The 230,686-nt window shown below is 71.8% G+C and carries 193 protein-coding genes, 6 tRNA genes and 1 other RNA gene (2 of these 200 only partly in view); 64 read left to right on the top strand and 136 right to left on the bottom strand.

Features of this window, described 5'->3' with window-relative positions:
• Positions 1-478, top strand: the 3' portion of a protein-coding gene (locus EAE32_RS06200) for a hypothetical protein (RefSeq protein WP_121845993.1). Its footprint begins 128 nt before the window's first position; 478 of the gene's 606 nt are visible here — the last part of the coding sequence; its start codon lies beyond the left edge, outside the window; it ends in the stop codon at positions 476-478.
• A 52-nt stretch (positions 479-530) separates the two neighbouring features.
• Here EAE32_RS06200 and smc read toward each other — a convergent pair whose 3' ends face one another.
• The gene (smc, locus tag EAE32_RS06195) at positions 531-4,172 is read right to left on the bottom strand and encodes a chromosome segregation protein SMC (protein ID WP_121864475.1); all 3,642 of its coding nucleotides are present in this window, start codon (positions 4,170-4,172) and stop codon (positions 531-533) included.
• A gap of 314 nt (positions 4,173-4,486) precedes the next feature.
• On the opposite strand from smc, the gene EAE32_RS06190 reads away from it, so the two are divergent.
• The 5 genes from EAE32_RS06190 to EAE32_RS06170 all read left to right on the top strand — a co-directional run bounded on the left by EAE32_RS06190 (position 4,487) and on the right by EAE32_RS06170 (position 11,958).
• Complete coding sequence (locus EAE32_RS06190) at positions 4,487-5,512, top strand: 3-oxoacyl-ACP synthase III (protein ID WP_121864474.1); 1,026 nt, start codon at positions 4,487-4,489, stop codon at positions 5,510-5,512.
• Between the two features lie 71 nt (positions 5,513-5,583).
• Entirely contained in the window at positions 5,584-8,325 is a 2,742-nt protein-coding gene (locus EAE32_RS06185; protein ID WP_243635603.1) for an alpha/beta fold hydrolase, read from the top strand.
• Positions 8,322-9,656, top strand: a complete 1,335-nt coding sequence (locus tag EAE32_RS06180) for an NAD-dependent epimerase/dehydratase family protein (RefSeq protein ID WP_121864473.1) — start codon at positions 8,322-8,324, stop codon at positions 9,654-9,656. The genes EAE32_RS06185 and EAE32_RS06180 overlap by 4 nt, the downstream gene beginning before the upstream one ends.
• Before the next feature lie 173 nt (positions 9,657-9,829).
• On the top strand, positions 9,830-10,408 hold the full coding sequence (locus EAE32_RS06175) for a TetR/AcrR family transcriptional regulator (protein WP_121864472.1): 579 nt from the start codon (positions 9,830-9,832) through the stop codon (positions 10,406-10,408).
• Between the two features lie 2 nt (positions 10,409-10,410).
• Complete coding sequence (locus tag EAE32_RS06170) at positions 10,411-11,958, top strand: MFS transporter (protein ID WP_121864817.1); 1,548 nt, start codon at positions 10,411-10,413, stop codon at positions 11,956-11,958.
• Between the two features lie 151 nt (positions 11,959-12,109).
• Here EAE32_RS06170 and mutM read toward each other — a convergent pair whose 3' ends face one another.
• From mutM to coaD, 5 genes are all read right to left on the bottom strand, one after another.
• The gene (gene mutM, locus EAE32_RS06165) at positions 12,110-13,039 is read right to left on the bottom strand and encodes a bifunctional DNA-formamidopyrimidine glycosylase/DNA-(apurinic or apyrimidinic site) lyase (protein ID WP_121864471.1); all 930 of its coding nucleotides are present in this window, start codon (positions 13,037-13,039) and stop codon (positions 12,110-12,112) included.
• 4 nt (positions 13,040-13,043) lie between these two features.
• A complete protein-coding gene (gene rnc / locus EAE32_RS06160; protein WP_121864470.1) occupies positions 13,044-13,748 on the bottom strand; it encodes a ribonuclease III in 705 nt (234 codons plus the stop codon).
• Between the two features lies 1 nt (position 13,749).
• The gene (gene rpmF / locus EAE32_RS06155) at positions 13,750-13,953 is read right to left on the bottom strand and encodes a 50S ribosomal protein L32 (protein WP_012398114.1); all 204 of its coding nucleotides are present in this window, start codon (positions 13,951-13,953) and stop codon (positions 13,750-13,752) included.
• 2 nt (positions 13,954-13,955) lie between these two features.
• Positions 13,956-14,549 carry a YceD family protein gene (locus EAE32_RS06150; RefSeq protein WP_121846810.1) on the bottom strand — a complete coding sequence of 198 codons (594 nt, stop codon included), beginning with the start codon at positions 14,547-14,549 and terminating at the stop codon, positions 13,956-13,958.
• A gap of 79 nt (positions 14,550-14,628) precedes the next feature.
• Positions 14,629-15,099: a pantetheine-phosphate adenylyltransferase gene (gene coaD, locus EAE32_RS06145; protein WP_121846811.1), complete on the bottom strand. Its 471-nt coding sequence runs from the start codon at positions 15,097-15,099 to the stop codon at positions 14,629-14,631.
• A gap of 50 nt (positions 15,100-15,149) precedes the next feature.
• Between coaD and EAE32_RS06140 the strand changes: the two genes are divergently transcribed.
• Complete coding sequence (locus EAE32_RS06140) at positions 15,150-16,400, top strand: aminotransferase class I/II-fold pyridoxal phosphate-dependent enzyme (RefSeq protein WP_121864469.1); 1,251 nt, start codon at positions 15,150-15,152, stop codon at positions 16,398-16,400.
• Positions 16,401-16,425: 25 nt separating this feature from the next.
• Here EAE32_RS06140 and rsmD read toward each other — a convergent pair whose 3' ends face one another.
• From rsmD to thiL, 4 genes are read right to left on the bottom strand one after another with little or no spacing between them, the layout of a single operon-like run.
• A complete protein-coding gene (gene rsmD / locus EAE32_RS06135; RefSeq protein WP_121864468.1) occupies positions 16,426-17,007 on the bottom strand; it encodes a 16S rRNA (guanine(966)-N(2))-methyltransferase RsmD in 582 nt (193 codons plus the stop codon).
• Entirely contained in the window at positions 17,004-19,259 is a 2,256-nt protein-coding gene (locus tag EAE32_RS06130) for an ATP-dependent DNA helicase RecG (protein WP_243635602.1), read from the bottom strand. Before EAE32_RS06130 ends, rsmD begins: the two co-directional genes overlap by 4 nt.
• Positions 19,256-20,203 carry a DAK2 domain-containing protein gene (locus EAE32_RS06125; RefSeq protein ID WP_121864467.1) on the bottom strand — a complete coding sequence of 316 codons (948 nt, stop codon included), beginning with the start codon at positions 20,201-20,203 and terminating at the stop codon, positions 19,256-19,258. Before EAE32_RS06125 ends, EAE32_RS06130 begins: the two co-directional genes overlap by 4 nt.
• Positions 20,193-21,305 (bottom strand): thiamine-phosphate kinase, encoded by a 1,113-nt coding sequence (gene thiL, locus EAE32_RS06120; protein ID WP_121864466.1) that lies wholly within the window; start codon positions 21,303-21,305, stop codon positions 20,193-20,195. Before thiL ends, EAE32_RS06125 begins: the two co-directional genes overlap by 11 nt.
• Positions 21,306-21,380: 75 nt before the next feature.
• Here thiL and EAE32_RS06115 point away from each other — a divergent pair, with 75 nt between their 5' ends.
• Complete coding sequence (locus EAE32_RS06115) at positions 21,381-22,010, top strand: DUF3515 family protein (RefSeq protein ID WP_121864465.1); 630 nt, start codon at positions 21,381-21,383, stop codon at positions 22,008-22,010.
• Here EAE32_RS06115 and EAE32_RS06110 read toward each other — a convergent pair.
• The 7 genes from EAE32_RS06110 to leuC form a co-directional block, all read right to left on the bottom strand.
• Positions 22,001-23,089, bottom strand: coding sequence for a sulfite oxidase (locus EAE32_RS06110; protein ID WP_121846288.1), 1,089 nt, complete (start codon positions 23,087-23,089; stop codon positions 22,001-22,003). The two genes, EAE32_RS06115 and EAE32_RS06110, sit on opposite strands and share 10 nt — an antisense overlap.
• A 44-nt stretch (positions 23,090-23,133) precedes the next feature.
• Entirely contained in the window at positions 23,134-24,285 is a 1,152-nt protein-coding gene (locus EAE32_RS06105) for a D-alanine--D-alanine ligase family protein (RefSeq protein WP_121864464.1), read from the bottom strand.
• Positions 24,282-25,352, bottom strand: coding sequence for an NAD(P)H-dependent glycerol-3-phosphate dehydrogenase (locus EAE32_RS06100; RefSeq protein ID WP_121846290.1), 1,071 nt, complete (start codon positions 25,350-25,352; stop codon positions 24,282-24,284). The genes EAE32_RS06105 and EAE32_RS06100 overlap by 4 nt, the downstream gene beginning before the upstream one ends.
• Complete coding sequence (locus EAE32_RS06095) at positions 25,349-26,212, bottom strand: lysophospholipid acyltransferase family protein (protein ID WP_121864463.1); 864 nt, start codon at positions 26,210-26,212, stop codon at positions 25,349-25,351. Before EAE32_RS06095 ends, EAE32_RS06100 begins: the two co-directional genes overlap by 4 nt.
• 100 nt (positions 26,213-26,312) lie before the next feature.
• A complete protein-coding gene (gene murA / locus EAE32_RS06090; protein ID WP_121864462.1) occupies positions 26,313-27,632 on the bottom strand; it encodes a UDP-N-acetylglucosamine 1-carboxyvinyltransferase in 1,320 nt (439 codons plus the stop codon).
• Between the two features lie 97 nt (positions 27,633-27,729).
• Entirely contained in the window at positions 27,730-28,329 is a 600-nt protein-coding gene (gene leuD, locus EAE32_RS06085; RefSeq protein ID WP_121846293.1) for a 3-isopropylmalate dehydratase small subunit, read from the bottom strand.
• Between the two features lie 106 nt (positions 28,330-28,435).
• A complete protein-coding gene (gene leuC / locus EAE32_RS06080) occupies positions 28,436-29,872 on the bottom strand; it encodes a 3-isopropylmalate dehydratase large subunit (protein WP_121846294.1) in 1,437 nt (478 codons plus the stop codon).
• Between the two features lie 135 nt (positions 29,873-30,007).
• On the opposite strand from leuC, the gene EAE32_RS06075 reads away from it, so the two are divergent.
• A complete protein-coding gene (locus EAE32_RS06075; RefSeq protein ID WP_121846295.1) occupies positions 30,008-30,820 on the top strand; it encodes an IclR family transcriptional regulator in 813 nt (270 codons plus the stop codon).
• Positions 30,821-30,848: 28 nt separating this feature from the next.
• On the opposite strand, the gene EAE32_RS06070 is transcribed toward EAE32_RS06075, so the two are convergent.
• The 13 genes from EAE32_RS06070 to EAE32_RS06010 all read right to left on the bottom strand — a co-directional run bounded on the left by EAE32_RS06070 (position 30,849) and on the right by EAE32_RS06010 (position 46,386).
• Positions 30,849-32,516, bottom strand: coding sequence for a GTPase (locus EAE32_RS06070; RefSeq protein ID WP_121864461.1), 1,668 nt, complete (start codon positions 32,514-32,516; stop codon positions 30,849-30,851).
• The gene (locus EAE32_RS06065; protein WP_121864460.1) at positions 32,513-34,267 is read right to left on the bottom strand and encodes a dynamin family protein; all 1,755 of its coding nucleotides are present in this window, start codon (positions 34,265-34,267) and stop codon (positions 32,513-32,515) included. The genes EAE32_RS06070 and EAE32_RS06065 overlap by 4 nt, the downstream gene beginning before the upstream one ends.
• Before the next feature lie 253 nt (positions 34,268-34,520).
• Positions 34,521-34,593: transfer RNA gene (locus EAE32_RS06060), tRNA-Glu, on the bottom strand.
• A 160-nt stretch (positions 34,594-34,753) separates the two neighbouring features.
• Positions 34,754-34,825, bottom strand: a tRNA-Gln gene (locus EAE32_RS06055).
• A 181-nt stretch (positions 34,826-35,006) separates the two neighbouring features.
• Complete coding sequence (gene gltX / locus EAE32_RS06050) at positions 35,007-36,524, bottom strand: glutamate--tRNA ligase (protein ID WP_121864459.1); 1,518 nt, start codon at positions 36,522-36,524, stop codon at positions 35,007-35,009.
• Positions 36,525-36,572: 48 nt separating this feature from the next.
• On the bottom strand, positions 36,573-37,346 hold the full coding sequence (locus tag EAE32_RS06045; RefSeq protein ID WP_121864815.1) for a fumarylacetoacetate hydrolase family protein: 774 nt from the start codon (positions 37,344-37,346) through the stop codon (positions 36,573-36,575).
• A gap of 66 nt (positions 37,347-37,412) precedes the next feature.
• On the bottom strand, positions 37,413-38,510 hold the full coding sequence (locus tag EAE32_RS06040; protein WP_121864458.1) for a branched-chain amino acid aminotransferase: 1,098 nt from the start codon (positions 38,508-38,510) through the stop codon (positions 37,413-37,415).
• A gap of 107 nt (positions 38,511-38,617) precedes the next feature.
• Entirely contained in the window at positions 38,618-39,706 is a 1,089-nt protein-coding gene (locus EAE32_RS06035) for a 3-isopropylmalate dehydrogenase (protein WP_121864457.1), read from the bottom strand.
• A gap of 204 nt (positions 39,707-39,910) precedes the next feature.
• On the bottom strand, positions 39,911-41,464 hold the full coding sequence (gene metG / locus EAE32_RS06030; RefSeq protein WP_121864456.1) for a methionine--tRNA ligase: 1,554 nt from the start codon (positions 41,462-41,464) through the stop codon (positions 39,911-39,913).
• 169 nt (positions 41,465-41,633) lie between these two features.
• A complete protein-coding gene (gene ilvC, locus EAE32_RS06025) occupies positions 41,634-42,659 on the bottom strand; it encodes a ketol-acid reductoisomerase (RefSeq protein ID WP_121864455.1) in 1,026 nt (341 codons plus the stop codon).
• Between the two features lie 97 nt (positions 42,660-42,756).
• Positions 42,757-43,266: an acetolactate synthase small subunit gene (gene ilvN, locus EAE32_RS06020; protein WP_121845314.1), complete on the bottom strand. Its 510-nt coding sequence runs from the start codon at positions 43,264-43,266 to the stop codon at positions 42,757-42,759.
• A gap of 3 nt (positions 43,267-43,269) precedes the next feature.
• The gene (locus EAE32_RS06015; RefSeq protein ID WP_121864454.1) at positions 43,270-45,147 is read right to left on the bottom strand and encodes an acetolactate synthase large subunit; all 1,878 of its coding nucleotides are present in this window, start codon (positions 45,145-45,147) and stop codon (positions 43,270-43,272) included.
• A 267-nt stretch (positions 45,148-45,414) separates the two neighbouring features.
• Positions 45,415-46,386, bottom strand: a complete 972-nt coding sequence (locus EAE32_RS06010) for an NAD(P)-dependent oxidoreductase (RefSeq protein WP_121864453.1) — start codon at positions 46,384-46,386, stop codon at positions 45,415-45,417.
• 164 nt (positions 46,387-46,550) lie between these two features.
• On the opposite strand from EAE32_RS06010, the gene EAE32_RS06005 reads away from it, so the two are divergent.
• A tRNA-Lys gene (locus tag EAE32_RS06005) sits at positions 46,551-46,623 on the top strand.
• Between the two features lie 198 nt (positions 46,624-46,821).
• Here EAE32_RS06005 and EAE32_RS06000 read toward each other — a convergent pair.
• Positions 46,822-47,328 carry a MarR family winged helix-turn-helix transcriptional regulator gene (locus EAE32_RS06000; RefSeq protein ID WP_121864452.1) on the bottom strand — a complete coding sequence of 169 codons (507 nt, stop codon included), beginning with the start codon at positions 47,326-47,328 and terminating at the stop codon, positions 46,822-46,824.
• Between the two features lie 274 nt (positions 47,329-47,602).
• Between EAE32_RS06000 and bcp the strand changes: the two genes are divergently transcribed.
• The 8 genes from bcp to EAE32_RS05960 all read left to right on the top strand — a co-directional run bounded on the left by bcp (position 47,603) and on the right by EAE32_RS05960 (position 55,607).
• A complete protein-coding gene (gene bcp / locus EAE32_RS05995) occupies positions 47,603-48,076 on the top strand; it encodes a thioredoxin-dependent thiol peroxidase (protein ID WP_121845310.1) in 474 nt (157 codons plus the stop codon).
• Positions 48,077-48,250: 174 nt separating this feature from the next.
• Positions 48,251-48,335: transfer RNA gene (locus tag EAE32_RS05990), tRNA-Leu, on the top strand.
• Between the two features lie 54 nt (positions 48,336-48,389).
• Positions 48,390-49,997, top strand: a complete 1,608-nt coding sequence (locus tag EAE32_RS05985; RefSeq protein ID WP_121845309.1) for an ABC transporter substrate-binding protein — start codon at positions 48,390-48,392, stop codon at positions 49,995-49,997.
• 181 nt (positions 49,998-50,178) lie between these two features.
• Positions 50,179-51,663 carry a malate:quinone oxidoreductase gene (locus EAE32_RS05980; protein ID WP_121845308.1) on the top strand — a complete coding sequence of 495 codons (1,485 nt, stop codon included), beginning with the start codon at positions 50,179-50,181 and terminating at the stop codon, positions 51,661-51,663.
• Between the two features lie 197 nt (positions 51,664-51,860).
• Complete coding sequence (locus EAE32_RS05975; protein WP_121845307.1) at positions 51,861-52,307, top strand: MarR family winged helix-turn-helix transcriptional regulator; 447 nt, start codon at positions 51,861-51,863, stop codon at positions 52,305-52,307.
• 207 nt (positions 52,308-52,514) lie between these two features.
• Positions 52,515-53,594 (top strand): YihY/virulence factor BrkB family protein, encoded by a 1,080-nt coding sequence (locus tag EAE32_RS05970; protein ID WP_121845324.1) that lies wholly within the window; start codon positions 52,515-52,517, stop codon positions 53,592-53,594.
• 235 nt (positions 53,595-53,829) lie between these two features.
• The gene (locus EAE32_RS05965; RefSeq protein WP_121845306.1) at positions 53,830-54,927 is read left to right on the top strand and encodes an S-(hydroxymethyl)mycothiol dehydrogenase; all 1,098 of its coding nucleotides are present in this window, start codon (positions 53,830-53,832) and stop codon (positions 54,925-54,927) included.
• The gene (locus EAE32_RS05960; RefSeq protein WP_121864450.1) at positions 54,924-55,607 is read left to right on the top strand and encodes an MBL fold metallo-hydrolase; all 684 of its coding nucleotides are present in this window, start codon (positions 54,924-54,926) and stop codon (positions 55,605-55,607) included. Before EAE32_RS05965 ends, EAE32_RS05960 begins: the two co-directional genes overlap by 4 nt.
• Positions 55,608-55,777: 170 nt before the next feature.
• Here EAE32_RS05960 and EAE32_RS05955 read toward each other — a convergent pair whose 3' ends face one another.
• From EAE32_RS05955 to EAE32_RS05945, 3 genes are all read right to left on the bottom strand, one after another.
• Positions 55,778-57,070, bottom strand: coding sequence for an MFS transporter (locus tag EAE32_RS05955; RefSeq protein WP_243635601.1), 1,293 nt, complete (start codon positions 57,068-57,070; stop codon positions 55,778-55,780).
• Positions 57,071-57,149: 79 nt separating this feature from the next.
• Positions 57,150-60,269 (bottom strand): AAA family ATPase, encoded by a 3,120-nt coding sequence (locus EAE32_RS05950; RefSeq protein ID WP_121864449.1) that lies wholly within the window; start codon positions 60,267-60,269, stop codon positions 57,150-57,152.
• Positions 60,266-61,480 carry an exonuclease SbcCD subunit D gene (locus tag EAE32_RS05945; RefSeq protein WP_121864448.1) on the bottom strand — a complete coding sequence of 405 codons (1,215 nt, stop codon included), beginning with the start codon at positions 61,478-61,480 and terminating at the stop codon, positions 60,266-60,268. Before EAE32_RS05945 ends, EAE32_RS05950 begins: the two co-directional genes overlap by 4 nt.
• A gap of 674 nt (positions 61,481-62,154) precedes the next feature.
• On the opposite strand from EAE32_RS05945, the gene EAE32_RS11695 reads away from it, so the two are divergent.
• The 3 genes from EAE32_RS11695 (at position 62,155) to EAE32_RS05930 (ending at position 64,883) form a co-directional block, all read left to right on the top strand.
• Positions 62,155-62,640: a DUF6318 family protein gene (locus EAE32_RS11695; RefSeq protein ID WP_124035162.1), complete on the top strand. Its 486-nt coding sequence runs from the start codon at positions 62,155-62,157 to the stop codon at positions 62,638-62,640.
• Positions 62,641-62,951: 311 nt separating this feature from the next.
• Positions 62,952-63,731: a PKD domain-containing protein gene (locus tag EAE32_RS05935; protein ID WP_121864813.1), complete on the top strand. Its 780-nt coding sequence runs from the start codon at positions 62,952-62,954 to the stop codon at positions 63,729-63,731.
• A 72-nt stretch (positions 63,732-63,803) separates the two neighbouring features.
• Positions 63,804-64,883 (top strand): ADP-ribosylglycohydrolase family protein, encoded by a 1,080-nt coding sequence (locus EAE32_RS05930; protein WP_121845301.1) that lies wholly within the window; start codon positions 63,804-63,806, stop codon positions 64,881-64,883.
• 106 nt (positions 64,884-64,989) lie between these two features.
• On the opposite strand, the gene EAE32_RS05925 is transcribed toward EAE32_RS05930, so the two are convergent.
• From EAE32_RS05925 to clpS, 8 genes are all read right to left on the bottom strand, one after another.
• Positions 64,990-65,571: a 3'-5' exonuclease gene (locus tag EAE32_RS05925; protein ID WP_121864446.1), complete on the bottom strand. Its 582-nt coding sequence runs from the start codon at positions 65,569-65,571 to the stop codon at positions 64,990-64,992.
• Positions 65,572-65,613: 42 nt separating this feature from the next.
• Entirely contained in the window at positions 65,614-66,474 is an 861-nt protein-coding gene (locus tag EAE32_RS05920; protein WP_121864445.1) for a phosphotransferase family protein, read from the bottom strand.
• A gap of 3 nt (positions 66,475-66,477) precedes the next feature.
• A complete protein-coding gene (rdgB, locus tag EAE32_RS05915) occupies positions 66,478-67,161 on the bottom strand; it encodes an RdgB/HAM1 family non-canonical purine NTP pyrophosphatase (protein ID WP_121864444.1) in 684 nt (227 codons plus the stop codon).
• Positions 67,151-67,957: a ribonuclease PH gene (rph, locus tag EAE32_RS05910; protein ID WP_279386925.1), complete on the bottom strand. Its 807-nt coding sequence runs from the start codon at positions 67,955-67,957 to the stop codon at positions 67,151-67,153. Before rph ends, rdgB begins: the two co-directional genes overlap by 11 nt.
• Before the next feature lie 10 nt (positions 67,958-67,967).
• Positions 67,968-68,807 (bottom strand): MBL fold metallo-hydrolase, encoded by an 840-nt coding sequence (locus EAE32_RS05905; protein ID WP_121845297.1) that lies wholly within the window; start codon positions 68,805-68,807, stop codon positions 67,968-67,970.
• A 26-nt stretch (positions 68,808-68,833) separates the two neighbouring features.
• Complete coding sequence (murI, locus tag EAE32_RS05900; RefSeq protein WP_121845296.1) at positions 68,834-69,727, bottom strand: glutamate racemase; 894 nt, start codon at positions 69,725-69,727, stop codon at positions 68,834-68,836.
• A 68-nt stretch (positions 69,728-69,795) separates the two neighbouring features.
• The gene (locus EAE32_RS05895) at positions 69,796-70,356 is read right to left on the bottom strand and encodes a DUF2017 domain-containing protein (protein WP_121845295.1); all 561 of its coding nucleotides are present in this window, start codon (positions 70,354-70,356) and stop codon (positions 69,796-69,798) included.
• Positions 70,356-70,706 (bottom strand): ATP-dependent Clp protease adapter ClpS, encoded by a 351-nt coding sequence (gene clpS / locus EAE32_RS05890; RefSeq protein ID WP_165860323.1) that lies wholly within the window; start codon positions 70,704-70,706, stop codon positions 70,356-70,358. Before clpS ends, EAE32_RS05895 begins: the two co-directional genes overlap by 1 nt.
• 64 nt (positions 70,707-70,770) lie before the next feature.
• On the opposite strand from clpS, the gene EAE32_RS05885 reads away from it, so the two are divergent.
• On the top strand, positions 70,771-72,108 hold the full coding sequence (locus tag EAE32_RS05885) for a nicotinate phosphoribosyltransferase (protein WP_121845293.1): 1,338 nt from the start codon (positions 70,771-70,773) through the stop codon (positions 72,106-72,108).
• A gap of 14 nt (positions 72,109-72,122) precedes the next feature.
• On the top strand, positions 72,123-72,740 hold the full coding sequence (locus EAE32_RS05880; protein ID WP_121864443.1) for an isochorismatase family protein: 618 nt from the start codon (positions 72,123-72,125) through the stop codon (positions 72,738-72,740).
• Between the two features lie 249 nt (positions 72,741-72,989).
• On the opposite strand, the gene EAE32_RS05875 is transcribed toward EAE32_RS05880, so the two are convergent.
• The 5 genes from EAE32_RS05875 to EAE32_RS05855 all read right to left on the bottom strand — a co-directional run bounded on the left by EAE32_RS05875 (position 72,990) and on the right by EAE32_RS05855 (position 79,347).
• A complete protein-coding gene (locus EAE32_RS05875; RefSeq protein ID WP_121864811.1) occupies positions 72,990-74,774 on the bottom strand; it encodes a DEAD/DEAH box helicase in 1,785 nt (594 codons plus the stop codon).
• Between the two features lie 173 nt (positions 74,775-74,947).
• Positions 74,948-75,292 carry a DUF3039 domain-containing protein gene (locus tag EAE32_RS05870; RefSeq protein WP_206059844.1) on the bottom strand — a complete coding sequence of 115 codons (345 nt, stop codon included), beginning with the start codon at positions 75,290-75,292 and terminating at the stop codon, positions 74,948-74,950.
• A gap of 33 nt (positions 75,293-75,325) precedes the next feature.
• Entirely contained in the window at positions 75,326-77,131 is a 1,806-nt protein-coding gene (locus EAE32_RS05865) for a hypothetical protein (protein WP_243635600.1), read from the bottom strand.
• Positions 77,113-78,054 (bottom strand): ABC transporter ATP-binding protein, encoded by a 942-nt coding sequence (locus tag EAE32_RS05860; RefSeq protein WP_121864442.1) that lies wholly within the window; start codon positions 78,052-78,054, stop codon positions 77,113-77,115. Before EAE32_RS05860 ends, EAE32_RS05865 begins: the two co-directional genes overlap by 19 nt.
• A gap of 273 nt (positions 78,055-78,327) precedes the next feature.
• The gene (locus EAE32_RS05855) at positions 78,328-79,347 is read right to left on the bottom strand and encodes a tetratricopeptide repeat protein (RefSeq protein ID WP_121864441.1); all 1,020 of its coding nucleotides are present in this window, start codon (positions 79,345-79,347) and stop codon (positions 78,328-78,330) included.
• 139 nt (positions 79,348-79,486) lie between these two features.
• On the opposite strand from EAE32_RS05855, the gene EAE32_RS05850 reads away from it, so the two are divergent.
• The 3 genes from EAE32_RS05850 (at position 79,487) to EAE32_RS05840 (ending at position 81,959) form a co-directional block, all read left to right on the top strand.
• On the top strand, positions 79,487-80,668 hold the full coding sequence (locus tag EAE32_RS05850) for an AI-2E family transporter (protein WP_121864440.1): 1,182 nt from the start codon (positions 79,487-79,489) through the stop codon (positions 80,666-80,668).
• A gap of 93 nt (positions 80,669-80,761) precedes the next feature.
• Complete coding sequence (gene nucS / locus EAE32_RS05845) at positions 80,762-81,457, top strand: endonuclease NucS (protein WP_121846179.1); 696 nt, start codon at positions 80,762-80,764, stop codon at positions 81,455-81,457.
• 298 nt (positions 81,458-81,755) lie between these two features.
• Positions 81,756-81,959 carry a cold-shock protein gene (locus tag EAE32_RS05840; RefSeq protein WP_110919707.1) on the top strand — a complete coding sequence of 68 codons (204 nt, stop codon included), beginning with the start codon at positions 81,756-81,758 and terminating at the stop codon, positions 81,957-81,959.
• Between the two features lie 209 nt (positions 81,960-82,168).
• Here EAE32_RS05840 and murA (EAE32_RS05835) read toward each other — a convergent pair whose 3' ends face one another.
• From murA (EAE32_RS05835) to EAE32_RS05765, 15 genes are all read right to left on the bottom strand, one after another.
• Entirely contained in the window at positions 82,169-83,452 is a 1,284-nt protein-coding gene (gene murA / locus EAE32_RS05835; protein ID WP_121864439.1) for a UDP-N-acetylglucosamine 1-carboxyvinyltransferase, read from the bottom strand.
• Between the two features lie 148 nt (positions 83,453-83,600).
• A complete protein-coding gene (locus EAE32_RS05830) occupies positions 83,601-83,879 on the bottom strand; it encodes a F0F1 ATP synthase subunit epsilon (protein WP_121846181.1) in 279 nt (92 codons plus the stop codon).
• A gap of 3 nt (positions 83,880-83,882) precedes the next feature.
• Positions 83,883-85,349, bottom strand: coding sequence for a F0F1 ATP synthase subunit beta (gene atpD, locus EAE32_RS05825; RefSeq protein WP_121846182.1), 1,467 nt, complete (start codon positions 85,347-85,349; stop codon positions 83,883-83,885).
• Positions 85,350-85,389: 40 nt separating this feature from the next.
• Entirely contained in the window at positions 85,390-86,301 is a 912-nt protein-coding gene (locus tag EAE32_RS05820) for a F0F1 ATP synthase subunit gamma (RefSeq protein WP_121864438.1), read from the bottom strand.
• Between the two features lie 57 nt (positions 86,302-86,358).
• Complete coding sequence (atpA, locus tag EAE32_RS05815; protein WP_424321736.1) at positions 86,359-88,017, bottom strand: F0F1 ATP synthase subunit alpha; 1,659 nt, start codon at positions 88,015-88,017, stop codon at positions 86,359-86,361.
• A 138-nt stretch (positions 88,018-88,155) separates the two neighbouring features.
• The gene (locus EAE32_RS05810; protein WP_121846185.1) at positions 88,156-88,968 is read right to left on the bottom strand and encodes a F0F1 ATP synthase subunit delta; all 813 of its coding nucleotides are present in this window, start codon (positions 88,966-88,968) and stop codon (positions 88,156-88,158) included.
• Complete coding sequence (locus EAE32_RS05805; protein ID WP_121846186.1) at positions 88,968-89,519, bottom strand: F0F1 ATP synthase subunit B; 552 nt, start codon at positions 89,517-89,519, stop codon at positions 88,968-88,970. The genes EAE32_RS05810 and EAE32_RS05805 overlap by 1 nt, the downstream gene beginning before the upstream one ends.
• Positions 89,520-89,567: 48 nt before the next feature.
• Positions 89,568-89,771, bottom strand: a complete 204-nt coding sequence (atpE, locus tag EAE32_RS05800) for an ATP synthase F0 subunit C (protein WP_012398047.1) — start codon at positions 89,769-89,771, stop codon at positions 89,568-89,570.
• 113 nt (positions 89,772-89,884) lie between these two features.
• On the bottom strand, positions 89,885-90,676 hold the full coding sequence (gene atpB, locus EAE32_RS05795; RefSeq protein WP_121846187.1) for a F0F1 ATP synthase subunit A: 792 nt from the start codon (positions 90,674-90,676) through the stop codon (positions 89,885-89,887).
• Positions 90,677-90,728: 52 nt separating this feature from the next.
• Complete coding sequence (locus tag EAE32_RS05790) at positions 90,729-91,082, bottom strand: AtpZ/AtpI family protein (RefSeq protein ID WP_240625146.1); 354 nt, start codon at positions 91,080-91,082, stop codon at positions 90,729-90,731.
• Entirely contained in the window at positions 91,079-91,651 is a 573-nt protein-coding gene (locus EAE32_RS05785; RefSeq protein ID WP_121846188.1) for a hypothetical protein, read from the bottom strand. The genes EAE32_RS05790 and EAE32_RS05785 overlap by 4 nt, the downstream gene beginning before the upstream one ends.
• A 56-nt stretch (positions 91,652-91,707) precedes the next feature.
• A complete protein-coding gene (locus EAE32_RS05780) occupies positions 91,708-92,823 on the bottom strand; it encodes an MraY family glycosyltransferase (RefSeq protein ID WP_243635599.1) in 1,116 nt (371 codons plus the stop codon).
• Positions 92,820-94,859, bottom strand: coding sequence for a polysaccharide biosynthesis protein (locus EAE32_RS05775; RefSeq protein WP_243635598.1), 2,040 nt, complete (start codon positions 94,857-94,859; stop codon positions 92,820-92,822). The genes EAE32_RS05780 and EAE32_RS05775 overlap by 4 nt, the downstream gene beginning before the upstream one ends.
• A gap of 29 nt (positions 94,860-94,888) precedes the next feature.
• Positions 94,889-95,749, bottom strand: coding sequence for a glycosyltransferase (locus tag EAE32_RS05770; RefSeq protein ID WP_121845759.1), 861 nt, complete (start codon positions 95,747-95,749; stop codon positions 94,889-94,891).
• A complete protein-coding gene (locus EAE32_RS05765; protein ID WP_121864437.1) occupies positions 95,736-96,668 on the bottom strand; it encodes a glycosyltransferase family protein in 933 nt (310 codons plus the stop codon). Before EAE32_RS05765 ends, EAE32_RS05770 begins: the two co-directional genes overlap by 14 nt.
• Before the next feature lie 229 nt (positions 96,669-96,897).
• On the opposite strand from EAE32_RS05765, the gene EAE32_RS05760 reads away from it, so the two are divergent.
• Positions 96,898-97,866, top strand: coding sequence for an NAD-dependent epimerase/dehydratase family protein (locus tag EAE32_RS05760; RefSeq protein WP_121864436.1), 969 nt, complete (start codon positions 96,898-96,900; stop codon positions 97,864-97,866).
• Between the two features lie 168 nt (positions 97,867-98,034).
• Here EAE32_RS05760 and EAE32_RS12150 read toward each other — a convergent pair whose 3' ends face one another.
• From EAE32_RS12150 to argS, 9 genes are all read right to left on the bottom strand, one after another.
• A complete protein-coding gene (locus tag EAE32_RS12150) occupies positions 98,035-99,003 on the bottom strand; it encodes an L-threonylcarbamoyladenylate synthase (protein WP_121864435.1) in 969 nt (322 codons plus the stop codon).
• 171 nt (positions 99,004-99,174) lie between these two features.
• A complete protein-coding gene (gene prmC, locus EAE32_RS05750; protein ID WP_121864434.1) occupies positions 99,175-100,041 on the bottom strand; it encodes a peptide chain release factor N(5)-glutamine methyltransferase in 867 nt (288 codons plus the stop codon).
• A gap of 4 nt (positions 100,042-100,045) precedes the next feature.
• Positions 100,046-101,155 carry a peptide chain release factor 1 gene (gene prfA / locus EAE32_RS05745; protein WP_121845754.1) on the bottom strand — a complete coding sequence of 370 codons (1,110 nt, stop codon included), beginning with the start codon at positions 101,153-101,155 and terminating at the stop codon, positions 100,046-100,048.
• A gap of 60 nt (positions 101,156-101,215) precedes the next feature.
• Positions 101,216-103,321 (bottom strand): transcription termination factor Rho, encoded by a 2,106-nt coding sequence (rho, locus tag EAE32_RS05740; RefSeq protein WP_121864433.1) that lies wholly within the window; start codon positions 103,319-103,321, stop codon positions 101,216-101,218.
• 295 nt (positions 103,322-103,616) lie between these two features.
• Positions 103,617-104,603 (bottom strand): homoserine kinase, encoded by a 987-nt coding sequence (gene thrB / locus EAE32_RS05735; RefSeq protein WP_121845752.1) that lies wholly within the window; start codon positions 104,601-104,603, stop codon positions 103,617-103,619.
• Positions 104,604-104,614: 11 nt separating this feature from the next.
• The gene (gene thrC / locus EAE32_RS05730; RefSeq protein WP_121864432.1) at positions 104,615-105,724 is read right to left on the bottom strand and encodes a threonine synthase; all 1,110 of its coding nucleotides are present in this window, start codon (positions 105,722-105,724) and stop codon (positions 104,615-104,617) included.
• A gap of 70 nt (positions 105,725-105,794) precedes the next feature.
• Entirely contained in the window at positions 105,795-107,129 is a 1,335-nt protein-coding gene (locus tag EAE32_RS05725) for a homoserine dehydrogenase (protein WP_121864431.1), read from the bottom strand.
• 55 nt (positions 107,130-107,184) lie between these two features.
• A complete protein-coding gene (gene lysA, locus EAE32_RS05720) occupies positions 107,185-108,624 on the bottom strand; it encodes a diaminopimelate decarboxylase (RefSeq protein ID WP_121864430.1) in 1,440 nt (479 codons plus the stop codon).
• A gap of 4 nt (positions 108,625-108,628) precedes the next feature.
• A complete protein-coding gene (gene argS, locus EAE32_RS05715) occupies positions 108,629-110,299 on the bottom strand; it encodes an arginine--tRNA ligase (RefSeq protein ID WP_165860446.1) in 1,671 nt (556 codons plus the stop codon).
• 122 nt (positions 110,300-110,421) lie between these two features.
• Here argS and EAE32_RS05710 point away from each other — a divergent pair.
• A tRNA-Arg gene (locus tag EAE32_RS05710) sits at positions 110,422-110,494 on the top strand.
• 177 nt (positions 110,495-110,671) lie between these two features.
• Here the strand turns inward: EAE32_RS05710 and EAE32_RS05705 are convergent.
• From EAE32_RS05705 to EAE32_RS05690, 4 genes are read right to left on the bottom strand one after another with little or no spacing between them, the layout of a single operon-like run.
• Entirely contained in the window at positions 110,672-111,043 is a 372-nt protein-coding gene (locus tag EAE32_RS05705; RefSeq protein WP_243635597.1) for a hypothetical protein, read from the bottom strand.
• Positions 111,044-111,048: 5 nt separating this feature from the next.
• Complete coding sequence (locus EAE32_RS05700) at positions 111,049-111,954, bottom strand: ABC transporter ATP-binding protein (RefSeq protein WP_121845747.1); 906 nt, start codon at positions 111,952-111,954, stop codon at positions 111,049-111,051.
• A gap of 4 nt (positions 111,955-111,958) precedes the next feature.
• Positions 111,959-112,927 carry an ABC transporter permease gene (locus EAE32_RS05695; RefSeq protein WP_121864427.1) on the bottom strand — a complete coding sequence of 323 codons (969 nt, stop codon included), beginning with the start codon at positions 112,925-112,927 and terminating at the stop codon, positions 111,959-111,961.
• 5 nt (positions 112,928-112,932) lie between these two features.
• Positions 112,933-113,919, bottom strand: coding sequence for an ABC transporter substrate-binding protein (locus tag EAE32_RS05690; RefSeq protein WP_121845745.1), 987 nt, complete (start codon positions 113,917-113,919; stop codon positions 112,933-112,935).
• A gap of 163 nt (positions 113,920-114,082) precedes the next feature.
• Between EAE32_RS05690 and hrpA the strand changes: the two genes are divergently transcribed.
• Positions 114,083-118,216, top strand: coding sequence for an ATP-dependent RNA helicase HrpA (gene hrpA, locus EAE32_RS05685; protein WP_121864426.1), 4,134 nt, complete (start codon positions 114,083-114,085; stop codon positions 118,214-118,216).
• A gap of 78 nt (positions 118,217-118,294) precedes the next feature.
• Here hrpA and EAE32_RS05680 read toward each other — a convergent pair whose 3' ends face one another.
• Positions 118,295-118,726, bottom strand: coding sequence for an HIT family protein (locus EAE32_RS05680; RefSeq protein ID WP_121864425.1), 432 nt, complete (start codon positions 118,724-118,726; stop codon positions 118,295-118,297).
• 115 nt (positions 118,727-118,841) lie between these two features.
• Positions 118,842-119,504, bottom strand: a complete 663-nt coding sequence (locus EAE32_RS05675; protein ID WP_121864424.1) for an MBL fold metallo-hydrolase — start codon at positions 119,502-119,504, stop codon at positions 118,842-118,844.
• A 240-nt stretch (positions 119,505-119,744) separates the two neighbouring features.
• Between EAE32_RS05675 and EAE32_RS05670 the strand changes: the two genes are divergently transcribed.
• Both EAE32_RS05670 and EAE32_RS05665 read left to right on the top strand, forming a co-directional pair.
• Positions 119,745-120,191: a Fur family transcriptional regulator gene (locus tag EAE32_RS05670; protein WP_121846682.1), complete on the top strand. Its 447-nt coding sequence runs from the start codon at positions 119,745-119,747 to the stop codon at positions 120,189-120,191.
• The gene (locus EAE32_RS05665; protein ID WP_243635596.1) at positions 120,188-121,153 is read left to right on the top strand and encodes a diacylglycerol/lipid kinase family protein; all 966 of its coding nucleotides are present in this window, start codon (positions 120,188-120,190) and stop codon (positions 121,151-121,153) included. The genes EAE32_RS05670 and EAE32_RS05665 overlap by 4 nt, the downstream gene beginning before the upstream one ends.
• Positions 121,154-121,160: 7 nt before the next feature.
• Here EAE32_RS05665 and EAE32_RS05660 read toward each other — a convergent pair whose 3' ends face one another.
• The 4 genes from EAE32_RS05660 to EAE32_RS05645 form a co-directional block, all read right to left on the bottom strand.
• Positions 121,161-122,093: a metal ABC transporter permease gene (locus EAE32_RS05660; RefSeq protein WP_121846681.1), complete on the bottom strand. Its 933-nt coding sequence runs from the start codon at positions 122,091-122,093 to the stop codon at positions 121,161-121,163.
• A complete protein-coding gene (locus tag EAE32_RS05655) occupies positions 122,090-122,944 on the bottom strand; it encodes a metal ABC transporter ATP-binding protein (RefSeq protein ID WP_121864423.1) in 855 nt (284 codons plus the stop codon). Before EAE32_RS05655 ends, EAE32_RS05660 begins: the two co-directional genes overlap by 4 nt.
• A 4-nt stretch (positions 122,945-122,948) precedes the next feature.
• Positions 122,949-123,929: a metal ABC transporter solute-binding protein, Zn/Mn family gene (locus EAE32_RS05650; protein WP_121864422.1), complete on the bottom strand. Its 981-nt coding sequence runs from the start codon at positions 123,927-123,929 to the stop codon at positions 122,949-122,951.
• A 204-nt stretch (positions 123,930-124,133) separates the two neighbouring features.
• Positions 124,134-125,591 (bottom strand): GuaB1 family IMP dehydrogenase-related protein, encoded by a 1,458-nt coding sequence (locus EAE32_RS05645; protein ID WP_121864421.1) that lies wholly within the window; start codon positions 125,589-125,591, stop codon positions 124,134-124,136.
• 262 nt (positions 125,592-125,853) lie between these two features.
• On the opposite strand from EAE32_RS05645, the gene EAE32_RS05640 reads away from it, so the two are divergent.
• From EAE32_RS05640 to EAE32_RS12170, 3 genes are all read left to right on the top strand, one after another.
• On the top strand, positions 125,854-129,651 hold the full coding sequence (locus tag EAE32_RS05640; protein ID WP_121864420.1) for a multifunctional oxoglutarate decarboxylase/oxoglutarate dehydrogenase thiamine pyrophosphate-binding subunit/dihydrolipoyllysine-residue succinyltransferase subunit: 3,798 nt from the start codon (positions 125,854-125,856) through the stop codon (positions 129,649-129,651).
• A 135-nt stretch (positions 129,652-129,786) separates the two neighbouring features.
• A complete protein-coding gene (locus EAE32_RS05635; RefSeq protein ID WP_121864419.1) occupies positions 129,787-130,386 on the top strand; it encodes a GDSL-type esterase/lipase family protein in 600 nt (199 codons plus the stop codon).
• 164 nt (positions 130,387-130,550) lie between these two features.
• Positions 130,551-130,625 carry a 50S ribosomal protein bL37 gene (locus EAE32_RS12170; protein ID WP_098054049.1) on the top strand — a complete coding sequence of 25 codons (75 nt, stop codon included), beginning with the start codon at positions 130,551-130,553 and terminating at the stop codon, positions 130,623-130,625.
• Positions 130,626-130,708: 83 nt separating this feature from the next.
• Here the strand turns inward: EAE32_RS12170 and rsrA are convergent, their stop codons facing one another.
• Positions 130,709-130,975, bottom strand: a complete 267-nt coding sequence (rsrA, locus tag EAE32_RS05625; protein WP_121846861.1) for a mycothiol system anti-sigma-R factor — start codon at positions 130,973-130,975, stop codon at positions 130,709-130,711.
• A gap of 4 nt (positions 130,976-130,979) precedes the next feature.
• Complete coding sequence (locus EAE32_RS05620; RefSeq protein WP_121846863.1) at positions 130,980-131,657, bottom strand: sigma-70 family RNA polymerase sigma factor; 678 nt, start codon at positions 131,655-131,657, stop codon at positions 130,980-130,982.
• Positions 131,658-131,867: 210 nt separating this feature from the next.
• Here EAE32_RS05620 and EAE32_RS05615 point away from each other — a divergent pair, with 210 nt between their 5' ends.
• The 4 genes from EAE32_RS05615 to hisN are packed head-to-tail and all read left to right on the top strand — an operon-like array spanning position 131,868 to position 135,688.
• Positions 131,868-132,404, top strand: coding sequence for a DoxX family protein (locus tag EAE32_RS05615; protein WP_121846860.1), 537 nt, complete (start codon positions 131,868-131,870; stop codon positions 132,402-132,404).
• 15 nt (positions 132,405-132,419) lie between these two features.
• The gene (aroA, locus tag EAE32_RS05610; RefSeq protein ID WP_121864807.1) at positions 132,420-133,763 is read left to right on the top strand and encodes a 3-phosphoshikimate 1-carboxyvinyltransferase; all 1,344 of its coding nucleotides are present in this window, start codon (positions 132,420-132,422) and stop codon (positions 133,761-133,763) included.
• Between the two features lie 4 nt (positions 133,764-133,767).
• The gene (gene rsgA / locus EAE32_RS05605) at positions 133,768-134,883 is read left to right on the top strand and encodes a ribosome small subunit-dependent GTPase A (protein ID WP_121864418.1); all 1,116 of its coding nucleotides are present in this window, start codon (positions 133,768-133,770) and stop codon (positions 134,881-134,883) included.
• Between the two features lie 4 nt (positions 134,884-134,887).
• On the top strand, positions 134,888-135,688 hold the full coding sequence (gene hisN / locus EAE32_RS05600; RefSeq protein WP_121864417.1) for a histidinol-phosphatase: 801 nt from the start codon (positions 134,888-134,890) through the stop codon (positions 135,686-135,688).
• 110 nt (positions 135,689-135,798) lie between these two features.
• Here the strand turns inward: hisN and EAE32_RS05595 are convergent, their stop codons facing one another.
• Both EAE32_RS05595 and ssrA read right to left on the bottom strand, forming a co-directional pair.
• Positions 135,799-136,614, bottom strand: coding sequence for a DUF4190 domain-containing protein (locus EAE32_RS05595; protein ID WP_124035161.1), 816 nt, complete (start codon positions 136,612-136,614; stop codon positions 135,799-135,801).
• A 236-nt stretch (positions 136,615-136,850) separates the two neighbouring features.
• Positions 136,851-137,218: a transfer-messenger RNA gene (ssrA, locus tag EAE32_RS05590) on the bottom strand.
• A gap of 260 nt (positions 137,219-137,478) precedes the next feature.
• Between ssrA and EAE32_RS12145 the strand changes: the two genes are divergently transcribed.
• Together EAE32_RS12145 and EAE32_RS12140 are read left to right on the top strand one after the other, a co-directional pair.
• Entirely contained in the window at positions 137,479-138,450 is a 972-nt protein-coding gene (locus tag EAE32_RS12145) for an ATP-binding cassette domain-containing protein (protein WP_341537795.1), read from the top strand.
• Positions 138,451-138,456: 6 nt separating this feature from the next.
• Positions 138,457-139,251: an ATP-binding cassette domain-containing protein gene (locus tag EAE32_RS12140; protein ID WP_341537794.1), complete on the top strand. Its 795-nt coding sequence runs from the start codon at positions 138,457-138,459 to the stop codon at positions 139,249-139,251.
• 10 nt (positions 139,252-139,261) lie between these two features.
• Here EAE32_RS12140 and smpB read toward each other — a convergent pair whose 3' ends face one another.
• Together smpB and prfB are read right to left on the bottom strand one after the other, a co-directional pair.
• On the bottom strand, positions 139,262-139,750 hold the full coding sequence (gene smpB / locus EAE32_RS05580; protein WP_121845847.1) for an SsrA-binding protein SmpB: 489 nt from the start codon (positions 139,748-139,750) through the stop codon (positions 139,262-139,264).
• A 90-nt stretch (positions 139,751-139,840) separates the two neighbouring features.
• Positions 139,841-140,959, bottom strand: a complete 1,119-nt coding sequence (prfB, locus tag EAE32_RS05575) for a peptide chain release factor 2 (RefSeq protein WP_121845848.1) — start codon at positions 140,957-140,959, stop codon at positions 139,841-139,843.
• An 83-nt stretch (positions 140,960-141,042) separates the two neighbouring features.
• Between prfB and EAE32_RS05570 the strand changes: the two genes are divergently transcribed.
• Both EAE32_RS05570 and EAE32_RS11770 read left to right on the top strand, forming a co-directional pair.
• Positions 141,043-142,215, top strand: a complete 1,173-nt coding sequence (locus EAE32_RS05570; protein WP_121864415.1) for a glucose-1-phosphate adenylyltransferase family protein — start codon at positions 141,043-141,045, stop codon at positions 142,213-142,215.
• Between the two features lie 27 nt (positions 142,216-142,242).
• Positions 142,243-142,410, top strand: a complete 168-nt coding sequence (locus EAE32_RS11770; protein ID WP_165860445.1) for a hypothetical protein — start codon at positions 142,243-142,245, stop codon at positions 142,408-142,410.
• Between the two features lie 86 nt (positions 142,411-142,496).
• On the opposite strand, the gene EAE32_RS05565 is transcribed toward EAE32_RS11770, so the two are convergent.
• The 10 genes from EAE32_RS05565 to EAE32_RS05520 all read right to left on the bottom strand — a co-directional run bounded on the left by EAE32_RS05565 (position 142,497) and on the right by EAE32_RS05520 (position 149,060).
• The gene (locus tag EAE32_RS05565; protein WP_121864414.1) at positions 142,497-142,697 is read right to left on the bottom strand and encodes a hypothetical protein; all 201 of its coding nucleotides are present in this window, start codon (positions 142,695-142,697) and stop codon (positions 142,497-142,499) included.
• 67 nt (positions 142,698-142,764) lie between these two features.
• Positions 142,765-143,298, bottom strand: coding sequence for a pilus assembly protein TadG-related protein (locus EAE32_RS05560; protein ID WP_243635595.1), 534 nt, complete (start codon positions 143,296-143,298; stop codon positions 142,765-142,767).
• Positions 143,295-143,753: a hypothetical protein gene (locus EAE32_RS05555; protein WP_240625072.1), complete on the bottom strand. Its 459-nt coding sequence runs from the start codon at positions 143,751-143,753 to the stop codon at positions 143,295-143,297. The genes EAE32_RS05560 and EAE32_RS05555 overlap by 4 nt, the downstream gene beginning before the upstream one ends.
• Positions 143,731-144,141, bottom strand: coding sequence for a TadE family protein (locus tag EAE32_RS05550; protein WP_243635594.1), 411 nt, complete (start codon positions 144,139-144,141; stop codon positions 143,731-143,733). Before EAE32_RS05550 ends, EAE32_RS05555 begins: the two co-directional genes overlap by 23 nt.
• Positions 144,113-144,367, bottom strand: coding sequence for a hypothetical protein (locus EAE32_RS05545; RefSeq protein ID WP_121845852.1), 255 nt, complete (start codon positions 144,365-144,367; stop codon positions 144,113-144,115). The genes EAE32_RS05550 and EAE32_RS05545 overlap by 29 nt, the downstream gene beginning before the upstream one ends.
• Before the next feature lie 38 nt (positions 144,368-144,405).
• Positions 144,406-145,350, bottom strand: coding sequence for a type II secretion system F family protein (locus tag EAE32_RS05540; RefSeq protein WP_121864412.1), 945 nt, complete (start codon positions 145,348-145,350; stop codon positions 144,406-144,408).
• Positions 145,347-146,204 (bottom strand): type II secretion system F family protein, encoded by an 858-nt coding sequence (locus EAE32_RS05535; RefSeq protein WP_121864411.1) that lies wholly within the window; start codon positions 146,202-146,204, stop codon positions 145,347-145,349. The genes EAE32_RS05540 and EAE32_RS05535 overlap by 4 nt, the downstream gene beginning before the upstream one ends.
• Complete coding sequence (locus tag EAE32_RS05530) at positions 146,201-147,682, bottom strand: TadA family conjugal transfer-associated ATPase (RefSeq protein ID WP_243635593.1); 1,482 nt, start codon at positions 147,680-147,682, stop codon at positions 146,201-146,203. Before EAE32_RS05530 ends, EAE32_RS05535 begins: the two co-directional genes overlap by 4 nt.
• Positions 147,683-147,917: 235 nt before the next feature.
• On the bottom strand, positions 147,918-148,403 hold the full coding sequence (locus tag EAE32_RS05525; RefSeq protein ID WP_121864410.1) for a DUF2304 domain-containing protein: 486 nt from the start codon (positions 148,401-148,403) through the stop codon (positions 147,918-147,920).
• Positions 148,404-148,415: 12 nt separating this feature from the next.
• Positions 148,416-149,060, bottom strand: coding sequence for a glycosyltransferase family 2 protein (locus EAE32_RS05520; RefSeq protein WP_243635592.1), 645 nt, complete (start codon positions 149,058-149,060; stop codon positions 148,416-148,418).
• 177 nt (positions 149,061-149,237) lie between these two features.
• On the opposite strand from EAE32_RS05520, the gene EAE32_RS05515 reads away from it, so the two are divergent.
• A complete protein-coding gene (locus EAE32_RS05515) occupies positions 149,238-151,295 on the top strand; it encodes a DUF6541 family protein (protein ID WP_121864408.1) in 2,058 nt (685 codons plus the stop codon).
• Between the two features lie 73 nt (positions 151,296-151,368).
• On the opposite strand, the gene EAE32_RS05510 is transcribed toward EAE32_RS05515, so the two are convergent.
• The 5 genes from EAE32_RS05510 to EAE32_RS05490 all read right to left on the bottom strand — a co-directional run bounded on the left by EAE32_RS05510 (position 151,369) and on the right by EAE32_RS05490 (position 157,907).
• Positions 151,369-152,295 (bottom strand): ABC transporter ATP-binding protein, encoded by a 927-nt coding sequence (locus EAE32_RS05510; RefSeq protein WP_121864407.1) that lies wholly within the window; start codon positions 152,293-152,295, stop codon positions 151,369-151,371.
• 3 nt (positions 152,296-152,298) lie between these two features.
• A complete protein-coding gene (locus EAE32_RS05505) occupies positions 152,299-153,171 on the bottom strand; it encodes an ABC transporter permease (protein WP_121864406.1) in 873 nt (290 codons plus the stop codon).
• A 103-nt stretch (positions 153,172-153,274) separates the two neighbouring features.
• The gene (locus tag EAE32_RS05500) at positions 153,275-155,305 is read right to left on the bottom strand and encodes a glycosyltransferase (protein WP_121864405.1); all 2,031 of its coding nucleotides are present in this window, start codon (positions 155,303-155,305) and stop codon (positions 153,275-153,277) included.
• A complete protein-coding gene (glf, locus tag EAE32_RS05495) occupies positions 155,302-156,489 on the bottom strand; it encodes a UDP-galactopyranose mutase (protein ID WP_121864404.1) in 1,188 nt (395 codons plus the stop codon). Before glf ends, EAE32_RS05500 begins: the two co-directional genes overlap by 4 nt.
• 236 nt (positions 156,490-156,725) lie before the next feature.
• Positions 156,726-157,907 (bottom strand): glycosyltransferase family 4 protein, encoded by a 1,182-nt coding sequence (locus EAE32_RS05490; protein ID WP_121864805.1) that lies wholly within the window; start codon positions 157,905-157,907, stop codon positions 156,726-156,728.
• A 190-nt stretch (positions 157,908-158,097) separates the two neighbouring features.
• Here EAE32_RS05490 and EAE32_RS05485 point away from each other — a divergent pair, with 190 nt between their 5' ends.
• A complete protein-coding gene (locus EAE32_RS05485) occupies positions 158,098-162,717 on the top strand; it encodes an FtsK/SpoIIIE domain-containing protein (protein WP_121864403.1) in 4,620 nt (1,539 codons plus the stop codon).
• Between the two features lie 13 nt (positions 162,718-162,730).
• On the opposite strand, the gene EAE32_RS05480 is transcribed toward EAE32_RS05485, so the two are convergent.
• Positions 162,731-163,162 carry a hypothetical protein gene (locus EAE32_RS05480; protein WP_121864402.1) on the bottom strand — a complete coding sequence of 144 codons (432 nt, stop codon included), beginning with the start codon at positions 163,160-163,162 and terminating at the stop codon, positions 162,731-162,733.
• Between the two features lie 307 nt (positions 163,163-163,469).
• Here EAE32_RS05480 and EAE32_RS05475 point away from each other — a divergent pair, with 307 nt between their 5' ends.
• Positions 163,470-163,718 (top strand): WhiB family transcriptional regulator, encoded by a 249-nt coding sequence (locus EAE32_RS05475; RefSeq protein WP_085107600.1) that lies wholly within the window; start codon positions 163,470-163,472, stop codon positions 163,716-163,718.
• A gap of 144 nt (positions 163,719-163,862) precedes the next feature.
• On the opposite strand, the gene EAE32_RS05470 is transcribed toward EAE32_RS05475, so the two are convergent.
• From EAE32_RS05470 to EAE32_RS05460, 3 genes are read right to left on the bottom strand one after another with little or no spacing between them, the layout of a single operon-like run.
• Positions 163,863-165,446 carry a sensor histidine kinase gene (locus EAE32_RS05470; protein ID WP_121846684.1) on the bottom strand — a complete coding sequence of 528 codons (1,584 nt, stop codon included), beginning with the start codon at positions 165,444-165,446 and terminating at the stop codon, positions 163,863-163,865.
• A 21-nt stretch (positions 165,447-165,467) separates the two neighbouring features.
• Positions 165,468-166,982, bottom strand: coding sequence for a CpaE/TadZ family protein (locus EAE32_RS12105; RefSeq protein WP_121864401.1), 1,515 nt, complete (start codon positions 166,980-166,982; stop codon positions 165,468-165,470).
• On the bottom strand, positions 166,979-167,650 hold the full coding sequence (locus EAE32_RS05460) for an SAF domain-containing protein (RefSeq protein WP_121846686.1): 672 nt from the start codon (positions 167,648-167,650) through the stop codon (positions 166,979-166,981). Before EAE32_RS05460 ends, EAE32_RS12105 begins: the two co-directional genes overlap by 4 nt.
• Positions 167,651-167,876: 226 nt before the next feature.
• On the opposite strand from EAE32_RS05460, the gene EAE32_RS05455 reads away from it, so the two are divergent.
• Entirely contained in the window at positions 167,877-168,092 is a 216-nt protein-coding gene (locus EAE32_RS05455; RefSeq protein WP_121846688.1) for a helix-turn-helix domain-containing protein, read from the top strand.
• A 152-nt stretch (positions 168,093-168,244) separates the two neighbouring features.
• On the opposite strand, the gene EAE32_RS05450 is transcribed toward EAE32_RS05455, so the two are convergent.
• Positions 168,245-168,811, bottom strand: a complete 567-nt coding sequence (locus tag EAE32_RS05450) for a hypothetical protein (protein WP_121864400.1) — start codon at positions 168,809-168,811, stop codon at positions 168,245-168,247.
• Positions 168,812-168,994: 183 nt separating this feature from the next.
• On the opposite strand from EAE32_RS05450, the gene EAE32_RS05445 reads away from it, so the two are divergent.
• Positions 168,995-169,834 carry a LysM peptidoglycan-binding domain-containing protein gene (locus EAE32_RS05445; protein ID WP_121864399.1) on the top strand — a complete coding sequence of 280 codons (840 nt, stop codon included), beginning with the start codon at positions 168,995-168,997 and terminating at the stop codon, positions 169,832-169,834.
• A gap of 157 nt (positions 169,835-169,991) precedes the next feature.
• A complete protein-coding gene (locus EAE32_RS05440; protein ID WP_121864398.1) occupies positions 169,992-170,441 on the top strand; it encodes an Rv3235 family protein in 450 nt (149 codons plus the stop codon).
• Positions 170,442-170,460: 19 nt separating this feature from the next.
• Here the strand turns inward: EAE32_RS05440 and secA are convergent, their stop codons facing one another.
• The 10 genes from secA to EAE32_RS05390 form a co-directional block, all read right to left on the bottom strand.
• Positions 170,461-173,238, bottom strand: a complete 2,778-nt coding sequence (secA, locus tag EAE32_RS05435) for a preprotein translocase subunit SecA (RefSeq protein WP_121864397.1) — start codon at positions 173,236-173,238, stop codon at positions 170,461-170,463.
• A gap of 169 nt (positions 173,239-173,407) precedes the next feature.
• On the bottom strand, positions 173,408-174,109 hold the full coding sequence (hpf, locus tag EAE32_RS05430; RefSeq protein ID WP_121864396.1) for a ribosome hibernation-promoting factor, HPF/YfiA family: 702 nt from the start codon (positions 174,107-174,109) through the stop codon (positions 173,408-173,410).
• Between the two features lie 82 nt (positions 174,110-174,191).
• Positions 174,192-175,022: a ComF family protein gene (locus EAE32_RS05425; protein ID WP_121864395.1), complete on the bottom strand. Its 831-nt coding sequence runs from the start codon at positions 175,020-175,022 to the stop codon at positions 174,192-174,194.
• A gap of 73 nt (positions 175,023-175,095) precedes the next feature.
• The gene (locus EAE32_RS05420) at positions 175,096-176,880 is read right to left on the bottom strand and encodes an LpqB family beta-propeller domain-containing protein (protein WP_243635591.1); all 1,785 of its coding nucleotides are present in this window, start codon (positions 176,878-176,880) and stop codon (positions 175,096-175,098) included.
• The gene (mtrB, locus tag EAE32_RS05415; protein WP_243635590.1) at positions 176,877-178,841 is read right to left on the bottom strand and encodes an MtrAB system histidine kinase MtrB; all 1,965 of its coding nucleotides are present in this window, start codon (positions 178,839-178,841) and stop codon (positions 176,877-176,879) included. Before mtrB ends, EAE32_RS05420 begins: the two co-directional genes overlap by 4 nt.
• Complete coding sequence (gene mtrA, locus EAE32_RS05410; RefSeq protein ID WP_121846153.1) at positions 178,838-179,524, bottom strand: MtrAB system response regulator MtrA; 687 nt, start codon at positions 179,522-179,524, stop codon at positions 178,838-178,840. Before mtrA ends, mtrB begins: the two co-directional genes overlap by 4 nt.
• An 89-nt stretch (positions 179,525-179,613) precedes the next feature.
• On the bottom strand, positions 179,614-180,636 hold the full coding sequence (locus EAE32_RS05405) for a hypothetical protein (RefSeq protein WP_121864394.1): 1,023 nt from the start codon (positions 180,634-180,636) through the stop codon (positions 179,614-179,616).
• Positions 180,633-181,013 carry a chorismate mutase gene (locus EAE32_RS05400; RefSeq protein ID WP_121846151.1) on the bottom strand — a complete coding sequence of 127 codons (381 nt, stop codon included), beginning with the start codon at positions 181,011-181,013 and terminating at the stop codon, positions 180,633-180,635. Before EAE32_RS05400 ends, EAE32_RS05405 begins: the two co-directional genes overlap by 4 nt.
• Positions 181,014-181,055: 42 nt before the next feature.
• Positions 181,056-182,210, bottom strand: a complete 1,155-nt coding sequence (mnmA, locus tag EAE32_RS05395) for a tRNA 2-thiouridine(34) synthase MnmA (protein WP_121864393.1) — start codon at positions 182,208-182,210, stop codon at positions 181,056-181,058.
• Between the two features lie 84 nt (positions 182,211-182,294).
• Entirely contained in the window at positions 182,295-183,524 is a 1,230-nt protein-coding gene (locus tag EAE32_RS05390) for a cysteine desulfurase family protein (RefSeq protein WP_121846149.1), read from the bottom strand.
• Positions 183,525-183,577: 53 nt separating this feature from the next.
• On the opposite strand from EAE32_RS05390, the gene EAE32_RS05385 reads away from it, so the two are divergent.
• Positions 183,578-184,042 carry a tRNA (cytidine(34)-2'-O)-methyltransferase gene (locus EAE32_RS05385; protein ID WP_121846148.1) on the top strand — a complete coding sequence of 155 codons (465 nt, stop codon included), beginning with the start codon at positions 183,578-183,580 and terminating at the stop codon, positions 184,040-184,042.
• Positions 184,043-184,139: 97 nt separating this feature from the next.
• On the opposite strand, the gene EAE32_RS05380 is transcribed toward EAE32_RS05385, so the two are convergent.
• On the bottom strand, positions 184,140-185,786 hold the full coding sequence (locus EAE32_RS05380) for a S1C family serine protease (protein ID WP_121864392.1): 1,647 nt from the start codon (positions 185,784-185,786) through the stop codon (positions 184,140-184,142).
• Positions 185,787-186,038: 252 nt separating this feature from the next.
• Between EAE32_RS05380 and EAE32_RS12100 the strand changes: the two genes are divergently transcribed.
• From EAE32_RS12100 to EAE32_RS05365, 3 genes are all read left to right on the top strand, one after another.
• Complete coding sequence (locus EAE32_RS12100; RefSeq protein WP_121864391.1) at positions 186,039-188,090, top strand: TPM domain-containing protein; 2,052 nt, start codon at positions 186,039-186,041, stop codon at positions 188,088-188,090.
• Between the two features lie 179 nt (positions 188,091-188,269).
• Positions 188,270-189,025, top strand: coding sequence for a PspA/IM30 family protein (locus tag EAE32_RS05370; protein WP_121846778.1), 756 nt, complete (start codon positions 188,270-188,272; stop codon positions 189,023-189,025).
• Positions 189,026-189,028: 3 nt separating this feature from the next.
• Positions 189,029-190,627, top strand: a complete 1,599-nt coding sequence (locus EAE32_RS05365; RefSeq protein ID WP_121846777.1) for a helicase HerA-like domain-containing protein — start codon at positions 189,029-189,031, stop codon at positions 190,625-190,627.
• Between the two features lie 178 nt (positions 190,628-190,805).
• Here EAE32_RS05365 and EAE32_RS05360 read toward each other — a convergent pair.
• From EAE32_RS05360 to EAE32_RS05350, 3 genes are all read right to left on the bottom strand, one after another.
• Positions 190,806-190,882: transfer RNA gene (locus EAE32_RS05360), tRNA-Met, on the bottom strand.
• Positions 190,883-191,107: 225 nt separating this feature from the next.
• Entirely contained in the window at positions 191,108-194,068 is a 2,961-nt protein-coding gene (locus EAE32_RS05355; RefSeq protein WP_121864390.1) for a UPF0182 family membrane protein, read from the bottom strand.
• Positions 194,069-194,172: 104 nt separating this feature from the next.
• Positions 194,173-195,282 carry a YlbL family protein gene (locus tag EAE32_RS05350; RefSeq protein WP_243635589.1) on the bottom strand — a complete coding sequence of 370 codons (1,110 nt, stop codon included), beginning with the start codon at positions 195,280-195,282 and terminating at the stop codon, positions 194,173-194,175.
• A 299-nt stretch (positions 195,283-195,581) separates the two neighbouring features.
• Between EAE32_RS05350 and EAE32_RS05345 the strand changes: the two genes are divergently transcribed.
• Complete coding sequence (locus EAE32_RS05345; protein ID WP_121846312.1) at positions 195,582-197,108, top strand: zinc-dependent metalloprotease; 1,527 nt, start codon at positions 195,582-195,584, stop codon at positions 197,106-197,108.
• Positions 197,109-197,222: 114 nt separating this feature from the next.
• Here the strand turns inward: EAE32_RS05345 and EAE32_RS05340 are convergent, their stop codons facing one another.
• Positions 197,223-197,819, bottom strand: a complete 597-nt coding sequence (locus EAE32_RS05340; RefSeq protein WP_240625171.1) for a M48 metallopeptidase family protein — start codon at positions 197,817-197,819, stop codon at positions 197,223-197,225.
• 103 nt (positions 197,820-197,922) lie between these two features.
• Between EAE32_RS05340 and EAE32_RS05335 the strand changes: the two genes are divergently transcribed.
• Positions 197,923-198,786, top strand: a complete 864-nt coding sequence (locus tag EAE32_RS05335; RefSeq protein ID WP_243635588.1) for a hypothetical protein — start codon at positions 197,923-197,925, stop codon at positions 198,784-198,786.
• Between the two features lie 30 nt (positions 198,787-198,816).
• Here the strand turns inward: EAE32_RS05335 and EAE32_RS05330 are convergent, their stop codons facing one another.
• Positions 198,817-199,824, bottom strand: coding sequence for a LacI family DNA-binding transcriptional regulator (locus EAE32_RS05330; RefSeq protein WP_121864388.1), 1,008 nt, complete (start codon positions 199,822-199,824; stop codon positions 198,817-198,819).
• A gap of 300 nt (positions 199,825-200,124) precedes the next feature.
• On the opposite strand from EAE32_RS05330, the gene EAE32_RS05325 reads away from it, so the two are divergent.
• Positions 200,125-201,603, top strand: coding sequence for a flavin-containing monooxygenase (locus EAE32_RS05325; protein WP_121864387.1), 1,479 nt, complete (start codon positions 200,125-200,127; stop codon positions 201,601-201,603).
• Positions 201,600-202,421 (top strand): alpha/beta fold hydrolase, encoded by an 822-nt coding sequence (locus EAE32_RS05320; RefSeq protein WP_121864386.1) that lies wholly within the window; start codon positions 201,600-201,602, stop codon positions 202,419-202,421. The genes EAE32_RS05325 and EAE32_RS05320 overlap by 4 nt, the downstream gene beginning before the upstream one ends.
• A 148-nt stretch (positions 202,422-202,569) precedes the next feature.
• Here the strand turns inward: EAE32_RS05320 and EAE32_RS05315 are convergent, their stop codons facing one another.
• Positions 202,570-204,360, bottom strand: coding sequence for an ATP-dependent helicase (locus tag EAE32_RS05315; RefSeq protein ID WP_243635587.1), 1,791 nt, complete (start codon positions 204,358-204,360; stop codon positions 202,570-202,572).
• On the bottom strand, positions 204,357-205,331 hold the full coding sequence (gene nudC / locus EAE32_RS05310) for an NAD(+) diphosphatase (protein ID WP_121864385.1): 975 nt from the start codon (positions 205,329-205,331) through the stop codon (positions 204,357-204,359). The genes EAE32_RS05315 and nudC overlap by 4 nt, the downstream gene beginning before the upstream one ends.
• Positions 205,332-205,415: 84 nt before the next feature.
• Here nudC and EAE32_RS12095 point away from each other — a divergent pair, with 84 nt between their 5' ends.
• Complete coding sequence (locus EAE32_RS12095) at positions 205,416-206,927, top strand: phosphotransferase (RefSeq protein WP_279386924.1); 1,512 nt, start codon at positions 205,416-205,418, stop codon at positions 206,925-206,927.
• On the opposite strand, the gene EAE32_RS05300 is transcribed toward EAE32_RS12095, so the two are convergent.
• Together EAE32_RS05300 and EAE32_RS05295 are read right to left on the bottom strand one after the other, a co-directional pair.
• Positions 206,864-210,418, bottom strand: a complete 3,555-nt coding sequence (locus EAE32_RS05300) for an ATP-dependent helicase (protein WP_121864384.1) — start codon at positions 210,416-210,418, stop codon at positions 206,864-206,866. The two genes, EAE32_RS12095 and EAE32_RS05300, sit on opposite strands and share 64 nt — an antisense overlap.
• Positions 210,415-213,795 carry an ATP-dependent helicase gene (locus EAE32_RS05295; protein ID WP_121864383.1) on the bottom strand — a complete coding sequence of 1,127 codons (3,381 nt, stop codon included), beginning with the start codon at positions 213,793-213,795 and terminating at the stop codon, positions 210,415-210,417. Before EAE32_RS05295 ends, EAE32_RS05300 begins: the two co-directional genes overlap by 4 nt.
• Before the next feature lie 66 nt (positions 213,796-213,861).
• Here EAE32_RS05295 and EAE32_RS05290 point away from each other — a divergent pair, with 66 nt between their 5' ends.
• A complete protein-coding gene (locus tag EAE32_RS05290) occupies positions 213,862-214,683 on the top strand; it encodes a 3'-5' exonuclease (protein ID WP_243635586.1) in 822 nt (273 codons plus the stop codon).
• A gap of 138 nt (positions 214,684-214,821) precedes the next feature.
• On the opposite strand, the gene hemL is transcribed toward EAE32_RS05290, so the two are convergent.
• The 8 genes from hemL to hemE form a co-directional block, all read right to left on the bottom strand.
• Positions 214,822-216,141, bottom strand: a complete 1,320-nt coding sequence (hemL, locus tag EAE32_RS05285) for a glutamate-1-semialdehyde 2,1-aminomutase (protein ID WP_121846495.1) — start codon at positions 216,139-216,141, stop codon at positions 214,822-214,824.
• Between the two features lie 80 nt (positions 216,142-216,221).
• The gene (hemB, locus tag EAE32_RS05280) at positions 216,222-217,229 is read right to left on the bottom strand and encodes a porphobilinogen synthase (protein ID WP_121846496.1); all 1,008 of its coding nucleotides are present in this window, start codon (positions 217,227-217,229) and stop codon (positions 216,222-216,224) included.
• Positions 217,230-217,247: 18 nt separating this feature from the next.
• Positions 217,248-218,159: a uroporphyrinogen-III synthase gene (locus EAE32_RS05275; RefSeq protein WP_121864382.1), complete on the bottom strand. Its 912-nt coding sequence runs from the start codon at positions 218,157-218,159 to the stop codon at positions 217,248-217,250.
• Positions 218,156-219,091: a hydroxymethylbilane synthase gene (gene hemC / locus EAE32_RS05270; RefSeq protein ID WP_121864381.1), complete on the bottom strand. Its 936-nt coding sequence runs from the start codon at positions 219,089-219,091 to the stop codon at positions 218,156-218,158. The genes EAE32_RS05275 and hemC overlap by 4 nt, the downstream gene beginning before the upstream one ends.
• Entirely contained in the window at positions 219,088-220,293 is a 1,206-nt protein-coding gene (locus tag EAE32_RS05265) for a ferrochelatase (protein WP_121864380.1), read from the bottom strand. The genes hemC and EAE32_RS05265 overlap by 4 nt, the downstream gene beginning before the upstream one ends.
• A gap of 1 nt (position 220,294) precedes the next feature.
• Positions 220,295-221,023 (bottom strand): hydrogen peroxide-dependent heme synthase, encoded by a 729-nt coding sequence (gene hemQ, locus EAE32_RS05260; RefSeq protein WP_206059889.1) that lies wholly within the window; start codon positions 221,021-221,023, stop codon positions 220,295-220,297.
• 107 nt (positions 221,024-221,130) lie between these two features.
• A complete protein-coding gene (gene hemG, locus EAE32_RS05255; RefSeq protein ID WP_121864379.1) occupies positions 221,131-222,615 on the bottom strand; it encodes a protoporphyrinogen oxidase in 1,485 nt (494 codons plus the stop codon).
• Positions 222,612-223,802 carry a uroporphyrinogen decarboxylase gene (hemE, locus tag EAE32_RS05250; protein ID WP_121864378.1) on the bottom strand — a complete coding sequence of 397 codons (1,191 nt, stop codon included), beginning with the start codon at positions 223,800-223,802 and terminating at the stop codon, positions 222,612-222,614. The genes hemG and hemE overlap by 4 nt, the downstream gene beginning before the upstream one ends.
• Before the next feature lie 147 nt (positions 223,803-223,949).
• Between hemE and EAE32_RS05245 the strand changes: the two genes are divergently transcribed.
• The 5 genes from EAE32_RS05245 to EAE32_RS05225 all read left to right on the top strand — a co-directional run bounded on the left by EAE32_RS05245 (position 223,950) and on the right by EAE32_RS05225 (position 229,200).
• Positions 223,950-225,266 carry a glutamyl-tRNA reductase gene (locus EAE32_RS05245; RefSeq protein WP_121864377.1) on the top strand — a complete coding sequence of 439 codons (1,317 nt, stop codon included), beginning with the start codon at positions 223,950-223,952 and terminating at the stop codon, positions 225,264-225,266.
• A 38-nt stretch (positions 225,267-225,304) separates the two neighbouring features.
• On the top strand, positions 225,305-225,985 hold the full coding sequence (locus tag EAE32_RS05240; protein WP_240624986.1) for a TetR/AcrR family transcriptional regulator: 681 nt from the start codon (positions 225,305-225,307) through the stop codon (positions 225,983-225,985).
• Between the two features lie 86 nt (positions 225,986-226,071).
• Positions 226,072-226,299 carry a DUF3107 domain-containing protein gene (locus EAE32_RS05235; RefSeq protein ID WP_121845044.1) on the top strand — a complete coding sequence of 76 codons (228 nt, stop codon included), beginning with the start codon at positions 226,072-226,074 and terminating at the stop codon, positions 226,297-226,299.
• A gap of 339 nt (positions 226,300-226,638) precedes the next feature.
• The gene (locus EAE32_RS05230) at positions 226,639-228,324 is read left to right on the top strand and encodes a DEAD/DEAH box helicase (RefSeq protein WP_121864376.1); all 1,686 of its coding nucleotides are present in this window, start codon (positions 226,639-226,641) and stop codon (positions 228,322-228,324) included.
• 6 nt (positions 228,325-228,330) lie between these two features.
• Complete coding sequence (locus EAE32_RS05225; RefSeq protein WP_121864375.1) at positions 228,331-229,200, top strand: DNA-methyltransferase; 870 nt, start codon at positions 228,331-228,333, stop codon at positions 229,198-229,200.
• A gap of 24 nt (positions 229,201-229,224) precedes the next feature.
• Here EAE32_RS05225 and EAE32_RS11875 read toward each other — a convergent pair whose 3' ends face one another.
• Entirely contained in the window at positions 229,225-230,076 is an 852-nt protein-coding gene (locus EAE32_RS11875; protein WP_207803858.1) for a PHP domain-containing protein, read from the bottom strand.
• A 125-nt stretch (positions 230,077-230,201) separates the two neighbouring features.
• Between EAE32_RS11875 and EAE32_RS05215 the strand changes: the two genes are divergently transcribed.
• On the top strand, positions 230,202-230,686 hold the 5' portion of the coding sequence (locus EAE32_RS05215) for an aminopeptidase P family protein (protein ID WP_121845054.1). 1,111 nt of this gene lie beyond the right edge of the window; the window shows 485 of its 1,596 coding nt (coding positions 1-485); it begins with the start codon at positions 230,202-230,204; its stop codon lies beyond the right edge, outside the window.

The raw sequence follows: 230,686 nt of genomic DNA, 5'->3' as shown, positions 1-230,686 counted from the left end.
GATGCTCGTGGGGCTTTTTGCGGTAGTCCTGCCGGGGGTCTGGGCCCTCCTCCGCTACTGGTGGCTGCCCCGCGTCTCCCGGGCCCGCCCGCAGCATGACCGGATTGTCACGGAGGCCCGCTGGGCGTCTCCGCTGGCACCCGGGGCCGTGATCGAGCGGCTGCGCACGGAGTTCGTTGCTCCGGAGTTCCGGACGACCGCCACGGACTCGGCGCTCCACATTGCCACGGGCTCTGACGAGACCTTCCGGTGGCGGGGTGCGGGGTCGATGAAGGGCTGGGAGGCGTTGCCACTCGCCATGGACGTGGTGCTCACCGCCACATCGGCCGGGTGCGACATCGTGGCGCTGGCCCGGGACGACCTGGGGTGGTACGAGAAACCCCCGGAGTTCTTCGTGGAGAACGAAGTTCTGCGTCGCGGCGCGGCCCTCATCCGCCGCGCACGGGCCGCCACCGAGAACCCGGCCGCCCACGGCTGACGCGGTCCGAGCGGGGAGGCGGTCGAGCGCCGTCGTCGCCCGCCGCGCACACCTACCGCAGCTGCGACAGCTGCTGGCCCACCACCAGGCTCACTCCGTCCCCGCGCATGGACACCCCGTAGAGGGCATCCGCGATCTCCATGGTGCGCTTCTGGTGGGTCACGATGATCAGCTGCGAGCTCTCCTGCAGCTGCTCGAAGATCGTGAGCAGGCGGCCCAGGTTGCGGTCGTCCAGGGCGGCCTCCACCTCGTCCATCACGTAGAACGGGGACGGGCGGGCCTTGAAGATGGCCACGAGCAGGGCCAGGGCGGTCAGTGAGCGCTCACCGCCGGAGAGCAGGGAGAGCCGTTTGATCTTCTTGCCCGCGGGGCGCGCCTCCACCTCCACGCCGGAGTTGAGCATGTCGTCCGGATCGGTCAGGCGCAGGCGCCCCTCACCCCCGGGGAACAGGGTGGCGAACACGGAGACGAACTGCTCGGCGGTGTCCCGGTAGGCCTGGGAGAAGACCTCCTCCACGTGCTGGTCCACCTGGCGGATGATGTTGCGCAGGTCCGTGCGCGAGTTCTTGACGTCCTCCAGCTGGGTCACCAGGAACTTGTGCCGCTCCTCCAGCGCCGCGAACTCCTCGAGCGCCAGCGGGTTGACCTTCCCGAGGGCCTTGAGCTGCTTCTGGGCCCGCTGCAGCCGGGTCTGCTGCTCCTCGCGCCGGAACGGGGTGCCGGGATCGGTCATGCTCGGCAGGGCGAGCTGCACGGAGCCCCCGGACTCCTCCGCGGTCTGGGCCGCCTCGATCGCGGCGTCCGCGTCCGGGACGGGCAGGTGCGGCCCGTAGTGCTCCACCAGGAAGTCCGGGGTCATCCCGAGCTCCTCGAGCGCCGTGGCCTCCAGCCCCTCCAGCCGTGCGCGGCGCTGCGTGAGCTCCAGCTCCGCGCGGTGCAGCCGCTCGGTGAGCTCACTCAGCTCGCGGGTGGTCCCATCCCGCTCGGTGCGCAGCCGGTGCGCGGCCTCGTCAAGCCCCGCGCGCTCGGTCTCGACCGCGTCCCGCTGGGCGGCGGCCTGCCGGGCCGACTCCTCCGCGCTCACCCGCAGGTGCTCGGCCGCAGTGCCCACGGCCCGGGCCACGGCGGCCTGCACGCGGCGTCGTTCCGCGCGCCGGGCCGCCTCCGCCTGCGCGGCCCGCTCGGAGCGGGCGGCGCGCAGCTGGCCCTCCGCCCGGGAGAGCGCGTGGCGGTGCTGCTCCTCCAGGCCGCGCAGGGCCAACCGGGCCTCGGTCTCCGCCTCGCGGGCGGTCTTCGCCGCGGCATCCGCCCGGTCCTTCGCGCCGGCGGCGGTGATCTGCTCCCGCTCGAGCTCCGCCTCGTCCCCGTGCTCCGCGGACTCCGCGCGCTCCAGGGCCTCCCGCAGCTCCTCCTGCCGCCGGGCCATGCGCTGCTCCGCGGTGCCCAGCACCTCCCGCCGCCGGGCGAGCTCGGAGTCCGCCGACGACGCCGTGGCCTCCGCCCTGCTCAGCGCCGCACCGGCCGCGGCGGCCGCCTGCTGGTCCTTCTGGGCCTGCTGGGAGGCTTCCCGCTGGGCACGGGCGGCCTCGACGCGCGCCATCTCGGCCCGCTCGGCCTCTGCGGTCGCCTTGTCCGCCGCGGCGCGCAACCCGTCGAGACGCGCTTCCTCTGCTTCGATGCGCGCGAGGATCTCCAGGTTGCCCGCCGCCTCGGTGGCCCCGCCCTGCGCGGTGCGGGTCCCGTGGACGTCGCCGTCGCGGGTGACCGCGCGCAGCAGGGACGCCTCTTCACCGGCCGCCGCGGCGGCGTCGAGCACGGCGAGCGCTTCCGCGGGCCCGGGGACCAGGACGGTGCGGGCGAGTTCCGCGCGCACGCTGCGCAGGACGACGTCGTCGTCCCCGGCTCCCGGAGCGGGCGACAGCACGGACGCGGCCGGGACGCAGCCCTCCGGGAGGGAGAGGTTCAGGGGTGCGGAGGGGGCCGGTGCGGTTCCGGCGAGGACGAGGTGGACCCGGCCCGACCCGGCCTCGCGCAGCGCGGCGAAGACGGTGGCGGCGTTCGCCGCGGACCCCACGGCGAGCGCCTCGGACCACGCGCCGAGGGCCGCGGTGACCGCCCGCTCCCACCCCGGGGCCACGCGCACCGCGTCCGGCACGCTGCCGAGCACCGCGGTGGCATCTGCCACCGCGGCGGAACCGTCCGGCTGGCGCACGGACTGGCGCAGTGTGTCCAGCCGCACCTGGGCGGCGTGCAGCTCGCTCGCCGCGGTCTGACGGGCGGACTCGGCGGCGCGGGCCGCCGCGCGTGCGGTCTCCGCGTGCTCCTCGGCCTCCCGGGCGCGCGTGGCGGAGCGCTCGACCGCCCCGGCGCTCGTCTCCGCGGCGTCGCGCAGGGAGGAGGTGTCCAGGGTGGCCTGCTCCGCGCGGGAGGCGACGTCCGCGATCTCCGCGCGGACGCGCTCCACATCCGACTCGGCGGCGCTGAGGGCCGAGCGGGCGGAGGTCACGGCCGCGGCGAGCCGCGCCTGCCCCGCCCGGCGGTCCGCGCTGCGCTGCACGAGCTCCGCGGTCCGGCGCTCGGCCCCCCGTGCGGTCTCCTCCGCCGCCTGTCGTGCCGTCTGCGCCTCGTTGAGCGTCTGCTGCGCCCGGGCGACGCGCTCGGCGAGCCGCTCGGCCTCCTCCCGGCTGCGCTGCGCCTGCTCCTCCAGCGCCTGCGCGTCCCGGCCCGGCGCTTCGGGCGCCTGCTCGCTGCCCAGCAGCCGACGCCGCTCCCCCGCCAGCGCGGACAGCGCCCGGAAGCGGTCCCGCACGGTGCTCAGCTCGTACCAGCTCGTGCGGGCGGCGTTCAGCGCCGGGGCCGTGCGGGCGGCGTCGGCCTCCGTGCGGGCCAGCCGCTCGTCGAGGCGCGCCACGGCCTGCTCCAGCTCGACCTTGCGGCGCCGCGTCTCGTCGCTCGCGCCCCGGTCCGCGTCCATGCCGGCCCGGGCCGCCACGAGGTCGTCCGCGAGCAGCCGGGCGCGGGCGTCCCGCACGTCGTACTGGATGCGCTGCGCCTTGCGGGCGGTGCGGGCCTGACGCCCCAGCGGGGTGAGCTGACGCTCGATCTCCCCCGTGAGGTCCTCCAGCCGGTCCAGGTTCTGCTGCACCGACTCCAGCTTGCGCAGCGTCTTCTCCTTGCGGCGGCGGTGCTTGAGGATGCCCGAGGCCTCCTCGATGAACCCGCGGCGCTCCTCCGCGGTGGCCTGCAGGATCCGGTCCAGCTGACCCTGGCCCACGATCACGTGCATCTCGCGGCCCAGGCCCGAGTCCGAGAGCAGCTCCTGGATGTCCAGCAGGCGGCACGAACGGCCGTTGATGGCGTACTCGGAGCCGCCCGAGCGGAACAGGGTGCGGGAGATGGTGACCTCGGTGTACTCGATCGGCAGGGCACCGTCGGCGTTGTCGATGGTCAGGGACACGTGTGCGCGGCCCAGTGCGGCGCGGCCGGACGTGCCCGCGAAGATGACGTCCTCCATCTTCCCGCCGCGCAGGGACTTGGCCCCCTGCTCACCCATCACCCAGGCCAGGGCGTCCACCACGTTGGACTTGCCGGAGCCGTTGGGACCCACCACCGCGGTGACGCCGGGCTCGAAGTGGAACGTGGTGGCCGAGGCGAAGGACTTGAAACCACGCACGGTGAGGGTCTTCAGGTGCACGCGGGGGATCTCCTGGGTCTGGCGGTCCGGGCGCCCGGGTGGTGAGGGCGTTCGGCCCTGCCGAGGGGCCGTGCCCGGGGGTGGGGTCCGAGTCTACCCGCGGGGTGTTTCCCCACCTCGCAGAAGCACCCCGGGCACGGGGTCGCGCGGCGTCCCGGCAGCGCGGGAGGAGCACCGCGCTCGCCCCGGGAGAGCTGTCAGAATGGGCCGCTAGACTGGACCGGTCCATCCCGCTTCTTCACCCGGACGCCGAGGTCCATCACCGACGATCGACTCCTCGACGGCACGGGTGGCGTCTGATCGAAAGCGCCACATTGACCGGAAACTCCACCATCAGAAACCGCAACGCCGCCGTCCTGTCGGTCACCAAGACGGAAGCGGACGTGGTCATCCCGTCCACCCGGTTCGATGAGGAGTTGGCCCACACGTTCAAGCGGCTGCGAATGCCCAAGGGCCTGCTGGAGCGGCTCGCGGGCATCAAGGAGCGCCGCGGCTGGGCCCCGGGCCGCCACTTCACGGACGGCGCCACGGAGGCCGGCCAGGCGGCGCTGGAGCAGTCGGGGATCCATCCGGAGCAGATCGGGCTGTTCATCAACGCCTCCGTCACGCGCGACAACTACGAGCCGGCCGTGGCCGTGGGCATCCACGAGCGCCTGGGTCTGCCCAGCTCCGCCCTGAACTTCGACATGACCAACGCGTGCCTGGGCTTCGTCAACGCCCTGACCGTGGCCTCGTCCATGATCGACGCCGGTGCCATCGAGTACGCGCTCGTGGTCGCGGGCGAGGACCCCTCGCCGTGGCACCGGGCGGCCATCGAGCGGCTGCGCGAGGACGACATCACCCGCGAGCAGGTGGTCCAGGAGTTCGCCACGCTCACCCTGGGCTGCGGCGCAGCCGCCGCCGTGGTGGGTCCCGCGGACCGCCACCCGGACGGCCACCGCATCGTGGGCTCCGTGACCCGCGCGGGCACCGAGTTCAGCCGCCTGTGCATCGGCGGCGGGGACGGCATGTTCACGGACGCCACCGGTCTGCTCAACCACGGCGTGGGGCTCGTGGTGGAGGCCTGGCTCGATGCTGAGGCGGACGGCTGGGACTGGCGGGACATGGACTCCTACGTGACGCACCAGGTCTCCAACTCCCACACCAACAAGCTCATCGAGGACATGGGGATCGACGGCTCCAAGGTGCCCCTCACGTTCCCGTACTGGGGCAACGTGGCGGCCGCCGCCCTGCCCATGACCCTGGCCCTGGAGGCCGAGCGGCTCGAGCCCGGCGCCCGCGTGCTGTGCCTCGGCGTGGGCTCCGGGCTGAACACCACCCTCATGGAGATCGCCTGGTGAGCTCGCCCCATACCGGTGACCCGCAGCGCGGGACGCCCCCGCACGCCGCCCAGAACCGCGAAGGAGCACCCGTGACCGCCAGCACCTCCCCCCAGCGCAGCGGCACCGACCGCCTGCCGTTCACGGACACCCCGCTGCCGGGCGTGGACCCGGCGTGGTCCACCGTGCTCACGGTGGCCTCCACCGCTCCCGTGGAGCCGGTGGCCGGGCGCAGGCGGCGCTGGCACGTGCTGGACAACGGGGACGCGATCGCCGCGAGCGGGCGCACCCCGCAGGGCATCGTGCTGGCCGTGCACGGCAACCCCACGTGGTCCTACCTCTGGCGCGACGTGCTGCGGGCCGCGCAGGAGGCCGAGCGGCCCTGGCGCGTGGTGGCCGTGGACCAGCTGGACATGGGCTTCTCCGAGCGCACCGGGCTGTTCCGCCGCCTCACGGACCGCGTGCAGGACCTCGGCGACCTCACCGCGGCGCTGGGCATCGACACCGTGGGCCTGCCCGTGGTGACCCTGGCCCACGACTGGGGCGGGCTGATCTCCCAGGGCTGGGCCCAGGAGCACCCTGCGATCCACGCGGCCACCGTGCTCACCAACACCGCCGTGCACCACGACAACGCCGAGCCCATTCCCTCCGCGCTGCGGCTCGCGCTGAACCGGGCCGTGCACGCCCCGCTCACCTCGGGCTCCACCGCGTTCCTGGACACCACGCTCGCCCTGTGCGACCCCGCACCGCCCAAGGCCGTGAAGCGCGCGTACAAGGCGCCCTACACCTCCCGCGAGCGCCGCGAGGGCATCGAGCACTTCGTCGCGGACATCCCCGCACCCGAGGAGCACCCCTCGCACGCCGCGTACGAGCGGATCGCCGGGCGCATGAGTGCCCGTGAGGTCCCCACGCTGCTGCTGTGGGGCACGGGCGACCCCGTGTTCCAGCAGCGCTACCTGGACGACCTCCTGCGCCGTGCACCCCACGCGGACGTGCACCGCTTCGAGGGAGCCAAGCACCTGCTGCCCGAGGCCCGGGACATCGCCACCCCGCTGCTCACGTGGCTGGACGAGCACGTCGGGGACGCGGAGCCCGTCGTGGCCTCCCACCGGGAGCAGCGTGCCCGCGGCCGCGGGGAGTTCGTCCCGTTCTTCGCGGAGCTGGACGCCCGCCGCCGCGACGACTCCCCCGCCGTGGTGGACATGGGCCCCGTGGCGCAGACCGTGGACGGCTCCGCACCGTCCCTGAACGTGGAGCGCAGCGTGAGCTGGCGGCAGCTGTCCGCGGACGTGGACCGGCTGGCCGTGGCCCTGCTGCGCACCGGCGTGCGCCCGGGGGACCGCGTGAACCTCATGGTCCCCCCGGGCTCCCTGCTCACCACCCTGATCTACGCGTGCCTGCGCATCGGAGCCGTGATCGTGGTGGCGGACCAGGGGCTCGGGCGCAAGGGCCTCACCCGTGCCCTGCGCGGCTCCTCCCCCCGCTGGTTCATCGGCATTCGCAAGGCGCTGGTGGGCGCCCGTGCCCTGGGCTGGCCCGGCACGCGGATCGCCGCGGACGCCATGGACCCGGTGTCCAAGAAGCTGCTGGGCGTGTCCCACACCGTGGCCGAGCTGATGGACTCCGTGACCACGGTGGACCCCGCCGAGATCCCCGCCGTGGACCCGGACGCCGAGGCCGCCGTGCTGTTCACCTCCGGCTCCACGGGCCCGGCCAAGGGCGTGGTGTACACCCACCGCCAGATGGCGGGCATGCGGGACACCATCCGTGACACCTACGGGCTGCGCGCGGGAACCGGTCTCGTGGCGGGCTTCGCGCCCTTCGCGCTGCTGGGACCGGCCCTGGGTGCCGCCTCGGTGACCCCGGACATGGACGTCACGAGCCCCAAGACGCTCACCGCACGCGCCCTCGCGGAGGCCACCATGGCCATCCGGGCGAGCGCCGTGTTCGCGTCCCCCGCGGCCATCGCCAACGTGCTGGCCACCGCGGCGGAGCTCTCCCCGGCCGAACGGGATGTCCTGGCCCGGGTGGACCTCATGCTCTCCGCGGGCGCTCCCATCCCCGAGGAGCTGCTCGCACGGCTCCAGGAGCTCATGCCCGCCGCCGAGCTGCACACGCCCTACGGCATGACGGAGGCCCTGCCCCTCACGGACGTGAGCCTGGACGTCATCCGCGCCGCGCGCGAGGACGCCCAGCGCGGCGTCGACGGCGCAGGGCGCGGCGTGTGCGTGGGCACCCCCGTGGAGGGTGCCCAGCTGGGCGTGCTGCCGCTGCGCGCGGACGGCACCGTGTCCTCCGAGATCGTGAGCACCCCGGGTGTCACCGGCGAGATCGTGGCCCGCGCCCCGCACGCGAAGGACCACTACGACCGGCTGTGGATCACCGAACGGGCCTCGGACCTCACCCCGGGCTGGCACCGCACCGGGGACGTCGGGCACTTCGACGCTCGGGAGCGGCTCTGGTACGAGGGCCGGCTCGCGCACGTGATCACCATGTCCTCCGGGCCTGTCTCCTCGGTGGCCGCGGAGCACGCCGCGCAGACCGTGCCCGGCGTGGGTCGTGTGGCCGTGGTGGGCGTGGGCCCCGCGGGCTCGCAGTCCGCCGTGGCCGTGATCGAGACCGAGCCCCCCGCCTCGAAGCCCGCCCTCGCGGACGCCGAGCTGAGCGAGCGCATCCGCGCCACCGTGGACTTCGCCACCGGCGTGCCGGTCAGCGCGGTGCTGGTGATCCCCGAGCAGCCCACGGACATCCGCCACAATTCCAAGATCGACCGAGCCGAGTTGAGTGACTGGGCCGAGCGCGCCCTGGCCACCGGAAAGCTGAGTGCACTGTGAGCGAGCAGAACACCTCCCCCTCCCGCCCCGGCGCCGGACGACACCGCGCCCCCGAGCAGCACGGCGATGCCGCGGCGTCGCGCCCCGAGCACGATGCCGGGGTGCCCGGTGCCGCACGGATCGCGGATCCGGAGCGCGGCGGTGCCACGGCCACGGAGGGCGTGCTCGACGGCGCGGGCCGCACCGTGCTGGTGACGGGCGCGTCCGGGATGCTCGGCGGCGACGTCGCCCGCGTCCTGCTCGCGCGCAACTGGCGTGTGCGCGTGTTCCAGCGCGGCCACGTGGCGGTGGCCGAGCGCAAGGGTGTGGACGAGGTGCTGGGCTCCATCACCGACCCCGAGGACGTGGCCCGTGCCCTGGACGGCGTGGACGACGTGGTGCACCTGGCCGCGAAGGTCTCCTTCACGGGCGACTGGGACGAGTTCGTGCGCGTGAACGTCACGGGCACCCGCGTGCTGCTGTGCCAGGCGCAGAACGCCGGGGTGAAGAACGTGGTGTTCGTGTCCTCGCCGTCCGTGGCGCACGCGGGTGTGTCGATCGAGGGCGCGGGCGCCGAGCCGGCGAACCCGGAGACCGCGCGCGGCAACTACGCCCGTTCCAAGGCCGCCGCCGAGCTGCTCGCCCTGGGCATGGACGGCCAGCGGGACCTCAAGGTCGCGGCGGTGCGCCCGCACATCGTGTGGGGCCCGGGTGACACGCAGCTCGTGGAGCGCGTGGCGGACCGTGCGGCCGCGGGGCGGATGCCCAACCTGGACCACGGCGCGGCGATGATCGACACCACCTACATCGACAACGCGTCCGAGGGCATCGTGCGCGCGCTCGAGCGGATCGACGTGGTGCACGGGCGCGCCCTGGTGCTCACCAACGGCGAGCCGCGGCCGGTGGGCGAGCTGATCGCCCGGATGTGCCGCGCCACCGGGTCCGAGGCCCCCACCCGCTCGATCCCCGGCGGCGTGGCCCGGTTGGCCGGCAAGGTCATCGAGACCGTGTGGCCGCACCTGCCCGCGAAGCTGCGCCAGGGTGACGGCGAGCCGCCCATGACCGAGTTCCTTGCGGAGCAGCTGTCCACGGCGCACTGGTTCGACCAGCGCGAGACCCGTGAGCTGCTGGACTGGACCCCGTCCGTGAGCCTGGACGAGGGCTTCTCCCGGCTCGCGGCGTACTACCAGGACCACCCGCGCCCGCACCGGCGCACCGGCTCGGTCTCCCTGGACCGTGTGGAGGACGTCGCGGACGAGCAGCGCGCCCGCGCGGAAGCCTCCTCCGTGGCGTCCGACAGCGAGAACAGCAACCTGGCCACGGACCTGCAGAGCGTGCGCTCGGTCGAGTGAGCCCCCACGGGCTACCCCGGAAGCGGCCCGGTCGTTCCTCCCCCGCGGAGGAACGACCGGGCCGCTTCCGTCTTCGCCCCACCGTGCGGCCGGTGGCGCTGAGGGTGTGGTTGCGCTCGACCAAATGTATACGGTACAAATGTACGCGTACACTTGTTCATAAAGGAGATCTCATGTCCACCCCCTCACCGGGCGCACCCCGGACGCGGGACCCCGAGCGGCGTCGTCGCGAGATTCTCGAGGCCGCCACAGAGATCGCCGTGGCCCGAGGGCCGGGCGCACTCACGCACCGCGCCGTCTCGGCGCAGACCGGCATCCCCCTGGGGACCATCACGCGCCACTTCCCCTCGATCGACGCCCTGCGGGAGTCGGCACTGTCGAGACTGGCCGCCGAGTCCGAGAACGCCCTCGATCTCATTGCCGCCGACCTGGCACGGGCGGCAGACCCCGCGCAGCGGCTGGCGGAACTGGCGCACGAGCACCTGCTGGAGCCGCACTACGCACGGGCCTCACTGGCCATGGTCACGACTCCGTTCCAGGACGAGCAGCTGCGCGACCTCTCCCTGCGGTGGACGGAGCAGCTCACGGAGATCCTCTCCGACCACTGCACCGACGACGCGGCGGAGGCCGTGGCGTTCTACCTGGACGGCGCGCTCATCCACTCGGCCCTCACCGGGCGGGCTCCTGGCACGGCCCGCCTGGAGCACACCCTCCGCGCCCTGATGACCCCCTCCCGGACGGAAGACCAGTGACCATGACCTCTCCGACGACTTCCTCGACCGCACCCCTGTCCCGTGGCCGGCGCTGGGGTGCCCTGGCCGTGCTCAGCGCCAGCCTGATCGTCATTGCAATGGACATGACCATCCTGAACATGGCGCTTCCCTCGATGTCCGCCGAGCTGCACCCGTCCTCCGACCAGCAGCTGTGGATCGTGGACATCTACTCCCTGGTGCTCGCCGCCCTGCTCATCCCGGTGGCGGCGGTGGCGGACCGGTGGGGCCGCAAGCGCATGCTCATGCTCGGCTATGGGGTCTTCGCGGCGGCGTCCCTCCTGGTCCTGGTGGCGGACTCCCCCGGCGCCGTCATCGGCATCCGCGCACTGCTCGGCGTGGGCGGGGCCATGGTCATGCCCACCACGCTGTCCCTGATCCGTGTGGTGTTCACCGATCCGAAGGAGCGGGCCACGGCCCTGAGCGTCTGGGCCGCGGCCTCCGGGCTGGGGTCGGTGGGAGGCCCGCTCGTGGGCGGGTTCCTGCTGGAGCACTTCTCGTGGCACTCGGCCTTCCTGGTCAACGTTCCTCTCATCGCCCTGAGCGCCCTGGGCGGTCTGCTGCTGCTGCGCGAGTCCCGCGTGAGCGGCCTCGGTCCCTTCGACGGGCTCTCCGCGGTCCTCTCGCTCGTGGGAATGTCCTTCCTCGTGTGGTCGCTCAAGCAGTTCGGCAAGGACGCCGACGCCGCCGCGGCACCCGCGTGGATCGCCCTGGTCGTCGCCGTGGTCGCCCTCGGCTGGTTCACCGCACGCAACATCCGCAGCGAGACCCCGCTGCTCGACGTCCAGCTCTTCCGCGGCCGCCAGTTCAGTGCCGGGATCGTCGCGGCCCTCAGCGCCACCTTCTCGCTCACAGCGGCACTCCTGCTCGTCGCACAGTGGCTGCAGCTCGTGCACGGCGCGAGCCCGGTGGAGGCGGGGGTGCAGCTCATTCCCATCGTGGTCGTGGGTGCGGTCTCGTCCCTCGCGGCACCACTCGTGAGCCGCTGGGTCGGCGCCCGGGTGGTGCTGTCCGGGGGGCTCGCTCTCGCGGGCACCGGTCTGCTGCTCATCGGGACCGCCGAGCACCTGACCCTTCCGGGGGTCGTGGCAGCGCTCTGCCTCGTGGGTGCGGGAATGGGCGCCCTCGCCATCGGCTCGGCACTCATCATGGGCGGCTCTCCCCCGGAAAAGGCCGGCAACGCCGGCGCGCTCGAGGAGACCGCGTACGAGCTGGGCGGAACGCTCGGGGTGACCATCCTGGGAAGCATCTCGGCGCTGGTCTTCAGCGCCGGCCTCACGGGCTCCGCCGTGTTCGCCTCGCTCCAGCAGCGACATCCCGACGCCGCCGCGCAGGCCCGCGAGTCGCTCGGCGCCGCCATGGGCACGGCCACCGAACTGGGGGTGCCGGAGCTGGCACGGCAGGCCGGGCAGGCGTTCACCGAGTCGTTGCAGGTCGCGGGGCTCGCCGGAGGCGTGCTGATGGTGGCCGCCGCGGCGCTGGTCTTCGTCCTCACGCCCCGCGGGACCTCCGTGGCCGGGGGTGGCCACTGACACCGCCACGGTCCCCGGACGGCCGCTCCGGCACCGCTGCGGGCCACGCGGTGCCGGAGCGGCGTCGTCCCCCAGACCTGCCACGACCGCGCCCCCGCACTCCGGAGGCGCCGTGGGCCGTGGGCCGTGGGCCGTGGAGAGTCTCCCGCGGCTAGGCCCTGTACCGGCGCGGCCGCTTCTGGCACCGCGAGCAGCGGTACGAGGAGCGGTTGGCGAAGTGCTCGCGCACGATCACACCGTCCGCTCCCGCCGCCGCGCACCGCGGGCACGGCTCCCCCGCCCGGCCGTAGGCGTTGAGTGAGCGTGCGAAGTACCCCGACTCCCCGTTCACGTTGACGTACAGCGAGTCGAAGCTCGTGCCGCCCGCGTCGAGCGCGCGGCGCATGACCTCCTGGCACGCCGCCACGAGCTCGCGGGTGCGGGGCGCGGTCATGGTCTCGGTGGGTGCGGCCCAGTGCAGCCGGGCGGCCCACAGGGCCTCGTCCGCGTAGATGTTGCCGATCCCGGAGATCAGGCCCTGGTCCAGCAGCGCGCGCTTGAGGCCCGTGCGGCGTCGTCGCAGGGCGGCGTGGAAGGCCGCCACGTCGAAGAGCGGGTCCAGGGGGTCGCGGGCAATGTGCGCGGCGTGCTCGGGCACGGTGCCGTGGCCGTCGGCGCTGGGCACGAGGGGGTCCAGGAGCATGCCGCCGAAGATCCGCTGGTCCACGAACCGGGCCTGCTCCGGGAGCGCGGCACCGGCGTCGTCGTAGGAGGGAGAAAGCGCCAGGCGGATGCGCTCGTGGCGCGGCTGCGGCTGGTCTGCGAAGGCCACCAGGAGCTGGCCGCTCATGCCCAGGTGCACGAGCAGCGCACTGGACGGCTCCGTCCCGGGACGCTCGACCAGCGGGAGCCAGAGGAACTTGCCGCGGCGCTGTGCAGAGTCCACGGTCAGCCCGGCCAGGCGCTCCTGGAAGTCCAGGACGCCCGCGGTGTGGCGGCGCAGGGAGCGGGCGTCGAAGACCTGCACGGACTCGACGGTGCGCCCGACGACCCAGCGTTCGACGCCGCGGCGCACCACTTCCACCTCGGGCAGCTCGGGCACGGGCTCAGCCCCCGGACGGGAAGCGGGCCTCGACGGCCTCGCACGCGGCGGCCGCGGCGGCGCGCTCGGCGGCCTTCTTGGAGGGGCCCTCCCCGTGGCCGAGCACCCGCCCGTCCACCACGGCGTCCGCGGTGAAGTGGCGCGCGTGGTCCGGGCCGGTGCCCTCCACGGTGTAGCGCACGGTGCCCAGACCGTGCTGGGCCACGAGCTCCACGATCTGGGTCTTCCAGTCCCGCCCCTCGTGCAGGACCTTGGTGTCCTCCAGCAGCGGGACCATCATGCGCAGCACGAGGTCCCGGGCCGGCACGGGGCCCAGGGACTCGTAGACGGCGCCGATCACGGCCTCGGTGGTGTCCGCGAGGATGGAGGCCTTGTCGCTGCCCTGCGTGCGGACCTCGCCCTTGCCCAGACGGATGTGGGGGCCCAGGCCCAGGGAGCGGGCCACGCCCGCGAGTGCCCGGGCGGAGACGACGGACGCCCGCAGCTTGGCGAGGCGACCCTCGTCCCATTCCGGGTACCGGTGGTAGATCTCGTCCGTCACGGCGAGCTGCAGCACGGCGTCCCCCAGGAACTCGAGCCGCTCGTTGTGGGTCTCCCCCGGGTGCTCGTACGCGTACGAGCGGTGCGTCAGCGCAATGCGAAGCGTCCCGGTGTCGAGATCGACACCGAGACGCTTCAGCAGCTCACCGGGATCCGGCTCAGCAGTCACGTTACGCGTCAGCGACCTTGCGTCCCTTGTACTCGTAGAACAAGGGGGTGCCGGCGGAATCGGAGACCAGCTTGGCCTGGTGCGGCAGGCTGTAGCTGACCTTGCCGTTCTCCACGGTCTTCACCAGTTTGGGGGCCTGAGCCTTCCACTGGGACCGGCGCATGCGGGTATTCGCACGGGACATCTTCCGCTTGGGAACAGCCACGGCTATCTCTCTTCTCTCGTGTCGGTTGTCGGCTCCGACGTGTCCGGGCCCTGATCCGTCTCGGTCATCAGCCCTGCGAGGGCGGACCAGCGGGGGTCCTTCACGTCGTGGTGGTGCTCCGGATCGTTCTCGAGCCGTGCGCCGCACTGGGCGCACAGGCCCGGGCAGTCGGCCCGGCACACCGGTTGGAACGGCAGCTGAGTGATCACTGCGTCCCGAAGCATCGGTTCGAGGTCGATCTCCTCGTCCCGCACCTCATACACTTGCTCGTCCTCGACGTTCTCGTCACCCTTCGGGGACGGTTCGAAGACGAAAAGCTCTTGCACGTCGACCGGTAGTTCGTAGTCAATGGGGTCGAGGCATCTGCTGCACTCCCCGTGAACACTGACGATCACGGTTCCGGAGACCAGAATACCGTCGTGGACGGATTCCAGCCGCAGCTGCAGCTCCATGGGCGCGCCCTCGGGCGAACCGATGAGCGCCGTACCGAAGTCCTTCGGTGCGGGCGCCTCGACATCCAGGGTGTCCATGGTCCCCGGGCGGTGCTCCAGCTCCCTGACGTTGAACGCGAGGGCTGAACTGTTGCGGTGATTCACGGAACTCCTGGCTAACGACACTGGCCGACAGAACACCCTAGCACGCGGGCGCGCCCCGGTTCATCCCGGCGCGAGCCGCTCAGCGCGCGAGCACCGCCCGCAGCACCGGCTGCGGCACGAACGAGGTGATGTCCCCGCCCAGAGCCGCCACCTCCATCACGAGCGACGAGGAGACGTGCAGCAGGGAGGGCTCCCCCGGCAGGAACACGGTCTCCACACCGGTGAGTGAGCGGTTCATGGTGGCCATGGGCAGCTCGTAGTCGTAGTCCGCGCCGTTGCGCAGCCCCTTGACCAGGGCCACCGCGTCCCGGCGCTCGGCGTAGTCCGCGATCAGCCCGGACTCGAGCGGCTCCACGACCACCGCGGGCTCGTCCGCGAACACCTCCCGCACCAGCTCGATGCGCGTCTGCTCGCTGAAGCGGTGGGTCTTGTTCGGGTTCGTGGACACGGCGACGACCACCTCGTCGAACAGTCGTGCGGCGCGGTGGATGACCGCGCAGTGACCGAGGTGCAGGGGGTCGAAGGAACCCGGGCAGATGGCGCGTCGCATGCCCACAGCCTAGTGGCACGCCACCGGGCGGCTGTTCCTACACTGGGGCCATGACCAGCAACGCGCAGCCCCAGCCCTCCGCCGCCGTCCCCGGACAGCGCCCGCCCGCCCCGTGGCAGCGCATGGCCAACGGTGGCGGCCTGCTGGACCCGGCGGGCCGGCTGCGCTCCACGGTCTTCGAGGAGATGACGGCCCTGGCCCGCCGCACGGGCTCCGTGAACCTGGGCCAGGGCTTCCCGGACTTCGCCCCGCCCCGTGAGATGGTCGACGCCGCCGCGGCCGCCCTGGGCGCGGGCCACCACCAGTACGCGCCCATCGTGGGGATCCCGGCACTGCGCGAGGCCATCGCCACGCACCAGCGTGCGTGCTACGGGCAGGAGCTCGATCCGGACGGGCAGATCGCGGTCTGCGCCGGGGCCACCGAGGGCGTCACCGCCGCACTGCTGTCCCTGCTGCGGCCCGGTGACGAGGTGGTGCTGTTCGAGCCGCGCTACGACCTCTACGGCGCGGTGGTGGAGTTCGCCGGCGCCACCGCGGTGCCCGTGCCGCTGCTGCCGCCGGCCTTCGTGCCGGACCCCGACGACGTCCGCGCGGCCTTCTCCCCCCGCACCCGCGCCGTGGTGCTCAACGACCCCCACAACCCCACCGGGACCGTGGCCTCCCGGGAGCTCAAGGAGCTGCTCGTGGAGCTGGCCGCCGAGCACGACGCCGTGATCGTCACGGACGAGGTCTACGAGCACCTGCGCTACGACGGCCCCCACGAACCTCTGGCCACCCTGCCGGACGCCGCCGAGCGCACCCTCACGGTGTCCTCGGCGGGCAAGACGTTCTCCGCCACGGGATGGCGCGTGGGCTGGGTGAGCGGGCCCCGGGACCTGGTGCAGGGCGTCGTCGCCGTCAAGACGTACCTGTCCCACAGCGCCGCGGCACCCCTGCAGCACGCGGTCGCGGAGGCCCTGGCCTTCCCCCGGGAGTTCTTCGACGGGATGCTCGCGGACTACCGCGAGCGCCGGGACGTCCTCGTGGCAGGGCTGGGCGAGGCGGGCCTCACCCCGCCGACGCCGCAGGGCACGTTCTTCGCCGTGGCGGACGTGAGCGACCACTACGCACTGGCAGGGGTGGACGACGCCGCCGGGCTCGCCCAGCACTGGGCGCAGACCGCGGGTGTGGTGGGCATCCCCGTGTCCGCGTTCGCGAGCCCCGCGAACCAGGGGCTCTACGCCGACTGGCTGCGCCTCGCGTTCTGCAAGCGCACCGAGGTGCTGCGGGCTGCGATGGCGGGGCTGGCCGCCGCGGTCTGAACCCGGCGCAGCGGTCCGAGTGGCGTCAGTCCGCCGCCGTCTCCTCGTCCGCCTCGAGGAACCACAGCACGGTCTCCCCGTGGACGCTGGTCTCGAAACGGCGCAGCCCCTCCGGCCAGACGGGCTCCTCGGTGCGGGCAGCGCGTTCCACCGCGATCACGCCCCCGGGTCCCAGCCGCCCCACGAGCAGTGAGAGCAGGCGCGTGAGCTCGGCGTTCTCCAGGGGGTAGGGCGGGTCCGCAAGTACGAGGTCCCAGCGGTGGAACGGGGCCCGCCCCAGGTACCCGGCCACGCCGGAGTGGACGGTGGTGAGCTTCGTCTCCGGGCACGACGCCGCCAGCAGCGCCGCGTTCTCCCGGCACACCTTCGCGGCCGTGGCCGCCTTCTCCACGAGCGTCACGACGGCGGCGCCCCGACTGGCCGCCTCCAGGCCGAGCGCGCCCGAGCCCGCGAAGAGGTCCAGCACGCGCGCGTCCTGGCACATGCCCCACGCGTCCAGACGCCCGAACAGGGACTCCTTGACCCGGTCCGTGGTGGGCCGGGTGGCGGAGCCCGGGACGGACTTCAGCCGCAGCCCCCCGGCCCGTCCGGCAATGATCCGTGTCATCCTCGCTCCAGAAATGCTTGTCGGTCCTCGTCCAGCACCCGCTCGATGCTCGCCCGCAGCACCGGGTGGGCCGAGAGCTCGGGATCCTCCCGGACCACGTCCTCCGCGGCTGCACGGGCCCGCGCCACGAGCTCCTCGTCCCGCAGCACACCCACCCAGCGCAGCCCTGAGCGTCCACCGGACTGGGAGGCCCCCAGGATGTCGCCCTCCTTGCGCAGCCGCAGGTCCGCCTCCGCGAGCTCGAAGCCGTCCGTGGTGGCGGCCACCGCGTCCAGCCGGGCGCGCGCCGGGTGCTCCGGGGGCAGCCGGGTCACCAGCAGACAGGTGCTCGCGTGCTCGCCACGCCCGATCCGGCCCCGCAACTGGTGCAGCTGCGAGATGCCGAAGCGCTCGGGGTCCACCACCACCATGAGCGTGGCGTTGGGGACGTCCACGCCCACCTCCACCACGGTAGTGGAGACCAGCACGTCGATCTCCCCGGTGTCGAACGCGGCCATGGTGTCCGCCTTGGTCTGCGTGTCCTGGCGTCCGTGCAGCAGGGACACCCGGGCACCTCGCAGCTCGGGGCGCGCGGCCACGAGCTCGTGCAACCACGTGACGGTGGCGGGTTCCGGCTCGTCCTGCTGGGCCTCCAGGGAGGCGCGCAGCGAGGTGAAGGGCGGCAGGGCGGCGTCGTCGCCGATCTTGGGGGCCACCACGTAGACCTGGCGGCCCTGCGCCACGTGCTCCGCGGCGAGCGCCCACACGCGGTTCTCCCACGCGGGGCCGTGCTCCGCGAGGCCCACGACGAACGTGTCGATGGGACGCCGTCCGCCCGGCAGCTCGCGCAGGGTGCTCACGTCCAGGTCCCCGAACACGGTCATCGCCACGGTGCGCGGAATGGGGGTGGCGGTCATCACGAGGGTGTGCGGCACCTGCCCGGCCTTGTCCCGCAGGGCGTCGCGCTGCTCCACGCCGAAGCGGTGCTGCTCGTCCACCACGGCCAGGCCCAGCTCCGCGAACTGCACCGTCTCCTGGATCAGGGCATGGGTGCCCACCACGATCCCCGCCGCACCGCTCGCAATGTCCAGCAGCGCACGACGCCGCGCGGCCGCGGACATGCTGCCCGTGAGCAGGGTGACCCCGGTGGCCCGGGGGTCACCGCCGAGCTGCCCCGGAGCGGCGAGGGGACCCAGCAGGGCGGTGATCTTCTCGTGGTGCTGCGTGGCGAGCACCTCCGTGGGCGCGAGCATCGCTGCCTGGGCGCCGCTGTCCACCACCTGGAGCATGGCCCGCAGCGCCACCACGGTCTTCCCGGAGCCCACGTCCCCCTGCAGCAGGCGGTTCATGGGCGAGGTGCCCGAGAGCTCCGCGGCGATCTGCTCACCTACGTCCCGCTGCCCGGCCGTGAGCTCGAACGGCAGGAGCTCGTCGAAGCGTGCGAGCAGGCCGTCGGCCCGGAGCGGGCGTGGGTCCACGGGGTGCGTGGAGTGCTCGGCCCGGCGACGCATCAGCTCGCTCTGCAGGACGAACGCCTCCTGGAACCGGAACCGGCGGCGAGCGGCCTCGCACGCCTCCACCGTCTCCGGGCGGTGCAGGTCCCGGTACGCCTGGCCCAGCGGCGGCAGACGCTCCGCGGCGAGCAGCTCGGGGGCCAGCGGGTCATCCAGGGAGTCCAGGTCCGCCGTGAGCAGCAGCTGATGGACCACCTTGGCGATGCGAGGTGTGGTGAGCTTGCCGGCCTCCGGGTAGACCGGGATGGGGAGCAGCTCACCGGACTCGGACGTGCTGCCGGCGACGGACTCGGGGGTCTCCACGGGCGCGTAGTCCGCGCCGGTCATCGCGAGCTCACCGCGGTAGAGCCCCGGCTTGCCGGTGAACAGGGCGAGCGATCCCACGGGCAGGTCCTTCTGGGCGGAGTACGCGTTGAAGAACGTGATCTTCAGCTGCGCGCCGGAGTCGTCGGTCACCACCACGTCCGTGAGGCTGCGCCGCGGGTCGCTGCGCATCCGCCGTGTGCTGGAGGACTCCACCCGGGCGACGAACGAGGTGCGCTCCCCCGCCACGAGGTCCGTGAGCGCCTGGATCCTGCCCCGCCGGATGTAGCGCCGCGGGGCGTGGTCCAGCAGCTGGCCCACCGTGGTGATCCCCAGCTCCTTGCCCAGCAGCGCCACCGTGGAGTGCGGCGAGGTGCCGGGGACGTAGCGTGTGAGGGGCTGGTCCAGCAGGCCCGCGAAGGCGGTGACGAGCACCGTCTCCTCCCCCTCGGTCACCGGGGCTCCGCCGCGAGTGTGGTCACCGTCACGTTGCGGGCCTTGCCGCGGGCGCGCATGAGGTCCAGGGCGGTGCCCGGGTCCGTGACGTGCACGTGGACGCGCCACGTGTAGCCCTCCTCGTGCTCGCCCACCGCGCTCACGATCACGCTGCTGCCGGCGTCGTCCAGCTCGTGGCGCAGCTCTGCGGCGTCCAGTGCGGAGAGGTCCATGGTGCCCATGACCTCGTAGCCTTCCTGGAGCTCGTCCGCGCTCTGGCCCACCGGGTGCGTGTGGTGGCGGATCACGTCCGGCACGGGGTCCACGAAGTTCTCGGAACCTCCCAGCTCGGCGCGCAGGGCCGTGAGGAGCACGAGCATTCCCAGGGCCCCGGAGTCCACCGTGCCCCGCTCGGCGAGCACGGGCAGCTGGCCCACGGTGTCGATCACGGCACGGGTGCACGCGGCGAGCACCAGGTCCAGCCAGTCCACCAGCTGCTGGTTGGAGCCCTCCGCCGCGGTCTCCGGAACGGGGGTCTCGCCCGCGGCCTGCAGCACCGAGATCAGGGTCCCGGGCACGGGGTCGGTGAGCGCGGAGGAGCAGCGGACCTGCGCCGCCGTGAACGCGTCCTTGAGCTGGGCGGCGGTGAGCCGCACGCTGCCCTGAACGGCGCCGCCCATGGCCGTAAGCGCGACCGCGGCGAGCACACCGGAGTTGCCGCGGGCCTGCTCGAGCGCGGCCTGGCCGGCGTAGGTGAGCAGCTCGCCCACGTCCTTGCCCTCGATCAGGTCGGCGGCCTCCGCGGCGTAGCCCACGGTCACGCTCAGGTTCGCCCCGGTGTCCGCATCCGCCACGGGGAAGACGTTGAGGTTGTCGAGCACGTCCGCGTGCTCGCACAGGCCCCGGTGGGCGGCGTGCAGCCACGCGCGGACTTCGGTGGTGGAGGAGCCGGGCTTATGGCTCAAAGTGATCCCATCCTTCGACGACGTCGCGGCCGAACCACTGCTGGGAGGTGCGCCCGCCGATGGTCACGGCGGGCCCCACGGGGTCCCGCCGGGAGCTCTCCCCGGGGTTCGCCCCACTGCCCGGGACCACTGTCCCGGGGGCCGCGGGCGCACATGAGCCTATCGCACGGACCCCGGGAGGCAGCCGGGAATCCACAGGCAGGACCGCCAGCAGACCGTGGTCCTCACCGCCCGTGAGCACCCACTGCCACGGGTCCCCTCCCACTGCCTCACCCGCGGGGGCGAGGCTGTTCACGTGGGGCTCCAGGGCACGGGGTTCCAGGTCGATGTGCAGGCCACTGGCGCGTGCGATCCGCCCGGCGTCCCGCAGCAGCCCGTCGGAGACGTCCATCATGGCCAGTGCCCCCGCCCGGGCGAGCGCCGGACCGGTCGTCACGGGCGGGCGGGGCCGCAGCTGGGCCGATTCCAGGGCGTCCCGCAGCTGCGCCGGGACGGCGTCCCACGCGCCGGGGACGGGGCACTGCAGGGCCTCCAGCCCGGCGGCCGCGTGCCCCAGCACCCCCGCGTGCACGAGCACCCCGCCCGCCGGGGCACCGCTGCGCAGCACGGGAGCCGTCACGCAGCGGCCCGTGACGGTCGCGGTGACGGACAGCTCCTCCCCCCTGCCGAGGTCGCCTCCCACCAGGGCGCACTCCGTGGCCCCGAGCTCCTCGAACGCCCGTGAGAGCCCCTCCGCGAAGTCCGTCACCCACTGCACGGGCGTGTTTCCGGGGAGGGTGAGGGACACGACGACGGCCGTGGGCACCGCTCCCGTCCCCGCGACGTCCGCGAGGTTCTGGGCGGCGCACTTGCGGCCCAGGTCCGCCCCCGTGGTGCGGCGGCCGCTGGGCCACATGGTGAGGAAGTCCTGTCCGAGGGTCAGGGTGTCCGTGGTGAGCACCACGCTTCCTCCCGGGGCCGCGACCACAGCGCAGTCGTCCCCCGGCCCCACCAGGACGTGCGGGCCCTCGGTGGTGGCCACGGGGAGGAAGGCGTCCAGCAGCTGCCCCTCGCCGAGCTGGGACACCGTGGGCCCCTCCGGGGCAGCGTGCTCATGCGTCATACCAGCACCCTAGCCACCCGCTCCGACCCCCCGCAGTGACCCTCCTCCCAGGCGGGTTCGCCTATCCTGGATGCCATGACCTTCCCGCCCAGCACCCCGCTCGAGACGTCTGCGCAGCCCCCGGTGACAGGCTCCGGGACGGGTGGCCACGGCGCGGTGGGACCCCGTGCGGCGCGGGCGGCCCGCGGTGGCGGCCGGGCGACGTCGTCCCCCGGACCACGACGCCGCCTGGCCGCGGGCGCCGCGGCGCTCTCGGGCGTGCTCGCCCTCACCGGCTGCGGTTCCACCGTCACCGTGGAGGGCGCACCCCACGCGACCGACCCGGCGTGCGCGTCCGTCATGCTCGCCATGCCCGCCGACGTGAGCGATCTCGAGCAGCGGGAGACCTCGAGCCAGGGCACCACCGCGTACGGGGACCCGTCCGCCATGATCGTGCGCTGCGGCGTGGAGCCCCCCGGGCCCACCACGAACCCCTGCACCTCCGTGAACGGGGTGGACTGGCTGATCTCCGAGGTGCCGGACGAGAAGAACCAGTGGCGCGCCGTGACATACGGCCGCTCCCCCGCCACGGAGGTCCTCTTCGACGGGGACCGCGTCCCGTCCAGCACCGCGCTCGTGGACGCGGGCTCGGCCGTGCAGAACGTGCCGCAGACGGGCAAGTGCCAGTCGGTCAAGGACACGCTGGAGCAGCAGGGTCAGTCCTGAGCACCCACCCGCACCTGCACGCGCGCCCACGAGTTGTTGGCGTAGCCCTTGGGGTTCCACAGCGCGCCCGCTGACTCCGGCTGGCACGCCCCCGTGGTGTCCCACGCGCGGGCCAGCAACGTGCGGCGCCCGGGGGTGCCGAGCTCGAGCGAGGCCTGCCAGTGCCGCCAGGCCCAGGCAGAGGCGGCCTCCGCCAGGTCGGCCTGCACCCAGGTGGCTCCGCCGTCGCCGCTCACGTCCACGCGGGCGACGCCGCGGTCCTCCCCCGCGTGCGCGTAGCCGCGCACGCGCACGGGCCCCGGGGAGACCCGCTCACCGGGTTCGGGCGTGAGGATGTCACAGTTCAGGGCCACGGGTCCGAGGGAGATCCCGTCCCCCGGCCCGGCGGAGTCCGGATCCGTCTCCGGCGGCAGGAGCCGGTAGGACGTGGCCTGGAACCAGTTCGCGGATGGGTCCGTGCGCACCGTGATGCGCTCGACCCACTTGACGCTGCGCGCCCCGATCCAGCCGGGGACCACCACTCGCACGGGGCCGCCGTGCACCCGCGGCAGGGGGTCACCGTCCATGGCCCACGCGAGCAGCACCTCGTCCGCGAGCGCCTTCCCGAGGGGCACCGAGCCACCGTAGCGCTGGGGCGGGTCCGCGAGGTCGGAGACGTCGGGGGCCTCGAACTCCACGTGCGCCGCGCCGTCGCGCAGCCCCGCCGAGCGGAGCACGTCCCCGAGCCGGGCGCCGGTCCAGCGCGCGGTGGAGGTGGCTCCGGGGCCCCAGGGGTCCTCACCCGGAATGTCCTCCACGGGGAGGAAGCCGCTGCGCCGGTTGCCCGCGCACTGCAGGGTGGCCACCACCTCGTGGTGCGCGAAGTTCTCCGTCAGCTCGGCCAGCGTGAGGCGGGCCGGGGACTCCACGAGTCCGCCCACCGCCAAGGACCAGGTGCGCTCGTCCACGTCCGGGACGGGGCCGTGGTTGCGCACGTAGAAGGACGCCGCCCCGGTGATCGGTGCGAGCAGGCCTTCCCGCGAGGTCTCGGCGTTGTAGGGGTCGCGCTCGTGCACGATCATCCCGGTCTTGTGCCACATGGCGTTCCTCCCGGTGCGGGTCCCCGCCTCGGGGCGGCTGCGCGTCAGCGTAGACCCACGGGCCGTTCCAGCGCCAGGGTGATCAGCTCGTCGATCAGCGCGCTGTACTCGATGCCCGAGGCCGCCCACATGCGGGGGTACATGGAGATGGGAGTGAACCCGGGCATCGTGTTGATCTCGTTGATGACCACGCGCTCGTCATGGGTCACGAAGAAGTCGCAGCGGGAGAGGCCCTCGCCATCCACGGCGTGGAAGGCCCGCACGGCCTCGCGGCGCAGCGTGTCGACGACCTCCTCCGGCAGCCGCGCCGGGCAGGAGAGCGTGGCGCCGTCGTTCTCCACGTACTTGGCCTCGAAGTCGTAGAGCGCGTGGCCGTGGACCTCGATCTCCCCGGGAAGTGAGGCCCGGGCCTCGTCCGTGCCGTGCCCGCCGAGCACCGCGCACTCGATCTCGCGGCCCTCGATCTCGGCCTCCACCACGAGCTTGAGGTCGTGCTCGCGCGCGCTGGCGATGGCGGCGTCCAGCTGCGAGGGGTCGTCCACGCGGGTGATGCCGAAGGACGAGCCGGCGCGCGCGGGCTTGACGAACACCGGGAACCCCAGCTCGGCCACGCGCTCCCGCACGCCCTGCGGGTCGGTGCGCCACGTCCGGTCGTGCACCACCGTGTAGGGGCCCACCTCCAGCCCCGCGGCCTCGAACGCGAGCTTCATGAAGTGCTTGTCCATCCCGATCGCGGACGCGGCCACACCGCACCCCACGTAGGGCAGGTCCGCGAGCTCCAGCAGACCCTGCAGGGTGCCGTCCTCCCCGAACGGACCGTGGAGCAGGGGGAAGACCGCGTCCACGTGGCGCCCACGGGACAGCGGAGCCCCGTTCTCGGCGGTGTCGTGGATGAGCAGTCGGCTGTCCCCGGTCTGCAGCGGGAGGCTCACGCGGTGCGTTCCCACGGGCAGCTGCGCCATCGGGTGCTCGTCCAGCAGGGCCTCGAGCTCTTCCTGGGAGCACAGGAACCACGCGCCGTCCGTGGAGATGCCCACGCTCACCACGTCCCACCGCTCCCGGTCGATCGCGCGCAGCACGGACCGGGCGGTGATGAGCGAGATGGAGTGCTCGGAGGATCGCCCGCCGAAGACCACGGCGACGCAGGGTTTGCTGCCCTCGGCCGTGGCCTCCGGGTTCTCGTGGCTGGTGCTCATGCGCTGTTCCCTTCGGATCTCAGGTCGCGGCCCAGCAGCCGGGGGGCCAGCTCCTGGACGGGGATGTCGTTGCGCAGCACGCCCACCACGGCTTCCGTGATGGGCATGTCCACGCCGTGGCGGCGGGCCAGCTCCAGCACCGCCGGCGCGGACTTGATGCCCTCGGCGGTCTGGGTCATGGCGTCCTGCACCTGGGCGAGCGTGAGCCCGGACCCCAGGAGCCTGCCGGCCGTGTGGTTGCGGGAGAGGGAGGACGAGCACGTGGCCACGAGGTCCCCCATGCCGGAGAGCCCGGAGAGCGTGGACGTGCGGCCGCCCAGGGCGGTGGCCAGCCGCGTGGTCTCCGCGAGCCCGCGAGTCATCACGGAGGCCCTGGAGTTGTCCCCGTACCCGCGCCCGTCGCAGATGCCCACGCACAGGGCGATCACGTTCTTCACGAGCCCGCCGATCTCCGTGCCCACCACGTCCGTGTTGGTGTAGGGGCGGAAGTAGGGCGCCGCGCAGCAGCGGGCCACCCACGCGGCGGTCTCGTGCTCGGGGGCGGCCACCACCGACGCCGTGGGCTCCTCCCGGGCGATCTCCATGGCCAGGTTCGGCCCGGAGAGCACGCACGTGCGCCGTGCCCACTCCTCGGCCGTCGCTTCCGTGCACTGCCCGAGAACCTCCGCGACCACCTGCGTCATGCGCAGACCCGTCCCCGTCTCCAGCCCCTTGGCCAGGGACAGCACCACGGCGGCCGGTTCGAGGAAGGGTGCAGCCACCACGAGCTGCTCCCGCAGGGACTGGGCGGGAATCGCGGTCACCACGAGCTCGGCACCGCGCAGTGCACTCTCCAGGTCGCTCGAGAACTCCAGGGCCCCCGGAAGCTCCACTCCCGGCAGGTAGCGTTCGTTGCGGCCCTCCCTGGTCAGCGCGGCCATGGACTCGGGGGTGCGCCCCCACAGGCACACGGTGCGCTGCGCGCCCGCGTCCGCGGCGGCGTCGGCCAGGACCTTGGCGAAGGCGGTCCCCCAGGACCCCGCGCCGAGGACCGTGATCCGGCGCGGCTCCTCGCGCGGCGCGCTCACGGGGCCACGCTCCCGCCGGCCGAGCTGGGTTCGTCGCCGGGGTCGGTCTCGCCCGGTGCGCGGGCGGCGTCGTCCTCGGACGCCGCACCCGCCGTTGCCGCCGCTGCGCCGCCGGACGACGACGCCGCGCGGTCGGCGCGCGGGTCCATCAGGTCCCGGGGGGCGGGCTCGCCGCGCAGCTCACCGAGCAGCTCGGCCACGGCCGCCATGATGACGGTGGTGGCGTGCGCCAGCTCGTTCGCGGTGGGGTGGCCGGGGTGCGCCAGCCCGCCCGGGACGAGGTCCTCGGCGTGCAGGGGCGTCCCCACGACGCCGTGCACGCGCTTGGGCGGGAACGGGTGCGCGGTGCGGTGGCCCTCGGGGTCGCGGTAGAGGATCTCCTGGTCCCCCCAGTGCGCCACGGGCACCACCGGGACGCCCGCCTGCAGCGCGAGCCGCGCGGCGCCGGTGCGTCCGCGCATGGGCCACATGCGCGGGTCCCGGGTGATCGTGCCCTCGGGGTAGACGATGATGGCACCGCCACTGTCCAGCTCCGTGAACGCGGCGTCCAGCGAGTCCTTGGCGCGCGAGGTGCCGCGGTACACCGGCACCTGCCCGATCCGGGACAGCAGCCTGCCCACCACGGGAATCCGGAACAGGGACTCCTTGGCCAGGAAACGCGGCATGATCCCCGCCCTGTAGACCGCGTGGGCCACCACGATGGGATCCAGCTCCGTGAGGTGGTTGGCGGCCACCACGAACCCGCCCGCGGCCGGGAAGTTCTCCGTGCCCCGCCAGTGCGGGACCGCCAGGGAGCGGTAGACGGGGACGATCCCGGCCGCGAGGACCCGGAACGTGGATCGCTGGGATGTTCTGCTCATGCGGGCTTCCACTCCTCCAGGAACGGGGCACGACGGTGCGGGGCGCTGCGCCCCTGGTGACGGCAGGGACTCTCGCCCCCGCGGAGGTCGGCGGCCGCGCTCACCGCTCGTCGATGTCGAAGGTGGCGCCCAGGCCGCTCAGCTTGTCCGTGAAGTGCTCGTAGCCGCGCTTGATCAGCTCCACCCCTGTCACGTGGGAGACGCCCTCCGCGGACAGCGCCGCGATCAGGTGGGAGAAGCCACCCCGGAGGTCCGGGATGTGGATGTCAGTTGCCTGCAGGGGCGTGGGACCGGAGATCACCGCGGAGTGCAGGAAGTTGCGCTGCCCGAAGCGGCACGGTACCGAGCCCAGGCACTCGCGGTGCACCTGGATGACCGCGCCCATGCGGTTCAGTGCCCGGGTGAAGCCGAAGCGGTTCTCGTACACGGTCTCGTGCACGATCGACACGCCCTTGGCCTGGGTCAGCACCACCACCAGCGGCTGCTGCCAGTCGGTCATGAACCCGGGGTGCACGTCCGTCTCCACGATGAGCGGGTTCAGGTCACCGCCCGGGTGGTAGAAGCGGATGCCGTCCTCGCGGATGTCCAGCCCGCCGCCCACCTTCCGGAAGGTGTTGAGGAAGGTCATCATGTCCGCCTGCTTGGCGCCGGCCACGAAGATGTCCCCGCCGGTGGCCAGGGCCGCGGAGCCCCAGGATGCGGCCTCCATGCGGTCCGGCAGCGCGCTGTGCACGTAGCCCTTGAGCTCGGGGACACCCTCGATGCGGATCACACGGTCCGTCTGCACGGTGATGAGCGCGCCCATCTTCTGCAGGATCGCGATCAGGTCCATGATCTCGGGCTCGGTGGCCGCACCCCGGAGCTCGGTGTGGCCCTCGGCGCGGGTGGCGGTGAGCAGCACCTGCTCGGTGGCACCCACGGACGGGTAGGGCAGGTCGATCTTGGCACCCTGCAGTCCGTGCGGGGCGCTCATGCGGATCCCGGACTCGAGCTTCTCCACCTTGGCGCCGAAGTTGCGCAGCACTTCCAGGTGGTAGTTGATGGGCCGGTCCCCGATCCGGCAGCCGCCGAGGTCCGGGATGAAGGCCTCGCCCAGGGCGTGCAGCAGCGGGCCGCACAGCAGGATGGGGATCCGGGAGTCCCCGGCGTGCGCGTCGATGTCCGCGTGACGGGCCCGCGTCACGTTGGTGGGATCGAGCGTGAGGCGGCCCAGGGCGTCGTCGCGCGTGACGTCCACACCGTGCAGGGACAGGAGGCTCGTGACCACCTTGACGTCCTTGATCTCCGGCACGTTGCCCAGCCTGGAGGGGGTGGAGCCGAGCAGGGCGGCGACCATGGCCTTGGGGACGAGGTTCTTGGCGCCGCGAACCGTCACCTGACCCGACAGCGGAACTCCGCCGGTGATGCGCAAAGAAGTCATGACCTACCGATCTGGGGGAAGCGATCTCCCGTGGGCGGAATGCGCACGGGACCTCAGCATTCTACCGGCCCCGAGCGCTTCACGGTCCAGTCGCCGCTCAGGTTCTGGCCGGGAGCGTGGTGGGCTTGAACCCCGGGCGGCGCTGCTCGTACGCCTCGACGTCCTCCTCGTGCTGCAGCGTGAGACCGATGTCGTCCAGGCCCTCCATGAGGCGCCACCGCGTGTAGTCGTCGATCTGGAAGGGCACGGTCACCGCGCCGCACGACACGGTGCGGGACTCGAGGTCCACGGTGAGCTCCACGCCGGGCTGCTCCGCCATGAGCTTCCACAGCAGCTCCACGTCCGACTGCTCCACCTGCGCGGCCAGCAGCCCCTGCTTGCCCGCGTTGCCCCGGAAGATGTCCCCGAACCGGGAGGAGATCACGGCCGTGAACCCGTAGTCCCGCAGAGCCCACACGGCGTGCTCCCGGGAGGAGCCCGTGCCGAAGTCCGAGCCGGCCACCAGCACGGAGGCGTTGCGGTAGGGCTCGCGGTTGAGCACGAACTCGGGGTCCTTGCGCCAGCCCGCGAACAGGGCGTCGTCGAAACCGGTCTTGGTGATGCGCTTGAGGTACACGGCCGGGATGATCTGGTCCGTGTCCACGTTCGAGTGCTTCAGTGGGGCGCCCACTCCGGTGTGGGTGGCGAACTTCTCCATGGTGCTGTCCTTCTCTGCTGCGTCGGTTTCGGGGCGGCGGGCCAGCTACGGGCCGTGCGGCCCCTCGTGCGGGTGGGGCTGCCCCTCGTGCGGGTGGCGCGGGCGCTCAGCCCACGGGTTCGAGGTCGGAGGGAGCACTGAGGGTGCCCCGCACGGCCGTGGCCGCGGCCACCACCGGTGACACCAGGTGGGTGCGTCCGCCCTTGCCCTGGCGGCCCTCGAAGTTCCGGTTGGAGGTGGAGGCGCAGCGCTCCCCCGGGGCCAGCTGGTCCGGGTTCATGCCCAGGCACATCGAGCAGCCCGCGAACCGCCAGTCCGCCCCGAAGTCCGTGAACACGCGGTCAAGGCCCTCGGCCTCGGCCTGCAGCCGGACCTTCGCGGAGCCCGGGACCACCATCATCCGCACGTTCTCGGCCTTGGAGCGGCCCCGGAGGATCTCGGCGGCGGCCCGCAGGTCCTCGATGCGGGAGTTGGTGCACGAGCCCAGGAACACGATGTCCACGGGGATCTGCTTCATGGGCGTCCCGGCTTCCAGACCCATGTACTGCAGGGCGCGGCGGGCGGCGTCCTGGGCGTCCTCCCCCTCGGCCTCCTCCGGGTCCGGGACGGCACGGGACAGCGGCACGCCCTGACCCGGGTTCGTGCCCCACGTGACGAACGGCTCCAGCTCGTCCGCGTCGATGACCACCTCGCGGTCGAACTCGGCGCCCTCGTCCGTGTGCAGGGTGCGCCAGTAGGCCACGGCGGCGTCCCAGTCCTCGCCCTGCGGCGCGTGCGGGCGGCCCTGCACGTAGTCCAGCGTGGTCTGGTCCGGCGCGATCATTCCCGCCCGGGCCCCGGCCTCGATGGACATGTTGCACATGGTCATCCGCGCCTCCATGGACAGCGAGCGGATGGCCGAGCCGCGGTACTCGAGGACGTATCCCTGCCCGCCGCCCGTGCCGATCCTGGCGATCACGGCCAGGATGATGTCCTTGGACGTCACGCCCGGCTTGAGGGTGCCCTCCACGGTGATGGCCATGGTCTTGAACGGGGCCAGCGGCAGGGTCTGGGTGGCCATCACGTGCTCCACCTCGGACGTGCCGATCCCGAACGCGAGCGCCCCGAACGCACCGTGAGTGGAGGTGTGGGAGTCGCCGCACACCACCGTCATCCCCGGCTGCGTCAGCCCGAGCTGGGGGCCAACCACGTGCACGATGCCCTGCTCGGCATCCCCGAGGGAGTGCAGCCGCACGCCGAACTCCTCGCAGTTGCGGCGCAGCGTCTCGATCTGCTTGCGGGAGGTCTCGTCCGCGATGGTCGAGAAGATGTTCTCGGTGGGGGTGTTGTGGTCCTCGGTGGCGATCGTGAGGTCCGTCCGGCGCAGTCCGCGCCCGGCCAGGCGCAGCCCCTCGAACGCCTGGGGGCTCGTGACCTCGTGGAGCAGGTGGAGGTCGATGTAGAGCAGATCGGGCTGCCCGGGTCCGCCGCGGCGGACCAGGTGGTCGTCCCACACCTTCTCCGCCAGGGTCCGCGGTGCGGTGGTGTCCGTGGTGGTGGTCATCTCGTCTCTCCTGCTCGTGCGTCGGTGCCCGGGGACGGGCACGGGAAGCGCTGTGCGGTCCATGCTCTCCACTGCCCCTCGCCAGTTCCACTCCGCGGACTTGCTTCTCGCATTGTGAGACGGCAGTATCAGAGCATGGACACGACGAACGCGATGGATCCCACCGGCGTGCCCCTGGGCTCGTCCCTGGGCGGACACGGCACGGGCGCACGGCTGCGCGAGGAGTCCACCCACTCCCCCTCCGGCGTGGGTGTCGTGGACAAGGCCGCGCTGATTCTGGACGCCCTCGAGGCCGGCCCGGCCAGCCTGGCGGACCTCGTGGAGGCCACGGGTCTCGCGCGTCCCACCGCGCACCGCCTGGCGGTCGCACTCGCGCACCACCGGTTCGTGGGCCGGGACGTCCAGGGCCGGTTCGTCCTGGGCTCACGCCTCGTGGAGCTCGCCTCCGCCGCGGGTGAGGACCGCCTGATATCCGCCGCCGCCCCCGTGCTGCTGCAGCTGCGGGACAGCACGGGCGAGTCCTCCCAGGTCTTCCGCCGGCAGGGCGAGTGGCGGGTGTGCGTGGCCTCCGCCGAACGCCCCATCGGGCTGCGTGACACCATCCCGGTGGGCACCCAGCTCTCCATGAAGGCCGGGTCCGCGGCCCAGGTCCTCGTGGCGTGGGAGGACCACGCTCGCCTCATCGAGGGTCTGCAGCACGCACGGTTCTCCGCCACCACGCTCGCCGGCGTCCGACGACGCGGCTGGGCCCAGTCCATCGGCGAGCGCGAGTCCGGCATCGCGTCCGTCTCGGCACCCGTGCGCGGCCCGTCCGGGCGCGTGATCGCGGCGGTCTCCATCTCGGGCCCCATCGAGCGGCTGTCCAAGCAGCCCGGTCAGAAGCACGCTGACGTGGTGGTCCAGGCGGCGCGCCAGCTCACGGAGGCCGTGCGGGTCAGCGCGGCCTGACACGGTCCGATCCGGGGCGCATCCCACGTCAGGCGGTCGGCGACGCCGCCCGGTCCAGTGCTGCGGTGAACTCCCGGTGCGCCCGCAGCTCGCGCTCCACGGGAACCTGCACCGTGTCGTGCGCGGTCTCGCGCACGGAGCGCAGCAGGCGGCGTCGGACGGTGCGGGCGCGCACGCGGGAGGCCAGGGACGCGATCACCGCGCCCGTGAGCGCGAGGAACAGCGCGAGCACGACCCCGGCCACGACCATGAGGGTGGGCACCGGCAGCGGGAACCCCTCCACCGTGGGCGGCGGCGGCAGCTGCAGCTGGAAGTAGTCGGCGAGGAAGAGCCCGAGCAGCCACAGCAGGCCCAGCACCGTGACGGCCATGGCGAGCCACTGCAGCACATCGAACGCGATCCACCACCACGAGGCCCCGCGGGCGGAGAACCGCGTGCGGGCCACCGCCTGGTCCAGGGCGTCCGGCAGGGTCTCCTGGTGGCTGCGGGCCGCCGTGCGCACGCTGCGCCGCCACGGCTCCCCCGCACCTCGGGAGACCTCGTCCGCGAAGCCCCGGACCGCGGAGTCGGCGGAGGCCTTCTGGGAGGCGTTCATGGGAGGCAGGGACGTGCGGTGCACTCCCGGGTCCGAGGTCCTGTCGTGGCTCTCGATGTGCAGCCGCTTCAGCGGGTCCTTCCGGAAGCGCGCGAGCCAGCGCGTGGCGATCCACCCCGTGTGCTTGCCCGCGCGCAGGCGGTAGGAGCGCGCGGCGGCGTCGGCCACCATCTCGACGCCCGCGGCACGGGCGAGGCCCGCGGTCAGCCGCTCGCTCGCATCCCTGTCAATGCCGTGCGGATCACCCTCCCCGGCGGCGTGCGCGAGCTCCGTGGCGGCGTGGACGACGTCCGCCTCGAGGCGCTGCCCCGCGGCCGCGCGGCTCGCGGCCACCGAGTGGATCCGGTCCCGCAGCTCGGCGACGCCCTGCCCGGTGAGCGCGGAGACGGCCACCGGAGCGCTCGGCCCGGTGGCGGGCAGACCGTCCTGGGCCACGAGCTCCGCCAGGGACCCCAGCACGGTGGGGACGTCGCGCTCCGCGAGCCGGTCCGCCTGGTTGAGCACCACCATGGTGACCGCCCCGTGGCGCGCGAGCGGCTGGACGAAGTCCTGGTGCAGCACGGCGTCCGCGTACTTCTGCGGGTCCACGACCCACACGACCACGTCCACGAGGCCCACCATGCGCTGCACGATCTGACGGTGCTCCGCCGTCACGGAGTCGAAGTCCGGCAGGTCCAGCAGCACCAGTCCACCGCTGGCCGTGGAGGCCTTACGACCCCGTCCGGTGGCCACGCTGAGGGCGGGGCCCACCACGCGGCGGTCGGGCACGTCCAACCAGTCGAGCAGGGGCTGGCTGCCCTCCTCCCCCCACACCGCGGCGAGGGGCGCGGAGGTGGTGGGCCGCCGGGCCGCGCTGCGGGCGAGCTCCTGGCCCACCACGGCGTTGAAGAGGCTGGACTTGCCGGAACCGGTGGCCCCGAAGAAGCCCACCACCGTGTGGTCGGCGGACAGTGCGCGGCGCTGGCCCGCCCGGTCCAGGGTCTGCCGGGCCTGGCGCACCACGTCCTCGTCCAGCCGCCCCTCGGCGATCTCGGTGGCCTGCGCCAGGCCGGTGATGCGCTCCGAGAGGGTCACGGTCTCCGTGCGGGAACGGGGGCTCACAGGGCCTCACCCTCCGTGCGCACGCGCTGGGCCGCGGCGTGCAGCTGCTCCGCCGAGGGGTGCTCCCCCAGCTCGTCGATGGTGTCCAGGAACTGCTTCGCCCGGCGGTCGAGCAGTGCCGTGATGCGGGTCTCGAGGTTCTTCCGGGCCTGCTCGCTCATGCGCCGCACGGCGTCCTCGCCGAACACGGCCTCGAGCAGCTTGGTGCCCACCACGCCGGATCCGCCGGCGATGCCCACCTCCAGCCCGGTCAGTCCCCCCGTGGTCGAGAAGACGGCGATCATGAGGATCACGGCCAGGGCGTTGACGCCCAGGGACATGGCCCGGGCCCGCGTGCGCTTGCCCGAACCCTCCTGCTGGATCATGAGCATGACGTCCGACTGCCACGCCCGGATGCTCTCCGCGACCTGCGCGGGGTAGTCCGCCGGCAGCGCCGCCGCATCGCGTCCCGCCAGCAGTACCTGCCCGGCGGGCTCGTCCCGCCACCGGCGTTCCGCCAGCTCCGCGGCCCGCGCGGTGTTCTCCACGACCACGGCCTGCAACCCGGACTCGATGGCCTCTTCCACGCGCACCTCCGGCGCGGGCTGGCCCCTGAAGAACGCCGTCATGCGGTCCCGCACCCGGCCGATCCCTGCCTCCAGCCCGCGGAAGAACTCCCCCGTCCCCACGAAGTCCTGCCAGCGGGCGAGCACCTCGCCGCGCAGCAGCGTGCCGTCCCGGGTGGAGTCCACGATCGCGCGCAGGGCCTCCTCGAAGGACGTGGTGACCTCGCGGCGCAGGTGGTCCTCGGTGCTCTGCTGCGCTGCGACGGCCTCGGCCGTGCGGTCGGTGGTGTCCGCGAGCTCCCGCACGGCCCCGCCGAGCGTGCGGGCCGCGATCTCGGAGCGCGCGTGCGCGTCCGCCCCGAGCTCCGCGAGCCACGAGCGGAGCTCCCCCACGGCCGCGGGCGGGAGCATGCCGAGCTCGTTCAGGGGCGACTCCTGCACCACGAAGACGGGCGCCGCACCGAGCCCTTCCTGGGCCAGCATGCGGCGCAGGTCCTCCTCGATCTCCGCCGCCGACGCCGCCTGCACCCGGTCCAGGACCACGGCCACCGTGATGTCGCGCCCCGCCGCGTTGCGCAGCAGCTGCCACGGCACGGCGTCCGCGTAGCGGTTGGCAGTGGTCACGAACAGCCACAGGTCCGCGGCGGAGAGCAGCTGGGCGGCCAGCGCCCGGTTCTCGTCCGAGATCGAGTCCACGTCCGGGGCGTCGAGGATCGCGAGACCCTCGGGGATGTTCTCGTCCCCGAGCAGCACGAGGGAGCTCGTGTCCTCCACCGGCCCCGCGCCGTCGGCACCGGCCTGCGGGGTCCGGGACGGGTCCGTCAGGGCGCCGCGCACCCGGGCGAGGTGCGGGAGGACGCGCTGGGTGGTGAAGGCCCCGGCATCCCGGGGGTGGTGGATCAGCAGCGGCCGGCGCGTGGTGGGCCGAATGGCCCCGGAGCGGGTGACGGGGTGGCCCACGAGGGCGTTGACCAGTGTGGACTTGCCCGCCCCCGTGGACCCGCCCACCACAGCGAGCAGCGGGGCGTCCAGCGAGCGGACACGGGGCAGGACGTAGTCGTCCAGCTGGGCCACGGCGCGGGCCGCCAGCTCACGCTGCTGCGGCGCGCTGGCGGTGGCCAGCGGGAGCGTCGTGGCCCGGAGCAGCTCACGGGTCTGCTCGAGGGCGTCGATCAACGGCACTGCGGGCGCGTTCTCAGTGTTCACACGGTCATTGTGCCAGCACCTCCGAGGCACGCTGTTTCGGTGCCACGGCCTCGGGGAGGAAGTGGAGGTCGCCAGCCCGCTTCGGAACGGGCAAAGGGCCCGGAGGAGTGCACGTCGGGCTGCGGAAGGCCTGTACGTGGAGGCAGGCCGCGCGGAGGGCACCTCGCCCTGCGACCCGGCCCGTAACGGACTGTGATGTGCACCGGGCATGCGAAAAGCCCCGGCTTCCGTGGAAACCGGAGCTTTCAGCGCGTGACCCCAGCGGGATTCGAACCCGCGTTACCGCCGTGAGAGGGCGGCGTACTAGGCCGCTATACGATGGGGCCGTGTACTTTCAGTGGAGAATCCAGAAGATTTTCTGTGTCCTCCGCGCTGACGCACCAAACAGTAACATCAACACCGTGTCTCACCAATTCGGCATGCGGCCGGTGGTTCGACGTGCTGCGCATGCCTCGGCGTGACCGCTCGATGACAGTGCGACTAGCGCTGGGATACCAGGACTCGAACCTAGAATGACGGTACCAGAAACCGTTGTGTTGCCAATTACACCATATCCCACTGGTTTCGCCGCGCTCCGGGCTGTCCCGGAACTGCCGCGCAACGAGCAGTAACTATACCTTCGTCCGGCCGCGATGCCAAACCCCGCCCCACCCACCCGGACCCCTGGCACGGGTGCCGTGGGGCGGGGCCTCGTGGTCCCCCGCCCGCGGAGGACGAGGGGACCACGAAGTGGGAGGAGTCAGTCCCCCAGCGTGGCCCGCAGAGCCCTGAGGCGCGCCAGGGACGAGTCCCTGCCCAGGATCTCCAGCGACTCGAACAGCGGCGGGGAGATGCGCTGCCCGGACACGGCGGTGCGCACGGGTCCGAACGCGAGCCGGGGCTTGATGCCCAGCCCGTCCACGATGGCCTCGCGCAGCGCGGTCTCGATGGCCGCGGCGGAGAAGTCCGGGAGGGGCTCCAGGGCCGTGATCGCGGCGTCGAGCACCTGGGGCGCGCTCTCCCTGAGCTGCTTGGCGGCGTCGTCCGCGACCACGATCTCGTCGTCCGAGCGGAAGAGGAAGCCCACCAGGCCCTCGGTCTCACCCAGCAGGTTCATGCGCTCCTGCACGAGCGGCGCGGCCTGGTCCAGGATCTCGTTCTCGCGCGGGGTGAGCGTCTCCCCCACCAGGCCGGCGGCACGCAGGTACGGGACCAGCCGGTTGCGGAAGTCCTCCGGCTCCAGCATGCGCACGTGGGTGCCGTTGATGGCCGTGGCCTTCTTGACGTCGAAGCGCGCCGGGTTGGCCAGCACGTCGTGGATGTCGAAGTTCGCCACGAGCTGCTCCACCGTGAAGATGTCCTCGTCCGCGGACAGGGACCAGCCCAGCAGGGCCAGGTAGTTCAGCAGGCCCTCGGGGATGAACCCGTTGTCCCGGTGGTGGAACAGATTGGACTCCGGGTCCCGCTTGGAGAGCTTCTTGTTGCCCTCGCCCATCACGTACGGCAGGTGGCCGAACTCCGGGATGAACTCCGCCACGCCAATGGCCACGAGCGCGCGGTACAGCGCGATCTGGCGCGGGGTGGAGGACAGCAGGTCCTCCCCGCGCAGCACCTGGGTGATGCCCATGAGGGCGTCGTCCACGGGGTTCACCAGGGTGTAGAGGGGCTTGCCGTTGGCGCGGGCCACCACGAAGTCCGGGACCGACCCGGCCTTGAAGGTGATCTCACCGCGGACCAGGTCCGTGAAGGAGATGTCCTCGTCCGGCATGCGCAGGCGCAGCACGGGCTGGCGGCCCTCCGCGCGGTACGCCGCCTTCTGCTCCTCCGTGAGGTAGCGGTCGAAGTTGTCGTAGCCGCGCTTGGGGTCCTCACCCTTCTCGCGGTGGCGCTGCTCCACCTCCTCCGGGGTGGAGAAGTCCTCGTACACGTGGCCGGCGGCCACCAGGCGGCGCAGCACGTCCTGGTAGATCTCGCCGCGCTGGGACTGCCGGTAGGGCTCGTGGGGACCGCCCACGTTCACGCCCTCGTCCCACGTGATGCCCAGCCAGTCCAGGGCCTCCAGGATCTGCTGGAAGCTCTCCTCGGAGTCGCGGGCGGCGTCCGTGTCCTCGATGCGGAACACCAGCGTGCCGCCGGTGTGCCGCGCCCAGGCCCAGTTGAACAGCGCGGTGCGGATGAGGCCCACGTGCGGGGTGCCCGTGGGGGACGGGCAGAAGCGCACGCGGACGGGAGTGCCCTCGGGAACGGTGGGATGCAGAGTGGATGCGTCGTCAGTCATGATGGCGCCATTCTACGGGGTGCCCCCGGACCGCCGCCCGCCCCGGCCCTAGCGGCGCAGGACGGTGGTGAGCTCGCCGATGCCCTCGACCTCCACCGAGAGCTGGTCACCCTCGTCCACGGTGCCCACACCGGCGGGTGTGCCCGTGAGGATCACGTCCCCGGGCAGCAGGGTGAACGCCTCGGACACGTAGGACACCAGCGCGGGGACGTCGAAGATCATGTCGGCGGTGCTGCCGTCCTGCTTGAGCTCCCCGTTCACGGCGGAGCGCACGGACAGGGCCGAGGTGTCCAGGTCCGTCTCGACCCACGGGCCCAGGGGGCACGCGCCGTCGAAGCCCTTGGCCCGGGCCCACTGGCCGTCCGTGCGCTGGGCGTCCCGGGCGGTGAGGTCGTTGGCCGCGGTGTAGCCGAACACCACCTCCGGCACGCGCTCCACCGGGACGTCCTTGCACATGCGCCCGATCACCACCGCCAGCTCGGCCTCGTAGGAGACCTCCTCGGTCCACGCGGGCAAAGTCACGGGATCGCCGGGGCCGGAGACGGCCGTGTTGGGTTTGAAGAACAGCAGCGGCCGGGACGGGACGTCGTTGCCCATCTCCGCGGCGTGCTCGGCGTAGTTGCGGCCCACGCACACGATCTTGGAGCGCGGGATCACCGGTGCGAGCAGCCGGGCCTCGGACACCGCGACGGTGCGGTCCAGCTCCTGGACGCCCACGTACAGCGGATCCCCGGTGAGGTACCGCAGCATCTCCTGCCCCGGGTCCCCGTGGACGGTGCCGTAGTGGATTTCATTCTCGTGTGTGAACCGTGCGATGCGCATGCCCACAGGCTACACAGCGGCCCCGGTCCGTTCAGCACGGACCGGGGCCGCCACGGACGTGGAGGATCACACGAGGCGGGTCAGCCAGCCGTGGGTGTCCTCGGCCCTGCCGGTCTGCACGTCGAGCAACTGCCGGCGGATGGCCATGGTGACCTCGCCGGGGCGCTCGTCCTCCGAGCCGATCACCTCGTCGTGGCTCAGGAGCCGGCGCACCGGCGCGATCACGGCGGCGGTGCCGCACGCGAAGACCTCCGTGAGGCGGCCCGAGCGCTTGCCCTCACGCCACTCGTCCAGGGTGAACGCGCGCTCCTCCACCTGCATGCCGCGGTCCCGGGCCAGCTTCAGCACGGAGTCCCGCGTGATGCCCTCGAGGATGGTGCCGGTCAGCTCGGGGGTCACCAGGCGGTTGTCGTCGAAGACGAAGAACACGTTCATGCCGCCGAGCTCCTCCACGGCGCCCTCGCGCTCCGGGTCGAGGAAGAGCACCTGGCTGCAGCCGTGGGCGTCCCCCTCCAGCTGCGCGATGAGCGACGCCGCGTAGTTGCCGCCGCACTTGGCCGCACCCGTGCCCCCCTTGCCCGCACGCGCCCACGTGTCGGAGAGCCAGATGTCCACGGGCTCCACGGTGCCGAAGTAGTTGCCCGCCGGGGAGGCGATGACGGAGAAGAGTGCCTGTTTGGAGGGCCGCACGCCCAGGAACGGCTCGGTGCCGATCATGAACGGGCGCAGGTACAGGGACTCCCCCTCCCCGGAGGGCACCCACGCCTCGTCCACCCGCACGAGCTCCCGGACCGCGTCCACGAACGTCTCCTCGGGCAGGGCGGGCAGGGCGAGGCGCTGCGCCGAGCGGTTCAGCCGGGCGGCGTTGGCCTCGGGGCGGAAGCTCCACACGGAGCCGTCCTGGTGGCGGTAGGCCTTGAGACCCTCGAAGATCTCCTGGCCGTAGTGCAGCACGGACGTGGAGGGGTCCAGGCTCAGCGGACCGTAGGGCTGGATGCGCGCGTTGTCCCAGCTGCCGGTGCCCTTCTGGACGTCGCCCTGCCAGTCGATGCAGACCATGTGGTCCGTGAAGTGCTGACCGAAACCGGGGTTCTCCAGGACTGCGGCACGCACCTCGTCGGTGGCGGGCTGGGGGTTGATCTGCCGGGTGAACTCAGTGCTCACGGGTGGTCTCCTTCGACGGTGCGGTCGCGCCACCCGCCCGGCGGGGCAGGGTGCAGCGTGATGTGTGTCTCACCAGTATGCCGTCCCATGGGGACCGCACCCGGCAGCTACGCACCGACGGCGCGGAGGCGGGCCACGACGTCGTCGCCCACCCGTGTCGTGCCGCGCGTGGCGGTGCCGTTCTCCTCGAGGTCCGCGCGCACGGCGCGGTTCACCCGGTCGGCCAGCTCGGGGTGGCCCAGGTGCTCGAGCATCATGGCACCGGCGAGGATCGCGGCGGTGGGCTGCGCAGTGCCCGTGCCGGCGATGTCCGGGGCGGACCCGTGGACGGGTTCGAACATGGACGGGGCCGTGCGGTCCGCGTTGATGTTGCCGCTCGGCGCGAGCCCGATCCCGCCCGTGATCGCGCCGGCCTGGTCCGTGAGGATGTCCCCGAACAGGTTGTCCGTGACGATCACGTCGAACCGTGCGGGGTCCGTGGTCAGGAAGATCGTGGCGGCGTCGATGTGCATGTAGTCCACCGTGACGTCGGGGAACTGTTCCGCCACCTCGTCCACCGTGCGCTGGTACAGCCGACCCGCGTTGACCAGCACGTTGTGCTTGTGCACCAGGGTCAGCTTCCTGCGCGCACGGCTCTGGGCGAGCTCGAAGGCGTAGCGCACCAGCCGGCGCACACCGTGGGCGGTGTTCACGGAGACCTCGGTGGCGATCTCGTGCTCGGTTCCGGTGCGCAGGGTGCCGCCGTTGCCCGCGTACGGGCCCTCGGTGCCCTCCCGGACCACCACGAAGTCGATGGTCCCGGGGTCCGCCAGCGGACTCGTGGTCCCCGGGTAGTGGGTGGCCGGGCGCAGGTTGACGTAGTGGTCGAGGCCGAAGCGCAGCTTGAGCAGCAGGTCCCGCTCCAGGAGGCCCGAGGGCACCCGCCGGTCGTTCGGGGCAGCGCCCACCGCACCGAAGAGGATCGCGTCGTGCTGGCGGAGCCGCTCCATGGTGTCCTCGTTCAGCACCTCACCGGTGTCGAGCCAGTGCGCAGCACCCAGCGGGTAGGTGGTCTTCTCCAGCGTCACCCCGGCGGGGTCCGTGACGGCGTCGAGGACCTTGACCGCCTCCGCGACCACCTCCGGGCCGATCCCGTCCCCGGGAAGCACGGCGATCGAGTGGTGGCGGGCGGTCTCGGCGGCAGGGGATTCGCTCATGCGCCCACCCTAGGGGCGTGGGAACGGGCACATCCACATGATGAACGCCTGTTCCACATGTTGAGACGACAGGTAGCCGCGCGTGTGGGCGGAGAGCATGCAGGAGGGGCCCGGCAGGCACAGGGCCCCTCCGTGCAGGTCCCCTCCGTCCGAGGACAGCGGACACCCGAGGCGCTCCGGCCCGGGCCGGGGCGCAGGGACACCTCAGTCCGCGAGCGCCGTGGGCTCCTCGTAGCGCGGGAAAACGCCCGAGGGCTTGGGCAGTGGCGTGCCGGGGGCCAGCGGGGTGTCCAGAGCGGCGAACGTGCGGGCCGGCCCCTCGGGCTGGCCGAGCTGGTCCAGGAGCCGCGCCATGGCACCGGGCATCACGGGCTGCACCAGGACGGCCACGATGCGCAGCACCTCGGCGGTCGTGTACAGCACGGTGGCCATTCGCCCGGGGTCGGTCTTGCGCAGCACCCAGGGCTGCTGGGCCGTGAAGTAGCGGTTGGCGGAGGCGATCACGCGCCACACGGACTCGAGCCCCCGGTGGAAGGCCAGGGCGTCGAACGCCGTGCGGTACTCCGCCACCACGGCCCGGGCCTCGTCCAGCATCGCCCGGTCCTCGACCGTTAGCTCACCGGGCTCGGGGACCGTGCCGCCCAGATTCTTGGCCACCATCGAGAGGCTGCGCTGGGCCAGGTTGCCGAGGTCGTTGGCGAGGTCCGAGTTGATGCGTCCCACGATGGCGTCGTGGGAGTAGTTGCCGTCCTGCCCGAACGGCACCTCGCGCAGCAGGAAGAACCGCAGCTGGTCCAGCCCGTACTCCCCGATCAGCGCGTGGGGGTCGATCACGTTGCCCACGGACTTGGACATCTTCTCCCCCTGGTTGAAGAGGAATCCGTGCGCGAACACCTTACGCGGCAGCTCCAGTCCCGCGGACATCAGGAACGCGGGCCAGAACACGGCGTGGAAGCGCGCGATGTCCTTGCCGATCAGGTGCACGTCCGCGGGCCAGAACCGCTGGAACAGGGGGTTCTCGGTGTCCGGGTAGCCCAGACCGGTGAGGTAGTTGGTCAGGGCGTCCACCCACACGTACATCACGTGGTCCGGGTTGCCCGGCACGGGCACACCCCAGTCGAAGGTGGTGCGGGAGATGGAGAGGTCCTGCAGTCCCCCTTCCACGAAGGACGCGATCTCGTGCGAGCGTGTCTCCGGCTGCACGAACCCGCTCCGGTAGAGCTCGAGCAGGCGGTCCTGGTAGCGGGAGAGCCGGAAGAAGTAGCTCTCCTCCTCGGTCCAGGTCAGCTCGGTGCCCGTGCCGATCGAGTAGCGCTGCCCGTCCGCTCGTACCTCGGTCTCGTCCTCCGCGTAGTACGCCTCGTCCCGCACGGAGTACCACCCGGCGTAGGTGTCCGGGTAGATGTCCCCGTTGGCCTCCATGCGCCGCCACAGCTCCTGCGACGCCGCGGCGTGGTCCGCGTCCGTGGTGCGGATGAAGCGGTCGTAGGAGATCTCCAGCTCGTCGTCCATCTCCCGGAAGCGCGCGGAGTTGGTGTCCGCGAGCTCGCGCGGGGTGGTGCCGAGCTTCTCGGCCGTCTGCTGCATCTTCTGACCGTGCTCGTCCGTGCCCGTCTGGAAGCGGGTCTCGAACCCGTCCAGGCGCTTGAACCGCACCAGGGTGTCGGCGGCGATCGCCTCGTAGGCGTGGCCGATGTGGGGGCGCCCGTTCGGGTACGAGATGGCCGTGGTCGCGTAGAAGGGAGTCTGCTCAGTCACCCCTCCACTCTAGCCACCCCGCGGCACCGCGCCCGTCCCAGGCGCGGGAGGTCCTGCTCCCCTGGGCACGACGACGCCGCGGCGCCCGTCCCGTGGGAGGGGCGCCGCGGCGTCGTGGTGGGGTGTGCCGTTCCCCTCCGCCGCGGGCGGCGGGCGACGCGGGAGAGGATCAGCGCGCGGCGGTGCCCTCGGTGTAGTCCTCGTCCGTCTGCTCCCACGCGAAGAGCGAGCGCAGCTGGCGGCCCGTGGTCTCGATGGGGTGCTTCTCCTCCTTGGCGCGCAGCTCGTTGAACTCCTTGGCGCCCGAGGCCTGGTCCTTCATGAAGCGGTCCGCGAAGGCGCCGTTCCGGATGTCCGCGAGGACCTCCTGCATGCGCTCCTTGACCTCCGGCTGGATCACGCGGGGGCCGGAGACGTAGTCGCCGTACTCGGCGGTGTCGGAGCAGGACCAGCGCTGCTTGGCGATGCCGCCCTCGACCATGAGGTCCACGATCAGCTTGAGCTCGTGCAGCACCTCGAAGTAGGCGATCTCGGGCTGGTAGCCCGCCTCGGTCAGCGTCTCGAAGCCGTACTGGACCAGGTGGGACACACCACCGCACAGCACGGCCTGCTCGCCGAACAGGTCCGACTCGGTCTCCTCCGTGAAGGTGGTCTCGATGACGCCGGCGCGCGTGCCGCCAATGCCCTTCGCGTAGGACAGGGCCAGCTGCAGGGCCTGCCCCGAGGCGTCGACCTCCACGGCCACGAGGTCCGGGACGCCGCGCCCGGCCTCGAACTCGCGGCGGACGGTGTGGCCGGGGCCCTTGGGGGCGACCATGGCCACGTCCACGCCCTGGGGCGCCTCGATGTAGCCGAAGCGGATGTTGAAGCCGTGCGCGAAGAAGATGGCGTCGCCCTCGTCCAGGTTGTCCTTGACGGACTCCTCGAAGACCTGCGCCTGGACCTGGTCCGGGGTCAGGATCATGATCACGTCCGCCTCCTTGGCGGCGTCCGCGATGGAGAGCACCCGCAGGCCCTCGGCCTCCGCCTTGGCGCGGGACCTCGAGCCCTCGTTGAGGCCGATGCGGACGTCCACGCCGGAGTCGCGCAGGTTCAGCGCGTGGGCGTGGCCCTGCGAGCCGTAGCCGATGATGGCCACGGAGCGGTTCTGGATGATCGAGAGGTCGGCGTCGTCGTTGTAGTAGATCTTGGCCATGGGGTGCTCTGTCTCCTTGGGTAGCGGGTGGGTCGTTGGTGGTCCCGCGCGGGCTCTGGGGCGCCACGCCGGACCGGGTCTGAGGGTGGTCGTACGGTCAGTGTCGCAGCGCCCTGTCCGACATGGACTTGGGGCCGCGGCCGAGGGCCACGGTGCCGGCGCGGACGATCTCGCGGATCCCGAAGGGCTCCAGGACGTCCAGCAGCGCGTGGATCTTGTCCCGGGACCCCGTGGACTCGATGACCACGGACTCCGTGGAGACGTCCACGATGGTGGCACGGAACAGGTCCGCGGCCTGCGTGACCTGCAACCGGGTGGCGGCGTCCGCGCGGACCTTGACCATGATGTGGTCCCGCTGCACGGAGGCCTCCGGCGCGAGCTCCACGATCTTGATCACGTTGATGAGCTTGTTCAGCTGCTTGGTGACCTGTTCGAGCAGCTCGCCGTCCGCGTCCACCACCACGGTGATCCGGGAGATTCCGGACAGTTCGGTGGGGCCCACGGCCAGCGAGTGGATGTTGAAGGCGCGGCGGGCGAAGAGCCCGGCCACCCGGGTCAGCACGCCGGGCTTGTCCTCCACCAGGACGGAGAGGGTGTGTCGGCTCATGGATCAGTCCTCCGTCTTCCACTCGGGAGTCATGTTGCGGGCGATCTGGATCTGGTCGTTGGAGACACCGGAGGGGACCATGGGCCACACCATGGCGTCCGCGGAGACCACGAAGTCGATCACCACCGGGCGGTCGTTGATCTCCAGCGCCTGTTGGATGGTGGCGTCCACGTCCTCGTCCCGCTCGCAGCGCAGCGCCGCGCAGCCGTAGGCCTCCGCGAGCTTCACGAAGTCGGGGATCCGGCGCGAGTCGTGGCCCGTGTTCAGCTCGGTGTTGGAGTAGCGGCCGTCGTAGAACAGCGTCTGCCACTGCCGCACCATGCCGAGCGACGAGTTGTTGATCACCGCCACCTTGATGGGGATGTCGTTGAGCACGCACGTGGCGAGCTCCTGGTTGGTCATCTGGAAGCAGCCGTCGCCGTCGATCGCCCACACCACGCGGTCCGGCTGGGACACCTTGGCGCCCATGGCCGCGGGGACCGCGAAGCCCATGGTGCCCAGGCCGGAGGAGTTCAGCCACTGCCGGGGACGCTCGTAGTCCACGAACTGGGCGGACCACATCTGGTGCTGGCCCACACCGGAGGCGTAGACGGCCTCCGGGCCGGTCAGTGCCGAGATCCGCTCGATCACGTGCTGCGGGCTGCCGTGGCCGTCGTCGGTGCTCGTGTAGCCCAGGGGGTAGGTCTCGCGCAGGGAGTCCAGCGTCTCCCACCACGTGGTCAGGTCCGGGGTCTGCGCGTCCGCGAACTCCTGGCGCACGGCCTGGGTGAGGTCCGGGATCACGTGCTTGAGGTCCCCCACGATCGGCACGTCCGCGATCCGGTTCTTCGAGATCTCCGCGGGGTCGATGTCCGCGTGGATCACCTTCGCGTTCGGGGCGAACGTGTCCAGCTGACCGGTGACGCGGTCGTCGAAGCGCGCGCCGAGCGTGATCAGCAGGTCCGACTGCTGCATTGCGTACACCGCAGGCACCGTGCCGTGCATCCCCGGCATCCCCAGGTTCTGCCGGTGGGAGTCCGGGAAGATGCCGCGGGCCGTCAGGGTGGTGACCACGGGGGCCCCGGTGAGCTCGGCCAGCTCGGTCAGCTCCGCGGCGACGTCGGCCCGCATGGCCCCGCCGCCCGTGTAGAGGACGGGACGCCTGGCCTCGGCGATGAGACGGGCCGCCTCCTTGATCTGCTTGGAGTGCCCCCGGGTGACGGGGCGGTAGCCCTTGAGCTCCACGTGCGGCGGCCAGCTGAAGGTCAGGCTCCCCTGCTGGGCGTCCTTGGCCACGTCCACCAGCACGGGTCCCGGACGGCCGGTCGAGGCCAGGTGGTAGGCCTCGGCGAGCACCCGGGGGATGTCCCGGGCGTCGGTCACCAGGTAGGAGTGCTTGGTCACCGGCATGGTCATCCCCACGATGTCCGCCTCCTGGAAGGCGTCCGTGCCGATCGAGGAGCTGGCCACCTGGCCGGTGATCGCAAGCATGGGGATGGAGTCCATGTTGGCGTCCGCCAGTGCCGTCACGAGGTTCGTTGCACCGGGGCCGGAGGTGGCAATGCACACCCCCACGCGGCCCGAGGCCAGGGCGTAGCCCTCGGCGGCATGGCCCGCGCCCTGCTCGTGGCGCACGAGCACATGGTTGATCTTGTCCGTGTCCAGCAGCGGGTCGTACGTGGGCAGGATCGCGCCACCCGGCAGACCGAAGACGTCCGTGACACCGAGCAGCTCGAGCGAGCGGATGATGGCTTGCGAGCCGGTCATCTCCTCCGGGGCCACGACATCCGCGGCGGAACCGGTCAGCAGTACCTGGTCCGACTCGGCGGCCTGCTCCGTGGGCGCGGACGGAGCGCGCCGCTGAGCCATCACCGCCGGGGAGATCGGCTGGTCCTTACTCATGTGCTGTGTCCTTACGTGCTGTGGGGTGCGGGATGCCCGGCGGGGTGGTGCCTGGCGGGTGCGACCGGGATGGGGTCGTGCATGAAAAAGGCCCCTGCCACGGATCTCGTGGGCTGAGGGCCTGGGGAACGCGCGCGTCGAGAACGCCTCAGGCCGGATGTCCCACGAGGACGACCGGTACGAGGTCGATGATGATGCGCAGCGCCGAAGTCATGCCCTCATGGTGTGACGCAGGAAACCATCGTGTCAATCTGCGGACACCTCGTCTCAGATCATGAGACGCCCCGGGCTGGCCAAGAACTGCGGTGCCCTGCCCTGCCGGAGGGCGGCGAGCTGCTGCAGGAGGAGGTCCCGCATCCGTCGCAGGTACGAGGAGTTGGAACCGCCCACGTGGGGCGCGATGATCGACCCCCGGGCGCTCATGAGCGGGTGGTCTCCCGGCAGCGGCTCGGGCTCCACGACGTCGAGCGCGCACCGCAGCCTTCCCGAGCACACCTCCGCGCTCAGCGCCACGGTGTCCACCACGGCCCCGCGGCCCACGTTGACCACCAGTGCGTCGTCCGGCAGGGCCGCCAGGGCCTCGGCGCCCACGAGTCCACGGGTCGCATCGCTGAGGGGCAGGGCGAGCACCAGGACGTCCGTGCGGGGCAGGATCTCCCCCAGCTCGGCGATGCCGTGGACGCGCCCCCGCTCGTCCTCCCTCGCCGTGCTGGCCACCCGGGTGAGCTCCACCTCGAACGGCTCCAGCCGCGCAACCACAGCCCGCCCGATCTCCCCGACCCCCACCACGGTGACCCGGGAGTCCGCGAGCGAGCGGGAGAAGAACTGCCGGTAGACACCGTCCGCCTGCTGCCGCACGGCGCGGTCCAGGTTGCGCTGGGCCGCGAGGATCAGACCCAGCGCGATCTCGGCGGTTCCGGCGGCGTGGACCCAGCCGGCCGCGGCGAGTGCGGTGCCGTCCCCGAGCAGCTCGGGCACCCCGTCGTAGCCCGTCGACTGCAGCTGCAGCAGGGAGACGTCCCGCAGGACGGAGGGATCCATCCGCCAGCGCGCACTGTAGTAGGGGGCCACCGCGACATCCACCTCCTCGCGGGCACACCCCTCCGGCTCCCCCACCATGTCCCACAGGACGCAGCGGAAGTCCGTGACGTGCGGCACCACCGCATCGAACAGCTCCTGCTCCGGCAGGGAGACCACGCGCAGGGAGGCAGGGTCAACAGGGGGTCCAGGGTGGCTCATGACACCGATTCTACGGCGCGGCAGGCCGCCCGCCGGTGCACACCGCCCGGGGTGCGAGCCACCCCCGGACCTCGATTTGACTCACCCCGTCGGACTGCTAAAGTTATCTCTCGTTGCAGGGGAAAGCAGCGGGGAAAGACCGCCGCAAACCTACAGCAGCACACGCGCCTCTAGCTCAATTGGCAGAGCAATTGACTCTTAATCAATGGGTTCAGGGTTCAAGTCCCTGGGGGCGCACAGCAGAGACGAAGGCCGGACCACCGTGGTGGTCCGGCCTTCGTCGTGTCCGGCACCCCGTCCAGGCCCGGGTTCAGGGTTCCCGGCCCGTACGACGGGCTTCACGGCGCGGGGCAGGGGGTCTCGGAGAGCAACCGGGGCGGGCCGGGCAGCGGCGTCTGCCGGTGCAGGAAGAGCGGGTGGAGAAAGAGGGAGGGGTCAGTGGCCCTCTGCAAGGGCTCCCGCGCCCCGGTCCGCCGTCGCCGCACCGTGGCTCCGGGAGCGACCGTCCTCGACCTCCCTGCGCCACCGGGCTCCACCGTGGGCGGCAATGATCTCCACGAGGCGGTCCCGGAACTGCTCGTCGGAGTCACGGGACCCACCCAGCAGGTTCTGCTCCAGGCGCGCCGCGTCCGCGAGCACCCGCTCCCCCGCCAGCGAGATGGCCACCACGTGGGAGCGGCGGTCACGCTCGTTGCGGGAACGGGTCACGTGGCCGTGGGCCTCGAGGCGGTGCAGGGTCTTGCCCATGGTCTGCGCCTGGACGCGCACTTGGCTCGCGAGCTGGGCCTGCGTCATGCTCCCCTCGGACTGCAGGACATCCAGTGCCATGACGCCCGCGTGAGTCACCCCGAGAGACGCGAGGTCCTCGTTCCACGCGTGCTCCACGAGTCGCGCTGCCGTGGACAGCAGACGGTTCGTGGGCCACTGGTTCCTGTACGACATGAGACAACTATATCCACTCGACGTGATCCGCTTCCTTTACTCCAGGAGGACGTTCAAGTCAAATCCCCCCGCCGCCGGGTTCCCGCGTGCGCAGGGGATCCCGACCGCGCAGAGGATGCCGACCGAGCGGCGTCGTGCGGAGGGCCGGGACGAGAGACACCCGGGCCGTGGGATGATCACCTGACGAGCAGCGCGACCCCGTCCGCACCCCTGAACTGTACGCGAGGTCGGACTGTTTAGGGAACATCTGTCACCACACCGTAAGGAACACCTCATGGCCGATCGCCTTGCCCCCGGCACCGCCGCCCCTGCCTTCACCCTCCCGGACGCCCACGGGAAGCCCGTGTCCCTGGAGGACATGCGTGGCGAGAAGGTCATCGTGTACTTCTACCCGCGCGCGGCCACCCCGGGGTGCACCACGCAGGCCTGCGACTTCCGGGACAGCCTGGCCTCGCTCGCGTCCGCAGGCTACCGGGTGATCGGCATCTCCCCGGACGAGCCGGCCGCGCTGGAGCGGTTCGCCGCAGCTCAGGAGCTGGGCTTCCCGCTGCTCTCCGACCCCGACCACCGGGTGGCCGAGGCCTACGGCGCCTGGGGCGAGAAGAAGAACTACGGGAAGGTCTACGAGGGCCTCATCCGCTCCACCGTGGTCCTGGACGAGACCGGCACCGTGGTGCTCGCCCAGTACAACGTGCGCGCCACGGGTCACGTGGCGAAGCTGCGCCGGGACCTCGGCCTGGACGGCTGAACCTGCTCCTGCTCCCCCACGGCCCCCACAGCTGGCCCGCGGGACGCGAACGTGCCCGGCGCCGAGGCCAGGGCCGCGGGCCCTCGGCGCCGTGGGCCATCCGCGTGACGGGCGGTTGGTAAGGTGGGCGCTCCCGGGTGGAGCCGGACCCTGCTGGCTCCGGACCCGGCAGCGGCGCGAGTGGTGGAACTGGCAGACACGCAGGATTTAGGTTCCTGTGCCTCACGGCGTGCGGGTTCGATTCCCGTCTTGCGCACCAGACAGCTGCGGACCGCCACGCAGAACGGGACCACGGCGGCAGAAAGGGCCCTCGGTGACGTATGAGAACGGTTTCGGGCGGCGTGCGTTCCTTGCCGCCGCCGGACTCGGCGCGGTCCTGACCGGCTGCGGACGTCCCGGCGCGCACTCCGGGTCCAGCGCATCGGTCCCCGGTGGTCACTTCGTCCTGGCCCACGCGGCGGCACCCACGGGCCTGGACCCCTCACGACGCACCTCCCAGGAGACCTCGCGGATCGCCACGCAGGTACTCGAGGGGCTCGTGACGGCCGACCGCTCCACGGGGGAGGCCGCACCCGGTCTGGCGGAGTCCTGGACCGTGGCGGACGACAAGCGCTCCGTGACCTTCCGGCTGCGGGACGACGTCCTGTTCCACGACGGCACCGAGTTCGACGCCGCCGCGGTCAAGGCGAACTTCGAGAAGTGGCAGGCACAGTCCGAGTCCGAGCAGCCGTGGGCACCGCGGTGCGCATTCGCCACGACCTTCCGCCACGGCCGAACCGGGTCCTCGGTCTCCTCCTGCTACGCGGGCGTGGACGTCGCGGACGAGCGGACCGTGGTGCTCCGGCTGACCCGTCCCTACTCCCCCCTGCTCTCCGCACTGACCCAGCCCGCCTTCGGCATGGCCTCCCCCGAGAGCATCCGTGCGGGCACCGAGGACGAGCACCTCGTGGGCACGGGCCCCTTCCGCCTGGACTCCGCGGACCCCGAGAGCGTCACGCTGCTCGCCAACGAGCGCTACTGGGGGGAGCTGGGTCAGGTGGGCACACTCGAGATGCGCGTGGTGCCGGACGCCCACGTGCGCTGCGCCGCCCTGCTGAGCGGGGATGTGGACGCCTACGACCTCGTGGGGATGGACGCCTTCGCGCCGCTGGCGCGCGAGGGTGTGCAGGTGCTCTACCGGGACCCCTACTCCGTGTGCTACCTCGGGATGAACCGCTCCCTGCCCCTGTTCCGGGACGTGGACGTGCGCCGGGCCGCGGCCGCGGCCGTGGACCGCGGGGCTCTGGCGAAGAACCTCTTCCCCAACGGCACCAATGTGGCGGACCAGTTCGTGCCGGCCCGCTTCACCGTGGACGGGGACAACCTCCAGATCCCCGGCTACGATCCCCAGCGCGCCAAGGACCTGCTCCAGGCCAGCTCCTACAGGGGCCAGCGCCTGAAGTTCGTCTACCCGCGCAACACCTCGCGCCTGTACCTGCAGGAGCCCGAGCGGGTGTACGCGCAGATCTCCGCCCAGCTCACGAAGGCCGGCTTCCGCATCACCCCCGTGCCCATGGACTGGGACCGCGGCTACGCGGACGCCGTGACGGATCCGTCCGGTGACCACGCGTTCAGCCTCATGGGCTGGAGCGGGAGCTTCCGGGACCCGGACAGCTTCATGGGCCCCCTCCTGGGCACGGAGCTCGCCCTGCTGGGGGACGACGACGCCGGACTCACCACCGCGGTCAACCGCGCCGCCGGCATGGCGCAGGGGGACCCCCGCACCGCCGCGTACAAGACGCTCAACGACCGTGTGTCCGAGGTGCTGCCCGCGGTTCCCCTGTGCCACCCGGTCTCTGCCGTGGCCGTGAACTCGCGCGTGGTCAGCTTCCCGCTCACCTCCACCGGGTTCGAGCGCTTCAACGAGCTGCAGCTCGCCTGAACCCACTCACCGCCCCGTGCAGCCCGGACGGTGACCCGGCCCCGGCGAGGCGCGCGGGCGGCGTCGTGGCGCGCCCCGTTCGGCCCCGGGACGCGTTGGGAGAAGCCCGGGGCTGGGGATACCCTGGACGACGAACGCACGGGCGCAGTGCCGCGCCCACCCTGCACGCATGGGAGACACAGTGACTTCACCTCAGCCCACCGAATCCGTCGACGTCGTCCTCGTGGGCGCCGGCATCATGAGCGCCACCCTGGCAACCCTGCTCAACGACCTGCAGCCGGACTGGAAGCTGCTCGTGCTCGAGCGCCTGGACGCGGCCGGGCTGGAGAGCTCCAACGCGTGGAACAACGCGGGCACCGGGCACTCCGCCCTGTGCGAGCTCAACTACGCCCCGCAGGCCGCGGACGGCACCGTGGGCGCGGAGAAGGCGCTGAACATCAACGAGCAGTTCCAGGTCACGCGCCAGCTGTGGAGCTCCCTGGTGGAGAACGGCACGCTGCGGGAACCCCGCTCCTTCATCAACCCGGTTCCGCACGTGTCCATGGTGTTCGGCGAGGACCACGCCACCTACCTGCGGGCCCGCTACGAGGCCTTCAAGCCCCACAAGCTCTTCGAGCGCATGGAGTTCACCGAGGACCGCGACCTGATTGCGCAGTGGGCACCGCTCACGATGCACGGGCGCGGCGCAGGCCGGGTGGCCGCCACGTTCGCCCCCGAGGGCACCGACGTGGACTTCGGAACCCTCACCAACCAGATGCTGGACCACCTGACCGGGCGAAGCATCACCGTGCAGTACGGCCAGGAGGTCACCACCCTGGACCGCCAGAGTGACGGCTCCTGGCTGGTCTCGGTGGAGGACCGCCTGAACAGCGACAACAACCGCGTGATCCGCGCGGGCTTCGTCTTCCTGGGTGCGGGCGGCGGTGCGCTGCCGCTGCTGCAGAAGTCCGGCATCAAGGAGGCCAAGGGCTACGGCGGGTTCCCCGTGTCCGGGCTGTTCCTGCGCAACACCGATCCCTCCGTCACGGCTCAGCACAACGCCAAGGTCTACGGCCAGGCCTCCGTGGGAGCACCTCCCATGTCCGTGCCCCACCTGGACACGCGCTACGTCAACGGGCGCCGCGCCATCATGTTCGGCCCCTACGGCGGGTTCAAGCCCAACTTCCTCAAGCACGGCTCCCTGCTGGACCTGCCCAAGAGCGTGCGGGCGCACAACCTCTACCCCATGACCCGCGCCGGCATGGCCAACCTGGACCTCGTGAAGTACCTCGTGGGCGAGCTCACCAAGACCAGGGCGCAGCGCATCGACGCCCTGCACGAGTACTACCCCACCGCCGACGGCTCCCAGTGGGAGCTCATCGAGGCGGGCCAGCGCGTGCAGGTCATGAAGTCCGACGCCAAGAAGGGCGGCGTGCTGCAGTTCGGCACCGAGCTCGTGACCAGCGCGGACGGCTCCATCGGCGCCCTCCTCGGGGCGTCCCCCGGTGCCTCCACGGCCGTGCCGATCATGCTCAACCTGCTGTCCAAGTGCTTCCCAGCCAAGATGTCCGAGTGGGAGCCCCGGATCAAGGAGCTCATCCCGTCCTACGGGACCACGCTCAATGACAACCCTCGCCTCGCGGACGAGATCATGGGTCACACCGCCTCGGTGCTCGGCATCGAGTAGCCCACCCGTTCGGGTGGGCCCGCGGGGGCCGGTACGCACTGCGCGTACCGGCCCCCGCGCCGTCGTGTGCCCCGTTGCGTGGACAGGCACGCCCCGTTCGGCCAGAAGTGTGGACAGCGGCGGCCGGAAATGCATCCTTTTGCTCTCGTAACATATAGATAACGTTCATAGGGGGTGAACGTCGCAAAGGGGGAACTATGACATCTAGGGGGAGCATCGAGGCCTGGGACGCTCTGAGCCGCTGCCACGTGTCGGTGACCCGGCAGCTGCAGCGCGACGTGGACCTGCGCGGTCTCTCACGCCGTGAGTTCGAGGTGCTGGCCACCTTGGACGGCGCGGATCGTGGCGGACTGCGGCTGCGGGACCTGAACAGCCACGTGCTGCTCACGCAGTCCAGCCTGTCCCGCATGCTGGAGCGGCTCGAGAACAAGGGTCTCGTCACCCGCCGCCAGGACTCGCAGGACCTGCGAGGCGTGCGAGTGGCGCTGACCGAGGCCGGGGGGCGGCTCTACAAGCAGATCTCCGAGGACAACGACCAGAAGGTCGCGGACGTGATGAGCACGGCACTGGACTCCCAGGAGATCCGGGTGCTCACACGGCTGAGCGAGCGCATCCACCAGTACGCGCTCTCGCTGTCCCGGTAGCCCACCGCAGCACCCGTCACCGCGTCCGTGAACCTTTCACGGGCGCGGTGATCTGTCTCCGCCCCGCCGCATTCGCTCCCGGACGCGTTCACCATGCCCCTGCAGGTTCCAAGATCAGTACACTTCTTCCTGACCCCGTGGTGCACAGTGCGGCAGTTCTGCCAGAACACCGCGGAGATCGCTGCTTCCCCCTTCGAGAGGACCCCCATGACCCACCAGAACCTGGAGTCCACAGTGGCCCGGGAGGACTCCGCGCCCCACCCGGACCACGGCACCAAGCCCGATTCCCCCGGCAAGCTCAAGGGGCAGTCATGGGGGTACATCTTCAAGCGGGCACTGTCCGAGTTCACCAAGGACGGCTGCACGGACCTCGCCGCCACCCTGACCTACTTCGCGGTGCTGTCCATCTTCCCCGCGCTGCTGGCGCTGGTGTCGCTGCTGGGCGTCTTCGGCCAGGGTGAGGCCACCACCAAGGCCATCCTGGACTTCCTGGACCAGTACGCACCCGCGGCCCTCGTGGACCTGCTCTCGGAGCCGATCTCGCAGCTGACCACCCAGTCCGGTGCCGGACTCGCCCTGGTGGTCGGCATCGTGGGTGCGCTGTGGACCGCTTCCGGCTACACCGGTGCCTTCTCCCGCGCGCTCAACCGCATCTACGAGGTCGCCGAGGGGCGCCCCTTCTGGAAGCTCAAGCCCGTCATACTGCTCGTGACCCTGATCGTGGTGCTGATCGTCGCCGCCGTGATGATCATGGTGCTGCTCTCGGGAGACCTCGCGCAGACCCTCGGTGACGCCGTGGGTCTGGGATCCACCGCGGTCACCGTGTGGAACTGGGCCAAGATCCCCGTGGTCCTGGTCCTGCTCGTGCTCCTCATCGCCATCCTCTTCTACGCGACTCCGAACGTGCGGCAGCCCAAGTTCCGCTGGATGAGCCCCGGCGCGGCCATCTCGCTCGTGTTCATGATCGTTGCGGGGCTCGCGTTCGCGTTCTACGTGGCCAACTTCGCGAAGTACAACGCCACCTACGGGGTCATCGGCTCCGTGATCATCCTGCTGCTGGGCCTGTGGGTCATGAACAACGCGCTGCTCTTCGGAGCCGAGGTGGACGCCGAGCTCGAGCGCGGCCGCCAGCTGCAGGGCGGCATCCGGGCCGAGGAGACCATCCAGCTCCCGCCCCGCGACACCACCCAGGTGGAGAAGCTGCGCGCCAAGGAGGAGAAGCTGGAGGCCGAGGGCCGCAAGATCCGCCTCCACACCGAGCACCTGGACTACTCCCAGGACAGCTGAGCCCGTTCCCTCCCGGACTCCTGCCCCGACGGGCCCGCACGGTCACACCGTGCGGGCCCGTTGCGTGTCATGATCCGCTGCCGCACGCCACCGGCTGCCAGCTGCCCGCTGCCCGCTGCTCACCGTCCACCGTTCACCGGGCGGCGAACGACCCGCCCGGGCGCTGTGCGGGTCCGTGCGGCACCCGTCATACTGGGACCGGCACGCAACCGAGCACGACGACGGAGGCAACTTCATGCACAAGGTCAAGGGCGTAGTGGTCCGGGCGAAGAACGAGCCCGCGACCGTGGAGACCATCCTGGTTCCGGATCCCGGGCCCGGAGAGGCACTCGTGGACGTGCTCACGTGCGGGGTGTGCCAGACGGACCTGCACTACAAGGTGGGCGGCGTGGGCGACGACTTCCCCTACCTCCTCGGCCACGAGGCCACCGGTGTGGTCAGCGCCGTGGGAGACGGGGTCACGGAGGTTGCCGTGGGTGACCACGTGATCCTCAACTGGCGGGCCGTGTGCGGTGAGTGCCGAGCCTGCCGCCGGGGCCAGCCCTGGTACTGCTTCGACACCCACAACGCTTCTCAGCGCATGACCCTCGAGGACGGCACCGAGCTGGAGCCCGCACTGGGGATCGGCGCCTTCGCGGAGAAGACCCTCGTGGCGGCAGGCCAGTGCACCCGCATCGAGTCCCCGCTGGAGGACGACCAGTACGCCGCCGTGGGCCTGCTGGGCTGCGGTGTCACCGCCGGCATCGGTGCCGCCATCAACACCGGCGCCGTGCAGCGCGGGGACTCCGTGGCGGTCATCGGCTGCGGTGGCGTGGGGACCGCGGCCGTGGCCGGTGCCGCCCTGGCGGGCGCCACCACGATCGTCGCCGTGGACGTGGACGACGACAAGCTGCGCACCGCTCAGCGTCTGGGCGCCACCCACGTGGTCAACTCCCGCTCGGAGGACCCCGTGGAGGCCATTCGCGCGCTCACCGGGGGCAACGGCGCGGACCTCGTGATCGACGCCGTGGGCGTGGCGGACACCTTCCTGCAGGCCTTCCAGGCACGGGACCTCGCCGGGCGCATGGTGCTCGTGGGCGTTCCCGATCCCGGGACCACCGCGGAGCTTCCCCTCGACGAGGTCTTCTCCCACGGCGGGTCCATCAAGTCGGCGTGGTACGGGGACACCCTGCCCTCCCGCGACTTCCCCATGCTCGTGGACCAGTACGTCCTCGGGCGCCTGGACCTGGACGCCTTCGTGTCCGAGCGCATTGCTCTGGACCAGGTGGACGCCGCGTTCGACACCATGAAGTCCGGCAAGGTCCTGCGCTCGGTCGTGGAGCTGCAGCGATGACCCGGCAGCCCGAGACCGTCCTGACCGATCCCCGCGGCGGGGTCACCGTGGTGAACTGCGTGACCGCGGGGACGTTCAACCTGGACGGCGGCACGTGGGAGGTGGAGAACAACGTCTGGGTCCTGGGCAACCAGGCGGAGTGCGCCGTCATCGACCCCGCGCACGACCCCGAGGCGGTGCTCGCCGCCGTGGCCGACCGCACCATCACCCACGTGCTGCTCACCCACGGCCACGACGACCACATCAAGGCCGTGCGCGAGTTCGTGGAGCGGGCGGGCACGGACGCTCCCGTCATGATGAACCACGAGGACCTCATGCTGTGGCGCGCCGTTCATCCCGAGGGTCCCGAGCCGGAGCCCCTGCACGACGGTCAGCAGATCCTCGCCGGGACGGTGGCCGTCACCGTGGTGGCCACCCCGGGGCACTCCCCCGGTTCCGTGGTCTTCCACGCACCGGACCTGGGCGAGGACGGGGTCGTCTTCACCGGAGACACCCTCTTCCAGGGCGGTCCCGGCGCCACGGGCCGGTCCTACTCCGACTTCCCCACGATCATCGACTCGATCGCCAAGCGCCTGTTCACGCTCCCGGAGGACACCCTCGTGCTCACAGGCCACGGGGACTCCACCACCGTGGGCCGGGAGAAGCCCCGCCTGGCGGAGTGGATCGCGCGCGGTTCCTGAGTTCAGCCGAGCACCCTGCACCAGGAGCGCACGACGCCGCCTGCGGAACCTGACCCTCGCGGGTACGGTTCCGGAGGCGGCGTCGTGCTGGTGGGGCACCGTTCCTGCAACACGTGCCCCGGCGGGTGCTCGCGACGGCGAGCCGCCCTGGCCCCGGCCGGAGCGAGGGCTCAGATCCTCGGCTCCGGCCCGGGGGCGCGGCGCAGCCCGTGGTTGAAGACGAGAGCCGTGCCCAGCAGCAGCATCGAGGCGGCCACGGGCACCATGGCGGCGGACATGTAGTCGTGGTGCACGCCCAGGTACGCGCAGATGATCAGGCCCAGGGCGGTGGCCACACTGGTGGCCACGTTCATGAAGCCCACGAGACCCATGTAGCCGTGGGCCATGTCCACCTGCCCCGCGGAGCTGTGGATGCACAGCAGGCACGGACCGGAGAAGAAGCCCACGGCCATGAGCACCACGGAGAAACCGACTGTGCCGGAGGGCCCGGAGAGCAGCATGGACGTGAGCAGGGCGCCCGTGGCCACCAGGACCCACATGTTGGCGGCCGTGATGCGGTGGCGGAAGCGCACCGCCAGGCTGGAGCCCGCCGCCGCCCCGAATCCGACCAGCGCGTACATCACCCCCATGGTCTTCACCGTGTCCAGGGAGACCGAGTAGACCGCGAGGCATCCCTGGGCCGCACCGAGCAGGGCGTTCAGCGCGGCGATGCCGTAGAGCAGGCCGTGGCGCAGCCGGAACGCCGCGCGCTGCTGCGCCCGAGGAGCTGGTCGACGGTCCCGGCGCCACTGGCTCTCGGGCATGTTGGCCTGGGGATGCCTGGCCGAGGGGTGCACCACGAACAGCACCATGGTGAGCACCGACAGGATCGCCGAGGCACGCAGCACCGACGACGGTCCTGCCACCACGGCCAGCAGCCCGGTCAGGGCGGCGCCCAGGACCGTGGCCAGTGCCTCGTTGACGGACTCGCGGCGCATGGCCCCGCCGAACGCCTCGGGACGGTTCTCGGACTCCACCACGGACACCCACCGCAGCCGTGCGGCCAGACCCATCGGGGCCAGGGAGAGACCCGCGACGAAGAACGGCACGAACGCGCCCGCGGCGTCCCAGGTGGTTCCCACGGCATCGACGTCCACCCGGGAGAGCTGCCACATCACCACGCCCTGGATGAGAGCAACCCCTGCGAGGGCCCAGAGCCGCCAGCGGACGTTCGCGAAGACCGCCATGCCCACGCCGCACACGGCCATGCCGAGGCACAGGGCAGCCGAACTGACCGCAGCCGTCCACGCCGAGGCCGCGGATACCGCCACCCAGGTGAGGACTCCCAGGGGCGTCATGACCTGCGGCACGCGCAGCAGCAGGGTGATGAGCGCGAGCTGCCGGTCGCGGCGAACCCACTGCTCCCTGGGCGGGATGCTCCCGGCCGGCAGCTCCGTGGTCTGGGGGTGCATGGCGGTGTTCACGCGCTCAGCCTACGCGGGGCCATAGCGCTGGGGCCGACGGTCGACGGGCCCTCGGATCGACGGCTCCGGCTGCCCGGGGTCACGGGCCGGTGGTGATGCTCAGGTGGGAGCCCTGCGGCGTCTTGGTGACCACGAGCTGGGTGGCGATCCGCTGCTTCATCTCGCTCACGTGCGACACCACCCCGATGACCCGACCGTCCCGCCGGAGGCCGTCCAGGGTTTCAAGCACCTGTTCGAGGGTCTGCTCGTCCAGAGACCCGAACCCCTCGTCCACGAACAGGGTGTCGATGTCCTGGCCACCGGCCTCGGCGCGCACCACGTCCGCGAGTGCCAGGGCCAGGGCCAGCGAGGTGAAGAAGGACTCCCCTCCGGAGAGGGTCTCTGTGCCGCGACGAACGCCCGTCCAGGAGTCGTCGATCTCGAGTCCGAGGCCGGCCTTCCCGCCACCGCGGGTCTGGTCCGTGTGCACGAGGGTGAACCGCCCGGAGGACATCCGGGACAGGTGCTCCGATGCCACGGCCGCAACGTGCTCGAGCTTGGCGGCCAGCACGAACGAGGTGAGCGTCATGCGCAGGGCGTTTTCCGAGGACGTGGCAGTGGCGACGTCCGCGAGCCCGCTCAACCGCTCCGAGCGTTCCCGGGCCCGTTCGTACGCTCCTTCCAGCTCCGGCACCTCCCGCGCCGAGGTCTCGATCTCGGCCGCAAGGGCCCGCAACCCTCCGAGCTGCTGGGTGAGGTGGTCTCTGAGCTGTGCTGACGCGGCCAGCTCCTCGGCACCGCGCGCGAGCGCCTCCGCGGTGAGCTCCGCCCGTTCCTCGGGGGTGAGCCGTGCGGCTCGCTGCATGTCCTCCGTGGACAGCTCCGCCTCCACGCGGGAGAGCTCCCGCTGCCGGTCCTCCAGCCAGGACTGTTCCCGCGCTGCCCTCTCGGGATCCATGAGCGCCGCTGAGACCTCCTGGGGGTCGCCGAAGGGAGAGTCCGCGAGGGCCCGGTCCAGGGCGTCCTGATGGGCGGCGGCGTGGTGCCGGGCGGAGTCCAGAGCATGCTGGCCGGCATCCAGGTCGCTGACCAGGCGCACGAGCTCCTCCGCCCGGTCCAGGAACTCCCGGGCGGTGGCGAAGCCCCGCAGCTGCCCCGCGAGATCGCTGCTTTCCCGATCGCACCGCTCTTTGAGTGCTTCGGAGCGCGTCCGGGCCTCCTCGGCCTCCGCCGTGAGGCGGGTGGCCTGCGCCTCGAGGTCCGCGAGGCGCTCGCGCGCCTCCTCGAGCTGCTGCTCGCACACCTGCAATGCCTCGAGCGCCTCGTCCAGACGCTCCTCGGCCGCCCGCGCACCACGCGCCCTGTCCTGCACGGCGTCCAGGTCCGGATCCGCACCGCGTGCGAGCGCCTCGGCGGTGGCGCGGCGGGCCCGTTCGAGCTCCGCATGTCTTGCGTCCACGGCGTCCTGGGCCACCTCACGGGCGGCGCGAGCACGGTCGAGTGTCGCCGTGGTCACGTCGTCGCCGTCCTCGATGCTCGCCGGCCGTGGGTGTTCCGTGGCCCCGCAGACGGGACACGGCTGGCCGGGACCGAGCTCACTCGCGAGGGTCGCGGCGGCATTCGCGAACCGCCGCGCCTCCAGGTCCTCGACGGCGCGGGCAGCCTCTCGCCTGGTGGCCTCCGCCCGTTCGTAGGCGGCGACGCTGCCAGTCTCTGCCGCCCTGGCCCGTTCATGCTCTCGACTCGCCTCGACGGCGTCGCGCGCGGAGCGCGCCCGCTCCCGGATCAGCGCCTCGTCCCTGGTGGCCCGCGCAAGGTCGTCGCGTCGGCGTTCCACGCCGCTCAGTTCCTCCCGAGCCACCCGCAGGTCGTCCCGCGTGCGCTCGGCCCGGCCCCTGAGGTCGGCGGACCGTGCGCCGTCGCGCTGGGCGGCCGCGCGGTCCTCGGCCACGGCCCGCTCTCGCTGCACGCACGAGCGCGCAGACTCCCCCGCGGCGACCGCGGTGTCCCGCAGACCCTCGGGCGGCGGCGCATCTCCCGCGAGTCCCTCGAGGAGAACTGCCCGTCCGGCGAGGACCTGCCGGGCAGCCTGCCCGGAGTCCGTGTCCGGGGCGAGCCGCCCCCGCAACTCCTGCACGCTCGCATGCAGGGAGGCCACGCGCTGCTCGGACTCCTCCACACGGTCCACGGCCCCCTGCAACTGCTGGGCCAGTGTGTGCTCACGAACCCGCCGGGCTGCTGCCTCGGCCCGCTCGGAGTCGCCGTTCAGGACGTCGAGCCTGCCGGTGAGCTCCGCGCGACGGCGCAGCAGTGCTTCGAGCCCTTCCCTGCGTGTGTGCCGCGACGCCGCCTCCGCGCAGCGGTCGGCCGCTTCACCCCGCGCCCGGCTCACAGCGTCCACCAGCGCGCCGCACTGTGTCACGACGGCGTCCCACCCGCAACGGGCGAGGTCCCGGTCCGACGGCGCGGGCTCCTCCGCGACCGGGGAGTCGGCCACCTCGGAACACAGGTCCGCGGGCAGTTCCGCCAGGGCAGCGTTCACCCGGCCCCGATAGCGCTCGAGCAACTGGTCTCCTCGTTCGACGTCAGCCTCAGCGGACCGCAACTCGGTCCTCGCCTCGTCCGCGCGGGCCTTGAGCTCGTCCTGGATCCCGGCGTAGACGTCGGTGCCGAACAGGGTTTCCAGCAGCTCTTCACGCTCCCGGGATCCCGCCTGCAGGAAGCGGGCGAACTGCCCCTGCGGGAGCATCATGACCTGGGTGAACTGCTCCCTGTCCAGACCCACCGCGTGGTGGATCATCTGGCCCACGTCGTCAGGACGGTAGCCGCGCTCCACCCACTCGCCCGAGACGAGTTCCCGCAGCAGCACCGTGGCGTGGCGCTCCGTCCACCCGGAGGCGGCCCGTTTCGACGGCGCACGCCACGCGGGCGTCCGGCTCACGTGCCACCGGCGGCCACCCGCGGTGAACTCCACGTCCACGCGCGGCCCGGTCTGCGGGTGCGCGTGGTCGCTGTGCTGGGCCTTGCGCCCACCCTTGGCGGCCGTGGTGGGCCCCGAACCGTAGAGTGCAAAGCAGATGGCATCCAGCACGCTCGTCTTGCCCGAACCGGTCTCACCGTTCAACAGGAAAACGCCCGCGTCGTTCAGCGCGTCGAAGTCGATGCTCTCGTGGCCCGGGAACGGGCCGAAGGCCGTGATCTCCAGGCGGTGCAGCTTCACCGGGACACCTCCCTGCTCCGCACCGCGGCAACGGCGTCCGAAACGTCTGTGGCCTCCGCCTCACTAAGCGACCGGTGGCGCACGTGCTCGTAGAACCTCCCGCACAGCTCCTCGGGGCTGGCCGCTTCCGCGACCCGGGTCGCGTAGGCCTGCGGGGTCATTGCCCTGCCCCCTTCCGGCTCCCAGCGCAGTTCCACCGTGCGGGGGAAGCGGGCACGGATGCGTTCCATGGCTGCCGCAGGCCTCTCGGGGTCCGTGAGAACCACCTGGCACCACGCTCCTTCGGCGGGTGAGTGCTCAGTTCCCTGCAGGAGGTCCTCCAGCCTGCCTCTCAACCGGGCAAGCTCCAGGCCCGACTCGTGCTCCAGCGGACTCACGCCACGCACCCCGTCCTCTCCCACGTCCAGGAGCCACGCACCCTTCGGGTGGCCGGCCTCGGAGAACGAGTAGGCCACGGGTGACCCGCTGTAGCGCACCGTCTCGGAGATCCGCTGCCGGCGGTGGATGTGCCCCAGCGCGGTGTAGTCGTGGTGCTCGAAGATGTCTGCGGACACGGTGCCCAGGCCCCCGGAGTCCACGATCCGCTCCGAGTCCGTGGCGTGGGCCCCCGTGACGAAGGCATGGGCCATCACGACCGACGTGACACCGTCCCGGGCACGACGGTCGGCATCCACGTCCTGCATGACGGCGCCGAGCACGCCCTGGTGCGTGGGCGCGCACTCCAGCTGCGCCGCCGCGGCGCGCGGCTCCAGGTACGGGATGCCGTACACCGCCACCGTGGTGGTGCCCGCCGAGGTGCCGTGACCCGGGACGGGGCCGTGCGGCGTCGTCGGGGTCACGAGGCCTTCGCCTGATTCGGAGAACAGCACCGGGTGTGCGGCACCTTGCGCCGTGGTGAGCAGGTGGACACCTCCGTGGGACATGATCCGTGCCCCGAAGCCCAGGCGCGCCGGGGAGTCGTGGTTGCCGCTCGTGAGCACCACCTGGGCGCCCGCCTCACGGATCTGCGCGAGGGTGGAGTTGAGAAGTTCCACCACCTCCGTGCGCGGCTGGGCGCGGTCGTACACGTCCCCCGAGACCAGCACGAGGTCGATGCCGTGCTCGCGCACCCAGGTGACGATCTCAGCCATGGCGCGCGCCTGGACGTCCAGGATGTCCACGCCGTGGAACGTGCGGCCCAGGTGCCAGTCGGACGTGTGCAGAATCAGCATGAGGTCAATGTAACGAGGGTCTCGGACACCCACAGCGCGCCTGGCGGGAACGTGGAGATCGGATGACCAGCCGCACAACGGAGGCGATGGTCCCCGAGGGGGGTCCCGACGAGCGGACCCGGGCATCGTCCCCGCCGACCGGCGGGGCCCGGTACGAGCCAGGTCCCACCCCTCGAGCCTCCCTTCCTCATGCCCCTCGACCTGAAACATCCCACATTATTCGTCGCGGCGATGTGTGGGAATTGTCGTCTGACCTGGCGTCATGCAAGCGCATGTTCCTCGTTCTCCACAGGCGGCGCCTTTCCACGCCCATCCGTGATCGAGCCCCCTATGATGCGGAACGTAAGGCACATCACAGATCGGCGGATTCCGCAGGGGGATTCATGGGAATGCATCATTCGCGCTCGATGCGGGCACACCTGGCAGGGTGGTCACTCGTGTGCTCGGGCGCACTCCTGCTCACAGGCTGCGGCGGGAACCAGAACGAGACCGCAGCCGGCAGCACCCAGAGCCCCTCCGCGGCCACGTCCGCAGCCTCGCCACAGGGCTCCGGGTCACCCACGCCGGACGACGCCGCCGCCTCCACTGCCCACCCGTCTCCCGACGGCAGCCAGTCACCGCTGCCGGACGACTGGCGCCCCGAGGAACCCACGGTCCTCGCCACGGGACAGAAAGTGCCCGAGGACTACGAACCGGCCACCCTGGAGCACCCTGCACGCAACGTGCCCAAACCGGTGATGCCCGCGGAGGCCAAGGAGGAGACCGAGGCGGGCGCCCAGGCGTTCCTGAACTACCGCGCCGATGCGCAGTGGTACTCCATTCAGACCGGAGACACCTCATTGGTGCGCGAGGTGACGTCAACGGACTGTGCAAAATGCACGGAACAATTCGATGCTTACGATCAGATTTACGCACGGGGACACTGGGCCGCTGGCGGTTTCGAAACGCAAGCAATACTACCTGGATCATTTCATAAGCGTCCCGATGGAGGATATAACTTGCCGGTGGAGGTCACGAGTTCCGGTTCCATAGCCGTCTCGGAGCATAAGATCCCCCGAAGACAACTCCCTTTCTCCGAGCGTGACAGATTTGACGCCTATTTGTTCCACGAAGATGGTCGTTGGACATACTTGACAGGCTCACCACGGGGTTCATTATGACCAGCAGAACCCGCAGTCAAATTTCGCTATTTATTTTATCTCTATTTTTACTATTATTTGTTAATACGCCCCCCAGTCATGCTGAGGAGGTGGATCTGCCGGATTTTGGCATTTCCTCGAAGGAGAGTCAGGCATCATCTACGGCGAGGGCCAATGGCACCACAATAGACGTGATACTCCGGGCGATCGAATCTTCGACGGCTCCACATCTTGCCGCTAAAGCCGGGCGCAGCTACCCCGATTTGGCCACCGGCGCCGCCTGGAACCCCGACACCGATCCCGCCTTCCAGAAGGCCCTCCGGAACCGTCTCATGTCCGACGACGACTCGATCTTCTTCAACGCCCGCCTCATGGACACGGCCAAGAACAACACGACCTACGGGCTGCAGGACCCGTGCACCAAGGAGAAGGGCTCCGGTCTCAAGAGGTGCCGGGCTGCCCAGGAGTGCACGGACGAGTCCGGTGCGGCGGGCGTGAACATGGACATCGTGGTGGGTGGGGCGAACGAGGGCTCCCGTTCGGCGCGGGGCACCCAGATGTGTGTCTCCGATGCCCAGGCCGCGGGCACGAACGACGACGGGTACGTGCCCCTCCCCGTGTTCACGTTGCAGGACTTTCAGCGACTGGCCGTGGCCCCGGCCGAGAACCACGTTCAGCCCACGCCGGACACCCTGAAGAACATGAACACGAACGTCTACGCGGTGGCCCAGCCGCAGTCGTTCGAGACCGCCCTGGGAGGCTATCCGGTCTCGGTGCGTGCCTACCCCGTCCAGTACACCTGGAACTACGGTGACGGAACCACCCTGGGGCCGACCCCGCTCACGGGATCGCCGCTCTCGGAGGGGGCCTGGGACGTCCCCACGGACACCTCCCACGTCTACACGGCAACCGGGGACTACTCCGTCTCGCTCACCACGTACTTCTTCGGGGAGTACAACATCGCGGGCACCGGCTGGCAGCCTGTGGCGGGCTACAACCAGGTGGTCTCCCCCGCGGTTCCGCTGAGCGTGTGGCGAGCCACCGTGCACAACGTGGCCGACGACTGCCGGATCAACCCGTCCGGACTGGGCTGCCCGGGCGGCTCACGCTGAGAGGGAACGGTTCACCCGGCACCACGGGGGCCAGCGGGTGAACACGGTTCGTCGAGTTCCTAGACTGGGCGCATGAGCACCCCGGACAGCCCCGAACTGATCGCCCCGGACCGAGGACTGGATGCGACCACCACCGCCTACCCGCTCGTGGTGCGCGCCGTACTTCTGGCCCCGTTGCACGAGACCCCCGGCGGCCTCCCGGATGAGGCCACCCACCTGGCCGCCCGCACCGTGGCCGCCCTCAACGAGGTGGCGCGCTGGGCGAACGACGGCCAGTCCGCCGATCCCACGGCCTGCGCATGGCTGGGCTATCTGCGGTGGGCGGTTGCGAACGGCGCACGACTGCCCAGCGACGCTCCGCACCCGCCCACTGACGACTTCGACCGGGACCATCCCCTCCTCGCCCAACCGGGCGAGCACGCGGGGGACAGCTTCGCAGCTCTCGCCACCGGTGCTCTCGGGGAGGTCGTCCGACCGGTGCTGCCGCGTGCCGGGAGCCCGGAGGTCCTGGCACGCACCGCACCGTACGGTCTGCTGCCCAACATCGGGTGGAAGTCCCTCGTGGCCCTGGCTGTGGACTCCGCGGCCATCACCCACGGAAGCCCGGAGTCCCAGACCGCCGCCGTGGCGATGGCCCTGGCGGTGCATGCTGCGGCCCGGGCCGCTGAGATCAACGCAAGCCTCACGGAGGTCGTTGCTGAGACCGCCCGCGTGTGCGAACTGGTCACCCGCCCCGCACCGGTGACCCTGGGTCTCCTGACACGCTGCGCCGATCCAGCGGCACGTGAGGACCTGCTGGACGCGGCAGCCGCGGGGACCGCCGCTTCCGAACCGGAGCTGGCGGCGTCGTACGCGCTGGCCCTGGGGCTCGCCGCGCTCCTTGCGGTCGAGGGAGAGTCGGGGAACCGCGAGGAGAACGACGTCGCTCGGCGGGCTCTCGGGCGTCTGCCCGGTTCCGGACCGGTCGCGCGGGCTGCCCGCACCGCCGCGGTCACGGTCGCCGCTGCACGCTGGCCCCATCCCAGCGCGGAGGGCGCGGAGGACCGCTCCGGAGCGGGGCACGGCCACGATGCCGCGCGATCGGGTACGCGGGACGCGCAGGCGGAGCTGGAGCAGCTGGCCGCGGAGTGGAACGCCCGCTGGCGGCCCTGACCGGACGCGTCGATCTCCGGCCGCTCCCGAAAACGACGGGAGGACCGGGGCGCCGCCCCACGCCGGTTCCTTGACGTGCGTAGCACGCCGCGGGACCGCAGGCGGCTCACAGGGCGGCGCGTTGCACCGTCACGCCGTAGTGCGCGGCGAGGCCCGCCATGTCACGCGCCCCGCTGCGCCGTGCGAGGTCGAGCACGATCCCGGCGCACGCCAGGGAGTCGCTCAGCGCGTTGTGGTGCTCCACCACCTCGGCGCCTGCCGCGCGGGAGGCCGAGGGCAGCGCGTATGAGCGCAGCGTGTAGGCCGCCCGCGCGAGCCGCAGGGTGCAGGCGTAGTTCCAGGGGCGCGCCACCCCACCGCACGCCGCGTTCGCGGCGCGGATGACGCCGGTGTCGAACACGGCGTTGTGCGCCACGAGAGTGGAGTCGGGGTCCTCGTCGGTGATGTTCTCGCACATCCACTGCCACAGCCGGTCGAAGGTGGGAGCGTTCCGCACGTCAGCCGGGCGGATGCCGTGGATGCGGATGTTTCCCGCCTCGAACGCGTCGTGACCCGCGGGGGGCCGGATGAGCGAGTAGCGGGTGTCCACCACCTCACCGTCCCGGACCCTGACCACCCCGAGGGCGCACGCGGAGGCAAGGCCGCGGTTGGCGGTCTCGAAGTCTATGGCGGTGAAACTGACGGGCACCCGCCCAGACTAGGCACCCGCTCCGACATGCTCGGGGGGTGGTCAGACGGCCGCCATGGCCCGCGTCTCGAACCACGCGTCCGCCTTCTCCACCGCCTGGCGCACCTGGGCGGTGTCGAGTTCGTGGTGCAGGGCGTACGCCACGGCCTGCAGGGGGAAGATCCGCGCGTGCAGCCGGGCCCGGCGGCAGCTCTCCTCGTCGGTGGCGTCACCGACGCTGGCCCAGCCGAACCACAGCCCCAGCGAGGCGACGTCGTAGGCGGGGTCCCCCAGGCACGCGTGGTCCCAGTCGATCACGCCCACCAGGTGGTCGTCCTGCCACAGCATGTTGGAGCCCATGAGGTCCCCGTGCACCAGCCGCGGTGCCACCGTCTCGAGTGAGACGAGGTCTTCAATGGCGCGCAGGGCCCGGTCCCTGTTCCGGGGCAGCAGCCGTGGGAGCACCTGGTCGAGCAGCACGTGCCGCCGCCGGTGGCCGCCCCAGTGCTGACCGGGCCGGTCCAGCCACGGTTCGGCGCCGCTCGGCTCCGCGTGACGGATCTGCTGGAGCACCCGGTGCAGCTCGCGGGGATCCACGGGACCGGGAGACCTCGGTGCCCCGGGGATCCAGGTCATGCCCACGGCGGTGTAGCGGCCGTCCTGGATCACGGGAGTGAGGGGGCGGGGCACCGCGAAGTCGAACTCGGGCAGCTGGGCGAGCGCCTTGGTGCGGCGCCGCACGTTCTCCCCGGAGATGGGGTTCTTGGCAATGCGCACACTCATCATGTGGCCGGCGTTCACCACGATGTGGGCCGAGCCTCCGGCGTGCAGCTCCCACTCGGAGCGGTCCACGTGCACGCCGGCCTCGGCGAGCACCGCTTCCACGGCTCGGGCAAAGGGGAGGTGTCCGCACGCGAAGGTCATGGGTCAGTCCTCGCGCCCCGATCGGGTGGAAGAGGACGCGCTGGTCTCGTGCCCGGTCTCCCGTTGCAGGAACTCCAGGACCCGGGGCAGCACGGCCGCCATAGCCCGGGCCCGGTGGCTGATCCGGTTCTTGTGCTCCGGCGTGAGCTGCGCGCAGCTCAGCCCGTTCTCGCCGTGGGGCGCGAAGACGGGATCGTAGCCGAACCCGTTCTCCCCGGCCGGTGAGGTCAGCAGCGAACCCGGCAGCTCCCCCAGCACCACGTGCTCGGCGCCTCGCGGGTTCACCACGGCCGCCGCGCACACGAACCTCGCACCGCGGTGCTCCGGCGCGATGTCCGCGAGCTGGGCGAGGAGCAGGCGGAGGTTGGCGGCGTCGTCGCCGTGGCTGCCGGACCAGCGGGCGGAGAAGATCCCGGGCGCTCCACCCAGGATGTCCACGGCGAGCCCGGAGTCGTCCGCGAGTGCGATCAGACCCGACTGCTCGGCGGCGGCGCGGGCCTTCAGCAGGGCGTTCTCCTGGAACGTGGTGCCGGTCTCGACGACATCGTCCAGCCCCACCGCGCCCGCGTCCACCACGATCCCGGGATCGGACAGGCCCGCGTCCGCGAGCATGGCCCGCAGCTCGCGGACCTTGCCCTGGTTGTGCGTGGCGAGCACCAGACGGGCGTCGCCGGTGTCATCGGCCACGGGTGGACTCCAGGGTCTCGCGCTGGATCTGGGAGAGCTGGGCGCAGCCGGAGACGGCGAGGTCCAGCAGGGAGTCGAGCTCGTCACGGCGGAAGGGCACGCCCTCCGCGGTGCCCTGGACCTCCACGAAGTCCCCCGATCCGGTCACGACCACATTCATGTCGGTCTCGGCGCGGACGTCCTCCACGTAGGGCAGGTCCAGCATGGGCACGCCGTCGATGATGCCCACGGAGACCGCGGACACGGAGTCGGTGAGGGGGTTCACCCGGGGCTTGAGCACCCCGTTCTCGTGCGCCCAGGAGATGGCCTCGGCGAGCGCCACGTACGCGCCGGTGATCGAGGCCGTGCGCGTGCCGCCGTCGGCCTGCAGCACGTCGCAGTCCAGCACCACGGTGTTCTCGCCGAGGGCCTTGAGGTCGATGACGGAGCGCAGGGACCGACCGATGAGCCGGGAGATCTCGTGGGTGCGTCCGCCGATCTTGCCCTTCACGGACTCGCGCGCGGAGCGGGTGGACGTGGCCCGCGGCAGCATGGCGTACTCGGCGGTGACCCACCCGCGCCCCTCGCCCTTGAGCCAGCGGGGCACGCCCTCGGTCAGGGATGCGGTGCACAGCACCCGCGTGCCGCCGAACTCGATGAGCGCGGAACCCTCCGCCTGCTCGGACCAGCCCCGGGTGATGGTGATGGGACGTAGCTCGTCCACGGCCCGTCCGTCCGCGCGCACCACGGGGGATGCGCCCTGACCCTCCTGCGCAGTGCGTGCCGAGGAGTGTGCCGGACCGTGGGGCGAAGTCATGCTCGTCAGCCTATCCCTCGCCACCCGGGCGTGCCAACGCATCGACCGAACGACCGGTCGGGTCCGCCACCACGTACGAGGCGCCCGCACGGGCCACCGACACCGGGCCGTCGTAGGCCCCCGCGGCGTCGGACTCGGCCACCCGGGGGTCGTTCCACACGGGCAGGTGCGTGAGCAGCAGGCGACGCACGCCGGCCTCGGCCGCGGTCTCTCCGGCGCGCCCCCCGGTCAGGTGGATGCCGCGGAGGTGGTCCTCCCGGCCGTCCTCGTACGCGGCCTCGCACAGGAAGAGGTCCGCGTCCCGGGCCGCCGCCACGAGCTCCTCGCACGAATCCGTGTCCCCCGAGTAGGTGAGCACCTCCGTGCCGTGCGGACCGCGGTGCTCCACGCGCAGGGCGAACGGCTCCGGGCACGGGTGGTTCACCGCGTACGGAGTGACGGTGAACGGGCCAACGGTCACGGGAACCCCGGTCTGCCACACGTGGAAGTCGAACTCCGTGTCCATGGAGTGCTCGGCGGGGAGCATGTGCAGCTGGTTGAGGTAGGTGTGCAGCATGGACGGGCCGTAGAGGGGAATCCGCTCCCCCTGCCATCCCCGGGGGTCCCACTTCACCGCCACGTGCAGCCCGCCCACGTCCACACAGTGGTCCGGGTGCAGGTGGGAGAGCATGATCGCGTCGATGGTGTGCAGGTCCACGTGGCGCTGGAGCGCCCCCAGTGCGCCGTTGCCCATGTCCAGCACGATGCGCCACGTGCGCCCGTTCTCGTCCTCGCCGGTGACGAGGTAGCAGGACGCCGGAGAGTCTGGGCCCGGGAAGCTGCCGGAGTTGCCGACCACGGTCAGGATCATGCGTGTTGGCCTTTCTGCGTCCCCGCTCAGCGCTGAGCGGGATGGATCGTCGCGAGGGAACCGGTGGGGTACTGCTCGGCCACCGACGCCGTGTGCCGGACCCGGACCACCTCGGGCCCGAGGAATCTCTGGGCGAGGCCCTCGAAGCGCACGGGATCTCCCGTGGCGAGGAACTCGTGGTGGGGGGCCAGGCCGGGATCGCGCTCCAGGCTGTGGTCCATGAGGCTGCGGTAGACGTCCCGCGCGGTCTCCTCCGCGGAGGAGACCAGGTTCACGCTCTCCCCCATGACGTAGGAGATCACCGCGGTGAGCAGCGGGTAGTGGGTGCAGCCAAGCACCAGGGTGTCCACCTGTGCGTCCTTGAGCGGCTGCAGGTACTGCTGGGCGGTGCGCAGCAGCTCGGGGCCGGTGGTCACGCCGCGCTCCACGTACTCCACGAATTCCGGGCACGCCACGGAGGTGATCTCCAGCTGCGGGGCGGCGGCGAACGTGTCGTCGTACGCTCGCGAGCCGATGGTCGCCTCGGTCCCGATCACGCCCACCCGGCCCGAGCGGGTGGTGGCCACCGCGCGACGCACCGCGGGCTGGATGACCTCGGTCACGGGGATGTCGTAGCCGCGGGTGTAGCGCTCACGGGCGTCGCGCAGCACGGCGGCGGAGGCGGTGTTGCACGCGATCACCAGCAGCTTCACGCCGGAGTCCACGAGCTCGTCCATGATGCGCAGGGCGTTGGAGCGCACCTCCGCGATCGGCAGCGGACCGTACGGGCCGTGGGCGGTGTCCCCCACGTAGAGGATCTCCTCGTGGGGCAGCTGGTCGATGATCGAGCGCGCCACCGTGAGTCCGCCCACACCCGAGTCGAACACGCCGATGGGCGAGTTGGGATTGGGCCCGGCGGAACGAGATCGATCAGCATGCATACCGGGAAACTGTAGTGCTTTTCCCGTGTCCCCTCGCGCGTGAGTCACCTTGTGCCGTGAGGCCTGCGTCACCTCGCGGGCAGGGTCTTCAGCAGCGCGTTCATGAGGGTCTCCTGCAGCCAGGAGACGAAGTTGTAGACCACGCCCATGTACTGCTCCACGGACTCGGCCTTCCCGAAGTCGGTGAGCTCGGCCACGCGCTCGGCGTCCTCGGGCGAGTCGATGCGCAGCCGGGAGGCCAGCACCAGGCGGACATCGTTGAGCGAGCGGGCGAAGTCCTGCGCCTGCTCCGTGGTGAGCACCACGGGCTCGGACTCCAGGGCGAGGGAGGACGCCCTCAGCGCGGCGATCTTGCGCTCCCGGAGGGACCGGTCCGTGAGCCGCCGGAACTCTGCGGCCTGCTCGGGGTCCGACGACGCCGGGGGCAGCATCCGCCGCAACGCCGGGTCCGTGGGTTCGGGCACGTCCTCGTCCCACCCCACGAGCGCCTCCAGCGGATCCTGCTCCTCGCGCGGCTCCGGCGCCAGGGTCTCGCCCACGTCCGAGAACAGCTTCTGGAGCAGCCGCACCTCGGGGGCCTCGAACCGTCCCACGATGCCCTTGCGTGTGCGCTTGAAACCGTGTGCCATCAGTTCTCCCCCGCCTTCTCGTAGGTGGCCCACAGGCCGTAGCCGTGCAGTGCGCTCACGTGGGTCTCCGCCTCTTCCAGGGTGCCCGTGAACACGATGGAGCGCCCCCGGTGGTGGACCTCGAGCATGAGGGCGCGTGCTTTGGCGTCCGGATAGCCGAAGTGGGCGCGGAACACGTAGACCACGTAGCTCATGAGGTTCACGGGGTCGTCCCACACCACCACGTTCCAGGGCACGTCCACCGCCGTGACGGCCTCCTCCTCCGTGGTGAGCGCGGGAGACTCCGCAGGAGCAGCGCTCACCAGGACGGTGCAGGCGGGGGCGTGGGCCGTGAGGGCAGTAGTGGACATCGTCCCCATGGTAACGGCGGCCCCGCGGATGTGCTCTCCGCCGGGCGCCCACTAGGCTGGCAGCGTGAACGAGCATTCCTCCTGGCACCCGCAGGCCACGTCCCTGCTGACGGACCACTACGAGCTGACCATGCTGCAAGCCGCCCTGCGCGCCGGCACGGCGTCCCGCCGCAGCGTGTTCGAGGTCTTCGCCCGGCGGCTGCCGCACGGCCGCCGCTACGGCGTCTTCGCGGGCGTGGGCCGGATCCTGGAGGGCCTGGAGCAGTTCCGCTTCACGGACGAGCAGCTGCGCTTCCTGCGCGACACCCGCGTGGTGGACGCCGCCACGGTGGCCTACCTGGAGAATTTCCGCTTCACGGGCCAGATCCGCGGCTACGCCGAGGGCGAGACGTACTTCCCGTACTCGCCGCTGCTGAGCGTGGAGTCTTCCTTCGCGGAGGCGTGCGTCCTGGAGACCTACATCCTCTCCGTCCTGAACTACGACTCGGCGGTGGCCTCCGCCGCGTCCCGCATGGTGGGTGCCGCCGGGGACCGGCCGTGCATCGAGATGGGTTCCCGTCGCGCCCACGAGGAGGCGGCCGTCGCGGCGGCACGTGCCGCCGTGGTCGCGGGCTTCGAGTCCACCTCCAACCTCGAGGCCGGGTTCCGCTACGGCGTGAAGACGGTGGGCACCGCGGCCCACTCCTTCACCCTGCTCCACGACTCCGAGGAGCAGGCCTTCCGCGCCCAGCTGGACGCCCTGGGGGTCTCCACCACGCTGCTAGTGGACACCTACGACGTCGAACGGGCCGTCCGCCTGGCCGTCGAGATCGCCGGGCCGGACCTGGGCGGCGTGCGGCTGGACTCGGGTGACCTCGTCACCCAGGCGGCCTCCGTGCGCGCCCTGCTGGACAAGTTCGGCAACTCCAACACCCGCATCACGGTCACGAGCGACCTGGACGAGTACGCGATCGCCGCGCTGCGGGCCGCGCCCGTGGACGCCTACGGCGTGGGCACGCGGCTGGTCACCGGCTCCGGGGCCCCCACCTCCTCGATGGTCTACAAGCTCGTGTCCCGCGAAGGGGCCTCGGGCACCATGGAGCCCGTGGCGAAGGCCTCCTCCGGGAAGGCGTCCGTGGGGGGCGAGAAGTTCGCCCTGCGCCGTCGTTGCCCCCAGGGGGTGGCCACCCACGAGATCGTGGGCGTGTCCCACGCACCGCGGGACGACGGCGACGACCGCCCGCTGATCGTGGACTACGTGACCGGTGGCGAGCTGCGGGACGGCTTCACGGGCCCCGAGGCCGTGACCAAGGCGCGTGCCCGCCACGCGGAGTCCGTGGCGGAGCTGCCGCGGGCCGCGCACCGGCTCTCCGAGGGTGAGCCCGTCATCCCCACCGTGATCGAACCCGGAACCGCACACTGAGCAGGGAGGCAACCGTGCGCACAGCACTGCTGATCGTGGACGTCCAGAACGACTTCTGTGAGGGAGGCAGCCTGGCCGTCACCGGAGGTGCCGCGGTGGCCGCGGGGATCTCCGAGTACCTGGAGGTCCACCACGCGCAGTACGCCGCGGTGGCGGCCACCCAGGACTGGCACGTGGATCCCGGCGAGCACTTCAGCGGCACCCCGGACTGGGCCACGAGCTGGCCCGTGCACTGCGTGGCCGAGACGCACGGCGCGCAGATCCACCCGGAGCTGGACACCGAGCACGTCACCGAGTTCTTCCGCAAGGGCGCGTACGACGCCGCCTACTCCGGTTTCGAGGGTCTCTCCGCCCCGGACGTGGACGTCCCCATGGGCGAGCCCGAGGAGAGCGCGGACGAGGACCGTGTGAGCCTGGACGACTGGCTGCGCGAGTGCGACATCGAGGCCGTGGACGTGGTGGGACTCGCACTGGACCACTGCGTGCTGGCCACCGCCCGCGATGCCGTGGACGCCGGCTACGAGACCCGGCTGCTGCTCCCGCTCACGGCCCCGGTCTCCCCGGAGGGCGGCGAGCGCGCCGTGGCGCAGCTGGAGGACGTGGGCGTGGAGGTCGTCACGGACCTGCCCTGACGCGTTCCCGCCGCGCGGCCCCGGGGGGAGCGAACCGGTGGGGAGTGGCCCGGTGCGGGAACGGGCCGGCTCGGATCGGGAGGTGGTCCGTACGCGTCCGCGCGGTCCTGCGACGGCCCACGTCTGGACGCCCGGGTCCTCGCACGCCGGGGTACGAACCCCGCAGTGGACCCCCGGGAGGGCGTCTTCCGGAGCGCCCGAGAGGTGCGGAGCGTGGAGGACCCGGCCCTGCGGCGTCGTGCCCGGGGGCTACTTGCGTCCGATGAACCAGCGCTGCAGCAGGGCGATCCGCGCGTTGAGCTGCTCCTCGGAGGCCTGCGCCACGGCGGGGCCGCCGCACTTGGCGCGCAATTCGTTGTGGATCACGCCGTGCGGGGTGCCCGTGCGCGCGGACCACGCCGAGACGTTCTTGGACAGCTGCGCCCGCAGGTCCTTGAGCCGCCGGTGGTCCGGGACGGCGGGCTGCTCCGGTTCCGGGCTCCCCCGCCCCTGCCGCTGCACCGAGCGGGACTGGCGCTCGCGCAACAGGGCGGAGACCTGCTCGGGGTCCAGCAGACCGGGAATCCCGAGGTACTCGGCCTCCTCCTCGGAGCCCACGGCCGCACCGCCGCCGAACGCACCGCCGTCGAAGAGCACCCCGTGGAACGAGGCGTCCGAGTCCAGTGCCTGGAAGTTGCCCTGGGCGAGCGCCGACGAGGCCCGGTCCTCGCGGTTGGCCTCCTCCAGAAGGTCGTCGTCCCAGCCAGTCTCCATGGGCTGGTCGAAGTCCACGACGTCGGGCACGCTCTTGGGCTTGTCCAGCGCGTGGTCCCGCTCCTCCTCCATGGAGTTCGCGAGCGCCATGAGCACGGGCACCGAGGGCAGGAACACCGAGGCCGTCTCACCGCGCTTGCGGGCACGCACGAAGCGGCCCACGGCCTGCGCGAAGAACAGGGGCGTGGAGGTCGACGTCGCGTACACGCCCACTGCCAGGCGGGGCACGTCCACCCCCTCGGAGACCATGCGCACGGCCACCATCCACCGTTTGTCGGACTCCGAGAACTGGTCGATCTTGTTCGAGGCCGCCTTGTCGTCGGAGAGCACCACGGTGGGCCGCTCCCCCGTGAGGGCGTGCAGCTGCTCGGCGTAGGCCTTGGCGTCCTGGTGGTCGGTCGCGATCACGAGCGCACCCGCGTCCGGCACGGTGCGGCGCACCTGGGTCAGGCGCTGGTCCGCCGCCCGCAGCACGGACGGGATCCACTGGCCCTGCGGGTCCAGAGCCGTGCGCCACGCGTGGGAGGTGATGTCCTTGGTGAACCCCTCCCCGAGCTGCGCGGCCATCTCCTCCCCCGCGGACGTCCGCCAGCGCATCTGACCCGAGTACGCCATGAAGATCACCGGGCGCACCACGTGGTCCTGCAGGGCGTTGCCGTAGCCGTACGTGTAGTCCGCCGTGGAGCGGCGGATGCCGTCCGCGTCCTCGGTGTAGGTCACGAACGGGATCGGTGAGGTGTCCGAGCGGAACGGGGTGCCCGTCAGGGCGAGCCGCCGGGTGGCGGGCTCGAACGCCTCGCGCAGTCCGTCCCCCCAGGACAGCGCGTCACCGGCGTGGTGGATCTCGTCCATGATCACGAGGGTGCGCCCGGCCTCGGTGCGCGCCCGGTGCAGCAGCGGCTTGTTCGCCACCTGCGCGTAGGTCACGGCGGCCCCCATGTAGCCCCGGCCGTGCTGACCGTCCGCGTTCTTGAAGTTGGGGTCGATGGCCAGCCCCACACGGGCCGCGGCGTCCGCCCACTGCCGTTTGAGGTGCTCGGTGGGGGTCACCACGGTCACGCGCTGGACCACTCCGGCATCGTGCAGCTTCTTGGCCACGGTCAGCGCGAACGTGGTCTTGCCTGCCCCGGGGGTCGCCACGGCCATGAAGTCCCGCGGCTGCGCCTGCTCGTAGCGCTGGATGGCCTCCGCCTGCCAGGCGCGCAGCTTCGGGGCGGTGCCCCACGCGGCTCGGTCCGGGTACGCCGGGGGAAGGTCCGCGGCCGCCCCAAAAAGGGACATCTGGTCGTTCTCTGACACGTGGTGCTCGTCCTCTCCGCGCGCTCCGGGGCGCGCATCTGCCCCGCTCCCGGGACGACGCCGCCGGGTGCGGACCGCTGGCACGGCAACGGCGCCCGCAGTGCGGGCGCCGCCGGTGTCCCATGGTGCGGGACGGGGGTGGTGCGGGGGTGCCGTCAGTCCTCGGGCTTGTCCTTGCCGGGGCGCAGGCCCTGGTAGATCTCCTTGCACTCCGGGCACACCGGGAAGCGCTGCGGATCGCGTCCGGGGGTCCACACCTTGCCGCACAGGGCGATCACGGGTTCGCCGGACAGCGCCGACTCCATGATCTTCTCCTTGCGGACGTAGTGGGCGAACCGCTCGTGGTCACCGGGCTCCGCGAACTGGCGGGTCTCCTCCCGCTCGATCGTGGCGGTTCCCCCCACGGTCTCGGTCCCGGACTCAGTGCTGAGGAGCACCCGACGGGCCCACGCGGCAGGGCCCTGGACGTGCTGGGCTTCGGTGGTTTCCATGCCCTCCACTGTACCCCGTGCGCCGTGGCCGGGTGGTCCGGTTCAGCGGTACCCGGCCACCTCCTGCAGCAGCTCGGGCCCGCGGGCTTCCAGCCACTTCCCGCCCACCCGGACACCGGTCCAGAGCAGGATGGCCCCCTCCGCGAGACCCACCGCGAGCGCCGCCCAGCTCCACACGGCGGCACCGGTGCCCAGGTGCACGAACAGCAGCACCAGGGGCGGCAACGCGAGCAGCACCATGAGAGCCATGAGCACGAACTGGAGCAGCAGGTTCAGGACGGTGAAGCCCTGGGGGGTCTTCATCGGCGATGCCCCCGGTGGCGGGGTGGGATAGGTGTAGCGGGCGGAAACCACGGAGACCACACCGCCCCCGCCCAGCAGCAGCGCCGCGCACACCCCGGCCATGGCGGGCAGGGCGGGCCACTGCTGCAGCCACACGAGCCACAGCACGAGGCCCAGGGCGACCAGCGGGGTGGCCACGACCAGCATGGCCACCACCCGGCCCAGCCGGTCCGCCCGGCCGGGCACGGAGGCGAGCAGGTGGAGACTGAACGCGGTGTTGTCGTAGGAGATGTCCGCGGAGATCGCGTAGGCCATGAGCAGTGCGATCATCATGGGCAGCACCCACATGGCGAATCCGGAGTCGCCGCCCAGGAACCAGAGGCCCGCACTGAGCGCGGGAATCATGATCAGGGAGGCCGAGTAGCGCGGGTCCTTGAGCCAGTAGATCAGGCTCCTCGCGGCCACCGCACCCCACGGCCGGGCCGGGAACCGGTCCAAGAGACCAATGCCCGTGGCGGACCGTCCGGTGGCGCGGGCGGCTCCTCCGGCGGCGTCGGCCAGGGCGCGGCCCAGGGCGAGACGCGCCACGGCCACGAGCGCGGCGAGCGTGACCAGCACGACGAGCAGCCGTGCCAGTGCGGTACCCCACTCGGCCGTTCCCACGTCGCCCGGGATGGCCCAGACCGCGCCCAGCGGGGACCAGCCCAGCACGGAGGCCCACGTGGGCAGCCGGTCCCAGACCCGCTCCACCCCCGTGGCGACGGATGCGAAGATCGGGCCGAGCAGCACGATGAGCAGCAGGCTCAGGATCGAGATGATCTCGGTGGAGCGGCGTCCCTTCGCGATCCGCGCCGCGAGGGCGGACGCGCAGCGCGCACCCGTGAAGGCGAGCAGCGCGGCCAGCACGGCACACACCACCGAGGCGGTCATGGCCGCTGGTGAGGTGCGCCACGTCAGCAGCCACCCGGCCAGGGCGATCACCGTCAGCACACCGGGGATCCCGATCAGCGCCCCGATCACCTGGCCCGCCAGCAGACCCGTGGTGCTGAGCGGGAAAAGGGCGAGCCGGGCGGGGTCCAGCGTGGCATCGGCCTTGGCGGAGAGCACCGGCATCAGCCACCAGCCCAGCAGGAGCACGCTGCCCACCAGGACGCCGGCCGCGGTGACCACCTCCAGCGGCTCGGTGCCCAGGAAGAACATCCCCGTCAGCAGCATGCCCAGGATGAACAGGGCGTAGAGCCCGCCCAGGATCGTGCCCACCAGAACCCACGTGCTGCGGGTCAGGGTGTTGCGGAGGATGCGCCACTTGAGTCCTGCGAGCCTGCGCGCCTCCTCGAGCACGCCCATGCGGTGGGTCACCCGTTCCTGCCCGGCAGGTGCCGGGCGCACGGAGTCGGGGACGGCGGCGTCGGCGGCCGGGGCGGCAGCGGGCGCGGGGGCCGCGGAGGCGGCGTCGGGACCACGTGTCTCGGGGCCGGGGCCGTCCGTCACGGCGGCGTCGTGACCGCCCGCCGAGGGCTCCGGCAGGGCGCCGTCGGGGGTCTGGTTCACTCCGGTCGCAGCCACTGCAGTCCCTCCCCCGCCTCGGTGCGTCCACCCACGAAGGACACGAAACGGTCCTCCAGGGACATGCCGCCGCAGACCTGGTCCATGGTGCCCTCGGCGAGCACCCTGCCCTGGTCCATCACGGCCACGTGGTCACACATGCGCTGGACCAGGTCCATCACGTGGCTCGAGACCACCACGGTGCCGCCGGCCTGCGTGTACTGGTGCAGCAGGGAGCGGATGTTGGCGGCCGAGACCGGGTCCACGGACTCGAACGGTTCGTCCAGCACCAGCAGGCTCGGTGCGTGGACCATGGCCGCGGCCAGGGCGATCTTCTTGGTCATGCCCGCGGAGTAGTCCTGCACCTGCCGCCCCGCGGCCTCCTGCAGGTCCATCGCGACGATCAGGTCCTCGGCGCGGTCCTTGACCAGCTGGCGGTCCATCCCGCGCAGCAGACCGGAGTAGGAGATGAGCTGGCGGCCCGTGAGCCGGTCGAAGAGGTGCGCGCCGTCCGGGAGCACACCCATGCGGCGCTTCGCCGTGACCGGGTCCCGCCACACGTCCACGGGCTCGTCACGGGCGCCACCGCCCACGAGGACCGCGCCGGACGTGGGTCGCAGCAGACCGGTGGCCATCGAGAGCGTGGTGGTCTTGCCCGCGCCGTTGCGTCCCACGAGTCCGTAGAACGAGCCGCGCGGCACGGTGAGGTTCACCCGGTCCGCCGCGGGCCGCGCACCGTGGCCGTAGACCTTCGTGAGGTCCCGGACCACCAGTGCGGCGGCGTCGCCCTGCGCGCTGTTCCAGTGGGCAGCGGGCGACGGCGCCGGGGTGCGGCCGTCCGCGACGTGCGGTGGTGCGGGTGGTCGCTGCTGCGCGCGAGGGTCGTCCGCGCCGGTGTCGGGCTCGCTGCGCGGCGTCGTGGGTCCGTTCGGTGGGATGCTCATGGCCCCAACCTACTGACAACCGTTCGCGATCCGGCATATTTCCCCGGGCCTGGCGGGTCCTCCGCACGCTCTCGCGCATCGCCGATCCGGGATCGCCACGATGCCCGCCCCGGGGATCGGGATCCCCGGGGGCGGAGCGACGCACGGAACAGGCCTGCGATTCGATGACTCGGCGGGCCAGTGGCTCAGCGGCCCAGTGACTCGGCGACCCTGTGACTCAGTGGCTCGGCGACCCAGCGACTCGGCGGGCCGGCGAGCCACCGAGTCAGCGGCTCAGAACAGCGCGCGCATGAGCTGGGAGCGGGCCGCCACCACGCGGGGATCGTCGGACCCCACCACGTCGAAAAGCTCCACGAGCCGGGCGCGGGCGGACTCCCGGTCCTCCCCCGCCGTGGTCCGCACGATGCCGAGCAGCCGGCGGAAGGCATCTTCCACGTGGCCGCCGGAGACATCGAGGTCCGCCACGTCCAGCGCAGCCGGCACGTTCGCGGGATCGTCGGCCGCCGCCGAGCGCACGGCGTTGGCGTCCATGGCGCTCACGCGCTGGAGCAGGTGCACCTGGGCGAGCGCGAGCTTGGCGTCGTGGTCCCCGGGGTTCTCGGCGAGAGCCTTCTGGTAGCTGGCCTCCGCGCCGTCGAGGTCGCCCGCCTCGAGCTTCTCCACGGCCTCCTGGTGCAGCGGCGGCAGGGGCGCGGGCTCGTCCTGGGACGTGGGCTCGGCGGTACCGGTCACGCCGTTCTGCTCGGCGAGGCTCACGAGCTCGCCCAGCAGCTCGCGGATCTGCTGCTCGGGAACGGTGGAGTTCACGAGCGGCACCACGCGCCCGCCCAGCAGTGCGACCACCGTGGGCACGGACTGCGCCTGGAAGGCCTGGGCGATCTGCGGCTCGGCGGAGACGTCCACCGTGCCGAGCAGCAGGCGTCCCTGGAACTCGTCCACCACGCGCGCCACCACGTCCACGAAGCTCTCGGACTCGGGGCTCTGCGGCGAGTGCAGCACCACGACCACCGGGTGCTGCGTGGAGGCCTCCGCGTACTTCTGGAAGGTGGCGGTGCTCAGCTGCACGCGGTAGCCGCCGGACCCCGACGACGCCGCGCCCGCGGACCCCGCCGGTGCCCCACCCGGGGCGGGAGCCGCGCCGGCGGCACCGAGGTCCACGGCACCGCGCACCGACGCGGGCACGGCGGCCTCGCCGGGCTCGGCACGGCCGCCGGGCGCCTGCGTGGACGACGGCGCTCCCGGACGGCCCTGGGGTGCCGGACGGTTCTGCGGGGACCGGGGGAATTCGCTCATGTGTACCTCCTGGGGTGCCCGCGCCCGGGATCGGGGCGGGGCGTGGTGGTCGGTCCGGCGCGCGCCGGAGCTTGCTGATCCCATTATGGGCACCCGCCCGGATGGAAGTCCTGCGCACCCGGCGTTGTACGCTTCCCGCGTGAGCACAAGCACTGGATCCGGGAACCGGCCTCCCGCACGTTTCCGACCGTCCCGGCAGCGGTTCGAGGTCCCGCCCGAGCCCGCCGAGGACGGCACGGAGCCCACCCGCGCGCCGTGGGACCACCCCGTGCCCGCGAAGGCCCACCCCATCCAGACGGGTTTCCTGCTCACCGTGGGCGTGGGATTCGCCCTCCTGGGCTACTACGTGCTGACCAACGTGGGTGGACTCGTCGGGTGGATCGTCACGGCGGCCTTCATCTCGCTGGGGCTGGATCCCCTCGTGCGCTGGCTCGAGTCCAAGGGCATGCCGCGGGCCCTCGCGGCGGCCGCCGTGATCGTCGCCCTGGCCCTCGTCCTGACCACTTTCATCCTGGTGGTGGTACCCCGGATGGTGGAGCAGGCCCAGCAGTTCGCCGCCAGGGTTCCCGAGTTCGTGGACAGCTTCATGCACTCGGACCTCTACCACGCCCTGAACGACCGCTTCGACATCGCGGCGTCGGTGCAGAAGGCGGCGAGCGGGCTGCAGGAGAGGCTCGCCTCCGACGAGAACTTCCTGGGCGGGATGTTCGGCTCCGTGGTGAACGTGGGCGGTGTGGTCCTCAGCAGCGTCACGGGAACACTGATCGTGATGGCCCTGACGCTCTACTTCCTCTTCTCGTGGCCCACCATCAAGGCGTGGTGCTACCGCCTGGCACCCGCCAGCAAGCGCGCCCGGGTGACCCACCTCGGGGACAGGATGATCAACGGGGTGGGCAACTACGTGATGGGCCAGGCCTGCGTGGCCCTGCTCAACGCCACCGTCGCGTTCATCCTCATGAGCATCACGGGGGTCCCCTACGCCTCCCTCCTGGTGCTCTTCGTGGGTCTGCTCGCGTTCGTCCCGCTGGTGGGCGGGGTCATCGCCGGCGTCTTCGTGAGCCTCGTGGCCACCCTCGGCGGGTGGAACACGGTGGTCCCCTACGCCCTGTGCTACTTCGCCTACCTGCAGGTGGAGGCCTACGTGGTCTCCCCGCGCATCATGTCCCGGGCCGTGGCGGTGCCCGGCGCCGTCGCGATCGTGGCCGTGGCGGCCGGGGGCGCGCTCTGGGGCGTCCTGGGCGCGCTCATCGCCATCCCCACCGCGGCCGCGGGTCTGCTCCTGGTCCGCGAGGTCTTCGTCCCCCGCCAGGACGCCCGCTGACCGACGACGCCGCACGGCCCGGTTCCGTTGCACCAGACCCTCCGACCGGGGCCGCGGACGCGAAGGGCGCGCCCGGGCCGATAGGCTGACCCGGTGCGTTTAGTGATTGCAGACTGTTCGGTCCGGTACGAGGGGCGCCTCAACGCCCACCTCCCCCTGGCACGCCGCCTCATCATGCTCAAGGCGGACGGCTCCGTGCTGATCCACTCGGACGGCGGCTCCTACAAGCCCCTGAACTGGATGAGCCCGCCGGCCACCATGCACGTGCGCACCCCCTCCGGGGAGGAGTCCGCGGACGGTGTGAGCGAGGTGTGGGAGGTCCAGGCGGGCAAGTCCGACGACCGTCTGGTGATCCACATCATGACCGTGCACAGTCAGCTCCACCACGACCTCGGCAGCGATCCGGGCCTCGTCAAGGACGGCGTGGAGGCCGATCTGCAACGGCTGCTCGCCGAGCAGATCACTCTGCTGGGAGAGGGCTTCTCCCTGGTGCGGCGGGAGTACCCCACCACCATCGGTCCCGTGGACATCCTCGCGCGGGACGCGGACGGCGCCACGGTGGCCGTGGAGCTCAAGCGGCGCGGCGACATCGACGGGGTGGAGCAGCTCACGCGCTACCTCGAGCTGCTCAACCGCGATCCTCTCCTGCGTCCCGTGCGGGGTGTGTTCGCCGCGCAGCAGATCAAGCCCCAGGCCCGCACCCTCGCCCGCGACCGGGGCATCGAGTGCCTGAGCCTGGACTACGACGAGATGCGCGGCAACGTGGACACCCAGTCCCGGTTGTTCTGAAACACGCAGTCCCCCGCGGGCTGCCGGGCCATGCCGCACCCCGAGGACGGCCCGGGCGGCATGGGCGACACCGGTGATAAGCCGTCTGATGACTGTTGACCGGTGCGCGTCATTGTGTGATGCTTATGGTGTTCTCGCATCATGTTTGACATGCTCGCAGGAATGGTAGCGAGCGTGAAGTTCTGACTGGCGCTGTGGCACAACACTTCGTGAGCCGCATCCACAGCCTTCTCGCGGTACCGGTTCAGGTGCACATCCATGTGCACGCACTACATACTCCAGAAGGAGATGCCCCACTATGGCTCAGGGCACCGTTAAGTGGTTCAACGCAGAAAAGGGCTTCGGCTTCATCACGCCGGACGACGCTGATGGCGACGTCTTCGTGCACTACAGCGAAATCCAGTCGGGCGGCTTCCGCACCCTCGAAGAGAACCAGCGCGTCGAGTTCGAGATCGGTCAGGGCCAGAAGGGCCCCCAGGCCACCGGCGTGACCGTCCTCTGACAGTCCCCCTCGGACGAAAGCCCCCGTCACCTCGTGAGGTGACGGGGGCTTCCTGCTGCTCGGCCGTCCACGGAGCCCGGCACGTCTCTGCCCTCTCGGGACCCGATTCCGTCCGCGCCAGGGCACCCCGCAGCGGCACGCCACACCTCCCCGGGGCACCACGGCACGAGACACGAAGAATCCAGGAACCCCCGGACCTCGGAGGTGGATCAGGCCTGGCTGCCCGCCATGCGGCGCTGCACGCGCACGCCCGCCCCGGCGAGGTGCTCCACGAAGTGCTCATAGCCCCGGTCGATGTGCCCGATGCCGGACACCTCCGTGATGCCCTCGGCCGCCATGCCCGCAATCACCAGCGCCGCGCCCGCGCGGATGTCCATGGCCTCCACGGGTGCTCCGGAGAGCTCGCGCGCCGGCACACCGTCCACGCGCGCGTGGTGGCCGTCCAGGTGCACCCGGGCCCCCAGCCGCTCGAGCTCAGCGGTGAAGCCCCACCGCGCCTCGAAGACGTTCTCCGTGACGATTCCCGAGCCCTCGGCCACCGCGTTGAGCGCCACCACGAACGGCTGCAGGTCCGTGGGAAATCCCGGGTACGGCAGAGTGGACACGTTGATGGCGCGGGGCCGTGGCGGACCCTGCACCACGAAACGCCCCCCGGAGGTGTCGATCTCGCACCCGGACGCCCGCAGCTTGTCCAGGACCACGCCCATGTGCTCCGGCTGCGCGCCCTCGATCTCCACGCGCCCCCCGGTGACGCCGGCGGCAAAGGCCCAGGTGCCGGCCACGATGCGGTCCGGGACGGTGCGGTGGGTCACCGGATGCAGCCGCGGCACCCCCGTGATCGTGAGGGTGGTGGACCCCAGCCCCTCGATCTGCGCACCCATGGCGCGCAGCATCTCGCCGATATCCACGATCTCGGGCTCCCGCGCCACGTTCTCCAGCACGGTGACCCCGCTGGCCGTGGTCGCGGCGGTCATGAGGTTCTCCGTGGCCCCCACCGACGGGTATCCCAGGCGGTAGGTGGCGCCCGTGAGACCGCCCACGGCCTCCGCACGCAGGAAACCCCGCTCGATGCCGAGCTGCGCACCCATGGCCTCGAGACCCGCGCGGTGCATGTCCAGTCCGCGGGTGCCGATGGCGTCTCCCCCGGGCAGCGCCACCTCCGCCCGGTGGCAGCGGGCCATGAGGGGGCCCAGGACGGAGATCGAGGCGCGCATGGCCCGCACGAGGTCGTAGTCGGCCTGGTGCCCGAGGACCTCGGGCACGTCGATGGCCACCTCGTGCTCCGCGGCCCGGTAGGTCACGTCGCACCCGAGCCGACGCAGCAGCTCGGCCATGACCGTCACGTCGTGGATCTCCGGAACGTTCGTGATCGTCGAACGTCCGGGAGCCAGCAGCGCGGCGGCCATGAGCTTGAGCACGCTGTTCTTGGCGCCGAACACCGGCAGGCGCCCGTTGACGGCCGTGGGCCCGTGCACTTCGATCTTCTCTTCCACGATTCCTCCTCCTGCGCGGGCAGGCCCGTGACGGACGGCCCGCGGCCCGTGTGCCAGACGTACGGGCGGAACGGATGGTGCCCGAACGCCGTCGACCCCCGCGCCCGTTCAGGGCACGAGGGTCGACGGTGACCGGTGCGGATGCGAGTCAGGCGCTCGGTGCCTGCTCGTCCAGGGAGACGCTGTCCGCGACCACGGTGACGCGGTTGTCGTTCACGGAGACCAGACCGGCGTCGATCGTGCCCCGCAGACGGTCACCGTCCACGCGGTCGATCGCGAACTCCCCGGGCTTGAGCAGCCCCGCCATGGACTCGTGCCCGGCCATGATGCCGATGTCGCCCTCGGTGGTGCGCACGCGCACGAGACGCGCGGCACCGGCCCAGATCTTGCGATCCAGGGCGACGATTTCCACGATGAGCTCGGCCATGGCTTACTTCTCGCCCGTCTCGGCCTTGATCTCGTCCCAGCGGCGCATGACGTCGTCCAGACCGCCCACATTGTAGAACGCCTGCTCCGGCACGTTGTCCAGCTCGCCGTCGCAGATCTTGCCGAAGGCCTCGATGGTCTCCTCCAGGGGAACCGTGGAGCCCTCCACACCGGTGAACTGCTTGGCGGTGTAGGTGTTCTGGGACAGGAACTGCTCGATGCGGCGGGCGCGGGACACCACGACCTTCTGCTCCTCGGAGAGCTCCTCCACACCCAGGATCGCGATGATGTCCTGCAGCTCCTTGTTCTCCTGCAGGATCGACTTCACACGCGTGGCCACGTCGTAGTGCGTCTGGCCCACGTACTGCGGGTCCAGGATGCGGGACGTGGAGGACAGCGGGTCGATGGCGGGGTACAGGCCGCGGGACGCGATCTCACGCGAGAGCTCCGTGGTGGCGTCCAGGTGCGCGAACGTGGTGGCCGGGGCCGGGTCCGTGTAGTCGTCGGCGGGCACGTAGATGGCCTGCATGGACGTGATGGAGTGGCCGCGGGTGGAGGTGATGCGCTCCTGCAGCACGCCCATCTCGTCCGCCAGGGTGGGCTGGTAGCCCACGGCGGAGGGGATGCGGCCCAGCAGCGTGGACACCTCGGAACCGGCCTGGGTGAACCGGAAGATGTTGTCGATGAACAGCAGCACGTCCTGGTTCTGCACGTCGCGGAAGTACTCCGCCATGGTCAGACCGGTGAGGGCCACGCGCAGCCGCGTTCCGGGCGGCTCGTCCATCTGGCCGAACACGAGGGCGGTGTCCTTGAGAACGCCCGCCTCCTCCATCTCGACCCACAGGTCGTTGCCCTCACGGGTGCGCTCGCCCACCCCGGCGAAAACCGAGGTGCCGCCGAAGTTGCGGGCCACACGGGTGATCATCTCCTGGATCAGCACGGTCTTGCCCACGCCCGCGCCGCCGAAGAGCCCGATCTTGCCGCCCTTGATGTAAGGGGTCAGCAGGTCGATGGACTTGATGCCTGTTTCCATCATCTCGGTGCTGCCCTCGAGCTCCGCGAAGGACGGTGCCTTGCGGTGGATGGGCCAGCGCTCCTGGATGTCCAGCTCGTCGGTGGGCATGTCCAGGGCATCGCCCAGGACGTTGAAGATGTGGCCCTTGACCACGTCGCCCACGGGCACGGAGATGGGAGCTCCGGTGTCCTGCACCGGGGTCCCGCGCACCAGACCGTCGGTCTGCTGCAGCGAGATGGCACGCACGACGTTGCTGCCGAGGTGCTGAGCGGTCTCGAACGTGATGCGGCGGGGCTTGCCGTTGAAGTCGTAGTCCGCGGTCAGAGCGTTGTACAGGTTCGGAACCTGGTTCTCGGGGAACTCGACGTCGACCACGGGTCCGATCACTCGGGCAACGCGGCCCACGCCCGCGCCCGAGACCGGCTGGGCGGCCTGGTCGTTGATAGTGGCAGTCATTTCTCTCACTTCGTTTCGGCTGGCAATGGGGAGCGCGGGCCTAGAGGGCCTCGGCGCCACTGACGATTTCGGTCAACTCGGTGGTGATCTCGGCCTGACGGGCGTTGTTCATCAGACGCGTGTACTTCTTGATGAGCTCCGTGGCGTTGTCACCGGCGGCCTTCATGGCCCGCTGGCGGGAGGCCAGCTCGCTCGACGCCGCGTGGCACAGCGCCGAGTAGACCCGGGCCCGCACGTACCTGGGCAGGATCTCGTTGAAGACCTCTTCGGGGCTCGGTTCGAACTCGAAGTTGCTGCTGGTCTCCTGCAGGTCCTCGTGGTGCTCCGCCATGTCGTCTCCGAGGGCGTTCGCATCCGCGACCTCCACCGGCAGCAGGCGCAGCACGCGCGGCTCCTGGCTCACCATGGAGTTGAACTGCGTGTAGACGAGCAGGACCTCATCCACGCCGTTGTCCTCGTACGGGGCGTCGATGTCGTGCATCAGACGTCCCGTGAGCTCCTTGGCGCGCTCGGTGCTGGCACTGTCCGTGTCGCCCGTCCAGAAGTCGTCGTAGTCGCGGTGCCGGAAGTCGAAGTACGCCTTGGCCTTGCGGCCCACCAGGTAGATGCGAACTTCCTTGCCCTGGGAACGCAGCAGCTCCAGCAGCTCCTCCGTGCGCTTGAGCACGTTGGAGGAGTAGGACCCGGCGAGACCGCGGTCGGACGTGAAGACCATGACGGCGGAGCGCCGCACCTCGTCCGGGACCGTGGTCAGGGGATGGGAGATGCTGTGCTGCGTGGCAAGCTGGGAGGCCGCGCGGGTGAGCGCGTTGGCGTACGGGTACGCACCCTCGAGACGCTGACGGGACTTGTTGATGCGCGAGGTCGCGATCATCTCCATCGCCTTGAAGATCTTCTTCATCGACGAGGTGGACGCGATCTTCTGTCGGTAGACCCGAATCTGCGCTCCCATGAAATTTCCTTTCGGCACCGCAGTGGTGCGCCGGGTCCCGGCGCACCACCTCGACGGCTACTTCTTGACGATCGTTTCCTGGTTCACAGCGGTCGCGCCCATGGGCTCGTGCGTCTCGGCACCGGCCTCGATGCCGTGCTTCGACCCGTGGAAGTCGCGCTTGACCTCGGCCACGGCTGTCTTGAGCGCGTCCACGGCGTCGCCCTCGAGCTTGCCCGTGGAGTTGATCGAGTCCATGACGTTCGTGGTCCGGCGCACCTGGTCCAGCAGCGCACGCTCGAAGTCCGCCACGTTCGCCACCTCGACGTCGTCGAGCTGGCCGGTGGTGCCGGCCCAGATGGAGACCACCTGGTCCGCCACGGGGTACGGCGTGTACTGGGGCTGCTTGAGCAGCTCCATGAGACGCTCACCGCGGGTCAGCTGCTGGCGCGAGGCCGCATCCAGGTCCGAGGCGAACATCGCGAACGCCTGCATGGAGCGGTAGGACGCCAGGTCCAGCTTCAGCGTGCCGGAGACCTTCTTCATGGCCTTGACCTGCGCGGCACCGCCCACGCGGGACACCGAGATGCCCACGTCCACGGCGGGGCGCTGGTTGGCATTGAAGAGGTCCGACTGCAGGAAGATCTGACCGTCGGTGATGGAGATGACGTTGGTGGGGATGAACGCCGAGACGTCGTTCGCCTTCGTCTCGATGATCGGCAGACCCGTCATGGAACCGGCACCCAGCTCGTCCGAGAGCTTGGCGCAGCGCTCGAGCAGACGGGAGTGCAGGTAGAACACGTCACCGGGGTACGCCTCGCGTCCCGGCGGGCGGCGCAGCAGCAGGGACACGGCGCGGTACGCCTCGGCCTGCTTGGAGAGGTCGTCGAACACGATCAGGACGTGCTTGCCGCCGTACATCCAGTGCTGGCCGATGGCCGAGCCGGCGTAGGGGGCCAGGTACTTCAGGCCCGCGGACTCGGAGGCCGGGGCCGCCACGATCGTGGTGTAGTCCAGGGCACCGTTGTCCTCCAGGGTCTGGCGGACGGCCGCGATGGTGGACGCCTTCTGACCGATGGCCACGTAGATGCAGCGCACCTGCTTGTCCACGTCACCGGACTCCCAGTTGGAGCGCTGGTTCAGGATCGCGTCCACGGCGATGGCCGTCTTGCCCGTCTGGCGGTCGCCGATGATCAGCTGACGCTGGCCACGGCCGATCGGGATCATGGCGTCGATGGCCTTGATGCCGGTCTGCAGCGGCTCGTGCACGGACTTGCGCATGGTCACGCCCGGAGCCTGCAGCTCCAGCTCGCGGCGTCCCTCGGTGGCGATGGGGCCGAGGTCGTCCAGGGGCTCGCCCAGCGGATCCACCACGCGGCCCAGGTAGCCCTCGCCCACGGGGACCGAGAGCACCTCACCGGTGCGGTGGACCTCCTGGCCCTCCTCGATGCCCTGGAACTCGCCCAGCACCACGACACCGATGTCGCGGGTGTCGAGGTTCAGGGCCAGGCCCAGAACCCCGTTCTCGAACTTGAGCAACTCGTTGGCCATGACGGAGGGCAGACCCTCCACATGGGCGATGCCGTCCGCCGCGGACGACACGCGTCCTACTTCTACTCGTTCCACGTTGCCGGGATCGTAGGACGCCGCGAAATCGTTCAGCGCGCTACGGACTTCATCGGCATTGATGGTCACATCGGCCATCTGCTGTCCCTGCTCTCTACGTCGTGTGATCATCGCGTGAGCAATGACCATGCTTGTTCTTGTCGCGATGCGTTGCCCCATCGCCGTGCAGCCGCTCGAGCGGCCCGTGGAGGCAACGCGACGAGATGCCGGCACCGACCGACTCCCCGCGATCCTCGCTCCACGAGAGGATCAGGCCCCGATCCGCTGTTGCAGCTGGTTCAGCCGGTGCGTGACCGAGCCGTCGATGATCTCCTCGCCCACCTGCACGCGCAGTCCGCCCACGAGGGCCGGGTTGACCTCCGTGGTCAGCTTCAGGTCCCGGCCGTACAGCCGGTTGAGACCGTCGCGCAGCCTGGCGAGCTGATCCTCGCCGAGCGGACGCGCCGTCTCCACCCGCGCGATCCAGCGCTGCTGCCGGTCCGCGACCCACTGGGCGAACCGCTCCAGCAGCCGACCGGGCAACGCACCGCGCGGTTCGCTGACCGCACGCTCGACCAGCAGTGCGGACTCCTCGGACCCGGGGGTCATGAGGCGCCGCGCCAGCGTGATCTTGGCCTCGGCGCCCGCACGGGGGTCCGAGAAGGCCCGCTGCACCTCGGCGGAGCGGTCCAGCATGGACCTGAAGCGGATGAGCTCGTCCACGAGCGACTCGAGGGCGTGTCCTCCGCCCCGGTTCTCGGCCGCCGCCGCGGTGAGCATCACCGCGAGGTGCTCCATCTCGTCCCCCAGCTGGCGCTCGGTGGCGCTGCGCTGGGAGGCGAGGGCGGCGGCGATCTCCACGGCCACCGCGTCAGCGCGGCCGTCGAACAGCGTGTGCACCAGGCGGGCTCGGTCGTCAGCGGCTCGGGAGGGATCCGTGAGCGCACGGCGCAGGGCACCGTTGCCGTCCACGATGTCCAGGATCTCGAACAGCTGTCGAGAGGTCCCGGTGCTCGCGGACTGTGCCCAGCGGTCCACGTCCACGGTGAGCGGACGGAAGGGTTCGTTCGATGCTTCTGCCATTACCGTGCAGCTCCCGTGCGACCTTGCTCGGCGTCCAGGTCCGCGAGGAACCGGTCGACCACGCGGTTGGCGCGGGCGTCGTCGTCGAGGGACTCCCCGACGATCTTGGACGCGAGCTGGGTGGCCAGGGTCCCGACCTCGTCGCGCAGGGACACCACGGCCGCCGCACGCTCGGCCTCGATGGCCTTGTGGGCGTTCTCGGTGATCCGGGCCGACTCCATGTTGGCGCGGTCCTTGAAGTCCGCGAGGATCTTCTCGCCCTCGGAACGGGCTTCCTCACGGATCTTCTGGGCCTCGAGCCGGGCGCTTTCGAGCTGCTGGTTGTACTCGTCGCGAGCCGCCTTGGCCTCGGCCTGCGCGGCCCTGGCCTTGGCAAGTCCACCCTCGATGGCGTTCGCGCGGTCCGCGAAGACCTTCTCGAACGCCGGGACGATGAACTTGATCGCGATGAAGAGCAGAATCACGAACCCGATGCCGGTGATCAGCATTTCCCAGACGTCGGGGATCAGGGGGTTCTGCGACCCCTCAGCTGCCAACACCATTGCGTTCATGAGCGCGATTCCTGTTCTCTAGTTAGGGCTTGTCCGATGGGCCTTGCCCTACTTGATGAACGCGAGAACCAGGCCCAGGATGGCGAGGGCCTCGACCACGGCGAAGCCCATGAACAGCATGGGCTGCAGGACACGCTGGGATTCGGGCTGGCGGGCCACGGACTGCATGTACGCAGCGAAGATGAGACCCACACCGATGCCACCGCCGATGGCAGCGAGACCGTAGCCGATGACGCTAAGCGAACCTTCCATTGTGGATATTTCCTTTCTGGGTGCCCGCGGGTGCGGGCCGTGGTGCCGTTACGGGAATCGTAAGCGGGCGATGGTCAGTCTGAGCGGCCCGAGGGCGACGCTCCTTCGTGGGGCTAGTGCCCCTCCTGCAGTGCGCCCTGAACGTACACGGCGAACAGCAGGGTGAAGATGTAGGCCTGGAGGACCTGGATGAGGACCTCCAGGAAGTAGATGAAGAGTCCCAGGACGATGCCGAACACGGATCCCCCGACGCCCAGGACGCCGCCCACCTCGGTGGCGAGGAACGCCGTGAGAGCGGCCGCGACCATGATGGCCATGTGGCCGGCGAACATGGTGGCGAACACACGCAGCGCGTGGGTGACGGGGCGGATGATCAGGTTCGAGAGGAACTCGAGGGGGATCAGGATCACGTAGAGGATCTTGGGGACGTTCGGGGGCATGGTCATCTTGACCATGAACTGCCCGAGGCCGTGGCGCCTGATGCCCACCGCAACCCACACGACGTACGCGATGGCGGCCAGGATGTAGGCCGAGCCCGGGTGCGAGAACGTGGGCAGCTGCAGGACCGGGATGGACCCGAAGAGGTTGTTCACCAGCAGGAAGAAGAAGAAGGTGAACAGCAGGGGCACGAACGGGCGGAAGTCCTTCTCGCCGATGATGTCGCGGCCCAGGTGGTTGCGGACGAAGCCGTAGCCCATCTCGCCCAGGAACTGGCCCTTGGAGGGCACCATGGCCCGGCGGCGGATCACGAACATGAAGAACCCGGCGATCAGCACCACGGAGAGGAGGATCAGCAGGGTCTGCTTACCGAAGGCGAAGGAACCCACCTCGAACAACGGGGGAAGATGCATGTCTTCCGTGGAAGGGGCCACGAATTCGGCCGGAATCCTCAGGGCGGGGTTCAATACGGGTCCTTTCTGCGGTATCCAGACCGGTCACACTGGGCGGTGGCCCAGATCAGACGACATCCTTGTCTCCGACGGGGTCTGCGGGGGTGTGGCTGCGGTTCAGTGCGTCCCTCATGTGCAGGTAGCCGAGGTACACCCCGGCGGACGCTCCGAACACAGCTCCCGCGATCACTATCCACCGTGTTCCCAGCAGGTGATCCAGGAGCCAGCCTATCAAACTCCAAAACGCCGCACCGACCACGACATACAGCAGCACGGCGAGTCCTCCGGCCAGTCCTCCCCGTTCCACGAGCTCCCCGGCGGTGTGGAGGGTGTCCTGGCGGGCGGCGTCGCGGTACTTCTCCCCCAGACGCCTCGGGCCGCGTGCGGCTCCGCGGTCGGCGGGGTCCTGGGACGGGGTCATGCGCTCTCCTCCGGGCGGGGGTGGGGCGGCTGCTCCTGGTCACGCACACCCGAGAGCTCGGCATGTCCTGGCGGTGCGGGACGCAGGCGGGCCTGCCGGTTCGAGACCCGCCGGGCGAGGACCGCGGACACCGCGGTGGCGGCCACCAGCGCCACGAGGGCGCCGGTGACGAAGGCTCCCGGCACGAGCCAGTCCGGCGGGCCGGGCACCAGCAGGAGCCATCCCAGCGCCAGCACCTTGAGAAGGTACAGCGCCGCGAGCGCCGGCGCCGTGGCCGCGGGCGCGCCGCGGAACATCTGGGCGGAGACGAGCGCGGTGGCCGCGGAGCTGAGCGCCACGAGGCCCACACCGAACAGGGCCGAGCGGACGGGATCTCCGCACTCCACGAGGTAGGCCACCCCCGTCATGGCCGCGCCCGCGAGCAGCGCGGCAGCGGCCGTGGAGCGCACTCCCCTGCCGTATCCCCCGGCCGGTCCCGTGTCCGCCCCGGGGGCGGGCGCGGCGTCAACCGCCCCCGGGGCCGACGCCGCGTGGGGAAGCCCGTGGGCGGCGTCGTCGTCCGGCGGCACGACCGCGTTCCCCGGGAGGGGCCCGGCAACCGGGCGGGCCGCGTGGTCCCCCCGTCTCACGAGGCCGTGCCCCGGGAGCGGCCGGTGAGCCGTGCGAGCAGCACGGGCAGGATCAGGTACACCACGACCACGAGCACCACGGCGAGGCCCGCGAGGGCGGAGCCGGTGCCGTTGGCGCGCAGTCCGTAGAGCGAGATCACACTGACGAGGACCGTGGCGGCGGTGACCAGCAGTGCGGACTGCACGTGGGACAGGCCCACGTCCGTGAGGCGCTGGTAGGCGTGCTGGCGGTGCGGCTTGTACCAGACCTCGCCGCGGCGGATGCGCAGCACCAGGGTCACGGCGGTGTCCGCGAGGTAGATGAGCAGCGGGGGCAGCAGGTACTCCACGTACACGCCCGAGAGGAAGGCGCCGATCGCGGTGGCGGCGATCGACCCGCCCAGGACGTAGGAGCCGACGTCGCCCAGGAAGACCGTGCCGTGGCCCAGGTTCCACGGCAGGAACCCGAGGAACGCACCGGCGAGCGCGAGACCGGCGCACACGAGCCAGGGCATGTCGTTCACGCCACCGGCCCACGCGTAGAGCAGGCCCACGGCTCCCCCGTGGAGACCCGAGATGCCGTTGATGCCGTCCATGAAGTTGGCGATGTTGATGTACGCGACCGTGGCGGCGACCCCCACGGGCCACCACCACGCGGGGATTCCCAGTGCGACGACCAGTGCCGCGGTGCCGAGTGCCCCGATGAGCGCCTGCACCGCGAGCCGCACGCCGATCGAGATGCCGCGGTAGTCCTCGGCCCACCCCAGGCCGGCACTGCCCGCCATCATGGCGAGCACCACGAGCGCGATCGAGCGGTCCACGGGGATCAGGCCCAGCAGCAGGGCCGCGGCATAGGTCGCCAGCAGGGACAGCGCGACCGCGAGACCCATGCCGCGCAGCACGGGACGGGAGTGGGAGGAGCGCTCCGTGGGGATGTCCACGACTCCCCACCGCGTGAGCCACGGCCGGACCGCGAACGGGAGAACGGCCGAGAGGACGAACGCGAGCAGCAGGGTCCAGGGGGCCAGGTGCAGCAGCGTGGACAGCGCCTCGCCGTCCGTCCGGCTCGCGGGGCCGTGGACGAGTGCGGGGCCGGAGACCACCGCCGAGGACAGTGCCTGCACCGCGCTCACGAGTCCCTCCCCGGGGTGGTCGGCACGGAGCCGTTCGAGTCCCGGGCGCCGGTGCCCGGTGCGTCCGAGCCCTGGGCGCACGAAGCCTGGACACCCGTGGTCGGGGCACCCGTGGTCCGTGCGCCCGTGGTCGTGCTGCCGCTGTGCTGGGCGCGGTGGGAGGAGGCGCTTCCGCACTCCGCTGCGCGGGGGGTGGAGAAGTCCGTGATCTTCGGCTGGGTGCTCGCCGCCACCGTGGGGATGGAGCCGGTGAACAGCATTCCGCCGCGGACCTTCCACACGTGCCGGTCCAGGTTCGCGGGGTCCAGCCGTTCCGCCCTGGCGTGGGAGATCTTCGGGTGGAACGGCCGCTCGTCGGTCTCTCCCGCGCCGATGAGGTCCTCGTGCAGCTTCTCGCCGTGGCGCAGCCCCGTGATCTCGATGCGGATGTCCTCCCGCCCGGACATCGAGCGCAGCCGCTGGGCGATGTCCATGATCCGCACGGGCTGGCCCATGTCCAGGATGAGCACCTCTCCCCCGCGGGCGATGGCCCCGGCCTGGATCACGAGCTGGCACGCCTCCGGGATGGTCATGAAGTACCGGGTGGCCTCCGGGTGCGTGACCGTGATGGGCCCGCCCTGCCGGATCTGCTCCGCGAACAGCGGGAGCATGGACCCGCGCGAGCCGAAGACGTTGCCGAAGCGCACCGACGCGTAGCGCTTGCCCGTGCGGTCCCCCGTCCATGCGGTGAGCTTCTCCGCCACGCGCTTGGAGTGGCCCAGCGCCGTGGTGGGGTTCGCGGCCTTGTCCGTGGAGATGTTCACGAAGACGTCCACGTCCACTGCGGCGGCGGCGCTGAGCACGTTGAGCGAGCCCATCACATTGGTCTTCCACGCCTCGTCCGGGTACTGCTCCAGCAGGGACACGTGCTTCAGCGCGGCGGCGTGGAACACCACCTGCGGGCGGCGCTGCTCGAACACCGTGGTGACGGACTCCGCGTCCCGGATGTCGCACAGCACGGTGTCGTTGCCGTCCAGCAGGCCGCGGCCCGTGATGGAGATCTGGGTGGTCTGCAGCCCGGTCTCGTCCCGGTCCACCATGATCAGCTCGGCGGGCTCGAAGCCCACGAGCTGGCGGCACAGCTCCGAGCCGATGGAGCCGCCGGCGCCGGTGACCAGCACCCGCTTGCCCGTGACGTACCCCGCGATCGCCTCCACGTGGATGTCCACGGGACGCCGGCCGATGAGGTCCTCCATGGAGATGTCCCGCAGGTCCATGCTCTGGTGGGCGCCGGTCAGCATCTCGCTGAGCGGCGGCACCGTCATCACACGGGTCCCCGTGCCCTCCACGGCGTCAGAGACGCGGCGCATCGTGCGGGGGTCCGGGTCAGAGATGGCGACGATGAGCACCCCGGCACGCGTGTGCTCCAGGACGGAGGCGGCGTCGTGCAGGGTGCCCATCACCTGGACGGAGGAGATCCGCAGGTGCTTCTTCGCGGGGTCGTCGTCCAGCAGGGCCACCGGGAGGAACCCGGAGGCCGGGTCCTGCATCATGCGGTGCACCAGGAACGTGCCCAGCGCCCCCGCACCGAAGACCACCACGTGCTGCGCCTGGTCACCGGGCTTGGCCGTGGACTCCTGGTACATGCGCTTGAGGTAGCGGAACGCCGCCATGAGCAGGCACGCGAACGGGAACGCGATGAACCCCAGCGAGCGCGGTATCCGCAGGGAGACGCCGAGGACGAGCAGCACGCCCTCGAGCAGCAGGGTGACGATGACCGTGACGACCACCAGCAGCTTGGCCTCGTCGAAGCTGCCGAACGAGTAGCGCCCCTTGTAGAGGGCGAACGAGAAGCCCACGAGCAGCTGCAGCACCACCGCCACGAGGCACGCGAGCACCACCCCGCCCACCGAGACGAGCTCGATGTGCAGCTCGAAGCGCAGCAGCACGGCCACCCACAGCGCCACGATCCAGGCGACGGAGTCCAGGATCATCTGGATCCACAGCCACGCGACCGGCTTGTCCGCTCGGGGTGTGGGGGTGACGGGGTTGACCATGGGTGGGAAGTCCTTTCGGGGTGCGCGGATCAGCCGTTGCGGCGGCCCACCATGAGCCGGTACGCCGTCTCGCGCACCCGCAGGGGCACGAACCGGTAGCCACCGCGCACCATGACGTTCGTGACCCATTGTAGGAACCCCACGTGGCCCAGCTCCCGCAACCGGGCCTGCAGGCCGAGCTCGGCGCGCAGCACGCGGTAGCCGCCGCGGCGCTCGTACGAGCCTGCGGAGATCCGGTAGCCCACGAGCGGCTCGGCGACGTTGCGGACGTCCGCGCCGGCGTGCAGCAGCCGGGCCCACAGCCAGTAGTCCTCGGCCATGGGCACGTCCTCGTAGCCGCCCACGGCGTCCACCGCGCTGCGGCGCAGCACCACGGTGGGGTGGGACAGCGGGTTGCGGCGGCGGCTCACCGCGGCGATCCGCTCGGCGCCCACAGGGGCTGAGCGCAGGGCCACGGGGCTCGTCTCGTCGTCGCCGATCTCGTGCATGGAGGCCCCGACGACGTCCGCACCGTCCTCGACGACCGGCAGCTGCGTCTCGAAGCGCCGGGGGTAGGCGACGTCGTCCGCGTCCGCCCGCGCCACGACGTCGTGCTCGCACTCGGGCAGCGCCAGCCGCAGCGCGTGCGCCAGACCGCGGTTCCCGGGCAGTTCGAGCAGGCGCACGGGCACCGGGGACTCCGAGGCGAGCCGGTCCAGCTCCGCCTGCACGGGCGCCGGCACGGGGCCGTCACGGACGATCAGCACCTCGGCCGGCGGCCGGGTCTGCTCCACCGTGTTGGACTCCACCGCGCGCCGGATCCGCTCGGGCGTGTCCGCACGGTAGACGGGCATCAGCACCGAGAACGGCACCGGGAAGGACCGGGGGTCCAGCGGCTCAGCGAGGCCCACCGAAACCCCGCCCGCGCATGCCGTCCGTGTAGAGCCGCGCCCAGCGGAGAAGCCCCGCGATGTCCCGGTTCTTGAGGTAGTGCGCGGGATAGCCGATCGCGTCCGCGCCCAGCTGGACCACGCGCTTGTAGTGCCAGGAGACGTAGCCGCGGTTGCGGAAGAAGTGGCGCTGCTTGAAGTCCCCCGGGGGGATGAGCACCTGCAGCCTGCCGGGGACGACCACGTGCTCCTCCTCCCACCCCGGGGGGTGGGACACGGCCGTGGTGGTCACGGTGCCGAAGGGCAGCCCGCTCCTGCGCAGCCGCACCAGGAAGTCCACCTCGTCCCCGCGCAGGAACAGCTTGAGGTCCGGCAGGCCCACGGTGAAGAACACGGACTCGTCCACGAGTGCACCGTTGAAGAAGTTGGCGTAGGAGTCCAGGAACCCCAGGAGCACGAGGTCGGCACGGCGGTGGGTGATCCCGCCCTCGAGCCGGAACGGGAAGGCCAGCAGCTCGTGGTCCTGGGGGGCCACGATCAGGGGGGACACCACCGCGAGCCCCCGCTGCTCGGCGGCGGCGCGGAGCACCCGCAGGCAGTCCGGGTCCTCGGGGTGGGCGTCGTCGTCCATGAGCCACACCTGCTTCGCCCCGGTGGACAGCGCCGTGAGGATGGCCAGCGCGAAACCGCCCGCGCCGCCCAGGTTGGCCACCGAGCGGCGGTAGTGCAGCTCGAAGGCGCCGCCGATTCGCTCGCGCAGCCGCTCCTCGTCCAGCGGGGCGCGCCCCGCGTCCACGAGGCTCAGACTGGCGACCGGATCCGTCTGGGAGCGCAGGGCGTCGATCAGGGTGTCCACGTCCCCGGGACGGTCCTGCGTGACGCAGGCAACTCCCACAGCGGCCCCGGAGCGGTCGGTGGCCCTCGAACTGGTTTCCGTCATGACGCTCCCGAGACGACTGGTGATGTGCCGGTGATGGTTGCCGCCGCGCCGCAACGGTCCCGGGGGACCGCTCGGCCGGTGAACTCCCGGAGTCTATCAACGACCCCTCGGGGGACACTGGGAGGGGACACCGGGCACCCGTGCACCGGTCACGGGCCGCCGGACCACCCCGGCCCCGGGCCGGGGCGCTACCGTACGATGGAGCCACCACCACGGGAGGAGACACACAGTGACGGTTCACAGCTGGCGCGTTCTCGGCGCCACGGGTTTCATCGGTTCCGCCATCACCACGGCCCTGCAGTCCCGGGACATCCCGGTCACCCCGGTGGCCTCGCCCCGGCTGGCCTCGCAGGCCACCACCGTCCACCACCTCGTGGAGCACGCCGAGCGGCTGGAGTCCGTGATCGACTACCTCGCGGAGTCCTTTGCCGGAGCCCACACCGTGGTCAACGCCGCCGGGCTCGCCGCCCCGGACCAGACCCACCAGCAGTCCCTCACCGGGGCCAACGCCCTGCTGCCCGTGCTCGTGGCCCTGGCCGCGCACCGCACGGGCGTGCGCCGGGTCATCCACATGAGCTCCGCGTCCGTGCAGGCGGACGCTCCCGTGCTGGACGAGTCCATCCGCACCGAGCCGTTCTCCCCGTACTCCTTCTCCAAGGCCCTGGGCGAGTCGGCCCTCTACCGCCTGCACTCCGACTGGCGCACCGAGGACAGCGCCCCCGAGATCGCGGTCATCCGCGCCACCTCGGTGATGGGCAGCGAGCGGCGCACCACGCGGATGCTCGCGCGCTTCGCGTCCTCGCCCCTGAGCTCGGTGGCCGGCGACGGTTCCTCCCCCACCCCGGTGACGTCCGTGACGGCGCTGGCCCAGTTCACCGTGGCCGTGGGCGAGTTCCCCCGCCCCCTGCCGCCCGTGATCCTGCAGCCGTGGGAGGGCGCCACCACGGCCTCCGTCCTGCGCGACGCGGGGCGCCGCGAACCGCTGTCCCTTCCCGCGTGGTTCTGCCGCGCGGCGCTCGCCTCCGCGCGCTTCGCGTCGAGCGTGGCAGGACACCGCTGGGCGGGGCTGATCCGACGCCTCGAGGTCACCTGGTTCGGTCAGCGCCAGGTCCCGGGCTGGGCCCACGAGAACGGCATCCTGCCCGAGCCCCACGTCCAGGAGGTGCTCCGCCAGGCGCACCTCGCGCTCGGTCGCTGAGCGTCCCCACCCAGAACGACGACGACGGGCCCACCCCGGGTCCCGCAGCGCTCCACGCGTTGCGCCCGGGAGTGGGCCCGTTCTCGTCCGACCGTCCCGTGGCCGCACCGCCGGGCCGCGCGCTGGCGTCCCTGGGGGTCGGCGCGGCACGGCACGAGGGGCGGTGCCTCAGCCGCGGTCCGCGGGGGTGTCCCCGCCGACGAGGCGCCGGGCGTCCGCCATGCTCAGGGCGCTCGTGCCCTCCCAGCGGGGTTCGGCGTGCCGGGAACGGTCGCGCGCCTGGTCCACGTCCCCCGCGGGGGGCGCGGAGGCGTCGCGGACCATCGAGGCGATGACCTCGTCGTCGGACACCGCGTCCCCCGGCGTGGACGGGGCCGCGGTCCCGGCCCGATCCACCGCGGAAACCTGGTCCGCAGCGGGGTCCGGCTCCGGTGCGGGGTCCGGCTCCGGTGCCGGCGCGGCGTCGTCCGCACCGCCGTGCACCGTGGGGACCACCTCCCGCAGCCGGTGCAGGGAGATGGCGCCGTGGCGCAGCACCACCGGGGTCTCCCCCGTGCAGTCCACGATCGTGGAGGCGGCGTCCCGCACGTCGTCGGGCAGGGCCGTGGTCGGCCGGGCGCCGTCGTCCAGGTAGAGGCCCACCCGATCCTGCAGCATCTCCCGGGCGGCGTGGGCCGTGCGCGCGGCGGGCAGGCCCGTGCGGTTGGCGGAGGAGACCGCCATGGGGCCCACGCGTTCGAGGACGGCGCGGGTCACGGCGTCGTCCGGGGCGCGCAGGGCCACGGTGCCGTGGGTCTCCCCGAGGTCCCACCCGAGCGAGGGCTGCGCCCAGCACACGAGGGTGAGCGCTCCAGGCCAGAAGGCGTCCGCGAGGGCGCGGGCGTCGTCGGAGACCTGGTCCGCGAGACCGGCCATGACCTCGGGACGGGAGATCAGCACGGGGGGTGGCATCTCCCGCGTGCGGCCCTTGGCGGCCAGGAGCCCCTGGACGCCGGGGGCCGAGAAGGCGTCGCAGCCGATCCCGTACACGGTGTCCGTGGGCAGCACGATGCACTCGCCGTCCGCCACGACCCGCGCGGCCTCGGCCACGGCGGTCTCCAGTTCCTGTTCGGTGCCGCAGGACACGATGTCGCTCACGGGTCTCTCCTCTGCTCGTCTCGTCTGTCGTCGTGGTGCGCCGGCCCGGTTCAGGGCCCGTCGGTGGCGCACCAGCAGTCGTAGGACCGCCCGGTCCGGTGGCCGCGCGCCCGCAGCACTGCCTCTCCCGACCCGACCCGCGGGGAGGCGGGTGGGTCGCGGCCCGCGGGCTCAGGTGCGGGTCCCGGCCAGCACGGCCGTGGTGGCGCGTGGCCGGCCGGTGAGGTCGTGGTGCAGCTCGACGTCCCGGAAACCCCGCTCCGCCAGCGCGTGCGCCACCAGATGGACCTGGGACTCCGCGTGCTCCATGATGAACGATCCACCCGGGCGCAGCACGCGCAGCGCCGTGTCCATGGCGGCGCACGGCAGGCGCATCCCCGCACCGTCCCCGCCGTACAGGGCAGTGGGCGGATCGTAGTCGCGCACCTCGGGATCCTCGGGGATCTCGCGGTCCGGAACGTACGGCGGATTGGTCACGACCACGCGGAAACGGCCTGCCGCCTCCGGGGTCACGTCCCGGTAGTCGCACTCCAGCAGCCGTACGGCGGTGCCCGCCAGGTTGCGCCGGGTCCACTCCAGAGCGGCGGGTTCGCGTTCCACGGCCGTGACCCGGCACGCGGGGTCCTCGGTGGCCACGGCCAGCGCGATCGCACCGCTCCCCGTCCCCAGGTCGATCACGGCGGGGTGCAGCTCCCCCGCTTCGCGCCACGCGTGGGCGTGGTCCAGGGCGAGCTGCACGAGCAGCTCCGTCTCCGGCCGCGGCACGAAGACACCCGGGCCCACCGCGAGGTCGAGCTGGCGGAACGGCGCCGTGCCGGTGATGTGCTGCAACGGCTCACGCCCGGCCCGCCGCCGCACGAGGTCCCGGTACCCGGTGGGCTCCGGTGCGCCCAGGATGGCCCGGGCCTCGGTGTCCCCGCGGGAGAGGCCCAGCACGTGGGCGGCGAGCAGGGCGGCGTCGGCGTCCGGGGAGCCCACACCCGCGCGGGCCAGCTCGGCGCGGCCCCACGCGAGGGCCTGGGCGAGCGTGTCCGGCACGGGATCAGCTCTTCCGGCCCGCGGACCCCTGCGCCGCGGAGTCCTGGCCCAGCTGCTCCAGCCGGTGCCGCTCGTCGAGCTCCACCGCGGAGGCGATGACCGGTTCCAGCGCGCCGTCCAGCACGTGGTCCAGGTTGTAGGCCTTGTAGCCCGTGCGGTGGTCCGCGATCCGGTTCTCCGGGAAGTTGTACGTGCGGATCCGCTCGGAACGGTCCACGGTGCGCACCTGGGACTTGCGGGCCGCGGCGTTCTCGGCGTCGATCTGCTCCTGCTGGTGCGCGAGCAGCCGGGCGCGCAGCACGCGCATCGCGGCCTCACGGTTCTGCAGCTGCGACTTCTCGTTCTGCATGGAGACGACGATGCCCGTGGGCACGTGGGTGATGCGCACCGCCGAGTCCGTGGTGTTCACGGACTGGCCCCCGGGGCCCGAGGAGCGGTAGACGTCGATCTTGAGGTCGTTCTGGCTGATGTCGATCTCGTCCGGCTCGTCCACCTCGGGGAACACGAGGACACCCGCAGCTGAGGTGTGCACCCGGCCCTGGGACTCGGTCACGGGCACGCGCTGGACGCGGTGCACCCCGCCCTCGTACTTGAACCGGGCCCACGCACCCTCGGACGGATCCGTGGAGCTGCCCTTGACCGCGAGCTGGACGTCCTTGTAGCCGCCCAGCTCGGTGGGGGTCGAGGAGAGGATCTCGGTCTTGAGCCCGGACTGCTCGGCGAAGCGCATGTACATGCGCAGCAGGTCTCCCGCGAACAGCGCGGACTCGTCCCCGCCCTCCCCGGCCTTGACCTCGAGGATCACGTTGCGGCCGTCGTCCGGGTCACGCGGCACGAGCTTGCGGCGCAGGGCCTCCCGGGCCGTGCCGAGCTCCTCCTCGAGGGGCGCGACCTCGGCCGCGAGCTCGGGGTCCATGCTCCCGAGCTCGCGCGCCGCCTCGAGGTCCTCGGAGAGCCGCTCCACCCGGCGGTGCGCCTCCACGATGCCGTTGAGTTCCGAGTAGCGCCGCCCCAGCTTCCGGGCCCGCCCCGCGTCCGCGTGCACGGCGGGGTCCGCCAGTTCGCGCTGCAGCTGGGCGTGCTCGTCCAGCAGCGGCTGAACGGGATCGGACATGGGATGCTCTCCTTCTCGACGGGTGGACGTGCTGCGGCGCCGGGCGGCGCCCGCGAGCCGCTAGTGGCCGGCCAGCGTGGTCTTCTGGACCTGCAGCAGGAACTCCGCGTTGGACTGCGTGTCCCGCAGCTTGCTCGTGAGCAGCTCCAGGGCCTGCTGCTGCTCCAGACCGGAGAGCACGCGGCGCAGGCGCCACATGATCTTGATCTCCTCGGAGGACAGCAGGTTCTCCTCGCGTCGGGTGCCCGAGGAGTTGACGTCCACGGCGGGGAAGATCCGACGGTCCGCGAGCTGGCGGGAGAGCCGCAGCTCCATGTTGCCGGTGCCCTTGAACTCCTCGAAGATGACCTCGTCCATCTTGGAGCCGGTCTCCACGAGCGCGGTGGCCAGGATGGTGAGCGAGCCGCCGTTCTCGATGTTGCGCGCGGCACCGAAGAACTTCTTGGGCGGGTACAGGGCGGCGGAGTCCACACCACCGGAGAGGATGCGACCGGAGGCGGGGGCCGAGAGGTTGTACGCGCGGCCCAGGCGGGTCATGGAGTCCAGCAGGACCACCACGTCCATGCCCATCTCCACGAGACGCTTGGCGCGCTCGATCGCGAGCTCGGCCACCGTGGTGTGGTCGTCCGCGGGGCGGTCGAAGGTGGAGGCGATGACCTCACCCTTGACCGTGCGCTGCATGTCCGTGACCTCTTCGGGTCGCTCGTCCACGAGCACCATCATGAGGTGCACCTCGGGGTTGTTCGTGGTGATCGCGTTGGCGATCGACTGCAGCATGAGCGTCTTGCCGGCCTTGGGCGGGGAGACGATCAGGCCGCGCTGGCCCTTGCCGATGGGAGCCACGAGGTCCACCACGCGCGGGCCGATCTTCTTGGGATCGGTCTCCAGGCGCAGGCGCTCCTGGGGGTACAGCGGCACGAGCTTGCTGAACTCCACCCGCTCCTTGTTCTCCTCCGGCTTGCGGCCGTTGACCGTGGTCAGCTGGACCAGGGCGGAGAACTTCTGGCGGGAGCTGTTGTGCTGCTCCCCCTCGCGGGGGGCGCGGATGGCGCCGACCACGGCGTCGCCCTTGCGCAGGTTGTTCTTCTTGACCTGCGAAAGGCTCACGTAGACGTCCGAAGGGCCCGGCAGGTAGCCGGAGGTGCGCACGAACGCGTAGTTGTCGAGCACGTCCAGGATGCCGGCCACGGGCAGCAGGACGTCGTCCTCGGTGATCTCCACGTCGTCCACGTCCGGACCGTTGTTGCGGTTGCGGCGGTTGCGCCGCTCGTTGCGGTCGTTGCGGTCCCCGCGCTCGCCACGGTCGTTGCGGTCGTTCCGGTTGCGGTTGCGGCGGTTGCGGCGTGAACCGCTCTCGCCGTCGTTGCCGCGGTCGTTGCGGTTGCGGCGCTCGTTGCGGTTCTGGCCCTCCTGGCCGTTGTCGCCACCGTCCCTCCCGTCGCGGGAGTCCTTGGATCCGGCGTTGTCCTTCTGCTGGTTCCGGCCGCGGCCGCCCTCGGACTTCTCGTCGCGCCTGCTGTCCCGCTGGTTCTCCCCGGACCGGCCGTTCTGCGCGTTCTGGCCCGAGCCGTCCTGCTCCTGCTGGGAGGACTTCTCGCCGCGGTTGTTGCGGCCACGCTGGTTGCGCCCGCCACGCCCGGAGCCGTCCTTGGGCTCCTCCGCGGAGTCGGAGCCGCTCTGCTGGGAGTTGCCGGAGGCGGTGTCCGTGTCGGACTCGTTCTGCGCCTTGTCCTCGGAGGACTGCTCGTTGCGTCGCTCACCGCTGCCGGACGCGGTGGCCCGGCGAGAGCGGCGCGAGCCGCTCTGGCGCTTGGCGCCCTGCTCACCGGACTCGTTCTCGCCCGAGGTGTCGCCGGAGCGGTCCTCGGATCCCTGGGCGGCGTCGTCGCCGGAGTGCTCCGCGCCGGAGGGGGTGTGGCGCTGGGAGGCTTTGCGAGCGGTCTGCTCGATCTTCTCCTCCACGGCCTTGTCGCGCTCGGCGACCGCGCCGCCGCGCTGGTGCGCCTCGATGGCCTCGACCAGCAGCGACTTGCGCATGCGGCGCGCGCCCGTGATGCCCAGCTGCCCGGCGAGCGCCTGCAGCTGCGCGAGCTTGAGGCCGGAGAGGCCGGTGCTCTGGGCGGTGGAGTTGTCCGTTCCCTGTTCGGGGGCGGTGGATTCTGTCACGAAGGTTCCTTCTGACTCGGATGGGGGCTGCGGCATTCAGATCGCCAGCAACCCGACGATGTGGGTGTGGGCCGCCTCGGCGGGCCACGGGTGATACGCGCGAGGAGCACGCGTGATCGGCAATGAAGTCCCCCGGATCCCCCGCGGGACCGGAGCGCCGCATCACAGAGGTGGCTGGTCTTGCACGGGAGAAGATCGCAGAGAGGCGACGCCTTCGAACACCTGCGGTGAATCACTGCGCACGGGGCTCAACTGCGGGGCTGCGCCGTCCGTGAGGCGGAGGCGAACCCGGGGCCTATTGCGTGGATGTCTCCACTTTAGCACCCTCGGCCGGAACCCGGAGGACCTGGACGCGCCACGCCACAGGCGCTCCCCCGTGCACCCCCGCCGACGACGCCGCTCCACCCGTGATCTCCCGGATCGCCTCCTGCGCCGCACGCGCCCGCTCGGCACCGTTCGCGAGCGTGAGCACCGTGGGCCCGGCCCCCGAGATCAGCGCCGCGTGACCGCGCTCGCGCAGGCGGGTCACGAGCTCCCAGCTGGGTGCCATAGCCTGCGCGCGGTAGGGCTGGTGGAGCAGGTCGAAGGTGGCGTCCAGCAGCAGGTCGGGGCGCTGTCCCAGGGCGGCGACCACGAGTGCGGCGCGCCCGGCGTTGACCGCGGCGTCGTGGTGGGCCACGGTCCCGGGCAGCAGCCCCCGGGCCACGGAGGTGGCCACCTCGAAGTCCGGCACGGCCACCACGGGCACCACGTCCGGGTGCACCCGCACGGGCACGGTGTGGAAGCGGCCGCCGTCCTCCCAGCTCACCGTCAGCCCGCCCAGCAGCGTGGGGGCCACGTTGTCCGGGTGGCCCTCCAGCCGGGAGCACACCTGCAGGACGTCGTCCGCGCCCAGGCGCCGCTCCTCGGGCAGCAGGGCGTTGCCCGCCAGCACGCCCGCCACCACGGCCGAGGCGGAGGATCCCATGCCGCGGCCGTGCGGGATCGTGTTGCGCGCGGTGATCCGCACGGGGGGCAGGGAACCGGCCCCCGCGGCGTCGTACGCGGCCTGCATGGCGCGGACCACCAGGTGCTCGGCCGTGCGCGGGACGTCCGCCGCGCCCTCCCCGGAGAGCTCGAACTCCAGGCCGCGCTCGATGCGCGTGACCTGCAGCGTGTCGTAGTGGCCCAGTGCCAGGCCCAGCGAGTCGAAGCCCGGGCCCACGTTGCCCGAGGAACCGGGGACCGTGACGCGCACGGCGGTGCCCACGGGTGCCGCAGCCGGTGGGGGTGTCCCGTGCACGGCGCGCCCGCTCACTCGAGACCGAGGGCCGCGGCCACCGGCACCACGTCGAACGGCACCCGGCGGGGCTCAGCGGCGTGCGGGTCCTCCGCCTCGGCCCCCTTGACCGCCCACTGCGGGTCCTTCAGGCCGTGGCCGGTGACGGTCGCGACGATGGTCTTGCCCTCCGGCACCTCGCCCGCCCGGGCCTTCTGGAGCAGCCCGGCCACGCTCGCGGCGGAGCCCGGCTCCACGAACACGCCCTCCCGGGAGGACAGCCACCGGTGGGCCGCGAGGATCTCGTCGTCCGACACGGAGTCGATGAGCCCGCCGGACTCGTCCCGCGCGGCCACGGCGGTGTCCCAGGACGCGGGGTTACCGATCCGGATGGCCGTGGCAATGGTCTCGGGCTCGGTCACGGGGTGGCCCAGCACGAGGGGCGCAGCGCCCTCGGCCTGGAAGCCCCACATGGCCGGGGTGTGCGTGGCGACAGCGGGCAGGATCTCCCCCGAAGTGGCGGGGGTGTCCTGGGCGTACTCGCGGTAGCCCTTCCAGTACGCCGTGATGTTCCCGGCGTTGCCCACGGGCAGCACGTGGATGTCCGGGGCATCGCCCAGGGTGTCCACCACCTCGAAGGCCGCGGTCTTCTGCCCCTCGATGCGGTACGGGTTCACCGAGTTCACCAGGAACACCGGGTAGGACTCCGAGAGCTTGCGCGCCACCTCCAGGCAGTTGTCGAAGTTCCCGTCGATCTGGATGATGTCCGCGCCGTGGGCCACCGCCTGGGACATCTTCCCCAGGGAGATCTTGCCCTCCGGCACGAGCACCGCGCTGCGCATGCCCGCCTGCTTCGCGTACGCGGCGGCCGAGGCGGAGGTGTTGCCCGTGGAGGCGCACACCACGGCCTGGGCCCCGGCCTCCTTGGCCTTGGTGATGGCCATGGTCATGCCGCGGTCCTTGAACGAGCCCGTGGGATTCATGCCCTCGAACTTGAGCCAGACCGTGGAGCCCGTGAGCTCGGACAGCGCCCGGGCGCGGATCAGCGGCGTGCCGCCCTCGCCCATGGTGACCACCTCGGTCTGCTCCGTCACGGGCAGCCGGTCCCTGTACTCGTTGATGACGCCCTGCCAGACGTGTGCCATGCCGTGTGCTCCTCGGATCGAGTGTTCGTGTGTCGTGTGCCCGCCCCGGCAGGGGCGCCCGGCCCGCGGGTCAGTCCCCGGCCCCCGCCTGGGCGCCCTCGCCGGACTCCACGGGGGTCACGGAGACCACGTCCCGGACCACCGGCAGACCCCGCAGGGCCGCCACGGTGGCCATCAGGTCCGCGTGGCGCCCCGTGTGGGTGACCAGGCGCAGGAGGGAGGTCTCGGTGGTGCGCGGGTCCTCGGTCTGCTGCATCGTGGAGATGGAGACCCCGTGGTCCGCGAAGACCTGGGCGAGCCGCGCCAGGACGCCCAGCCGGTCGGACACGGCCAGGGTGACGGCGAGCTTCGTGGTGACGTCGTCCATGCTCACGGCGGGCAGTGCCGCGTAGTCGGCCAGCGGGATGCCCTGGGCGCCCAGTGCGATGGCCCGGGCCGCAGAGACGAGGTCTCCCAGCACCGCGGACGCCGTGGGCTCCCCGCCGGCGCCCTGGCCGTAGAACATGAGGGAGCCCGCGGCGGCGGCCTCCACGAACACCGCGTTGTACGCTCCGCGCACGCCGCCGAGCACGTGCTCGCGCGGAATCATCACCGGGTTGACCCGCAGGTTGACCCCGTCCCCGCAGCGCTCCCCCACGGAGAGCAGCTTGATCACGTAGCCGGCCTCCTTCGCGGCCGCCACGTCCTCGGCGGTCACACCGGCGATGCCCTCACAGTGCACGTCCGTGATCGTGTAGCTGGAGTGGAACGCGAGGGACGCGAGCACCGCGGTCTTGGCGGCGGCGTCGTGACCCTCGACGTCCGCGGTGGGGTCCGCCTCCGCGTAGCCCAGGCGCTGGGCCTCGGCGAGGGCGTCGTCGAACGCGGCGCCGGTGGAGTCCATCTGGTCCAGCACGAAGTTGGTGGTGCCGTTCATGATGCCCAGGAACCGCTCCACGCGGTCGCCCGCGAGCGAGTCCCGCATGGGGCGCACGATCGGGATGGCCCCGGCCACCGCCGCTTCGTAGGACAGCTGCGCGCCCGACGCCGCGGCGGCGTCCTGCAGCTGCCGCCCGGACTCCGCGAGCAGCGCCTTGTTGCCCGTGATCACGGACTTCCCGGCACCCAGGGCCCGCAGCACACGCGTGCGGGTGGGCTCGATGCCGCCGGTCAGCTCCACGACGACGTCGGCGCCGTCGATCACGGCGTCCGCGTCCGTGGTGAGCAGCTGTGGGGGGAGCTCGACGTCCCGCGTGGCGTGCACGTCCCGCACGGCGATCCCGGACAGCTCCAGGCGCACGCCGGTGCGCAGGGCGAGCTCCTCCGCGCGGGTGAGGAGCACGTGGGCCACCTGGGACCCCACGGTCCCGGCGCCCAGCAGACCGACTCTCAGGACAGGGGTCTCGCTCGCGGGTGCGGTGTTCATGGTGCGGTGCTCCTTCGGCTGCGGTGGTGCGCAGTTGTGCGCCGGGATCGTGGGGTCAGGGTCGTGGTGCACCGGTGTCACGGGCGAGCAGGTCCGTGACGCTCTCGCGGCGCACGATCTCGTGCGCGCGGCCCGAGGGGTCCACCGCCACGATGCCGGGCCGCGGGAGCCAGTTGTAGTTGCTCGCGAGCGACCAGCAGTACGCGCCGGTCACGGGCACCACCAGGAGGTCCCCGGCGCGGACGTCACCGGGCAGGTACACGTCCTTGACCACCACGTCCCCGGACTCGCAGTGCTTGCCCACCACGCGGGAGAGCACCGGGGCCGCCTCGGAGACCCGGTTGGCGAGCACGGCGGTGTAGTCGGCGTCGTAGAGCACCGGGCGGGCGTTGTCGCTCATCCCTCCGTCCACCGAGACGTAGCGGCGCTGCACGCCGGGGCTCACGGTGACGGTCTTGACGGTGCCCACGGTGTAGACGGTGCACCCGGAGGGGCCCGCGATGAAGCGGCCCGGCTCGAAGGACAGGTGGGGCACGGGCAGCTCGGAGGCCTCGAAGGCGGCCGCGAGCAGGGGCGCGAGGTCCGCGGCGATCGCCGCGACGTCGCGCGGGGAGTCCGCCGCGGTGTAGGCGACGCCGTGGCCCCCGCCCAGGTCGATCTCGGGCAGCACGAGCTCCCACCGCCGCGCCACGGTCTCCCGCAGCTCCAGGACGCGCTGGGCCGCCTGGCCGAAGCCCTCGGCGGCGAAGATCTGGGAGCCGATGTGGCAGTGCAGCCCGCGCAGCTCGAGCGCGGCCGCGGCGTCGAGGCACGCCGCCACGGCCTGCAGCGCGGGCGAGTCCTCGCCGTCGGCCGCCGCGTTCAGCGAGAGCCCGAACTTCTGGTCCTCGTGGGCGGTGGCGATGAACTCGTGCGTGGAGGCGTGCACACCCGGGGTCACCCGGATCATCACCGGGGCCCGCAGGCCGTGCTCGCGGGCGAGCCCGGCCAGCAGCTCGATCTCGGCGAGCGAGTCCACCACGATCCGGCCCACGCCCGAGCGCAGGGCCAGGGAGAGCTCCTCGGCGGACTTGTTGTTGCCGTGCAGCGCGATCCGTTCCCCGGGCACTCCGGCGGCGAGGGCCACGGCCAGCTCACCACCGGACGCGGTGTCGACGTTCAGTCCCTCGGCCACGGCCCACCCCGCCACCGCGGTGTTCAGCAGCGCCTTGGAGGCGTAGTACACGGCCACGTCCACGCCCAGTGGACGCAGCGCGACCTCGAAGGCCTCGCGGAAGGAGCGGGCCCGCGCGCGGAACGTGGCCTCGGAGACCACGTAGCTCGGGGAGCCGAAGCGCTCGGCGAGCTCCGTGACGGGCACGGAGTCCACGGTGACGCACCCGGCCGCATCCCGGGTGTACTGGGACGTGAAGACCGCAGGGTCGAGCGTGGCGGGGTCCTCGGGCGCCCGCAGCCACGCCGGGGCCAGGGGGTGCTCGGTGCTCGTCTCGCTCACCGGATCACATCCTCTCGGGTGCTGAGACGCCCAGCAGGTCCAGCCCGTTGGCCAGCACCTGCCGCACGGCGTCGTTGAGCCACAGCCGGGTGTGGTGCACGAGCTCCACCGGTCCGTCACCCTGCGGGGTCACGCGGCACGCGTCGTACCAGCGGTGGTAGGCGCCCGCGAGGGCCTCGAGGTGGCGCGCCACGCGGTGCGGCTCACGGAAGGACGCCGCCTGGGCCACCACGGAGGGGTACTGCCCGAGCGCGGCCAGCAGGTCCGCCTCGCGCGCGTGCTCGAGCAGGGCGGCGTCGAACTGCGGGGTGCCGTCCTCGGCCGTGCGGCGGACGCCCGCGGCCTCGGCGTTGCGGGCGACGGCGCACGTGCGGGCGTGCGCGTACTGGACGTAGAACACGGGGTTCTCGTTGGAGCGGCGGGTGAGCACGTCCAGGTCGATGTCGATGTTCGAGTCCACCGAGTAGCGCGTGAGCGAGTAGCGCGCGGCGTCCACGCCCACGACCTCCACGAGGTCCTCCATGGTCACCACGGTGCCGGCGCGCTTGGACATCCGCACCGCGGTGCCGTCCTTCACGAGGTTGACCATCTGCCCGATCAGCACCTCCACGGCCTCCGGGGAGTCCCCCAGGGCGGCCGCGGCGGCCTTGAGCCGGGCCACGTAGCCGTGGTGGTCCGCGCCCAGCATGTAGATGCAGAGGTCCGCGCCGCGGTCCCGCTTGTTCTTGAAGTAGGCGATGTCACCCGCGATGTAGGCGGCGTTGCCGTCCGACTTGATGACCACGCGGTCCTTGTCGTCCCCGTGGTCCGTGGAGCGCAGCCACCACGCGCCGTCCTCGAAGTAGAGGGAGTCCGAGGAGCGCAGCTGCTCCAGGAGGGTCTCCACCTGCCCGCCCTCGAACAGCGAGTTCTCGTGGAAGAAGACGTCGAAGTCCACCCCGAACTCGTGCAGCGAGGACTTGATCTGCTCGAACATCAGCTCAACGCCCGCCGCCCGGAAGACCTCCTGCGGGTCCTCCGACTGCAGCGCGTCCGGGTACTGTGCGAGCACCTGGTCGGCGATCTGGGAGATGTACTGCCCGCCGTAGCCGTCCTCCGGGGCCGCCTCCTGGCGGGCGCGGGCCAGCAGGGAGCGGGCGAAGCGGTCGATCTGGGTGCCGTGGTCGTTGAAGTAGTACTCGCGCACCACGTCCGCGCCCTGCGCGCTCAGCACGCGGGCCAGCGAGTCCCCCACCGCGGCCCAGCGGGTGCCGCCCAGGTGGATGGGGCCCGTGGGGTTGGCGGAGACGAACTCCAGGTTGATGGTGGTGCCCGCGAGCGCGTCGGCGGTGCCGAAGGCGCTTCCCTGCGCCACGATCGACTGGGCGAGCTCGCCGGCCGCCGCGGCGTCGAGCGTGATGTTCAGGAACCCCGGGCCCGCGACGTCCACGGACCTGACCCCCGGCACCTCGGACAGCCGCTGGGAGAGGATCTGGGCCACCTCACGCGGGGGCCGCCCCACCTTCTTGGCCACCTGCATGGCCACCGTGGTCGCCCAGTCCCCGTGCTCGCGGTTCTTAGGCCGTTCCACCCTCGCCTGCGGGAGCTCGACGCCGTCCACCGCGGTGAGTTCACCGGCGGCCACGGCGTCCTGCAGGCATGCGGACACGGCTGTGGAGAGTTCTTCAGGAGTCACCGTGCCAGTGTAGCGGGGCGGGTTCCCCCGAACCGATTCCCGGGGATTGGTGCCCACCCGGACCTGGTAGTATCGTCGAGTTGTCGTTGCGCGCCGGACTTCTCCGGACCGCAGCACGACCCGCCCGCGTAGCTCAGTGGATAGAGCGTCTGCCTCCGGAGCAGAAGGTCGTAGGTTCGAATCCTGTCGCGGGCACACAGTTTCTCAGCGGCCCCGGTGACCCCGGGGCCGTTGTCGTACCTGCCGCCCGTTCACGGGCGGGCCGACTCCCCCTGCGCATGCCGCGCGCCTCTTCGGTGCGTGCGGCGCCCCGGCCCGTGGTGCGTGCGGGCGAGCGCTGCGCCCCCCGCTCGGTGCGTGGATCCCCGGACGTCAGCGCCGACCGTGACGCTGCTCACGGATCCGGTAGTTGGGGTTCAGCTGGAGCGGGTCGTACTCGTTGACCACGGAACCCGTCCCGTACTGCTCCTCGAGCAGCTCGTCCTCCGCGACCGGCTGGGGCGGGGCCGTTCGGCGCAGCACCACTGCCACGATGGTGAGCACACCACCCACCAGGAGGGTGCCGAAGCCCACGACCACCATGACCCAGCCCCGCTCCGTGAGGGGCTGGCCCCCGTGGTCCGCCGCCGCCTGCGAGAGCGCCACGAGCCCCTCCGGCAGGGAGAAGCAGCACACGAAGAGCAGGACCAGCCCCACCGCAGAGACGACCGTGGTGGTGCGCTGTCTGCGGCGGGGCTGGTTCACGGTGATCACTGACCTTCCGGTGCCACCCCCGCGGCGGAGGAGCCACCCGTGGATGCGCCGCCGGTCACGCCCCGGGAGGGATCGGCCACCGGCTCGGCGCTGCGAGCTGTTTCCAGAAGCGTAGCGTCATCCAGTGCGGGTTCGCCCGCGACCGTCTGCAGCTTGCGGAACTCCGCCAGCAGGTCCGCCACCGTGGCCTCCGCCTTCTGCTCGGCGTCCAGCTCGAAGAGGATCCGGCCCTCGTGCATCATGATCAGCCGGTTGCCCAGGCGCAGCGCCTGCTCCATGTTGTGCGTGACCATGAGCGTGGTGAGGTTCCGCTCGTTCACGATCCGCTCGGTGATCTCCGTGACGTGGTGCGCGCGCTGGGGGTCCAGGGCGGCCGTGTGCTCGTCCAGCAGCAGGATCTCCGGCGCGGAGAACGTGGCCATGAGCAGGGACAGGGCCTGGCGCTGGCCGCCCGAGAGCAGGCCCACCTTGGCGCCCAGCCGGTTCTCGAGCCCCAGCTCCAGGGTCTTGAGCTCCTCGGTGAACTCCTGCCGGCGGGCCCGGGTCACACCGCGGGACAGCCCTCGGGAGCGGCCGCGGCGCTGGGCGATGGCCATGTTCTGCTCGATGGTCAGCGTGGGCGAGGATCCCTTCATGGGGTCCTGGAAGACCCGTGAGATCCACCTGGCCTTGCGGTGCTCCGGCAGGCGGGTGACATCGCGCTCCCCCACCCGGATCTCGCCGCTGTCCGGGATGATGGTCCCGGACACCGTGTTCAGCAGCGTGGACTTGCCCGCGCCGTTGGAGCCGATGACCGTGACGAAGTCCCCCTCGTCGACCGTGAGGCTCACGCCGTTGAGAGCCACGCGCTCGTTGACCGTGCCCGCGAAGAACGTCTTGCGGACGTCGTGCACACTCAGCATGCGATCACGCTCCCCTTCGCGCGGACGGCACCGCAATCGCGGCGGTCACGGGGTGCTCGGTGGAGGACGAGACGTCCGCCTGCACCTCCTGTGCCGCCCTCAGCGTGCGACGCCGCTTCCAGCGCTTGAACACCGACAGCTGCGGCAGCACGAGGGCCAGCACCACGAGCACGGCGGAGATCAGCTTCATGTCCGACGGGTTCAGCCCCGCCTGCAGCGCCACGGTGATGACGAGCCGGTACAGCACCGAGCCCAGGATCACCGCGAGCGTGGCCACCACCACGGTGCGCGAGCCGAAGATGCCCTGGCCCAGGATCACCGAGGCGAGGCCCACCACGATCATGCCGATGCCCATGCCGATGTCCGCGAAGCCCTGGTACTGCGCGATCAGCGCACCCGAGAGTCCCACGAGCGCGTTGGACAGGCACAGTCCGAGGATCTTCTGGCCGTCCGTGTTCACGCCGAAGGAGCGGATCATGTCCGGGTTGTCGCCCGTGGCCTGCATGGCCAGCCCGGCGTCCGTGTAGAGGAACCAGTCCAGCACCAGCTTCACGAGCACCACGCCCGCGAGCAGGAGCAGCACCCCCGTGACGGTGCCCTGCAGACCGGCCTCCCGCAGCGGGGTGAACACGGTGTCCTCCCGCAGCAGGGCGAGGTTCGCCTTACCGCCCATCACCCGCAGGTTGACGGAGTACAGCGCGGTCATGGTCAGGATGCCCGCGAGCAGCCCGTTGATCCGCGCCTTCGTGTGCAGCAGTGCCGTGATGAGCCCGGCGAGGCCGCCCACCACGAAACCCACCACGGTGGCGATCCACGGGCTGCCCCCGTGCAGGATCACCATGGCCGCGGAGGCCGCACCGCTCGTGAAGGACTGGTCCACCGTGAGGTCCGGGAAGTCCAGCACACGGAACGTGAGGTACACCCCCAGGGCCATCACGGCGTAGATCAGCCCGAGCTCGATTCCAGCAATCACCGGATCTACTCGATGACCTGGTCGGCCTTGTCCCGCAGGCTCTGCGGGATCTCCACGCCCATGGCCTTGGCGGCCTTGGCGTTGACGACGAGCTTGGTCTCCTTCTGCGCCTCCACGGCCATCTCACCGGGCTTCGCACCGTCCTTGAGGATGCGCACCGCCATCTCACCGGTCTGTTTGCCGAGGTCCTTGTAGTTGATGCCCTCGGTGGCCAGCGCACCGCGCTCCACGGAGTCGCCCTCCCCTGCAATGAGCGGGATCTTCTTGGCCTCCGCGGCGGAGATCACGGCCTCGAGACCGGCCACCACCTTGTTGTCGGTGGGGACGTAGATGGCGTCCGTGGTGAAGGACTCCGCGGCCTGGGCCACCTCCGCGGTGGTGGTCACGGTCTTCTCCTCGACCTTCAGTCCCTCCGCCTGGGCGGCCTTCTTGGCCTCCTCCACCTGGATCTGGGAGTTCGTCTCACCCGAGCTGTAGATGATGCCCACGGACTTGGCGCCGGGCTTGAGCTGCTTCACGAGCTTGATCTGCTCCGTCACGGGGTTCATGTCCGTGGTGCCGGTGACGTTGCCGCCCGGGGCGTCGTTGGAGTTCACGAGACCGGCGTCCACCGGGTCCGTCACGGCGGTGAAGAGCACGGGCTTGTCCGTCACGGCCTGCGCGAGGGACTGCGCGGACGGGGTGGCGATGCCCAGGACCAGGTCGTCCTGCGAGGACGCGAAGTTGGAGGCGATGTTGGTGGCGGTGGCCTGGTCACCCGAGGCGTTCTGCACGTCCAGGGTGAGGTTGTCCCCCTCCGTGTAGCCGCCGTCCTTGAGGGCCTGCACGAAGCCCTCCCGCGCGGCGTCGAGCGAGGGGTGCTCCACGAACTGGGAGATGCCCACGGTGGCCTTCTTGGCCTCGGCGGACTTCTCCTCGCCGCCGGAGCCGCATCCGGTGAGCAGCAGGGCGGCCGTGGTGGCCGCGGCGGCGACCGGCAGTAGACGCTTCATTTCTGGTGTTTCCTTCCATCACGGATCAATGATGAGTGGATATTACCTGCCGATCGGTCGAAAATGAGACGCAGCTCACATGTAGGGACAATCCCGCGTGTCACGCGGGTCCGGCCCTGTGGATCCGCCGTGTTGGGGGCGGCCCGTAGACTTGTGGGTTGTCATGACTGAGCCCCTCACCGCACCCCGCATCGTGTACCCGGACAACCTCCCCGTGAGCGCACGCCGGGAGGACATCATGGCGGCCATCCGGGACCACCAGGTCGTCGTCGTCGCCGGTGAGACCGGCTCGGGAAAGACCACCCAGCTGCCCAAGATGTGCCTCGAGCTGGGCCTCGGGGAGGGTGGGCTGATCGGCCACACGCAGCCCCGCAGGATCGCGGCGCGCTCGGTGGCGGAGCGGATCGCCCACGAGCTCGGTGAGCGCGTGGGCTCCACCGTGGGCTACCAGGTGCGGTTCACGTCCGAGGTGGGCCGGGACTCCAAGGTCAAGCTCATGACGGACGGCATCATGCTGGCCGAGATCAGCCACGACCCGCAGCTCTCCCGCTACAACGCGATCATCATCGACGAGGCCCACGAGCGCTCCCTCAACATCGACTTCCTGCTCGGGTACCTGCGGCAGCTGCTCCCCCAGCGCCCGGACCTGAAGGTGATCATCACCTCGGCGACCATCGACCCACAGCGCTTCGCGGAGCACTTCGCGCACGAGGACCCCGAGCACCCGGAGGCCGAGCCGGAGCCGGCCCCGATCATCGAGGTCTCCGGGCGCACCTATCCCGTGGAGGTCCGCTACCGGCCGCTCACCCAGGACCGCGGCGGCGAGGACGAGGACGAGACGGGTGACGGGCTCGCGGACGAGGACCGCGATCCCATCGACGCCGTGTGCGACGCCGTGGTGGAGCTCTCCCGCGAGCCCCGCGGGGACATCCTCGTGTTCTTCGCGGGCGAGCGCGAGATCCGCGACGCGCAGGACGCCCTGCAGAGGGTCATCGACTCCCACCGCTCCCTCGCGGGGACCCAGATCCTTTCGCTGTTCGGAAGGCTGTCCATGGCGGAGCAGAACCGGGTGTTCTCCTCCTCCCCCCAGCGCCGGATCGTGCTGGCCACCAACGTGGCAGAGACCTCCCTGACCGTGCCCGGCATCAAGTACGTGGTCGATCCCGGCACCGCGCGGATCTCCCGCTACTCGGCACGCACCAAGGTGCAGCGGCTGCCCATCGAGCGGATCTCGCAGGCCTCGGCCCGCCAGCGCGCGGGCCGCTGCGGGCGCGTGTCCGACGGCGTGTGCATCCGGCTGTACTCGGAGGAGGACTTCGAGTCCCGCCCGGAGTTCACGGACCCGGAGATCCTGCGCACCAACCTCGCGGCCGTGATCCTGCAGATGATCTCCGTGGGCGTGGTCGCGGACCCGTCGGACGTGATGTCCTTCCCGTTCGTCCAGAAGCCGGACTCCCGCGCGGTCAAGGACGGCGTGGTGCTGCTGCGCGAGCTCGGTGCGCTGCGCGGTTCCGGGGACCCGCACGAGGACGACGACGCCGCGCCGGGCTTCCGGGGCGCGGGGGGTTCCCGGGGGCGTCGTCGCGCCCGTCGCGGCCGGGGCGGTGAGCGCCGTCGAGGGCCGCTCACCCGCACGGGCGAGATCCTGGCCGCCCTGCCGGTAGACCCCCGGCTGGGGCGGATGGTCGTGGAGGCCCAGCGGCGCGGGTGCGTGCGCGAGGTGCTCGTGCTCACCGCGGCGCTGACGGTGCAGGACCCCCGCGAGCGGCCGCTCGAGAAGCGGCAGGCCGCGGACGAGTTCCACGCTCGGTTCAAGGACAAGACCTCGGACTTCCTCTCCTACGGGCTGCTGTGGCAGTACCTCCAGGAGCAGCAGACGGAACTGTCCTCCTCGCAGTTCCGCAAGCTGTGCAAGCGGGAGTTCCTGAACTTCCTGCGCATCCGGGAGTGGCAGGACCTCTACGCGCAGCTGCGCCAGATCGCACGCCAGGTGGGCATCGACGCCGGGTCCTCCCGGGAGATCGACGTGGCCGCGCACCAGGACGCCGTGCACAAGTCCCTGCTCTCCGGACTGCTGAGCAACATCGGCGTGCGGGACGAGCGCACGCGGGAGTACCGCGGCGCGCGCGGCACCCGGTTCGCGATCTTCCCCGGCTCGGCCCTGTTCAAGAAGGCGCCGGACTGGATCGTCTCCGCGGAGCTCGTGGAGACCTCCCGGCTGTGGGCGCGCACGAACGCGGCCATCCAGCCCGAGTGGGCCGAGGAGCTGGCCCCGCAGCTCGTCAAGCGCAGCTGGTCGGAGCCGCACTGGTCCCGCTCGCGCGGCACCGTGATGGCCTCGGAGAAGGTCACCCTGTACGGCCTGCCGCTGGTGAGCGAGCGGCCCGTGCTGTTCTCCTCGGTGGACCCGCAGCTCTCCCGCGAGCTGTTCATCCGCCACGCCCTCGTGGAGGGCGACTGGGCCACCCGCCACAGCTTCGTGAAGCGCAACCGCAAGGCGCTGCAGCACGTGGCCGAGCTGGAGAACCGCATGCGCCGCAAGGACCTGCGGGTGGACGACCAGGTGGTCTTCGACTTCTACGACGCCCGCGTCCCGGAGTCCGTGGTCTCCCAACGGCACTTCGACGCGTGGTGGAAGACGGCCCGGCAGCGGGACGAGCACCTGCTGGACCTCACGCCCGAGGACCTGATCGCCCCCGAGGCACCCGCTCTGGACACGGACTCCTTCCCGCGCGCGTGGACCGTGCCGTCCGCGGACGGGGAGCTGTCCCTGGACCTGGACTACGAGTTCGCCCCCGGCGCGGACACCGCGGACGGCGTCACCGTGCGCGTGCCCGTCCTCTTCCTGGACCGGCTGGAGCCCGCGCAGTTCGCGTGGCACATCCCCGGGCTGCGGGTGGAGCTCGTGACCGCGCTCATCAAGTCCCTGCCCAAGGCCGTGCGCCGCAACTTCGTGCCCGCTCCGGATACCGCGGCTGCCGCCGTGGCGCGCCTGGGCGAGGAGTTCGACCCCGCGCGGGACCCCCTGCTCCCGTCGCTGGCCACGGTGCTGCAGCGGATGCGCGGGCACACCGTGCGCGCCGAGGACTTCCACCCGGAGTCCCTGCCCACCCACCTGCGCATGCGCTTCGAGGTGCGCGACTCCCGCAACCGGGTGCTCGGGCGCGGTGAGGACCTCACGGAGCTCAAGCACCGGCTGCGTCCGCAGATCCGCGAGGCCCTCGCGCAGTCCCTCGGCGGTGCCGCCGCACAGCTCTACGACGCCGCACGGGCACCGTCCGCGGATGCCGCCACGCCGGGCACCGACGCGGGCGGCCCGCACGGTGGGCCGACCGGAGGGAACGGACGCGGGCGACGCCGCCCGGGCCGGGGCGGTGCCGCGGCGCAGGACTCCCGTCCCGCGGCGTCGCTGGAGCGCACCGGACTCACGGCGTGGCCCGAGCCGGACCCGCCCCGCAGCGTGGAGACGGTGGTGGCCGGGCAGACGGTCACCGGCCACCCCACGCTCGTGGCGGTCCCGCCCGCACAACCCGGCGGCACGGACATCCCGCGCGTGGACCTGCGGATCCTCAGCTCGCCCGAGGAGCAGCGTGTGGCCCAGCGGGACGGCGTGATCGCCCTGCTGCAGCACGTGCTGCCCTCGGTGCACCGCTACGTGGTGGAGCACCTGAGCCAGAAGGAGCGGTTGATCTTCACCCAGAACCCCCACGGCTCGGTGGAAGCGCTGATCCACGACTGCACCGTGGCCGCGGTGGACCGCCTGGTCCCCCACGAGCCGCCCTTCACCCGGGAGCGGTTCCAGGCGCTCGCCGAGCACGTGCGAGCGGAGCTGATCGACACGGTCTTCGCGGTCAGCGCCCTGGTGACCACCACGCTCACCGAGGCGAACACCGTGCGCAAGCGGCTCAGGAAGCCCGGCTCGCTCGGTGCCGTCCCGGCCTTCACGGACATGTCCGAGCAGGTGGACCGCCTGGTGCACCCGGGCTTCGTGGCCCGCACGGGGTGGGAAGCGCTGCAGCACCTGCCCCGCTACCTGGCCGGTGTGAACGCGCGGCTGGACAAGCTCTCCGGGCACCTGCAGCGCGACGCCGTGGCCATGCAGACCGTCCACGACCTCGAGGCCGCGTACCGCGCGGCGCGGGACGCCGTGCCGGCCAACGCCCCCGTGCCCGCGGGACTCGCGGCCGTGCGGTGGGATCTGGAGGAGCTGAGGATCTCGTTCTTCGCCCAGGAGCTCGGGACCGCGCACACGGTCTCCGAGAAGCGGATCCGCAAGAAGCTGCGCGACCTCGGCTGAGGCGGCCGGTGGCGGGCGCCCCCTGGCTTCCCGTCCCGGGAGCGCTCAGGGGCGTTGCCGCCCGCCACCGTCGGCTGCTCAGTCCTGCTGCGGCACCTCGGCCTGGTGGCCCTGGGCTCGCAGCGCCTCACGGATCCGGCGGGCGGACTCCTCCATGACCGCGGGGTCCGGGTCCTGGTCCACGTTCGCGAAGTCGAACTCCTCGATGGAGTTGGTGGGCCACACGTGCAGGTGCGTGTGCGGCACCTCGAAGCCCTGGATCATCAGCCCCACCCGCTTCGGCTGGAACGCGGCGTCCACGGCCCTGCCGATGCTCCGGGAGACGGTCATCAGGTGCTGGGCGAGCGCAACGGGCAGGTCCACCCACGCGTCGACCTCCTGGCGGGGAACCACGAGCACGTGCCCCTGCGCGAGCGGCTGGATGGACAGGAAGCCCACGCACTGCTCGTCCGCCCAGACGAAGCGCCCGGGCAGCTCGCCCTCGATGATCCTGGTGAACACTGAACTCATGACGGGTCCTTTCGGTGGGAGGGGCGCGGGCGGTTCCCGCACCCGTGTGGTCGTGCGCAGTGCGTGCCCCGAGGGGACGTGCCGCGGCGCCGTGCGCTCCGGCCGCGGACTGCGCTCAGACCGCGGGGAGCTCCACGCTCTCGCGGGGTGCCAGGTGCTGGTACTCGGTGCCGTAGACGCCTGCGAAGTGGGCCACCTGCTTCTCGACCACCTGCAACCCCGTCTCGGAGAGCAGGGCGTCGTGGATCTGGTGCACCCGGGTGGCACGCGTGGCCACGATGAAGTCGATGACCTCCGCCATCTTGGACCACGGCGCGTGCAGCGGGACCAGCACGGTGGGGACGGTCAGCCCGTGGGGCACGGTGAACGAGTCGCCCGGGTGGAACACGGCGTCGTCCACCACGTAGCCCACGTTGGCCACCGTGGGGATCAGCGGGTGGATGAGCGCGTGCTGACCGCCGTACGTCCGCACGTGGAACGGCCCCGCCGTGAACTCGGAGTCCGCCACCACGGTGTGCAGCCGCTGCGGGCGGACCACGCGCTCAACGAGCTCCGCGACCACCGCCTCGGGTGCGTGGACCTGGACCTCCGGACGGGCGCGCAGCACTGCGCCAAGCCGTTCGACGTCGCAGTGGTCCGGGTGAACGTGCGTGACGAGCACGGTGTCCACACCGTCCAGGGCCTCCTCGACCTCCGAGAACGTCCCGGGGTCGAGCACCAGCACCGCGCCGTCCTTCTCCAGGCGCACGCACGAGTGGGTGAACTTGGTCAGCAGCATGGTGCCACCCTAGCCGCAGACCGGAACGGGTGGGCAGGGGCGGGAGCATCGCAGGACGAGTGCGGCCCGGGAGCCGCCCTGGACTAGCGCGTGAGGGCTGCGCCCCGCCCGAGGGACCTCGCCGGTCGGCACTGAACCCCCGCCTCCGGCTCCGAACCGCACCGACCGGCGTCGGAACACGGCACGGCACCGGCCGCGTTAACATGGGACGAACGCCCACTTGCGGAAAGGACGCCGGGGTTGAGCACCAGGACCACCGAACCCGTGGAGGTTCGCAACACCAAGCAGCGCCGAGCCGTGACCGGTGCGTTGCAGCGGCTCGAGGACTTCATCTCCACGCAGGAGCTGCACCGGCTGCTCAAGGACGAGGGCGAGTCCGTGTCGCTGGCCACCACCTACCGGATCCTGCAGTCCATGGCGGAGCTGGGGCAGGTGGACGTCCTGCGCAACGCGGACGGCGAGGCCATCTACCGGCGCTGCGAGGCCCAGCACCACCACCACCACCTGGTGTGCCGCTCTTGCGGTGCCGCCGTGGAGCTCGAGTCCCCGGACATCGAGACCTGGGCGGACGCCACCGCCCGGCGCTACGGGTACGTGGACGTGGACCACACGGTGGAGATCTCCGGGATCTGCGCGGAGTGCCGCCGCAGGGCCGCCGCCGGGGACGCCACCGAGTCCTCCCGGTGATCCCTTCCGGGCCCCGGGAGGTCCTGCTCGTCCACCGGCCCCACTCCGCCGCAGCCCGGGACGCGTGCCACCGCGCGGCAGGCATCCTGCGGGCCGGCGGGCTGCACCCCGTCCCGATCTCCGCGGACACCGCCCCGGAGCTCACCCACACCCTCGCCGTGCACCTGCGCTCCCGTGCACTGCGCACCGCCGCCGTGGTCGCCGTGGGCGGGGACGGCATGGTCCACCTCGTGCTGCAGGCCCTGCACGCGCTTGCCGAACAGGGTGTGGCGCTGCCGTTCGGACTGGTCCCGGCGGGCTCGGGCAACGACCTCGCTCGGCACGCGGGTCTGCCCACCCGGGACGTGGAGCGCGCGGCGGGGCGAGTGCTGCGCGGTCTCGAGTCCGCGCCACACACCATGGACCTCCTGGCCGTGCGCTGCGCGGACGGCACCGAGCACGTCTGCGCCACGGCCGTCTGCCTGGGTCTGGACGCGCGCATCAACGCGCGCGCCAACCGCTGGTCCCGGATCCGCTCGTCGGCCAAGTACGCGGTGGCCCTTGCCCTGGACGTCGTGAGCCTGCGGGCCCGGCGCTACGACCTCAGCTGGACGGCGCCGGACGGCACGGGCCACGCGACGGCCCGCATGCTGACGTTCCTCACGCTCGCGAACACCTCGTCGGTCGGCGGCGGTTTCACCATCGTCCCCCGGGCGAGCGCCACGGACGGTGCCGCGGACCTCTTCATGGTCTCGGACGTGGGGATCGGGCGGTTCCTGCGCTGCGTGCCACGGCTCTGGCTGCGCACGCACGAGGCGCTGCCCGAGGTGCGCGTGGCGCCCGCCGTCTCGGCCACGGTGGCCCTCGACGACGGCGCCGCGTCGGATCCCGCGCGGGACGCGGCGTACGGCGACGGCGAGCGGCTCGGCCCGCTTCCCGTGTCCCTCACGGTCCTGCCGGCCGCGCTGCGCGTCCTGTTCTGAGCCCGGTTCAGGGGCGGGCGGGCCCGGTGACGGACGCGCGGGACCGACCGTGCGGCGTCGTCGTGGTGCGCCCGTACGACGACGTCCGCTCCCGCACCGCGCGCACGGCTCGGGAGACGAGCCACAGCACGAACGAGATGGTGGTGACGTACGGGCTGATGGGGATGCTCCCGCCCAGGGCGAGCAGGATCCCGCCCACCATGGCGAGCTCCGCGAAGACCACGGACAGCACCACGGTGCGCAGGGGACTCGCGGTGAGGTTCATGGCCGCGGCGGCGGGGGTGATCAGCAGGGCGAGCACGAGCAGCGAGCCCACGATCTGCACGGACAGCGCCACCGAGATGCCGAGCAGCACCATGAACAGGATGGACAGCCCGCGCACGGGCAGCCCCTTGGCCTGCGCCACGAGCGGGTCCGTGCTCGCGAAGGTCAGCGGACGCCACACCCCCACGAGCGTCACCAGGACCACCGCGGAGAGCACCACCATGGAGGTCAGCTGCAGGGACGAGACCGAGACGATCTGCCCCGTGAGCAGCGAGAACTTGTTGGACGAGCGGCCCTCGTAGAGGGACAGGAACAGGATGCCCAGCCCCAGCCCGAACGGCATGAGGACCCCCACGAACGAGTTGCCCTCCCGGGCACGCAGACCCGTGAACCCCATGATCAGGGCGGCGAGCACCGAGCCCACGAGTGACCCGGTGACCACGTCCGCGCCGATCAGCAGCGCCGCGGCGGCCCCCGCGAAGGAGAGCTCCGCGATGCCGTGCACGGCGAAGGCGAGGTCCCGCATCATCACGAACGTTCCCACGAGTCCGCCCACGAGACCCAGCACCGCGCCGGCCCACACGGAGTTGCGCAGGAGCGCGAGCAGCTCGCCGTAGTTGTCGAAGACGAACACGGAGTCCAGGAAGGAGCCCACGTCCAGGGCGGCGGTGATCACGGGATCAGCTCCTCCGGGGAGTCGGTGTGGTGGGTGCTGTCCGGGCGGCCGGCCACGAGGATCCGGCCGTTGCTGCGCAGCACCTCGATGTGCGTGCCGTACAGCTCGGAGAGCACGTCCGAGCGCAGCACCTCGTCCGGGGTGCCGATGCGGAAGGAGCCGTTGGCCAGGTACAGGATCCGGTCCACGTGCCCGATGATGGGGTTCACGTCGTGCGTCACGAACACCACGGCGCACCCGGTGCGCTCGCGCTGCTCGTGCACGAGCTCGCTCACCACGTGCTGGTGGTGCAGGTCCAGGGAGAGCAGGGCCTCGTCGCACAGCATCACGGTGGGGTCCGCCGCGAGCGCCTGGGCGATCCGCAGCCGCTGCTGCTCACCGCCCGAGAGCAGGCCCACGGGGGCGTCCGCGTACTCGCTGGCACCCACGCGTTCGAGCAGCTCGGCCACGCGGCGGTGCACGCGGCGGGGATGCGTCCGGATTCCCCAGCGGTGCCCGTCCACCCCCTGGGCCACGAGGTCCTTCGCGCGCAGCGGCGTGCGCGCCGGGAAGCCCCGCTGCTGCGGGACGTAGCCCACGCGGGAGGCCGCAGCGCGCGGACGCGTGCCGTTCACGCTCACCGTGCCGCTCGTGAGCGGCAGCAGCCCCAGGAGCACCTTGAGGAAGCTCGTCTTGCCCGTGCCGTTGGAGCCGAGCACCGCGAAGTACTCCCCCGGTGCCACCGAGAGGTTCAGGCCGGACCACAGGGTGCGCTCGCCGAACGCGAGGGAGGCCTCCGAGAGCCGGATCACGGGCCGGCCCTGCGGGGCTCGCCCGCCCGGCACGACGCCGCTCGCTGTCTCTGTCTGCATGTCCCTACTTCTTCACGGCCTCGGCCACGTGGTCCACGTTCTCGGCCATCCACTGCTGGTAGTTCTGACCCTCCGGCACGGTCTCGCTGAACTCCACCACGGGGGTGCCGGCCTCCTGGGCCGCGGAGCGCAGCCGGTCCGCCTGGCCCGTGGCGGTCTGCTTGTTGACCGCGAGCAGCCTCACGTGGTCGTCCTTCACCTGGCCCAGCGTCTGGTTGAGCACGGCGGGCGGGGCATCCGTCCCGGCATCGATCGCCTCGGTGAACTCCGCCGGGGTGTCGTCGTGCAGACCGGCGTCCTCCAGGAGGTATCCGGGGACGGGCTCGGTGGCCACGTAGCCGCCGGTGGCACCGAGCCCCTCCACCTTCGCGTCCAGGGAGTCCAGCTCGGTCTTCACCCGCTGGGCGTTGTCCGTGTAGTACTGGGCGTTGTCCCGGTCCACCTCGCCGAGCTGCTGGCCGATCCGCTCCACGACCTTCGCCATACTCTCCACGTCGTACCACACGTGCTCGTTGAAACCAGCGTGGTGATGATGATGGCCCTCCTCCGAGTGCCCGGCGTGCTCGTGCTCCGCGGCATCCTTCTCCTGCTCGGACTGCAGACCCGAGACCGCCACGGCGTCCACCACGTGCTGGCCGTCCCGGGCGAGGTCCGTCATGAACTGGTCGTAGCCGCCCCCGTTGCGCACCAGCAGGTCCGCCTTCTCCACGGTCAGCCGGTCCTGGGGGCTGGCCTCGTAGGAGTGGGGGTCCTGGGCGCCCGAGTCGATCACGGGGGTGGCCTCCACCCTGTCACCGCCCACCTGTGCGGCGAGGTCCGAGTACACGTTCGTGGAGGTCACCACGTGGATCTTGCCCGATCCCCCGCCGTCCCCCGAGCCCTGCGCGCCGCCCGGGGCGGAGCACCCCGTGAGGACGAGGGCCGCGAGCGCCCCCAGCGCCACGGTGCCTCGGGCTGCGGATCGTCTCGTGCGTGGTGCGGTCATGGGCGTGGTCCCCCTCCTCGAACTCCCGGCCACAGCCGTTGAGAATCAGTGTCATGAAGTCGGGCGCGAGCATATCATGAACGATTCTCATCTAGCCGCGTGATGAGAATGTGGAGGGCGACCACCCGCGGGAACGTCACCGCCCGTGCCGGGCGCCCGGGCACGGTCCGCCGGGGCCGCCATGGCCGGACCAGAGTCGCGGGGTCAGCTCCAGGACTCGGAGCGGGGCCTGCCTTCGTCGTAGCCGGAGGCGGACTGGATCCCCACCACGGCGCGCGCCGAGAACTGCTGCAGGGACGTGGCACCCGCGTACGTCATGGAGCTGCGCACCCCCGAGGTGATGTGGTCCACAAGGTCCTCCACACCGGGGCGCTGCGGGTCCAGGTACATGGTGGAGTTGGAGATCCCCTCCTCGAACAGGGCCTTGCGGGCGCGGGAGAAGCGGTCCTCTCCGAGGGTGCGGTGGCGCACCGCCCGTGCCGAGGCCATGCCGAACGACTCCTTGTAGGCCCGTCCGTTCGCGTCCACGTTGATCTCCCCCGGGCCCTCGTGGGTCCCGGCGAACCAGGACCCCACCATCACCTGGCTCGCGCCGGCCGCCAGGGCCAGGGCGACGTCGCGCGGGTGCTTCACCCCGCCGTCCGCCCAGACGTGCGCCCCGAGGTCCGCTGCGGCCTCGGCGCACTCGACGACCGCCGAGAACTGGGGGCGACCGACCGCCGTCATCATCCGCGTGGTGCACATGGCACCGGGTCCCACACCCACCTTGACGATGTCCGCGCCGGCGGAGACGAGGTCCCGGACACCGTCCGCCGTGACCACGTTGCCGGCAACCACAGGGACGTCCGGGTCCAGGGCGCGCACGGCGGCGACGGCCTCCATCGCCTTGAGCTGGTGGCCGTGGGCCGTGTCCACCACGAGGACGTCCACGCCCGCCTCGAGCAGCCGGGCGGCCTTGGCGGAGACGTCCCCGTTGATCCCCACCGCGGCCCCCACACGCAGCCGTCCGGAGGCGTCGAGGGAGGGGGTGTAGATGGTGGAGCGCACGAGCCCCTGGCGCGTGACGATGCCCGCCACCTTCCCGCCCCGCAGGACGGGGGCGGAGCCCACCCGGGCGTCGGAGAGGGTCTCGTACGCGGCGCGCAGGGCGTCGGCTCCGGCGTCCTCGGGGAACTCGCTCTCCTGGAGCCGCGGGCCGTCGTTGCGCGCGAGGTCCCCCAGTTGCGTGAACCGGTCCACGTCCCGACAGTCCGTGTCCAGCACCGTCCCGACGTAGCGCTCGTCCTCGTCCACCACGATCACGGCCCCGTGAGGTCGCTTGTGCATGATCCCCAGGGCGTCGTGCACGGTGTTCGAGCGGTGCAGCACCACCGGGGTCTCCCAGCGCGGGGAGCGGGACTTGACCCACGAGGCGACCTCCGCGATCACGTCCAGCGGGATGTCCTGCGGGAGGATTCCCAGCCCGCCCCGCCTGGCCATGGTCTCGACCATGCGTCGTCCGGTCACCGCGGTCATGTTGGCCGCCACGAGCGGAATGGTGGATCCGGTGCCGTCGGCCGGGGAGAGGTCCGCGTCGAACCGGGAGGTGACACGGGACATCGAGGGCACCAGGAAGACGTCGTTGTAGGTGAGGTCCGTGGTGGGAGTCGTCAGGAAGCGCACGAGGAGCCAGTCTACGGGCTGTGCCCCGGGTCACGGTGCGGGGCCGGCCGCGCCCGGCCCAGCGGCGTCGAGCCCCGCTCGCCCGCGCATGATAGGTGGCACGCTCCGAGCCGCCTCACTAGACTGGCAAGCCGGTACGGCTTTGCATGCGCGAAGACCGGCGACGGCTCCCCCGGCAGTAGGCTCGTGGGAACCACACAGGGGCCGCGAGGACCAGCTCGCCACCCGGGACACCAGTACACACGGAAGAGGCGTATCACTCGTGCCAGACCAGCCGCATCACCTTATCCCCGAAGAATTTGCCGGCAACGAATGGCTCGTGGACGAGCTCTACGAGAAATACCGGGCGGACAAGAGCTCCGTGGACAAGAAGTGGTGGCCCATCTTCGAACAGATGGACGGCGACGACGCCTCCGCCCCCGCCGCCCAGGCCTCCACCGCCGCCGCGGCGACCACCAAGGCACCGGCCGCGGCGGGCACCAAGACCAGCAGCACGCCGGAGCGGGCCGAGTCACCGGCTCCCGCTGCCACCGGCGCCAAGGCGAAAGGACGTCCCGAGGGCGTGGACAGCGAAGCAGACACCGCAGAGGGCTCCGCCGCGAAGCGCCCCATCCGCGCCCAGCCGGAGGACCGCAAGGGGGACGCTCCCGCCAAGGAGAAGCCCGCCGAGGACACCGTGGTGAAGCTGCGCGGACCCGCCAAGGCCGTGGCCGCGAACATGGACGCGTCCCTGACCGTCCCGACCGCCACCACCGTGCGGGCCGTGCCGGCGAAGCTGCTGATCGACAACCGCATGGTGATCAACTCGCACCTGGCGCGCAACCGTGGCGGCAAGGTCTCCTTCACCCACCTGGTGGGCTACGCCGTGATCCGGGCGCTGTCCAACTTCCCGTCCATGAACGTCATCTACGACGATTCGGACGGCAAGCCCGCGGCCATCCACCCGGCGCACGTGAACTTCGGCATCGCGATCGACATCCCGAACAAGGACGGTTCCCGCAACCTGGTGGTGCCCAGCATCAAGGCCGCCGAGACCATGTCCTTCCAGGAGTTCTGGACCTCCTACGAGGACATCGTCAAGCGCGGCCGCAGCGGCGCGCTCACCATGGAGGACTACTCCGGCACCACGGTCTCGCTGACCAACCCGGGCGGGATCGGCACCGTGCACTCCGTGCCGCGGCTGTCCAAGGGCCAGGCGTGCATCATCGGCGTGGGCGCCCTGGACTACCCCGCCGAGTACAAGGGAGCCTCTCCCCGCACCATTGCCCAGAACGCGGTCTCCAAGGTCATCACCCTGACCTCCACCTACGACCACCGCGTGATCCAGGGCGCCGGCTCCGGCGAGTTCCTCAAGCTCGTGGAGCACTACCTGCTGGGCGGGGACGACTTCTACGACCGCATCTTCGAGGCCCTGCGCATCCCTTACGAGCCCGTCCGCTGGGCCGTGGACAACCAGGTCAACCCCGAGATCGAGATCAACAAGGTCGCCCGGATCCAGCAGCTGATCCACTCCTACCGTGTGCGCGGGCACCTCATGGCGGACACCAACCCGCTCGAGTACGTGATGCGCAAGCACCCGGACCTGGACATCCGCACCTACGGCCTCACCCTGTGGGACCTGGAGCGCGAGTGGCCCACCGGCGGCTTCGGCGGGCAGAGCCTGCTGACCCTGCGGGTGATCCTGGGGCGGCTGCGGGACGCCTACTGCCGCACCGTGGGCGTGGAGTACATGCACATCCAGGAGCCCGAGCAGCGCGAGTGGTTCCAGTCCAAGCTCGAGCGTGACTACCAGAAGCCCGCCCGCGAGGAGCAGTTCCACATCCTGGAGCGGCTCAACGCGGCCGAGGCCTTCGAGACATTCCTGCAGACCAAGTACGTGGGTCAGAAGCGCTTCTCCCTGGAAGGCGGCGAGTCCCTGATCCCGCTGCTGGACGCGATCATCTCCGACGCCGCGGACGCGGGCCTTGCGGGGGTGGGCATCGCCATGGCCCACCGCGGGCGCCTGAACGTGCTCACGAACATCGCGGGCAAGTCCTACGCGCAGGTGTTCCGCGAGTTCGAGGGCAGCCAGGACCCGCGCGCCTCCGAGGGCTCCGGCGACGTCAAGTACCACCTGGGCACCGAGGGCGTGTTCACGTCCGACAACGGCAACGAGACCCAGGTGTACCTGGCCGCGAACCCCTCCCACCTGGAGGCCGCGGACCCCGTGATCGAGGGCATCGCCCGCGCCAAGACCGACGTGCTGGGCGCCGGGCCCGAGGGCAACGGCGAGTTCCCCGTGCTGCCCATCCAGGTCCACGGCGACGCCGCCATGGCCGGCCAGGGCATCGTCTACGAGGTCATGCAGATGTCCGGTCTCGAGGGCTACACCGTGGGCGGCACCATCCACGTGGTGGTCAACAACCAGGTGGGCTTCACCACCGCGCCCTCCGCGGGGCGCACCTCCACCTACTCCACGGACGTGGCCCGCACCGTGCAGGCGCCGATCTTCCACGTCAACGCGGACGATCCCGAGGCCGTGGCCCGCGTGGCGCAGCTCGCCTTCGAGTACCGCCAGCGGTTCCACCACGACGTCGTGATCGACCTCGTGTGCTACCGCCGCCGCGGGCACAACGAGGGCGACGACCCCTCGATGACCCAGCCGCTGATGTACTCGCTGATCGACGGAAAGCGCTCCACCCGCAAGGTCTACACCGAGAACCTCGTGGGCCGCGGGGACATCACGCAGGAGGAGGCGGACCGCGCGCTCAAGGACTACCAGGAGCGCCTGGAGCGGGTGTTCGCGGAGACCCACGAGGCCCAGAACTCCACGGTCCCGCTGGTCACCGGCGACGCCGCCGCGATCGCCAACATCGAGCGTCCCTCCGCCCAGCAGGCGGACTCCGGGGTGTCCGTTCCCAAGTCCACGGCGATCTCCCCCGAGGCCGCCCAGCGCATCGGCGACGCCTACGTGGAGATGCCCGAGGGCTTCACCATGCACCGCAAGCTCAAGAAGCTCGCGGAGAAGCGCCGGGACATGACCCGCGAGGGCGGCATCGACTGGGGCATGGGCGAGCTCATGGCCTTCGGCTCCCTGCTCATGGACGGCGTGCCCGTGCGGATGTCCGGGCAGGACGTCCGCCGCGGCACCTTCACGCAGCGCCAGGCCGTGTTCTTCGACGCCGAGAACGGTGCGGAGTGGACCCCGCTGAACAACCTCTCCGCGGACCAGGCCCGGTTCTCCATCTACAACTCCCTGCTCTCCGAGTACGGGGTGCTGGGCTTCGAGTACGGCTACTCCGTGGAGCGCCCCGAGGCGCTCACCGTGTGGGAGGCGCAGTTCGGCGACTTCATCAACGGTGCGCAGACCATCGTGGACGAGTTCATCTCCTCGGCGGAGCAGAAGTGGGGTCAGCGCTCCAACATGGTGCTGCTGCTCCCCCACGGCTTCGAGGGTCAGGGCCCGGACCACTCCTCGGCGCGCATCGAGCGCTTCCTCGCGCTGTGCGCGGAGAAGAACATGATCGTGGCCCAGCCCTCCACCCCGGCCAACCACTTCCACCTGCTGCGCCGCCAGGCCTACTCCCGGCCGCGCCGCCCGCTGGTCGTGGCCACACCCAAGCAGCTGCTGCGCCTGAAGGCCGCGGCCTCCCCGGTGGAGGAGTTCACGCAGGGCAACTTCCGCACCGTCATCCCGGACGTCGCGAACCTTGACGACTCCAAGGTCACGGACGTGATCCTGGTCTCCGGGCGCCTGTACTACGACCTCGAGACCCAGCGGAAGAAGTCCGACGACCACTCCACGGCGATCGTCCGGGTGGAGCAGCTCTACCCGCTGCCCGCGGAGGAGATCAAGGAGCAGCTCGCGCGCTACCCCCAGGCCCGGATCATCTGGGCGCAGGACGAGCCCGCGAACCAGGGGGCGTGGCCGTTCATGGCCGTGAACCTGGTGCCGCAGCTGGACCGCCAGGTGACCCTGGCCTCCCGCCCCGCCTCCGCGTCCCCGGCGAACGGCTCCTCCAAGCGCCACTCCGCCGAGCTGGAGACCCTCGTGCAGCAGGCGTTCGACCGCGGGGAGTGACCCGTCACCGGTGCTCCCTGCCGTCCCCCCACGGCCGGGAGCACCCGCCGGCCGCAGCGGCCGGATCTTGACCCGCCCGGGGGCCGTCTCAGGACGGCCCCCGGGGCACATGAGCAGAGCGAAGGATGTTGAAGAGTGGACCAGCGCAGGATCCGCATTGTGGCCGTGGGCGACGAACTGCTGGCCGGGGTGGACGACCCCCGTGCCCTCGGCTGGTTCGGCCGTGTCATGGCCCGCACACCCCGGGACGTGGTCCCCGTGGACGCCTACAACCTCGCGGCACCCGGTGAGGGCAGCGAAACCCTCAACGAGCGCTGGCTCGACGAGGCCGTGCGCCGCTTCGACCCCGCGTGCGACAACCGGCTCGTGATCGCCCCCTCCGCGCTGGACATCGACCTGGGCATCACGTCCGCCCGGTCCCGGCTGAACATGGCCAACATCGTGGACCAGGCCACCCAGAACAACGTCAAGGTGCTGGTGGTGGGCCCTCCCCCCACTCTGGACCCGCAGCGCAACCGGAAGATCGCGGACCTCTCCGCGGCCTACGGTGACGTCACCACACGGCGCAACCACGTGTACGTGGACACCTTCAACCCGCTGCAGCACCACGAGCAGTGGCGCAAGGACCTGGCAGCCAACCACGGCAACCCCGGCCAGGCCGGCTACGGGCTCATGGCCTGGCTCGTGCTGCACCGCGGCTGGTACGACTGGCTTCAGCTGCCCGAGCCCCGCTGATCCCCTCCCCGGCCCCGCACGGCAGAGGTCCCCGCGCAGTGGCCGAGGGCATGGATCGACACCGCCAGGGGCGGCCGCCGGGCCGTCCACGGTGGTCCGGGAGGGGCGCAGAGTGTGAGATACTGGCGGACGATGTCCCAGCCAATCACTGCAGGAGGTACATCATGAGCAAGCGTGGACGTAAGCGCAAGGATCGTCGCAAGAACTCGGCCAACCGCGGCAAGCGGCCCAACTCCTGACGTTCTGCACGAACCACGGAACGCCCGCAACCAGTCTGGTTGCGGGCGTTCTGCTTGTCCGGGGCCGTGCCGGCGGCACGGGGTCAGGCGGCGGGGTGCTCCCCGCACTGCGCGTCGATGCGCGCCAGGATCGAGCGTTTGAGGTCCTCCGGGGCGCTCTCGCAGCAGGAGCGCTTCATGACGGAGCGGATCACGCACTCCAGGTTGTACTCGCGCTCGCACTCGGTGCACCCGGTGAGGTGCGCGTGGATCTCCTCGAGGTCCTCGGTGGTCAGGGCACCGTCCAGGTACTCGTAGATCCGCTGGATACGTTCATCGGTGCAGCCGTTGCTGCACGGTTTCTCCGTCATGGTGTCAGCCTCGATCCTTCGCCGGTGCGCCCTTGGCCCTCTTCTGGGCCTTGGACGTGTCAAATCCTCGTTCCTGGGCGTAGTCGCCCAGTTTCTCGCGCAGAAGTTTGCGGCCGCGGTGCAACCGGGACATCACGGTGCCGATGGGCGTGTCCATGATCTCGGAGATCTCCTTGTACGCGAATCCCTCCACGTCCGAGAAGTACACCGCCAGCCGGAACTCCTCCGGCAGCTCCTGCAGGGCCCGCTTCACGTCCGAGTCCGGGAGGTGGTCCAGGGCCTCGACCTCCGCGGAGCGCAGCCCGGTGGAGGTGTGGGATTCCGCCCGGTGCAGCTGCCAGTCCTCCACGGTGTCCGTGTTGGCCTGGCGCGGTTCGCGCTGCCGCTTGCGGTACAGGTTGATGTACGTGTTCGTGAGGATCCGGTACAGCCACGCCTTAAGGTTGGTCCCCGGCTTGTACTGGTGGAACGCGGAGAACGCCTTGGTGTAGGCCTCCTGCACCAGGTCCTCGGCGTCGGAGGGGTTGCGCGCCATGCGCAGGGCCGCGGCGTAGAGCTGGTCCACGTACTGCATGGCGTCGCGCTCGAAGCGCTCGCGCCGCTGCTGCGTGGACTCCTCGCCGGCGGGCACCTCTTCCGGGTGCTCCACGGTCCGGGAATCGTGAGTTCGCTGATCGTTCATCACGTCCCAGTCTAGGGCGGGTGCCGTCATGCCGAGCCGTCGCCACCTTCCACCGGGTCGTCGCCGTGCCACCGCGCACGTGCGGTGCTTCTGTCCACCCGGGTAACACGCACCGCTCGCGGGACTATTCCCGCCTCCGCGCGTCACCACCGGCCGATAGGATGGAGAGCATGCCTTCCCGGAGATGCCGGGAGTGTAAGGAGGAGCACCATGAGCATTGTTCGTCGTCTCGCCCGCCCGCTGCTCGCCACCGGCTTCATCGCCGGCGGTGTGGACGCGTTCCGCAACTCGTCCGCGACCGCCCGGCAGCTGGACCCCGTGCTGAAGGCCGTGGAGAGCGCCGCCCCCCAGCTGCGCCCGCTGACCGCCAACCGCGCCGTCGTGGCCCAGGGCCTCGCGGCCGCCCAGGTGGGTGCCGCCTCCCTGCTGGCCGTGAGCAAGCTGCCCCGCCTCTCGTCCACCGTGCTGCTGGGCACCACCGCGCTCAACGGCTACACCCAGTACCGTTCCACGGACGCCTCCACCGCTGAGGGCAAGGCCGCCCGCCGTTCGAGCCTGCTCAAGAACGTGTCCCTGCTGGGCGGCGTCATGATCGCCGCGGTGGACACCTCCGGCAACCCGTCCCTCGCGTGGCGCGCGAGCCACCTCGCGGACGACGTCCGCAAGAACGCGGTGAAGGTCGGCAAGGACACCAGGAAGAAGCTGGGCGAGGCCGAGAAGGCCGTGCAGAACGCCGTCTCCTTCTAGGTCCCGGTGCCCCACGTGACGCGCAGCGGCTTGTCGCACCCGCAGGACCCGGCCCCGTGGCCGGCCCCGTTCCCCCACGGCTCGCCCGTGAGCGGGACGGTGGCCGTTCCCGGCTCCAAGTCCCTGACCAACCGGTACCTGGTGCTCGCGGCACTGGCCGCGGAGCCGTCGGTGGTGCGCAAGCCGCTGCACTCGCGTGACAGCGCCCTGATGATCTCCGCCCTGGGCGAGCTCGGCGCCACCGTCACCCCGCTGCCCGACCCCGGCCCCTTCGGCCCGGACCTGCGCGTTGAGCCCCTGCCCCCCCACCCCGTCCTGACCTCCCGGGCCCGCATCGACTGCGGGCTGGCCGGGACCGTCATGCGCTTCGTCCCCCCGCTCGCCGCGCTGTGCTCGGGCACCGCGGACTTCGACGGCGACGCCGCCGCGCGGGTCCGCCCCATGGGCCCCGTCCTCGAGGGGCTGCGCCAGCTCGGCGTCCAGGTCGTGGACGAGGGCCGGGGCACCCTGCCCCTGAGCGTCGTCGGCGGCGGCTCCGTGGCCGGGGGAACCGTCACCATCGACGCGAGCGGCTCCTCGCAGTTCGTCTCGGCGCTGCTGCTGTCCGCGGTGCGCTTCGAGGCACCGCTGGTGCTGCGCCACGACGACACCGCGGGCGGCGTCCCGTCCCTGCCGCACGTGGAGATGACGCTCGCCGTGCTGCGGGACGCAGGGATTGCCGCGGAACGGACGGGCGACCACGAGTGGCGGGTGCAGCCCGGCGCCGTGCCCGGCCTGGACGTGACCGTGGAACCCGACCTCTCGAACGCCGGGCCCTTCCTCGCCGCCGCCGTCGTGACGGGTGGCACCGTGAGCGTTCCCGACTGGCCCGCGCACACCACCCAGGGCGGTGACCACTGGCGTCACATCCTGCCGCGGTTCGGAGCCCGGGTGGACGTGCGGGACGGCGTGTTCACCGTGACCGGCCCGGAACGGCTGCGCGGGGTGGACCTTGACCTCTCCGAGGCCGGCGAGCTCGCCCCCACGGTGGCCGCCCTGTGCGCCCTGGCCTCCGGGCCCTCCCGGCTGCGCGGCATCGCCCACCTGCGCGGTCACGAGACGGATCGCCTCGCCGCGCTGAGTGCCGAGCTCAACGGGCTGGGCGGCAGCGTGCGGGAGACCGCGGACGGTCTGGAGATCCAGCCCGCGCCCCTGCACGCCGGGCAGTTCCACACCTACCACGACCACCGCATGGCCACGGCCGGGGCGATCCTCGGGTTGCGGGTGCCCGGGATCCTGGTGGAGAACATCGGCACCACCGCCAAGACGCTGCCGGAGTTCCCGCAGCTCTGGGCGGACCTCGTGGCCGGGGACCACTGAGGTCATGGCCGGCAGAACCTGGGACGAGTCGGACGTCCGCGTGCGCGCCAACAAGCGCGGCTCCCGCCCCCGCACCAAGCAGCGCCCCGCACACGAGGACGCGGTGGTCGCCCGTGTGGTGGCCGTGGACCGGGGGCGGTACACGTGCGTGGCGGACGAGGACAGAGCGGACTCGCGCACCGTGCTGTGCGTCCGGGCGAAGGAGCTGCGCCGGCAGCCCATCGTTCCAGGTGATCTCGTGGGGGTCGTGGGGGACGTCACCGGAGCCCCGGACACCCTCGCCCGGATCGTGCGCATCGAACCCCGCACCACCGTGCTGCGGCGCAGTGCGGACGACACCGACCCCGTGGAGCGGGTGATCGTGGCCAACGCGGACCGGCTGGTGCTGGTGCTGGCCACAGCCTCTCCCACCCCCCGCACGGGCTTCGTGGACCGTGGGCTCGTGGCCGCCTGGGACGCGGACATCACCCCGGTGGTCTGCATGACCAAGGCGGACCTCGCGGATCCCACCGAGTTCCTGTCCCACCTCCACGACCTCGACGTGCTGACCATCAGCACCCAGCGGGCCACCGAGCGCGGTGAGCGCCCGGAGGCCGGGCGGCACGAGGAGTCCCTGGCCATCTCCGAGGAGTCCCTGGCGGAGCTCAGGGAGCTGCTGGACGGGCACATCAGCGTGTTCCTCGGGCCCTCGGGCGTGGGCAAGTCCACCCTGGTCAACGCCCTGACCGGTTCCGAGCGCGCCACCGGGGGTGTCAACGACGTCACGGGGCGCGGCCGCCACACCTCGTCCTCCGCGCTGGCACTCACCGTGCCCGGAACCCGCCCCGGCACCTGGGTGGTGGACACCCCGGGGATCCGCTCTCTCGGGCTGGCGCATGTGAGCGAGGAGAACCTGCTGGACTCCTTCACGGACCTGGTGCCCGCCACCGCGCACTGCCCCCGGGGGTGCCTGCACACGGCGGACTCCCCCGGCTGCGCGCTGGACGCCTGGGTCCGCCGCCCGGAGGCCTCCCCGGCCGCCCCCGAACGGCTCGAGTCCCTGCGGCGTCTGCTGGCGGCGTTGCGCGGGGTGATGCAGGGCGGGGACAGCGAAAAGCGGCTCGGACAGGCGATAACGTAGACGCATGCGCGCACCCAGCAACCACACGGACGACCTCCGCCTGGCCCACATCCTCGCGGACTCCGTGGACGGCCTGACCATGAAGCGGTTCAAGTCCCAGGACCTCACCGTGGACACCAAACCGGACCTCACCCCCGTCACGGACGCGGACCGCGAGGCCGAGCAGGTGATCCGGGGGCAGCTGGGGCGGGTGCGCAACCGTGATGCCGTGATCGGCGAGGAGTTCGGCACCACCGGCTCCGGCGGTCGGCAGTGGGTGGTCGACCCGATCGACGGCACCAAGAACTACGTGCGCGGTGTGCCCGTGTGGGCCACTCTGATCGGACTGGTCGAGGACGGCGAGGTGGTGGTGGGCGTGGTCTCCGCCCCCGCGCTCAACCGCCGGTGGTGGGCCGCGTCCGGCTCCGGGGCGTTCACGGGCCGCTCGCTCTCCCAGGCGCAGCGGCTCTCGGTGTCCTCCGTGGCCACCCTCGCGGACGCCTCCCTCTCCTACTCCTCCCTGGGCGGATGGAACGAGCTGGGCATCCGGGACCGCTTCCTGGACCTCACGGACCGGATGTGGCGAACCCGCGCGTACGGCGACTTCTGGTCCTACTGTCTGGTGGCCGAGGGCGCGGTGGACCTCGCGTGCGAGCCCGAGCTCAATCTGTACGACATGGCCGCCCTGGTCCCCATCGTCACCGAGGCCGGCGGCCGGTTCACCTCCCTCGCGGGCCAGGACGGGCCGTTCGGCGGCAACGCCCTGGCCAGCAACGGGCAGCTGCACGACGCCGCCCTCGACGTCCTCGGAACCCGCGAGGGCTGAGGCGCCCCGCCTGGACACGCGAAGAGCCCGTCACCACTGGAACGGTGGAAACGGGCTCTTCCCACGAGCGCGCACAGCTCTCCCGACAGGCGGGACGCGGTGCGGGGATCTCAGGTGTTGGGGGTGTCCACGCCCAGCTTGTCGTTGAGGCACTGCTGGTACTGCGTCTGGTCACCCTGCTCCACGTACTGCGCGCAGTCACCCGCCAGGCCGACGGCCCAGAACATCACGGCGGCCATGAAAGCCCCTCCGATCAGGGCCAGGGCGGAGAGCACGATGCCCACGATGGCGAGGGCCGGGGACTCCCGCCTGGTCTTGCGGAGCTTCACGAGCCCGATGATGCCGAGCACCAGGCCCACCAGGCCCAGCAGGCCACCCAGACCCGCGAACCAGAACGTCAGGATCCCCACGATGCCCAGCACGAGCGACGCGATGGCCAGACCCTTGCCGGGAACGGGGCCCTGGTCGTAGCCGGGGTAGCCCTGGCCGTTGTAGCCCTGGGCCGGGTACCCCTGGTTCCCGTAGCCCTGGGCGCCGTAGCCCGGGTTCCCGTAGGCCTGCTGGGAGTCGTCGTTCTGGTAGTGCGTGGGGTAGCCGGTGCCGGACTGGTTCTCCTGGCCGTACTGCACACCGTAGCCCTGGTTCCCCTGGCTGTAGGTGCCGTACCCCTGGGCACCGTGGTCCTGGGTGCCGTAGTTCTGGGTGCCGTACCCATGGTTCCCGTAGCCCTGGCCGGATCTGTCATAGCCGTCGGCGGACTGCTGCCCGTGTCCCGGGCTGGACTGGTCCGGCCACGTGGCCTGACCGTACTGCGGCTGCTCACGGGTGGTGTCCGAGGTGCCGTCCTGGGCACGCTGACCGTACTGCGGCTGCTCGCGGTCCGAGGCCGAGGACGAGCCCGACGGCTCGTGGGGGCGTTCGCTCATGAGGATGAGTGCCTTTCGCTCGTAGTGCTGGTTCTCCGCGTTCAGTCTCCCACAGACCCGGATGTGTCCCACGGGTTTCGTGACCGCGCGCCGAGGAGTATCCGCCCCGTCCCGGAGGCGCACCGGAAAGAGACTGGAGGGAGACGACCCGGAGACGGTGACCCGGCATCCAGGATGTGAAAAACGCCCCGGACCGAGCGGTCCGAGGCGTTTCACGGATGTCCGAGGACATCCCGGGGTGGAGATGGGGGGAATTGAACCCCCGTCCGATGCAGCATTGTCAGGGCTTCTCCGGGCGCAGTGTGCTGGCAGGTTTCTCAGTCCCGGCCATCTCGCACACGAGTGGCCGCCGGACTCAGTCACGTAGAAGTCCCCTGGACGTCCGTGACGTACGTCCAGAGCAGTGACCTTCTAGCTGATGTCAGATTCCAGGTCGAAGGTGTACCTGGGCTGACAGACTGCTCGGGCTACTTACGCAGCGAGAGCGAAGTCAGTGCGCTTGGATTTGGCACTTGTGTTCTTGCAGAGAGCGTTGACGAGATGACTCTGCATCCTCGGCCCGCTTCCCCTGTCTCAACTCACATCGTCGAAACCGATCATCCCCGTATTCATTTTTCAATGAGCATCCACTCAGCGAAACGTTCTCTAACTGCATCGTGGACAACCAAGCGTACGTCCGCTCGCGCCCGCGCGTCAACAGCCCCGCCGGACAGCCCGTACCATCCGGGCCGGTCGCCGTCGCACCGGGGCCTTGTCCTCTCCCACCCCGTGCCCTACGGTGGGGGCCATGTCCCGATGAGTCCTTCCGAATGCCCGCGCCCGAGGCCGCTGCCCGGCGGGGACCGTGACCATCAGAGGACTCCCATGAACTCTTCCCACCACATCTCCCCCGTGCCCGGAGGCGGGACCCGCCCCGCCCGCAGCGCTGCTCCCACCGGAGCGCATCTTGCGGTGGACGGGGTGTCCGCCTCGTTCGGAACCCACCGCGTCCTCACGGACGTGTCCTTCACGGTCACCGCCGGGCGACCCACCGGTCTGATCGGTGAGAACGGCTCCGGCAAGAGCACCCTGCTGCGCATCCTCGCGGGTCTGTGGGCACCAGACGCCGGCACCGTGCGCGCCGTCGTCCCCGGCGGGGGTGACGCCCGCGTGGGTCTGCTGCACCAGGAGCCGCCGTTCGCGCCACAGGACACCGTGGCCCAGGCCGTGGAGGCTGCGGTGCGGCCCGCCCGTGAGGCAGCTCGCGCCGTCGACGACGCCGCCCGCGCCCTGTCCGCCGCACCGCAGGACGAACGGGCGAGCACGCGCTACGCCGACGCCCTCGAGGCCGCGGAGCGCAGCGGGGCGTGGGACGTGGACACCGCCATGGCCACCACGCTGGAGGCGCTCGGGCTGGGCGGCATCCCCCGGGACCGCCGCACCGCGCAGCTCTCCGGTGGGCAGCGGGCCCGGCTGTCCCTCGCGTGGACCCTGCTGTCCGCGCCGGACGTGCTGCTGCTGGACGAGCCCACCAACCACCTGGACGACACCGCGATCGACTACGTCTCCGCCACGCTGCGCGCGTGGCACGGCCCGGTGCTGCTCGCGAGCCACGACCGCGCGTTCCTGGACGCCACCGTCGGCTCGCTCGTGGACCTGGACCCGGCACCGCGCCCGCACACGGAGACCGCGGACCTCGTGGGCGACGGCACCGGAACCGGAATCGGCGTGACGCGGTTCAGCGGCACCTACTCGCAGTACGTGCTGTCCCGCCTGGACGCCCGCGAGCGCTGGGAGCGCACCTACCGGGACGAGCAGGAGCAGCTGAAGAGGCTGCGAGCCGCCGTGAAGGACTAGCAGAGCGTGGGCCATGCGGACCGGGGACCACGCACGGAGGCCCGGGCCGCCAAGAAGTTCTACGCGGACCGCAACGCCACCGCGGTCTCGCGCCGCGTCAACGACGCCCGCGCCCGACTCGCCACGCTCGAGGAGGAGCAGGTGCGCAAGCCCCCGCAGGAGCTGTTCTTCCGGGGCCTCACCGCCGCGGACGACGCCGCCGCGCGCCACCTGCACGCCTCCGGTCCCGTGCTCACGGCATCCCGGGCCGCGGCGGCGCACCGCCTGGCCCCGGTGTCCCTGAGCGTGGGCGCCGGGGAGAAGTGGCTGCTCACCGGCCCCAACGGTGCGGGGAAGTCCACCCTGCTGCGGCTGCTCGCCGGTGAACTGGAGCCCACGGGTGGCTCCGTGCACCGTGCCCCGGGTGTGCGCGTGGGCATGCTCGGCCAGGACGACACCCTCGCGGGGGCGGACCCGGGCCGGGGCGCCGCGCGGGTCTACGCGGACCTCGTTGGAGCGGACCGCGCGGAGGCCGTGCCCCTGGGGACGTTCGGACTGCTCGCGGGGCGGGATGAGAACCGCAGGGTGGGCGAGCTGAGCGTGGGACAGCGGCGTCGGCTGGCCCTGGCGGTCCTGCTCGCGGACCCGCCGCACGTGCTGCTGCTGGACGAGCCCACCAACCACGTCTCCCTGGTGCTCGCCACCCAGCTCGAGGCGGCCGTGCCCGAGTACCCGGGGACCGTCGTCGTCGCGTCCCACGACCGCTGGCTGCGCCGGAGCTGGAACGGCCGGCACCTCCACCTGGAGGCACCGGCCGGGTGAGGGGTGCGGGTCAGCTGCGCAAGTTGCGGTAGCGCATGGCGCGCTGAGCCTCGCGGTTGTCCTGCTTCTCCCGCAGGGTCTGGCGCTTGTCGTACTCGCGCTTGCCGCGTGCCACCGCGATCTCCACCTTCACGCGCTTGCCGTGCACGAAGTACAGGGACAGCGGGATGATCGTGTAGCCGGCCTCGCGCGTCTTGCCCGCGATCTTGTCCAGCTCGGCGCGGTGCAGCAGCAGCTTGCGGCGGCGCCGGGCCGAGTGGTTCGTCCACGAGCCCTGCAGGTACTCCGGGATGTGGGCGTGCTCCAGCCAGAGCTCACCGCGGTTGTCGAACTGGCAGAAGGCATCCACCAGGGACGCTCTGCCCATGCGCAACGACTTCACCTCGGTGCCCATGAGCGCCAGTCCGGCTTCGTAGGTGTCGAGGATGGCGTAGTCGTGGCGCGCCTTCTTGTTGTTGGCCACGATCTGGCGGCCGTCGTCAGCGTTCTTCTTGGCCATCGGCCCGTTCTTCCTTCGTCTGCTCCACGCGCCCGCAACGCCGCCCGGTCACGCCGTGCGGCGTGGAGCGGTGGGATGGGCCGCGGAGTCTCAGTCTTCGTCGTCGCGGCGCGCCCCGGCGCGCCAACGGATGCCTTCGTCGATGAACTTGTCGATACCGCCGTCGAACACGGAGGAGGGGTTGCCCTCCTCGTAGTTCGTGCGCAGGTCCTTGACCATCTGGTAGGGGTTCAGCACGTAGGAGCGCATCTGGTCGCCCCACGAGGCCTTGACGTCCCCCGCCATCTCCTTCTTCTTGGCGTCCGCCTCCTCCTGGCGCAGCAGGAGCAGCCGGGACTGCAGCACGCGCAGTGCGGCGGCGCGGTTCTGGATCTGCGACTTCTCGTTCTGCATGGAGACCACGATCCCGGTGGGGACGTGCGTCATGCGCACCGCCGAGTCCGTGGTGTTGACGGACTGGCCGCCGGGCCCGGACGAGCGGAACACGTCCACCTTGAGCTCGGACTCGGGGATCTCCACGGTGTCGTCCGACTCGATGAGCGGGATGACCTCCACCGCCGCGAACGAGGTCTGGCGGCGGCCCTGGTTGTCGAACGGCGAGATCCGCACGAGCCGGTGCGTGCCCGCCTCCACGGACAGCGTGCCGAACGCGTACGGGGCCTTGACCTCGAACGTGGCGGACTTCAGCCCGGCCTCCTCCGCGTAGGAGGTGTCCAGCACCTTGGTGGGGTAGCCGTGGCGCTCGGCCCAGCGCAGGTACATGCGCATGAGGATCTCCGCGAAGTCCGCGGCGTCCACACCACCGGCGCCGGAGCGGATGGTGACCACGGCCTCGCGCTCGTCGTACTCTCCGGCCAGCAGGGTCTGGATCTCCAGCTCGGACAGGGCCTTGCGGATGGACTCGAGCTCCTCGGCCGCGGCGTCCCGGGTCTCCTGGTCGTCCTCGTCCTCCGCGAGCTCCACCATGACCTCGAGGTCGTCGATGCGGGACTCGATCTTGGCCAGCCGGTCCACCTTGGACTGCTTGTGGGACAGCTGAGAGGTGACCTTCTGGGCCTCGTCCGGGTTGTCCCACAGGTCCGGGGCCACCGCCTGCTGCTCGAGCTCCGCGATCTCCTTCTGCAGGGTCTCCGCATCACTGACCGCCGCCACGGATTCGTAGGTGGCGCGGAGGGCACGAATTTCTGCAGCGTAGTCAATGGAGGCCATGACAGACCACTTTACGTCATGGTCCGCGGGCCCCGTGAGTCGGTAGGGTTCTCCTCGACGCGGACAAACTAAGGAGACTGACGATGGAACACCCCACCGTGCTCGCACTGGTCCTCGCCGGAGGGAGGGGATCGCGCCTGGGCCCCCTGACCGACCACACCGTCAAGCCCGCGCTGCCCGTGGGTGGCACCTACCGGTTGATCGACATCTCCCTGTCCAACCTGGTGCACTCGCACATCACGGACGTCTGGATGGTGCAGCAGTACCTGCCCCACGACCTCAACTTCTACATGGCCGGCGGGCGGCCGTGGGACCTGGACCGCTCCCACGGCGGACTGCACGTGCTGCCGCCCTACCAGGGCGCGGACGGCGAGGGATTCGCCACCGGCAACTCGGACTCCATCTTCCGTCAGGCGGAGCTGATCCGTGAGGCGGACCCGGACCTCGTGCTCGTGCTCTCCGCGGACCACCTCTACACCGTGGACTTCCGGGACGTGATCGACACCCACCTCAGCAAGCGGGCGGACCTCACCATGGTCACCACACAGGTTTCCGAGGACGCCTCCCGCTACAGCGTGGTGCGCACGGACGAGTTCGGCCACGTCACGGACTTCGCGTACAAGCCGGAGGAGCCGCAGAGCGACGTGGTGGCGGGAGAGATGTTCCTCTTCACCACGGCCGTCCTGCTCGACTCCCTGTCAGAGCTGCACTCCCGCAACGGCGAGCTGGGCGACTACGGCGAGGACCTCATCCCCCACGTGATGCAGCACCACACCGTGGTGGAGCACCGGCACACCGGCTACTGGATGGACCTGGGCACCGTCCAGTCCTACTGGACCGCGCAGCAGCAGCTCCTGGACGGTGACGGTGCCACCCTGGCCGATCCCGCCTGGCCCATCTGGAGCGGCCAGGCTCCCCTCCTGCCCGCGTTCGTGGCCGACGACGCCGCGGTCACCCGCTCGCTCGTGGCTCCCGGCTCGCACGTGGCCGGGACCGTGGAGCATTCGGTGGTCGGGGAGAACGTGGTGGTCGAGTCCGGGGCCGTGGTCCGCAACTGCGTGCTCCTGGACGGCGTGCACGTGGGCTCCGGGGTGGAGCTCCACAACGTCGTGGCGGACACCGGCGCGCACATCACCGGCGGTTCCCGGCGCGGATCCTCCCAGCACGTGACCGTGATCGACCGGTCCGGGACCGTGGCCCAGCGTGAGGCCTTCGACACCTCCGCCGCCCTGCCCCGGAACTGGGAGCAGTACTGAACCCCCTTTCGAAAGGACCGATCCCCGATGTTCCGCTCCTCCCGTCAGACTCTCGGCCCCGCTCTGCGCCGGGAGCTGTGGCGCACCGTCCGCCACCAGGGCGCCCGCCGGGTCCTGCACCTGGCCCTGCTCTTCCCACCGCTGCGCTGGGCCCACGGCGCCCTGCGGGCACTGCGGCTCGTGCGGGGCCGGTGAGGCAAGCCAACCACGGACACGTAGTCCGGCGAGAGGACCACGACAGGCCGGGAGCGGCGTCGTCCTCCCGCGACGCCGCTCCCGGCCTATCGCACGAGGAGCTCGGGCCCGCCGGGCCAGGCGAGGACACTCCCCGCACCGCGGCCGGGCAGCGCACGGGCCACGGCGAACCGGCCCGGACCGGTGCGAGCCAGGACGAGGGAGGCTGCGGCGGGCACGGACGCTCCCGCTCGGGTGGAGTGCCCGGGGATGGTCCGGGTGTCGGTCACGGCAGGGTTGCGTGTCATGACAACTGAACTATCGAGGACAGGTCGTCATGGCAAGGACCTGGCACTGTCGTGCCGACGCCGGGCCTCAGCGGCGCATGACCGCGCGAGCGTCCCCCGTGGCACTGATCGGGATTCCCGCGGGCACGATGACGTTGACCACGGGCGGATGCACCACGGCCGTGAGGGTCACCTGAGCGGTGGTGCCGTCCGCGGATCCGGTGGGAGCACCCACGGCCAGTCCGCTGACGTCCTGGAAGGCACCCACGGTGCCCAGGTAGCTCGTGGCGGACCCGGCCACGGCGTCGTTCGTGAGCACGGGGGTGGGAGGGCCGGTTCCGGAACGGTCCACGGTGGTGAAGGTGTCCGCCGCCGCGCCCGCGGCACGGTCTGCGAGGGACTGCAGCTGCTGCCGTCCCACGTAGACGCTCGTGACGGCCATCACGGTGACCACGAGCAGAAGGGTCACGAGGGCGAAACCGATCAGCACGATCGTGGTCTGCCCCGCGTCCGGGTCCTCGCCCGCCACCTTGGCGCCTCGGAGCTCGGCGAGCGCCTTCTTCCCCCTGATGGTGTCCGCTCCCTCGGACGCGGCCGCCACGGAGCGCTCGTGGCGCCTCACGAGTACCTCCCAGTCACGACGGAGACGTCTGCGGACAGGGTGGCCACGTTCGCCGTGACGAACCCCGGCATGCCCGGCAGGTCCACCGTGAGGCTCGCGTGCACGCGGGCCACCGCACCCGGGGCCTCGCACGTGCCGTCGGAGCAGTCCACCGTGACCGCCAGGTCCCGCGGCTCGAAACCGTGGTCCTGTGCCGCGACGGCGGCGACCTCGTGGATCCCCGTGCGGTTCAGGTCCTTGGCCTCGAGCACCGAGATCGCCTGGCCGGCCTCCTCCGCGGCGGCGACCACCGCGAAGGACCCCGCCTGCACACGGGCCACGGTGACGACCAGGTAGACCACCGGGACGAGCAGCAGCAGTCCCAGACCGATGAACTCGACGATCGCGCTCCCCCGGTCCGGGTCCTCACCGTGCAGGGACGCCGCCGCGGTGTCACGAGTCCATGTCCACCGCATGTCCGCTCACCTCCAGCGCCGCAGGCGGACCCAGTGTTGCCACGACCGGCAGCGGAGCCACCACGCGGATCTCGACCGCCGGGAGCTCGCCCACACTCGTGCGGGACACCGTGACGTCCTGGGCGTAGGTCCCACCCACGGTTCCCGCGATGATGCCCCGGGTCCGCTCCACCCCGTCTGCATCCGTGCGGTCCGCGAGACTCGCGTACCGCGCCCCGGAGGCCGCGGCGTCGATCAGCGTGTTGCGCACGTGCAGCGCGAACCCCACCTGCAGGATCATCCCGAACAGCACGAGGGCCAGCGCCAGCACCATGACGTACTCCGCCACGGCGTTGCCGGCGTCGGGGTGCTCCCGCGGGTCAGAGGCCCGAGACGCGGTCGATGGCATCTTGGAACAGCCCCTCCAGTGCCGGGCGCGCGATCAGCAGCAGTCCCGCCACGAGCACGGCGGACATCAGCGTGAGCATCACCCAGCCGGGCACGTCCCCGCGGTCGGGGTGGTCAGTGTCCTCCCCGCGGCTGGGAGCACCAGCTCCTGGACGGGTCAGCAGGGCAGGGAGGACCGCCCCCAGCAGGAGCAGCACGGCCGTGTGGCAGCGCACCAGGTGTTTCATGATCGTCTCCTTCGACGTGTTGAGGTCTGCGGGTCCTCTCAGAACCCGAGGTTGAGCACGGCCAGTCCGGGGAACACGGCGAACACCACGCTGAGCGGCAGGATGAAGAACACCACGGGGACGAGCATCGCGATCTCCTTCTTCCCCGCCACCTCCATCAGCACACGCTTGTCGTGGTCGCGGACGTCCTGGGCCTGCGCCCGCAGCACGTCCGCGAGCGGGGTACCGCGCTCGATGGCCACGACGATCCCGTCCACGAAACGCCCCAGGGCCACGACGTCCGTCCTGGCGGAGAAGTCCTGCAGCGCCGTCGTCAGACCGGAACCGGCCCGTGTCTGGGCGAGGACCGCGCGGAACTCCCCCGCGAGCTCGCCTTCCGCCACGCGGCACACGCGTTCGAGGGCGCCCACCGTGGACTCCCCCGCTCCCACCGCGAGCGCCATGAGCTCCGCAACCGCCGGGAACTCCGCGAGCATGCGCTTCTCCCGGCGACGGATGCTGCGCCGGAGCAGGTCGTTGCGCACCCAGACCCCGGCCCCAGCGCCCAGGACGGTGCCGACGGCCACGATGGCCACGTTCACGTCCGCGCGCAGCACCAGCGCGATCCCCGCGAGCACGCCGAGAACGGCGCCGCCCACCGCGCACAGGACCTGCTCGGCCCGGTAGTCCACGACGTCCTGGCGGGAGCCGTTGTGCACCAGTCGGCGGGCGAGCAGGTCCGTGCCGGAGAACAGTGGAGCGGCACGCTCGAGCAGCCACTCCACGACCGCGTGACCGGCAGCCCCGGTGAGTGATCTGCCGCGCCCGCGGCGGGAGGACAGCGACGGGGCACCGAGCGCCGTCGTGAGCTCGGCCGCGCGCAGCTGCGGCGCGATCCGGTCCGCGAAGGAGGGGGCTCCGACGGCTCTGACCGCGGCCAGGACCATCCAGAGGCCGAGGGCGAGGACCAGGCCCAGCAGCGTCGACGTGAGGGGCACGTTCATCGCAGCACCCGCCGTTCCTCCGGCAGTGCGCCGAGCCGGAGCATCAGCTGGTAGGCGACGACGGAGACGGCGAGCCCACCCAGGAGCACGACCGCGCCGGCCACGGTGTTGTAGGCCTGGACCGCTGCGGGCTGCGTGGCCATGAGGGCGAGGATCAGCCACGGCGCGGCCACGGAGAGACGTGCCGCATTGACGGTCCACGACTGGCGGGCCTCGAGCTCGCTGCGCGTGCGCTCGTTCTCCCGCAGGAACTCGGAGAGCGTGCCCAGCAGACGGCCGAGATCCGTGCCGCCCACCTCACGGGTGACCCGCAGCGCCTCCACGATGTTGTCCGCCACCGGATCCGCGAGACGCTGCTTGAGCATGGTGAGCGAGCCGTGGAGCTGACCGCTGGCCCGGTAGTCCGCGGCGAACCGGGCGAACGCGGGACGAAGGGGCTCCGGGCCCCGGTACTGCAGCTGCATGAGCGCCTCCGGCAGACCCATGCCCGCGCGGATCGCGGAGCGCAGGTGGTCCACCACGTCCGGCCACACCTCCCGCAGCACCGCGGTGCGCCGCCTGGCACGGTGCCGCACGAACCCCCACGGGATGAACAGGGCCACGAGGAACACGCACAGCCCGAAAACGGCCGCCGATGTCAGGGCGAGGACGAGCACCCCGCACACCGTCGCGAGCAGCAGGCTCAGTCCCGCGAACGCCACCGGGGACAGCCCCGGCAGGTCCGCCTGCAGCAGGAGGGTGCGCAACCGTCCGGTGCGCGCGTGCCGCGTGCGTCCCGTCTCCGGGCGGGTCCAGCAGGACCACCACACCAGGAACGCCCCGACGCCCAGCAGCGCCCCGAGCAGCGAGCTCACGATTCGGTCCCCGCCGGGCGGGTTCCGCTCGGGCGCGTGCGCGCTGCGGGACGGCCGCGGGGCTCTTCCGAGGGTCCGCTCCGCGTGCGTCTCCGGGAGGATTGGGCTCCGCGCCCGCCCGACCGCACCTTCTCATCGGCCCGCGGGGACGACGGCGCCTCGCGGTCTTGGAACCCCGTCGTGGCCGGGGTGCCGCGGGGCCCCGGTGCGGCCGCTGCGGCGGCATTGTCGTGTGCGCCGTCCTGCCGGATGAGTTCGGCGGGATCGTGACCGGCGCGGCGGAACTTCTCCGTGGACGGCACCTCGGCGGCCACGCACCGCAGCGTGCCGTCCTCCAGGCGGAAGACCGGGTAGGTCTCGATGACACCGTTCTCCACGCGGTTGCCGATGGCCAGGACCTCCGCCACGTAGCGGTGTCCCGTGGCTCCTCGGTGGCAGTGCACCACGAGGTCGAAGCAGGAAGCCACGGTGGGGAGCACGAAGGCACTGCTGATGTTCTCCCCCGCGAGCAGCGGGAGCGTGCAGATCTTCGTGACCGCGTCCCGCGCGGAGTTGGCGTGCAACGAGCACATGCCCGGCAGCCCCGCGTTCAGCGCGATGAGCATGTCCAGGCTCTCGGCCTCGCGCACCTCCCCCACCACGAGCCGGTCCGGGCGCATCCGCAGCGCCTCCTTCACGAGGCGGCGCAGCGGGATCTCGCCCGTCCCCTCCAGGTTCGCCTGGCGGCACTGCATGCCGACGACGTCGCGCAGCGCCACCTTGAGCTCGAAGACCTCCTCGACCGTGACCACACGTTCCCGCGGGCCGATGGCCGCGCACAGGCAGTTGAGCATGGTGGTCTTCCCGGCCTGTGTGGCTCCGGAGACCAGGATGTTGAGACCGGAGTCCACGGCGGCGGCCAGGAACTCGGCGGCCTGCACGGTGAGCGACCCGAGGGCCACCAGGTCCTGCAGCCTCCGGGCGCGGGCCACGAACTTGCGGATGTTCACGGCCCAGTGCGCGCGGGTGACGTCCGGGATGACCACGTGCAACCGGGAACCGTCCGGCAGTGAGGCGTCCACGAACGGGGAACTGAGATCCAGCCTGCGCCCCGAGGACTTGAGCATCCGCTCCACGAGGGTGCGCACGTGGGACTCGGTGAGCACCAGACTCGTCAGCTCGGACTCGCCGCCCCGGGCCACGTAGATCTCGGCTGGCCCGTTGATCCAGATCTCCTCCACCTCCGGATCGTCCAGGTACGGCTGGAGCGGTCCGTAGCCGGCCACGAGGTCCAGGACCGTCTTGCACGCCGCATCCAGGTCCTGGATGCGGGGCAGGCCGGTGCGGGCGGAACGGACGTCGTAGTCCGCCACGGCCGCGGCCACGAGCTGACGGGTGGGTCCCACCTCCACCAGCGGATCCACGCCGCTGCGGCGGATCTGCTCGCGCACGTCCGCTTCGATCATCCCGATCGCGTCCTCGGCAACTCCCGTGGCCATGTCTCCCCCTGTGGTTCCCCCGAACCCGCTACCGGCTGGTCATCTCTGGAGGGAACGCTAGGGGAAATCGACGGCGCCGGACACGGTCGGGCGGCCAGTCTGTGGACAACCTCGCTGACCTGCACCGATGCCCACAGGGCGACACGTCATGCACGGTCGCAGAATGAATCCACATGGAAAGTGGCCCCCCGCCACTCCACGTGCAGGGATGGCGGGGGCGGTGACGCGCGGGACGTCAGAGCGCCGTGGAACCCCCGCGAGCGGCGTCGCCACCCTGGCCGGCCTCTGCGGGAGCGGAGGAGGGTGCGTCCGCTGGGCGGACGGTCGGTGAGGCCGCGGTGAAGGTGAGAACGGAGACGCAGTCCGCCTGGGCGGCGTCGGGGTCCCAGGGCTTCTCCGCCTCGGAAATCGCGATGTGGCGTGCCAGGCGGGTGATGCTGACCTGTTCCTCGCGACGATGCTGGGCCGCGCTGTACTGGGAAATCATGAACAGCACCACGAGTCCGTAGAGCACGAGATCGGTGCCGCGGCCGATGCCGAGCGCCCTGGCGGCGCCGGAGACGAGGTCCGGGACGAGGATGGACACGGCCGCGAAGAAGAAGAACGCCACCGCCGCGAGCCGACGGATGGCCTGGTGCTTGGCATTGGCCCCGCCGCGCACGAGGGTGAGCGCGCCGTACGCGACGGCCAGGATGAGAACGATCTGAACCACGATGGTCATAGGTGTGCCCCGCTACTTCACGAACAGTTCGGCCAGGATGTTCACGCCGTTGAGCAGGGACTGGCCCTTGCCGCGCGAATAGTCGGTGTAGATGATCTCCACGGGGTGCTCCACCCACTTCGGCTGGATCTCCGCGAACCGGTTCACGATCTCGGAGGCGTGCGCCATGCGGTTCTGCTTCAGGTGCAGCTTGCCGAGCGTGTCCCGGTTGATGGCCCGCAGCCCGTTGTGGGCGTCCGAGAGGTCCATGCCGCTCGTGAACTTGGACACGAACGCCGCGGTGCGCAGCACCAGGCGCTTGAGCTTCGACACCTGGGTGCGGTCGTCCAGGAAGCGCGAGCCCAGAACCACCTCGGCCTCGCCGCTGCGGATGCGCTGGACCATGTCGTACGCATCGACCACGCGGTGCTGGCCGTCCGAGTCGAAGGTCACCACGCAGTCCATCTCCGGGTCCTGCAGCGCGTACTCGAAGCCCGTCTGCAACGCCGCCCCCTGCCCCAGGTTGATGGGGTGCTGGACCACCACCGCCCCGGCGTCCCGGCAGATCCGGGCGGAGTCGTCACGGGAGCCGTCATCCACGCACACCACGTGCGGGAAGGTCTCCCGGAGGGTCTCCAGGACCTCGCCCACCACTTCGGCCTCGTTGTACACGGGCATCACTATCCAGGCTCGACTCACACGCCCCATTGTTCCACAGCAGACTGGGGGCTCCCGGGGTTCGGCTCGCACCCCACGGCACCGGATCCTCCGACTGCCTCTGCCTGGGATCGCGCTCCAACCCCGGCGATATACTGCGTCAGGTTCCCCAGCTTCCCCCTGCCGAAGGAAAATCGTTTGCTTCCCAACATAGGTCTGTTCTCCATCCTCTGGGTCACAGCTGCACTTTTCCTCCCCGGCTACGGACTGTGGAGAGCCCTGTGCCTCTCCCGCGCGCGCTCGCTGCTCTTCGCCCCACTGGGCTCGGCCGCCGTGCTCGGCGGCCTGGCCATGATTCTCGGTCTCGCACACATTCCCTGGACTTGGGGCACCGTCCTGGTGGGGTGCCTCGTGGTCTGGCTGCTGGTGGCCGCGCTCATGGTGCTCGGGCGAAGACGACGCGACGGAAGCTCCGAGCTCCGGTGGCGGCAGCGCTGCCGGGCCGTCTACCGGCAGCCGGTGGACGCGGAACACCGCATTCCGTGGCACGGGCTGCTCGTTGCGCTCCTGTCGGCCGGCACCGGTGGGTACCTCATCAGCACCCGGCTTCGAGACTTGATGCCCGGGGCGGAGTCCTTCCCCCAGCGCTTCGACGTGCTGTTCCACCTCAATGCCGTGCGGTTCATCCTCGAGACGGGCAACGCTTCGTCCTTAAACCTCGGAACGATGATCTCCCCGGACAAGTCGTTCGCGTTCTACCCGTCCCTGTGGCACAGCCTCGGTGCCCTCGCCATGCAAACGACCCACGACGACGTCATCGTGGTCACGAACGCGGTCGTCCTCGTGGTGTGCGCGGTGGTCTGGCCCCTCGCGATCGTCACGGCGGTGGGAACGATCACGGGTTTCCGGCCCCTGCCCCTGATCACGGCGGGTGTGGGCTCCGCTGCGTTCAGCTCCTTCCCCTTCGCGCTGCTGAACTACGGCCCCCTGCTGCCGAACATCTTGTCGCTGTCCCTCCTTCCCCTGGCCGTGGCTGTCATGGCTTCCCTCACGGGTGCGACCCCCCGCCTGGAGGCAGGCGCGGGCCGGCGCACCATCGTGATCCTTGCCACGCCTGGCGCGCTGGGTGTTGCCCAGCCCAATGCCTTGGCAACCCTGCTGGTGGCCACCACTCTGATGGTGGTGTGCCGGAGCGGGTGGCGGGTCCGCCGAGCGGCAGAGAACTTCACGCACCCCTCCCTTGTGCGCGTCAGCAGGGCTGGCCGGTACTACCGCAAGCTCCTACTGGGGTCCATCGTCATTCTGCTGACCGTTGCCGCCTTCGCCGTCATCTGGTCGGTCCTGCAGACGGACTACAACCGCCCCTCCGGCACGGGGCTGACCACCGCCGTGGGTCAGGCCGTCCTGCTCGCTCCCAACGGCCGCGACGAGATCCCCTGGGCCTACGCCATTGGTTCCCTCCTGGGCCTCATCGTGGCAATCTGGCGTCGCAAGTACCTGTGGGTCGCACTGGTGCACGTCAGCACTCTCGTCCTCTACATCTACGCCACGGGAGCGCCGGACGACCCGTTCCGGACCTGGCTGGTCGGACCCTGGTACGAGGACTCCTCGCGACTGGCGGCTCTGCTGCCTATGACCGGGGTGATGCTCACAGCAATCTTCGTCGTCTCCGTGGCAGACGTCTTCTTCCCCCGGCACATCGCGTCGGATCGGGTCATGCGGTGGCGGGCACCCGGCGAACTGGTCCTCGCGGTGGTGCTGTGCGTCCTCATGCTTCCGGCCACCCAGGAGGCGCCGTTCCGCCACATGGACGTCTACCTGCGGGATGCTTTCCGGATTGACGCGAATTCCTTCGGACTCACCCCGGACGAGTACGAGCTGCTGAAGCGGGTGGACCAGAGCGTTCCCGAGGACGCCCTCATCGGCGTCAACCCCTGGACGGGGTCGAGTCTGGCCTACAGCGTGGCAGACCGCCACGTGACCTCCCCCCACATCTTCACCCACCTTTCCCCGTCCGAGGTCGTCGTGACCCGGGACCTCGGGGACACCTCCAAGTCGGCCGAGACGTGCCCAGCGGTGAACGAATCGGGAATCGACTATGTCCTCGACTTCGGTGACCGGGCCCTGATACCGGACACTCCGGACTGGGACGACTTCCCCGCGTACACGAACGTCCACGACGTTCCGGGCGACCACTACGAGGAGGTCGACCGGCAGGGTGGCAGCGTCCTGTACAAGGTCGTGGGCTGCGACTGAGCAGGCGCTCGTAGAACGACGGCGCCGCGAGAGGTGATCTCTCGCGGCGCCGTCGTCGTTGGTGAAGCAGGGCTCAGCCCGGCAGGGGCCCGTCCAGGTCCGGGTCGTACTGCGGCACGAACTCCTCGCCACGCTCGGCGGCCTCCTGGGCCTGCCACTCGCGGTGCCGGCGCTTGTCCTCGAGCACGCGGGCCAGCGCCTCCTCGTGCTCGCGCTGCACCTCGTCCTCCGGCTGGTTGCGCATGTGCGCCACCGCTCCGTAGACCGTGCCGTCGAAGACCTTCGTGCCGTGGTCCATCACGATTCCGCGCTCGCAGATGTCCATCACCAGGTTGAGGTCGTGGCTGACCACCACCAGGGTCTTGCCGCGGCGCACGAGGTCCTTGATGCGCCCGATGCACTTCTTCTGGAACGGCTCGTCCCCCACGGAGAGGATCTCGTCCACGAGGAACACCTCGGGATCAGTGTGCACCGCCACCGAGAACGCCAGGCGCAGGTACATGCCGGAGCTGTAGAACTTCACCTCGGTGTCAATGAACTCCGCAATCTCGGAGAACTCCACGATGTCGTCGAACTTGGCGTCGATCTCCTCCTTGCTCATCCCCAGGATGGCGCCGTTGAGGTAGACGTTGTCCCGGCCCGTGAGATCCGGGTGGAAGCCCGCACCCACCTCGATGAGCCCTGCAACCTTCTCCCGGGTGAGGATCTCACCGGAGTCCGGGTTCATCACCCCGGAGATCATCTTCAGGGTGGTGGACTTGCCGGAGCCGTTGAAGCCCAGCAGGGCCACCGTCTCACCGTCGTGGATGTCGAAGGAGACGTCGTTCAGCGCCGTGAACTTGGCCGTGAGATCGCCCTTGCGGCCCTTCACGAGCCACACGAACGCCTCCTTCATGGAGCGCGTGTGGCGCAGCACGAACTCCTTGGTCATGTGACGGACCCTGATGGCCAGGTCCGCGTCCGTGCGCCCGGGGGTGGGCTGGGTGGCTGAACTAGGCATGGTTCACAGCTCCTGCGCGAAGTTGCCCTCTTGCGAGCGGAACAGACGGTCCGCCAGGAAGAAGAGGATCAGGCTGGTGACGATCGCCAACGGGGTCCACCCCGTGAGCAGGTGCGGCGGGACGTGCCAGATCTGCGGCGTGTCCGTGGTGGGGAACCAGAAGCCGTAGTGGAACAGCTCCACCGCCACGGTCAGCGGGTTCACCATGTACACGTAGTAGACCCAGTCCCACAGCTTCTCGTGCACCATGGTCCACATGTAGAGCACGGGAGAGGCCCACGTGGACACCATGATGATGAGGTCAACGATGTTCTCCGCGTCCCGGAAGAACACGTTGAACGTGGTGAACAGCATGCCCAGCGCGAGCGAGAACAGCGCGATGATCGCGGTGGCCACGACCACCGCGAGCAGTTGCTTGCCCCCCGGGTGCCACCCGGTCAGGAAGCACGCGAGCAGCAGGATGACCAGCTGCGGCACGAAGTGGATCATCGCCACCAGCAGGTTGGACACGGGGAACAGCTGCCTGGGCAGGTAGATCTTCTTGAGCAGACCGCCGTTGGCCACCACGGAGCGGGACGCGTTGCCGAAGACCTCGCCGAAGAGGTTCATCACCACGATCCCCGAGAACAGGTAGACGGCGAAGTTCTCGATGCCGCGGTTGAGGTCCAGGAACACGCCCATGGCGATGTAGAACACCAGGAACTGCACGCCCGGTTTCAGGTAGGACCAGAGCAGCCCGAGGACCGTGCCCCGGTATCTGATCTGGATCTCCTTGTCCACGATCAGCTTGAGCAGGAACCTGTTCGCGAACACGTCCCTCAGCCCACGGTCCTGCCCCGGGGGCCGCAAGTGCGTAGCGGGAGCTTGGGTTTCCATCTGGCGTCCTTTCCTGGCACGGTGCGTTCTTCCAGCGTGCGCACCGCATGCACGCCGACGCCGCACGCCCGGGCGGGTGTGCGGCGTCGAGCGGGTGGCCGAACTACTGCGCGGGGCCGTTCTCCGCGAAGGTGCGGGCCCAGGCGTCCACCGAGGTGATCTCGGGCAGGGCCGCACGGTACTGCTCGCTGAGGGCATCCCAGCGCGAGAGCAACTCGGCGTGGAGCTTGACGCTCTCCACCATCAGCTCACGCACCTGGGCGGGGTCCCGGCGGTACCACGACGCACCGGTGCCCTCCGCGTTGGAGACGATCGCCGAGTCGAGCGTGGCCAGGTAGGACCAGTGGCCGTCCATGTGGGCCACGCTCGCCTCGGGGTACTCCTTGGCCATGCTGCGCACGGGCCGCAGCGTCTGCTTGAGCACGGTGCGCACGGCCCACGGGATGAGCTGGGCCTTGGTGGGCGACTTCGGCGCCTCCATCGTCTTGGGAGGCTTCGCGCGCCGCACCGGGGGCAGTTCCGCAGGATCCTTGACCACGCGGGCGTCCGAGTATTCGTCCTTCATGGCGCGGATCTCGGGCATGCGCGTGGGCAGCATCTCGTGCAGCCGCTCGGGCCCGTCCAGGACGTCCTGGATGGCGAGCAGCACGGACTTCGCCGGGTAGTACTGCATGGACACCACGTGCTTGGTGTCCGTGGTGAGGGACTCCCGCAGCATGCGCCCGCCCTTCGCGAACGGTGAGTGCAGCAGCGCGGCAATGAGCCGGTTGCGCTCGTGGAAATACGCCTGCCAGTCCACGGCGTCGTCCTTGTCCGCCCAGGACACGTGCCACACGGCCGCACCCGGCAGCGAGATGGTGGGGTACCCGGCGGCCTTGGCGCGCAGGGAGTACTCGGAGTCGTCCCACTTGATGAACACGGGCAGCGAGAGGCCGATGTCCTCCAGGATGGTGCGCGGGATCAGGCACATCCACCAGCCGTTGTAGTCCGCGTCCCAGCGCCGGTGCAGCCTGGGGCGTGAGCGCAGGCCGCGCTCCGCGAAGTCCACGGCACCCAGGCCGTCGACGGGGCCCCACAGGAACCGGTAGGGGTTCACGACCTCCGCGTACGCGTTGAGCAGCGGCTTGTTGAACATGTCGAACATGTGCCCGCCCACGATCGAGGGGGTGTGGCACATGTCCGCGAAGGCCGTGGCGCGCAGGACGCCCTCGGACTCCAGGAGGATGTCATCGTCGAGGATCAGGACGTAGTCGGACTTCTCCACCCCCTCAGGGGTCTGACGGCCCTCCACCACCTCGTACATGTTCCGGGCGAACCCGCCGGAACCGCCCATGTTGCCCTGGCGGATCATGCGCAGCTTGCCACGCATGGCCTTCTCCGCCGCCGCGAAGTCGGGTTCGTCCTGGACCAGCTTGTTGCCCTGGTCCACGATGATGAGCTCGTCCAAGACCTCGTCCAAGCCGTCCGCCTCGGCAATGGTTCGGATGGTGTTCACGCAGTAGTCGGGCCGGTTGAAGGTGGTGACGCCCAGCGTCACCCGGCCCACCGGGCGGTCCTGCGACGGCACGAGCCAGGACGCGGCGTCGAGGGTCATGCCCTCCTCGTCGGAGATCAGGTCGAACCAGTACCAGCCGCCGTCCCCGAAGGGTGCCAGGGTGAGCTCGAACTCGCACGTGGTGGAGCCCTCCACCCTGCGGTCCTCGACGCGCTGGGAGACACCTCGCGCGTTGGAGCGGTAGACGATCAGCGAGCCGGCGCCCGAGGTGCGCACGCGCAGCACCACGGACTCGGCCACCGTCCAGCGCCGCCAGTAGGAGGCCGGGAAGGCGTTGAAGTACGAGCCGAAGGACACGCGGCGTCCCGGGCGGATCCGCACGGAACGCCGGGAGATGATGTCGTCAGGGTGCTGGTTGGCGGTGTCGGAGCCGGCAGAGGACGGTCCCTCCACGTTGATGGGACCGTCGATGTACAGCGGCAGGGCATCCAGGTCCTTGTCCGCGGGGAACACCACCCGGGCCACTTCCCGCAGGTCCGCGGCGGTGCGGGGCTGCGAGGAGATCTTGGTCAGGTACTCCTGGCTCTCGGCGGTGGCGGGCTGGGGGCGTCCCGCCTGGTCCACGTTCTCCTGGCTCACTCGTCCACTCCTCCACTGGTCAGCGGCGCACCGGAGGTGAAATGCGGTGCGATCTTGTTGTCCACCATGGACAGGGCCGACCCGATGGCCATGTGCATGTCCAGGTACTTGTACGTGCCGAGCCGCCCGCCGAACAGCACCGAGGACTCACCCTTGGCGAGGTCCCGGTAGGCCAGCAGCTTCTCCCGGTCCTGTGAGGTGTTGACGGGGTAGTAGGGCTCGTCGCCCTTCTCCGCGAAGCGTGAGAACTCCCGCATGATCACGGTGGCGTCCTTGGTGTAGTCCCGCTCGGGGTGGAAGTGGCGGAACTCGTGGATGCGGGTGTAGGGCACGTCCGCGTCCGGGTAGTTCATCACCGAGGTGCCCTGGAAGTCCTCGATGTCCAGGACCTCCTCCTCCAGGTCGATGGTGCGCCAGGAGAGGTCCCCCTCCGCGAAGTCGAAGTAGCGGTCCACCGGGCCCGTGTAGACCACGGGCACCTGGCCCACCACGTTGGCCTTGGAGAACTCCTGCGAGTCGTCGAAGAAGTCCGTGTCCAGACGCACGTCGATGTTCGGGTGGTCCGCCATGCGCTCCAGCCACGCGGTGTACCCGTCCACGGGCAGACCCTCGTGGGTGTCGTTGAAGTAGCGGTTGTCGTACGTGTAGCGCACGGGCAGCCGGGAGATGATCGAGGCGGGCAGGTCCTTGGGGGCCGTCTGCCACTGCTTGCCGGTGTAGTGCTTGATGAACGCCTCGTAGAGCGGACGTCCGATCAGCTGGATGCCCTTGTCGTTGAGGTTCTGCGGGTCGGTCCCCGCCAGCTCGCCGGCCTGCTCACGAATGAGCTCACGCGCCTCGCCCGGCGAGTACGCCGCACGAAAGAACTGGTTGATGGTGCCCAGGTTGATGGGCATCGGGTACACCTCGCCCTGGTGCCGGGTGTACACGCGGTGCACGTAGTTCGTGAACTGGGTGAAGCGGTTCACGTACTCCCACACACGCTCGTTGGAGGTGTGGAACAGGTGCGCACCGTAGCGGTGCACCTCGATCCCGGTGCGCTCCTCGTTCTCGCTGTAGGCGTTGCCGCCCAGGTGGGGCCGCCGGTCGATCATGGTGACCTTCAGGCCCAGTTCGCGTGCGGCTCGCTCTGCCACGGTCAAACCGAACAGTCCCGAGCCCACGACCACGAGATCAGTGTTCATGTGTCCCTCCTAGGGTCGTCCGCGATCCATGCACGGACATCGTCGTGGACAAAAATACCGGACGGCGCTGGTTGCGGCCCGTGCGACTCGCACCGGACGGGGTGCGTGGTGACCGCACCGGGCCCCGCGGCGTGTGCAGACGACGGCAAGCACTTCCGTTCACTGGGCCCGCTCACTCCCGCCGCTGGGGACGGGCACCGGAACACGGGGCCCACAGCAGCCCGGATGCTGCGGGGTCAGCGCTCAGCATCCCCGAATCCGCTGAGCACCCAGGCCGCTGCGGCTCGACCGGACGCGGCGAGGGACGCGTGCTCGCGGGCCCACGCACTGCGGCGCCCCTTCAGCGCCGCACGTCGACCGTGCGCGGCGTCGTCCAGGGCGTTCTCCATCGCCTGGGCGACTGCCTCGGGGGTGAAGTCCACGGGGACACCGAGCTCGTTGTCGGACACGAGCTCTGCGGCGACCCCCACCCCGGCGTAGAGCGACGGCGTGCCGCACGCCGCGGCGGCGTAGAGCTTGGTGGGCTTGGAGAAGTCGTACCCTGCGTGGGGTATCACCGACGCCAGAGCGGCCACCGCTCCGCGCATGAACGCAGCAGTGCGTGCCGGGGGCTGGACCCCGTGGAAGACCACGTTGCGCGGAGCCAGCCGAGCGGCAACCTCCTGGACGCGTGCCACGTCCGGGCCACGGCCGAGCACTTGCAGGGTGGCCTCGGGATGGCGCGGCAGAATGCGCGCGAGACCCTCGATGAAGATGTCCATGCCCTGCCACTCCGAAATGGAGCCGGCATAGACGAAGTAGGGGGCGCCCACCGGTTCCTCGGGCCCGTCGGGGGTGAACGTGTCCGTGTCGATGCCGTTCTCCGCCACGAACATCTTGTCCCAGCTCGTCCCCGTCACCCGGTGCAGCTCCTCGCCCATGGCCTCCGACACCGTGATCACCCCGCCCGCGCGCCGCGCGGACACCGTTTCCGCCGCACGCATCAGCTGGGTGACCACGCCCGGGACGTCCATGTTCAGGGTCGCCGACGTCCACACGTCCGGGTTGTACCAGATGTACGGACGACGCCGCAGGGCACTGGAGAGCCACACGGCCAGACCCGTGGTGGGAGGGGGTTCGCTCACCACGATGTCCGCGTCCATGAGGAGCAGCCGGGCGAAGGCCTGGACGTCGAAGCTGAGGTACTGGGCCACCCCACGGACGTAGTCCTCACTGTCCCGCAGCACGGGGACGCGCACGATCTCGTAGGGCTCGTCCACCGACCCGGCGTCCATGCTGCGGGGCGGGCGCGTGGTGAGCACCGTGACGTCAGCCCCCTCTGCGGCGAATCCCCGGGCCAGGGCGGCGAGCCGGAACGATGCCGCCGCGGGCTCGGGGAGGAAGATGCGGCTGACGATGACGACCTTGCGGGGTTTCATGGCCACTACTGTCTCATGTAATTCGACGATGTTCCGCCCAGGGGACGGCCCCCTGCCCGGTCACCGTTTTCGGCTCGTCGCACGGCGAGGGCCCTGCACAGGAGCGCCCGCCGGACGGGCGCGCCCAGGGGCATCCACGGCCGTGGGCCCGCTCCCCCGTTCCACCGCGCTGGTGCGGTGCACTGCTGGCATGCAGCTGTCCCTCCACGTCCTGCGGCACGGTGCCGGCACCACCCATCCCGTGAGCGTCACGGCCTCCCCCGGGACCTCGGGCGAGGACCTCGCCGCCGAGCTCGCCCGCCAGCTCGGCACCGAGCACCGCGCCACCGTGGCGGGTGTGGATCTCGGCCGTGCCACGGTGGGGGCGCCCCCGCTCACGGACGGTGCCACGGTGGTGCTGCACCCCGTTGTTGCGGGCGGCGTTCCCGTGTCCCGCCGCGGGAGCACCAGGGAACCCGGGCAGCCCGTGGCGTCCGGACGGTCGGCGTCGTCCTGCGGTGCGCCGTCCTCCGGCGGGGCCGCGCGGTCCGCAGTGGCCCCGTTGCCCGGCACCGTGGCACCGGTCGGGGGGTCTCCCACCGAGGATGGCCCGCGGGAAGCCGACGCGCACGACGTCGTGCGCCTCACGGTGGTGGAGGGCGCAGGCGCGGGGACCGAACTCGTACTACCCCGTGGCCGGCACCGCGTGGTGCTGGACGGGGGCGGGCCCGTGCTGTCCCGGGTGGAAACCACGTCGGGGATCGGTCTCGTGGTGGACGGTTCCGGGGTCAGGGTGCTGCCCTCGGGAACGGCTCTCTCCCACGGCGACAGGCTGCGGCTGAGCCTCGGTGACGACGTGTCCTGGCTGCGGGTGGAACGCCACGGCGAGCGGTCGGAGGCCCGCTGGCCCGATCCCGCTGCGACCCCGGCGGGTTTCACCACCCGCGAGGCCGCACCCGACCACGAGCTCCCCCTCGAGCCCGCTCACCGTGCCCGGGCCGCCGTGGCCATGGTCACGGGTCTCCTCCCACTGTGCGCGGGGGTGGCGATTGCCCTGGTCACCCACTGGTGGTTCTTCCTGCTGTTCAGCGCCCTGGGTGCCGTGACGAGTGCCGCGGGGTGGGTTGCGGACCGCGGCGCGCGGGCCGAGCAGCGACGCCGGCTGGCCGCCGCCCGGGAGCGCGACCTGCGCCGCTGCGACCACGCGGCCCCGCCGGTCGCGGAACTCGTGGCGCGCTGCCGAGCGCTGCCACCGGAGCGCGGGCCGGACACGGGATCCCCGGGATCGGAGGCGCTGCGCTGGGCCGCTGCGGCTCCAGCCGGTGGCCCTCGTTCCGCGACCTCCTGGACGCAGCACCGCACTGCTGCGACGTCCGGGGACACGGGTTCAGCGGCGACCGCGCGCTGGGTGCGCCTGGGGCAGGGCACACGTGCCGCCGTCGTGGGCAGGGGTCGCGGAATCCCGGTCCGGGCGGTCACGCACCGTCGTGCCCCGGTTCTGGTGGACCTGGCCCGCGTTCGCGTCCTGGCCCTCGCAGTGACCGGCGAGTGCTCACGAGGGCTGCTCAACGCGCTCGCGGTGCAGCTGTTCACGGGTCCGCAGGCCCTGGACCGGCTCACGGTCTCCCCCGACGTCTCGTGGGCACCTCCGCCGGCCCTCGCCCGGCTGCTCCAGTCCCCGGCATCCCCGTCCCCGCCGGGTTCCACCCGCGACGCCGCCCGGCCCGGTCCCACGGACGTCACCGGCCTGGAGGTCCTCACCCCGCAGGACGCCGCGCTGGCTGCCGCGGCCCCCGGCGTGGTGCGTGTCGTCCTGGCGGGCGGGGCGGCCCCCGGGCCGCAGGACACCCTGGTCTCAGAGGTCCGCGGTGGACTGCGCCTCTCCACCCCCTCGTGCGACGCGGTCCCGGGGCTCTCGGCCCAGGAGCAGCGCACCAGTCTGGACTTCGTCCCGGACACCGTCTCCGACGGCACCGCCCACCTTGCCCTGCAGGCCTGGACGGCCGCCGCTGCCCGGCGACCGTCGCGGCGAAGGGGTGCACTCCCCCGGGCCGTCGCCTCGCACGAGCTGCTCCTGGCCGACGACGAGCGACCGGATCCCACCACCGTGGGGCCCGGAAGCGAACAGGTGTCGACCGGGGTCCCGCCACGGGCGCACTCGCCGCTCGGCACGGTCATCGGCGTCTCCCGGGACGGAAGGGAGCGGATCGTGCTGGACGACGAAAACCCGCACCTGCTGATCGCCGGGACCACCGGCTGCGGGAAGTCCGAGGTGCTGCGCACACTCGTGGCGGGGCTCGCCCGAGGCGCAGACCCCGGGCGCCTCGAGTTCCTGCTCGTGGACTTCAAGGGCGGCGCGGCTCTCGCACCCCTTGCGGACCTGCCCCACGTGAGCACCCTGCTGACGGACCTGGGTCCGGACGAGGTGCGGCGTGCGCTGGTATTCCTGCACTCGGAGCTCCAGCGCCGCGAACGGGTGCTCCGAGCCCACGGTCTCGACACGATGGCCCAGGTTCTGCAGCGGGGAGGCACCCCCGTGGTCCGCGAACTCGTGGTGGTGGTGGACGAGGCGAAGATGCTCACGGACTCGTTCCCCGAGGCCGCGCACCAGCTCGCGGTGGTTGCCACCGTGGGCCGTTCACTGGGGGTGCACCTCGTGCTGGCCACCCAGCGGCCCCAGGGCGCCCTGCCACCGGATGTCCGCGCCAACGTGTCCCAGGCACTCTGCCTGCGCGTGCGCACCGAGCAGGAATCCCTCGACATGATCGGCAGCGGGCTCGCCGCGGGGATCCCCCCGAACCTGCCCGGCCGGGGCTACCTGGACCGTGGGCACGGCGCACCGGTGGAGGTGCAGTGCGCCGTTCTCACGCGACTCTGCACACCGCCGCCCGCGCCTCTCCAGCTGCGCTTCCTGCCCGCGGCCCGTCCCCACGACGGTGCCCCCGGGGCTTTCCGCCCGGCACCGGCACCGGATCCGGGGGCGGCGGTGCGGGACGTGCGTCGCTTCTGGGAGTCCCCGGGCGCCGTCGACCCCCGGGACCCGGCGTCCGGGGACTGCCCGGACCCCGGAGACAGGGCGGTGCCGCCCGGCCTGCCCCGGTGTGCCAGCCCGGAGCGGGTCCCCTTACCACTGGTCGATCTCGGCCCCGCCGAGAACCCAGCCGAGCACTGGTGCGGCAGGCTCACCTGGGATCCGTGGGAGGACGGCCCGCTCGCCCTGATCGGCCGCCCCTCGGCCGTGCGCAGCGGGCTCCGATCACTCGTGGAACGGTGCGCAGCGGCCTCGCCCGAGGAGCACGCCGCGCCGGGCGTGGCCCTGTACGTCGTCTCGGCCACCGGGGCGGGCACCACGGATCTCACGGGTCCCACCGACGCGGGGTGCGCGAACCCGCTGCGCGGCACCGCCCGCGCCGACCACCCCGCAGACCTCGCCCACCTGCTCGACAGACTCCGCTGCCACCTCGAGAGCACCCCGGACGATCCGGAGGGCGGGCACGAGCGCGCCCTGGTGGTCGTGGCGGACTGGGACCGCTGCTGCCAGCTGCTGCGCGCCGGCGCCTGGGCCCACCTGGAGGACGATCTCCTGTCGCTGCTCGCGGTCGGCCCCTCCCGGGGTCTGTCCGCGGTGCTGACCGGGGACCGCTCCCTCATGTCGGGCCGGGGCGCCCACTCAGCTCCCAATCGCGTGCTCCTGCCGGCCGATCAGACCCCCGAGGCGCTGCTGCAGTGGCCCCGCCTCCCGCCGTTCAGCGGCTGGGACTCCCGGGGCGCGGTCAGCGGCCCGGTGACCCGCTCGTGCGGTGATCCCGGAGGCCCGCCCCGGGCGGACCGGCTGGTCGTGGTGCAGCTCGCCGCAGGCGAACCCGTGGACGAGTACGCTCCCCTGCGGCAGGAGGCGGCAGACGAGGGCGTCCTGGCGCAACGCACCCTGTGGCGCGGTGACCAGCACGGTGGGTCGAGGGCGCAGGGCGCGGCAGGGTCCTCAGTGACCCGCCCGGCGGGAGACACCGTCCTCCGCACCGCTGCGCTCCGCAGCTCCCGAGGTTCCCGCAGCTCCCGAGAGCTCCTTGGAGGTCCACGCTCCGGTCTCCACGGGTGGCCCGTGGCCTTCCCGCTGCCGAGCGCCTGGAGTTCCCCCGCAGAGGTCACGCCGGGTCTGCTCCTCGGAGTCACCCGGGAGGGCGACCCGGCCGTGCACCCCTGGGGGCCGGGAGCCACGCTGCTCGTGGCGGGGCCCGCACGCTCCGGGCGCACGTCCTTCCTGGCCGCCGCACGCGCCCACCTGTCCACGGCGCTGACCACGGATGAGGCACGCGCTGCGCACGACGTGGTCTCCGCTGCTCCCGGCAGCGCGGACGACGTCCAGGCGCTGCTGCGCTCGCTGGAACGGTCCGGGCGCCCCGTCACCCTCCTGGTCGACGACGCGGACCGGCTGTCCCCCGAGGTTCTCCGTGCGCTTGCCACGGCCTGGTCCCCGGGTTCACCTCGGCACACCGCATCGAAGGGGAAGGGTTCCGGACATGACTGTGACGCACTCGCACCGGGAGTCCGTCTGGTGGTGGGAACCCGTCTCACGGACTCCCTGCTCAGCACGTTTCCACCGCTCATGGCGTGGCGGCAGCACGCGGACACCCTGCTGCTCCGACCCCGGAGGGCGTTCGACGGCGAGGCGTTCGGGGTGTCCCTCGCGGGTCAGGGGCTGGGCGGGCCTCCCGGGCGCGGCTTCTGGGTTCACCGGGGCACCGTGGAACCGGTGCAGGCTCCCCTGCCTCCCACCTCTCCCGCACCGCCCGCAGTCCTCGACGGGACCGGCCCGCAGCAGGGGGTGTGACGCACCGGACGGGTCAGCGGGCGGCGTCGTCCCGCGTGCGGTGCATCCACGCAACCGTGGACGGGGCGAGGAGGCACAGGATGGTCACCACGGCCACGGCGGCCACCACGAGACCCCACCCGCCCAGTGCCATCTGGAGGAAAGAGAGCCCCACGATCAGCAGGAAGGCCTGCGACACCAGGACCGCGGCGCGGGGCCAGCGCAGACCGGCCCAGGCCCCCCGGGCTGCGGCCGCGAGCCACACGGCGCCCCCGGCGAGGACCACGGTGCCGAACACGATGCCCGCAACCGGCAGCACGTGGCCGGTGAACAGCGTGGTGAACAGGGCCAGCGCCGAGAGGAGCAGCGCGAGCGCCTCGACTCCCACCGTGGCCGCCACGACCGACGCGGTCCAGGGCCGGGGTCCGGGGGCGGTGGTCCGGGAGCGGGTGGCCGGGGCGTTCATGGCAGGGCCTTTCGGAGGGGGCGGTGACGTCCCCACTGTAGTGAGGGCAACGGCGGCGTTCGCCGCGTCCGCTCCGAGTCACCGCCGACGGCTGCGGGGACCGCGACGGGTGGATGTGATGTACCGCTCAGACTCTTGTTTACGCTGTGTTTACGTGGGAAACTAATGACAGATCCTCAAAGGCCCGACCACCCGGGCCTTTTCTGTGTCACGCCACCGGTTTCCCCTTCGCGACCGACCGTCGCTCTCCTCGGGGTGCCCACTGGGCGGCACACACCCCGACCGTGAAAGGAGCGATGTCATTCCCATGGATTGGCGTAGTCGCGCAGCATGCCTCGAGAAAGACCCCGAACTGTTCTTCCCCGTGGGCAACACGGGCCCTGCCCTGCTGCAGATCGAAGAGGCCAAGGCCGTGTGCCGCTCCTGCGAGGTCATGGACACCTGCCTGCAGTGGGCCCTGGAGTCCGGCCAGGACGCCGGCGTGTGGGGCGGGATGAGCGAGGACGAACGGCGTGCCCTCAAGCGCCGGGCGGCCCGCGCCCGTCGCGCCTCCTGAGCCCGGTTCACCGCACGGCCTGCACTCGACACCACGGCCCGTGACCGCCCCTCTCGGCGGCTCACGGGCCGTGGTGCGTTTCCGGGCAGTTCGTGAGCTGTCGACGGCCCGGAGGGGGCGGTGGCCCGCCCCGTTGGTCTCTGCTCAGCCGCGACCGGACGCGGGCTGGGGGAACCTCGCGGTGATCACCACGCGCGTCCCACCGTCCTCCCCGGGCTCCCAGCGGATGCTCCCGCGCAGTTCGCTCGCCACGAGAGTGCGCACGATCTGCATGCCCAAGCCCTCCCCCTCGGCGGGCGGGCGGTAGGCGCTCACACCGGACTCCTCGATGACGGCATCGCCCATGCCGTGCCCGTCGTCGGTGATCGCGATCTCCACCACACGGTGCGAGTCACCGGACTCCGACACCTCGTCCTCCCCGTGAACCACCGAGAGCTGCACCGTTCCGTCCCGCTCCTTGAGCCCGTGCTCCACGGCGTTCGCCACGATCTCGTTGACCACGAGGGCCACGGACGTGGCGCTCTTGGACGGCAGGCGGCCGAAGCTGCCGTGCACCTCCGTGCGCACGTGCTGCCCCGCGGACGCCGTCTCCACCGCGAGCTTCACCTGGTGGCGCATGAGCTCGTCGAAGTCCACGTCCTCGGAGATCTCGTGGGACAGGGACTCGTGCACCCGTGCGATCGAGCTGACACGTCGCATCGCGTGGCGCAACCCGTTCCTGCCCTCCTCGGAGTGCATCCGGCGTGACTGCAGCCGCAGCAGCGCGGAGACCGTCTGCAGGTTGTTCTTCACCCGGTGGTGGATCTCGCGGATGGTCGCGTCCTTCGACACCAGTTGAAGGTCACGACGCCGCAGCTCGGTCACGTCACGGCACAGCAGCAGAGCACCCGTGCGCTCGGTGCCCTGGCGCAGCGGGATGGCGCGCAGGGTCGCGGACGCCTTGACCCCCGAGAGCTCGGCCCGCCACGGCATCGTTCCCGCGAGCACCGGCGCGAGCGTCTCGTCCACGCCCGGCGCGGTGAGCGGCAGCTGGCGTGCCACCTCGAGGAGGTTCTGCCCCTGCAGGTCCCCCTGCAGGCCCAGCCGACGGAAGGTGGAGAGTCCGTTCGGCGAGCAGAACTCCACCACTCCCGAGGCGTTCAGCCGCAGCATGCCGTCCCCCACGCGGGGAGCGCCCCGGCGGGAGTCGCTGCGCACCGCGAAGTCCGGCCACGTGCCCTGGTTCGCCATGCGGAGCAGGTCCCCGGCGGACTCCCGGTACACGAGCTCCATGCGGGAGGGCAGCCGGTCGCGCTGCGGGTCCGCGGTGACACTGACCACCGCAATGGTGCGCCTGTTGCGCACGAGCGGCACGAGGGTGACGGAGCGGGGGGCCAGGCTCGACCACTCCGAGGGCCCCGCGCGCTCGATGGACCGGTCGATCCAGGCCCGGCGCAGGGTCCGGGCGGCCTGCCCACCGACGAGCTCCCCCACCATGTCCTTCTGGTACGCCGTGGGTCCCGTGGTCGGGCGGGAGTGGGCGAGCACGAGGAATTCGCTGCCCTCCGCCGGGACCGGCCGACCCGTGGGGTTCTCGGCCGCCGGAACCACGTCGCGCGGGAAACACAGCAGGAGGTCTCCGAAGCCCAGGTCAGCCAGCAGCTGCCAGTCCCCCACGAGCAGGTGGAGCCACTCGGCGTCCCCGGCGTCGAAGTCCGCCACCTGGCGCAAGGGGTCGGTGAATGCCATGGCACGCTCGCTCTCTCACGCTCAACCGCGGCGCAGCCACGCGCCCATCCGACGCCCCAGCCTAGTACCCGTCACGGTCTCCCCCGCTCCGCCCGGACCAGCCACGGTGGGTGGTCCCCCGTCCGCCACGAGCCTGCGGGCCAGGCCCGTGAACTCCTGCCGCAGAGCGCTGCGCGGAGCCGTCTCGGCGAGCACGGCCCCGGCCAGCAGCGCGTCGTCGCACGCCGCCGGGTCCCAGGGCAGGGTGCCGGCAATCGCGTGTCCCGGGGAGAAGCGCCGCCACGCCTCCACCACGGATGCGGCCGCGGAGCGCCCGGCCGCCGCCGCGCGCAGCTTGTTCACGACCACCACCACGCGCACGTCCGGCGCGGCCTCCTCGAGCTCCGGCAGGGCCTTGACCAGCCGGGGAATCCCCAGGGTGTCGGCGGCCCCGACCGCGAGCACCGTGTCCGCGGCCGCAACCGCCCCCAGCGTTCCCGCGTTGCGTCGCGGCGCGAGGAAGTCAGTGCTGATCTCCTCGTCGGACTCCAGGCTGAAGGCCGTGTCCACGACCACCAGCCCGTACCCCTCCCGCGCCCGCTCCAGCACCGTGTCCAGGGCCAGCCCCCGAACCTCCGGCCAACGGTCAGCGCGGGTGATTCCCGTGAGGACGTCCAGGGTGGTCCCCGCCACCGAGACGGCGCTCACGCACCGGGCAAGCCCCTCCCGGTCCAGGCGCCCCTGGTCCGCGAGGCGGCACGCCTGTGCGAGACCGGCCGTCTCGTCCAGCATCCCGAGGCTCGCCGCCACGGAGGCCGCACAGGTGTCCGCGTCCACGAGCAGCACCCGGTGTCCCAGCAGGGCGGCCTCGGCGGCCACGTTGAGTGCCGTCACGGTGCGGCCCGGCGCACCGGCGGGTCCCCACACCGCCACCACGCGGTGCGGGTCGGGCGCGGACTCGTGGACCGGTGCGTTCTCGTGGGCGTCGGGCACCCACTCCGTCTCGTCCTCGCCGTCGTCACCGGCGCGTCGGGAGCCCGCGTCCACCGCCGGTCCCCGGCCGACGACGCCGCTCCGCCCGGTCGGCGCCGACCCCGCGGGCCCCGGACCGGCGGAGACGCCCGGAGGGCGAGCGCCGGACGAGGTGGTGGCCGGTTCGTCGTGGGCGGAGGGTGGCGCAGGGATGTCCGAGCTGCTGTCCGCGGTCCTGTCCGGGAACGGCTGATCCACCGCGTGCTCGAGGCGGGCGGCGAGATCCTCCCCCGACACCCCCGCGGGAACGGCCTCCACGCCGAGCCGGGCGAGCCGAGAGCTGTCGTGGCCCTCGACCACGAGGACGCGCAGCCCGTTCACCGCGAGCTGCTCCAGGATGCTGGCCGTGAGGTCCTCCGCGCCCTCGGCCACGAGGGCCGCCTGGGCCATGCCGGTGTGCGCGCACGCGAGCAGGTCGGCGAGCTCGAGGCACCGCCGCACCACGGTGACGTCCCCGTGCAGCCGCTCGAGACGGTCCACGAGCTCCCACGTGCTGGAGCCGAGCGTCACCACCGAGATGCTCACGAGCCGCTTCCCGAGGTGTTCAGGACCAGGGTCACCTTGGCGTCGTTGCCGAGGGCGTCCACGAGCGGCCCCACCTGGGCCTGCCGCACCAGGACGTGCACGGTCACACCGCCCGAGCCGCCCAGGGCGGTGTCCTGGGTGTCCACCGCGGCGATCTCCGCGCCCGTGACGAGTTTCTTGGGTTCCGCGTAGCCGCGCCCCGTGGGACGGGGTGTGGCCACCCACACGTCCACGTGCGCGCCGGGTCCCGCCTGGGCGGGCAGAGGTGTGTCCAGGGCAATGCCCACGGGAGTGCGGTCGAGGGCGTCCGCCGTGCCGACCGACGCCGCGGGGACGAGCTGGCCGCGGACCACGCGCTGGGTGACCACGGCGTTCTCGTGCAGCGGCTCGCCCGCGCCCAGGTACTGGGTGGCGGCGTCCTGCAGGTGCGCGTCCACGGTGGTGAGGTCCTCCGCGGTGACGCGCTGGCCCACCGCGAGGTCCCGTGCGGCCACGTAGTAGGGATCGCTGCGGTTGATGGAGGCGACCAGGAGCACGACCCCCGTGACCGACAGCAGGACCAGCAGCAGTCCCACGAGCAGACGGGGGTCCCGCCAGGACGGTCTGCGGAACCGGGCGGCGGTGCTCCCACCGTGTGCCGTGCGCTCGCGCGGTGTGCTCACTGCCATGCCTCGAGTCCTTCCCCCGGGTGCCGGCCCCCGCCGGTCACCCCCGAGTGTGCCCGGCCGGAGAAGCCCGGGGAAGATCGACGGGCCACCTGTGGACAAAGGTGACCACGTCTCGATCCCGACCGCAGGCTGTTGACAAGCGCCCCCGGAGGGCACCAGGTGAGAGACTTCAGGACGAAGTACCCTGTATCGACATCGAACGACGCCAAAGGAAGTGATGCACCGCATGTCGCAGCAACGATTCCTCACGCTCGCGGATGTCGCAGAGATCCTCTCCATCTCCGTCCCCCAGGCCCGCGCCATGGTCCGCTCCGGCGAGTTGCCCGCCATCCAGGTGGGCGGCCGCGGCCAGTGGCGCGTGGAGAAGGCCAAGCTGGAGGAGTACATCCAGCAGGGATACGAGCGCACCCAGCAGGCCGTGCGGGAGGGCACCCTGGCCTGACACCGAACTGCGCGCGCCAGAGCGGGTCGCTCCCCGAGGGCACGGCACATCCGGTCGGCGGAGACCCGACGGGTCGGCTGCGGCCCGGCGGCGGAGTCGACGCTCCCCCTCGGGCAACGACCCCGCCGCGCACCTCCGCGCGCCGGCGCGGCTCACCCCGCGTCGAGCGACGAGACGAGCACCACGGAGGAGAACGGGACGGTGCGCACCGTCATGACCGCGCGGCGTCGGCGGAACTGGTCCTGCGGGTGGACCGCCACGTCGAAGAAGTCCTGACCCACGGCGTCCACCGTGCCCTCGAGCTCACCGTGCCCGGCATGCTCCTGCACCACCACCCGCACGTGCACCCGCGCGGTGCTCAGGGCGCGCAGCACGTGACCCATCCCGAGCCTGCGAATGGACGAGCGCTCCGGCAGCACCTCGAACCGGCGCGGCAGCCCCTCCCACCACGCGACGGCGTGCAGCGGGACCAGGTGCTGCACGTGACCCTCCCGGACCACCACCCAGCCGGAGCCCACGCCGTCCAGGACGCCCTCGAGCACGTCCCCGTGGGCGGGTCGCACGCGGACGGGGCCGTCCCGGTGCGCGGCCAGTCGCTCCAGCAGTGTGAGGCGGGAGAGCTCAGCTCGCGCCGTTTCGACCGCCTCCTGCTCCGCCATGCGCAGGCGGGCCTGTGCGAGCTGGGCCTCCATGTCCTCGAAGAGGTCGTCCCACCGCATGTCCGCTCCTGTTCCCGCCCGTGTCGCCGCCGCTCCGTCCCGAGACTACGGATCGGCTTGCGCCCCTCCCAGACGCACTAGCGCCGAATCTGCATGCCTCCGCATGGATCATTGACTCCCGACCCGCTTCCCTGGATGATCTAAAAACGTCAAACGACATCAAACGACATCATCGGAGATAACATGGGCCAGCAGCACTGCACCGCTCAACCGGCCGCGCACCGAGCACCGGCACTGTGGCTCGCGGTTCCCGTGGTCGCGGGAACGGCCGGCGCGCTCGGCTGGTCCCACGTCCTCCGGCTCCAGGCCTCCGGCACGGGGAACGACCCACAGCTCACCCTCGCCGCTCTCACGTCCGCCCTGTGCCTTGCGGTGGCCGGGTGGTGGATCGGCGGCCTCGCCATGGTGTGCGTGGGCGCGCTGGCCCGCACCCTGCGGTGGCACCCGGTCGAGCGCTGGGCCGCCCGGCTGACCCCCGGCTTCGTAGCACGCACCGCGGCCGCTCTCGTGGGCGCCCAGCTCCTCGCGTTCAGCCCGGCCCACGCGGACGACGCCGCCCCGGACCCCTTCTGGGCACCCGCGGCCCCCGGCACGGAGCAGCTCGCCCCGCCCACGGAAGGTGCTTCCGACACCGCCCCGGGACAGTCTCCCGGTGCAGGGTCCAGCACCCCAGAGACCCCGAGCAGTGCGTCCCCGTCGCCCGGCTCGCCCGACGGAGCACACGGAACCGCGGATCGGGCCGCCGACACCTCTGCCACCGGTGCGGAGGCCCCGGCCCACCGGGCGGCACCTCCCGCACGCGACCGGGTGGCCGACGGAGCCCTCACCGTGGTGGAAGGGGACACCCTCTGGGACCTCACGGCGCAGCTGCTGGGGCCTGGAGCGACGGACGGGGTCGTGTGCGAGCACCTCGCGTCCTGGCTGGACCACAACACCCTTGCCGAGCACGGCGACCTGATCCACCCCGGGGACGTGCTGCGCGTCCCGCCCCGGTTGCTGGACGCCGCGGGGAGCTCTCGGTGAGGGGCGTCGAGCGCAGCGTCGCACCAGGTGCCGGGGCATCCGGGCCCTCCCGGGCGAACCGTCGCCACGCACCGCCGCCCCCGCCCGGATCCCAGCACCCCGGCAGCAGCGGGCACGCAACGCGTCCCGCGCCACCCCGCCCACGAAGGAGAACGTCATGACCGTCATCGTCCCCGAGTCCACACCCCGCACGCCCGCCGGCGGCTACTCGTGGCGCCAGGACCGCTCCGCGGCCGCACTCACCGGGAAGAACGAGTCGGAGCGGGTGGCCGCGATCGCCCGCAGCATCGGCCAGGCCGCCGTGGAGATCCTCGCCGGCACGAGACCGGCCTCCCAGCTCTCACGGTGGACGGATCCCGAGGTGGTGGAACGCTTTGCGGAGCGGGCCGCCATGCTGAAGCTCGTGCAGGAGCAGTGCCCGGAGCGCCGGTCCCTGTTCGAGGTGCACCGCGCCGCCCGCGTCCGGCGCGTGCGGGTGTGCAGCCCCGCCGCGGGATGCTACGAGGCATCGCTCGTGGTCGAGGAGTCCACCCGCGCACGAGCGGTGGCGCTGCGCATCGAGCGCACGGCACGGCAGTGGCGGGTCACCCACCTGGAGGTGGGGTGACCCGCCACGGCAGTTCGCGTCAGCCGCGCTTGCGGCGGGCCCTGGAACCGCTCCTGCGGGACGTGCCACGACGCTGCGCCCGGTTTCCGCCGGCACCCTCGACGTCGGCTGTTCCGGGATCACCGGTGGCCTCCGCCCCGCCGTCCGCCGAAGCCAGCGCCGACCCCGTCGCGGGGTCCGACGACGCCGCGTCCGTCTCGACCGCGGCCTCCGGCTCGCCGTCCTCGTTCGGCGCCGTGTACCGCAGGAACGCGGGCCGCTGGGGCGTGGTGAGCTCCACCGCGCCGCCCCCCTCGCCCGTGCGCTGCGTGCGAACCTCCAGGTTGAACAGCGTGACCACGGTCTGCTCCCGGATGGCGGCCATCATGTCCTGGAACATGGCGTGGCCCTCCCGCTGGTACTCCACCAACGGGTCCCGCTGGGCCATGGCCCGCAGCCCGATGCCCTCCTTGAGGTAGTCCATCTCGTAGAGGTGCTCGGGCCAGCGCTGACCGATCACCGAGAGCAGCACACGGCGCTCGAGGTTGCGCATGGCCTCCGGGCCGAGCTGCTCCTCACGCTCCTGGTAGGTGACCTTCGCGTCCGAGAGGATCTGCTCCTGCAGGAAGTCCGAGCTCAGCCGCGGCCTGCCGCCGGCCTCCGCCACGACCTCGTCCGGGGTCAGGGACACCGGGTAGATGGCCCGCAGGGCGTCCCACAGCGCGTCCAGGTCCCAGTCCTCGGGGTGACCCGTGCGGGTGCGGTCCAGGATGGTGGAGGTGATGACCTCCTCGGTGAACTGCTGGATCTGCTCCTCGATGTCGTCGCCCATGAGAATCCGCTTGCGGTCCCTGTAGATGACCTCGCGCTGCCGGTTCAGGACGTCGTCGTACTTGAGCACGTTCTTGCGCTGCTCGGCGTTGCGGCCCTCCACCTGGTTCTGGGCGTTCGCGATGCCGGAGGTGATGAGCCGGCCCGTCACGGGGACGTCGTCCGGGGCGATCGCCATGAGCCGCTGGGCGGCACCCGGGTTGAACAGACGCATGAGGTCGTCGGAGAGCGACAGGTAGAACCGGGACTCCCCGGGATCCCCCTGGCGCCCGGAGCGCCCGCGGAGCTGGTTGTCGATGCGCCGGGACTCGTGGCGCTCCGTGCCGAGCACGTACAGCCCTCCGGCCTCCAGCACCTCGTCGTGCTCGGTGCGGGTGGCCTCCTCGCACGCCTCGAGCACCTCGGGCCAGCGGGCCTCGTACTCCTCCGCGTCCCGCTCCGGGTCCAGGCCCAGCTCGGCCATCTTCTCCACGGCGTTGAACTCGGCGTTGCCACCGAGCATGATGTCCGTGCCGCGACCGGCCATGTTGGTGGCCACGGTGACGGCACCCTTGCGCCCGGCCTGCGCGACGATCGCCGCCTCGCGGGCGTGGTTCTTGGCGTTGAGCACCTCGTGGCGCACACCGCGCTTGGCCAGCAGCTTGGAGAGGTACTCGGACTTCTCCACGGACGCGGTGCCCACCAGGACCGGCTGGCCCTTCGCGTGGCGCTCCTCGATGTCCCGCACCACCGCGGCGTACTTGGTGGCCTCGTTCTTGTAGACCACGTCCCGCTTGTCCTCGCGGGCGATGCCGCGGTGCGGCGGAATGGCCACCACACCGATCTCGTACGTGTTCATGAACTCCGCGGCCTCGGTCTGCGCCGTGCCCGTCATGCCGGAGAGCTTGTCGTAGAGGCGGAAGTAGTTCTGCAGGGTGATCGTGGCCATCGTCTGGTTCTCGGGCTTGATCTCCACGCCCTCCTTGGCCTCGATGGCCTGGTGGACGCCCTCGTTGTAGCGGCGCCCGGCGAGCACGCGGCCGGTGTGCTCGTCCACGATCTTCACCTCGCCGTCCGCGACGATGTAGTCCTTGTTGCCCCGGAACAGCTCCTTGGCCTTGATCGCGTTGTTGAGGAACCCGATGAGGGGCGTGTTGTGGGACTCGTAGAGGTTGTCGATGCCGAGCCAGTCCTCGACCTTCTCGATGCCGGGTTCGAGCACACCCACGGTGCGCTTCTTCTCGTCCACCTCGTAGTCGGTCTCGGGCTGCAGCTTCTTGACCACCGTGGCGAACTCGCGGTACCACCGGTTGGCCTCGCCGGACGCCGGCCCGGAGATGATGAGCGGTGTGCGCGCCTCGTCGATGAGGATGGAGTCCACTTCGTCCACGATGGCGAAGTTGTGCCCGCGCTGCACGAGCTCGTCCTTGGTCCACGCCATGTTGTCGCGCAGGTAGTCGAAGCCGAACTCGTTGTTGGTGCCGTAGGTGATGTCAGCGGCGTACTGCTCGCGCCGCTGCGCCGGGTCCTGACCGCCCAGGATCACACCGGTCTCCAGCCCCAGGAAGCGGTACACGCGGCCCATGAGGTTGGCCTGGTACTCGGCGAGGTAGTCGTTCACGGTGACGACGTGCACGCCCTTGCCCGCCAGGGCGTTGAGGTAGGCGGGGGCGGTGGCCACGAGGGTCTTGCCCTCACCGGTCTTCATCTCCGCGATGTGGCCCAGGTGCAGGGCCGCACCGCCCATGATCTGCACGTCGAAGTGGCGCTGCCCGAGGGTCCGCGAGGCGGCTTCCCGCACGGCGGCGAAGGCCTCCGGCAGCAGCCGGTCCAGGGACTCGCCGTCCGCGATGCGCTCCCGGAACGCGTCCGTCTCCGCCCGCAGCTCGGCGTCGGAGAGTGCCGAGAAGCTGTCCTCGAGGCTGTTGACGGCGTCCGCGTACGTCCTCAGCCGCTTCAGGACGCGCTTGTCCCCCGTGCGAAGAACGGTTTCCAGGAATGACGCCACGTGTGTTCGCTCCTCCAGATCAATGGCGGGCACCGGACAGGAGAGGGGGTGCACCGCCGAACAGTGTACGTGAGTGAGTCTGGGCGCTCCCCGCGCAGGACCGCGGGCCCCGCACCGTGCTCACGGGGCCCGCGGCCACTCGGCGGACGGGGATACCGCCCGGCAACGGTCAGGAGGTGACCTGCTGCGAACCGGGCTGGTACGCCCGCGTGCGCTCCTCCTCGGAGCGGCCGTCGTTGCTGAGGCTGATCACTCCGTACTCCCAGCCCTTGCGGCGGTACACGGCGGACGGCTCCTGCGTCTCCTTGTCCACGAACAGGAAGAAGTCGTGCCCCACGAGCTCCATCTGGTCCACGGCCTCGTCCACGGTGATCTGGTGGGCGGGGAAGCGCTTGCGGCGGATCTCCACGGGTGTGGGGGTGTCGCTCAGCGGGTAGTCGGGGCTGAAGGCCTCGTCCTCGGCCGCGGAGAGCTCCTGCTCGCTCGCGAAGCCCACGAAGGAGCCGGAGGGCACCACGGGCAGCGAGCTCGTGGCCTCGTGCACGGCGATGGGCTTCTGGTGGCCGCCGCGGTGGACCTTGCGCCGGTCCCGGGCGCGGCGCAGCTGCTCCACGAGCTTGGCGTAGGCCTCGTCGAACGCGGCGAACTTGTCGTCGTTGCGGGCCTCGGCCCGCAGCACCGGCCCTCGGCCCACCACGGTGATCTCCACGCGCATGCCCTGGTGGCCGGAGGCGCCGTTGTCCTTGGTGACCTTGACCTCGATGGATTGGACCTTGTCGCCGAGCTGCTGGAAGCGCTCGCTCTTCTCCTCGACGTATTCCTTGAATCGGTCCGGCAGGGTGACGTTGCGGCCTTGGATGTTCAGTTCCATGAGACCCTCCACATCTTGAGGATGGCGCGGGAGGTGGTGCTCTCCCGCACGGGACACCTTCCATGCTTCCCGTGGTCCAACGCTAGAGGAAACTGTGGGGGAATTCACGGACAACGGGATCTGACATCTGTGCGTTCTCCGGTGGTGAACGCCGGGCCCGCACCCCGGCGAGGGTGACCACCGCGGGCACCACCGCGCCGGCGCCCCGCAGGCACCGCACGGCCTCGGCGGCGGTGGCCCCCGTGGTGAGGACGTCGTCCACGACCACGCAGGTCAGTCCGGAGACGTCCCGTGCGCGCATCGTGCCGCGGATCGCACGGACCCGGTCCGCGCGCCGTCGGGACTTCTGGGAGCCGGGGTGCCCCGTGCGACGCACCGGGGGTCGGTGGCGCAGCGCGTGCCGCACGGCGGAGCCGGAGGGAAGTGCTGCGGCGTCGAGCAGGACGGCCACGGGATCGAACCAGCGACGCCGCCTGGCGCGCGCACTCGTGGGGACGGGCACCCAGTGCAGCGGGCCCGACGACGCCGTGCCCCGGGCGGTGGCCGCGAGGGCCCCCGAGAGCGCTGCCGCGAGGACCGGCACGAGATCTGTCCGGCCGCCGTTCTTGTAGGCGAGCAGTGCCGCGGCGAGTTCGTGCTCGTAGTCGCCGGCCACGAGCACCCTCACCCCCGCGTCCTCGAGCGGCCCGGGCGGGACCACGGCGGCGGGGCGGGCCGTGGACCGGCGCAGCAGCCGACGGCAGGCGCTGCACAGGGTGGCCCCCGGGACACCGCACGCCGCGCACGAGACGGGGAGGATGAGCTCCAGGGCCCGCGCCCACCAGGCCGTGCACCGCGCCGCTGCGCGGTCCCAGCCGGGAGTCCCCCTCCCCCGGAGCATTCGCACGACCGGTGACCTGCGTGTCTGAGCCATGCGCCCAGTCCACCCCGGCCGGGGCGGGACCGTGCGGCCGGGGAACCGCATGGGGAGCCCCGGTCGCACGGTGTCATCCGGCGAAGGAGGTGTCCGTGACGTCCTCGCTCTGCAGCGCCCACGAGCTGCCCGTGAGCATGTAGAGCCGTCCGTCCGAGGCGCCGTACACGGCGGCAGGCCCGTTGCCCCCGGCGATCGAGGTCACGCCCGTGAGGGAGGGGAGGTCATCGAAGTGCCCGGCCACCGTGTAGCGCCGGGGCTGGGCGTTGCTGTCCCGGTCCAGGGCCGTGGTCACGAACTCGTCCGAGCCGATCCACTGGGCCGTGTTGACGTCCACGTCCGCCGCCACGGCGTTGCCCTTCTCGAGCTCCACGGGCTTGCCCGATCCGTCACGCACCACACCGGCGATCCAGATGGTGGCCCGGGGGGAGTTCTCGGCGGTGGTGACCAGCAGGGCGCGCCCACCCTCGCGGGAGATCCGCAGGGAGGCCACGTGCTTGTCCCGCAGCCAGTCCGCCGAGACGGTGGTTCCCTCCCCCGTGGACGAGGCCTCCACGGTGCGCACCGTACCGGAGTGGTCCGATCCCCACACCCACCCCTGCGGGTCGAAGCTCGGCCGGGTCAGCCTGCTCCCGGACCAGCGCCGCTGCGGCTGCTTGCCGGGTGCCACGGTGTAGAGCGAGGAGTCCGCGGAGTCCACGAACCCGAAGCTCGTGGCCTCGGCGCCCATGCCGGGTTTCGTGACGGTGGCGCCCTCGGGAAGGGTGATGTCCGGGATCTGCTCGGTCTGCCCACCCTGGTAGAAGGCCAGCCGGTTGTCGGACACCCCGATCTGCCGGTTGGGCACGGTCATCGAGCGCACGGGGTCCGATCCGCTGCGGGCGGTGGGCTCCACGGGTGCGTCGTTCACGGTGAGGTTGATGTCCTCCACGGAGGGCACGGAGCGCAGGGTGGCGCGCAGCTGCTGCTCCATCCGGCGCGCCTGGTCCACGTCCGCGGGGTCGTAGCCGGAGACGCTCAGGTCCACCGCGGCCGTGCCGCCCGACACGGGCACCGAGGACCGGGACAACGAGGCGCTCTGCGGGATGGCACTCGCCACGGCGTCCCCCAGGTACGGCGCGGGGCCGCTCATGAGCGCCCGCACCGCGGCGGTGGACGCGGTGGGTCGCTTGGCGAACCACCGCGGGTCCGGGACCAGGCTCTTCTCGTCCTGCGCCGAGTAGTAGTAGAGCTCCACGGGGGAGAAGATCTGCGGGAAGTCCTTCTCCGGGATCAGCACCCCGTCCGGGGCCTTGGAGATCCGCCACTGCCCGTCCACAGAGGTCAGCTCGAAGTCCAGGACCCGGGTGCTGCCCTCGGGCTGCGCGGTGAACACGCCGTTGGGCCCCAGCTCGGCACTGACCTCGGTGCTCGTGCGGAACTCGCCCTCGTCCAGGCGCGGCACCGTGGTGGGGTCCCCCGAGTGGATCAGCACCCGCGCGTCCGGCTTCCACGTGGTGGCCAGCTGCGGGGTGAGGTACTGGCGGGCCACGGAGTAGTCGTCCTGCGCTCCTACGCCCGCCGCCAGGAACCCCTCGACCACTTCCTGCGCGGAGGCACCGCGCCGCGGGGCCTGGGGGTTGTAGGGCATGTCGCTCTGCTGCGACTGCTCCGTGGGCTCGACGACCTTGTGGACCGGGCCCGAACGGGGCATCGCCCCGCACGCGGTCAGGGCGAGCGCGACGACCACCGCGAGCGCGGCACCGGTCAGGCGGCGCGCACACACACGCGCGCCCCGCACGGGCGCTCCCCCGCAGGCGACCGGCCCGGTGGTGCTCGGGAGCTCGCGCGTGCTCGGTGCGGTCCTCCGGACGCTCATGGCTTCTCCGTCCCGTCTCCGCGCACCACGGCGCTCGACCCTGTGTGCGTGCCCCCGGTTGGCCCGGTCTGCCCCCTGCTCGTCTCCCCCGGCACGACGACGCCGCCGGCCGTCACGGCCCCGGGTTCCCGCCGTGCGGTGTCCCCGCTCGAGGCCGGGGTGCGCCCGCTCTCGGAACCCGGCCGCGCGGCGTCGTCGTCGGAGGGGGCGGGGAACGCGATGAGCAGCTGGCCGGTGTCGGGCTCCACCGTGGGGCCCACTGCGGGGGCGGTGAGCTGCAGGGACCCCGTGTCCGTGACCCGGGCGGTGGACTCCGTGAACCGGTCCGCCGGGGGCAGGGACAGCGGGTTGGGCAGCTCCGGGTCCAGGGGCTGGGTGCGCAGCAGCGGCAGGGTGAGCCGGAAGCACGCGCCGTTGTCCGGCTCGGCCCAGACCTCCAGGCGCCCGCCGTGCAGCCGGGTGTCCTCCGTGGCGATCGCGAGTCCCAGCCCGGTGCCGCCCACGGTGCGCGCCCGGGCAGGGTCCCCGCGCCAGAACCGGTTGAAGACCTTGGTGACCTGCTCCTCGTCCATGCCGATGCCGTAGTCCCGCACCGCGACCGCCACGCAGTTCTCGTTGGCCGCCACGTAGATGTCCACCGGTTTGGACTCGCCGTGCTCCAGCGCGTTGGTCACCAGGTTGCGCAGGATGCGGTCGATGCGACGCTGGTCCATCTGCACCACGCAACGGGTGAGCGTGGAGCGCACCGTGAGCTCCGAACCGCACGTGACCACCAGGGGTGCCGCGGCCTCCACCACGTCGTAGATCACCGTGAAGATGTCCGTGGAAGCCATGTCCAGGCGCGCGGCACCGGCGTCGAACCGGGAGATCTCCAGCAGGTCCGAGAGCATGGAGTCGAAGCGGTCCACCTGGTTGTGCAGCAGCTCGGCGGAGCGGCGGTTCACGGGGTCGAAGTCCTCGCGCGCGTTGTAGAGCACCTCCGCCGCCATCTTCACGGTGGTCAGCGGGGTGCGCAGCTCGTGGGAGACGTCCGAGACGAACGTCTGCTGCATCGAGGAGAGCTGCTCGAGCTGGGTGATCTGGGTCTGGATGGAGTCCGCCATCCGGTTGAACGAGCGGGACAGCCGGGCGACCTCGTTGGTGCCGCGCACCTGCATGCGCACGTCCAGGTCCCCCTCGGACAGACGCTGCGAGACGCGTGCGGTGTTGGAGACCGGGCGCACCACCTCACGGGTGACGTACCAGACGATCGTGCCCACGAGCAGCAGCAGCGCCACCATGGACAGCAGCAGCACCGCGTGGATGGAGTCCAGGGTGGCCTGCGGGTCGGAGAAGTCGTACACGAAGTAGAGCCCGTAGCGGGAGTTCTGGTTGAGCTGGACCACGTCCCCGATCACGATCACGGGCTGCTCGGGACCGTTCTCCGTCATGCGCGCGGAGGCGGGCTGCCAGTAGGTGCCGTCCGCGCTGGCCACGCGCTGCTGCAGCTGCTGCGGCACGGTGGCGGACGTCATCCAGGAGCTCTCGCTCTGGACACCCACGAAGGACTGGCCCGGCCCCTGGTCCAGCGGGATGAGGATCCAGCGGTGGTCCGTGGAGCCGGTGTCCTGGCTCAGGCTGCCGAGGGTGGAGTTGATGAGCGCCTGCACCTCGGTGCGGTCCGAGGCGTCCGAGGCGTCGAAGCTCGCCTGGGCGGTGTCGATGTCGGTGCGCGCCTCCTCCAGCACCTGGTTCAGCCGGTCCGTGAACAGCCGGTCCGCGATCTGGTGGGAGAGGAAGCTTCCCGTGGCGAGGAACGCCACGGACGTGAGCGTGAGCGCCACGGCGATGGCGCGGAACTGCAGGGACTGCCGCCACCGGCGGAACAGCACCCGGCGCCCCAGCCGGAGCCTGCGGAACCGTTTGGGGCGACGGCGCGTGGCCGAGGTCTTCGCCGGGAGGCGCGCCGGGGCGGGCGTCATTTGTGCGGGTGTCCGCCGGCTTTGTAGCCGATGCCGCGCACCGTCAGCACCACTTCGGGGTTCTCGGGATCGCGTTCCACCTTGGAGCGCAGCCGCTGCACGTGCACGTTGACCAGGCGGTTGTCCGCCGCGTGCGGGTAGCCCCACACGTCCCGCAGCAGCTCGTCACGGCTGAACACCTGGTGCGGCGAGCGCGCGAGGGTGGCCAGCAGGTCGAACTCCAGGGGCGTCAGGGAGATCTCCTCGTCGCCCCGGGTGACGGTGTGGCCGGTGACGTCGATGACGATGTCACCGAGGGTGATCTCCTGCGTGGCACCGCGGTCCGTGGGACGCAGCCGGGCCTTGACCCGCGCCACGAGCTCGGCGGGCTTGAAGGGCTTGGGGACGTAGTCGTCCGCGCCGGCCTCGAGCCCGCGCACCACGTCCGCGGTGTCGGACTTGGCGGTCAGCATCACGATGGGCACGTCCGATTCCGCGCGGATCTGCTGGCACACCTGGATGCCGTCCATCCCGGGCAGCATGAGGTCCAGCAGGATCACGTCCGGCTCGCAGGCGCGGAACACCTCGCGGGCGCTCGCGCCGTCGTAGCAGTACACCGGCTCGAAGTCCTCCGAGGCCAGGATGATGCCGATCATCTCGGACAACGCGGCGTCGTCGTCCACCACCAGAATTCTTGCCTTCATGGCCCCGCTCTCGCCCTCGTGTCCATCTCCGGGAGCGGGCCGCGGCCGACGCCCCGCGTCCTCCGCCCGATTCTACGGCCTGTCCGGGCTCATGCCTCGTTGCACACGTCCGTGAGCGCGCCGCACAGCTGCGTCACCCGCGCGAGCGCCGCGGGCAGCTCGGGCGGGGTCAGACCGGAGATCTCCGCCGACGGCGCCAGGCCCGTTCCCAGCAGTGCCGCCGGGTCCATGCCCAGCTCGCTCCACGGCCGCACGATCCGCTCCACGCCGGCCCGCACAGGGGTGCGACCGGTCACGGCCGCGGAGTCGAAGCACAGGCCCACGCCCGCCTCGTGCAGGGCCGCCAGCGGCTCCCACTGCGCGGTGGGGCCGTCGGGGACGGGAAGCACGGTGGCGTCGGCCCCCACGTCCCGGGCCCACCGGGGGTCGGCGGGACCGGCATCCAGTGCCACGGCCACCGCGCCGGCGGAGCGTGCCGCGCGGACGGCTTCCGTGAGTGCTGTGCGCACCTCGTGGCGGGGCAGCGCGCGCAGGGTGCGGTAGCCGCTCGCGGTGGGGATCCGGCCGCCGAGCACACGGTCCAGCTCCGGCTCGTGCAGGACGAGCACCGTGCCCCGCCCGTCGGTGTTGCGCCGCAGCGCCGCACGGAGCCCGGGCATCCCGGCGCACCAGGACTGGGTGAGGTCCCGGCGTGCCCCCGGGTCGGACTGCAGCTTCTCCCCGTTGCGCACGTGCACCGTGGCGGCGAGCGAGACCGGGCCGAGCAGGGAGACCACCACCGGACCCGTGTCCGCGCCGGACTCGGCACCCAGGACGTCCGCGATCATGTTGAGGTCCCCGGCCAGCAGCGCACGGGCCCGGCGGGAGTCGTCCCCGGGGACGCCGCTGACCCGCCAGCCGTGGGGCTGGCGGTCCGCGTGCAGCTCCTCCAGCACCGCGCACGTCCGCGCGGCGAGCTCCGCGTGCGGACCGCGCTCCGGCAGCAGCGGCACGGCGCTGAGGTGGGGCGCCCCGAGCTCACCGCGCAGCACCCGGAAGGTCTCCGGGAGGTCGGTGCCGCGCAGCGGGCGGGTCAGGGTGGCGGTGACCGCGTGGTCGGCGAAGCCGCTCATGCGTCCGCGGCCCGCTGGTGGTCCTCGGAGATGGCCTCGTGGTGGCGGATCACCTCGCTGATGATGAACGTCAGGAACTTCTCCGCGAACTCGGGGTCGAGGTGCGCGGCCTCCGCGAGGTGGCGCAGCCGCTGGATCTGGGCCTTCTCCCGCTCGGGGTCCGAGGGCGGGAGGTCGTTCTCGGCCTTGAGCCTGCCCACGCGCTGCGTGGCCTTGAAGCGCTCGGCGAGCAGGTGGATCAGCGCGGCGTCGATGTTGTCGATGGTGCCGCGGATCTCGCCGAGCCGTTCGAGGGCGGTCTCCGTGGCGTCACGGGCCGCGGAGCTCGCGGTGGGGTCGACGGGCGCGTGGTCGGCGGGATCGGTGGCTGGCGTCATGCCCTCCACTGTAAACGGGCACGCCGGAGCGCGCGGTGCCGGTCAGCGGGCGGGTGCTGCGGTGGCCCGGTCCGCGCGGGCAGCGTCGATCGTGGCCTGGCCCAGGACACGCGTGCCCTGGTAGAGCACCATGGTCTGGCCCGGGGCCACGCCCCGCTGGGACTCCTCCAACCGGATGTGCAGCCGCGCGTCCCCGTTCTCCCGGGTGAGCCAGGCCCGCGCCGGGGCGGGATCGCCGTGTGCGCGCACCTGCACCGTCACGGGGAAGTCCTCCGAGCGGCCGTCGGCGTCTCCCAGGTCCGTGACCTCGCGGGGTGGCAGACCCGCCCACGAAGGGCGGATGCCCTCCATGAGGTCGATCGCGAGCAGCTGCTCCGGGCCCACCACCACCTCGTTGGTCTTGGGGCGGATCTCCAGCACGAATCGCGGCTTGCCGTCCGGAGCCGGACGGCCGATGTGCAGGCCCCGGCGCTGGCCCACCGTGTAGGCCTGCGCACCGCGGTGCTCCCCGAGCTCGTGGCCCTCGGTGTCCACGATCCGTCCGGGCTCCAGCTCCATGTGGTCCGCGAGCCAGCCGCGGGTGTCGCCGTCCGGGATGAAGCAGATGTCGTGGGAATCCGGCTTCGAGGCCACGGACAGCCCGCGCTCCTCGGCCTCCGCGCGGACCTGGGCCTTGGACGGGGTCTCCGCCAGCGGGAAGATCGCGTGCTCCAGCTGCTCCGCGGTGAGCACGCCCAGCACGTAGGACTGGTCCTTCGCCCAGTCCGCGGCGCGGTGCAGCTCCTTGTGGCCGTCCGCGTCCTCCACCACCTTGGCGTAGTGGCCCGTGCACACGGCGTCGAACCCCAGGGCCAGCGCCTTCTCGAGCAGCGCCGCGAACTTGATCTTCTCGTTGCAGCGCATGCACGGGTTCGGGGTGCGGCCCGCGGCGTACTCGGCCACGAAGTCGTCCACCACGTCCGCCTGGAAGCGCTCCGAGAAGTCCCACACGTAGTAGGGGATGCCGAGCTTCTCCGCGGCGCGCCAGGCGTCACGGGAGTCCTCGATGGTGCAGCAGCCGCGGGCGCCCGTGCGCAGCGTCCCCGGGGTCCGGGACAGGGCCAGGTGCACCCCGGTGACGTCGTGCCCGGCGTCCACCGCGCGGGCCGCGGCCACCGCCGAGTCCACACCGCCGCTCATCGCTGCCAGTACGCGCACAGGGTTCCTTTCGTGGAGAGTTCCGGATCGTGGTCACAACGTCCTGCCGTGAACCCCTATTCCCCGCACCCGGGGCGCCACCGGTCAGGAGGAGAACCCCGGCACGTGGCCGGAGAGCCCCGCGGCCCGGGCCCGGGCGTGGACGTCCGTGACGACGTCGAGCACCACGGCCACGTCCTCGGCCGTGCTCGAGCGGCCCAGGGAGAAGCGCTGCGCGCCGCGGGCGGTCTCCTCGTCCAACCCCATGGCCAGCAGCACGTGGGAGGCGCGCGGCACCCCCGCGCTGCACGCGGAGCCGGTGGACAGGGCCACCCCCGCGGCGTCGAACAGGAAGAGCATGGAGTCCCCTTCGCAGCCGGGGAACGTGAAGTGGGCGTTGCCCGGCAGCCGGGTGGGCTGCTCCCACTCCGCCTCGGGCGTGCCGGGCTCGGGGCCGCGCAGGACGGCACCGGGCACCCGCTCACGGATGCCCGCCACGAGCGTGTCCCGCAGGGCGGCGCGGCGCAGGAACTCGGACCGGGCGTCGCGCCGGGCCACCTCGACCGCTGCGCCGAACGCGGCCGCCCCGGCGGCGTTGACCGTTCCGGAGCGCACACCGCGCTCCTGCCCCCCACCGAAGCTCGTGGCAGACAGCTTCACCGTGCGCGGGGCGTAGAGGGCCCCCACACCCATGGGCCCGCCCAGCTTGTGGGCGGAGACCGCGAGGGTGCTGATGCCGGGCAGGTGGGCGTCCATCGGAACGGTGCAGAACGCCTGCACGGCGTCCACGTGGAGGGCGACCCCGGCCTCGTGGCACAGCGCCCCGAGCTCCCGCACCGGCTGGACGGTACCCACCTCGTTGTTGGCCCACATGACGGTGACCAGGGCGGTCTCCCCCGGGCGCTCCGCGAGCAGGCGCGCGAGGTGGTGCGGGTCCACGCGACCGTCACCAGCCACGGGGAGCCAGACGAGTTCGGCGCCCTCGTGGGACTCGAGCCACTCCGCGGCCTCCGTGACCGCGTGGTGCTCCACGGTGGACAGCGCGATGACCTTCCGGCGCGGGTCCGCCTGTCGTGCGGCTCGGTAGAGGCCGAGCACCGCCATGTTGTCCGCCTCGGTGCCTCCCGAGGTGAGGATGACCTCCACCGGTTCGGCGTTCAGCGCCGCGGCCACCGCGTCCCGGCCGGTTTCCAGGGCCATGCGGGCCGAGCGCCCGGCGGCGTGCAGGGACGCGGGGTTCCCGCCCCGCCGCGTCTGGTCCACGTAGGCCTCGACGGCCTCGGGGAGCATGTCGGTGGTCGCGGCGTGGTCCAGGTAGACGCGGGGTGTGGGCATGGCCCCATTCTACGAACGGCTCCGACGCGCGGGGCGGGCCTAGACTCGCACCCATGCTCCACTTCGTCTTCCACACCCCTGAGATCCCGGGCAACACGGGCAACGCCATCCGTCTGGCCGCGTGCACGGGTGCCCGCCTGCACCTGGTGGAGCCGCTGGGCTTCGACTTCTCGGACGCGCACCTGCGCCGCGCGGGCCTCGACTACCACGACCTCGCCGTGATGGACGTGCACCCCTCGGTCGAGGACCTGTGGGAAAAGCTCGGGGACGCCCGGGTCATCGCGTTCACGTCCCGCTCCCAAACCCGGCACACGGACGTGTCCTACCGGGACGGGGACGTGCTGCTCTTCGGGCGGGAGTCCACGGGCCTGCCGGACGAAGTGCTCGCGGACCCGCACGTGGACGAGCGCGTGCGCATCCCCATGCTCGAGGGGCGCCGCTCCCTCAACCTGGCCAACGCGGCGTCGATCGCGCTCTACGAGGCGTGGCGCCAGCTGGACTTCCCCCGGGGTCTCTGAGCGCTGCCGCTGCCTGGGACGACGCCGCTCGGGGCCCGCCCGGGGACGGCACCTCCCGCGCGGTGGCACCTCTGGCGCCACCGCGCGGGACGGCAGCTTACTTCTTGTGGTCCGCCGCGTTGCCCACGGTGACCGTGGCGGTGCGCTCGTCGCCGTCCCGCTGGTAGGTGATCTCGGCTTTCGACCCGGCACCGAGCTCCCGCACGCCCGCCGTGAGGGCGTCCGCGTCCGTGATCGGCTTGCCGTTGAACTTCGTGACCACGTCGTTCGCCTTCAGACCGGCGTCCTCGGCCGGAGAGCCCGACTCCACCGAGCGCACCTTGGCGCCCGCGGAGAACGTCTCGGAGTTCGCCCCCGAGGGGGTGTATCCGGAGACCGAGGCCCCCAGGTAGCCGTGGCTGGCCTTGCCGTCCTTGATGATCTCGTCCGCCACCCGCTTCGCGGTGTTGGCCGGAATCGAGAAGCCCACCCCGATGTTCCCGGAGGCGGAGGACTCGCCGGACGAGCCTCCCGCGGACGCAATCGCCACGTTGATCCCGATCACCTGGCCCTGCGCGTTCACGAGCGCGCCGCCGGAGTTGCCGGGGTTGATCGCGGCATCGGTCTGGAGCACGTTGAGGTAGACGCTGGACTTCGCGGACTGGGAACCGGACTGCCCGTTGTCCGGGAAGTTGAAGAAGAAGTCCTGCGGACCGCCGGGGCTGCGCTGGGTGTCCTCCGGGGTGTCCTGCGCCGCGGAGGATGCCACGGCAATGGTGCGGTTCAGCGTGGAGACGATGCCGTCCGTGACGGTTCCGCTCAGCCCCAGGGGCGCCCCGATCGCAATGGCGGCGTCCCCCACGTTGAGCTTGCCGGAGTCGCCGAACTCCGCGGGGGTGAGCCCACTCGGGTCCACCGTGATGACGGCGAGGTCCGACTCCGGGTCCGTGCCCACCACGGTGGCCTTGCGCACGGAGCCGTCCGCGGTCTGGACCTCGAGCTTGGCGTCCGAGGTGGCGCCGTCCAGGGTCACCACGTGCGTGTTGGTGAGAATGTGGCCCTGGTCGTCGAGGATCACCCCGGAACCGGTGCCGGCCTGGCTGCCTGCGGTCGCGGAGATGGTGACCACCGAGGGCGAGGCCTTCTGGGTGGCGCCGGTGATCTCGTTGACGGAGTCCGTGTCGTTGACGATCACCGGAGAGCTGTTCGTGCCTCCCGAGGCCCCGCCGTCCGCGCCCACGGCGCCCGTGCCCACGGCCACTCCCGCTCCGAGCAGTCCGGCGAGCGCCATCCCCGCGATCATGGTGCCCGCACCGAACCTCCGCTTCGGCGCTGCAGCCGTCCCGTCCTCCTGGGGGTAGGAGCCCTCGGGGTGCCCCTCGTACCCGGGTCCACCCGAGTACGGGGGCTGGGCGCCGCCGTCCCCCGCGGCCCCGTAGCCGTGGCCCGCCCCGGTGAAGGAGCCCGTGCCCTCGTAGGGTGTAGCCCCGTAGCCTCCCTGGTCCGCGCCACCGCCCTGGACCCCGTAGTAGGGGTCCCGCCCGGCGGCCTGCCCCTGGTCGAACCGCGCACCTTCCCGAGCGGACCCCGCGGCGTCGTACCCCGCAGTTCCGTGTCCCGCAGGCGGCATGGGCCGGGTGTCGCGGGCCTGCCACGACGACCCGCCGACGGAGTCGGCACCGGTGCCGTCCGCCGCAGAGCCGTGTCCCCCGGGGACGGGGTGCTGGGGATCTCCCCCGGTGCGAGGATCGCGGGAATCAGCCATGGTCTCTCCTTGTCAACCTCTGGTGCCGGCGGTGGGCGCCGACCTGGTCCGGGGCTCAAGTATGCCCCGTTCCTCTGGGGTGGGGCTGAGAGAACAGCTCTCTTGCTGGGAGTCCACTGACGGTTTTCGGGGAGCTGCAGGAGTGAGTGACCCCACAGGACGCACAGCGTATTCTGGGCTACGCACGGCATCCTGTGGAGCAGCACTGCCCGGGACGTCATTCGCCGGGCCGACATCGAGGGAACGAGGACCATGAGTTCACGCACCGTGTGGCGCCGCACCGCCACGGCCGCAGCCCTGTCAGGGGCCTGCTTCCTGGCACTGCCCGTGGCGACGGCGCAGCCCCCCTCGGCGGTGGACTCGGGCTCGCGGGTCGTGGACCAGGCGAACGTCCTGGGCGACACCTCCGGACTGACCCGCAGCATCGGCGAGCTCGGGAAGAAGCACCACATCACGCTGACGGTGGTCTTCGTGGACCGCTTCACGGAGCCCACCGACCCGGGCAAGTGGACGCAGCAGTACGCCCGGGCCAACGGTCTCGGGACGAACGACGCCCTGCTCACCGTGGCCACCGAGACCGGCAAGGCACGTTTCGTGGCCAGCCCCAAGGGACCGCTCTCGACCGCGGAGCAGCAGCGCATCTACGACGAGCACATCGACTCCCCCCTGCGCAGCCACGACTGGAACGGTGTGGTCCAGGGCGCCGTGGACGGCATCGACCACGAGCTCGGCGGCGGACTCGTCGGCGCGGGCGGCGCGGTCACCGGTCTGGTGGTCGCGGGCGGCGCCGCCGCCGTCGCGGTGGGTGCCGTCAGCGTGGCCCGCAGGCGGCGTCGTCGGGGGCAGGGTGCGCAGGACCAGGGTGGGTGGGGCCCGCAGGGCTCTGGTGAGCAGTACGGCGAGCGCGCTCCCCAGCAGCCCCCGGCGCCTCTGCCCGAGCTGCACCGGCAGGCGGGCTCCGCGCTCGTGGAGGCGGACAACGCGATCCAGCACTCGGAGCAGGAGCTCGCGTTCGCCCAGCTGCAGTACGGCAGCGAGCAGACCCGCCCCTTCGAGGAGGCGCTCGCCCGAGCCAAGGAGCACATGCGCGCGTCCTTCGAGCTGCAGCAGAAGCTCGAGGACGACATCCCGGACACCGAGGCCGAGCAGCGCGCCTGGCTCGGGGAGATCATCGAGCGCACCCGTCAGGCCCGCGCGCCGCTCGCGGAACAGGAGCAGAACTTCTCGCAGCTGCGGCAGCTGGAGACCCGCGCCCCGGAGGCGCTGGAGGCGGTGCGCTCGTCCGTGGCAGGCACCCGGCCCCGCCTCCAGGAGGCCGAGTCCCTCCTGGTCTCCCTGCACGGCCGCTACGACGACGCCGCACTGGCACCCGTGCGTGACAACGGCGAGCAGGCGCGCGAGCGCCTCGAGTTCGCCGAGGGCGCGGCGACCCGCGCGCAGCAGGACCTCGCGGCCGGACGGACCTCCGAGGCCGTGCTCAGCATCCGTGCCGCGGAGGAGGCCCAGGGCCAGGCGCAGGGGCTGATCGCCTCCGTCGAGAACGCCCGGCGCGAGCTGGCCCGCGCCGAGGAGTCCCTCAAGGACGCGGTGAGCATTGCGCAGCGGGACGTGGCGGAGGCCGAAGGGCTCGTGCGCCAGGGATCCCGCCCCGAGCTCGCGGGCGCCGCCGCCGGTGTCCGCTCCGTGCTGCAGACGGTGACGCAGCAGATGTCCTCGGGCCACTACGACCCCGTGGGCGCGTCCCGGCGGCTGGCGCAGGCGAAGGCCGAGCTGGACAAGGGGCTGCAGGGCGTCCGGGACGCCAACGACCGCGCCCGCTCGGCCCGCGAGACCCTCTCCCACGCGCTCGTCAGCGCGCAGGCGAGCCTGACCACGGCCTCCGACTACGTCTGGGCCCGCCGCGGCGGCGTGGGGGCGCAGGCCCGCACCGAGCTCGCCGAGGCCGAGCGCCACCTGGAGATCGCCCAGCAGCTGCAGAACTCCGACCCCGAGCGTGCGCTGAACGAGGCCAACCAGTCCATTCGGCTCGCGGACTCCGCGCAGCGCTCCGCGCAGCTGGACGTGGACCGGTTCTACGACTCGCCCGGCTACGGCTACGGGGGCTACGGCGGCTCGCGCAGCAACGGCCTCGGCGGTGCCATGCTCGGAGGCATCCTGCTGGGTGGCATCCTCAACGGGGGCGGCGGCTTCGGCGGCGGCCACTACGACGGCGGGGACTACGGCGGAGGAGACTTCGGCGGCGGCTTCGGCGGAGGGGACTTCGGCGGCGGCGACTTCGGCGGCGGGGTGGGCGGCGACTTCTGAGCGCGCCGTGCCCTGCAGGAGCCCCGTGCCGTTGACGAGACCCGTGCCACGACGGAGCCCGGCAGGCGCGGGGTTCGACCCACAGGCCGCAGGCGCCCCTCCGGGGCGTCAGCGGAACCCATGATTCCAGCATCATCCGGGGCGTGAGAACGCCCGACACACGAGAACGGGAGAGCACCATGACCAAGCAGTCCATCTTCGGCCGGATCGCCCAGCTGGCGAAGGCCAACATCAACGCGATGATCGACTCCGCCGAGGACCCGCAGAAGATGCTGGACCAGATGGTTCGGGACTACACGGAGAACATCCGCGAGGCCGAGTCCGCCGTGGCCCAGACCATCGGCAACCTCCGGCTGCTCGAGAAGGACCACCAGGAGGACCTCCAGGAGGCCCAGCAGTGGGGCACCAAGGCCCTCGCCGCGTCCAACAAGGCGGACGAGTTCCGCGCCGCGGGCAAGGCCGGCGAGGCGCAGAAGTTCGACGACCTCGCCAAGGTGGCCATCCAGCGTCAGATCCAGTCCGAGAACGAGGCCCGCGGGGCCGAGCCCCAGATCGCGTCCCAGACCGAGACGGTGGCCAAGCTCAAGGACGGGCTCAACAGCATGCGCGGCAAGCTGCAGGAGCTCTCCGCCAAGCGCGACGAGCTCGCGGCGCGGAACAAGACCGTCCAGGCGCAGTCCCAGGTGCAGGACGCCCTGAAGTCCTTCGACGTCATGGACCCCACGAGCGAGGTCTCCCGCTTCGAGGAGAAGATCCGCCGCGAGGAAGCACGCGTGGCGGGCCAGCAGGAGCTCGCTGACTCCTCCCTGGACCGGCAGTTCGAGGCACTGGAGTCCATGGGCCAGCAGACCGAGATCGAGGCCCGCCTGGCGGCGCTGAAGAACGGCGGCTCCACCCGCAACGGCGAGAACATCGTGTCCGCCGAGGAGGTCTAGGACATGCCGGACGCACCCACCGGAGCGCAGCAGCAGCTCGACGCCATCCGTTCTGGCTACGCCACGGACGCTCCGTGCCTGGACCTGGGCGCCGCTCTGGACGACACCGGCGCCCACGCGGACGCACCCGTGCGGGTCCCCCTGTCCACCCTCAACCGGCACGGCCTGGTGGCCGGCGCCACCGGCACCGGCAAGACCAAGACCCTGCAGGCCCTCGCGGAGCAGCTGAGCGCCCAGGGCGTGCCCGTGTTCCTCACGGACGTCAAGGGGGATCTCAGCGGCATCTCCCAGCCCGGCGAGGACAACCCCAAGGTGGCGGAGCGCGCCGCGTCCGTGGGCCAGCAGTGGACCCCCACGGCGAGCCCCACGGAGTTCTTCAGCCTGGGCGGGCAGGGCCGGGGTGTGCCCATCCGTGCCACGGTCACGTCCTTCGGGCCCACGCTGCTCTCCAAGGTGCTGGGGCTCAACGCCACGCAGGAGTCCTCCCTGGGGCTCGTGTTCCACTACGCGGACTCCCACGGGCTTGCGCTGCTGGACCTGAAGGACCTGCGGGAAGTGGTGCTGCACCTGACCTCCCCGGAGGGCAAGGAGGAGCTCGCGAGCATCGGCGGGCTGTCCCCGCAGACCGCCGGGGTGATCCTGCGCGAGCTCACCACGTTCGCGAACGAGGGTGCCGAGGTCTTCTTCGGCGAGCCCGAGTTCGACACCGCGGACCTGCTGCGCACCACCGAGGACGGCAAGGGCGTCGTCTCGTGCCTCGAGCTCTCCGAGGTGCAGCAGCAGCCCCGGTTGTTCTCCACGTTCCTGATGTGGCTGCTCGCGGACCTCTTCCAGGACCTGCCCGAGGTGGGGGACGCGGAGAAGCCGCGCCTGGTGTTCTTCTTCGACGAGGCCCACCTCCTGTTCGAGGGTGCGTCCAAGGAGTTCCTGGACTCGATCGAGCAGACCGTGCGTCTCATCCGTTCCAAGGGCGTGGGCATCTTCTTCGTGACCCAGTCCCCCAAGGACATCCCCTCGGACGTCCTCGCGCAGCTGGGCAACCGGGTGCAGCACGCGCTGCGCGCTTTCACCCCGGACGACGCCAAGGCGCTGAAGGCCGCCGTGCGCACCTACCCGAAGAGCGGGTACGACCTCGAGCAGCTGCTCACGCAGCTGGCCACCGGTGAGGCGGTGGTCACGGTGCTGTCCGAGACCGGTGCCCCCACTCCCGTGGCGTGGACGCGGATGCGCGCTCCGCAGTCGCTCATGGGCCCCGCGCCCGAGAGCGCCGTGGACGCCCTGGTTTCCGCCTCCCCCCGGCTCGCGGCCTACGGCGAGGCCGTGGACCGGGAGTCCGCGTACGAGCTGCTGCACGGGCGGCTGGACCGCGCGGCGGAGGCCGGTCCCGGTGAGGACGCCCCGGAGCGTTCCTCCCAGGAGCATTCCCGGGGCGAGCAGCCCCGCGACGACGGGCGCGGGCAACGCTCACGCCGGGACGAGGGCGGGTTCCTGGGTTCCGTCATGGAGAACCCCGCGGTGCGCTCCATGATGCGCTCCGCAGGTTCCGCCCTGGGCCGTGAGATCACCCGCTCGATCTTCGGCACCTCGCGCCGCCGCCGCTGACGCCGCCCCAGCACGACGACGCCGCCGCGCCCCTCCCCGGGGCACGGCGGCGTCGTGCTGCGGGGCTTCCGGGCCTGCGGAGGGCGCGCGCGGGCATCCCGGGGTCCTGGGAAGGCACACCGGAAGCAGGCACCGGACATGCGAAAAGTCCGGCTCCACACGGAGCCGGACTTCTCTCTGGTTGCGGGGGCAAGATTTGAACTTGCGACCTCTGGGTTATGAGCCCAGCGAGCTACCGAACTGCTCCACCCCGCGGCGACATCCACAACTATACGGGCGTCCCCGGGGTCGTGCAAATCGGGGCCCGTCGCACTCCCGGGACGGGGTGTGCGGGCGGGTGTGCGGGGCGGGACTCGCAGCTCCCCCGTCGTCCGTCGCGCACCGGGCCGGGCCGGGCCGGGAGCGAGGGTGGGCCACGCACGAGGGCGGCCGCCGGAGTGATCCGGTGGCCGCCCTCGTGCGTGCGGGCAGAGCCGAGACCTACTTGCTCTGCCCCTCCTGGGCCATGGCGTCCTCCACTGCCCGCTTGAGCCGGTCCTGGGCCTCGCCGTACTTGGTCCAGTCGCCGTCCTTCATGGCCTGGTCCGAGTCCTTCATGGCCTTGTTGGCCGAGTCCAGCGCTTCCTGCAGGGACGCCGAGCGCGAGGGCTGCGAGGCGGACGGCGAGGGGCTGGCCTTGTCACCGTCCTGCTTCTCGCCGCCCCCGCCCTGGGCGGCGTCCGCGGCCTTCTCGCTGATGCCCGCGCCCTTGTCGGTCGTGGCGCCGGACTGGCCGCCGAAGACCTGGTCCAGGGCGCCGTCGAGCGTGGGCGCGTAGCCCACCTTCTCGCCGAAGCCCACGAGCACCTTGCGCAGAGTAGGGTACGCGGCATCGCCGGAGGACTGCACGTAGACCGGCTGCACGTAGAGCATGCCGTCACCGGCCGGCAGCGTCAGCAGGTTGCCGTTGATCACCTCGGAGGCGCCCTGGCGCAGGATGTTCAGCTCGTTGGACACCGCGGTGTTCGAGTTGAAGTTGTTCTGCGCCTGGCCCGGGCCCGGCACCGAGGACGAGCGCGGCAGCTCCAGCAGCCGCAGCTTGCCGTACTCCGGGCTCTTCTCCCCCGCCTTGCCCGTGCCCGCGTCCGCATTCGCGGAGAGGAACCCGTACATCACGTTGCGGGTGTTGCCGGACTCGTTCTGCTGCGGGATGAAGGAGGACGTCAGCGAGAAGTTCGCCTTCTTCTCCCCCGGCATCCGCATGGACAGGTAGTACGGCGGCTGCGGGACGTCCCGGTTCTGCTGGGTGGGGTCGTTCGGGACGGACCAGACGTCGTCGTTCGCGTAGAAGCTGTTGGCGTCCGTGACGTGGTAGCGGTTGAGCAGCTCGCGCTGGACCTTGAACATGTCCTCCGGGTAGCGCACATGCTTCATGAGGTCCGCGGACATCTGCGAGTACGGCTTCACAGTGCTCGGGAAGACCTTCTGCCACGACTTCAGCACCGGGTCCTGGTCGTCCCACGCGTAGAGCTCGACCGAGCCGTCGTAGGCGTTGACCGTGGCCTTGACCGAGTTGCGGATGTAGTTGACCCGGTCCGCGGGCAGGGCGGCCGTGGCGCCCTGCGCGGTCTGCGTGTCCTTGGTGGCGTCCTGGAGCACGGACGGCGTGGAGTACGGGTAGGACTCCGCCGTGGTGTAGGCGTCCACGATCCAGACCACCTTGTTGTCCACGACCGCCGGGTACGGCTTGCCGTCCACCGTGAGGTACGGAGCCACCTTCTCCACGCGCTCCCGGGGGTTGCGGTCGTAGAGGATCTGGGACTCGGGCCGCACGGCGTCCGAGAGCAGCATGTCCGTGGACTGGAACTTGATCGAGTAGGACAGCTTGTTGAACAAGTTGCCCACGTTCGGCCCACCGTCGCCGGAGAACGTGGTCTTGGCGTCCGCGGCGTCCCCCTCGTTGGTCTGGGGCCGGTCCAGCTCCAGGGGCGCGTCCCCCTCCGCACCGCCCACCACGGAGTACTCCGGGGACTTCTCGCCGAAGTAGATGCGGGGCTCGTAGTCGTCCGAGATCTGGCCCTTGGAGGGAATGCCGGCCTGCATGAACTCGGGCTTGCCGTCCGCCTGCACACGGGATCCGTACGCGGCCACCACGCCGTAGCCGTGGGTGTAGACCACCGACTTGTTGTACCAGCCCTGGATCTGGTCCGTGTTCAGCTCACGCGGGGCGATCACGGTGTCCTGCGTCTGACCGTCGATGTCGTAGCGGTCCACGTTGAGCATCTCGGGGAACTGGTAGTAGGGCCGGAACTGCTGCAGCTGGGCGAACGCCGAGGACACCACGTTGGGGTCCAGCAGACGGATGTTGGAGGTGGTCTCCGTGTCCTGGCGCAGGGCGCCCTTCTCCGTCTCGGTGGTGGCGTCGTACGGGGTGACCTCGGTCTTGTCCAGACCGTAGGCCTGCCGGGTCATGGTGATGTTGCGCTGGATGTACTCGTTCTCCAGCGCCTGCTCGGTGGGGGTCACCTGGAAGCGCTGGACGGCCCAGGGGTACAGGCCGCCGGCCACCACGGCGACCACCACGAGCATGGCCACGCCGATGACCGGCAGCTTCCAGCGCCCGATGAACCCGGCCACCACGAAGAGCACGGCCACGAGGATCGCCGCCACGGCCAGGATGCCCTTGGTGGGGATCACGGCGTTGACGTCCGTGTACAGGGCACCGGCCCACTTCCCGGAGCCCTTGATCAGCGTGGCGTAGCGGTCCAGCCAGAAGTTCACGGCCTGCAGCGCCAGGAACGCCGCCACGATGGAGCCGAGTTGCACGCGTGCGGAACGGGTGGTGGTGAGCCCGCGCTCGTGGATGCGGATGCCGCCGTAGACGTAGTGCATGAGCAGTCCCGCCACCCCGGCCAGCAGCAGCGCCGTGACCAGGAAGCCGATGACCAGGCGCAGGAACGGCAGTGTGAAGACGTAGAAGCCGAGGTCCAGGTGGAACTGGGGGTCCGTCTGCCCGAACGGCTCCTGGTTGAAGAACAGCAGCACCGTCTTCCACTGGGAGGCCACCGTGGAGGCCGCGAAGAGCCCGAAGATGATCGGAACGGCGGCCATCACCACCTTGCGCACGGGATCCAGGGCCTGCTGGTACTTGGCCATGGTGTCACTCACGGCACCGTCGCGCGGCCGGCTGCGGTGGGCGAGCCACATGCTGAGGAACATCAGTGCCGCGACGATCAGGGCCGACACCACGAACAGTGCGATCACAGAGAGGTTGCGGGTGACGAACACCCGCAGGTATCCCAGCTGCTCGAACCAGAGGACATCCGTGTAGACCTGCGTGAAACCCACGAACAGCGCGATCAGGACCACCACGGCAATCACGGTGGGCAGCAGCGCCCCCCGCTTCGGGCGGCCCTGCGCAGACCTGCTGGATGGACGGGGTGAAGTGGATCCGGCGGTCACTGCATACCTCTGGCTTCGCTGGGCGCGGATGGAGATCTGGGGATGATCACCACCAACCTTAGAGTGTCGGACACCCCGCACCCGTGCAATCCACGCCCGTGGTGTCAGCGGGTGCGGCAGCTGGGCAGGTCCTGCACCGAGCCCGCCGCCGCGTGCTCCACCGCGCCCACGGCCTCGCCGAGGGTTCCCACCTCCACCACGGTGAGCCCGTCCGGGACGTGGCCCACCACCTCGTCGCAGTTGTCCCGGGGGGCCAGGAAGTACTCGGCGCCGGAGTCCGCCGCGCCCACGAGCTTCTGGCGGATCCCGCCGATCGGGCCCACCGTGCCGTCCGCGGTGATCGTCCCGGTGCCCGCGATGTGGCGGTCCCCGGCCAGGGAGCCCGGGGTCAGCTCCTCGACGATCCCGAGGGCGAACATCATCCCGGCGCTCGGCCCGCCCACCTGCTCCAGCTGGAAGTCCACGTCCACGGGGAAGTCGTAGCGCGGCACGAGGTAGACCCCCAGTTGCCAGCTCTTCGTCTCCTGCTCCTGCGTCAGCGCCACGTGCTCCGTGCGTGTGCCGCCGTCACGGCGCACGGTGACGTCCGCTCCGTGGGCGCCGGCGGCGTCGAGCCGGGAGCGCAGCTGCTTCAGGGAGGTGACCCTGGTGCCGTTCACGGAGACCAGCTCGTCCCCGGGCTGCAGGGCGCCCTCAGCGGGACCGCCCGGCACCACGGCGTGGACCGTGAGCGTGGTGGTGTAGGGCTTGTCCAGGTAGCCCATGGCGGCGGCCACGGAGTCCTCCTGGGACGTGGTCATGGCGGCGGCGTTGGAGTCGTCCACCTGCTCGCGCGTGGTCTCCGGCGGGTAGAGGGTGTCCTCGGGGATCACGGCCTGGGCCGGGTCCAGCCAGCCGAGCACCGCGTTGATCGAGTTCACGCGGCCCGAGGGGCCGCCCTTGACGTAGACCGTGGTGAGGTCCAGCTGCCCGTCGCTCGGGTACGTGGGGGCGCCGTCGATCTTCACGAGCTGCTTGTCGTCCACGGTGCCCACCGTGTTGAACGTGGGCCCCGCCGCCTCGATCACGTAGGGCGCCGGCAGCACCACACCGGCCACCATGAGCACCGAGGTGCCCGCGAGCGCGAGCGACGGAAGGGACTGCCGGCGCGCCAGCCGCCGCCACCGGCTCGTCCGGGGCGTGGTCTGGGTCTCGGGGTTCTGCGCGGTGTCCACGATGGCTCAGCGTACCCGCGCCCGCTTCCGGGCCACGGCCGGACGACGCCGCCCTGCCGCCCTCCCGCGGTCGGCGTGCCGGCAGCGCGGGCCGGCCGCGCGGGCCGCGCACCGGCCGGTCGCGGCATGCTCCGGGACCGCCGGAACCCCGTGGCGAACGGCCCCCGCTCGGCAGAAGAGACGCGGGTGGAGCACCTGAGCCATCAGCGAACTGGGGGCCGCGGCCATGGTTCACCCCGGGGTCGGGCCGATAAACTCGGAGGCAGTTCAGCCCACTTTCCTCGATGATTGGCGGTCCCATGCCTGCGAACCCTCCGAACGACGAGAACGGCCAGAACCCCAAGGATCCGTTCCAGGAGATGTTCGAGCGTCTGATGGGTTCCGGGGCCATGAAGCCGGGTGACATGCCCGCCGGCATGCCCACGGACCCGCAGTCCATGTCCATGATCTTCCAGCAGATCCAGTCCATGATGAGCTCCTCGAACTCCGGGGACCCCGTGAACTGGGAGCTCGCGAACCAGCACGCGCGCCAGGTGGCCTCCCAGAAGGGTGACCCCTCCGTCACGGACCGTCAGAAGGGCGCCGTGAGCGACGCCATGAAGCTCGCGGACCTGTGGCTCAAGGACAACACCGCGTTCGACGAGGCCCCGGTGCTGCCCTCCGCGTGGGCCCGTGCCGAGTGGATCGAGGCCACCTGGCAGACCTGGCAGGAGATGTCCGCCCCGGTGGCCGCGTCCGTCACCAAGGCCATGTCCGAGGCCCTCACCCAGCAGCTGCCGCCCGAGCTGTCCCAGGCGATGGGTGGCGCGGACCTCTCCGGGATGCTGTCCGGGGCGGGGTCCATGATGTTCGGCATGCAGCTGGGCCAGGCCGTGGGGGCGCTGTCCTGCGAGGTGCTCTCCTCCACGGACGTGGGCATCCCGCTGGCGCCCAAGCACTGCGCGCTCGTGCCCTCCAACGTCGCGGAGTTCAGCGCGGACCTGGACCTGCCTGCCTCGGACGTGCTGCTCTACCTGGCCATCCGCGAGGCCGCACACATCCGGCTCTTCCACGGGGTGCCGTGGCTGCGCCAGCACGTGCTGGACCTGATCACCGCGTTCGCCTCCGAGATCCACATCGACATGGAACGGATCGAGTCCATTGCACGGGACCTCGACCCCTCGGACCCGTCCGGCATCCAGGACGCGCTCTCCTCGGGCGTGTTCAGTCCCGAGATGACGCCGAGCCAGGAGGCCACCCTCGCCAGGCTCGAGACCGTGCTGGCCCTCGTGGAGGGCTGGGTCAACCGCGTCACGGTGGCCTCCACCGTGAACATCCCGTCCGCACCCGCGCTCACCGAGATGATGGCCCGACGCCGCGCCGAGGGTGGCCCGGCGGAGCGCACCTTCGGATCCCTGGTGGGTCTCGAGCTGCGCCCGCGCCGGCTGCGCGAGGCCGCGTCCTTCTGGGACTACGTGGCCGAGCAGCGTGGGATCACCGAGCGGGACAGCCTGTGGGAGTCCCCCGAGCTGCTGCCCACCAACGAGGACCTGGACGATCCCCAGGGCTTCGAGGAGCGGCGCGGGCTGCTCACCGCGAGCGACGCGGAGATGGACGCCGCCCTCGAGAAGCTGCTGGCCGGCGGGTACGAGGCCGGGAACGAGCCCGGAACGGATGCCTCGGGCGACAACGCCTCCGGGACGGGTCCCGCGAACGGCACCGGCAACGGGGCACAGGATGCGGGCGACGACCCCGCGCGGCCCGGCGACGACGGCGACGCGCAGAACGGGGATGCCCCCCGCTCTCCGGACAGCGGACCCCAGGGCGGTGGCGGCGCCCCCGCCTGACCCCCGGCCCGCTCGGTTCCCCCGCCTGTCCGACCCCGGTGCTCGCACCGGGGTCGGTTCAAGTCCAGATCCGCGCCCCGCCAGGTAGCGCGAGCCTCCCCTGGTGATTCACCGTCACGCGGCGCCCGGGCCGCCTGCCGGGTGGGCGTCCGCCCAGGCCACGCCGTCCAGGAACCGGGCGGCGTCCCCGGCACGGGGATGGCGCCGCGCGAGCGACCAGAACCGCTCGTTGTGGTGTGCCTCCAGCAGGTGGACCAGCTCGTGCAGCACCACGGTCTCCAGCACCCACTCGGGGGCTTCCGCGAGGCGCCGTGAGATCCGGATGGTGCCCGTCGTCGGGGTGCACGAACCCCACCTCGTGTGCTGCCGGGTGGACCACGTGATGCTCGTGGGGACCGCGCGTCCCTCCAGGTGGGTGCGGGAGAGCCGAGCGGCCATCTCCTCGAGCACCGTGTCCGTGGCGCGCCGGGCGGACGAGGACTCCGCGGCACGGCGCTTGGCCACGACCTTGGGCACCAGGGTGGCGCTCCAGTGCGCGATCTGGGCCCGTGTGGCCCGCTGCGGCACCGCGAGCACCACGGCGTCGCCACTGAAGTGGGCACTCACTGTCTTGGTGCGGCGCGCACTGCGCTGGACGATGATCTCGGGCATTCCGTCCGGGAGCTCCCCGGTGCTGGGGGTCGACGGCGTGCGGTGGCGTCCTCGGGGCATGGGGACAGTCCACCATCCCGCTCGGACACGCAGAACCGCCATCCGTGCTGTGGACATCCCCGGCACCGTGGACCGGACGCGCGAGCACGGGAATCCTGGGGCCATGACATCCCCACCGCGCTTCCCCGATCCGCCGGGCCCGCTCCGGGACCAGCTCGCCCTGGACGAGCTGCACGTGTTCGTGAACGGCCTGGATCCCCTGGCGGCCTGGGTCGCGTGCGCCCTCGTGGGCGCCGGGGTGTGCCTGCTCGACGTCGCGGATCCCCAGCCCGTGTCACGGTCCGACATCGCCCGGGGACCGTACCCCGCCGAGGTGGAGGGGCAGCCGAGGGAACTGGCCCTGAGAGGCGTGCTGCGGCGTCGTTCCCCGCGGTGCGTGCCGCTCACGGCCCCCGAGCTCTTCCCCAGCGCCGCGGTGCCCGGGACCGTGGTGCTCAACGCGTGGTCCGTGGCAGGGGACCTCGTGGCGGACCTCGCGGCACCATCCGCTCCCCCGCTGGACCCCGCGCTGGCCACCCTCACGGTGGCCGCCGACGGGGCGAACGTGCTGCGCTGGCCCGGGACGTCCTGGGAGCACCGCCCCTGTCGGGAGTGCCTTGCGGAGGCGGTGCGGTCGGCACGCAGGACGGCGCGCGACGTCGTCCCGGACACCGTGGGCGCGCCACTGCCCAACGGCGACTCCCCGCTCGCCGCCGTCACCCGCAGCTGTGCCGCCGGGGAGATCGCCGCGCTGCTCCTGGCCGCGGGGCTGGGAGTGGGACTGGGACGGGACACCATGACGGCTCACACCACCCCGGAGCGGCGGCCATTCCGAGGCGACGACCACGCACCGGAGGTGAACGGGCCGCGCGGAACGGGGCCATTGCTGCTGGAACCGTGTGGACCGGTTCTCCGGCGGGGGCTGCTCGTCCGCGAGCTGCCGCCCAACCCCCAGTGCCTGTGCTCGCTCGCCTTTGCCGTGCCCTGACCGCGCGCCCAGGGCCCCTCCCGGGCCGGGTCAGACGGAGCCGCGGTCCACGATGCTCGCCCCGCCCGTGGCGGGGGCCTCCGGCAGGGGCCGCTCCGCCACCAGGGCCGTGATGACCTCCACGGTGTACCGGGCGGTGACGTCCGCGTCCAGCGCCACCATCGTGAGCGGCGGGTCCGCGAGGGCGGCCGCGGCGGAGTCGTTGACCCCCACGATGGCCAGGTTCTCGGGCGCCATCCAGCCGAGACGCCGCATGCCGCTCAGCACGGCCAGCGCCGCGGTGGTGTCGTGGGCGCAGACCCCGGAGGCCGCGGGCGAGCGCTCCTGCCACGCGCGCAGCACCGCCGCCGCGCCCGGCGGATCGGCAGGGACCTGCAGCAGCTCCGGCACCGGCAGTCCCCGGGCCGCGCACTCGCGGCGGAGCATCTCGTGCCGCCACTGGGACACCCCGTGCATGTGGTCGCCCCCGGTCACGGCGTAGGCCAGGTGTCGGTGGCCCGCGCTCGTGAGACGGTGGACCTGCACCCGGGCGATGTCCTGCTCGCGGGGCCCGGTGATCCACTGCCCCATCGCGTCCGCCCCGGTCCACGAGAGCACCCCGCGCACGCCGTTGCGGCGCATCCGCTCGGCGTCGTCGTCCGCGAGGTCCCACGAGAGCACCGCGGCGGGAGTCACGGAGGACCAGACCCGGGCGGCGGGGCGGCGGCTCCACGCGTGGATCACCATCGACAGGCCCGCCTCCGAGAACAGGTCCGAGAGCCGCTCGATGAGCTCGCCGATGTCCTCGGAGAGCGAGCGCGCGGGCGGGAGGTAGACGAGCACCGTGGTGGAGCGGCCGGTGCCCAGGGCCCGGGCCTCCGCCGACGGCGCATAGGCCAGCGACTGCGCCGCCTCCAGCACGCGGCGTCGGGTCTCCGCGGAGATCGACTGCGCCGGGGTGTCGTTGAGCACGAAGCTCACGGTGGTCCGGGAGACCCCGGCCAGGCGTGCCACGTCCGCGCTCGTGGCGCGGCGCGGAAAGGTGCTGCGTGCAGGCATGGTGGTGGGGTCTCCTCGTCGATCGGTCCCCACATGCTAGCCAGCGGGGAGCCGGGGCCGCCCTGTTGCGGGCCGGATGTGAGCTGTTACACTCGAGCTCCACCAAGCTAACACGCGTTAGTACCCGGACCACCGGGGACCGACGCCGGCGGCACGGCCGCGGCGCACCGCCGCGTCCCGCGAGCCGGTCCGCGACGACCACGGGCCCGGCCCCACCGCCTCCGCACGTGGCCGAGGGCCACCACGGCGGGCACCCGCCCGCGCGGTGCACGCGAGAACGCCAGGGAGTTGAAGAACGGCATGAGCACGCAGGACGTGGACGTCATCATCATCGGGGCGGGGATCTCCGGCATCGGGGCCGCCCGGGAGCTCGCGGGCACGGGACGCACGGTCCGCATCCTCGAGGCGCGGGAGAGGATCGGCGGCACGTGGGACCTGTTCCAGTACCCCGGCATCCGCTCCGACTCGGACATGGCCACGTTCGGCTACCGCAGCCGCCCGTGGACCGGCGAGCGCAGCCTGGCCACGGGGGACACCATCCTGGAGTACGTGCACGCCGCCGCCGAGGAGGCGGGGGTGACGTCCCGGATCAGCTTCGGGCAGCGTGCCACGCGCGCCGAGTGGTCCTCGCGGACGCACACCTGGACGGTCACCCACGAGGACGTGCACACGGGCGAGGTCTCCACCCTCACGGGCCGCTGGCTGTTCATGGCCACCGGCTACTACCGCTACGACGAGGGCTTCGCCCCGAACTGGCCCAGCCTGCCCGAGTTCCAGGGCACCGTGATCCACCCACAGCACTGGCCCGAGGACCTGGACGTCTCCGGCAAGCGGGTGGTCGTGATCGGCAGCGGCGCCACCGCCGTGACGCTCGTGCCCGCCCTGGCCGAGCGCGGGGCGCACGTGAGCATGCTGCAGCGCTCCCCCTCCTACGTGGCCTCCGTGCCCGGCAAGGACGAGACGGGCATGAAGCTGCGCCGGTGGCTCCCGCCGCGTCTGGCGGGCGGGGCCAACCGCTGGCGCAACATCGTGCGCTCCATGGCCATCTACGAGTTCAGCCGACGCCGCCCGCAGGCCATGCGCGAGCTGCTGCACCGCGGCGCCGTGAAGCACCTGGGCCCCACCTTCCCGGTGGACGAGCACTTCACCCCGGAGTACGACCCATGGGACCAGCGCCTGTGCGCCGCACCGGACGGCGACTTCTTCAGGGCGGTGCGCGGGGAGCACGCCGAGGTGGTCACGGACACCATCGAACGCTTCACCGCCGACGGCGTCGACCTGGCCTCCGGGCGCCACCTGCCCGCCGACGTGGTGGTCACCGCCACCGGGCTCAACGTCCAGTTCCTCGGGGCCACGGACCTCGTGGTGGACGGTGAGACCGTGGACCCCTCGGAGCACGTGAGCTACCGCGGCATGATGCTGGACGGTGTGCCCAACATGGCGTTCGCCATCGGGTACACGAACTCCTCGTGGACCCTGCGCGTGGACCTGGTCACCGAGTACTTCCACCGCCTGCTGGACCGCATGGACCGGGAGGGTGCCGTGGCCGTGACTCCCCGCTACACCGGGCCCCGCACCGGTCTGCGTCCGCTCATCGACCTCGCGTCCGGCTACATCCAGCGGGGAGCCCACCTGCTGCCCCGCCAGGGCCGTGACGGTGCGTGGAACGTGCGGCAGAACTACCTCCGGGACCGCGTGCTGTTCCGCCCGGGCGCGGAGAAGGACGACCAGCTGGAGTTCACCGTGGCCGCGCCCACCAACGCGGAGGTGTCCGCATGAGCCTGCAGCACTGGGACGGTCTGCAGTACCGCGTGTCCGGCGAGGGTGCCCCCGTGCTGCTCGTGCACGGCATCGGCCGCAGCCTCACCGACTGGGAGCAGCAGCACGAGCTGCTCTCCGACTCCTTCCGTGTCTACAGCGTGGACCTGCCCGGTTTCGGCGGCTCCGAGCGGCCCTCCGGGGCGATGAGCCTGCAGAACCTGGCGGCGCGGCTCGCCGAGTTCGTGCGGGCCCAGGGCATGGCGCCCGTGCACGTGGCGGGCAACTCCCTGGGCGGGGCGGTGGCCATGCAGCTCACCGCCGACCACCCGGAGCTGGTGCGCAGCCTGCTGCTCGTGGACTCCGCGGGCCTCGGGCGCGGCGTGAGCACCGCGCTGCGGCTCGCGAGCATCCCCGGTGTGGGCGAGCGCGCCCTGACGCCCAGCCGGAAGGGGGCACTGCGCTCCGAGCGGGCGATGTACCACGACCCCGTGCTGGCCACCCCCGAGCGTGTGGAGCACGGCTACCGGATGGCGCAGCGCCCCGGCGGCTCCGCCGCCATGCTGGAGATCCTGCGCTCCCTCGGGACCCCGGCGGGCGTGAAGAGCGCCTGGCGCCGGGCCCTGCTGCCGCGGGTGCGGGCCACGGGCGTCCCCGTGGTCGTGGTGTGGGGCGACAAGGACGTGGTGCTCCCCCACCGGCACCTGGCCCGCGCGGGCCGGGCTCTCGGTGCCCGCACCCACACGTTCCCGGACACCGGCCACGGCCCCATGGTCGAGCGCGCCGAGGAGTTCGCACGCGTGGCCCGGGAGTTCTGGACCGAGGTCGACGCCGCGTAGCCGCCATGCCGGGCGGCGTCGCCTCCGGTGCGCGGCATGGCGCCCGTGGGGATCGGCGCACGGAGCGGCGTCGTGCCGGGCGCACGGGCGGCGACGCACGGGAATCCGGGAGCGGAGCGGCGTCGCGCGCGCAGGATGCCTCCGGCGATCAGCGGACGGGGCGGCGTCGTGCGGGGGTGCGCGGCGCGGGCGGCAGCACGGCGTCCAGGAAGCGCGAGCGGGCGCGGCTGGGGCGCCCGCCCGGGGTGCGGGACAGGGACCACGAGAACACCAGGTGCTCCCGGGCGCGCGTGATCCCCACGTAGAGCAGCCGGCGCTCCTCGTCCATGGCGTCCGGGGTGTCCGCGAACGAGATGGGCATGAGTCCCTCCGAGAGGCCCACGAGGAACACCGCGTCCCACTCCAACCCCTTGGCGGAGTGCAGGGACGCGAGGGTCACCCCGTCCACGACCGGCGCCTCCTGGGTGGTGGCGCGGCGTTCGAGCTCCTGGGCGAAGCCCGCCAGGGTGAAGGACTCCTCCTGCTCGGCGGCCCGCGCGGCCATGCTGTCCGCGAGCGCCACGAGCGCCCGCAGGGACTCCCACTTGGCGCGGGTGGCGCTGTCGGCGCGCGGGGCGCGCTCGGTGTAGCCCAGAGAGTGCAGCATGTCCCGCACCTGACGGGGCACGTCCGCGCGGTCCGCCCCCACGGTGCGGGCGGCCGATCTGATCTGCACGAGGGCCTGGCGGATCTCGGGACGGTTGAAGAACCGCTCGGTGCCGCGCAGCTGGAAGCCGATGTTCGCGTCCCCGAGGGCGGCCTCGAACGCCTGGGACTGACCGTTGGTGCGGAACAGGACGGCGATCTCGTGCGGGGGCACGCCGTCCTCGATGAGGTCCCGGATGCGCACGGCCACGCCGGCGGCCTCGGCCTCGTCGTCCGGGTGCTCGTTCCACGTGGGCTCGGGCCCCGCGGGGCGCTGGGAGACCAGGCGCAGCGGTGTGGCCCACGTGTCCGGGGTGGAGCCCGGCGCGGGACGGCGCGCGGCGAGCAACCGGTTGGCGGTGTTGACCACCTGCGGGGTGGAGCGGTAGTCGCGGATCAGCTCCACCACCGAGGCACCCGGGTAGCGCGCGGGGAAGTCCAGCAGGTGGCGGGAGGTGGCGCCCGTGAAGGAGTAGATGGTCTGGGAGGCGTCGCCCACCACGCAGAGGTCGTCCCGGGAGCCCAGCCACGCGTCCAGCAGGCGCTGCTGCAGGGGTGAGACGTCCTGGTACTCGTCCACCACGAACTGGCGGTACTGGGCGTGCACGGCCGCGGCGATCCGCTCGTCCTCCTCCAGGATGCCCACGGTGATGAGCAGGACGTCCTCGAAGTCGATGAGGTGCCGGTCCGCCTTGAGGTCCTCGTAGGACTGGTACAGCCGCTGCATGGTGCGGATGTCGTAGCCCGCGGGCATGTCGCGGTTCTCGGCCGCGGGGGCGTAGGTGTCCGGGGTGTGCATGGACACCTTGGCCCACTCGATCTCCGCGGCGACGTCCCGGATGGTGGCCCGGTCCGTGCTCAGACGCATGCCCTGCGCGGCCTCGGTGATCAGCCGGGCCTTGTGGTTCACGAGCCCGGGCGGCGGGCCGCCCACGGCCTGGGGCCAGAAGTACTGCAGCTGCCGCAGCGCCGCGGAGTGGAAGGTGCGGGCCTGCACCCCCGGGGCGCCGAGGGCTCGCAGCCGCTGCCGCATCTCGTTCGCGGCACGCGCGGTGAAGGTCAGGGCGAGCGTCTTCTGCGGGGTGTACACGCCCGAGGCGATGCCCCACGCGATGCGGTGGGTGATGGCCCGGGTCTTGCCCGTGCCCGCACCCGCACGGACGCACACCGGCCCCTGCAGGGTGGTGGCCACCACCCGCTGCTCGGGGTCCAGACCGCCCAGGATGTGCTCCTCGGCGCTGGGCTCCGCGCTCACCAGTCCGTCTCCGGGAGGTCCTGGCCGAGCCAGCTCACGATGAGCGCGTGGGCGATGGAGATCCGGCCGGGCAGGGTCACGCTGCCGTCCCGGGCCGCCGCGAGCAGCTGCTTCCGCGTGAACCACCGCACGTCCAGGATCTCCTCGCCGTCCGCCTCGGTTTCCGCCGTGTGCGCCACCGCCCGGAAGCCGAGCATCAGCGAGCGCGGGAACGGCCAGGGCTGCGACCCCTGGTACTCCACGGTGTCCACCGCGATCCCCGCCTCCTCACCGACCTCGCGCACCACGGCCTGCTCCGCGGACTCCCCCGGCTCCACGAATCCCGCGAACGTGGAGTAGCGGTTCCCGGACCACAGCGCGGAGCGGCCCAGCAGGATCCGCTGACGAGAGGGGTCCGGGTGGTCGTCCACGACCGCCACGATGACCGCGGGGTCGGTGCGCGGGAAGTGCAACGACTCGTCCTGAGGGCACCGGCGGGCCCAGCCGGAGCGGACCACCTCCGTGGGGCCCCCGCAGCGCGGGCACCGCGGGTGGTCCCGGTGCCACAGCGCCACCGCCCGGGCCGTGACCAGGAGGGAGGTCTGCTCCGGTGGCAGCGCGGTGCCGAGCGCGCGCAGACCGTGCCAGGCGGCGTCGTCGAAGCCCGGCAGCTCCGTGTCCTCCGGGACGGTGCGCAGCAGCACCCGGGTGCCGTCCGCCAGCCGGCCCAGGTGCACGTCCGGGCGGGCGGGATCCCCCGTGGCGGCGGGAGCCTCGTCCACCGGGACCAGCAACAGGCCCTCGGGCGTGACCGGCGCGGTGGACCCGCGCAGCACGAGGACGCGAACCGCGCCCGAGCTCCGGTCCTCCGCCACGAGGTCCCGGTGCTCCCGCGCCACGGCCTCGCGGTCGAACGGGCGCCCCGCGAAGGGAAGCTGATCGGGCCCGAGCAGGGGCGCGGGGGCGCTGGAACGGTCCTGGGGTGAGATCACCCGACCACTGTAGACCGGGCCCCGGACACCCTGGACCGGCCTGTGCACAGCCCGTCCCGAGGCTCGGCCGGTAGGGTGGAGCAGGTGAGAACGACCCCCGAACTGCTAGCCGCCGTCGCCGCCGCGGCCGTCCCCGGGCTGGCCCCCGTGGCCACCGGTCCTTCTCCCGACGACGCCGCGGACTTCCGCTCCTGCGTGGTCCAGGACGCCGCCGGGAAGCGGTGGCGCGTGCGCAGTCCCCTGAGCACCGAGGCGAGCATGCGCCTCGAGACCGAGCACCTGGTGCTGCAGGCGTTCACCCCCTCGGTGCGCTCGCACCTGCCGTTCCACCTGCCCACCGTGGTCGGTTCCGTGGCGCAGGGCGAGCTGCGCACGTTCGTGTACTCCCACCTGCCCGGGCAGACCCTGAGCCTTCGGGAGCTGCAGCGGCAGAACACCCACCCCGAACCGCCCCTGCACGCGCCCTCCCCCAGCGCCGCGCCCCGCGCCCCGCTCGCGGTGCAGGTGGGCCGGGCACTCGGGGCCCTGCACTCCCTGCCCCGGGCGCTCGTGATGGACGCGGACCTGCCCGCCTACAGCTCCGAGCAGTGCCGCAAGCGCATGCTCCACGACCTCGACCAGGCCGCCACCACCGGCCAGATCCCCGGCGAGCTGCTGCGCCGCTGGGAGGAGGCCATGGAGGACACCACGCTGTGGCAGTTCTCCACCCGCGTGGTCCACGGGGACCTGCACGAGGACAACATCACGGTGGACCACGGCGCGCTCGCCTCGTTCACCGGGTGGAGCGACCTCCACGTGGGGGACCCCGCCGAGGACTTCTCGTGGCTCGTGGGCATGAGCGACCCCACCTTCGCGGACACCGTGATCGAGGCGTACTCCGTGGCCGCCGTGCAACCCCCGGACCGCCACCTGCTGCGGCGGGCCCACCTCAAGGCGGAGTTCGCCCTCGCCGAGTGGCTCGTGCGCGGCGTGGACCGGGGCATCCCGTCCATGGTGGACAACGCCCGGCGGATGCTGGAGACCCTCGCCCGGGACGTGCGGGACAGCGCCTCACCCGCGCCGGGGGTTCCCGGGCCGCCCCGAGAGGATCCGGCGGCCCAGGACGGGCCGCGGCCCCGGGAGGACCCCGCGGGTCGAGGGTCCGAGGCCGCACCGGCCACCGCACGCGCAGCGGCCGGTGACCTCGACGCCGACGACGCCCGCTCCCCCGGGCTCAGCCCGTCACCTGCTCCGCGCAGCGGGTCCACTGCGGGGTCCGGAACCGGCACGGGGCCGGGCGCCACCGCAGATCCGAGCCCCGCCACAGGATGGGGTAGCACCGCGGGGCCGCACGCCCGTGCTGGAACCGACGTCGGTGCCGGAACTGCGCCCAGCGCGGGGGCTGGCACCGGAGCAGGCCTCCGTACCGGAGCGGCCGTCAGTGCCGGACCGGACGTCAGTGCCGGACCGGACATCAGTGCCGGGCCGGACGTCAGTGCTGGTCCGGGTGCCGCACCCGCGCCGGCTCGTTCGGCGGCCGACTCCCCCGAGGATCAGGCTTCGGGCGGCGGCCCCGCCGAGTCCGCCGGATCCACCGGGTCCGTGCCCCGCTCGTAGAGCCGCGACACGATCCGCTCCAGCTGCGCCTCGTCTGCGAGGTCGTGCGGGCGCACCACCTCGTCCGCGGCCACGTAGTAGAACGCCGCCGACACCCGTTCCACGGGCACCTCGTGCAACCGGGCGAAGGCCAGACGGTACAGCGCGAGCTGACCCGCCTTGCGCCGCAGGTCACCGCCGCGCGGCACCCGTCCCGTCTTCCAGTCCACGAGCTCCCACCCGTCGGCCGTGCGGAACACGGCGTCGATGCGGCCGCGCACGGTGAGGGAGCCCACCGGGGTCTCGACGGGCAGCTCCACGGCGTACGGCTCCCGGCTCGCCCACGGGCTGCGGCGGAACGTCTCCGCGAGGCGCGGCAGGTCCAGCTCCTCGTCCACGTGGTCGTCCGCTCCCGGAAGCTCGTCCAGGTCGAAGATCGCGGAGTCCCCGAAGTAGTCCTCGACCCAGGCATGGAACGCCGTTCCCGCGCGGGCCGCAGACCCCGGGCGCCGCGGCATCGGACGCCGCAAGGTGCTGATGAACTCCTCCGGGTTCTCGTCCATGGCCACGAGGGCCGAGGCGGAGACGTGGGCCGGCATGTGCACCGCGCGCCGCTCGAGGCTCGCCTCGCGCTGCGCCAGCAGCAGCTCCGCCTCGCGGCGCCACCGCGCGATCCGTGCACCGGAGGCACCGGTCGCAAGATCCTCGTCAGGCAGCTCCCGGGTGCCGGGGAACCCACCCTGGCGCACCGCCAGGGCCGTGGCCTCCATCCGGCCGCGCCTGCCCTCGTGGGTGGGTGGGAACACCGTCCGCCGCACGCGGCCCTCGGCGTCCCGGGAGGTTCGGGTGATCCGCGGCCCCTCCAGGGGGTCGTAGGGCCACACGGCGCTGACCAGGGTGTCCAGCTGCGGATTGCTCGCGCCCTCCTCCGGCTCCGCCCAGGGCCCCGCCTCGAAGCCCGCCGTGGAGCGCTCCGCCATGTCCCGGGCCTCCTGGAGGAAGGGACTCACGGCCTTGCCCGTCTTGCCCGTCCCGCGGAACACGGTTCCGGAGAGCTCCAGGAGGGACTTGGCGCGGGTGAAGGCCACGTACGCCAGGCGTCGCTCCTCCCCGAGGTCGTGCTCGGCCACGTCCTCGGTGAACTCGCCGAAGGAGTCCTCCACCTCCCGGACGTCGTCCAGGCGGACGTGCCACTGCGGCAGCTGCGCGGCGTCGCCACGCAGGGGCCACGGGAGCTTCGCGGCGTCCCCGGTCCAGGCCGAGGAGTTCTTCGTGGGGAAGTCGTCCTGGTTGAGCCCGGGGACGTACACGTGGTCCCACTCCAACCCCTTGGAGGCGTGCACCGTGAGCAGCTGCACGGCGTCCCTGCGCGTGTGCGCCGGTGGCAGGTCCAGGCCGTTCTCCTCGCGGGTCGCGGCGTCGAGCCACGCGAGGAACGCGGCGACGTCGTGCGTGCGCGTGGTGGCCGTGAACTGCACGGCCTGGTCCGCGAAGGCATCCAAGTTCCGCCGCGCGTGCGCCGGGTCCTCCCCGGGCAGCGCGGCGAGCTCGATGTCCAGTCCCAGCACGGTCTCCACCTCGTGGATCACGGTGGTGAGCTCGTCCCCGAGAACCTGGCGCAGGGCCCGGATCTCCGCCCGCAGGGCGCGCAGCCGGCGCATGCCCTCGGCGCTGATGCTCCGGCCCCGCGAGGACACCCAGCCCTCCCGGGGCAGCGTCTCCACGGCCTCGATCAGGCTGGAGCGGTCCACGAGGTCCGCCATCACCACGGTCTCGAGGTCCTCGTGCCGCGCCGCGGCAGGGGCCGCGTCCGTGCCCGCGCCCGCAGCGGCGTCGTCCTGGGGACCGCGCTCGGAGGCAGGGTCCGACGACGCCCCGGTGCCGCCCTCCGCTCGCTCGCCCCGGGAGGCGCGCTCGTGACGGCGCTCGAGCTCCGCGGCCCAGTCCCCGAGGGCCGCGAGGTCCCGCGCGCCGAGCCGCCAGCGGGCGCCCGCGAGCAGCCGGGCGAGGGCGTCCGAGCGACCGGGGTCCGTGAGCACGTGGAGCATGGCCACGACGTCGCAGACCTCGGGAGTGTGCAGCAGCCCGCCCAGACCCACCACTTCGTAGGGGATCCCGAGCGCCTCGAGCTCGAGCCGCAGGGGCTCGAACTGGGCGCGGCGCCGGCACAGCACAGCCATGGTGGGCATCTCCTCGAGGGGCTGGCCCTCGTGCGCCCGGCGCTCGTCGCTGATCAGCTGGGCCACGGCCTGCGCCTCGTCCGTGTCCGTGAGGTGGCGGCTCACCCGCACCCGCCCGCGCGCGGCCTGGGGCGACGGGTCCAGAGGAGGCACACGCAGAGAGGCCGCGGAACGGTTCCACGAGGGCGCCGTGCGCAGCGGCTCGGCCACGGCATTGGCGACGTCCAGCACCGAGAGGCTGTTGCGCCACGCCGTGGTGAGGAAGCTGGTGTCCGCCACGGCCCACTGCCCGTCCGGCGTGCGGCGGGGGAAGTTCTCCACGAAGCTGAAGAGCTGGCCCGCCGAGGCCCCGCGGAAGCCGTAGATGGACTGCTGGGGATCCCCCACGGCCATCACGCAGTGGCCCTCCCCGTACAGCCCGGAGAACAGGGCCAGCTGGGCGTGGGACGTGTCCTGGAACTCGTCCAGCAGCACCACCTTGAAGCGGTCGCGCTCCGCGGCCCGCGCGTGCGGGTCCACCTGGACGATGCGGGCCGCGAGCGAGAGCAGGTCCCCGTAGTCCAGGGCGGACTCCTCGCGCTTGACGGCGTGGAACCGGTCCACGAGCTGCGCGAGCACCTCGGTCTGCTCCATGCGGGCGAGGGCGGCCTTGACCTTGCTGCCGGGGGTCTTCTTCCGCCCATCCGGCGGGGCGTCCTGGACGCCGCGCCGGAAGCGCTCGACGAAGTCACGGATCGTCGCGGTGTCCACGAGGTGCTCGGAGGCTTCCGAGGAGAGCGTGATCAGCCCCTTCACCAGGGTGTCCGCGGCGGGCACCGACTCGGGCAGCGGGCCGTCCCAGCCCCGCACGAGGTCGCTGGCCAGCTGCCACGTCTGGGCCTGTCCCAGGAGCACGGTGTCCGACTCGATACCCAGCCGCAGCCCGTAGCTGCGCACCAGCGTGTTCGCGTAGGAGTGGTAGGTGCTGACCGTGGGCTCCTGGGCCGCCTCGGGAGCGTCGTCCTCCTCGGCAGGGTCCTCGATCAGCCCGGCACGGCGCAGCAGCCGCAGCTTCTCCGCAATCCGGTGGGACAGCTCCCCCGCGGCCTTGCGCGTGAACGTGACACCCAGGATCTCCTCGGGCCGTGCGAGCCCGTTCGCCACGAGCCAGGCCACGCGGTCGGACATCGTGGTGGTCTTGCCCGAGCCCGCACCAGCCACCACGAGCCGTGGTGTGAGCGGAGAGGAGATCACGGCGGCCTGCTGCTCCGTGGGCGGAAAGTCCCCGAGGGCCTCGGCGATCTCGTACGGGGAGTACCTGATCTCCTCCGTGCCGACGTTCTGGTCCGTCATTTCTCCGTCACCTGTCTTCCCTGGGCGCACAGCGGGCACACCCACGGCACGGCGCAGGACCGGCCGTGCCCGCCCTGCTCCTGCTCCGCGGTGTGCCGCGCCTCGAACTGCGCGTCGGCCATGAGCAGCGCGGCCTGGGTGATGAGCTCGCGGGCCCACTGCTGGTCCTCATCCAGGGGGTCCTGTTGCTGAACCCCCGGTTTCACGGTGCTGCCCCCGAGCTGCACGAGCAGCGCCCCACCGGGACGCGCCAGCACGGCCCCCTCGGGCAGCTCGATGCGCTCCGGTGGCTGCGTGGCGTGCAGGTCCTCGCGGCCCGCGCTGTTCTGCATGGCCCCGCCCGCGCCCGCCTGCAGCGCCACCTGGTACGCCGCGAGCTGGGGGTGCTCGGGGAGGTCCTCCGCCGGAGGCTTGTGCTTGCCCGTCTTGAGGTCCACCACCACGTGGCGGCCGTGGGCGTCCACCTCCAGGCGGTCCACGCGACCGGTCAGCAGGGCATCCCTGGCGGCACTTCTCACGAGCACCTGGAAGCTGCCCTCCACGGCCACGAGCTCACGGCCGTGCTCCGTGCGCATCTCCCGGGAGTACTGGGCGAACTTGCGGAGCATGGCCTCGGCCCGCTCGAGCTCCTGCAGCCCCGTCCAGCCCCGCGGCATGCCGAGCGAGGGCCAGCGACGCCGCAGCTCGGCCACGAGCTCCACGGCGTCCGCGTCCGGCATGTTCTCGGCGATGTCGTGCACGAGCGTGCCGAGGCTGCGGGTGAGGTCGGTGGTCTCCGTGGCACGGGCCTCGGCCACGAACCAGTCGAGGGGTGAGCGGTGCACGGTCTCGATCTTGGAGGGTGACACGCGCACCAGCTCGTCGGACGCGTAGAGGGGATCCTCCGTGGACAGCGGCGCGCAGCCCCACCACTGGTCCGGGTCGGCACCCGCCACGGGGTCATCCTGGGAGGCGAACCGGTGCAGCAGACGGGCCGCGGCCTCGCGCTCCTCCGGGGTGGACACGGGGTCCTGGAGGGCGCGCCGCAGCGAACCCGTGAGCTGGCGCAGGGTGAGGGGCTCGGGGGCGTCGAGCTCCTCGAGGGGGATGCCGGGGTCCTCCCCCCGCCCCCCGGCCACGAGGGCCACGAACTCGGAGGGCTGCTCGTCCTGGGTGGCGACCGCGGTGACGGTGACCCCCTCACGCGCCCGGGAGACCGCCGTGGCGAACTGGCGCAGCTCGTCCGAGCGCACCTGGCGCAGCCGGTCCACCGCGCCCAGCCGGGCGGCCTCCTCCGGACCGTGGTCCAGCGCATCGGTCAGGACGTCCGTGCCGAGCAGCTGGCCGCGCAGCGCGGTGTTGGGCCACACTCCCTGCTGGACCCCCGCCACCACCACGTGCGACCACTCCCGCCCCGCGGAGCCGGCCGGTGTCATCACGGACACGTTGTCCTCGGCGGGCGCGCGTGCCGCCAGGGTGTCCATGGGCAGCTCCTGGTGGTCCATGTACTCCATGAACGCCTGGGCGGTGGCCCCGGGGACCTGGTCCACGAAGCGCTCCGCGGCTTCGAACAGCCCGACCACCGCGTCCAGGTCCCGGTCCGCGCGCACGGCGTCCGGTCCTCCCTCCAGCGCACGACGACGCCAGCGCACGCCCACGCCGCAGGCCTCCCACAGCGCCCACAGCACGGACTCCGCGGTGGCACCGGGTGCGTCCAGGGCCTGCTGTCCTGCGGCGAGCATGTCCGCCACCCGGGCCGCGGCGTCCGAGCGGACCTCCGCGAGCTCCAGCAGCACACCGTCCGTGAGGGCCTGCACGAGGAGGTCGTCACTCGTGCGGCCACCTCCCGTGCGCAGCTCGTAGCCGCGCAGCCGCTGCCGGATCCGGCGCACCTCCATGGGAGAGGCGCCCCCGATGCGCGAGGTCAGCAGCGAGACCGCCGTTGCGGCGGTGAGCACGGCCTCCACCGCGCGGGGCTCCTCCGCCGCGGTCTCCTCCGTCTCCGCCGGATCCCGCCGCACCTCCTCCGGCGGAGCGGTGTCCTGGGCGGCCAGCAGCAGCCGCAGGGCGTCGAGCAGGGGGATCACGGCCGGCTCGTCCCGCAGGGGGGTCTCCGCGGCCGAGGTGGTGGTGGGAACACCCAGGGCGCCCAGCTGCCGGGTGAGCGCGGACAGCTGCGACCCGCTGCGCACGATCACGGCCATCTCCCGGAAGGGAACACCGTGCAGGACGTGCAGCCGCAGGAAGTGGTCCGCGCACCAGCGCGCCTGGGCCGTGGGGGACTCGAACAGTGCCACCCGGGCCGTGCCCTCCCCGCTGCCGTCCGCGGCCGGAGCGCGGTCCACCCGCGCCCCTGCCACCACGCCGACGGCTCGGGCCACGCGCTGCCACGCCGCTGCCACCTGGAGCGGCATGCGGTGGCTCGTGCGCAGGTGCATGCGCTGCACGGGGCGTTCGGGCGTGCCCACCCGGTCCTCGAGCGTGCGCAGCAGATCCGGCCGGGCGCCGCGGAAACCCTGCACCGTGGTGTCCGGGTTCGCGGTGAACACGGCGTCCCGCCCCCGGGTGAGCACCCCGATGAGCCGGTGGGCGGACGGGGTGGCCTCCTGGAGGTCGTCCACCACCACCAGGTCCAGGCGCTGCTGCTCCCGGGCCAGGAACTCGGGGTTCGCCTCGAGGATCCGGGCCGCCCGGTCCACGAGCTCGGAGGGGTCGAAGGCGTTGGGCATGCGCAGCGCGCGGATCTGCTGGTACTCCTCGCGGAACGCGGCGGCCGTGCGCCACTCCGGGTGGCCGAGCGGTTCCGCCCACGCCGCGAGCAGGTCCGCGGGCACCCGGTACTCGTTCATCCGGTCGAACAGCTCCCGCAGCTGGCCGCGGAAGCCCCGGGTCCCGAGCGCGTCGTCCAGGTCCGCGGGCCACACGACGGCGCCGCCGTGCCCCCGGGCGTGGCCGCGCACCATCTCCGCGAGGAACGCGTCCTGCTCGGGCCCGGAGAGCAGCACGGGAGCCGTGGTGACGCCGGGCAGCAGCCCCTCCCCGTGCGCGCGTCGCAGGACGTCGAACGCGTAGGCCTGCCACGCCCGCACGAGCGGGGTGCTGATGGTGGCCGCGGTCCGCCGGCTCACGAGGTCCCGCAGCGTGGCCGCGGACTCGCGGGACGGGGTGAGCACCAGCAGCCGCTGGGGGTCCGCGCCCTCGCGGATCCGTCGCACCACGCTCTCCACGACCACCGTGCTCCGTCCGGTGCCCGGGGCGCCCAGCACCAGCACGGGCCCGTGTCCGGGGCCCAGCTCCACGACGGCGCGCTGGGCCGGGTCCAGCTCCACGGCCGCCCCTGCGACCTGGGCACCGCGGGGCGGGAGGACCCGCCAGGAGGCTTCTCGCTGCTTCGGCATGCGCCCATCCCACCACGGCGCTCCGACATCCATAAGGACCTGGAGCACGCCCGGTACCGTGGGTCCATGGCCTCCCCGCAGCATCCCGACGACGCCCAGCCCGCCCTCTTCGACGCACCCCCGCCCACCGGGGAACCGGCCGCGTCCCGTGCGGCGGGCGCGGAGCAGCCCGCCCTCTTCGAGGCGCCGGCGTCCCGCCCCGCAGCCTGGACGGAGGCTCCCCGCGCGTGCTTCGACCTGGAGACCACGGGCCGTGACCCGCAGCAGGCGCGCATCGTGACGGCGTCCGTGGTGCTGGTCTCCCCCGCCGGTGAGGTGCTCCGGGAGTGGGAGTGGCTCGCGGACCCCGGGGTCGAGATCCCGGAGGAGGCGGCCGCGGTGCACGGTGTCTCCACGGAACGGGCCCGCGCCGAGGGCCGCCCGCTCGCCGAGGTAACCGCCGAGCTCGCCGAGCTGCTCGCGGGTTTCTGGCGCGAGGGCACCCCCGTGCTGGCGTTCAACGCCGCCTACGACCTCACGGTGCTGACGCGGGAGACCGAGCGCCACGGCCTCCCCGCCCCGCAGCCGCACCCCGTGCTGGACCCGTTCGTGCTCAATAAGCAGGTGCACCGCTACCGGCGCGGCAAGCGCACCCTGGGCGCCCTGTGCGAGGAGTACGGCGTGGTGCTCGACGCCGCCCACACCTCCGCGGCGGACGCGCTGGCCACCGAACGGCTCGCGAGCGCCATGGCCGAGCGGTTCACCGAGCTTCGCCAGCCCGCGGCCGCGCTGCACGAGCGGCAGATCGGCTGGGCCGCGGAGCAGGCTACCTCCCTGCAGGAGTACTTCCGCCGCAAGGACCCCGCCGCCGTGGTGGACGGCACGTGGCCCGTGCATCCGCGACTCTAGCGAGCCCGGCGAGCCGCGACAGGGTCGTCCCTCCGGCCCCTGGCAGACGACGACGGCGCGGCACCCACCCGGGTGCCGCGCCGTCGTCGTGCCGTGCCCCGCCCGAAACCGCCCCAGCGGGCCGTGGCAGGGGACGGATCAGGCCTGCGGGGGTTCGGCCGCCGCTGCCGCCTGCGCGGCGGCGGGCAGCGCCGAGAGGATCCGGTCCATTGCGGAGTCGTCGTGCGCGGCGGAGAGGAACCACGCCTCGAACACCGAGGGCGGCAGGTAGACGCCGGCGTCCAGCATGGAGTGGAAGAACGGCGTGTACCGGAAGGTCTCCTGGCCCTTGGCGTCCGCGTAGTCGTGGACCCCGGTGGCGCCCGTGCCGAACGCGACCGAGAACAGGTTTCCCGCCTCCTGGATGGAGTAGTCCACCCCGGCGGCGTCGAGCGCCTCGCGCAGACCGGCACGCAGCTGCTCGGAACGGCGGTCGATGGTCTGGTAGGCCACCGCGTCCGCGCACTTGAGGGTGGCGAGCCCCGCGGCCATGGCCACCGGGTTCCCGGACAGGGTGCCCGCCTGGTAGACCGGCCCGGTGGGGGCCAGGTGCTCCATGATCTCGCGGCGTCCGCCCAGCGCGGCGGTGGGCAGTCCGCCGCCGATGACCTTGCCGAACGTGAACAGGTCCGGCGCCCAGCTCTCGCCCCTGGCGTTGCTCAGCCCCCAGTACCCGGCCTCGTGCACGCGGAACCCGGTGAGCACCTCGTCCAGGACCATCAGCGCACCGTGCTCCTGGGTGAGGCGGCGGATGGCGGCGTTGAAGCCGTCCTCGGGGGTGACCACGCCCATGTTGCACGGCGCGGACTCGGTGATCACCGCGGCGATCTCCCCGGGGTGCTCCGCGAACACGGCCTCGAGCGCGGCGACGTCGTTGTACGGCAGCACCAGCGTCTGAGCGGCCGTGGCCGCTGTGACGCCCGCGGAGCCCGGCAACGCGAGGGTCGCCAGACCGGAACCGGCCTCGGAGAGCAGCGAGTCCACATGGCCGTGGTAGCAGCCCGCGAACTTCACCACGAGGTCCCGGCCCGTGTACCCGCGGGCGAGGCGCAGCGCCGTCATGGTGGCCTCCGTGCCCGTGGAGACCATGCGGATCTCCTCGAGCGGTGCCACACGGTCCACCACGAGCTCCGCGAGCTCGGTCTCCCCGCGCGTGGTGGCGCCGAAGCCGAGCCCGCGCTCCACGGCCTCGTGCACCGCCTCCGTGACCACGGGGTGCGCGTGGCCGATCAGCGCGGGGCCCCACGAGCACACGAGGTCCACGTACTCCCGTCCGTCCACGTCCGTGAGGTACGGGCCCTTGGCGGCCGCGATGAACGGCGGGGTGCCCCCCACGGAGTTGAACGCGCGCACCGGCGAGTTCACGCCCCCGGGCATCACGCGGCGGGCACGGTCGAACAGTTCCTGCGAAACACTCATGAGATCACTTCATTCCTTTCGCCGGGAGCGGGTCCCGGGGACACCGTGGCGCGCGGCTCTGCACCGCGGCCTGAGAGCAGTTACCGGCCGTTGTCCTGCCGGAGCCAGCGGGCGAGTTCGGTGGCGTAGTAGGTCAGGATGGAGTCCGCGCCGGCGCGCTTGATGGACAGCACGGACTCCCGGATGGCGGCCTCCCGGTCGATCCAGCCGTTGGCCGAGGCGGCCTCGATCATGGCGTACTCCCCGGAGATCTGGTACGCGGAGACGGGCACGGGTGAGGCGTCCGCGACCTCCCGCAGGATGTCGAGGTAGCTCATCGCGGGCTTGACCATGACCATGTCCGCGCCCTCGTCCAGGTCCGTCTGCAGCTCCAGCAGCGCCTCCCGGCGGTTCGCGGGATCCATCTGGTAGGTCTTGCGGTCCCCCGTGAGCGTGGAGTCCACGGCTTCACGGAACGGGCCGTAGAACGCGGACGAGTACTTGGCGGTGTACGCGAGGATCGAGACGTCCTCGTGGCCCGCGGCGTCCAGTGCCGCGCGGATCACACCCACCTGTCCGTCCATCATCCCGGACGGGCCCAGCATGTGCGCCCCGGCCTCGGCCTGGGCCACGCCCATGCGCCCGTAGATCTCCAGGGTGCGGTCGTTGTCCACGCGGCCCTGCGCGTCCAGCACCCCGCAGTGGCCGTGGTCCGTGAACTCGTCCAGGCACAGGTCCGACATCACGACGACGTCGTCCCCCACCTCCTCGCGCACCGCACGGATGCCGCGGTTCAGGATCCCGTCCGGGTCCAGCGCCGCGGAGCCCACGGCGTCACGGGTCTCGGGGACGCCGAACAGCATGAAGCCGCCCAGCCCGAGCTCCACGGCCTCCGCAGCCGCGCGCTGGAGCGAGTCCATGCTGTGCTGGACCACACCGGGCATCGAGGACAGGGGCTGCGGTTCGCGGAGCCCCTCCTTGACGAACACCGGCAGGATCAGGTCGGAGGGGTCCACCCTGGTCTCGGCCACGAACCGGCGCATGGCCGGTGTGCTGCGCAGCCGCCGGGGGCGGGACACGAGGTCGTAGGACACGTCGTCGTCGTTCATCTGCAGATCTCCTGAGGTCTAGGTCGTGCGGGTCGTTCTGCTCGTGCCGGAACCGGCTGGCCGGCGCAATGCCGCGCCGACCGCCGCCGCGAGCGCGTCCGGCGTGGGCTGCGCCGCGGTCACCGGAGCCACGCCGTGGTGCCGCAGGGCCTGCGCCGTGGGCTCCCCGATGGCGACCCACGCGACGTCCTCCGCCGGGGTGTTCCCGTTCAGCAGCGCCGCGGCTCGGGACGGCGCCGTGACCACCACGGCGGCCACCGCGCCGGTGGCGCACGCCGCCCGTGCGTGCTCGGAGGTCCACTCCGGAGGTGCATCCGTGGGCACCGGGCCGCTCGCCAGGGGGCGCGCCGCCGGGGCCGGAACCGTCTCGTACGCGCTCACGCGCTCCACGCGGTACCCCCGGTCGGTGAGACCGTCCTGCAGCGTGCGGGACGCGAGCGACGAGACCGGCAGCAGCACCCGGCACGTCTGCGCGCTCGGCACGGCCCGCGGGTCCTCGGGCCACTCCGCGAGCATTCCCGCCGCGCTGGAAGCGCTCGACGGCGCGAAGTCCACGCCCACACCGTACTCCCCGAGAGCCCGGGTGGTGGCGGCGCCCACCGAGGCGGTGCGCAGCCCAAGCCTGCCGCCCCCGGCGGGTGCGGACCCGGACGCGCCCCGCCGGGCGGCGTCGAGCACGGCGCCCCAGTCCGGGGACTCCGCGACCGCGGCCAGGGCGGCCACGGTGGTGGCGGAGGTGACGCAGAGCCACGTGGGGACCGCGGGTTCCGTGGCCTCCCGCAGCAGTCGGCGCAGGGGACGCGTGTCCGCGGGCAGCTGGGCCTCCAGCAGCCGGGCGGCGAGCGGCTCGCACCCGCACTCCCGCAGCAGCACCGCCAGGGGCAGCGCGGCGGCGGGGTCGCGGGTGACGAGCACGCGGGGGGCGCTCACAGGGTCAGCCGAGCCAGCCGGTCGGCGCCGTGGGCCAGCAGGTCGTCCGCGACGCGCCGACCGAAGGCCTCGGCGCCGGACGCGGTGGGCTCCGCGAGCGTCTCGCTGCGGCGCATCACCTCGGAGCCGTCCGGGTTCGCCACGACCACGTCGAGGGAGAGGACACCGCCCTCGAGCCGCGCGAACGTGCCCACGGGCGCTGCGCACCCGGCCTCGAGCTGGGCGAGCACCGCGCGCTCGGCCGTGACCGCGAGCCGCGTGGGCCCGTGGTCCACCGCCGCGAGACCGCGGGCGAGGTCCGAGTCCGGGTTCAGATCCGCGCTCACCTCGAGCGCCAGCGCTCCCTGGCCGGGGGCGGGCAGCATCATGTGCGGGTCCAGGTACTCCGTGATCCGTCCCTCCAGCCCCAGGCGGCGCAGCCCGGAGGCCGCGAGCACCACCGCGTCCAGGTCCCCGGGGTGCACCCGGTTCAGGCGGGTGCCCACGTTGCCGCGGATGTCGACGATGCGCAGGTCCGGGCGCAGGGCCCTCAGCTGCGCCACGCGCCGCGGTGAGCCGGTGCCCACGGCGGCGCCCTCGGGAAGCTGCGCGAGCGTGAGACCGTCCCGGGCGCACAGGGCGTCCCGCGGGTCCTCGCGCTCGGGCAGCGCCGCGATCCGCAGACCCGCCACGGGAGCCGTGGGGAGGTCCTTGAGCGAGTGCACCGCGAGGTCCACCCGGCCGTCCAGCACCTGCGCGCGCAACGCGGTGGCGAACACCCCGGTGCCGCCCAGCTGGGACAGCGGCCCCGTCAGGACGTCCCCCTCGGTGCGCACCGTGACGAGCTCGTGCTCGGGACCCCCGGCACGGGTGACCGCCTCGGCCGCCCAGCGGCTCTGGGTCATGGCCAGCTGGGAGCCCCGGGTCCCCACCGTGAACACGGCAGCGGTCACCGGCGGATCACCTCGCCGTTCTCGTCCAGACCCACGGGGATGGGCTCGCCCACCGGTCGCTGGGCGATGGTGGGGCGGGGTTCGTTCTGCCCGCGCAGCACCTTCACGCAGCAGTCCGGGGCGCACGTGTCGAACCACGTGCCCTGGGCGCACGCCGAGATCCGCGGGGGCGCGGTGGGCGTACCCAGCCGCTGCTCCACGAGGTCCGCGAGCGCGGCCACGAAGTCCGGGTCCGTGCCGGCGGTGGGGATGCGCTCGAACTCCAGTCCGGCCGCAGCCGCGGCCTCCCGTGCCTCGGTGTCCAGGTCCCACAGCACCTCCATGTGGTCGGACACGAATCCCAGGGGCACCACGGCCACGCCGGTGACGTCCTTCTCGGGCAGTCCCTCGATGACGTCGCAGATGTCCGGCTCGAGCCACGGCACCTGCGGGGGCCCGGAGCGGGACTGGTACACGAGCTCCCACTCCACACCGTCCATGGGCTCCCCCACCTGCTCCACGATCCACCGCGCGGCCGCGAGGTGCTGCGCCACGTAGGCGGAGTCGCCCTCGAAGCTCATCCGCTGGGGCCCTGCGGCGTTCGCGTCCGTCATGGGCACGGAGTGGGTGGTGAACAGCACGCGCAGCGCACCGTCCGTGCGCTCGCGCAGGGCCAGCAGGGAGTCCCGCAGCTTGCCGGCGTACGGGCGGAGGAAGCCCTCGGAGTCGTAGTACTGCCGGATCTTCTCCACGTGCAGCTCGTCCTGCAGTCCCGTCTCCTCCAGGCCCACGCCGTAGTCCTCGCGGTACTGGCGGCAGCTGGAGTAGCCCGAGTACGCGCTCGTGGCCAGCACGAGCAGGTCCTTGTAGCCGCTCGCGTGGCACTGCCGCAGCACGTCCGCCACGTACGGGTCCCAGTTGCGGTTGGCGAGCAGGATGGGCAGGTCGATGCCGCGCCCGCGCAGTTCGCCCTCCAGGGCGTCCCGCAGCGCCCGGTTCTGGGCGTTGATGGGGCTCACACCGCCGTTCGCACGGTAGTGGGTGGCCACCTCCTCGAGCCGCTCGTCGGGGATGCCGCGCCCGCGGGTGACGTTGCGCAGGAACGGGATCACGTCCTCCTGACCCTCGGGGCCCCCGAAGGACGAGAGGATCAGTGCGTCGAACGCGTGCGGGTCGTTGGCGCGCGCGGCGCTGAGCGCGTTGGTCTGCTGGTCGGTGGTCATCTCAGTCGAGCACCTCGGCGATCTCTTCGGTGGTGATCCGTCGGCCCGTGTAGAACGGGGTCTCCTCGCGCACGTGCAGGCGGGCCTCGGTGTTGCGGAAGTGGCGCATGATGTCCACGAGGTCCACGAGCTCCGGCGCCTCCAGGGCCAGCAGCCACTCGAAGTCGTTGAGCCCGAAGCACGCGATGGTGTTCGCGAGCACCTGGGGGTACTCACGGGCCTTCATGCCGTGGTTCTTGAGCATCTCCCCGCGGCGCTGCGGGTTCATGTAGTACCACTCGTAGGAGCGCACGAACGGGTAGACGCACACCCACTTCTGGGCCTCGGCGCCGCGCGCGAACGCCGGGGAGTGGTTGGAGGTGAACTCCGCCTCGCGGTGCACGCCCATGGCGTTCCAGGACTGCTTCGTCCCGGCCAGCAGGGGCTCCCGGCGCAGCTCGCGGATGGCCGCCTGCAGCTCGTCCGGCTCCTTGCCGGTGAGCCAGACCATGAGGTCCGCGCCCTCGCGCATCCCGGAGACGTCGTAGACGCCGCGAACGCTCACGTCGCGCTCGGCCAGCCGCGCCACCAGCGCGTCGAAGGACTCCCGGTTCGCCGGTGAGTCCGCGTCCTGCGGCCGCTGCCCGGTGCGCTCCAGCACGGTGTACCCGGCCCAGTACAGCGTTCCCTCGCCCTCGTGCCCGGCGCGCTCGTCCGCGCCCTGTCCGGTCCTCGTTGCGTGCTCCGTCATGCTGCACTTCCTTTCGCGTTCTTCTCTTCTCGTTCGCCGTGGCCCGTGCGGCGCGCGGTGGACGCGGGCGTCGTCGACGACGCCGCCCCGCCCCCCCGCGCGGCACGTCACGTGCCCGCGTCGAATCCGTGCCGGGCGAGCAGCCTGGCGACCTGCTGCCGGGTGTCCGTGACGACCGCGGCGAGTCCGGTGCCCGAGAGCCAGGCACCGACCGCCACGGCGTCGGGGATGTCGGTGAGGGCCCGCCGGAAACCGGTGGCCCGCGCGGTGTGCCCGGCGTCCGTGCGGGGCAGCACCGCGTGCCAGCGGACCACGTCCGCGCCCACGAGCTGCGACGGCTCGATGGGCACGCCGAACAGGGTGCTCGCGTCCCCGAGGGCCAGGGAGATCAGGTGCTTGTCCTCCAGGGTCACCTCGGGAGAGGGTCCCGAGCCCCGCGGGGTCGCGCGGCCGTAGGAGAGCCGCACCACGTGGCGGTGCGCCCCGGCCTCGCGGGCCACCCACTGCCACTTGGCGCTCGAGTGGGTGAGCGCCTTGGCGCGGACGTCCCGGACGTCGTCGCTCACGAGCACGCCCGTGCCGCGCGGCGCGCTGTCCAGTGCCGGGCAGTCCAGCACGAGGGTCGCGAGCGCGATCCGCGGCCCGGAGCGCGGCGTGTAGTTCTGGGCGTCCGGCATGTGCGAGCCCATGAGCCGCACCGACGTGGGCCCGTCCGCGGCCACCACGAGCAGCTCGCCGCGGGCCACCGCGGTCTTGTCCCCGTTGGTGGGCTGGCGCTGGATGACCATCCAGCCCTGGCGCCGGGGGTCGCGGTCCAGGGCGATCACGTCGTAGCGGGTCACGAGCTTGACGCCCAGCCGTTCGGCGTCCCGCACGAGGCGTTCGCTGAGCAGGTTCATGCCGCCGTCGATCCCGGCCACGTTCGCCCCCGCGGGGCTCGCGCTGCGCAGGGCGCCGGCCGCGGCCCCCAGGCTGCCGAGCTCACGCATCCTCGCGCGCAGACCGGGCGCGACGGCGTCGACGTCCAGCTGGTCCGGGTGCGTGGAGTAGACCCCGGAGACGAACGGGCTCACGAGCCGGTCCACCACGCGCTGTCCCATGCGGGCGCGCACGAGACCGCCCACCGTGCGCTCCCCCGCTCCCACGCGGGCGGGCAGCATGCGGTCCAGGCGGGCGCGCGAGGTGCCGGCCCGGCCGAGCGGTACCCGCAGCTCGGGGTCGGTGGGATCCGCAGGGATGCCCAGCACACCCGAGCGCGGCGCCGGAACGGCGCCCTCGGGCAGGCACAGCCACGAGCCGGCGGGATCGGGCGTGACCATCCGGTCCGAGAGACCCAGCTCGGCCATGAGCTGGGGAACGGCGTCGGAGCGGGTGGCGAAGGACTCCGCCCCCGAGTCGAGCACGAGGCCCGCCACCTGGTGGGCACCCACGGCGCCGCCGAAGTGGTCGGAGGCCTCCACGAGGGTCACGCGCAGCCCGGCCGCGGCGAGGTCGCGCGCGGCCGTGAGACCCGCCACCCCGCCGCCCACCACGAGTGCGGTGCGGGGCCGCCGCGTGGCGCTGCCGCGCGTGTCACCGGAGGAAGTTGTCACCGAGTCTCCTTGTGGATGAAGGTCACCAGTTCGCTCAGGACGTCCGGGTCGGTCTCGGGCGGGACGCCGTGGCCCAGGTTGACCACGTGGCCGGGAGCCGAGCGGCCGCGGCGCAGGACGTCCCGGGTGTGCTCGTGCAGCACCTCGCGCGGTGCGGGGAGCAGGGCGGGGTCGATGTTGCCCTGCACCACGGTACGCCCGCCCAGGCGCCGGGAGGCCTCGTCCAGGGGAATCCTGTAGTCCACGCCCACGGCGTCCGCCCCGGCGTCCCGCATGGCGGCGAGCAGCTCACCCGTGCCGGTGCCGAAGTGGATGCGCGGGACCCCGAGCTCCGCCACCGCCGCGAGCGCGTCCGCGGAGTGGCGCTGGACGTGCGCCTCGTAGTCCCCCAGGGACAGCGAACCGGCCCACGAGTCGAACAGCTGCACCGCGGACGCCCCGGCCTCCACCTGGGCCCGCAGGAAGGCGCCCGAGGTGCGGGCGGCCCACTGCGCCAGGGCCTCCCAGGACTGCGGGTCCGCGTGCATCATCGTGCGCGGGCGCAGGTGGTCGCGGGACGGCCCGCCCTCCACGGCGTACGCGGCGATCGTGAACGGGGCGCCCGCGAAGCCGATGAGCGGGGTGTCCCCGAGCTCCGCGACCGTGCGGGCCACCGCCTCGCGGATGGGGTCCAGGTCCGCGTCCGCGAGCTCGGGGAGCGCGGCGACGTCCGCGGCCGTGCGCACGGGGTGCTCCAGGACGGGACCGCGCCCGGCCACGATGTCCACACCCACGCCCGAGAGCTTCATGGGCACCACGATGTCGGAGAAGAAGATGGCGGCGTCCACCCCGTGGCGTCGCACGGGCTGCAGGGTGATCTCCGCCGCCAGCTCCGGGGTCAGGCACGCCTCGAGCATGCCCGTCCCCTCGCGGGCCGCACGGTACTCGGGCATCGAGCGCCCGGCCTGGCGCATGAACCACACCGGCGTGTGGGCGGCGGGCAGCCCGCGCAGGGTGCGCACGAGCGGGGACTGCGCGACCCCCTCGGAGCGCAGGGGGTGGCCCGCGGGCAGGGCCGTCAGGCGCCGCTCCCAGTCGTCGCCGACGCCGCCCTCCCCCGTGCGCGGGGCACCGGCCCCCGGTGCTGCGGCGGGGTCTGCGGGGCGGGGGTCGCGGGACGCTGCGGGACGCTCGTTGTGGGGTGCCATAGTGCCTCCCATTGTGCCAAAGGGCACCGACGCGTTTTGATGACGGACCGTCCGCGGCGGGTGCGGCGCACCAGCGGGACCCGGGAGCCGCCCCGCGGGTGGCTATGCTGGGCGCACGAGAAGGACTTCCTCTAGGATGGCTTGATTGTGGTTCTCTTCTGTCTTGTCGCATCGCACCGGTCCGTGGACCTCAACACCGTCGCGCGGCTGAGCACCGGTGCCCTCGGAGTGGCCGAGGACGCCGTGGCCCGTGGTGCGCTCGAGGGGGCCGTCACGCTGTCCACGTGCAACCGTCTGGAGCTCTACGGTGAGCTCCCCGACCACGGCCCGTGCGACGTCCTCACCGCGCAGCAGCAGCTCGCCGCACGGATCGCGGAACGGGCGGGTCTCGACGCCCGTTTCGTGCTGGAGACCATGGACGCCTACCAGGGCCCCGAGGTGCCCCGGCACCTGTTCACCGTGGTCTCCGGACTCGAGTCCGCCGTGGTGGGGGAACGCGAGATCACCGGCCAGGTGCGCCGCGCGCTCACGCAGGCCCGGCAGTCGGGAACCGCCTCCGGCCACCTCGTGCAGCTCTTCGAGGCCGCCGCGCGCACCGCCCGGGAGGTGGGCGCCCACACCGGCCTGGGAGAGCGTGGCCGCTCCATCGTCTCCGTGGCCCTCGACCTCGCGGACGACATCACCCCCGGGGACTGGCCCCGTCGGCACGCCCTCGTGTTCGGCACGGGAGCGTATGCAGGAGCCACGATGGCCGCCCTGCGGGACCGCGGCTGCGCGGACATCGAGGTCTACTCGGGCTCCGGGCGCGCGGAGCAGTTCACGGACCAGCGCGGCGGCTCCCCCGTGACCGGGGTCGAGCTGCCCGCGGCCCTGCGCCGCGCGGACGTCGTCATCGGCTGCTCCGGCGGATCCGCCCCCATGCCCGCGTCCGCGTTCCCGGGCGGTCCCCGCACCGTGGTCGACCTGGCACTCGCGCGGGACTTCGACCCCGCCGTCGCGGACCTGCCGGACGTGGAGCTGATCACCCTGGAGTCCGTGCGCGTGGCCGCCCCGGAGGAGACCCGGGAGTCGGTGAGCGCGGCCCGGGAGATCGTGGAGCGCGCCGCGGCGGGATTCGAGGCGGCGCAGAACGCCCGGAGCATGGACCAGGCCATCGTGGCCCTGCGCAAGCACACCATGGCCGTCCTGGACGCCGAGCTCGAGAAGGTCCGCACGCACCACGGCTGCACCGGCGCGGAGGAGCAGATCGAGATGGCCATGCGGCGCATGGTCAAGTCCCTGCTGCACACCCCCACCGTGCGCGCCCGCCAACTGGCCGCGGAGGGCCGTGCGGACGAGTACATCACGGGCCTGGAGGCGCTCTACGGCCTGGAGGTCGTGTCCCCGCACGGCTCCGACGACGCCGCGCGGACCCCCGCCGCAGAAGCCCCCACAGACACCCCGCGCCCCCGCGCGGCGAGCTGATGCCACCACGGACACCGCCGTCCGCAGAGGAGAACCCCATGACAGCCGTCGACGACCGCGATCCCGCCTCCCGCACCGCGCCCACGCGCGCCCGCCGCATGAGCCGGGACCAGCGCCGCGAGCAGCTGCTGGACACCGCCCTGCGGGTGTTCTCGGACGGCGGCTACCACGCCACGTCCATGGACGAGATCGCGGCCGCCGCCGGGGTGTCCAAACCCGTCCTGTACCAGCACTTCCCCGGCAAACGGGACCTCTTCCTGGCGCTGGTGGAGCACACGCTGCGCGAGCTGTCCGGGCGCCTGGAGGAGTCACTCTCGGAGTCGGACACGCACCGGGAGCGGGTGCGCAACGTGATCGTCACGCACTTCGACTTCGTGCACAGCCACCCCCAGGCCCACCGTCTGGTGTTCAGCGCGGACGTGATGTCCTTCCCGGAGGTCGCCGCCCAGCTGGACGACTTCTCGGAGGGGGTCGCAAGCGCCGTGGCCGCCCTGCTGGGACCCACCACGGGCGCCCCGCCCGCGCAGGCCATGCTGCTCTCGCGCGGTCTCGTGAACATGGTGCAGACCTCCGCGATCTACTGGATCCGCCACCCGGAGTCCGGGTCGCGCGAGGAGGTCCAGGACCGGATCTTCCGTTTAGCCTGGGGCGGAATCAAGTCCCTCAGCGAGGAGCGCCCGGAGCCTGCTCCTAGACTGGGCCGCAACGACCGGGACTGACGCCCCGTCCCCGCACGGCGCGTCCGGTCCGCAGCACACCGTCCCGCTCCGCGCGCAGCGGCCGGGACCGTCGCAGGAGGGTATCCATGGAAATCAAGATCGGCATCCAGAACGTCTCGCAGGTGCTCATGCTCAACAGCGACCTGTCCGCTGACGAGGTGCGGGCCAGGGTGACCGAGGCGCTGTCCTCCGGATCCCCCCTCGTGCTGGAGGACACCAAGGGCGGCACCGCCATGGTCCCCGCGGCGAGCATCGGCTACGTGGAGACCGGCAAGGAGACCCGCCGGAAGGTGGGCTTCGCCCCCGTCGCCTGAGCTCCCCGAACCATCCGCCGCGCCCGAGCGGCGCGCCACGACGCCCCCGTCCCGGGGGCGTCGTCCCGTTCCGGCCTCTCGTGTTGCGGGTACACTGGGCTCGTCTAGCAGGATGACCGGTCGTCCCAAGAGACCGTCAGGTTCACTTTCCACCCGCTCCGGCACCGCGCCCGGAGGGCGCACGCGCCCTCCGCTGAGCGCCCGGGCGGGGTGCGTTTCACGATCGGCTTCCTCACACTCGCGCGGTGGCCCCCGGCTCGCGCCGTGCCCGTCCCCCGCAGGACGGCAGGCGCACGAGACCCGGTGCCGGTGCCCCGCGCCTACCCGTGAAGGATCGTTTTGACCGACATCACCGCAACACCCGAGCAGGACGCCCCCGAGCCCGACGAGGCCGGGGTGCAGGCCATCGAGACCGCCGAGCCCGTGGCGGAGTCCTCGTTCGCGGACTTCGGGGTCCGCCAGGACATCGTGGCCGCCCTCGCGGCCCACGGCATCACCTCTCCCTTCCCCATCCAGGCGATGACGCTGCCCATCGCCCTCTCGGGGCAGGACATCATCGGCCAGGCCAAGACGGGCACCGGAAAGACCCTGGGCTTCGGCATCCCCGCCCTGCAGCGTGCGGTGGGCCGGGACGACGAGGGCTGGGAGCAGCTGAAGAAGCCCGGCGCCCCGCAGGCCCTGATCGTGGTCCCCACGCGTGAGCTCGCCGTTCAGGTGGGCAGCGACCTCGCGATCGCCGCGAAGACCCGCAACGCCCGCGTGGCCACCATCTACGGCGGACGCCCGTACGAGTCGCAGATCGCCGAGCTCGAGAAGGGCGTGGAGGTCGTCGTGGGCACCCCCGGGCGCCTGATCGACCTGAACCGTCAGCACTTCCTGGACCTGAGCCACGTGCGCATGGTCGTGCTGGACGAGGCGGACGAGATGCTGGACCTGGGCTTCCTCCCGGACGTGGAGAAGCTGCTGGCCGCCGTTCCCGAGGTGCGCCAGACCATGCTGTTCTCGGCCACCATGCCGGGTCCCGTGGTCGCCATGGCCCGCCGGTACATGACCCACCCCATGCACATCCGCGCGGCGGCCCCGGACGAGGGCACCACCAAGAAGGACATCCGCCAGGTCATCTACCGCGCCCACCACCTGGACAAGGACGAGGTGGTCGCGCGCATCCTGCAGGCCGAGGGCCGCGGGCGCAGCATCATCTTCACGCGCACCAAGCGCGCCGCGGCCAAGCTCGCGGACGAGCTCATCCACCGCGGCTTCGCGGCCGCTCCCCTGCACGGGGACCTGGGCCAGGGCGCCCGTGAGCAGGCGCTGCGCGCGTTCCGCAACTCCAAGGTGGACGTGCTCGTGGCCACGGACGTCGCCGCGCGCGGCATCGACGTGGAGGACGTCACGCACGTCATCAACTTCCAGTGCCCCGAGGACGAGAAGACCTACCTGCACCGCACGGGCCGCACGGGCCGCGCGGGCAACAAGGGCACGGCCATCACGTTCGTGGACTGGGACGACGTCCCCCGCTGGCGTCTGATCGACAAGGCGCTGGAGCTCGGCGTCCCGGAGCCCGTGGAGACCTACTCGTCCTCCGAGCACCTCTACACGGACCTGAGCATCCCGCGCACGGTCAAGGGCAGGCTGCCCAAGTCCCAGCGCACCCTCGAGGGCCTCGACGCCGAGGAGCTCGAGGACCTCGGGGACGCCCGCCCCCGCCGCGACGACAAGCGCTCCGCGGGCGGCTCCCGCGGAAGCTCCGGGGAACGACGCCGCTCGGGCGGCTCGGGCTCCGACCGCCGGCGCTCCGGCGGTTCCGACGCGGGCGGTTCGGCAGACCGCTCCCGCCGTCCCCGCTCCGGCGACGGCGAGGGCTCCCGCGGGACCGGTCAGGGTGAGAGCTCCACGCGGGAGACGTCCGTGGAGACCTCGGGCGAGGGCGGCGCCAAGCGGCGTCGGCGGCGTCGTCGTTCCTCCGGGCAGAATCGGGCCGGCAGCGCGCAGAACGCCCAGCAGTCCTCCGACGCCGGGGAGTAGGAGGCGGTGAGCGCGGCGGAGCCCTTCGTGTTCGACCCGGAGGGCACCAGCGCCGTGGTGCACGGCGAGAACCTCACCGTGCTGGAGTCCCTGCCGGACGAGTCGTTCTCCCTGGTGTACCTGGATCCCCCGTTCAACACCGGGCGGGACCAGGTGCGCCGCACCACCCGCTCGGTCCCCGTGGCCCACGGCGAGGGGGACCGGGTGGGGTTCGCGGGGCGCTCGTACGAGACCGTCATGGGCTCGCTGCGGCGCTACGAGGACTCGTTCGCGGACTACCTGGGGTTCCTGGAGCCGCGGCTCGCGCACGCGCGCCGCGTGCTGGCGAACCACGGCACCCTCTACGTGCACCTGGACTACCGGGAGGTGCACTACGTGAAGATCCTGCTGGACGCCCTGTTCGGCCGGGAGTGCTTCCTCAACGAGATCATCTGGGCCTACGACTTCGGCGGCCGCACCACCCGGCGCTGGCCCGCGAAGCACGACACCATCCTGGTGTACGTCAAGGACCCCGCCGCGTACCACTTCAGCTCCGAGGACGTGGACCGCGAGCCGTACATGGCTCCGGGGCTCGTGGGGCCCGAGAAGGCCGCGCGCGGGAAGCTGCCCACGGACGTGTGGTGGCACACCATCGTCTCCCCCACCGGGCGGGAGAAGACCGGCTACCCCACGCAGAAGCCCGCGGGCGTGCTGCGGCGGATCGTCACGGCGTCCTCCCGCCCCGGGGACTGGGTGCTGGACTTCTTCGCGGGCTCCGGCACCACGGGCGCCGTGAGCGCGGAGCTGGGGCGCCGGTTCGTGTGCGTGGACAGCAACCCCGAGGCCGTGGACGTCATGCGGCTGCGCCTGCCGGACGTCCCCGTCCACACCGTCTGAGCCACCGACGCCGGCGCCGGCCGCTCAGGGCCAGCGCACCTCCACGCCGGAGGTGGCCTGCTCGCAGATCCGGGTGAGCGAGCGCACGGACGTGGAGTTCTCCCCCAGCCGGTTGGGCTTGCCCTCACCGTGGTAGTCGCTGGAGCCGGTGACCAGCAGGTCGTGCTCGGCGGCCATGGTCATGAGGATCGCGCGGGACTCGTCCGGGTTGTCCCGGTGGGCGACCTCCAGGCCGGCCAGGCCCGCGTCGATCATCGCCTCGAAGTCCGCGGCACTCGCCACGCGTCCCCGCAGCGGCGCCATGGGGTGCGCGCACACGGGCACCCCACCCGCCGCGCGCACGAGCTTGATGGCCTCCACCGGGTCCAGGGCATCGTGGCGCACGTAGTACTTGGACCGCCCGGAGAGCAGGTCGGAGAACGCCGCGGACCGGGTGGGCACCACGCCCAGGGAGACCAGGGCATCCGCGATGTGGGGGCGGCCCACCGTGGCGTCCGGGCCCACCTGCGCCATGACGTCCTGCCACGAGATGTCGAAGTCCTCCCCGAGCAGCTCCACCATGCGCCGCGCCCGGGTGAGCCGGTTGCGGCGGCACTCCTCGATGCGCGCCACGAGCGGCTGGTACCCGGGGTCGTGGAGGTAGCTGAGCATGTGCACGGAGATCCCGTCCGCCGTGGTGCACGTGACCTCCATGCCCGGCACGAACGCCACGCCCAGGGAGACCGCGGTGTCCCCGGCCTCCTGCCACCCGGCGGTGGTGTCGTGGTCGGTGAGTGCGAAGACGCTGAGCCCGGCGGCGTGGGCCGAGCGGGCGACGTCGGCGGGGGTCTCCGTGCCGTCCGAGGCGATCGAGTGGGTGTGCAGGTCGATTCTCACCGGCTCCACGATACCGGCGGTGCCCCGTGCGGGCGCGCTGTTGACCGGCGTGACACCATGGACGGGACAGACCCGCACCCCACCCGTGCGCGAGCTATCGCGCCGCGAAGGAGATGACCGCGCCCATGAGCCAGGGCCCCCAGCACACCGCCGCTTCCCACCACGCGAGCGAGGACGCCGCGCAGCCCATGGACGAGCGCGTGGACAACCGCTCCCAGCGCCCGGACAACGAGCAGTTCCGCGAGTTCATGGCCTCGGGCTGGGCCGCGCCGGAGCACACGACGACGCCACGCGCGGAGGTTGCCGAGTACGCGGCCGCGCGCCGTGCCCGGCTCTCGCGCCTGTTCCCTGGCGAGCGCCTGGTGATCCCGGCCGGTGCCCCCAAGGTGCGCTCGAACGACACCGACTACCGCTTCCGCCCGCACTCGGCGTTCGCGCACGTGACGGGCATGGGAGTGGACCACGAGCCCGAGGCCGTGCTGGTCATGGAGCCCACCGAGCCGGGCCGGGGCGACAACGGCAGCGACCACGTGGCCACTCTCTACTTCCACCCCATGGCGGGGCGGGACTCCGCCGAGTTCTACGCGGACGCCAAGAACGGCGAGTTCTG

It is taken from the genome of Kocuria tytonicola (assembly GCF_003687175.1).
Taxonomy (GTDB): domain Bacteria; phylum Actinomycetota; class Actinomycetes; order Actinomycetales; family Micrococcaceae; genus Kocuria; species Kocuria tytonicola.
This window is presented reverse-complemented; position numbering and strand designations above follow the sequence as displayed.

Coding starts and splice junctions, on each gene's coding strand:
- EAE32_RS06175 (WP_121864472.1), top strand. CDS start 9,830: ATGTCCACCCCCTCACCGGGCGCACCCCGGACGCGGGACCCCGAGCGG.
- EAE32_RS06170 (WP_121864817.1), top strand. CDS start 10,411: ATGACCTCTCCGACGACTTCCTCGACCGCACCCCTGTCCCGTGGCCGG.
- coaD (WP_121846811.1), bottom strand. CDS start 15,099: ATGCGACGCGCCATCTGCCCGGGTTCCTTCGACCCCCTGCACCTCGGT.
- EAE32_RS06140 (WP_121864469.1), top strand. CDS start 15,150: ATGACCAGCAACGCGCAGCCCCAGCCCTCCGCCGCCGTCCCCGGACAG.
- rsmD (WP_121864468.1), bottom strand. CDS start 17,007: ATGACACGGATCATTGCCGGACGGGCCGGGGGGCTGCGGCTGAAGTCC.
- thiL (WP_121864466.1), bottom strand. CDS start 21,305: ATGACGCATGAGCACGCTGCCCCGGAGGGGCCCACGGTGTCCCAGCTC.
- EAE32_RS06115 (WP_121864465.1), top strand. CDS start 21,381: ATGACCTTCCCGCCCAGCACCCCGCTCGAGACGTCTGCGCAGCCCCCG.
- EAE32_RS06110 (WP_121846288.1), bottom strand. CDS start 23,089: ATGTGGCACAAGACCGGGATGATCGTGCACGAGCGCGACCCCTACAAC.
- EAE32_RS06105 (WP_121864464.1), bottom strand. CDS start 24,285: ATGAGCACCAGCCACGAGAACCCGGAGGCCACGGCCGAGGGCAGCAAA.
- EAE32_RS06095 (WP_121864463.1), bottom strand. CDS start 26,212: ATGAGCAGAACATCCCAGCGATCCACGTTCCGGGTCCTCGCGGCCGGG.
- murA (WP_121864462.1), bottom strand. CDS start 27,632: ATGACTTCTTTGCGCATCACCGGCGGAGTTCCGCTGTCGGGTCAGGTG.
- leuD (WP_121846293.1), bottom strand. CDS start 28,329: ATGGAGAAGTTCGCCACCCACACCGGAGTGGGCGCCCCACTGAAGCAC.
- leuC (WP_121846294.1), bottom strand. CDS start 29,872: ATGACCACCACCACGGACACCACCGCACCGCGGACCCTGGCGGAGAAG.
- EAE32_RS06075 (WP_121846295.1), top strand. CDS start 30,008: ATGGACACGACGAACGCGATGGATCCCACCGGCGTGCCCCTGGGCTCG.
- gltX (WP_121864459.1), bottom strand. CDS start 36,524: ATGACTGACGACGCATCCACTCTGCATCCCACCGTTCCCGAGGGCACT.
- EAE32_RS06045 (WP_121864815.1), bottom strand. CDS start 37,346: ATGCGCATCGCACGGTTCACACACGAGAATGAAATCCACTACGGCACC.
- EAE32_RS06035 (WP_121864457.1), bottom strand. CDS start 39,706: ATGAGCGAATCCCCTGCCGCCGAGACCGCCCGCCACCACTCGATCGCC.
- ilvC (WP_121864455.1), bottom strand. CDS start 42,659: ATGGCCAAGATCTACTACAACGACGACGCCGACCTCTCGATCATCCAG.
- ilvN (WP_121845314.1), bottom strand. CDS start 43,266: ATGAGCCGACACACCCTCTCCGTCCTGGTGGAGGACAAGCCCGGCGTG.
- EAE32_RS06015 (WP_121864454.1), bottom strand. CDS start 45,147: ATGAGTAAGGACCAGCCGATCTCCCCGGCGGTGATGGCTCAGCGGCGC.
- EAE32_RS06010 (WP_121864453.1), bottom strand. CDS start 46,386: ATGAGCCACCCTGGACCCCCTGTTGACCCTGCCTCCCTGCGCGTGGTC.
- EAE32_RS06000 (WP_121864452.1), bottom strand. CDS start 47,328: ATGTCGTACAGGAACCAGTGGCCCACGAACCGTCTGCTGTCCACGGCA.
- bcp (WP_121845310.1), top strand. CDS start 47,603: ATGGCCGATCGCCTTGCCCCCGGCACCGCCGCCCCTGCCTTCACCCTC.
- EAE32_RS05975 (WP_121845307.1), top strand. CDS start 51,861: ATGACATCTAGGGGGAGCATCGAGGCCTGGGACGCTCTGAGCCGCTGC.
- EAE32_RS05970 (WP_121845324.1), top strand. CDS start 52,515: ATGACCCACCAGAACCTGGAGTCCACAGTGGCCCGGGAGGACTCCGCG.
- EAE32_RS05965 (WP_121845306.1), top strand. CDS start 53,830: ATGCACAAGGTCAAGGGCGTAGTGGTCCGGGCGAAGAACGAGCCCGCG.
- EAE32_RS05960 (WP_121864450.1), top strand. CDS start 54,924: ATGACCCGGCAGCCCGAGACCGTCCTGACCGATCCCCGCGGCGGGGTC.
- EAE32_RS05945 (WP_121864448.1), bottom strand. CDS start 61,480: ATGCTGATTCTGCACACGTCCGACTGGCACCTGGGCCGCACGTTCCAC.
- EAE32_RS05935 (WP_121864813.1), top strand. CDS start 62,952: ATGTCCGACGACGACTCGATCTTCTTCAACGCCCGCCTCATGGACACG.
- EAE32_RS05930 (WP_121845301.1), top strand. CDS start 63,804: ATGAGCACCCCGGACAGCCCCGAACTGATCGCCCCGGACCGAGGACTG.
- EAE32_RS05920 (WP_121864445.1), bottom strand. CDS start 66,474: ATGACCTTCGCGTGCGGACACCTCCCCTTTGCCCGAGCCGTGGAAGCG.
- rph (WP_279386925.1), bottom strand. CDS start 67,957: ATGACTTCGCCCCACGGTCCGGCACACTCCTCGGCACGCACTGCGCAG.
- EAE32_RS05905 (WP_121845297.1), bottom strand. CDS start 68,807: ATGATCCTGACCGTGGTCGGCAACTCCGGCAGCTTCCCGGGCCCAGAC.
- murI (WP_121845296.1), bottom strand. CDS start 69,727: ATGCATGCTGATCGATCTCGTTCCGCCGGGCCCAATCCCAACTCGCCC.
- EAE32_RS05895 (WP_121845295.1), bottom strand. CDS start 70,356: ATGGCACACGGTTTCAAGCGCACACGCAAGGGCATCGTGGGACGGTTC.
- clpS (WP_165860323.1), bottom strand. CDS start 70,706: ATGTCCACTACTGCCCTCACGGCCCACGCCCCCGCCTGCACCGTCCTG.
- EAE32_RS05875 (WP_121864811.1), bottom strand. CDS start 74,774: ATGTCCCTTTTTGGGGCGGCCGCGGACCTTCCCCCGGCGTACCCGGAC.
- EAE32_RS05860 (WP_121864442.1), bottom strand. CDS start 78,054: ATGAGCATCCCACCGAACGGACCCACGACGCCGCGCAGCGAGCCCGAC.
- EAE32_RS05855 (WP_121864441.1), bottom strand. CDS start 79,347: ATGAGCGAATTCCCCCGGTCCCCGCAGAACCGTCCGGCACCCCAGGGC.
- EAE32_RS05840 (WP_110919707.1), top strand. CDS start 81,756: ATGGCTCAGGGCACCGTTAAGTGGTTCAACGCAGAAAAGGGCTTCGGC.
- EAE32_RS05830 (WP_121846181.1), bottom strand. CDS start 83,879: ATGGCCGAGCTCATCGTGGAAATCGTCGCCCTGGATCGCAAGATCTGG.
- atpD (WP_121846182.1), bottom strand. CDS start 85,349: ATGACTGCCACTATCAACGACCAGGCCGCCCAGCCGGTCTCGGGCGCG.
- EAE32_RS05820 (WP_121864438.1), bottom strand. CDS start 86,301: ATGGGAGCGCAGATTCGGGTCTACCGACAGAAGATCGCGTCCACCTCG.
- atpA (WP_424321736.1), bottom strand. CDS start 88,017: ATGATCACACGACGTAGAGAGCAGGGACAGCAGATGGCCGATGTGACC.
- EAE32_RS05810 (WP_121846185.1), bottom strand. CDS start 88,968: ATGGCAGAAGCATCGAACGAACCCTTCCGTCCGCTCACCGTGGACGTG.
- EAE32_RS05805 (WP_121846186.1), bottom strand. CDS start 89,519: ATGAACGCAATGGTGTTGGCAGCTGAGGGGTCGCAGAACCCCCTGATC.
- atpE (WP_012398047.1), bottom strand. CDS start 89,771: ATGGAAGGTTCGCTTAGCGTCATCGGCTACGGTCTCGCTGCCATCGGC.
- EAE32_RS05790 (WP_240625146.1), bottom strand. CDS start 91,082: ATGACCCCGTCCCAGGACCCCGCCGACCGCGGAGCCGCACGCGGCCCG.
- EAE32_RS05775 (WP_243635598.1), bottom strand. CDS start 94,859: ATGGTCAACCCCGTCACCCCCACACCCCGAGCGGACAAGCCGGTCGCG.
- EAE32_RS05765 (WP_121864437.1), bottom strand. CDS start 96,668: ATGACGGAAACCAGTTCGAGGGCCACCGACCGCTCCGGGGCCGCTGTG.
- prfA (WP_121845754.1), bottom strand. CDS start 101,155: ATGTCCGATCCCGTTCAGCCGCTGCTGGACGAGCACGCCCAGCTGCAG.
- thrC (WP_121864432.1), bottom strand. CDS start 105,724: ATGGCACACGTCTGGCAGGGCGTCATCAACGAGTACAGGGACCGGCTG.
- EAE32_RS05725 (WP_121864431.1), bottom strand. CDS start 107,129: ATGAACACCGCACCCGCGAGCGAGACCCCTGTCCTGAGAGTCGGTCTG.
- EAE32_RS05700 (WP_121845747.1), bottom strand. CDS start 111,954: ATGCTGAGTGTGCACGACGTCCGCAAGACGTTCTTCGCGGGCACGGTC.
- EAE32_RS05690 (WP_121845745.1), bottom strand. CDS start 113,919: ATGAAGCGTCTACTGCCGGTCGCCGCCGCGGCCACCACGGCCGCCCTG.
- hrpA (WP_121864426.1), top strand. CDS start 114,083: ATGACTGAGCCCCTCACCGCACCCCGCATCGTGTACCCGGACAACCTC.
- EAE32_RS05680 (WP_121864425.1), bottom strand. CDS start 118,726: ATGAGTTCAGTGTTCACCAGGATCATCGAGGGCGAGCTGCCCGGGCGC.
- EAE32_RS05675 (WP_121864424.1), bottom strand. CDS start 119,504: ATGCTGCTGACCAAGTTCACCCACTCGTGCGTGCGCCTGGAGAAGGAC.
- EAE32_RS05655 (WP_121864423.1), bottom strand. CDS start 122,944: ATGCAGACAGAGACAGCGAGCGGCGTCGTGCCGGGCGGGCGAGCCCCG.
- EAE32_RS05650 (WP_121864422.1), bottom strand. CDS start 123,929: ATGACCGCACCACGCACGAGACGATCCGCAGCCCGAGGCACCGTGGCG.
- rsrA (WP_121846861.1), bottom strand. CDS start 130,975: ATGACGGAGAAACCGTGCAGCAACGGCTGCACCGATGAACGTATCCAG.
- EAE32_RS05620 (WP_121846863.1), bottom strand. CDS start 131,657: ATGAACGATCAGCGAACTCACGATTCCCGGACCGTGGAGCACCCGGAA.
- EAE32_RS05615 (WP_121846860.1), top strand. CDS start 131,868: ATGAGCATTGTTCGTCGTCTCGCCCGCCCGCTGCTCGCCACCGGCTTC.
- rsgA (WP_121864418.1), top strand. CDS start 133,768: ATGGCCGGCAGAACCTGGGACGAGTCGGACGTCCGCGTGCGCGCCAAC.
- hisN (WP_121864417.1), top strand. CDS start 134,888: ATGCGCGCACCCAGCAACCACACGGACGACCTCCGCCTGGCCCACATC.
- EAE32_RS05595 (WP_124035161.1), bottom strand. CDS start 136,614: ATGAGCGAACGCCCCCACGAGCCGTCGGGCTCGTCCTCGGCCTCGGAC.
- EAE32_RS12145 (WP_341537795.1), top strand. CDS start 137,479: ATGAACTCTTCCCACCACATCTCCCCCGTGCCCGGAGGCGGGACCCGC.
- smpB (WP_121845847.1), bottom strand. CDS start 139,750: ATGGCCAAGAAGAACGCTGACGACGGCCGCCAGATCGTGGCCAACAAC.
- prfB (WP_121845848.1), bottom strand. CDS start 140,959: ATGGCCTCCATTGACTACGCTGCAGAAATTCGTGCCCTCCGCGCCACC.
- EAE32_RS05570 (WP_121864415.1), top strand. CDS start 141,043: ATGGAACACCCCACCGTGCTCGCACTGGTCCTCGCCGGAGGGAGGGGA.
- EAE32_RS11770 (WP_165860445.1), top strand. CDS start 142,243: ATGTTCCGCTCCTCCCGTCAGACTCTCGGCCCCGCTCTGCGCCGGGAG.
- EAE32_RS05565 (WP_121864414.1), bottom strand. CDS start 142,697: ATGACACGCAACCCTGCCGTGACCGACACCCGGACCATCCCCGGGCAC.
- EAE32_RS05555 (WP_240625072.1), bottom strand. CDS start 143,753: ATGCGGTGGACATGGACTCGTGACACCGCGGCGGCGTCCCTGCACGGT.
- EAE32_RS05550 (WP_243635594.1), bottom strand. CDS start 144,141: ATGCCATCGACCGCGTCTCGGGCCTCTGACCCGCGGGAGCACCCCGAC.
- EAE32_RS05545 (WP_121845852.1), bottom strand. CDS start 144,367: ATGAAACACCTGGTGCGCTGCCACACGGCCGTGCTGCTCCTGCTGGGG.
- EAE32_RS05540 (WP_121864412.1), bottom strand. CDS start 145,350: ATGAACGTGCCCCTCACGTCGACGCTGCTGGGCCTGGTCCTCGCCCTC.
- EAE32_RS05530 (WP_243635593.1), bottom strand. CDS start 147,682: ATGGCCACGGGAGTTGCCGAGGACGCGATCGGGATGATCGAAGCGGAC.
- EAE32_RS05525 (WP_121864410.1), bottom strand. CDS start 148,403: ATGACCATCGTGGTTCAGATCGTTCTCATCCTGGCCGTCGCGTACGGC.
- EAE32_RS05520 (WP_243635592.1), bottom strand. CDS start 149,060: ATGCCCGTGTACAACGAGGCCGAAGTGGTGGGCGAGGTCCTGGAGACC.
- EAE32_RS05510 (WP_121864407.1), bottom strand. CDS start 152,295: ATGCCTAGTTCAGCCACCCAGCCCACCCCCGGGCGCACGGACGCGGAC.
- EAE32_RS05505 (WP_121864406.1), bottom strand. CDS start 153,171: ATGGAAACCCAAGCTCCCGCTACGCACTTGCGGCCCCCGGGGCAGGAC.
- glf (WP_121864404.1), bottom strand. CDS start 156,489: ATGAACACTGATCTCGTGGTCGTGGGCTCGGGACTGTTCGGTTTGACC.
- EAE32_RS05490 (WP_121864805.1), bottom strand. CDS start 157,907: ATGAAACCCCGCAAGGTCGTCATCGTCAGCCGCATCTTCCTCCCCGAG.
- EAE32_RS05485 (WP_121864403.1), top strand. CDS start 158,098: ATGCAGCTGTCCCTCCACGTCCTGCGGCACGGTGCCGGCACCACCCAT.
- EAE32_RS05480 (WP_121864402.1), bottom strand. CDS start 163,162: ATGAACGCCCCGGCCACCCGCTCCCGGACCACCGCCCCCGGACCCCGG.
- EAE32_RS05475 (WP_085107600.1), top strand. CDS start 163,470: ATGGATTGGCGTAGTCGCGCAGCATGCCTCGAGAAAGACCCCGAACTG.
- EAE32_RS05470 (WP_121846684.1), bottom strand. CDS start 165,446: ATGGCATTCACCGACCCCTTGCGCCAGGTGGCGGACTTCGACGCCGGG.
- EAE32_RS05460 (WP_121846686.1), bottom strand. CDS start 167,650: ATGGCAGTGAGCACACCGCGCGAGCGCACGGCACACGGTGGGAGCACC.
- EAE32_RS05455 (WP_121846688.1), top strand. CDS start 167,877: ATGTCGCAGCAACGATTCCTCACGCTCGCGGATGTCGCAGAGATCCTC.
- EAE32_RS05450 (WP_121864400.1), bottom strand. CDS start 168,811: ATGCGGTGGGACGACCTCTTCGAGGACATGGAGGCCCAGCTCGCACAG.
- EAE32_RS05445 (WP_121864399.1), top strand. CDS start 168,995: ATGGGCCAGCAGCACTGCACCGCTCAACCGGCCGCGCACCGAGCACCG.
- EAE32_RS05440 (WP_121864398.1), top strand. CDS start 169,992: ATGACCGTCATCGTCCCCGAGTCCACACCCCGCACGCCCGCCGGCGGC.
- hpf (WP_121864396.1), bottom strand. CDS start 174,109: ATGGAACTGAACATCCAAGGCCGCAACGTCACCCTGCCGGACCGATTC.
- EAE32_RS05425 (WP_121864395.1), bottom strand. CDS start 175,022: ATGGCTCAGACACGCAGGTCACCGGTCGTGCGAATGCTCCGGGGGAGG.
- EAE32_RS05420 (WP_243635591.1), bottom strand. CDS start 176,880: ATGAGCGTCCGGAGGACCGCACCGAGCACGCGCGAGCTCCCGAGCACC.
- mtrB (WP_243635590.1), bottom strand. CDS start 178,841: ATGACGCCCGCCCCGGCGCGCCTCCCGGCGAAGACCTCGGCCACGCGC.
- mtrA (WP_121846153.1), bottom strand. CDS start 179,524: ATGAAGGCAAGAATTCTGGTGGTGGACGACGACGCCGCGTTGTCCGAG.
- EAE32_RS05405 (WP_121864394.1), bottom strand. CDS start 180,636: ATGAGCGGCTTCGCCGACCACGCGGTCACCGCCACCCTGACCCGCCCG.
- EAE32_RS05400 (WP_121846151.1), bottom strand. CDS start 181,013: ATGACGCCAGCCACCGATCCCGCCGACCACGCGCCCGTCGACCCCACC.
- EAE32_RS05390 (WP_121846149.1), bottom strand. CDS start 183,524: ATGCCCACACCCCGCGTCTACCTGGACCACGCCGCGACCACCGACATG.
- EAE32_RS05385 (WP_121846148.1), top strand. CDS start 183,578: ATGCTCCACTTCGTCTTCCACACCCCTGAGATCCCGGGCAACACGGGC.
- EAE32_RS05380 (WP_121864392.1), bottom strand. CDS start 185,786: ATGGCTGATTCCCGCGATCCTCGCACCGGGGGAGATCCCCAGCACCCC.
- EAE32_RS12100 (WP_121864391.1), top strand. CDS start 186,039: ATGAGTTCACGCACCGTGTGGCGCCGCACCGCCACGGCCGCAGCCCTG.
- EAE32_RS05370 (WP_121846778.1), top strand. CDS start 188,270: ATGACCAAGCAGTCCATCTTCGGCCGGATCGCCCAGCTGGCGAAGGCC.
- EAE32_RS05365 (WP_121846777.1), top strand. CDS start 189,029: ATGCCGGACGCACCCACCGGAGCGCAGCAGCAGCTCGACGCCATCCGT.
- EAE32_RS05345 (WP_121846312.1), top strand. CDS start 195,582: ATGCCTGCGAACCCTCCGAACGACGAGAACGGCCAGAACCCCAAGGAT.
- EAE32_RS05340 (WP_240625171.1), bottom strand. CDS start 197,819: ATGCCCCGAGGACGCCACCGCACGCCGTCGACCCCCAGCACCGGGGAG.
- EAE32_RS05335 (WP_243635588.1), top strand. CDS start 197,923: ATGACATCCCCACCGCGCTTCCCCGATCCGCCGGGCCCGCTCCGGGAC.
- EAE32_RS05330 (WP_121864388.1), bottom strand. CDS start 199,824: ATGCCTGCACGCAGCACCTTTCCGCGCCGCGCCACGAGCGCGGACGTG.
- EAE32_RS05325 (WP_121864387.1), top strand. CDS start 200,125: ATGAGCACGCAGGACGTGGACGTCATCATCATCGGGGCGGGGATCTCC.
- EAE32_RS05320 (WP_121864386.1), top strand. CDS start 201,600: ATGAGCCTGCAGCACTGGGACGGTCTGCAGTACCGCGTGTCCGGCGAG.
- EAE32_RS05300 (WP_121864384.1), bottom strand. CDS start 210,418: ATGACGGACCAGAACGTCGGCACGGAGGAGATCAGGTACTCCCCGTAC.
- EAE32_RS05295 (WP_121864383.1), bottom strand. CDS start 213,795: ATGCCGAAGCAGCGAGAAGCCTCCTGGCGGGTCCTCCCGCCCCGCGGT.
- EAE32_RS05290 (WP_243635586.1), top strand. CDS start 213,862: ATGGCCTCCCCGCAGCATCCCGACGACGCCCAGCCCGCCCTCTTCGAC.
- hemL (WP_121846495.1), bottom strand. CDS start 216,141: ATGAGTGTTTCGCAGGAACTGTTCGACCGTGCCCGCCGCGTGATGCCC.
- hemB (WP_121846496.1), bottom strand. CDS start 217,229: ATGAACGACGACGACGTGTCCTACGACCTCGTGTCCCGCCCCCGGCGG.
- EAE32_RS05265 (WP_121864380.1), bottom strand. CDS start 220,293: ATGACCACCGACCAGCAGACCAACGCGCTCAGCGCCGCGCGCGCCAAC.
- hemQ (WP_206059889.1), bottom strand. CDS start 221,023: ATGACGGAGCACGCAACGAGGACCGGACAGGGCGCGGACGAGCGCGCC.
- hemE (WP_121864378.1), bottom strand. CDS start 223,802: ATGGCACCCCACAACGAGCGTCCCGCAGCGTCCCGCGACCCCCGCCCC.
- EAE32_RS05240 (WP_240624986.1), top strand. CDS start 225,305: ATGACAGCCGTCGACGACCGCGATCCCGCCTCCCGCACCGCGCCCACG.
- EAE32_RS05235 (WP_121845044.1), top strand. CDS start 226,072: ATGGAAATCAAGATCGGCATCCAGAACGTCTCGCAGGTGCTCATGCTC.